This is a genomic window from Saccharothrix sp. CB00851 (assembly GCF_001905065.1).
Classification (GTDB): domain Bacteria; phylum Actinomycetota; class Actinomycetes; order Mycobacteriales; family Pseudonocardiaceae; genus Actinosynnema.
Window position 1 is genome coordinate 227,801 of record NZ_LWLC01000001.1, and the last position, 227,443, is coordinate 455,243.

Annotated in this window: 218 protein-coding genes, 4 tRNA genes and 5 pseudogenes (1 of these 227 only partly in view); 78 read left to right on the plus strand and 149 right to left on the minus strand. The window is 70.6% G+C overall.

Annotated elements, in window-relative coordinates:
• Positions 1-53: 53 nt before the first annotated feature.
• Complete coding sequence (locus tag A6A25_RS01050; RefSeq protein ID WP_241828447.1) at positions 54-365, minus strand: WXG100 family type VII secretion target; 312 nt, start codon at positions 363-365, stop codon at positions 54-56.
• On the minus strand, positions 362-865 hold the full coding sequence (locus A6A25_RS43795; RefSeq protein WP_158073668.1) for a YbaB/EbfC family nucleoid-associated protein: 504 nt from the start codon (positions 863-865) through the stop codon (positions 362-364). The genes A6A25_RS01050 and A6A25_RS43795 overlap by 4 nt, the downstream gene beginning before the upstream one ends.
• 109 nt (positions 866-974) lie before the next feature.
• On the opposite strand from A6A25_RS43795, the gene A6A25_RS01060 reads away from it, so the two are divergent.
• Genes A6A25_RS01060 through A6A25_RS01075 form a run of 4 tightly spaced genes read left to right on the plus strand, consistent with a single transcriptional unit; the run spans position 975 to position 4,274 of the window.
• Positions 975-2,174: an MFS transporter gene (locus A6A25_RS01060; RefSeq protein WP_073885820.1), complete on the plus strand. Its 1,200-nt coding sequence runs from the start codon at positions 975-977 to the stop codon at positions 2,172-2,174.
• A complete protein-coding gene (locus A6A25_RS01065; protein WP_073885821.1) occupies positions 2,167-3,099 on the plus strand; it encodes a DMT family transporter in 933 nt (310 codons plus the stop codon). The genes A6A25_RS01060 and A6A25_RS01065 overlap by 8 nt, the downstream gene beginning before the upstream one ends.
• Before the next feature lie 13 nt (positions 3,100-3,112).
• Positions 3,113-3,961 (plus strand): bifunctional methylenetetrahydrofolate dehydrogenase/methenyltetrahydrofolate cyclohydrolase, encoded by an 849-nt coding sequence (locus tag A6A25_RS01070; RefSeq protein WP_198932546.1) that lies wholly within the window; start codon positions 3,113-3,115, stop codon positions 3,959-3,961.
• 19 nt (positions 3,962-3,980) lie between these two features.
• A complete protein-coding gene (locus A6A25_RS01075) occupies positions 3,981-4,274 on the plus strand; it encodes a DUF3017 domain-containing protein (protein WP_073886342.1) in 294 nt (97 codons plus the stop codon).
• On the opposite strand, the gene A6A25_RS01080 is transcribed toward A6A25_RS01075, so the two are convergent.
• The gene (locus A6A25_RS01080; protein WP_073885823.1) at positions 4,249-4,839 is read right to left on the minus strand and encodes a TetR/AcrR family transcriptional regulator; all 591 of its coding nucleotides are present in this window, start codon (positions 4,837-4,839) and stop codon (positions 4,249-4,251) included. The two genes, A6A25_RS01075 and A6A25_RS01080, sit on opposite strands and share 26 nt — an antisense overlap.
• A gap of 75 nt (positions 4,840-4,914) precedes the next feature.
• Here A6A25_RS01080 and A6A25_RS01085 point away from each other — a divergent pair, with 75 nt between their 5' ends.
• The gene (locus tag A6A25_RS01085; protein ID WP_073885824.1) at positions 4,915-5,478 is read left to right on the plus strand and encodes a dihydrofolate reductase family protein; all 564 of its coding nucleotides are present in this window, start codon (positions 4,915-4,917) and stop codon (positions 5,476-5,478) included.
• Between the two features lie 330 nt (positions 5,479-5,808).
• Here the strand turns inward: A6A25_RS01085 and A6A25_RS01090 are convergent, their stop codons facing one another.
• Genes A6A25_RS01090 through A6A25_RS01105 form a run of 4 tightly spaced genes read right to left on the minus strand, consistent with a single transcriptional unit; the run spans position 5,809 to position 11,755 of the window.
• Positions 5,809-9,111, minus strand: coding sequence for an error-prone DNA polymerase (locus A6A25_RS01090; protein ID WP_073885825.1), 3,303 nt, complete (start codon positions 9,109-9,111; stop codon positions 5,809-5,811).
• Positions 9,111-9,293 (minus strand): hypothetical protein, encoded by a 183-nt coding sequence (locus A6A25_RS01095; RefSeq protein ID WP_073885826.1) that lies wholly within the window; start codon positions 9,291-9,293, stop codon positions 9,111-9,113. Before A6A25_RS01095 ends, A6A25_RS01090 begins: the two co-directional genes overlap by 1 nt.
• Positions 9,293-10,921, minus strand: a complete 1,629-nt coding sequence (locus A6A25_RS01100; RefSeq protein WP_241828448.1) for a DNA polymerase Y family protein — start codon at positions 10,919-10,921, stop codon at positions 9,293-9,295. The genes A6A25_RS01095 and A6A25_RS01100 overlap by 1 nt, the downstream gene beginning before the upstream one ends.
• A 3-nt stretch (positions 10,922-10,924) precedes the next feature.
• Positions 10,925-11,755, minus strand: coding sequence for a hypothetical protein (locus A6A25_RS01105; RefSeq protein ID WP_073885827.1), 831 nt, complete (start codon positions 11,753-11,755; stop codon positions 10,925-10,927).
• 197 nt (positions 11,756-11,952) lie between these two features.
• Here A6A25_RS01105 and A6A25_RS01110 point away from each other — a divergent pair, with 197 nt between their 5' ends.
• Positions 11,953-12,768: a hypothetical protein gene (locus tag A6A25_RS01110; protein ID WP_073885828.1), complete on the plus strand. Its 816-nt coding sequence runs from the start codon at positions 11,953-11,955 to the stop codon at positions 12,766-12,768.
• A 50-nt stretch (positions 12,769-12,818) separates the two neighbouring features.
• Here A6A25_RS01110 and purH read toward each other — a convergent pair whose 3' ends face one another.
• The 7 genes from purH to A6A25_RS42725 all read right to left on the minus strand — a co-directional run bounded on the left by purH (position 12,819) and on the right by A6A25_RS42725 (position 21,454).
• Complete coding sequence (gene purH, locus A6A25_RS01115) at positions 12,819-14,402, minus strand: bifunctional phosphoribosylaminoimidazolecarboxamide formyltransferase/IMP cyclohydrolase (protein WP_073885829.1); 1,584 nt, start codon at positions 14,400-14,402, stop codon at positions 12,819-12,821.
• Entirely contained in the window at positions 14,399-15,034 is a 636-nt protein-coding gene (gene purN, locus A6A25_RS01120; protein WP_073886344.1) for a phosphoribosylglycinamide formyltransferase, read from the minus strand. Before purN ends, purH begins: the two co-directional genes overlap by 4 nt.
• A gap of 55 nt (positions 15,035-15,089) precedes the next feature.
• On the minus strand, positions 15,090-16,625 hold the full coding sequence (locus A6A25_RS01125) for a cell division protein PerM (protein WP_073885830.1): 1,536 nt from the start codon (positions 16,623-16,625) through the stop codon (positions 15,090-15,092).
• 102 nt (positions 16,626-16,727) lie between these two features.
• Positions 16,728-17,381, minus strand: coding sequence for a DUF5336 domain-containing protein (locus A6A25_RS01130; protein ID WP_073885831.1), 654 nt, complete (start codon positions 17,379-17,381; stop codon positions 16,728-16,730).
• 185 nt (positions 17,382-17,566) lie between these two features.
• Positions 17,567-18,472: a succinate--CoA ligase subunit alpha gene (gene sucD, locus A6A25_RS01135; RefSeq protein ID WP_073885832.1), complete on the minus strand. Its 906-nt coding sequence runs from the start codon at positions 18,470-18,472 to the stop codon at positions 17,567-17,569.
• Positions 18,473-18,474: 2 nt separating this feature from the next.
• Entirely contained in the window at positions 18,475-19,644 is a 1,170-nt protein-coding gene (gene sucC, locus A6A25_RS01140) for an ADP-forming succinate--CoA ligase subunit beta (RefSeq protein ID WP_073885833.1), read from the minus strand.
• Between the two features lie 241 nt (positions 19,645-19,885).
• Complete coding sequence (locus A6A25_RS42725) at positions 19,886-21,454, minus strand: hypothetical protein (RefSeq protein ID WP_073885834.1); 1,569 nt, start codon at positions 21,452-21,454, stop codon at positions 19,886-19,888.
• Positions 21,455-21,626: 172 nt separating this feature from the next.
• On the opposite strand from A6A25_RS42725, the gene A6A25_RS01150 reads away from it, so the two are divergent.
• Positions 21,627-22,601 (plus strand): alpha/beta fold hydrolase, encoded by a 975-nt coding sequence (locus A6A25_RS01150; RefSeq protein WP_241828450.1) that lies wholly within the window; start codon positions 21,627-21,629, stop codon positions 22,599-22,601.
• A gap of 290 nt (positions 22,602-22,891) precedes the next feature.
• On the plus strand, positions 22,892-23,611 hold the full coding sequence (locus A6A25_RS01155) for a M23 family metallopeptidase (RefSeq protein WP_241828451.1): 720 nt from the start codon (positions 22,892-22,894) through the stop codon (positions 23,609-23,611).
• A gap of 360 nt (positions 23,612-23,971) precedes the next feature.
• Here A6A25_RS01155 and pcrA read toward each other — a convergent pair whose 3' ends face one another.
• On the minus strand, positions 23,972-26,284 hold the full coding sequence (gene pcrA / locus A6A25_RS01160; RefSeq protein ID WP_073885836.1) for a DNA helicase PcrA: 2,313 nt from the start codon (positions 26,282-26,284) through the stop codon (positions 23,972-23,974).
• A 186-nt stretch (positions 26,285-26,470) separates the two neighbouring features.
• On the opposite strand from pcrA, the pseudogene A6A25_RS01165 reads away from it, so the two are divergent.
• Positions 26,471-26,761: pseudogene (locus A6A25_RS01165) on the plus strand (chorismate mutase); the annotation flags it as partial.
• A gap of 73 nt (positions 26,762-26,834) precedes the next feature.
• Here the strand turns inward: A6A25_RS01165 and A6A25_RS01170 are convergent.
• Positions 26,835-27,965, minus strand: coding sequence for a histone deacetylase (locus A6A25_RS01170; protein WP_083667784.1), 1,131 nt, complete (start codon positions 27,963-27,965; stop codon positions 26,835-26,837).
• Positions 27,966-28,029: 64 nt separating this feature from the next.
• On the opposite strand from A6A25_RS01170, the gene A6A25_RS01175 reads away from it, so the two are divergent.
• The 6 genes from A6A25_RS01175 to A6A25_RS01200 all read left to right on the plus strand — a co-directional run bounded on the left by A6A25_RS01175 (position 28,030) and on the right by A6A25_RS01200 (position 34,973).
• The gene (locus A6A25_RS01175) at positions 28,030-28,344 is read left to right on the plus strand and encodes a hypothetical protein (RefSeq protein WP_073885838.1); all 315 of its coding nucleotides are present in this window, start codon (positions 28,030-28,032) and stop codon (positions 28,342-28,344) included.
• Between the two features lie 208 nt (positions 28,345-28,552).
• Entirely contained in the window at positions 28,553-29,443 is an 891-nt protein-coding gene (locus A6A25_RS01180) for a hypothetical protein (protein ID WP_073885839.1), read from the plus strand.
• 217 nt (positions 29,444-29,660) lie between these two features.
• Positions 29,661-30,392, plus strand: coding sequence for a hypothetical protein (locus A6A25_RS01185; RefSeq protein ID WP_143192907.1), 732 nt, complete (start codon positions 29,661-29,663; stop codon positions 30,390-30,392).
• A gap of 158 nt (positions 30,393-30,550) precedes the next feature.
• Complete coding sequence (locus tag A6A25_RS42730; RefSeq protein ID WP_143192908.1) at positions 30,551-31,546, plus strand: hypothetical protein; 996 nt, start codon at positions 30,551-30,553, stop codon at positions 31,544-31,546.
• 355 nt (positions 31,547-31,901) lie between these two features.
• Positions 31,902-33,254, plus strand: coding sequence for a serine/threonine-protein kinase (locus tag A6A25_RS01195; protein ID WP_073885842.1), 1,353 nt, complete (start codon positions 31,902-31,904; stop codon positions 33,252-33,254).
• A gap of 108 nt (positions 33,255-33,362) precedes the next feature.
• A complete protein-coding gene (locus tag A6A25_RS01200; protein WP_073885843.1) occupies positions 33,363-34,973 on the plus strand; it encodes a serine/threonine-protein kinase in 1,611 nt (536 codons plus the stop codon).
• A gap of 22 nt (positions 34,974-34,995) precedes the next feature.
• On the opposite strand, the gene A6A25_RS01205 is transcribed toward A6A25_RS01200, so the two are convergent.
• Positions 34,996-35,889 carry a LysR family transcriptional regulator gene (locus tag A6A25_RS01205; RefSeq protein ID WP_073885844.1) on the minus strand — a complete coding sequence of 298 codons (894 nt, stop codon included), beginning with the start codon at positions 35,887-35,889 and terminating at the stop codon, positions 34,996-34,998.
• Positions 35,890-35,971: 82 nt separating this feature from the next.
• Between A6A25_RS01205 and A6A25_RS01210 the strand changes: the two genes are divergently transcribed.
• The 3 genes from A6A25_RS01210 (at position 35,972) to A6A25_RS01220 (ending at position 38,964) form a co-directional block, all read left to right on the plus strand.
• Positions 35,972-36,976 carry a DMT family transporter gene (locus A6A25_RS01210; protein WP_380735686.1) on the plus strand — a complete coding sequence of 335 codons (1,005 nt, stop codon included), beginning with the start codon at positions 35,972-35,974 and terminating at the stop codon, positions 36,974-36,976.
• A gap of 195 nt (positions 36,977-37,171) precedes the next feature.
• On the plus strand, positions 37,172-37,582 hold the full coding sequence (locus tag A6A25_RS01215; protein WP_073885845.1) for an SsgA family sporulation/cell division regulator: 411 nt from the start codon (positions 37,172-37,174) through the stop codon (positions 37,580-37,582).
• Between the two features lie 35 nt (positions 37,583-37,617).
• Positions 37,618-38,964, plus strand: coding sequence for a serine/threonine-protein kinase (locus tag A6A25_RS01220; protein ID WP_073885846.1), 1,347 nt, complete (start codon positions 37,618-37,620; stop codon positions 38,962-38,964).
• Positions 38,965-38,971: 7 nt separating this feature from the next.
• Here the strand turns inward: A6A25_RS01220 and A6A25_RS01225 are convergent, their stop codons facing one another.
• A complete protein-coding gene (locus A6A25_RS01225) occupies positions 38,972-39,622 on the minus strand; it encodes a response regulator (protein ID WP_053721568.1) in 651 nt (216 codons plus the stop codon).
• A complete protein-coding gene (locus A6A25_RS01230; protein WP_241828452.1) occupies positions 39,619-40,860 on the minus strand; it encodes an ATP-binding protein in 1,242 nt (413 codons plus the stop codon). Before A6A25_RS01230 ends, A6A25_RS01225 begins: the two co-directional genes overlap by 4 nt.
• Positions 40,861-40,970: 110 nt before the next feature.
• On the opposite strand from A6A25_RS01230, the gene A6A25_RS01235 reads away from it, so the two are divergent.
• Entirely contained in the window at positions 40,971-42,221 is a 1,251-nt protein-coding gene (locus tag A6A25_RS01235) for a PspC domain-containing protein (RefSeq protein ID WP_241828453.1), read from the plus strand.
• The gene (locus tag A6A25_RS01240) at positions 42,214-42,417 is read left to right on the plus strand and encodes a hypothetical protein (protein WP_073885849.1); all 204 of its coding nucleotides are present in this window, start codon (positions 42,214-42,216) and stop codon (positions 42,415-42,417) included. Before A6A25_RS01235 ends, A6A25_RS01240 begins: the two co-directional genes overlap by 8 nt.
• Positions 42,418-42,524: 107 nt before the next feature.
• Here the strand turns inward: A6A25_RS01240 and guaA are convergent, their stop codons facing one another.
• The gene (guaA, locus tag A6A25_RS01245) at positions 42,525-44,084 is read right to left on the minus strand and encodes a glutamine-hydrolyzing GMP synthase (protein WP_073885850.1); all 1,560 of its coding nucleotides are present in this window, start codon (positions 44,082-44,084) and stop codon (positions 42,525-42,527) included.
• Between the two features lie 51 nt (positions 44,085-44,135).
• Between guaA and A6A25_RS01250 the strand changes: the two genes are divergently transcribed.
• Complete coding sequence (locus A6A25_RS01250; RefSeq protein ID WP_198932547.1) at positions 44,136-44,855, plus strand: aminoglycoside phosphotransferase family protein; 720 nt, start codon at positions 44,136-44,138, stop codon at positions 44,853-44,855.
• A 271-nt stretch (positions 44,856-45,126) separates the two neighbouring features.
• Positions 45,127-46,572, plus strand: coding sequence for an aldehyde dehydrogenase family protein (locus tag A6A25_RS01255; protein ID WP_073885852.1), 1,446 nt, complete (start codon positions 45,127-45,129; stop codon positions 46,570-46,572).
• On the opposite strand, the gene A6A25_RS01260 is transcribed toward A6A25_RS01255, so the two are convergent.
• Entirely contained in the window at positions 46,562-47,128 is a 567-nt protein-coding gene (locus tag A6A25_RS01260) for a TetR/AcrR family transcriptional regulator (RefSeq protein WP_073886347.1), read from the minus strand. The two genes, A6A25_RS01255 and A6A25_RS01260, sit on opposite strands and share 11 nt — an antisense overlap.
• Before the next feature lie 77 nt (positions 47,129-47,205).
• Between A6A25_RS01260 and A6A25_RS01265 the strand changes: the two genes are divergently transcribed.
• Both A6A25_RS01265 and A6A25_RS01270 read left to right on the plus strand, forming a co-directional pair.
• Positions 47,206-47,997 (plus strand): SDR family NAD(P)-dependent oxidoreductase, encoded by a 792-nt coding sequence (locus A6A25_RS01265; protein ID WP_073885853.1) that lies wholly within the window; start codon positions 47,206-47,208, stop codon positions 47,995-47,997.
• Entirely contained in the window at positions 47,994-49,331 is a 1,338-nt protein-coding gene (locus A6A25_RS01270) for a cytochrome P450 (RefSeq protein ID WP_073885854.1), read from the plus strand. Before A6A25_RS01265 ends, A6A25_RS01270 begins: the two co-directional genes overlap by 4 nt.
• Here the strand turns inward: A6A25_RS01270 and A6A25_RS01275 are convergent.
• The 5 genes from A6A25_RS01275 to guaB form a co-directional block, all read right to left on the minus strand.
• Positions 49,306-50,601, minus strand: a complete 1,296-nt coding sequence (locus A6A25_RS01275) for an FAD-dependent monooxygenase (protein ID WP_083667890.1) — start codon at positions 50,599-50,601, stop codon at positions 49,306-49,308. The two genes, A6A25_RS01270 and A6A25_RS01275, sit on opposite strands and share 26 nt — an antisense overlap.
• The gene (locus tag A6A25_RS01280; RefSeq protein ID WP_073886348.1) at positions 50,598-51,557 is read right to left on the minus strand and encodes an MBL fold metallo-hydrolase; all 960 of its coding nucleotides are present in this window, start codon (positions 51,555-51,557) and stop codon (positions 50,598-50,600) included. Before A6A25_RS01280 ends, A6A25_RS01275 begins: the two co-directional genes overlap by 4 nt.
• A gap of 19 nt (positions 51,558-51,576) precedes the next feature.
• Positions 51,577-53,295, minus strand: a complete 1,719-nt coding sequence (locus A6A25_RS01285) for an FAD-dependent oxidoreductase (protein ID WP_073885855.1) — start codon at positions 53,293-53,295, stop codon at positions 51,577-51,579.
• 268 nt (positions 53,296-53,563) lie between these two features.
• A complete protein-coding gene (locus A6A25_RS01290; RefSeq protein WP_073885856.1) occupies positions 53,564-54,697 on the minus strand; it encodes a GuaB3 family IMP dehydrogenase-related protein in 1,134 nt (377 codons plus the stop codon).
• Between the two features lie 62 nt (positions 54,698-54,759).
• A complete protein-coding gene (gene guaB / locus A6A25_RS01295; RefSeq protein ID WP_073885857.1) occupies positions 54,760-56,271 on the minus strand; it encodes an IMP dehydrogenase in 1,512 nt (503 codons plus the stop codon).
• Between the two features lie 66 nt (positions 56,272-56,337).
• Here guaB and A6A25_RS01300 point away from each other — a divergent pair, with 66 nt between their 5' ends.
• Positions 56,338-56,787, plus strand: a complete 450-nt coding sequence (locus A6A25_RS01300; RefSeq protein WP_073885858.1) for a DUF5319 domain-containing protein — start codon at positions 56,338-56,340, stop codon at positions 56,785-56,787.
• Positions 56,788-56,839: 52 nt separating this feature from the next.
• On the opposite strand, the gene A6A25_RS01305 is transcribed toward A6A25_RS01300, so the two are convergent.
• The 5 genes from A6A25_RS01305 to A6A25_RS01325 form a co-directional block, all read right to left on the minus strand.
• A complete protein-coding gene (locus tag A6A25_RS01305; protein WP_083667790.1) occupies positions 56,840-57,784 on the minus strand; it encodes an anti-sigma-D factor RsdA in 945 nt (314 codons plus the stop codon).
• Positions 57,785-58,357 carry a sigma-70 family RNA polymerase sigma factor gene (locus tag A6A25_RS01310; RefSeq protein WP_033436769.1) on the minus strand — a complete coding sequence of 191 codons (573 nt, stop codon included), beginning with the start codon at positions 58,355-58,357 and terminating at the stop codon, positions 57,785-57,787.
• A gap of 353 nt (positions 58,358-58,710) precedes the next feature.
• The gene (locus A6A25_RS01315) at positions 58,711-59,307 is read right to left on the minus strand and encodes a response regulator transcription factor (RefSeq protein ID WP_015805222.1); all 597 of its coding nucleotides are present in this window, start codon (positions 59,305-59,307) and stop codon (positions 58,711-58,713) included.
• Positions 59,308-59,387: 80 nt separating this feature from the next.
• The gene (locus A6A25_RS01320; RefSeq protein WP_198932548.1) at positions 59,388-60,287 is read right to left on the minus strand and encodes a hypothetical protein; all 900 of its coding nucleotides are present in this window, start codon (positions 60,285-60,287) and stop codon (positions 59,388-59,390) included.
• Between the two features lie 772 nt (positions 60,288-61,059).
• A complete protein-coding gene (locus A6A25_RS01325; RefSeq protein WP_073886350.1) occupies positions 61,060-61,986 on the minus strand; it encodes a MerR family transcriptional regulator in 927 nt (308 codons plus the stop codon).
• Positions 61,987-62,256: 270 nt separating this feature from the next.
• Between A6A25_RS01325 and A6A25_RS01330 the strand changes: the two genes are divergently transcribed.
• Entirely contained in the window at positions 62,257-62,553 is a 297-nt protein-coding gene (locus A6A25_RS01330; RefSeq protein WP_033428626.1) for a WhiB family transcriptional regulator, read from the plus strand.
• 89 nt (positions 62,554-62,642) lie between these two features.
• Here A6A25_RS01330 and groL read toward each other — a convergent pair whose 3' ends face one another.
• Both groL and groES read right to left on the minus strand, forming a co-directional pair.
• Entirely contained in the window at positions 62,643-64,271 is a 1,629-nt protein-coding gene (gene groL, locus A6A25_RS01335; RefSeq protein ID WP_073885860.1) for a chaperonin GroEL, read from the minus strand.
• Between the two features lie 82 nt (positions 64,272-64,353).
• A complete protein-coding gene (groES, locus tag A6A25_RS01340; RefSeq protein WP_033428811.1) occupies positions 64,354-64,647 on the minus strand; it encodes a co-chaperone GroES in 294 nt (97 codons plus the stop codon).
• A 225-nt stretch (positions 64,648-64,872) separates the two neighbouring features.
• Here groES and A6A25_RS01345 point away from each other — a divergent pair.
• The 5 genes and pseudogenes from A6A25_RS01345 to A6A25_RS44540 form a co-directional block, all read left to right on the plus strand.
• Positions 64,873-65,574 (plus strand): annotated as a pseudogene (locus A6A25_RS01345) (alkaline phosphatase D family protein); the annotation flags it as partial.
• A 339-nt stretch (positions 65,575-65,913) separates the two neighbouring features.
• On the plus strand, positions 65,914-66,150 hold the full coding sequence (locus tag A6A25_RS01350; RefSeq protein WP_073885861.1) for a hypothetical protein: 237 nt from the start codon (positions 65,914-65,916) through the stop codon (positions 66,148-66,150).
• A gap of 394 nt (positions 66,151-66,544) precedes the next feature.
• On the plus strand, positions 66,545-66,868 hold the full coding sequence (locus A6A25_RS01355; protein WP_073885862.1) for a hypothetical protein: 324 nt from the start codon (positions 66,545-66,547) through the stop codon (positions 66,866-66,868).
• A gap of 751 nt (positions 66,869-67,619) precedes the next feature.
• Positions 67,620-68,081 (plus strand): hypothetical protein, encoded by a 462-nt coding sequence (locus A6A25_RS01365; RefSeq protein ID WP_143192909.1) that lies wholly within the window; start codon positions 67,620-67,622, stop codon positions 68,079-68,081.
• Positions 68,082-69,546: 1,465 nt separating this feature from the next.
• Positions 69,547-70,197 carry a hypothetical protein gene (locus A6A25_RS44540; protein ID WP_198932549.1) on the plus strand — a complete coding sequence of 217 codons (651 nt, stop codon included), beginning with the start codon at positions 69,547-69,549 and terminating at the stop codon, positions 70,195-70,197.
• A 102-nt stretch (positions 70,198-70,299) separates the two neighbouring features.
• Here A6A25_RS44540 and A6A25_RS01380 read toward each other — a convergent pair whose 3' ends face one another.
• Complete coding sequence (locus A6A25_RS01380) at positions 70,300-71,901, minus strand: recombinase family protein (protein ID WP_073885866.1); 1,602 nt, start codon at positions 71,899-71,901, stop codon at positions 70,300-70,302.
• Between the two features lie 57 nt (positions 71,902-71,958).
• Here A6A25_RS01380 and A6A25_RS01385 point away from each other — a divergent pair.
• Positions 71,959-72,783, plus strand: a pseudogene (locus A6A25_RS01385) (alkaline phosphatase D family protein); the annotation flags it as partial.
• Here A6A25_RS01385 and A6A25_RS01390 read toward each other — a convergent pair.
• Positions 72,784-73,644, minus strand: coding sequence for an NAD(P)-dependent oxidoreductase (locus A6A25_RS01390; RefSeq protein ID WP_073885867.1), 861 nt, complete (start codon positions 73,642-73,644; stop codon positions 72,784-72,786). It lies immediately after the preceding pseudogene.
• A gap of 105 nt (positions 73,645-73,749) precedes the next feature.
• On the opposite strand from A6A25_RS01390, the gene A6A25_RS01395 reads away from it, so the two are divergent.
• Complete coding sequence (locus tag A6A25_RS01395) at positions 73,750-76,800, plus strand: BTAD domain-containing putative transcriptional regulator (RefSeq protein WP_073885868.1); 3,051 nt, start codon at positions 73,750-73,752, stop codon at positions 76,798-76,800.
• A 68-nt stretch (positions 76,801-76,868) separates the two neighbouring features.
• On the opposite strand, the gene tsaD is transcribed toward A6A25_RS01395, so the two are convergent.
• Genes tsaD through tsaB form a run of 3 tightly spaced genes read right to left on the minus strand, consistent with a single transcriptional unit; the run spans position 76,869 to position 79,043 of the window.
• A complete protein-coding gene (gene tsaD / locus A6A25_RS01400) occupies positions 76,869-77,921 on the minus strand; it encodes a tRNA (adenosine(37)-N6)-threonylcarbamoyltransferase complex transferase subunit TsaD (RefSeq protein WP_073885869.1) in 1,053 nt (350 codons plus the stop codon).
• Positions 77,914-78,372, minus strand: a complete 459-nt coding sequence (gene rimI, locus A6A25_RS01405) for a ribosomal protein S18-alanine N-acetyltransferase (protein WP_073885870.1) — start codon at positions 78,370-78,372, stop codon at positions 77,914-77,916. The genes tsaD and rimI overlap by 8 nt, the downstream gene beginning before the upstream one ends.
• The gene (gene tsaB, locus A6A25_RS01410; RefSeq protein WP_073885871.1) at positions 78,369-79,043 is read right to left on the minus strand and encodes a tRNA (adenosine(37)-N6)-threonylcarbamoyltransferase complex dimerization subunit type 1 TsaB; all 675 of its coding nucleotides are present in this window, start codon (positions 79,041-79,043) and stop codon (positions 78,369-78,371) included. The genes rimI and tsaB overlap by 4 nt, the downstream gene beginning before the upstream one ends.
• Positions 79,044-79,114: 71 nt before the next feature.
• On the opposite strand from tsaB, the gene A6A25_RS01415 reads away from it, so the two are divergent.
• The 3 genes from A6A25_RS01415 (at position 79,115) to A6A25_RS01425 (ending at position 82,399) form a co-directional block, all read left to right on the plus strand.
• Complete coding sequence (locus A6A25_RS01415; RefSeq protein WP_073885872.1) at positions 79,115-79,486, plus strand: MerR family transcriptional regulator; 372 nt, start codon at positions 79,115-79,117, stop codon at positions 79,484-79,486.
• Positions 79,487-79,862: 376 nt separating this feature from the next.
• Positions 79,863-81,188, plus strand: a complete 1,326-nt coding sequence (locus A6A25_RS01420; RefSeq protein ID WP_073885873.1) for an acyl-CoA synthetase — start codon at positions 79,863-79,865, stop codon at positions 81,186-81,188.
• Complete coding sequence (locus A6A25_RS01425) at positions 81,185-82,399, plus strand: carboxyl transferase domain-containing protein (RefSeq protein WP_073885874.1); 1,215 nt, start codon at positions 81,185-81,187, stop codon at positions 82,397-82,399. The genes A6A25_RS01420 and A6A25_RS01425 overlap by 4 nt, the downstream gene beginning before the upstream one ends.
• 4 nt (positions 82,400-82,403) lie before the next feature.
• On the opposite strand, the gene tsaE is transcribed toward A6A25_RS01425, so the two are convergent.
• The 5 genes from tsaE to glmS form a co-directional block, all read right to left on the minus strand.
• Positions 82,404-82,862 carry a tRNA (adenosine(37)-N6)-threonylcarbamoyltransferase complex ATPase subunit type 1 TsaE gene (gene tsaE / locus A6A25_RS01430; protein ID WP_241828454.1) on the minus strand — a complete coding sequence of 153 codons (459 nt, stop codon included), beginning with the start codon at positions 82,860-82,862 and terminating at the stop codon, positions 82,404-82,406.
• A complete protein-coding gene (locus A6A25_RS01435) occupies positions 82,859-83,962 on the minus strand; it encodes an alpha/beta fold hydrolase (protein WP_073885876.1) in 1,104 nt (367 codons plus the stop codon). Before A6A25_RS01435 ends, tsaE begins: the two co-directional genes overlap by 4 nt.
• Positions 83,959-85,071, minus strand: a complete 1,113-nt coding sequence (gene alr, locus A6A25_RS01440) for an alanine racemase (RefSeq protein WP_073885877.1) — start codon at positions 85,069-85,071, stop codon at positions 83,959-83,961. Before alr ends, A6A25_RS01435 begins: the two co-directional genes overlap by 4 nt.
• Positions 85,072-85,257: 186 nt before the next feature.
• On the minus strand, positions 85,258-86,652 hold the full coding sequence (locus tag A6A25_RS01445) for a bifunctional ADP-dependent NAD(P)H-hydrate dehydratase/NAD(P)H-hydrate epimerase (protein ID WP_073885878.1): 1,395 nt from the start codon (positions 86,650-86,652) through the stop codon (positions 85,258-85,260).
• 15 nt (positions 86,653-86,667) lie between these two features.
• The gene (gene glmS / locus A6A25_RS01450) at positions 86,668-88,530 is read right to left on the minus strand and encodes a glutamine--fructose-6-phosphate transaminase (isomerizing) (RefSeq protein WP_073885879.1); all 1,863 of its coding nucleotides are present in this window, start codon (positions 88,528-88,530) and stop codon (positions 86,668-86,670) included.
• A gap of 134 nt (positions 88,531-88,664) precedes the next feature.
• Here glmS and A6A25_RS01455 point away from each other — a divergent pair, with 134 nt between their 5' ends.
• A complete protein-coding gene (locus A6A25_RS01455; protein WP_073885880.1) occupies positions 88,665-89,510 on the plus strand; it encodes a dienelactone hydrolase family protein in 846 nt (281 codons plus the stop codon).
• A 528-nt stretch (positions 89,511-90,038) separates the two neighbouring features.
• On the opposite strand, the gene A6A25_RS01460 is transcribed toward A6A25_RS01455, so the two are convergent.
• The 18 genes and pseudogenes from A6A25_RS01460 to eccCa form a co-directional block, all read right to left on the minus strand.
• Positions 90,039-90,500, minus strand: a complete 462-nt coding sequence (locus A6A25_RS01460) for a hypothetical protein (RefSeq protein ID WP_073885881.1) — start codon at positions 90,498-90,500, stop codon at positions 90,039-90,041.
• Positions 90,497-93,451 carry a WXG100 family type VII secretion target gene (locus A6A25_RS01465; RefSeq protein WP_073885882.1) on the minus strand — a complete coding sequence of 985 codons (2,955 nt, stop codon included), beginning with the start codon at positions 93,449-93,451 and terminating at the stop codon, positions 90,497-90,499. Before A6A25_RS01465 ends, A6A25_RS01460 begins: the two co-directional genes overlap by 4 nt.
• A complete protein-coding gene (locus tag A6A25_RS01470; protein ID WP_073885883.1) occupies positions 93,451-93,753 on the minus strand; it encodes a hypothetical protein in 303 nt (100 codons plus the stop codon). The genes A6A25_RS01465 and A6A25_RS01470 overlap by 1 nt, the downstream gene beginning before the upstream one ends.
• 477 nt (positions 93,754-94,230) lie before the next feature.
• Complete coding sequence (glmM, locus tag A6A25_RS01475) at positions 94,231-95,565, minus strand: phosphoglucosamine mutase (RefSeq protein ID WP_073886351.1); 1,335 nt, start codon at positions 95,563-95,565, stop codon at positions 94,231-94,233.
• Between the two features lie 117 nt (positions 95,566-95,682).
• Complete coding sequence (gene rpsI / locus A6A25_RS01480; RefSeq protein WP_241828455.1) at positions 95,683-96,270, minus strand: 30S ribosomal protein S9; 588 nt, start codon at positions 96,268-96,270, stop codon at positions 95,683-95,685.
• Positions 96,267-96,710 (minus strand): 50S ribosomal protein L13, encoded by a 444-nt coding sequence (rplM, locus tag A6A25_RS01485; protein ID WP_033436749.1) that lies wholly within the window; start codon positions 96,708-96,710, stop codon positions 96,267-96,269. The genes rpsI and rplM overlap by 4 nt, the downstream gene beginning before the upstream one ends.
• 253 nt (positions 96,711-96,963) lie before the next feature.
• On the minus strand, positions 96,964-97,251 hold the full coding sequence (locus A6A25_RS01490; protein ID WP_073885884.1) for a WXG100 family type VII secretion target: 288 nt from the start codon (positions 97,249-97,251) through the stop codon (positions 96,964-96,966).
• 72 nt (positions 97,252-97,323) lie between these two features.
• Complete coding sequence (locus A6A25_RS01495; RefSeq protein ID WP_073885885.1) at positions 97,324-97,635, minus strand: WXG100 family type VII secretion target; 312 nt, start codon at positions 97,633-97,635, stop codon at positions 97,324-97,326.
• Between the two features lie 146 nt (positions 97,636-97,781).
• Positions 97,782-98,204, minus strand: coding sequence for a hypothetical protein (locus A6A25_RS01500; protein WP_143192911.1), 423 nt, complete (start codon positions 98,202-98,204; stop codon positions 97,782-97,784).
• Between the two features lie 16 nt (positions 98,205-98,220).
• Positions 98,221-100,014 carry a type VII secretion-associated protein gene (locus A6A25_RS01505; protein WP_073885887.1) on the minus strand — a complete coding sequence of 598 codons (1,794 nt, stop codon included), beginning with the start codon at positions 100,012-100,014 and terminating at the stop codon, positions 98,221-98,223.
• A gap of 120 nt (positions 100,015-100,134) precedes the next feature.
• The gene (locus A6A25_RS44545) at positions 100,135-100,347 is read right to left on the minus strand and encodes a hypothetical protein (RefSeq protein ID WP_198932566.1); all 213 of its coding nucleotides are present in this window, start codon (positions 100,345-100,347) and stop codon (positions 100,135-100,137) included.
• A 57-nt stretch (positions 100,348-100,404) separates the two neighbouring features.
• Positions 100,405-100,803, minus strand: a pseudogene (locus tag A6A25_RS46745) (tetratricopeptide repeat protein); the annotation flags it as partial.
• A 536-nt stretch (positions 100,804-101,339) separates the two neighbouring features.
• Positions 101,340-102,035 (minus strand): annotated as a pseudogene (locus A6A25_RS46750) (AfsR/SARP family transcriptional regulator); the annotation flags it as partial.
• A complete protein-coding gene (locus A6A25_RS01520) occupies positions 102,032-104,749 on the minus strand; it encodes an AfsR/SARP family transcriptional regulator (protein WP_158073670.1) in 2,718 nt (905 codons plus the stop codon). The pseudogene A6A25_RS46750 and the gene A6A25_RS01520, both read right to left, overlap by 4 nt.
• A gap of 53 nt (positions 104,750-104,802) precedes the next feature.
• Positions 104,803-106,500, minus strand: a complete 1,698-nt coding sequence (locus A6A25_RS01525; RefSeq protein ID WP_073885890.1) for an AfsR/SARP family transcriptional regulator — start codon at positions 106,498-106,500, stop codon at positions 104,803-104,805.
• 333 nt (positions 106,501-106,833) lie between these two features.
• On the minus strand, positions 106,834-109,563 hold the full coding sequence (locus A6A25_RS01530) for an AfsR/SARP family transcriptional regulator (RefSeq protein ID WP_073885891.1): 2,730 nt from the start codon (positions 109,561-109,563) through the stop codon (positions 106,834-106,836).
• Positions 109,560-112,322, minus strand: coding sequence for an AfsR/SARP family transcriptional regulator (locus tag A6A25_RS01535; RefSeq protein WP_158073671.1), 2,763 nt, complete (start codon positions 112,320-112,322; stop codon positions 109,560-109,562). Before A6A25_RS01535 ends, A6A25_RS01530 begins: the two co-directional genes overlap by 4 nt.
• Positions 112,323-112,606: 284 nt before the next feature.
• A complete protein-coding gene (gene eccCa, locus A6A25_RS01540) occupies positions 112,607-116,611 on the minus strand; it encodes a type VII secretion protein EccCa (RefSeq protein WP_073885892.1) in 4,005 nt (1,334 codons plus the stop codon).
• 320 nt (positions 116,612-116,931) lie between these two features.
• Between eccCa and eccD the strand changes: the two genes are divergently transcribed.
• Together eccD and mycP are read left to right on the plus strand one after the other, a co-directional pair.
• Positions 116,932-118,326, plus strand: a complete 1,395-nt coding sequence (eccD, locus tag A6A25_RS01545; RefSeq protein WP_073885893.1) for a type VII secretion integral membrane protein EccD — start codon at positions 116,932-116,934, stop codon at positions 118,324-118,326.
• Between the two features lie 7 nt (positions 118,327-118,333).
• The gene (gene mycP, locus A6A25_RS01550; RefSeq protein ID WP_073885894.1) at positions 118,334-119,812 is read left to right on the plus strand and encodes a type VII secretion-associated serine protease mycosin; all 1,479 of its coding nucleotides are present in this window, start codon (positions 118,334-118,336) and stop codon (positions 119,810-119,812) included.
• Positions 119,813-119,890: 78 nt separating this feature from the next.
• On the opposite strand, the gene A6A25_RS01555 is transcribed toward mycP, so the two are convergent.
• From A6A25_RS01555 to eccB, 3 genes are all read right to left on the minus strand, one after another.
• The gene (locus A6A25_RS01555) at positions 119,891-120,955 is read right to left on the minus strand and encodes a WXG100 family type VII secretion target (RefSeq protein WP_073885895.1); all 1,065 of its coding nucleotides are present in this window, start codon (positions 120,953-120,955) and stop codon (positions 119,891-119,893) included.
• The gene (locus tag A6A25_RS01560) at positions 120,955-121,311 is read right to left on the minus strand and encodes a hypothetical protein (protein WP_083667805.1); all 357 of its coding nucleotides are present in this window, start codon (positions 121,309-121,311) and stop codon (positions 120,955-120,957) included. Before A6A25_RS01560 ends, A6A25_RS01555 begins: the two co-directional genes overlap by 1 nt.
• 87 nt (positions 121,312-121,398) lie before the next feature.
• Positions 121,399-123,042, minus strand: coding sequence for a type VII secretion protein EccB (gene eccB / locus A6A25_RS01565; protein WP_073885896.1), 1,644 nt, complete (start codon positions 123,040-123,042; stop codon positions 121,399-121,401).
• 129 nt (positions 123,043-123,171) lie between these two features.
• On the opposite strand from eccB, the gene eccE reads away from it, so the two are divergent.
• The 4 genes from eccE to A6A25_RS01585 all read left to right on the plus strand — a co-directional run bounded on the left by eccE (position 123,172) and on the right by A6A25_RS01585 (position 127,767).
• Positions 123,172-124,509, plus strand: coding sequence for a type VII secretion protein EccE (eccE, locus tag A6A25_RS01570; protein ID WP_143192912.1), 1,338 nt, complete (start codon positions 123,172-123,174; stop codon positions 124,507-124,509).
• A 14-nt stretch (positions 124,510-124,523) separates the two neighbouring features.
• Positions 124,524-125,228, plus strand: a complete 705-nt coding sequence (locus A6A25_RS01575; RefSeq protein ID WP_073886356.1) for a hypothetical protein — start codon at positions 124,524-124,526, stop codon at positions 125,226-125,228.
• A 249-nt stretch (positions 125,229-125,477) separates the two neighbouring features.
• Positions 125,478-127,046, plus strand: a complete 1,569-nt coding sequence (locus A6A25_RS01580; RefSeq protein ID WP_073885898.1) for a S8 family peptidase — start codon at positions 125,478-125,480, stop codon at positions 127,044-127,046.
• 142 nt (positions 127,047-127,188) lie between these two features.
• The gene (locus tag A6A25_RS01585) at positions 127,189-127,767 is read left to right on the plus strand and encodes a Uma2 family endonuclease (RefSeq protein WP_073885899.1); all 579 of its coding nucleotides are present in this window, start codon (positions 127,189-127,191) and stop codon (positions 127,765-127,767) included.
• A gap of 4 nt (positions 127,768-127,771) precedes the next feature.
• Here the strand turns inward: A6A25_RS01585 and A6A25_RS01590 are convergent, their stop codons facing one another.
• Complete coding sequence (locus A6A25_RS01590) at positions 127,772-128,839, minus strand: glycosyltransferase family 4 protein (protein WP_073886357.1); 1,068 nt, start codon at positions 128,837-128,839, stop codon at positions 127,772-127,774.
• A 49-nt stretch (positions 128,840-128,888) separates the two neighbouring features.
• Here A6A25_RS01590 and A6A25_RS01595 point away from each other — a divergent pair, with 49 nt between their 5' ends.
• Together A6A25_RS01595 and A6A25_RS01600 are read left to right on the plus strand one after the other, a co-directional pair.
• Positions 128,889-129,626 carry a PIG-L deacetylase family protein gene (locus A6A25_RS01595; RefSeq protein ID WP_073885900.1) on the plus strand — a complete coding sequence of 246 codons (738 nt, stop codon included), beginning with the start codon at positions 128,889-128,891 and terminating at the stop codon, positions 129,624-129,626.
• On the plus strand, positions 129,623-130,558 hold the full coding sequence (locus A6A25_RS01600; protein WP_073885901.1) for a lysylphosphatidylglycerol synthase transmembrane domain-containing protein: 936 nt from the start codon (positions 129,623-129,625) through the stop codon (positions 130,556-130,558). Before A6A25_RS01595 ends, A6A25_RS01600 begins: the two co-directional genes overlap by 4 nt.
• Here the strand turns inward: A6A25_RS01600 and truA are convergent.
• The 38 genes from truA to rpsL all read right to left on the minus strand — a co-directional run bounded on the left by truA (position 130,524) and on the right by rpsL (position 154,066).
• Positions 130,524-131,315: a tRNA pseudouridine(38-40) synthase TruA gene (gene truA, locus A6A25_RS01605; RefSeq protein ID WP_241828456.1), complete on the minus strand. Its 792-nt coding sequence runs from the start codon at positions 131,313-131,315 to the stop codon at positions 130,524-130,526. The genes A6A25_RS01600 and truA overlap by 35 nt on opposite strands.
• Positions 131,316-131,374: 59 nt before the next feature.
• Positions 131,375-131,962: a 50S ribosomal protein L17 gene (rplQ, locus tag A6A25_RS01610; protein ID WP_073885903.1), complete on the minus strand. Its 588-nt coding sequence runs from the start codon at positions 131,960-131,962 to the stop codon at positions 131,375-131,377.
• A gap of 58 nt (positions 131,963-132,020) precedes the next feature.
• Complete coding sequence (locus tag A6A25_RS01615) at positions 132,021-133,073, minus strand: DNA-directed RNA polymerase subunit alpha (RefSeq protein ID WP_033436734.1); 1,053 nt, start codon at positions 133,071-133,073, stop codon at positions 132,021-132,023.
• 157 nt (positions 133,074-133,230) lie between these two features.
• Positions 133,231-133,836 (minus strand): 30S ribosomal protein S4, encoded by a 606-nt coding sequence (gene rpsD / locus A6A25_RS01620; protein ID WP_053718426.1) that lies wholly within the window; start codon positions 133,834-133,836, stop codon positions 133,231-133,233.
• A 23-nt stretch (positions 133,837-133,859) separates the two neighbouring features.
• The gene (gene rpsK / locus A6A25_RS01625) at positions 133,860-134,267 is read right to left on the minus strand and encodes a 30S ribosomal protein S11 (RefSeq protein WP_033428592.1); all 408 of its coding nucleotides are present in this window, start codon (positions 134,265-134,267) and stop codon (positions 133,860-133,862) included.
• Between the two features lie 37 nt (positions 134,268-134,304).
• Positions 134,305-134,685 carry a 30S ribosomal protein S13 gene (gene rpsM, locus A6A25_RS01630; RefSeq protein ID WP_073885904.1) on the minus strand — a complete coding sequence of 127 codons (381 nt, stop codon included), beginning with the start codon at positions 134,683-134,685 and terminating at the stop codon, positions 134,305-134,307.
• 222 nt (positions 134,686-134,907) lie between these two features.
• Positions 134,908-135,021, minus strand: coding sequence for a 50S ribosomal protein L36 (gene rpmJ / locus A6A25_RS01635; RefSeq protein WP_010148647.1), 114 nt, complete (start codon positions 135,019-135,021; stop codon positions 134,908-134,910).
• A 53-nt stretch (positions 135,022-135,074) separates the two neighbouring features.
• Entirely contained in the window at positions 135,075-135,296 is a 222-nt protein-coding gene (gene infA / locus A6A25_RS01640; protein WP_005166804.1) for a translation initiation factor IF-1, read from the minus strand.
• A 229-nt stretch (positions 135,297-135,525) separates the two neighbouring features.
• Positions 135,526-135,960: a DUF1707 SHOCT-like domain-containing protein gene (locus A6A25_RS01645; RefSeq protein WP_083667809.1), complete on the minus strand. Its 435-nt coding sequence runs from the start codon at positions 135,958-135,960 to the stop codon at positions 135,526-135,528.
• 222 nt (positions 135,961-136,182) lie between these two features.
• Entirely contained in the window at positions 136,183-136,959 is a 777-nt protein-coding gene (gene map, locus A6A25_RS01650; RefSeq protein WP_073886358.1) for a type I methionyl aminopeptidase, read from the minus strand.
• Positions 136,960-137,018: 59 nt separating this feature from the next.
• Positions 137,019-137,570, minus strand: coding sequence for an adenylate kinase (locus A6A25_RS01655; RefSeq protein WP_073885906.1), 552 nt, complete (start codon positions 137,568-137,570; stop codon positions 137,019-137,021).
• Entirely contained in the window at positions 137,570-138,880 is a 1,311-nt protein-coding gene (gene secY, locus A6A25_RS01660; protein ID WP_073886359.1) for a preprotein translocase subunit SecY, read from the minus strand. The genes A6A25_RS01655 and secY overlap by 1 nt, the downstream gene beginning before the upstream one ends.
• A 255-nt stretch (positions 138,881-139,135) precedes the next feature.
• Positions 139,136-139,498 (minus strand): hypothetical protein, encoded by a 363-nt coding sequence (locus tag A6A25_RS01665; protein ID WP_073885907.1) that lies wholly within the window; start codon positions 139,496-139,498, stop codon positions 139,136-139,138.
• A 209-nt stretch (positions 139,499-139,707) separates the two neighbouring features.
• Positions 139,708-140,151 (minus strand): 50S ribosomal protein L15, encoded by a 444-nt coding sequence (gene rplO, locus A6A25_RS01670; protein WP_073885908.1) that lies wholly within the window; start codon positions 140,149-140,151, stop codon positions 139,708-139,710.
• The gene (rpmD, locus tag A6A25_RS01675) at positions 140,148-140,333 is read right to left on the minus strand and encodes a 50S ribosomal protein L30 (RefSeq protein WP_033428588.1); all 186 of its coding nucleotides are present in this window, start codon (positions 140,331-140,333) and stop codon (positions 140,148-140,150) included. The genes rplO and rpmD overlap by 4 nt, the downstream gene beginning before the upstream one ends.
• Positions 140,334-140,335: 2 nt before the next feature.
• Positions 140,336-140,941 carry a 30S ribosomal protein S5 gene (gene rpsE, locus A6A25_RS01680; protein WP_073885909.1) on the minus strand — a complete coding sequence of 202 codons (606 nt, stop codon included), beginning with the start codon at positions 140,939-140,941 and terminating at the stop codon, positions 140,336-140,338.
• A gap of 33 nt (positions 140,942-140,974) precedes the next feature.
• Complete coding sequence (gene rplR, locus A6A25_RS01685) at positions 140,975-141,373, minus strand: 50S ribosomal protein L18 (RefSeq protein WP_073885910.1); 399 nt, start codon at positions 141,371-141,373, stop codon at positions 140,975-140,977.
• Between the two features lies 1 nt (position 141,374).
• Positions 141,375-141,914 carry a 50S ribosomal protein L6 gene (rplF, locus tag A6A25_RS01690; protein ID WP_073885911.1) on the minus strand — a complete coding sequence of 180 codons (540 nt, stop codon included), beginning with the start codon at positions 141,912-141,914 and terminating at the stop codon, positions 141,375-141,377.
• 17 nt (positions 141,915-141,931) lie between these two features.
• Positions 141,932-142,330, minus strand: a complete 399-nt coding sequence (gene rpsH, locus A6A25_RS01695; RefSeq protein WP_033428586.1) for a 30S ribosomal protein S8 — start codon at positions 142,328-142,330, stop codon at positions 141,932-141,934.
• Between the two features lie 126 nt (positions 142,331-142,456).
• Positions 142,457-142,642: a type Z 30S ribosomal protein S14 gene (locus A6A25_RS01700; protein WP_033436724.1), complete on the minus strand. Its 186-nt coding sequence runs from the start codon at positions 142,640-142,642 to the stop codon at positions 142,457-142,459.
• A gap of 2 nt (positions 142,643-142,644) precedes the next feature.
• Positions 142,645-143,208, minus strand: coding sequence for a 50S ribosomal protein L5 (gene rplE, locus A6A25_RS01705; RefSeq protein WP_073885912.1), 564 nt, complete (start codon positions 143,206-143,208; stop codon positions 142,645-142,647).
• Positions 143,208-143,522 (minus strand): 50S ribosomal protein L24, encoded by a 315-nt coding sequence (gene rplX, locus A6A25_RS01710; protein WP_073885913.1) that lies wholly within the window; start codon positions 143,520-143,522, stop codon positions 143,208-143,210. Before rplX ends, rplE begins: the two co-directional genes overlap by 1 nt.
• A gap of 2 nt (positions 143,523-143,524) precedes the next feature.
• Positions 143,525-143,893, minus strand: coding sequence for a 50S ribosomal protein L14 (gene rplN, locus A6A25_RS01715; RefSeq protein WP_033436721.1), 369 nt, complete (start codon positions 143,891-143,893; stop codon positions 143,525-143,527).
• 67 nt (positions 143,894-143,960) lie between these two features.
• Positions 143,961-144,242 (minus strand): 30S ribosomal protein S17, encoded by a 282-nt coding sequence (gene rpsQ, locus A6A25_RS01720; protein WP_073885914.1) that lies wholly within the window; start codon positions 144,240-144,242, stop codon positions 143,961-143,963.
• Positions 144,239-144,487, minus strand: coding sequence for a 50S ribosomal protein L29 (gene rpmC / locus A6A25_RS01725; protein WP_033428581.1), 249 nt, complete (start codon positions 144,485-144,487; stop codon positions 144,239-144,241). Before rpmC ends, rpsQ begins: the two co-directional genes overlap by 4 nt.
• Positions 144,487-144,906, minus strand: coding sequence for a 50S ribosomal protein L16 (gene rplP / locus A6A25_RS01730; RefSeq protein WP_073885915.1), 420 nt, complete (start codon positions 144,904-144,906; stop codon positions 144,487-144,489). The genes rpmC and rplP overlap by 1 nt, the downstream gene beginning before the upstream one ends.
• 3 nt (positions 144,907-144,909) lie before the next feature.
• A complete protein-coding gene (gene rpsC / locus A6A25_RS01735; RefSeq protein WP_073885916.1) occupies positions 144,910-145,740 on the minus strand; it encodes a 30S ribosomal protein S3 in 831 nt (276 codons plus the stop codon).
• Entirely contained in the window at positions 145,740-146,156 is a 417-nt protein-coding gene (rplV, locus tag A6A25_RS01740; RefSeq protein ID WP_053715232.1) for a 50S ribosomal protein L22, read from the minus strand. The genes rpsC and rplV overlap by 1 nt, the downstream gene beginning before the upstream one ends.
• 35 nt (positions 146,157-146,191) lie before the next feature.
• The gene (gene rpsS / locus A6A25_RS01745; protein WP_015105260.1) at positions 146,192-146,473 is read right to left on the minus strand and encodes a 30S ribosomal protein S19; all 282 of its coding nucleotides are present in this window, start codon (positions 146,471-146,473) and stop codon (positions 146,192-146,194) included.
• Positions 146,474-146,491: 18 nt separating this feature from the next.
• Positions 146,492-147,328 carry a 50S ribosomal protein L2 gene (gene rplB, locus A6A25_RS01750; RefSeq protein ID WP_073885917.1) on the minus strand — a complete coding sequence of 279 codons (837 nt, stop codon included), beginning with the start codon at positions 147,326-147,328 and terminating at the stop codon, positions 146,492-146,494.
• Between the two features lie 22 nt (positions 147,329-147,350).
• Positions 147,351-147,650 carry a 50S ribosomal protein L23 gene (rplW, locus tag A6A25_RS01755; protein ID WP_073885918.1) on the minus strand — a complete coding sequence of 100 codons (300 nt, stop codon included), beginning with the start codon at positions 147,648-147,650 and terminating at the stop codon, positions 147,351-147,353.
• Positions 147,647-148,339 (minus strand): 50S ribosomal protein L4, encoded by a 693-nt coding sequence (rplD, locus tag A6A25_RS01760; protein ID WP_073885919.1) that lies wholly within the window; start codon positions 148,337-148,339, stop codon positions 147,647-147,649. Before rplD ends, rplW begins: the two co-directional genes overlap by 4 nt.
• A 2-nt stretch (positions 148,340-148,341) precedes the next feature.
• A complete protein-coding gene (rplC, locus tag A6A25_RS01765) occupies positions 148,342-148,992 on the minus strand; it encodes a 50S ribosomal protein L3 (protein WP_073885920.1) in 651 nt (216 codons plus the stop codon).
• 52 nt (positions 148,993-149,044) lie between these two features.
• Positions 149,045-149,350 carry a 30S ribosomal protein S10 gene (gene rpsJ / locus A6A25_RS01770; RefSeq protein WP_003938093.1) on the minus strand — a complete coding sequence of 102 codons (306 nt, stop codon included), beginning with the start codon at positions 149,348-149,350 and terminating at the stop codon, positions 149,045-149,047.
• 327 nt (positions 149,351-149,677) lie between these two features.
• Positions 149,678-150,871, minus strand: a complete 1,194-nt coding sequence (gene tuf / locus A6A25_RS01775) for an elongation factor Tu (RefSeq protein WP_073885921.1) — start codon at positions 150,869-150,871, stop codon at positions 149,678-149,680.
• A 139-nt stretch (positions 150,872-151,010) separates the two neighbouring features.
• A complete protein-coding gene (gene fusA, locus A6A25_RS01780) occupies positions 151,011-153,113 on the minus strand; it encodes an elongation factor G (RefSeq protein ID WP_073885922.1) in 2,103 nt (700 codons plus the stop codon).
• Positions 153,114-153,221: 108 nt separating this feature from the next.
• Positions 153,222-153,692: a 30S ribosomal protein S7 gene (gene rpsG, locus A6A25_RS01785; RefSeq protein ID WP_073885923.1), complete on the minus strand. Its 471-nt coding sequence runs from the start codon at positions 153,690-153,692 to the stop codon at positions 153,222-153,224.
• A complete protein-coding gene (gene rpsL / locus A6A25_RS01790) occupies positions 153,692-154,066 on the minus strand; it encodes a 30S ribosomal protein S12 (protein WP_030473471.1) in 375 nt (124 codons plus the stop codon). Before rpsL ends, rpsG begins: the two co-directional genes overlap by 1 nt.
• 490 nt (positions 154,067-154,556) lie before the next feature.
• Here rpsL and A6A25_RS01795 point away from each other — a divergent pair, with 490 nt between their 5' ends.
• The 4 genes from A6A25_RS01795 to A6A25_RS01810 all read left to right on the plus strand — a co-directional run bounded on the left by A6A25_RS01795 (position 154,557) and on the right by A6A25_RS01810 (position 156,733).
• Complete coding sequence (locus tag A6A25_RS01795) at positions 154,557-155,426, plus strand: phosphotransferase (protein WP_083667811.1); 870 nt, start codon at positions 154,557-154,559, stop codon at positions 155,424-155,426.
• Positions 155,427-155,491: 65 nt separating this feature from the next.
• The gene (locus A6A25_RS01800; protein WP_241828457.1) at positions 155,492-155,761 is read left to right on the plus strand and encodes a TFIIB-type zinc ribbon-containing protein; all 270 of its coding nucleotides are present in this window, start codon (positions 155,492-155,494) and stop codon (positions 155,759-155,761) included.
• A 97-nt stretch (positions 155,762-155,858) separates the two neighbouring features.
• Positions 155,859-156,299: a hypothetical protein gene (locus A6A25_RS01805; RefSeq protein ID WP_073885925.1), complete on the plus strand. Its 441-nt coding sequence runs from the start codon at positions 155,859-155,861 to the stop codon at positions 156,297-156,299.
• Between the two features lie 158 nt (positions 156,300-156,457).
• Positions 156,458-156,733, plus strand: a complete 276-nt coding sequence (locus A6A25_RS01810; protein WP_073885926.1) for a hypothetical protein — start codon at positions 156,458-156,460, stop codon at positions 156,731-156,733.
• Between the two features lie 222 nt (positions 156,734-156,955).
• Here the strand turns inward: A6A25_RS01810 and A6A25_RS01815 are convergent, their stop codons facing one another.
• The 15 genes from A6A25_RS01815 to rplJ form a co-directional block, all read right to left on the minus strand.
• Entirely contained in the window at positions 156,956-160,852 is a 3,897-nt protein-coding gene (locus A6A25_RS01815; RefSeq protein ID WP_073885927.1) for a DNA-directed RNA polymerase subunit beta', read from the minus strand.
• Positions 160,853-160,945: 93 nt separating this feature from the next.
• Positions 160,946-164,428 carry a DNA-directed RNA polymerase subunit beta gene (rpoB, locus tag A6A25_RS01820; RefSeq protein WP_073885928.1) on the minus strand — a complete coding sequence of 1,161 codons (3,483 nt, stop codon included), beginning with the start codon at positions 164,426-164,428 and terminating at the stop codon, positions 160,946-160,948.
• Positions 164,429-164,898: 470 nt separating this feature from the next.
• Complete coding sequence (locus A6A25_RS01825; protein ID WP_143192913.1) at positions 164,899-165,933, minus strand: hypothetical protein; 1,035 nt, start codon at positions 165,931-165,933, stop codon at positions 164,899-164,901.
• A gap of 9 nt (positions 165,934-165,942) precedes the next feature.
• The gene (locus tag A6A25_RS01830) at positions 165,943-166,470 is read right to left on the minus strand and encodes a nuclear transport factor 2 family protein (RefSeq protein ID WP_073885930.1); all 528 of its coding nucleotides are present in this window, start codon (positions 166,468-166,470) and stop codon (positions 165,943-165,945) included.
• Positions 166,471-166,482: 12 nt separating this feature from the next.
• The gene (locus tag A6A25_RS01835) at positions 166,483-167,718 is read right to left on the minus strand and encodes an MCE family protein (RefSeq protein ID WP_073885931.1); all 1,236 of its coding nucleotides are present in this window, start codon (positions 167,716-167,718) and stop codon (positions 166,483-166,485) included.
• Entirely contained in the window at positions 167,715-168,872 is a 1,158-nt protein-coding gene (locus A6A25_RS01840; protein ID WP_073885932.1) for an MCE family protein, read from the minus strand. The genes A6A25_RS01835 and A6A25_RS01840 overlap by 4 nt, the downstream gene beginning before the upstream one ends.
• Positions 168,869-170,038 (minus strand): MCE family protein, encoded by a 1,170-nt coding sequence (locus tag A6A25_RS01845; protein ID WP_073885933.1) that lies wholly within the window; start codon positions 170,036-170,038, stop codon positions 168,869-168,871. The genes A6A25_RS01840 and A6A25_RS01845 overlap by 4 nt, the downstream gene beginning before the upstream one ends.
• Position 170,039: 1 nt before the next feature.
• Positions 170,040-171,068: an MCE family protein gene (locus A6A25_RS01850; RefSeq protein ID WP_073885934.1), complete on the minus strand. Its 1,029-nt coding sequence runs from the start codon at positions 171,066-171,068 to the stop codon at positions 170,040-170,042.
• The gene (locus tag A6A25_RS01855) at positions 171,065-172,093 is read right to left on the minus strand and encodes an MCE family protein (protein WP_073885935.1); all 1,029 of its coding nucleotides are present in this window, start codon (positions 172,091-172,093) and stop codon (positions 171,065-171,067) included. The genes A6A25_RS01850 and A6A25_RS01855 overlap by 4 nt, the downstream gene beginning before the upstream one ends.
• Complete coding sequence (locus A6A25_RS01860) at positions 172,090-173,418, minus strand: MCE family protein (protein WP_073885936.1); 1,329 nt, start codon at positions 173,416-173,418, stop codon at positions 172,090-172,092. The genes A6A25_RS01855 and A6A25_RS01860 overlap by 4 nt, the downstream gene beginning before the upstream one ends.
• A 34-nt stretch (positions 173,419-173,452) precedes the next feature.
• Positions 173,453-174,292 (minus strand): MlaE family ABC transporter permease, encoded by an 840-nt coding sequence (locus tag A6A25_RS01865; protein ID WP_073885937.1) that lies wholly within the window; start codon positions 174,290-174,292, stop codon positions 173,453-173,455.
• A gap of 1 nt (position 174,293) precedes the next feature.
• Positions 174,294-175,025 carry an MlaE family ABC transporter permease gene (locus A6A25_RS01870; protein ID WP_241828487.1) on the minus strand — a complete coding sequence of 244 codons (732 nt, stop codon included), beginning with the start codon at positions 175,023-175,025 and terminating at the stop codon, positions 174,294-174,296.
• 50 nt (positions 175,026-175,075) lie between these two features.
• Positions 175,076-176,149 (minus strand): ABC transporter ATP-binding protein, encoded by a 1,074-nt coding sequence (locus tag A6A25_RS01875; protein ID WP_073885939.1) that lies wholly within the window; start codon positions 176,147-176,149, stop codon positions 175,076-175,078.
• Between the two features lie 330 nt (positions 176,150-176,479).
• On the minus strand, positions 176,480-176,869 hold the full coding sequence (gene rplL, locus A6A25_RS01880; protein WP_073885940.1) for a 50S ribosomal protein L7/L12: 390 nt from the start codon (positions 176,867-176,869) through the stop codon (positions 176,480-176,482).
• Between the two features lie 63 nt (positions 176,870-176,932).
• Entirely contained in the window at positions 176,933-177,490 is a 558-nt protein-coding gene (rplJ, locus tag A6A25_RS01885) for a 50S ribosomal protein L10 (RefSeq protein WP_073885941.1), read from the minus strand.
• A 260-nt stretch (positions 177,491-177,750) separates the two neighbouring features.
• On the opposite strand from rplJ, the gene A6A25_RS01890 reads away from it, so the two are divergent.
• On the plus strand, positions 177,751-178,488 hold the full coding sequence (locus A6A25_RS01890) for a hypothetical protein (protein WP_073885942.1): 738 nt from the start codon (positions 177,751-177,753) through the stop codon (positions 178,486-178,488).
• A gap of 60 nt (positions 178,489-178,548) precedes the next feature.
• Here A6A25_RS01890 and rplA read toward each other — a convergent pair whose 3' ends face one another.
• The 5 genes from rplA to A6A25_RS01915 form a co-directional block, all read right to left on the minus strand.
• Positions 178,549-179,265 (minus strand): 50S ribosomal protein L1, encoded by a 717-nt coding sequence (gene rplA / locus A6A25_RS01895; protein ID WP_073885943.1) that lies wholly within the window; start codon positions 179,263-179,265, stop codon positions 178,549-178,551.
• A 76-nt stretch (positions 179,266-179,341) separates the two neighbouring features.
• Entirely contained in the window at positions 179,342-179,776 is a 435-nt protein-coding gene (rplK, locus tag A6A25_RS01900) for a 50S ribosomal protein L11 (protein ID WP_073885944.1), read from the minus strand.
• A gap of 99 nt (positions 179,777-179,875) precedes the next feature.
• Entirely contained in the window at positions 179,876-180,706 is an 831-nt protein-coding gene (gene nusG, locus A6A25_RS01905; protein ID WP_073885945.1) for a transcription termination/antitermination protein NusG, read from the minus strand.
• A gap of 64 nt (positions 180,707-180,770) precedes the next feature.
• Complete coding sequence (gene secE / locus A6A25_RS01910; RefSeq protein ID WP_073885946.1) at positions 180,771-181,175, minus strand: preprotein translocase subunit SecE; 405 nt, start codon at positions 181,173-181,175, stop codon at positions 180,771-180,773.
• A 31-nt stretch (positions 181,176-181,206) separates the two neighbouring features.
• Positions 181,207-181,279: transfer RNA gene (locus A6A25_RS01915), tRNA-Trp, on the minus strand.
• Positions 181,280-181,467: 188 nt separating this feature from the next.
• Here A6A25_RS01915 and A6A25_RS01920 point away from each other — a divergent pair.
• The 3 genes from A6A25_RS01920 (at position 181,468) to A6A25_RS01930 (ending at position 183,777) form a co-directional block, all read left to right on the plus strand.
• Positions 181,468-182,709, plus strand: coding sequence for a pyridoxal phosphate-dependent aminotransferase (locus A6A25_RS01920; RefSeq protein ID WP_073885947.1), 1,242 nt, complete (start codon positions 181,468-181,470; stop codon positions 182,707-182,709).
• Between the two features lie 137 nt (positions 182,710-182,846).
• Entirely contained in the window at positions 182,847-183,296 is a 450-nt protein-coding gene (locus A6A25_RS01925; protein ID WP_073885948.1) for an MmpS family transport accessory protein, read from the plus strand.
• Positions 183,297-183,387: 91 nt separating this feature from the next.
• Positions 183,388-183,777: a hypothetical protein gene (locus A6A25_RS01930; protein WP_073885949.1), complete on the plus strand. Its 390-nt coding sequence runs from the start codon at positions 183,388-183,390 to the stop codon at positions 183,775-183,777.
• Between the two features lie 6 nt (positions 183,778-183,783).
• Here the strand turns inward: A6A25_RS01930 and A6A25_RS01935 are convergent, their stop codons facing one another.
• The 7 genes from A6A25_RS01935 to A6A25_RS01965 all read right to left on the minus strand — a co-directional run bounded on the left by A6A25_RS01935 (position 183,784) and on the right by A6A25_RS01965 (position 188,927).
• The gene (locus A6A25_RS01935; RefSeq protein WP_073885950.1) at positions 183,784-184,206 is read right to left on the minus strand and encodes a MaoC family dehydratase; all 423 of its coding nucleotides are present in this window, start codon (positions 184,204-184,206) and stop codon (positions 183,784-183,786) included.
• Entirely contained in the window at positions 184,203-184,652 is a 450-nt protein-coding gene (locus A6A25_RS01940; RefSeq protein ID WP_073885951.1) for a MaoC family dehydratase N-terminal domain-containing protein, read from the minus strand. The genes A6A25_RS01935 and A6A25_RS01940 overlap by 4 nt, the downstream gene beginning before the upstream one ends.
• A gap of 88 nt (positions 184,653-184,740) precedes the next feature.
• Positions 184,741-184,905, minus strand: coding sequence for a 50S ribosomal protein L33 (rpmG, locus tag A6A25_RS01945; RefSeq protein WP_015105301.1), 165 nt, complete (start codon positions 184,903-184,905; stop codon positions 184,741-184,743).
• A 218-nt stretch (positions 184,906-185,123) separates the two neighbouring features.
• Positions 185,124-185,196 (minus strand) — tRNA-Met (locus tag A6A25_RS01950).
• Positions 185,197-185,241: 45 nt separating this feature from the next.
• Positions 185,242-185,314, minus strand: a tRNA-Thr gene (locus A6A25_RS01955).
• Positions 185,315-185,380: 66 nt separating this feature from the next.
• Positions 185,381-187,984 (minus strand): putative bifunctional diguanylate cyclase/phosphodiesterase, encoded by a 2,604-nt coding sequence (locus A6A25_RS01960; protein ID WP_073885952.1) that lies wholly within the window; start codon positions 187,982-187,984, stop codon positions 185,381-185,383.
• A 175-nt stretch (positions 187,985-188,159) separates the two neighbouring features.
• Positions 188,160-188,927 (minus strand): PhzF family phenazine biosynthesis protein, encoded by a 768-nt coding sequence (locus tag A6A25_RS01965; protein ID WP_073886361.1) that lies wholly within the window; start codon positions 188,925-188,927, stop codon positions 188,160-188,162.
• Between the two features lie 39 nt (positions 188,928-188,966).
• Between A6A25_RS01965 and A6A25_RS01970 the strand changes: the two genes are divergently transcribed.
• Complete coding sequence (locus A6A25_RS01970) at positions 188,967-189,758, plus strand: GNAT family N-acetyltransferase (protein WP_083667813.1); 792 nt, start codon at positions 188,967-188,969, stop codon at positions 189,756-189,758.
• A gap of 120 nt (positions 189,759-189,878) precedes the next feature.
• Here A6A25_RS01970 and A6A25_RS01975 read toward each other — a convergent pair whose 3' ends face one another.
• On the minus strand, positions 189,879-190,364 hold the full coding sequence (locus A6A25_RS01975; protein ID WP_073885954.1) for a hypothetical protein: 486 nt from the start codon (positions 190,362-190,364) through the stop codon (positions 189,879-189,881).
• Positions 190,365-190,635: 271 nt separating this feature from the next.
• Between A6A25_RS01975 and A6A25_RS01980 the strand changes: the two genes are divergently transcribed.
• A complete protein-coding gene (locus A6A25_RS01980; RefSeq protein ID WP_073885955.1) occupies positions 190,636-190,878 on the plus strand; it encodes a hypothetical protein in 243 nt (80 codons plus the stop codon).
• A 1,018-nt stretch (positions 190,879-191,896) separates the two neighbouring features.
• On the opposite strand, the gene A6A25_RS01985 is transcribed toward A6A25_RS01980, so the two are convergent.
• Complete coding sequence (locus A6A25_RS01985) at positions 191,897-192,130, minus strand: hypothetical protein (RefSeq protein ID WP_143192914.1); 234 nt, start codon at positions 192,128-192,130, stop codon at positions 191,897-191,899.
• 116 nt (positions 192,131-192,246) lie between these two features.
• Between A6A25_RS01985 and A6A25_RS01990 the strand changes: the two genes are divergently transcribed.
• Positions 192,247-192,441 (plus strand): hypothetical protein, encoded by a 195-nt coding sequence (locus A6A25_RS01990; RefSeq protein ID WP_073885957.1) that lies wholly within the window; start codon positions 192,247-192,249, stop codon positions 192,439-192,441.
• A 51-nt stretch (positions 192,442-192,492) separates the two neighbouring features.
• Here A6A25_RS01990 and A6A25_RS01995 read toward each other — a convergent pair whose 3' ends face one another.
• Both A6A25_RS01995 and A6A25_RS02000 read right to left on the minus strand, forming a co-directional pair.
• Complete coding sequence (locus A6A25_RS01995) at positions 192,493-193,134, minus strand: hypothetical protein (RefSeq protein WP_198932550.1); 642 nt, start codon at positions 193,132-193,134, stop codon at positions 192,493-192,495.
• Between the two features lie 186 nt (positions 193,135-193,320).
• Complete coding sequence (locus A6A25_RS02000; protein ID WP_073885959.1) at positions 193,321-194,151, minus strand: sigma-70 family RNA polymerase sigma factor; 831 nt, start codon at positions 194,149-194,151, stop codon at positions 193,321-193,323.
• A gap of 138 nt (positions 194,152-194,289) precedes the next feature.
• Between A6A25_RS02000 and A6A25_RS02005 the strand changes: the two genes are divergently transcribed.
• The 13 genes from A6A25_RS02005 (at position 194,290) to A6A25_RS02060 (ending at position 204,502) form a co-directional block, all read left to right on the plus strand.
• Entirely contained in the window at positions 194,290-194,652 is a 363-nt protein-coding gene (locus A6A25_RS02005) for a hypothetical protein (RefSeq protein ID WP_073885960.1), read from the plus strand.
• On the plus strand, positions 194,652-195,086 hold the full coding sequence (locus tag A6A25_RS02010) for a hypothetical protein (protein ID WP_073885961.1): 435 nt from the start codon (positions 194,652-194,654) through the stop codon (positions 195,084-195,086). Before A6A25_RS02005 ends, A6A25_RS02010 begins: the two co-directional genes overlap by 1 nt.
• 53 nt (positions 195,087-195,139) lie before the next feature.
• The gene (locus A6A25_RS02015) at positions 195,140-195,601 is read left to right on the plus strand and encodes an NUDIX domain-containing protein (RefSeq protein WP_073885962.1); all 462 of its coding nucleotides are present in this window, start codon (positions 195,140-195,142) and stop codon (positions 195,599-195,601) included.
• A gap of 95 nt (positions 195,602-195,696) precedes the next feature.
• Positions 195,697-195,891, plus strand: a complete 195-nt coding sequence (locus tag A6A25_RS02020) for a hypothetical protein (protein WP_073885963.1) — start codon at positions 195,697-195,699, stop codon at positions 195,889-195,891.
• Positions 195,888-196,841: a hypothetical protein gene (locus A6A25_RS02025; protein ID WP_073885964.1), complete on the plus strand. Its 954-nt coding sequence runs from the start codon at positions 195,888-195,890 to the stop codon at positions 196,839-196,841. Before A6A25_RS02020 ends, A6A25_RS02025 begins: the two co-directional genes overlap by 4 nt.
• Positions 196,838-197,113 (plus strand): hypothetical protein, encoded by a 276-nt coding sequence (locus tag A6A25_RS02030; RefSeq protein ID WP_073885965.1) that lies wholly within the window; start codon positions 196,838-196,840, stop codon positions 197,111-197,113. Before A6A25_RS02025 ends, A6A25_RS02030 begins: the two co-directional genes overlap by 4 nt.
• Complete coding sequence (locus A6A25_RS02035; RefSeq protein ID WP_073885966.1) at positions 197,110-198,198, plus strand: hypothetical protein; 1,089 nt, start codon at positions 197,110-197,112, stop codon at positions 198,196-198,198. Before A6A25_RS02030 ends, A6A25_RS02035 begins: the two co-directional genes overlap by 4 nt.
• A complete protein-coding gene (locus A6A25_RS02040; RefSeq protein ID WP_073885967.1) occupies positions 198,195-200,399 on the plus strand; it encodes an FtsK/SpoIIIE domain-containing protein in 2,205 nt (734 codons plus the stop codon). Before A6A25_RS02035 ends, A6A25_RS02040 begins: the two co-directional genes overlap by 4 nt.
• Positions 200,400-200,674: 275 nt before the next feature.
• Entirely contained in the window at positions 200,675-200,848 is a 174-nt protein-coding gene (locus A6A25_RS43800) for a hypothetical protein (protein WP_158073672.1), read from the plus strand.
• Positions 200,849-200,890: 42 nt separating this feature from the next.
• Positions 200,891-201,772: a bifunctional DNA primase/polymerase gene (locus A6A25_RS02045; protein ID WP_073885968.1), complete on the plus strand. Its 882-nt coding sequence runs from the start codon at positions 200,891-200,893 to the stop codon at positions 201,770-201,772.
• A gap of 34 nt (positions 201,773-201,806) precedes the next feature.
• A complete protein-coding gene (locus A6A25_RS02050) occupies positions 201,807-202,766 on the plus strand; it encodes an AAA family ATPase (protein WP_198932551.1) in 960 nt (319 codons plus the stop codon).
• Between the two features lie 147 nt (positions 202,767-202,913).
• The gene (locus A6A25_RS02055) at positions 202,914-203,099 is read left to right on the plus strand and encodes a helix-turn-helix transcriptional regulator (RefSeq protein ID WP_073885969.1); all 186 of its coding nucleotides are present in this window, start codon (positions 202,914-202,916) and stop codon (positions 203,097-203,099) included.
• Between the two features lie 233 nt (positions 203,100-203,332).
• Positions 203,333-204,502: a tyrosine-type recombinase/integrase gene (locus A6A25_RS02060; RefSeq protein ID WP_241828458.1), complete on the plus strand. Its 1,170-nt coding sequence runs from the start codon at positions 203,333-203,335 to the stop codon at positions 204,500-204,502.
• A gap of 122 nt (positions 204,503-204,624) precedes the next feature.
• Here the strand turns inward: A6A25_RS02060 and A6A25_RS02065 are convergent.
• Positions 204,625-204,705 (minus strand) — tRNA-Tyr (locus A6A25_RS02065).
• Between the two features lie 122 nt (positions 204,706-204,827).
• On the opposite strand from A6A25_RS02065, the gene A6A25_RS02070 reads away from it, so the two are divergent.
• Positions 204,828-205,319 (plus strand): YajQ family cyclic di-GMP-binding protein, encoded by a 492-nt coding sequence (locus A6A25_RS02070; protein ID WP_073885971.1) that lies wholly within the window; start codon positions 204,828-204,830, stop codon positions 205,317-205,319.
• Positions 205,316-206,188 (plus strand): glucose-1-phosphate thymidylyltransferase RfbA, encoded by an 873-nt coding sequence (gene rfbA, locus A6A25_RS02075; RefSeq protein ID WP_073885972.1) that lies wholly within the window; start codon positions 205,316-205,318, stop codon positions 206,186-206,188. Before A6A25_RS02070 ends, rfbA begins: the two co-directional genes overlap by 4 nt.
• Here rfbA and htpX read toward each other — a convergent pair.
• The 4 genes from htpX to A6A25_RS02095 are packed head-to-tail and all read right to left on the minus strand — an operon-like array spanning position 206,185 to position 208,546.
• Complete coding sequence (gene htpX, locus A6A25_RS02080) at positions 206,185-207,048, minus strand: zinc metalloprotease HtpX (RefSeq protein WP_073885973.1); 864 nt, start codon at positions 207,046-207,048, stop codon at positions 206,185-206,187. The two genes, rfbA and htpX, sit on opposite strands and share 4 nt — an antisense overlap.
• A gap of 19 nt (positions 207,049-207,067) precedes the next feature.
• Positions 207,068-207,544, minus strand: coding sequence for a 4Fe-4S binding protein (locus A6A25_RS02085; RefSeq protein WP_073885974.1), 477 nt, complete (start codon positions 207,542-207,544; stop codon positions 207,068-207,070).
• Positions 207,537-208,130, minus strand: a complete 594-nt coding sequence (locus tag A6A25_RS02090) for an NADH-quinone oxidoreductase subunit C (RefSeq protein ID WP_073885975.1) — start codon at positions 208,128-208,130, stop codon at positions 207,537-207,539. The genes A6A25_RS02085 and A6A25_RS02090 overlap by 8 nt, the downstream gene beginning before the upstream one ends.
• Positions 208,127-208,546, minus strand: a complete 420-nt coding sequence (locus A6A25_RS02095; protein ID WP_073885976.1) for an NADH-quinone oxidoreductase subunit B — start codon at positions 208,544-208,546, stop codon at positions 208,127-208,129. Before A6A25_RS02095 ends, A6A25_RS02090 begins: the two co-directional genes overlap by 4 nt.
• 242 nt (positions 208,547-208,788) lie before the next feature.
• Between A6A25_RS02095 and A6A25_RS02100 the strand changes: the two genes are divergently transcribed.
• Entirely contained in the window at positions 208,789-209,826 is a 1,038-nt protein-coding gene (locus A6A25_RS02100; protein WP_073885977.1) for a LysR family transcriptional regulator, read from the plus strand.
• Between the two features lie 14 nt (positions 209,827-209,840).
• Here A6A25_RS02100 and A6A25_RS43805 read toward each other — a convergent pair whose 3' ends face one another.
• On the minus strand, positions 209,841-210,008 hold the full coding sequence (locus A6A25_RS43805; protein WP_158073673.1) for a hypothetical protein: 168 nt from the start codon (positions 210,006-210,008) through the stop codon (positions 209,841-209,843).
• Between the two features lie 96 nt (positions 210,009-210,104).
• Positions 210,105-210,869 (minus strand): helix-turn-helix domain-containing protein, encoded by a 765-nt coding sequence (locus A6A25_RS02105; protein ID WP_143192915.1) that lies wholly within the window; start codon positions 210,867-210,869, stop codon positions 210,105-210,107.
• Positions 210,870-210,931: 62 nt separating this feature from the next.
• Between A6A25_RS02105 and A6A25_RS02110 the strand changes: the two genes are divergently transcribed.
• Entirely contained in the window at positions 210,932-211,504 is a 573-nt protein-coding gene (locus tag A6A25_RS02110; RefSeq protein ID WP_143192916.1) for a TIGR03086 family metal-binding protein, read from the plus strand.
• A gap of 116 nt (positions 211,505-211,620) precedes the next feature.
• Here the strand turns inward: A6A25_RS02110 and ddaH are convergent, their stop codons facing one another.
• Positions 211,621-212,499 carry a dimethylargininase gene (gene ddaH / locus A6A25_RS02115; protein ID WP_083667815.1) on the minus strand — a complete coding sequence of 293 codons (879 nt, stop codon included), beginning with the start codon at positions 212,497-212,499 and terminating at the stop codon, positions 211,621-211,623.
• 75 nt (positions 212,500-212,574) lie between these two features.
• Between ddaH and A6A25_RS02120 the strand changes: the two genes are divergently transcribed.
• The 4 genes from A6A25_RS02120 to A6A25_RS02135 all read left to right on the plus strand — a co-directional run bounded on the left by A6A25_RS02120 (position 212,575) and on the right by A6A25_RS02135 (position 217,158).
• Entirely contained in the window at positions 212,575-213,015 is a 441-nt protein-coding gene (locus A6A25_RS02120) for an Lrp/AsnC family transcriptional regulator (RefSeq protein ID WP_073885978.1), read from the plus strand.
• A gap of 175 nt (positions 213,016-213,190) precedes the next feature.
• A complete protein-coding gene (locus A6A25_RS02125) occupies positions 213,191-213,952 on the plus strand; it encodes an enoyl-CoA hydratase (RefSeq protein WP_073885979.1) in 762 nt (253 codons plus the stop codon).
• Between the two features lie 219 nt (positions 213,953-214,171).
• Positions 214,172-216,106, plus strand: a complete 1,935-nt coding sequence (locus A6A25_RS02130) for a 2-oxoacid:acceptor oxidoreductase subunit alpha (protein ID WP_073885980.1) — start codon at positions 214,172-214,174, stop codon at positions 216,104-216,106.
• Positions 216,103-217,158, plus strand: coding sequence for a 2-oxoacid:ferredoxin oxidoreductase subunit beta (locus A6A25_RS02135; protein WP_073885981.1), 1,056 nt, complete (start codon positions 216,103-216,105; stop codon positions 217,156-217,158). The genes A6A25_RS02130 and A6A25_RS02135 overlap by 4 nt, the downstream gene beginning before the upstream one ends.
• Before the next feature lie 374 nt (positions 217,159-217,532).
• Here A6A25_RS02135 and A6A25_RS02140 read toward each other — a convergent pair whose 3' ends face one another.
• Positions 217,533-219,455: a sunset domain-containing protein gene (locus A6A25_RS02140; RefSeq protein WP_073885982.1), complete on the minus strand. Its 1,923-nt coding sequence runs from the start codon at positions 219,453-219,455 to the stop codon at positions 217,533-217,535.
• Positions 219,456-219,652: 197 nt separating this feature from the next.
• On the opposite strand from A6A25_RS02140, the gene rarD reads away from it, so the two are divergent.
• A complete protein-coding gene (gene rarD, locus A6A25_RS02145; RefSeq protein ID WP_241828459.1) occupies positions 219,653-220,576 on the plus strand; it encodes an EamA family transporter RarD in 924 nt (307 codons plus the stop codon).
• A 137-nt stretch (positions 220,577-220,713) separates the two neighbouring features.
• On the opposite strand, the gene A6A25_RS02150 is transcribed toward rarD, so the two are convergent.
• The 6 genes in view from A6A25_RS02150 to A6A25_RS02175 are tightly spaced (at most 25 nt apart) and all read right to left on the minus strand, a layout consistent with a single transcriptional unit that may run on beyond the window.
• Entirely contained in the window at positions 220,714-221,715 is a 1,002-nt protein-coding gene (locus A6A25_RS02150) for a polyprenyl synthetase family protein (protein WP_073885984.1), read from the minus strand.
• 20 nt (positions 221,716-221,735) lie between these two features.
• Positions 221,736-223,343 carry an NADH-quinone oxidoreductase subunit NuoN gene (gene nuoN / locus A6A25_RS02155; RefSeq protein WP_073885985.1) on the minus strand — a complete coding sequence of 536 codons (1,608 nt, stop codon included), beginning with the start codon at positions 223,341-223,343 and terminating at the stop codon, positions 221,736-221,738.
• Position 223,344: 1 nt separating this feature from the next.
• Positions 223,345-224,907, minus strand: a complete 1,563-nt coding sequence (locus tag A6A25_RS02160) for an NADH-quinone oxidoreductase subunit M (RefSeq protein ID WP_073885986.1) — start codon at positions 224,905-224,907, stop codon at positions 223,345-223,347.
• Positions 224,904-226,856 carry an NADH-quinone oxidoreductase subunit L gene (gene nuoL / locus A6A25_RS02165; RefSeq protein ID WP_380732997.1) on the minus strand — a complete coding sequence of 651 codons (1,953 nt, stop codon included), beginning with the start codon at positions 226,854-226,856 and terminating at the stop codon, positions 224,904-224,906. Before nuoL ends, A6A25_RS02160 begins: the two co-directional genes overlap by 4 nt.
• A 25-nt stretch (positions 226,857-226,881) precedes the next feature.
• On the minus strand, positions 226,882-227,181 hold the full coding sequence (nuoK, locus tag A6A25_RS02170; RefSeq protein WP_053715303.1) for an NADH-quinone oxidoreductase subunit NuoK: 300 nt from the start codon (positions 227,179-227,181) through the stop codon (positions 226,882-226,884).
• Positions 227,178-227,443 carry the 3' end of an NADH-quinone oxidoreductase subunit J gene (locus A6A25_RS02175; RefSeq protein ID WP_073886366.1) on the minus strand. The gene runs 568 nt beyond the window's last position, so the window shows 266 of its 834 coding nt (coding positions 569-834); the start codon falls outside the window, past its right edge; the stop codon is at positions 227,178-227,180. Before A6A25_RS02175 ends, nuoK begins: the two co-directional genes overlap by 4 nt.

Sequence of the window (227,443 nt, forward strand, 5' to 3'; positions counted from 1 at the left end):
CGGGAAGAGCCAGGTGACCTCGCTCGGGATCTCGATGCCCACCGCAGTGCCCCTCAGTAAGTCCGGGAGATCCCGGTCGCGTTGCCCTGGTCGGAACCCTCGTAGGCATCGGCGGTCTGGTCCACGCCGGTGCGGATGTCGGCAAGGGCCTTGGCGAGGTTGCCGAAGGCCTCCAACGTGGCCTGCGAGTTCGGCACGTACTCCTTGGCGAACGCCTGCCCGGACTCGTCACCGCCCCAACACTGCCCCTCGGCCTGCAACGCCGAGTTCAACGACTGCAGCACGGCGTTCAGCGAGTCACCGGCCGCACCGAACTGGCCCGCGCCGCGGCGCAGACCGGACACGCTGACATCGAACCCGCTCACCAGCCACTCCTGTCCATGATGCTGTCGCCGTCGTCATCGTCGGAACGCGGCGCGGGCCGGCGCGGTTGCGTCGACGGCTGCGGCACGACGGGCGGCTGGGGGATGAGGTCGGCCAGTGACGGCACCCCGGGCAGCATCTCCGCCAGGTCGACGCTCGCGCCCTGCTGCGCGGGCGTCAGCACCTCGTTCAGCTCGGTCCGGGCCTTGGCCACGGCCTGCCGCACGGTCTCGGTGGCGAGTCTGGCCAGCTTGTCCGGGGTGGTGCGCTCGAACGCGTTCGCGGAGAACTCCAGTGACGTCAACGCGCCGGCGGAGTCGACGGTGGCGCGCACGGCACCGTCCTTGGACACCGCGGTCGCGGTGATCGCCATGGCCTGCGCCTGCGTCTCGCGCAGCTCGTCGGTCTTCTTGCGCAGCTCGGCCAGGAGGGAGTCGACCTGCTCGCGCATGGCCGCGTTCCGCGCCTCCAACTCGGCCCGGCGTCCTGTCGGATCGGTCACAGCGGTCCCCTCGTGAGCGCTCTCCAGAGGTGCTGACGCTAACCGAGGCCGCCGGGTTCCCGCGGATATTCGGCACCGCGTTGTCGGTGCGGGCGGGCAGAGTGTCACTGTGCTCCGTCCGTACCGGGAACTCGCCGCCATACCGCACCTGCCCGGGCTGCTGCTGTGGTCCATGATCGGCCGCATCCACCTGCCCGGCACGCCGTTGGCGGTGTCGTTCCTGATAGCCGGGTGGACCGGGTCGTACGCGTTGGCGGGCGTGGTCGGCGGCGCGTTGACGCTGGGCATGGGCGTGGCCGGACCGCTGCGGGGACGTGCCGCGGACCGGAGCCCGGCCGGGCGGCTGCTGGTGGTCACCTCGTCGGGTTACGGGGTGGGCATCGCGGTGCTGGGCGTGCTGCCCGCGGTCACGCCGAGCGCGGCGTGGCCGCTGGCGGTGGTGGTGGCGTTCCTGACCGGGCTGTCCACGCCGCCGGTGACGGCGATGAGCCGGGCGAGCTTCCCCCGGCTGACCACGGGACCCGCCGTGTTCACCGTCGAGGCGTCCATGCAGGAGGTCATGTACATCGTCGGTCCCGCGTTGGCGGCGACCGTGGTGGCGGTGTGGAACGCGCAGGTCGCGCTGTGGCTGTGCGGTGCGCTGGCGGTGTTCGGCGCGTTGGGCTTCGGTGGTGCGCTGCGGCGGGCGGGGCTGGACCGGCCGGTGGCGCGTGAGGTCAAGCGCGGTGGTCGGACGCTGCTGCGCGACGGTTCGCTGGTGCTGGCGTTGCTGACCGCGTTGTTCATGGTGGCGTCGCTGGTGTCGATCGACATGGTGATCATCGCCTGGGCACGTGACCTGGGCAGACCCGCGATGGCCGGTGTGCTCACGGCGGTGTGGGGCATCGGCTCCGTGGTCGGCGGGCTGGTCGCGGGCGGGCTCGTCGGGCAGGCGCGGTTCACCCGGCGGATGCTGTTGATGGCGTTGGGCGTCGCACCGCTGGTCCTGGTGCTGCCACCGGTGCTCGACCCGTCGTCGGCGTGGTTGATCGGCGCGGTGCTGGGGGTGGGCGGGATGGCGATCGCGCCCGCCATCGCGGCCAACAACCAGCGGATCAGCGGGCTCGCGCCGGACGAGCGCAAGGCCGAGGCGTTCGGCTGGATGGGCACGTTCACCACGGCGGGTTCGGCGCTGGCGCTGCCGGTGGCCGGGTCGCTGCTCGACCACTTCGGGCCGGCGGCAGCGGCCGGGGCGAGCACGGCGGCGGCACTGGTCGGCGCGGTGCTGGCGAGCCGGGTGCGCGACCGGAAGGCCGTGCCCGTTGGGTGACCGGGTTCGGTTGATCGGCGCGGTGCTCGCGTTCGCCGGCGGGGTGCTCCTGGCGGTCCAGGGCCGGTTGAACGGCGAGCTGGGGCACGTGTTCGGCGACGGGTTCCTGGCCGCGCTGGTGTCGTTCGGCGGCGGGTTCGCGCTGCTGCTGCTCGGTGTGCCGACCACGGCCGCCGGGCGGGCCGGGCTGCGCCGGCTGCGGTCGTCGCTGCGCGCCGGGCGGATCCGCTGGTGGCAGTGCACCGGCGGGGCGTGCGGTGCGTTCTTCGTGTCCACGCAGGGGTTGACGGTCGCGGCGCTGGGCGTGGCGGTGTTCACCGTGGCGGCGGTGGGCGCGCAGGCGGTGAGCAGCCTGCTGGTGGACCGGGCGGGCGTCGGGCCGGCCGGGCGGGTGGCGTTGACCGGGCCGCGGGTGGCCGGTGCGGCGCTGGCCGTGGTGGCGGTCGCGGTGGCCGTGTCGGACGAGGCCGGTGAGGCGTCCGCGTTGTGGTTGGCGCTGCTGCCCGCGGTGGCCGGGTTCGGCCTGGGCTGGCAGCAGGCGGTGAACGGGCTGGTGCGCGAGGCGGCGCAGAGCACGCGCGTGACCACGTTGGTCAACTTCGGCACCGGCACGGCGGTGCTGCTCGTCGTGTGCGCGGTCGACGTGGCGGTGCGGGGCCTGCCCTCGGCCGCGCCGACCGAACCGTGGTTCTACGCGGGCGGCGCGACCGGGATCTTCACCATCGGCACGGCCGTGCTCGCGGTGCGGTGGCTGGGCGTGCTGCTGGTCGGGCTGTGCCAGGTCGCCGGGCAGCTCGTCGGTGCGCTCGTGGTGGACGTCGTCGCTCCCGCCGCAGGTGAGCAGGTGTCCGTGCTCGCGTTGGTCGGCACGGCGTTGACGCTGCTCGCGGTGGTGGTCGCCGCGTTGCCCGGTCGGCGCGGATGAGAGGATGAGGCACGTGACTGCGACGATCCTCAACGGCAGGGCCACCCGGGACGCGATCTTCGAAGACCTGCGGGCGCGGGTCGGCGCGTTGCGCGAGCGGGGGGTGACGCCGGGGCTGGCGACCGTGCTGGTCGGCGACGACCCCGGCTCGCACTCGTACGTGCGGGGCAAGCACCTGGCCTGCGAGAAGGTCGGCATCACGTCGATCCGCCGCGACCTGCCCGCGGACACCACGCAGGCGCAGCTGGAAGAGGTCATCGACGAGCTGAACGCCGACCCGGCGTGCACCGCGTACATCGTGCAGTTGCCACTGCCCAAGCACCTCGACCCGAACCCGATCCTGGAGCGCATCGACCCGCGCAAGGACGGCGACGGGCTGCACCCCGTCAACCTGGGCAAGCTGGTGCTCGGCGACGAGGCGCCGCTGCCCGCCACTCCGCGTGGGGTGGTGGAGTTGCTGCGGCGCTACGACGTGCCGCTGTCCGGGGCGAACGTCACCGTCGTCGGACGCGGGGTGACGGTCGGCCGGCCGATCGGGCTGCTGCTGACCAGGCGTTCCGAGAACGCCACCGTGACGTTGTGCCACACCGGCACCAAGGACCTGGCCGCCGAGGTGCGCCGGGCGGACATCGTGGTGGCGGGTGCGGGCAGCCCCGGCCTGATCACGGCGGACATGGTCAAGCCCGGTGCCGCCGTGGTGGACGTCGGCATCACCCGCACCGAAGCCGGCCTGGTGGGCGACGTTCACCCGGACGTGGCCGAGGTGGCGGGTTTCCTCGCGCCGATCCCGGGTGGCGCGGGCCCGATGACCATTGCCATGCTGCTGACCAACACGGTCGAGGCAGCCGAGCGCACGGCCTGAGGCGGAAGCGGTGGAGTTGTTGCCGGAACAGCGCTGGCGGTCCGCGGCGGGCAAGCACCTGCCGTTCGCGCTGGTGCTCGTGGTGGTCGGCCTGGGCCTGCTCCGAATCGTGCAGTACCACTGGCGGCAGGGCGCGGTGCTGATCGGCGTCGCGCTGCTCATCGCGGCGATCCTGCGCGTCCTGGTGACCGACGAGCAGGCCGGCCTGATCGCCATCCGGGGCCGCAGCGTGGACGCGCTGCTCTACTCCGGCCTGGGCTTCGCCGTGATCTTCGTGGCGATGACCATCATCGGCGGCCCCCTGGACCGCTGACCTGCGTGCGCTCGACCAGTGCCGTGATGACGTCGGTCATCTCCTCCTCCGGCAGCACGTCGGGCAACGTCAGGTGCTCCACCATCAGGCCGCTCATGGCCAGGTAGAGCGACACCACCGTGGTGCGGTCGCCGGGCAGTCCCGCGTCCAGGTGGAAGCGGATGTTCTGCTCCAGGTTCTCGCTGATCGTCCTGGTCAGCGCGGCCTGCAACTCGGGACGTCTGGTGGCCTCCAGCCGCAGCTCCAGCAGCGCCAGGTAACCCGTTCGGTCGACCTGCAGGCGCGCCAACAGCTCTTGGAGCAGCCGCACCACGAGGCTCTTGTCCGGCGGCGCGGCCATCGTCTCCGCCAACCGCTCGGCGTCCGGCGAGACCCGGACGTGGATGTACTCACCGACCTGTCGCAGCAGGTCATCGCGGCTGGCGAAGTAGTTCGACGCGGTGCCGTTGGGCACCCCCGCCTCCTGGTCCACGGCGCGGAACGTCAACCCACGCGCCCCCTCCCGCGCCAACACCTCGACCGCCGCGTCGACCAGCGCGGTACGCCTGTTCGGGTTACGCACCAAGATCCCTCCCTTGACAACCACTGCGGCCATAGTACTACAGTCGCAGTGGTTACCAGAACCCCGAAGGAGATCGACATGCGAACCCTGTCCTACTTCGTCGCCACCTCGCTCGACGGCTTCATCGCCGACCCGAAGGGCGGCTTCGGCGACTTCCTCTTCGAAGGCGACCACATGACCGCCCTGATCGAGGAGTACCCGGACGCCCTGCCCGCACAGCTGCGCGAGGCGATGGGCATCGACACCCCGAACAAGACCTTCGACACGATCCTCATGGGTCGCGCCACCTATCAAGTCCCGGGCGGCCTGCCGAGCCCTTACCCACATCTGCGCCAATACGTCGCCTCCACCCGGCTGAGCACCACCCCGGAGGACGTCGAGGTGATCGCCGACCCACTGACCAAGGTCCGCGAGCTGAAGGAAGAGCAGGGCTTGGGCATCTGGCTGTGCGGCGGTGGCAGGCTGGCCGCCACCCTGCTGCCCGAGATCGACGAACTGGTCCTGAAAATCCACCCGATCGTCCTGGGCAAAGGCATCCCCCTCTTCGCCGGCGACTTCCCCACCGCCCGCTTCGCCAAAGCCTCCACGAGAATCTTCGACACCGGCGTCGTCTTCACCACCTACACCAAAGCCAACACCTAACCCACACCGCGTCCAGCACACCGGACCGCCACCCACCTGCAGAGACCAGCTAATCTCCCGCGCCCACAACGGACCCGCCACCAGCCCACCGAGGCCACCGGCACACAATCCGACGTGCCCACAACGGACCCGCAGCGCCACCGCAAGGCTCGATTTGACATGGGTTCGGGTGCTTTAGGCTGGTCGAAGCCGGCAGGCCTGGCGGGACGCTTTTCCCCGCCGGGCCTGCCGGCTTTGGCCTGCCTGGAGTGCCCGTAAGGGCCCCATGTCAAATCGAGCCGGACCCAACCACCGAGCCGGCCCTAACCACAGCGGTGGACGCAGGCAATCTCAGCGGAAATCCCGGGACCGTGACGGAATACGGAGGTCCAATTGCTGCAACCGTTCCGCGCGAACGCTGATCACACCTTCCGCGGACTCGACCACACCCCGGACCAACAACGCGGGGCTGCTCCGGGCGACCTTGCGGTAACGCGCCCAAAGCCCCGTGGTGCACACGACGTTCACCATCCCGGTCTCGTCCTCGATGTTGAGGAACGTGACACCGCCCGCGGTGCCGGGGCGTTGCCGGTGGGTCACCGCGCCGCCGATCAACACCCTGGTGCCGTTGGGCACCTCGGCCAGTGCCGCGGTGGCCAGGGCACCCAGCGCCGTCAGCCGGTCGCGGACGAACTCGGTCGGGAAGCTGTCCGGGGACAGGCCCATCGCCCACACGTCCGCGACCGCCAGCTCGACCTCGTCCATGCCGGGCAACGCCGGCGCCTCGGTGCCGACCACGGTGCCGGGCAACCGGTCCGGCCGGATCCTCGCCACCGCACCCGCCGACCACAGCGCCGCCCGCCGGTCCAACCCGAAGCACCCGAACGCACCCGCGGTGGCCATGGCCTCCACCTGCACGGTGGTCAGCCGCACCCGGGCACCGAAGTCGGCCATGTCCCGGAACGGTCCCGCGCCCGATTCCCGTTGCGCCACGACCTCTTCGGCGACCTTCTGCCCGATGGTCCGGATACCGCCCAGGCCGATGCGCACGGCCTGCTCACCGTCCACCAGCTCCAGGGTGGCGTGCGCGAGGCTGGCGTTCACGTCCGGACCGAGCACGCGCACGCCGTGCCGCCGGGCGTCCGCGACCAACGACTGGGGCGAGTAGAAGCCCATGGGCTGGGCACGCAGCAACGCCGCGCAGAACGCCGCCGGGTGGTAGAGCTTGAACCAGGCGCTGACGAACACGAGGTGCGCGAAGCTGAGCGCGTGGCTCTCCGGGAAGCCGAAGTTGGCGAACGCCAACAGCTTCGCGTAGATCTTTTCCGCCAACTCCCCACCGATGCCGTTGGCCCTGGCACCTTCGTAGAACCGCTCCCGCAGCCGTTCCATCCGGTGCGTCGAGCGCTTGGCGCCCATCGCCCGGCGCAACTCGTCCGCCTCCGCCGGGCTGAAGTCGGCCACGTCGACGGCGATCTGCATGAGCTGCTCCTGGAACAACGGCACGCCGAGGGTCTTCTTGAGCGCACCCTCCAGCAGGGGGTGGTCGTAGTCCCACTCCTCCTTGCCGTTGCGGCGGCGGATGTAGGGGTGCACCGAGCCGCCCTGGATCGGGCCGGGGCGGATCAGCGCGACCTCCACCACCAGGTCGTAGAACGTCCGCGGCTTGAGCCGGGGCAGGGTCGCCATCTGGGCGCGGCTCTCCACCTGGAACACGCCCACCGAGTCGGCGCGCTGCAGCATCTCGTAGACGCGCTGGTCCTCCAGGTCGAGGTCGCCGATGTCGACCTCGACGCCCTCGTGCTCGCGCACCAGGTCGATGGCGTAGTGCAACGCCGAGAGCATGCCCAGGCCGAGCAGGTCGAACTTGACCAACCCGATGGCGGCGCAATCGTCCTTGTCCCACTGCAGCACCGTGCGGTCGGTCATCCGGCCCTTCTCGACCGGGCACACCTCGCTGACCGGCCGGTCGCAGATGACCATGCCGCCGGAGTGGATGCCGAGGTGGCGCGGGAAGTTCTCCAGCTCGGCGGCCAGCTCCAGCACCGGACCGGGGATACCGCCTTCGTCCGCAGTGGACCGCAGTGGCCCCCAGCGGTCGATCTGCTTGCTCCACGCGTCCTGCTGGCCGACCGAGTAGCCGAGCGCCCGCGCCACGTCCCGGATCGCCGACCGGCCGCGGTAGCTGATGACGTTGGCGACCTGGGCGGCGTGCCGTCGCCCGTACTTGCGGTAGACGTACTGGATGGCTTCCTCGCGGCGGTCGGACTCGATGTCGAGGTCGATGTCGGGAGGGCCGTCGCGGGCGGGTGCCAGGAACCGCTCGAAGAGCAGGTCGAAGCGGACGGCGTCGACGTTGGTGATGCCGAGGGCGTAGCAGACCGCGGAGTTCGCGGCCGAGCCGCGGCCCTGGCACAGGATGTCGTTGCGCCGGCAGAACGAGACGATGTCGTGCACGACGAGGAAGTAGCCGGGGAACTTCAACTCCTCGATGATCTTCAGCTCGTGCTCGATCTGCTGGTACGCCCTGGGGTTCTCGCCGATCGAGCGGTAGCGGCGGGCCGCGCCCTCGTAGGTCAGGTGACGCAGGTAGCGGTTCTCGTCGAGCCCCGCCGGCACGTCGAACGGCGGCAGCTGCGGCGCGATCAGCCTGAGGTCGAACTGGCACTGCAGGCCGAGCACGGCCGAGCGGTGCACCGCGCCGGGGTACCGGGCGAACCGGCGGGCCATCTCCTCCCCCGACCGCAGGCACGCCGTGCGGCCGGGTGGCAGCCAACCGGCCAGCTCGTCCAGGCTGCGCCGCGCCCGCACCGCCGCCATCGCCGCCGCCAGCCGACCGCGCGCGGGCACCGCGTAGTGCACGGCGTTCGTCGCCACGGTCGGCAGCCCCAGGTCGTGGGCCATGCCCCACAGCAGGTCGTTGCGCGGGCCGTCCTCGGGGTAGCCGTGGTCGGTCAGCTCCACGAACACCCGGTCCGCCCCGTACAGCTCGACCAGCCGACGCAGCTGCGCGAACGCCGCCTCCGGCCCTTCCCGCGCCAGCGCACGGCGCACCGCGCCCTTGCGGCAGCCGGTGAGCACGACGCAGTCGTCCCGGGTGTCCGCGACGACCTCCTCCAACCGGTAGACCGGCCGGCCCTTCTCACTGCCGTCCGCGAGCTGGCCGGTGGTGATCGTGCGGCACAACGCGTGGTAGCCGTCGCGGTTGGTGGCCAGCAGGAGCAGGTGCTCGCCCTCGGGGTCGGGCACGCCGTTCTGCGGCGCGGACAGCCCCAGGCTCAGCTCCGTGCCGAACACCGTGCGCATGCCGAGCTCCTTGGCGGCCTCGGCGAACCGCACCACGCCGTACATGCCGTCGTGGTCGGTCAACGCCACCCCGTCCAGCCCGAGCTGCTGTGCCGCCTCCACCAGTTCCTCCGGGTGGCTCGCGCCGTCGAGGAAGCTGAAGTTGGAATGGCAGTGCAGTTCGACGTACGGCACGCGGGCGCGCGTCGCACCGAGGTCGTCCACCTTGACCGCGAAGTCGGGTGGCGCCTCGTAGCGGTCGCGGTGCCGCGTCCACGCCGGGCTGTCGCCGCCGTCGGGCACCGGTGGCTTGCCCGACAGCGCGCGCTCCAGCTCCGACCACCGGACCGGCGGGTTGTTCCAGCCCATCAGCGCGAGTCGTCGAGTGCCCGCCGAGGCGCCGGGATCGACGGCGCCGCCGGTGGCAGCCGTGCCGGCAGCCAGCCGAAGCTCACCACGTAGGCCGGTCCACCGCGCTGGTCCGGCACGCGCTGGTCGGCCAGCCACTCGGCCAGACCACGTCGATCCTGCTCGGGAAAGTCACCGCTCATCAGTCGTACACCCCTTCCACCGCCCACTTGCCGCCCGCGCGGATCAGCAGGAACGCCTGCTCCTCGCCGTCCGGCGCGGTTCCCAGCACTTGCAGTCGTGCACCGCGCAGCGCGGTCTCCGCGTCCCACCAGCGCTCGTCCACCGGCCACGGCCCCGACCACGCCACGACCTGCCGCGCCCGACCGCCGTGCACGATCCGGTGCGGTCGCGCGACCAACTCGGCGTAGCCGGTGACCACGACGTCCGCGCCCGAGGAGTCCAGCAGCGCGACCGGTTCGGGTTCGGCGAACACCGTCGCGGGTGACGGCCCGGGCAGTTGCCCCGGCCACGGCTGGTCCGGGTCGGCCGCCGGGGTGCGCTCGTCGCCCCACGGCACCAGCCGCACCCGTTCGACCGGCCCACGCCCACCGCCGAGCACGGGCGTGAGCACGGCGTCCGGCCCGAGCAGGCCCTGGACGTGCACCATCGCGCGCGCCGCCCGTTCCGCCGCCTCACCCTGGTCCTGACCCGCGCCCGGCCACAGGCCCAGTTGCAGCGCGGTGGCGTCGACCACCTCCTCCGGGTCGAGGCGGAGCAGGTGGATGCCCGAGGTGGGGCCCGGCCAGGAGGAGTGGGCACGGTCGAGGCGGGCACGGGTGAGCCAGCCGTCGAGCTGCCAGCGGACCCGGTCCGCGATGCCCTGCGGGGTGAGCGGTTCGGCGCAGCGCCACACCCGGTGCAGCTCCTCGCCGTTCTCGGTGGTGGCGTGGATGCCGAGGCGGGTGCAGGCCAGGCCGCGGTCGGCGAGGCCCGCGTGCAGGCGTTCGGCGAGGCCCTTGGCCGCGAACGCCGCGGCGTCGACCCGGTCGATCGGCGGGTCGAGGTCGCGGGTGACCGACAGCTCGGGCGGTGGGCGGCGCCGTGACCGGGGACGTTCCTCCAGTCCGGCGGCCAGCCGGTGTGCCAGCACGGCGGCGCGGCCGAAGCGGGTGGCGACGTCCCGCTCGGGCACGGCGGCGAACGCGCCCAGCGTGCGCAGGCCGAGCCGGCGCAGCAGGTCGACCAGGGCGGCCCGGTCCTCCCGGCGCTCGGCGGGTTGGTCCAGCTCGTGGATGCCCAGCGGCGCGAGGAAGTCGCGGGCCCGGCCGGGTGGCACGACCAGCCCGCGGTGCGCGGCCAGGGTCGACGCGAACAGCCCGTCGGCGAACCCGACCTGCGCCTCGACGCCCGCGCGGACCGCGATGTGGTCGACCAGGCGCTCGGCGGCCGACTCGGCGGACTTGAAGTACCCGACGGGCCCTTGGGCCGCGACGACCACCAACCCCGGCCGGACCACCTCGATCCCGGGCGCCAACTCCTCCACCGCCGCCGCGACCGGTTCGAAGAGACGGGCGTCGCGCACCTCGTCGTACTCGAAGACGGCCAGCTCGGGGCACTGCCCCTGGGCCGCCCGCCGCCGCATCCCGCGCCGCACCCCTTCGGCGCGCGCGACCGCCGAGCAGGCGACGACCTCACCCGATCCGACGATGACGGCGGCGGGCACGTGCGGTGGGAGCGCTGCCTCCGCGGCGGCCGCGACGACCGGCCAGTCAGGGCACCAGACGGCGAGCGTGTACAGGGGGTTCACCTTCTTCGACGGGACGTCCACGGGTCACACCGCCTCGACGGGGGTCGGGAACGCCAGGCAGGCGGCGGTGGGCGAGTCAGGCGGACCGGGCACGCTGCCCGGTGAACCGGGAGCCGACAGGCCAGTGCTCGGCGAGCCGGCGGCCGGTGTGTGGGTCGCCGGCAGGGCGGTGGGTGGTCGAGGCGAGTCGGTGCTCGGCACGGGCGCCAGAGCGGGACGTCGGGCCGGCACGTCGGTGTTCCCGGGGAGCACCACGGTGGTCCGGCGTGGCCTGGCGGCGGCTCCTCGGCCGGTCGCCTGCACGGTGACGGTGTGGGAGGTCAGCAGGCCGTGGCCGGTGGTCAGGCCCGTCCAGCGGCCGGAGGTCGCGGTCAGCTCCACGTCGGCACCCGGCCACGGCACCGCGAACGGCAGCAGGACGGCCTTGCGGTTGCGCGCCCGGCCCGAGAGCTTGCGCGAGGTCGCCGCGGTGACCGGTGTGGCCAGCGCGACCAGGTCGAAACCGTCCAGCAGGGCGGCCACGGTCTTCTCGACCTCGCTCTGGTCCCTCCCAGGTCGAGGGACCAGAGCGAGCCGATGGACGGCCACGCCCAACTCGGCCGCCGCGAGTGCCCCACACCCCGGCAGGCCGACCACGGCCGCCCAGCATCCTTCCCCTGTCGCCGCGGCCATCAGCGCGAGCAGCAACGATGTCGACCCGCGCACCGACACCGTGCTGCCCCGCCGCAGGCCGCCCCACGGGAGGAGCCCTGCCAGTTCCCCGCGAACCGGCAGGGTCCGGGCCGGTGCCGTGGTCAGCTCGCCCGCCGCGCCTACCCCGAGCGCGGTCAGCGTCGCCGTTGCCGACCTGGACACCCGCCCTCCTCCCACTGATCCGCGCGCACCCCTGTGCGCGGATCGCCGTGGGAAGTTCGGCGACCTGTCGAACACCTGTTCGAACGACAGGGTGATCTTATCCCGAACCGACCACCCGCTGTCAATGCCGGCGGCGTCCCCGATCGGGTGGCCGGCAGACTGCTCCGCGCGCACCGACCGCACCACGGGGGGAAACCGTGAACCAGAACCCGCAGAACTGGCCGCAACAGGCCCAACAGCCCGGCTACGGCCCACCACCGCCCGGCTTCCAGCAGCCGCCGCCCGGCACCCAACCGCCCGGCACCCAACCGCCCGGCTTCCAGCAGCCACCGCCACCCGGCGCCCAGCCACCCGGCGCCCAGCCGCCCGGCTTCCACCAACCGCCCGGCTACGGCCCACCGCGCAAGAAGCGGACCGGACTGGTCATCGGGATCGTGATCGGCGTCGTCGTGCTCGTCGTGGGCGGTGTGGTCGGCTCGATGTACCTGAACTACATCGACGAACCCGGCGGCGGTCCCGGCACCGAGCCGATCGCCCAGTGCGTGCTGAGCGACGACGTGAAGTCACAGGCGCACGTCAGCAGCTTCCGCCTCATCCAGGCGCCGACCGACGCCAAGAAGGGCATGAAGCAGACCCACTGCGCGTGGGAGCAGACCAAGGGCAAGGACGGTCGCAACCCGCGCCGCCTCAGCTTCCTCGTCTACGACTTCACCACGTTCTCCGACAAGTCGGACCGCAACCTCGACCAGGCGCACGACAACTACACCAGCTTCATGTCGTACGGCACCGGCGACCAGGCCAAGACCCTCGACCTCGGCGACGAGTCGATGGTCTTCATCCCGGCCTCGCCGACCGACCTCACCGAGGTGAACCTGCTGGTCCGCAAGGGCACGGTGGTGTGGAACATCCGCTACCAGGGCCGCGACAAGGGCTTCTTCACCGACTCGGGCTTCCCGGTCGCGGACGCCGAGGCCGTGGCCGTCAAGGTGGCCGGGGAACTGACCTCGAAGTAGGCGGAGGGGGCTCCTCGCACCCGGCGAAGAGCCCCCTCCGATCCGAAGAACTAGTGCGCGAAGTGCCGCGTGCCGGTCAGGTACACGGTTGCACCGGCCGCCTCCGCCGCCGCGATCACCTCGGCGTCACGCACCGACCCACCCGGCTGCACGATCGCCCGCACCCCGGCTTCCACCAGCACTTCCAGCCCGTCCGGGAACGGGAAGAACGCGTCCGACGCGGCGAACGAACCCCGTGCCCGGTCACCGGCACGCGCCACCGCCAGCCGGGCCGCGTCGACCCGGTTGACCTGGCCCATGCCCGCGCCGACGGTCGCGCCACCGGACGCCAGCAGGATCGCGTTCGACTTCACCGCGCGGCACGCCCGCCACACGAACGCCAGGTCGGCCAGGCCTTCCTCGTCCAACGGCGTGCCGCACGCCAACGTCCACTTGGCCGGGTCGTCGCCCTCGGCCTCGATCGTGTCCGCCGTCTGCACCAACAGCCCGCCGGACACCGCGCGCATCTCCACGCCACCGCGCACCGGCTCCGGCGCGACCAGGATGCGGATGTTCTTCTTGCGCGTGAGCACGTCCACCGCGCCGTCGGCGTAGGACGGGGCGATGATCACCTCGGTGAAGATCTCCGCGACCTGCTCGGCCAGCTCCACGGTCACCTCGCGGTTCACCGCGATCACGCCACCGAACGCGCTCACCGGGTCGCACGCGTGCGCGTTGCGGTGCGCCTCGGCGATCGCACCGGGACCGTCCACCCGGGACACCGCGATGCCGCACGGGTTGGCGTGCTTGATGATCGCCACGCACGGCAGCTCGTGGTCCCACGCCGCGCGCCACGCCGCGTCGGCGTCGACGAAGTTGTTGTAGGACATCTCCTTGCCGTGCAACTGCTCCGCCGTCGCCAGCCCGGTGCGCCCGTCGCCCTGCGTGTAGAGCGCGGCGCGCTGGTGCGGGTTCTCGCCGTAGCGCAGCACCTGCTTGCGGTTCCAGGTCGCGCCGACCCAGCCGGGGAAGCCGGAGCCCTCGTCGTCCGGCGCGACCGCGCTGCCCAGCCACGACGCCACGGCCACGTCGTAGGACGCGGTGTGCCGGAACGCGTCCACGGCCAGCCCCTGCCGGTCGGCCAGCGTGAAGCCACCGGCCTTGACCTGCTCCAACACCCACGAGTACCGCGCCGGGTCCACGACGACGGCCACGCTGGCGTGGTTCTTCGCCGACGCGCGCACCATGGCCGGACCGCCGATGTCGATCTGCTCGACGCACTCGTCCGGTGACGCGCCCGACGCCACCGTCTGCGTGAACGGGTACAGGTTCACCACGAGCAGGTCGAACGGCTCGATGCCCAGCTCGCGCAACTTCTCCACGTGCGCCGGGCGCCGCGTGTCGGCGAGCAGGCCCGCGTGCACGCCGGGGTGCAACGTCTTCACCCGGCCGTCCAGCGCCTCCGGGAACCCGGTGACCTGCTCGACCGGCGTGACCGGCACGCCCGCGTCGGCCAGCGCGCGCGCCGTCCCGCCGGTGGAGACGATCTCGACTCCGGCCGCGTGCAGGCCGGTGGCCAGTTCCAGCAGCCCCGACTTGTCGGAAACCCCGATCAGGGCCCGGCGAACCGGTCGCCTCTCGGCAGGAGTGGTCACGGGATGCTCACCTTTCGTCCGTTCACGGTGCAGCCCTCGCGGGCCAGGCGGGCGACCACGTCGACCAGCAGCCGCCGCTCCACCACCTTGATGCGCTCGTGCAGGCTTTCGACGTCGTCGTCATCGGCGACGACGACCGCTTCCTGGGCCAGGATCGGCCCGGTGTCCACCCCGCCGTCCACCAGGTGCACGGTCGCGCCGGTCACCTTCACGCCGTAGTCGACGGCGTCGCGGACGCCGTGCGCGCCGGGGAACGCGGGCAGCAGGGCGGGGTGGGTGTTGACCATCCGGCCGCCGAAGCGGGCCAGGAAGGCGGGTCCGAGGATCTTCATGAACCCGGCGGAGACCACCAGGTCGGGTCGGTGCGCCTCGACGGCGTCGGCCAGCGCGGTGTCCCACGCGGCGCGGTCGGCGTGGTCGCGCAGCTTGACCGCGAAGCCGGGGACGCCGCCGCGCTCGGCGCGGCTCAGGCCCTCGATGCCGTCGCGATCGGCGCCGACGGCGACCACCTCGACCGGGTAGCCGGGGTCGGCCGCCGCGTCCAGCAACGCCTGCAGCAGGGTGCCGGAACCGGAGACGAGGACGACGACCCTGGCGGGGACGGGAAGCCGGAGTGTGGTCGCGGCGCTCAGCGTGCTCTCCTTGCTGGGGACTGTCACAGCAGCTCAAGAGCAGCCTAGGCGTTGCCTAGCGGGGCTCGTCGGCCAGGTCCTCGTCGCCCTCGCCGTCCTCCTCCGACTCGTCCTCGGGGTCATCGTCCGACTCGTCCTCGGGGTCATCGTCCGACTCGTCCTCGGGCTCATCGTCGGACTCGTCGTCCGGCTCGTCCTCGAATTCCTCGACGTCCTCTTCGAGGTCGTCGTACTCGTCGAGTTCGTGGTCGAACTCCTCGTCGTCTTCCTCTTCTTCCTCGTCCTCGTCCTCGTACTCTTCGGCTTCCTCGTCGTACTCGACTTCCTCTTCGTACTCGACTTCCTCTTCGGAGTCCTCGAAGTCGCCCTCTTCCGAGTCCTCGGAGTCGACGGGCTCGGGCTCCACCACACGCGGCGGGCGGGGCCCGGCGAACCAGGCCACCACCGCGCCCGGCACGGTGATCCACCCGAACGTGAGCACGGCCAGCAGCCCCGCCGGGATCGTGACCGGGTTGAACACCCCGCCGCCCAGCGCACCACCGGCCGCCGCCGCCAGCACCAGCGTGCCGACACCGGCGGTGACCGCCGCGACCAGCACCGCGCGCACCCTCGCCCGGGGCGTCTCGGCGGCGTCGCGCAACGACAACCCGGCCAGCACGCCGATCACGCCCGGCAGCACCAGCACCAGCGGCAGGTAGCCCGCCTGCTCCTCGGGCAACGCGGCCAGCAGCGGCACGGCGGGCACCGGGCCGCCGACGAACTCCAGCGGGCCCACCACCACCGCGCCGATCGAGAACCCGGAGCCCACCACGTACGACAGCGCGCCGACCACCGCGTTGGGCAGGTAGGCCAGGCACAGCAGCCAGATGCCCAGGCCGGTGCCGATGGTGCCGCCGGTCTGGTCGAACAGCGACGCGGTGGTCGGCCAGGAGAACACCAGCCCGAGCGCCAGCACCAGCGCACCCGCCGCGGCCAGCGCGAACAACGCCAACGCGCCCGTGCGCAACCCCCGCCGCGCCACCGGGTCGACCCGCTCGAACACGACCTCCACCAGGCCGCAGCGCTGCGCGACACCGGCGACCGCCGCCAGCCCGGACACCACCGCGCACCCGAAGAACGCCACCGCGGGCGTGGCCCGAACCGGACCCTCGTCACCCATCAGGAACGCGATCACGCTGCCCACCACGGCGTGCGCGCCGGCGATGCTGAACACCACCGACCGCGCCTGCAACGGCTCGAACAGCCCCAGCCGGTCCGCCGCACCCGCCGCCGCCCGGTACACCAGCAGCATCACCAGCGCGGTCGGCAGCAGCGGCAGCAGGCCGAGCTGCCCGCCGTCGAAGCGCAGCGGCACGTGGTGCGCGACCAGCCAGCCCGGGGCGGCGGCGGTGAGCACGCCGGTCGTCGAGAACGACGCGTGCGCGGCGGTCGAGGAGACCAGCGCGAGCAGCGCGGCCACGCCCGCGTAGCCGATGACCACCGACCCGGTGGCGGTCATCGTGAGCACCCGCAACCGTTCGGCGCGGGAGAACTCGGGCGGGCGGACCGAATCCGTCACGACGCCGTGCGAGGTCGTTTGCGACACCGACATCCTCCCACTGTCCCAGTAGCGGTGAGCCGTTCGGGCGAGGCTCGCCGGACATGCGAAGAGGGGTGGCGCCGGACTACCGGCGCCACCCCTCCCACGACGTGCTCAGCCCTGCTGGGGACCGCCGAACCCACCGGGCGGCGTGCCCTGGCCGGGCTGCTGGCCCGGCTGCCCGAACTGGCCCGGCTGCGGCATGTAGGACGTCGGCTGCGGCTGGCCCGCCTGCGGTGCGGCCTGCGGCGGCGGCGCCTGCTGGCCGAACTGGCCGGACGGCGGGCCGAACTGCTGCGGCTGCTGGCCCTGCTGCGGGAACGCGCCGGAGTGCGGGTTCCAGCCACCGGGCTGGCCGTAGACGTTCGCGGTCTTCGGCTGCAGCTTCACCACGCCGGTCTCCAGCAGCAGGCTCAGCACCACGGCCGCGGTGAGCAGCAACGACACGATCAGCAGCACGATCTGCATGCCCTGGACGTCGGCCTCGGTGGTGATCAGACCCTGGAGCAGCCCCAGCGTCGGGATCACCGCGAACGGCACGGCCGCGTACAGCAGGCCCTTCGGCGCCTTCGGCAGCACGGACAGGCCGGCGAGCGTGCCCGCCGCGTACAGGAACTCCGACGACTGCACGTCGTCGGCGAACGCGAGCAGGTACGCGATCAGCGCCAGACCGGCCGCGACCAGCGGAAGGATGAGGTTCAGGTTCACACCCACCGCCGGCTGCGCCGGACCCGGCTGCTGCTGAGGGGCGCCGTACGGCTGGGACATGATGCGGTCTCCTCCACCTGCGGAACTGATCTCGGGTCGACAGAACGCTAGCCGATGCACACTCTCCGACGGCGAGCGGACTCCCGTGGTTCCCCCCAATGTGCGCATTGACTCGTCCGGAGAACGCACTGAGGGCCACCTCCCGGGAGAGGCGGCCCTCAGCATGTCGCACGAACGGCCCAGTGTCAGCCGATCGACTGCATGATCTCCCGCATGAGCGTGGCGGTCTCGCTCGGCGTCTTGCCGACCTTGACGCCCGCGGCCTCCAGGGCTTCCTTCTTCGCCTGCGCGGTGCCGGCCGAGCCGGACACGATCGCGCCCGCGTGGCCCATCGTCTTGCCCTCGGGCGCGGTGAAGCCCGCCACGTAGCCGACGACCGGCTTGGTGACGTTCTCCTTGATGTAGGCCGCGGCCCGCTCCTCGGCGTCGCCGCCGATCTCGCCGATCATCACGATCGCCGCGGTCTCCGGGTCGGCCTCGAAGGCCGCCAGCGCGTCGATGTGGGTGGTGCCGATGATCGGGTCGCCGCCGATGCCGATGGCGGTGGAGAAGCCGAAGTCGCGCAGCTCGTACATCATCTGGTAGGTCAGCGTGCCGGACTTCGACACCAGACCGATCTTGCCCGCGCCGGAGATGTTGGCCGGGATGATGCCCGCGTTGGACTGCCCGGGGCTGATCAGGCCGGGGCAGTTCGGGCCGATGATCCGGGTCCCACGTCCGTCGACCCCAGCGCCGGTCGCCACGGCGTGCGCCCAGAACGCGGCGGTGTCGTGCACCGGGATGCCCTCGGTGATCACGACGGCCAGGCCGATGCCCGCGTCGATCGCCTCGATCACGGCCGCCTTGGCGAACGCCGGCGGCACGAAGATCACGGTGACGTCCGCGCCGGTCGCCTCCATGGCCTCGGCCACCGAGCCGAACACCGGCAGCACGTTGCCGTCGAAGTCGACCTTCTCGCCCGCCTTGCGCGGGTTCACGCCGCCGACGATGGTCGTGCCGGAGGCCAGCATCCGCTTGGTGTGCTTGGTGCCCTCGGCGCCGGTCATGCCCTGGACGATGACCTTGCTGTCCTTGGTGATGAAGATAGCCATCGTCAGACCCCCGCAGCCGCGAGCTCGGCGGCCTTGTCGGCCGCGTTGTCCATAGTGTCCACCACGGTGACCAGCGGGTGGTTGGCCTCGGCGAGGATCCGGCGGCCCTCCTCCACGTTGTTGCCGTCCAAGCGGACCACGAGCGGCTTCTTGGCCTCGTCGCCCAGGATGCCCAGGGCGGCCACGATGCCGTTGGCGACCGCGTCGCACGCGGTGATGCCGCCGAAGACGTTCACGAAGACCGAACGCACGTCGGGGTCGTGCAGAATGATGTCCAGGCCGTTGGCCATGACCTCGGCCGACGCGCCGCCGCCGATGTCGAGGAAGTTCGCGGGCTTGACGCCGTTGTGCTTCTCACCGGCGTAGGCCACCACGTCGAGGGTGGACATCACGAGACCGGCGCCGTTGCCGATGATGCCGACCTGGCCGTCCAGCTTGACGTAGTTGAGGCCCTTCGCCTTGGCCTTGGCCTCCAGCGGGTCCTCCGCCTGCTTGTCCACCAGCGCCTCGTGGTCGGGGTGGCGGAAGGAGGCGTTCTCGTCGAGGGTGACCTTGCCGTCGAGCGCGACGATCTTGCCCTCGGGGTCGCGGACCAGCGGGTTGACCTCGACCAGCGTGGCGTCCTCGGAGACGAAGGTCTCCCAGAGCTTCACGATGACGTCGGCGACCTGGTCGGCCACCTCGGCGGGGAACTTCGCGGCGGCCACGATCTCGTCGGCCTTCGCGCGGTCGACACCCTTGATCGCGTCCACCGGCACCTTGGCCAGGGCCTCGGGCTTGGTCGCGGCGACCTCTTCGATGTCCATGCCGCCCTCGACGCTGGCCATGGCCAGGAAGGTGCGGTTGGCGCGGTCGAGGAGGAAGGAGAAGTAGTACTCCTCGGCGATGTCGGACGCGGGCGTCACCAGCACGCGGTGAACGATGTGCCCCTTGATGTCCAAGCCGAGGATCGCTTCGGCCTTGGCTGAAGTCTCATCCGGGTTCTCGGCGAGCTTGACGCCACCCGCCTTGCCCCGGCCGCCGGTCTTGACCTGGGCCTTGACCACGACGGTCTGACCGAAGCGCTCGGCGATGGCCTTGGCCTCGGCGGGGGTGGTCGCCACGTCGCCCGGAAGTACCGGGACGTCGTGGGCGGCGAAGAGGTCCTTCGCCTGGTACTCGTACAGGTCCACTCGGGTCTCCTGCGACGTCGGTGTCGGACACCGCGTCAGGTCGTGCGGTCCTCTGAGGTCCGGCGCTCCAGGCTGGGGCCTGGTGCCCACACGTCCAGGCATCACCTGGAACGCCGGCACAGCCGTGGGGGGACCGGCTCGACGCGGCTTCGCAAGACACTATCGACCAGCCCGGACTCCACCGCACCCCACGCCCGTGAAGTCCGTCATAGAGGTGGTGAGGTCGATCACCACCCACGATTCAGCGCGCCGTCCGCAGGGCGCCGGAGATGATGAACGCGACCGTCGCGGCGGCGGCCAGCCAGAGCCCGGGACCGGGTGCGGCCTCGGCGGCACGGGCCGCGGTGAGCGGGTACTCCCAGGCGCGGACGGCCGTGACGACCGCCGCACCGAGCAGCAGCGCCGCACCGCGGCTCGGCCTGGCCTTGAGCGCGACGGCGGCAGCCGCCACGACCGCGATCAACGCCACCAGCAGCCCGAACGAGCCGACGTGCAGGCCGAACGCGCCGATCGGCACGTAGTCGGGCGCCCGCAGCACGGGCAGGCTGAACGCGCCGAACGCGAGCAGCACCGCGATCAGGGTGGTGGCGATCAGCGGCAGCGACGACTCGCCCGCGTCCGTGCCGACCTCGTCCCGCTCGACCGCGCCGGCCAGTGCCGCCGTGATGGCGGCCGCCGCCGCGGCGACCACCGACGCCGCGGTGAACCAGACGCCGACGCCGGGCTGCACGACGTCGACCTTCGTCGCGGCGAAGACGGCGTCGAGCGCGACGGCGGCGCCCAGCGGGATCGCGGCGGTGGCGACGGTGAACGCGGGCCGGACGGCGGCCTTGGCGAGCAGTGCGGCGGCGAGCAGGCCGGTGGCGATCGCGGCGGGCCAGAGCAGGCGTGCCGCGTAGTCCGCGGGTGGCGGGGAGCCGTCGGGCAGGACCAGGAGGTCGGTCGACGCGCCCGCCGCGGCTGCCGCGGCGGCGACCAGGCCGAGCGCGGCGGCGATGACGTGCAGGCGTCGTTGGCCCGGCAGTTCGACGTCCCGCTCCGCACCGTCCTCGTCCTTGACTGCCCGTTGCGGCCAGGCGAGCGCGATGGCGGCGGCGAGCACCAGGAACGGGCCGACGGCCGGCCCGATGGCGTCGACGGCGAGGGCCGAGGCGATCGGCGGCGCGGCGGCGGCGAGCAGCACGGCGGCGAGGCCGAGCAGACCGCCCTTGCGGGCCTCGGGCGTGGTGGCGCTGGCCGCGAGGACCGCGAGGGCGGGCGCGGCCAGGGTGAGCACGATGCCGCCCAGCATCGGCAGGGTCGGCGAGTCGAACGTGCCGCGGGCCTGGATCAGCGCGTCGGTCGAGGTGAACGGCGCGGTGAACAGGCCGATGCCCGCGACGGCGCCCGCGGTGGCGGGCAGGGCGAACCTCGCGCGTTCGCTGCGCACGTCCGGTTCGGCGCCGAGGGTGGCCAGCGCGCCGGCGGCGATGAGCAGGACGTGCCCGGCCAGCAGCAGCCACAGGCCCGCGGCGGGGCCGGGCGGGTCCAGGCTCGTCGACCGGAACAGCTCGGGCCGCGCGGCGTCGACCGGGTCGACGAGCAGCTGCAGGTCGTTGAGCAGGCGGCCGACGGCGAACACGGCCGGTGCGACGAGGGCCGCCGCGGCGGTGAGCGCCTGCCCGCGGGCGAGGAACACCGCGGCCAGGGCGGTGGGCAGCAGGGCGAGCGGCGCCAGCAGCGGCCAGGCGGTGAACGCGGGCGGCACGGCGCCGCCGACCACACCGACAGCCGGGGCCGCCGCGGTGAGCAACGCGCCCGCCGCGGCCACCCCAACCGCCGTCCGGAGTCTCGTGGGGGCCGTTGAGACCGGTTCAGCGGTTCGGATCACCGGTCGGACGCTAGCAAAACGGAGCCGGCGGCGACGGGCGGCCGGTCCCCGGTTGTGGACATCGGACGTCGGGTACTCGCAGTTCGTGGGGACGTCACTTACTTTCAGCCCTATGGGTGACGCGGTGCGGCGGCTCGTGACGACCTGGGCGGGCCGGGTCGGCACCGGCGTGGACGCCGGGCTCGGTGTGGCCGGCGACGCCCTGGGGCTGGCGGGCGGCGTGCTCCGGGCCGTCGCCTCGCCCGGCGGGGTGCGCGGCGTCGCGGTCGAGGCCGCCTGGCTGGCCGCGCACACCGTCCTCTACCCGTGGGGCGTGGTGGAAGAGCAGTTGAAGCCCGACGGGCACCTCCGCGCCTACCGCACGGACCGCCTACCACCTCGCCGGCGCGGGCTGGTGGTTTCGGCGATGGACGCGGCGGGCACCCCGATCGTGTTGGTGCACGGCATCGGGGACAACCGCTCCGCCTTCGCAGTGCTTTCGGGGGCACTGCGAAGGCGTGGCTTCGGAGTGGTGCACGCCGTGAACTACAGCGTGCTGACCGCGTTGACGGGGGACGTCCGGCGGTCGGCGGCGCTGCTCGGGGAGCACGTCGAGCGGATCTGCGAGCAGACCGGATCCGACCGCGTGCACGTGGTCGGGCACTCGCTGGGCGGCCTCATCGCCCGTTATTACGTACAGCGCCTCAACGGCGACGCACGCGTGCGCACGCTCGTGACCCTCGGGACCCCGCACCAGGGCACGTTGACCGCTTATCTGGTCCCCACCTCGCTGACCAGGCAATTGAGGCCGGGTTCCGACCTGTTGTCCGAATTGGCCGAACCGTCCCGACCGTGCCGCACCAGGTTCGTCGTGGTGTGGAGCGAGATGGACCAGGTGGTCGTGCCGCAGCGGAACGCCCGGTTGGCGCACCCGGCGTTGGTCGTGGAGGAGCATCGGATACGTGATTCAGGTCACCTTTCGCTGCCCGTCGATCGACGCACCCTTCACCTAGTTGTGACCGCCATCACGCGTTCGGATGACAACCTGGATCACCCCATCGTGCCTGCACCCGGACGGTATGGGGAGCGCGCTCATGACCCAGCGTGACGGCTCATACGCGGGGATGTCCCACTGACCGCTAAACGGTCATCTTCCGACTCGGGGATTGCCCTTAAGGGCTCCGCGCCGTTATCTTCCCCCGGTCCGTTGTCACGGTCTGGTCACAAGCAGGACGACGAGCCGGTACCCCGACCGGCTCAACCGGGATCCCCCGCCCGGTAGTCCGACCGGACTCCCCGAAGACGGAAGGCCAGGTTTTGTCTCAACACCGCTCCCCCGGCGGCCATACGAGTTCTCCCGTGCTCGAAGAAGCGGTAGACCGAGCTTCGACGCGCACGGTGAGCACGCACCGGCTCCCGCCTCCGCCCTCGGCGCTGCGCGGACGGATCGTGGTCGCCGCGGTCGCCGTCGGTGCCTTCGCCGCCGCAGGCGCAGGGCAGACGCTCCACGCGCTCGGCTCCGACTCGCCGTCCCAGGCCGACGAGGTCACCCCGCTCGCGAACTCCGCCGCTGACGGCGCCGCCGCGTTCGGCGTCGGTGGCACCGGCCCCGCCTCACCGCAGATCCTGCCCGTCGCCAAGGCGGTCGACCCCGCGGCCGAGGCGCAGAAGCTCGTCAAGAGCCAGCAGATCACCGAGACCCGCGAAGCCGAAGAGGCCGAGGCACGGCGCCCCAAGTTCGCCCGTCCCGCTGCGGGGCTGTTCACCTCCGGGTGGGGTGGCCGCTGGGGCGAGATGCACTACGGCATCGACATCGCGGGCCCCATCGGCACGCCGATCCTGTCCGCCGCGGATGGTGTCGTGATCGAGGCCGGTTCGGCAAGCGGTTTTGGCCTGTGGGTCAAGGTCGAGCACGCCGACGGCTCCGTCACCGTCTACGGCCACGTGGACTCCTACTCGGTCCGCAAGGGCCAGCGGGTCCTGGCGGGCGAGCAGATCGCGCGCATGGGCAACCGCGGCTTCTCCACCGGACCGCACCTGCACTTCGAGGTCTGGAACCCGGACGGCAAGAAGATCAACCCGTTGTCCTGGCTGAACTCCAAGGGCATCAGCGTCTAGTGCGCTGACCGGGCACGTGAACGCAAGAGGCCGGGCTGCTCGTCGCAGCCCGGCCTCTCCACTGTGTGCAACCTTCCCCCGAAGGTGATCCCCTCCTGCGGTCACCGCCCCCGAAGCGGCTCCCGCCCTCACTTCCCCCCTGCTACCCCCCGCTGCCGCCAGGCGGCTCCCTCTGACCGGTTCACCCCGAATGACCCGGCCGTCCCGCTGGTGACACCCCTATAGACGCCCCAGGGGGATTCGGGTTGCACGGGAATTCGGCCACGTTCAGGTGAACACCGGTCGACCTCCAGGGGTCGACCGGTGACCTCGTGCGGCACCTATATATACGTAAGACGGCGAACTACGGCTGAGAGCGCCTCAGAGCTTCACGAGGGGCACGCCGCCGATGAGCATCAGCCGCACCGTCCCCGCGCCGCCGAAGTCGATCGTGGCGGTCGCACGGGGCCCCGAGCCGTCCACGGCCACCACGCGGCCGAGCCCGTACTTGTCGTGGCTCACCCGGTCGCCCACGTCCAGCTTCAGCGCGGGCGTGTCCTTCCAGTTCGCGTTCGTCGGCGCCGGGCGCGACGGGCCCGACCCGCGACCCCACGACGTCGGCGCGGACGGCGCGCTGCGCTTGGGCTCCACCCGCCGCCAGTCCAGCAGGTCGGCCGGGATCTCGTCCAGGAACCGCGACGCCGGGTTCGCCGACGGCTGGCCCCACGCCGAGCGCACCAGCGCACGCGACAGGTACAGCCGCTTCTGGGCACGCGTGATGCCCACGTACGCCAGGCGCCGCTCCTCGGCCAGCTCCGTCGGGTCGCCCAGGGCGCGCAGGTGCGGGAAGACGCCGTCCTCCCAGCCGGTGCAGAACACCACCGGGTACTCCAGGCCCTTGGCGGTGTGCAGCGTCATCAGCGTGACCACGCCGTCGGACTCCGCGTCCGGCACCGAGTCGGCATCCGCGACCAGCGACACCCGCTCCAGGAACGCGGCCAGCGAACCTTCCGCGGGCAGGCCCTCGTCTTCCTCCGGGACCGGGACCGCCGCGCCGAGGTCGGTGAACTCGCGGGCCACCGTGACCAGCTCGTTCAGGTTCTCCACCCGGGTGTGGTCCTGCGGGTCCTCGCTGGCCTCCAACTCGGCCCGGTAGGCGGTCTTGTCCAGCACCGCTTCCAGGATGTCGGCCACGTCGTCGCCGCGCTCCACCAGCTCGCCCAGCTCGTCCATCATCTCGACGAAACCGGCGATCGAGTTGCGCGAGCGCGGGTTGAGCAGCGGCACCTTGCCGGTGACCGCGTCGCGCAACGCCGCCGCGAAGCCGATCCGCTCGCGTTCGGCGTACATCGACACGCACGCCTCCGCGCGCTCGCCGATGCCGCGCTTGGGCACGTTCAGGATCCGCCGCAACGACACCGTGTCGTCGGGGTTGGACAACGCCCGCAGGTACGCCAAGGCGTCCCGCACCTCGCGCCGCTCGTAGAACCGGACGCCGCCGACCACCTTGTAGGGCAGGCCGAGGCGGATGAAGATCTCCTCGAACACGCGCGACTGGTTGTTGGTCCGGTAGAACACGGCGATCTCGCCGTTGTTCGCCTCGCCCGTGTCGACCAGGCGGTCGATCTCGTTCGCGACGAACTGCGCCTCGTCGTGCTCGTTGTCGGCGACGTAGCCGACGATCTTCTCGCCCTCGCCCAGGTCGCTCCACAGCCTCTTGTCCCGGCGGTTCGGGTTGCGCGAGATGACCGCGTTCGCCGCGCTCAGGATCGTCTGCGTGGACCGGTAGTTCTGCTCCAGCAGGATCGTGGTGGCCTGCGGGTAGTCGCGCTCGAACTCCACGATGTTGCGGATCGTCGCGCCGCGGAAGGCGTAGATCGACTGGTCGGCGTCGCCCACCACGCACAGCTCGCCCGGCGGCACACCGTCCTTGCCGGTCCCGATCAGCTCGCGGACCAGCGTGTACTGGGCGTGGTTGGTGTCCTGGTACTCGTCGACCAGCACGTGCCGGAACCGGCGGTGGTAGTGCTCGGCCACGTCCGGGTGCTGCTGGAGCAGCTCGACGGTCCGCATGATCAGGTCGTCGAAGTCGAGCGAGTTCGAGTCGCCGAGCCTGCGCTGGTAGCTCTCGTAGACCTCGGCGACCCGGCGCTCCAGGTCGTTGGCCGCGCGCTCCTTCGCGGTGGCCGCGTCGACCAGCTCGTTCTTCAGGTTCGAGATGTGGATCGCCAGCGTGCGCGCCGGGTAGCGCTTGGGGTCCAGGTCGAGGTCGCGCGCCACCAGCGTGATCAGCCGGCGGGTGTCGTCGGAGTCGTAGATCGAGAAGTTGGACGACATGCCGAGGGTCTTGGCCTCGCGGCGCATGACCCGGACGCACATCGAGTGGAACGTGGACACCCACATCGAGCGGGCCCGTGCGCCGACCAGGTCGGCCACGCGTTCCTTCATCTCGGCGGCGGCCTTGTTGGTGAAGGTGATCGCCATGACCTCGCCGGGGTGCACGTTGCGCTCGGCGAGCAGGTAGGCGATCCGGCGGGTCAGCACGCGCGTCTTGCCCGAGCCCGCACCGGCGACGACCAGCAGCGGGGCGCCCGAGTGCTCGACGGCCCGCCGCTGGGACGGGTTGAGGTCTTCGAGCAGCCGCGCGGACCGGGAGGCGGGGGGACTTGCGGGCAAGTCGAACAAGGCGCTCATCGTCTGTTCACGTTACCGGGTACCCCCGACAGCCCGTGGCTGTGGCATGATGAGGCGGTGCGCATGGCCCACTTCGAGTTTTTTTACGGGAACCGGACTCCGGCTCCCGTGGACCGCTAGCGCCGACAAGCCACCACGAAGCCCCGGAGTCCTCGGACCCCGGGGCTTCGCTGCTGCCAGGGCTGGGACTCCAACCAGAGTCGAGAGGTCGTCACGATGAACAGCACCGAAACCGCCCCGGACATCGATTCGCTGCGCCAGGAGATCGACCACCTGGACGCCGAGCTGCTGAGGCTGGTCAAGCGGCGGGTCGAGGTCTCCAAGATCATCGGCGCGGCGCGGATGGCCGCCGGCGGCACGAGGATCGTGCACAATCGGGAGATCGACGTGATCAACCGCTACAAGGAGCTCGGCCCGGACGGCCGCGACCTGGCCATGATCCTGCTCAAGCTCGGCCGAGGCCACCTCGGTCGGTGACATTTGCCGCTGCTCCGCGGCGTCCACCACCCCGCGAGGTCGCGTCGACCGTTCGCGCCCCGATTTCCGGCGATCACGCCCTTCGATCGTCGGAAATCGGGGCGCGAACGGTCGACTTCCGGGCGGCCGAGCCCTCGACGCCGGAGGCGGCGAAATTCCACACTGTGAGAGTGGATCTGGCTTTCGCCAGATCAGCGTCCACCAGTTGGGTGTCGTCCGGGACGTAGGCCAGCGGGTCCTCCAGCAGGTCCACGCCGACCAGGCCCTCGACCAGGGCGTGCAGGCACAACGCCGAGTAGCCGCGCAGGTAGCCGCCCTCCTGCGTGAGCACGGTCGGCAGGCCGAGCCCCGACACGGCCCGGCCGATGTCGCGGTAGCCGGCGGCGGTGAGGTTGTGCCTGCCGTTCGGGTCGAACGCCGACCCGTCGAAGCCCGAGGCGCAGACCAGGAAGTCCGCGCCGAACTCCGCCAGCGCCGGGAACGCGATCTCCGCCAGCACCCGCCGGTACGCCTCGTCACCCGCGCCCAGGGACAGCTCGACGTTGATGTTCGAGGCGCCCGACTCGGCAGGCGCACCGGTCTGGGCGTGGTTGGCGCCCCACGGGCCGTGCCGCATGTGCACGGACACCGTGAGCACGTCGGGCGTGTCGCGGAACACCTCCTGCGTGCCGTTGCCGTGGTGCACGTCCCAGTCCAGGACGGCGACCCGGCGGCCGGCGCGCCGTGCCGTCTCGGCGACCAGGGCGGCGTTGTTGATTAGGCAGTACCCGTCCGCCATGGTCGGCTGGGCGTGGTGGCCGGGCGGGCGGACCAGGGCGTAGGCCAGGCGGGTCCGACCGGCCGCGACCGCCTCGTACGCCGCCAGCGCGGTACCCGCCGCGGCGCGGATCGCGTTCCACGAGCCGGGGCCGACGACGGTGTTCACCTCGACGGCGGTGCGCCGTTCGCACGCGGCGCGCAGCCCGGCCAGGTAGGACGGCTCGTGGACGCGGGCCAGCTCCTCGTCGTCGGCGAACCGGCCGGTCGACCAGGACAGGTGCGGTGCGACCGGGCCCTGCTCCAGGGCGTGCCGGAACGTGCGCAGCCGGGCCGCGTTCTCCGGGTGCGGTTCGGGCGCGTCGAGCCAGTCCCACCGGCCGGGCAGCTCCCACAGCCCGGTGCCGGTGTCGTGCTCCAGGCAGGCGTCGTGCCAGAAGACCTCCACCCCTGGGAGATATCAGGGCGATCACGGATGGTCCAGCGGGTTTGGCCGGGGGCACACTGGTGTCATGGTCATCGGTCTCATCACGGGCCTCATCGCGATCCTCGGTGTGCTCGCCGCGCTGGCGCACGACGGTTACCTCGCGATGCTCGGTTCCGCCGCCAAGTCCAAGCGCGCCGCGGGCGCGCCCATCGCCCAGTACGTGCGCAGCCGGTGGACCCTCGCCGGGGTGACGACGATCATCGCCCTCGTCGGCCTGCTGATCACGTCGGGCGGCACCGTCTCCGGCGACATCATCGGCGCGCTGATCGCGGGCGGTGCCGGCCTGGCCGCCACCAACGCGCTCCAGGGCACCAGGAAGAAGCTGAACAGCGGGAGCTGAAGATTCACTCATCCGTGTGTCGCTCAGCCCCACAAGGCTGATCTGCGCAGCTCTACGTGCACCCTGCACCTAATCTGAGGCGGCGGGGTCCTCGGTGTCCCACCCCCATGCCCCGCGCCACTTGAACCCACCAGGTGAGTTCGAGCCCAACCAGGTGACACAACCGCGAGGGCCGTCAGGTCGGGGGGCGGGAGGGGTCTGCACAGCTATGGACATCGGGGAACCGGAACGGTCGGGTCGGCATCGGCATCGGCTGGAGGACGGGGCGGCGATCTGGCTGCCCGTGGGCGGTGAGCTGGACCACACACCGTTCGAGGACGCGACCACGCGACCGGTGCCCCCACCGCCACCGCCGGACCCGTTCGTCGACACCGACGCCATGGGGCTGCGGAAGTTCAACATCGGCCTGGTGCCCGCCTCGGTGACCCCGCCCCGGACGTGGAAGCGGGCCGCCTGGTTCGCCGTGCTGTCGTCGGCGGGCGTCCTGGTCGGACTGGCCGTCGCCGCGGCCAACCTGGTCGGCACCAACCAGCCCGCCGAGCGCATCGGCCTGCCCGGCTACCCGACCGACGTGCCGCTGCTGACCGGCTTCGCCACCGCACCGCCTCCCCCGACCACCACCACGGCGCGCCGCGTGCCCGCCGAGGCCGTGGCGAACGGGCTCGTCGCCGCCACCGGCGACCGAGCCGACCCGGACGGCGGCTCCGCGGTCGACCTCACCGCCGCCACCCCCGGCCCGGAGACGTCCCCGCACGTCACCACGGTTCCCGCGCACGCGCAGCCGATCGTGGACGCGGAGACGATCGCGGAGAACACCGAGCTGTTCTACGAAGAGGTCGCGGCGAACTCCGACACCGCGCTGACGCTGGTCTCGGACACCTTCCGGCTGGCCGGCGGGGTGCTGCTGGAGCAGGAGTTCGCGGACGTGTCGCTGATCGAGGTGCGGGAGATCACCGTGGACCCGACGCGGGGCATCACGGTGAGCACGCTGGACGTGACCCACAAGGACGGGTCCAGGACCACGGAGCGGCGCGAACTCGTGTTCACCACCGGCCGGGAACCGCTGATCGACGGCGAGCGGTCCGCCCCCGGCGCCTGAAACCACACTCCTGGTGGGCGCCGTTCCGTAGTCCCTTCGCCCGTTCGAGCGACGGGTTTTGACCACTGGCCGCCACGAACGAGTGAACTCCCTGGTTGAGCTGGATTCCCGCCGGTCCACCACGGTACGAGTCTTGGCGACGACACGACCGAGGGAGTCGCCAGTGCAGCGCCCTACGACGAGCGGTCGCAGGCACAACCGCGTGGGATCGGTCACGGTGGCTGAGCTGCTCAGGAAGCAGCCGGCGCCGGTGCGGGTCCGGCACCGCGAGCAGGCCGCCACCCATGGCCTGATCGCCGACCTGCTGCGCGAGGAGGACGACCCGACGGCGTCCGCGAGACGACCCACCCGGGCGGCGAAGCTGGCCGGTGTGACCACCGGGGCGGTGGTGCTGCTCGCCTCGATCGCCGCCGCCTCCGTCCTGGCGGGCAACCGCGACGCGGGTCCCGACGTGCCGCGGGTGGAGCCGCCCGGTTCGATCACCGGGTCGTCGGCGTTGCGGCCGGACCTGCTGTCGGCCCAGCTGGGCGGAGGGCGGTCGGAGCGCATCCCGACACCCGCTCGGCCGGCCGTGCCGTTGGCCGCCGACGTGACGGACGAATCGCCGGTGGTGATGCCGTCGCCGCAGGTCGACGTCGGGCCGGAACCGCAGGTCGACGTCGTGCGGCGGTTCTTCGAGCTGCTGCCCGCGCAGCCCGCGGAGGCGTCCCGGCTGCTGGCGCCGGAGCTGCTCGGGGGCAGCCCGGGTGACTTCGTCGACTCCTGGGGTCACGTGCAGGCGATCACGATCGAGTCGACGTCGCTGCGGCCGGACGGCGCGGTGCTGGCGGTCGTCTCGCTGCAGGAGCGCAGCGGTCGGTGGCTGCGGGTCGAGCAGGTATTCCGGTTGACCGACACGAGCGTGCCGCGCATCGTCGGCACCGAAGTCCTATCGGCCCAACGGCGTTGACGCTCGGTAGCGATCAAGGTCTTGTTGTTCACTCAGCGTTCAACAAACCCCAGATACCGTAGGAAACTTCACTCAAAGGGGTTACGTAGACGGTCACGATTCGGTATCCATGGTCCCGGTCAGTAGCGCAACGCTCTCTCCGGGAAAGGTGTTCAGCGGTGTCGAACGACGACAAACGCCGTCGACAGGATGGCTCGACGGCCAAGCTGTCGGTCGCCGACCTGCTCGCCAGGCGTGAGGCGGAGACGCAGCCGATCCCGCGGATCACCGCCGGCGGCGCCGGCAATCGGACAGCAGTCGGCGGAGCCGGCGATCGGACAGCAGTGGGTGGAGCCGGAAGTCGCACGACCGCGGGCAGAACCCGCGACGGGGTGACCTCGGGCCGAGCCGGGACCCGGATCACCGAACGGCCGGCCGTAGAGCGGTCGGACGACGACGAGGAGACGGTCCGGTTCTCGGTCGCCGCCCTGGCTGCCGGTGCGACCAACCTCTCCGGTCGCGAGCTGCACGTCACCGAACTGCTGCGCCGCGAGGGCCGCGCCGGTGAAGAGGAGCGCGGCGGCGGGTTGTCCGTGCCGAAGCTCGTGGCGATGGCCAGCGGCGGCGTGGTGCTCGCCGGCACCGTCGCGTTCACCGCGTCCAACCTGATGTCGTCCCCGGACGAGCGCCCGCCGGCGGAGGTGCGCTTCGACGCACGCCCGGCGGCCCGCGCCACCAACACGCTCACCAAGGACCTCGCCGCCGCCGCTGCCCAGCAGCAGACGCAGCAGACGCAGCAGACGCAGGCCGAGACCACCACGACGCCGCCGGAGCAGGCTCCGGAGCCGACGACCCAGCGCGCGCCGCGGCCCAACACGCAGCAGCAGACGACGACCCAGCAGCAGACGCAGCAGCAGGCGCCGACGAACACGACCACGCAGCCGCCGAGTTCCAGCAGCCAGCAGACGACGACCCCGGCGCCCAGCACGAGCACCACGACGCCGGCGCCGCCGAGCAACAGCACGCAGCCGCCGTCGTCCTCCACGCCGCCGTCCTCGTCCACCCCGAGCACCCCGCCGTCCGAGGACAGCGGCTCGGGCCTCGACCTGGACCTCGACCTGGGCGGGATCCTGAACCCGATCGGCGGGTTCGACTTCTTCGCTCCGGCCAGCTGACCGCCACCCTGACGTTCCGCGAACCCGCCGCTCGTCGTGCCCGAGCGGCGGGTTCGCCGCGACCACTGACACTCGAACGGGTGAACCAGTGGGCGGTTAGCCCGTTCGGCCCCAAAACTGGTGATCTTCGTGCGAACGGGTGTCCTTACGGCTCGGTATCAGGTATCCCTTCCCGGTCACCTCTCGGCTCACGTGACCTGCGCAACGGCTCGAAAGGCGTCGTCACGGCCGGGGTAGGCTCTGCGGGCGAGCGGTGGCCTAGCCTGTTCCGCGCACCGATCCGCACGACGAGGAGCCCGAGCGTGAGACCTGCTGCCCTTGCCGCGGTCACGCAGCGCCCCAGCGAGGTGGTCCGGTGAGCAACGACGGTCGCGTCATCGCCGAGCGCTACCGGTTCCTGGACCGGATCGGCAGCGGTGCGATGGGCATCGTGTGGCGTGCCCAGGACGAGCGCCTGGGCCGCGTCGTGGCGATCAAGCAGCTGCTGCTGGCGCCGAGCCTGGACGAGCGCGAGCAGGACGAGGCGATCCAGCGCGCCATGCGCGAGGGCCGCATCGCCGCCAAGCTGCACCACCCCAACGCCATCGCCGTCTACGACGTGGTGGAGGAGAACGGCGCTCCGTGCCTGGTCATGGAGTACCTGCCGTCCTACAGCCTGGCCGACACGATGGCCGAGCACGGCCCGCTGGACCCCGTCGAGGTGGCTCAGATCGGCATGCAGGCCGCCGCCGCGCTGGCCGCCGCGCACGCCGCCGGGATCGTGCACCGGGACGTCAAGCCCGGCAACGTGCTGCTCGCCGACAACGGCCTGGTCAAGATCACCGACTTCGGCATCTCCCGGGCCAGCGACGACGTCACGGTCACCAAGACCGGCCTGATCGCGGGCACCCCCGCCTACCTGGCGCCGGAGATCGCGCGCGGCCAGGACCCGACGCCCGCCTCGGACGTGTTCTCGCTCGGCTCGACGCTGTACGCGGCGGCCGAGGGCGAGCCGCCGTTCGGGTTGTCCGAGAACACCCTGGGCGTGCTGCACGCCGTGGCGGCGGGCCGGATCAACCCGCCGCAGGTCGACCACCCGTTGACCGACGTGCTGCTGCGGCTGCTCAACTACGACCCGGCCGACCGGCCGACCATGGCGCAGGCCCGCGACATGCTCAGCGCGGTCGCGCACGGCCGCAACCCCAGCCTGACCGGCCTGCTGCCGGCCAGCTCGCCGGGGTTCGCGCCGGTGCCCGCGGGCGCCACGGCGGTCCTGGACGCCGACCGCACCCGCGTGGTGCGGCCCGGTCCGCGGTCGACGGGCGGCGCCACGCCGGTCGCCCCGCCACCCCCGCAGCGCAGCGACAACCGGCCGCTGGTGATCACCGCGGTCGTGCTGGCCGCCATCCTGCTGCTCGGGTTCCTGGCGGTGGCCCTGGACTGGTTCGGCGGGAAGGACCCGGTCACGCCACCGGCGGGCGGGTCGAGCTCGGCCTCGGCCACGCCGACCACCACGACCACCACGCCCCCGCCGACCACCACCGTGGAGACGCAGACGGTCACCGTCGAGCCGACGACGACCACCACGACGCCGACGACCACGACCACGACGACCACCACGACGACGCCGCCCACCACCACGACCACGACCACGACGACCACGACGACGACCACCACGACCACGACTGGTGGCTCGACACCCCCCACGGTGGGTCCGGGGGGTTCGTGAACCTCGTAAGGTGGTGCCGAACCCGTTCGGGTGACGCAACGTTCTTGTCCTAGTGGCGTCTTGTCGTTCGCCACTGAATGAAGCCCTAGCAGCTACTGGGAGCACGCCGTGAGCGACGATGGCCGCCTGGTTGCCGGCCGCTACCGACTTGGCCGGCGGATCGGCAGCGGTGCGATGGGCATCGTCTGGGAAGCGCACGACGAGCGCCTGCACCGCACGGTCGCGGTCAAGCAGCTGCTGCTCCAGCCCGGCCTGGCCGAGTCCGACACGGACGAGGCGAAGCGCCGCGCCATGCGCGAGGGCCGGATCGCGGCCCGCCTGCAGCACCCGCACGCGATCGCGGTGTACGACGTGGCGGAGGACGACGGCCAGCCGTGGCTGGTGATGGAGTACCTGCCGTCCAAGAGCCTCTCCACGGCCCTGTCCGAACGCGGCACGCTGCCGCCGCGCGACGTGGCGTCGATCGGCTCGCAGGTCGCCTCCGCGCTCGCCGCCGCGCACAACGCGGGCATCGTGCACCGCGACATCAAGCCGGGCAACATCCTGCTCGGCAACGACGGCACGGTGAAGATCACCGACTTCGGCATCTCCCGGGCCACCGGCGACGTCACGGTCACCGCGACCGGGATGCTCGCGGGCACGCCCGCCTACCTCGCGCCCGAGGTGGCCAAGGGCTACGACCCCGGCCCGCCCTCGGACGTGTTCTCGCTGGGCTCGACGCTGTACGCGGCGATCGAGGGCGCGCCGCCGTTCGGCCTGAACGAGAACACCATCGCGCTGCTGCACCAGGTCGCGTCGGGCAAGGTGGTGCCGCCGAAGCAGGCCGGTCCGCTGACCGCGCTGCTGATGCGCCTGCTGCGCGCCGAGCCGGAGGACCGGCCGACCATGGCCGAGGCCCGCGAGGCGCTGGCCGCGGTGGCGGCCGGTCGGGCCGCGCCGGAGTTCCCGGTGGCGCTGCCGCAGAGCCACCCGCCGTCGTGGCAGGGCGCGCCCGTGCAGGCCCAGCCGGCTCGCGCGCTGACCCCGGCCGCCCAGCACAACCCGCCGGCCACGCCGAACAACCCGCCGCACGTCGCGACCAGGGTGGCGCCCGCGCCGACCCCGCCGCCCGCGCCGCAGCGGCAGCCGAGCCACAACCCGCCGCCCGCCCGCCCGGTCGGCGCGTCGAGACCGGCCGGCGGCCCGGTGAAGAGCAAGCGGTCGACGGTGTTCACCGCGCTCGCCATCGCGGGCGCGGCCGTCGTCGGCATCCTGCTGGCGAGCGTGCTGTCCAGCGGTGACGAGCCGAAGGACAACCAGGCCATCACGCCGCCGACGAGCGTGGCGCAGGAAGCGGGCGGCGAGGCGTCGGTGACGCCGTCGAAGAAGCCGGCCACGCCGACGGTCAAGATCACCGCCGAGCCGTCGGCCGAGCAGCAGGAGCAGGCGGTCCGCGACTACTTCGGCCTGCTGCCGGACCACGTGGACGAGGGCTACGGCCGGTTGACCGCCAAGATGCAGGCGGCGACCGGTGGCCCGAGCGGCTACCAGGGCACGTGGAACCAGGTGAAGTCGATCGAGCTCAAGAGCGTGCGGATGAACTCGCCGTACGCCTACGAGGTCGACATCGCCTACCACATGAAGGACAGCTCGGTCAGCACCGAGCGCAAGCTGATCATCCTGAAGTGGGAGAACCAGGGCATCTACATCGACGGTGAGCAGAAGCTCAGCCAGCCGTAGCTCGGCCGAGCCTGCCCGCCGATCAGCGGGCCGAGGCCTTCAGCGCGTCCAACAGGCTGGTCACCGCCGGTGAGCCCGCGCCGTCCTCGCGGATCGCGGCGCAGATCGTCCTGGTCGGCTCCGGGTGGCGCAGCTTGCGGACCACCACGCCGGGGTGCACGACGCCGAGGCTGAGCTTCGGCACGATGGTCACCCCGAGCCCGGCCGCGACGAAGCCCTGCGCGGTCGGGTAGTCGTCGGCCTCCACCACGATGTTGGGCGCGAACCCGGCGCCCGCGCAGGCGTTGAGCACGATGTCGCGGCACGGTCCGGGCGGCGTCACGGCGTCCACCCACTGCTCCTCGGCCAGGTCGGCGAGGTCGAGCACGCGCTTGCGGGTCAGCTCGTGGCCGCGCCGCAGCACGGCCAGGTACGGGTCGTCCAGCAGGTGCACGAGGTGCACGCCGCGCGGTGGTTCGCTGCCCCGGTGGTGCACGACGATGGCCACGTCGGCGCGGCCCGCTTCGACCTCCACCATCGGGTCGTCCGGCTCGGTGAGCTTGAGGTCGAGCTGGACGTCGGCGTGGTCGGCCCGGAACAGGGCCACGGCGGGTGGCACGAGGGCGGCGCCCGCGGTGGCGAAGTAGCGCACCCGGAGGCGACCGGTGCGGCCCGCGCGCAGGTCGGCCAGCGCCGCCTCGGCCTCGACCAGCCGGTCGGTGATGTGCGCGGCGTGCTCGGTGAGCAGGCGGCCCGCCACGGTCGGCCGCACGCCCCGCCCGACGCGGTCCAGCAGCGGCAGGCCCGCCTGCTTCTCCAGGGCCGAGACCTGCTGGCTGATGGCCGAGGGCGTGTACCCGAGGTTGACCGCCGCGGCGGTGATGGAGCCGGTGGTGACCACGGCCCGGAGCACCTGCATTCGTCGCACGTCCAACATGACCCAACCGTACAGCGGTGCTTAAGGATCGTGCAGTTCTATTCACTTGTGCTGATACTTCGTGGTCGCGCAGAGTACGGGGGTGAACAAGCCTGGCACGCTGATCAGGATGGGTGTCCTGGCCCTGCTCTGGGGTTCCAGCTTCCTGTGGATCAAGATCGCGCTCACCGGCCTCTCGCCGCTGCAGATCACGCTCACCCGCACCACGCTCGGCGCGCTGGTGCTCGTCGCGCTCGTGTACTGGAGCAAGCAGCGGCTCCCGAAGGACCGGACGTCCTGGCTGCACTTGAGTTTCGCCGCGCTCTTCGGCAGCGCGGTGCCGTTCGCCCTGTTCGCGTTGGGCGAGCAGACGGTGGACTCGGGCGTGGCGGGCGTGCTGAACGCCACCACGCCGCTGTTCGCGCTGGGCATCGGGCTGGTCCTGGGCACGGACCGGCGGCGCAACCCGGCCCGGCTCGTCGGCCTGGTGCTCGGCTTCGCCGGCGTGCTGCTCATCTTCGCCCCGTGGCAGAAGGCCGGGCTGGCGAGCTGGGGCGCGCTGGCGTGCCTGGCCGCGGCGGCGTCCTACGCGGTCAGCTACGCCTACATCGGGCACAAGGTGTCCGGGCGCGGCCTGACCCCGATGCAGATCTCCTCGGCGCAGCTGGTGGCCGCGGCGGGCATGACGGCGGTCGTGGTGCCGGTGGCCGGGATGCAGCCGGTGCACCTGTCCTGGCAACCGCTGGTGGCCGTGGCGATCCTGGGCGTGTTCGGTACGGGTGTGGCGTTCGTGCTGAACTACCGCGTCATCGAGGACGAGGGCGCGACCAACGCCACGATGGTCGGCTACCTGCTGCCCGTGGTGTCGGTGTTGCTGGGCGCGCTGTTCCTCGGCGAGGCGCTCAACCTCCGCGTCGTGCTGGGCATGGTGGTGGTGCTCGCCGGCGTCGCGCTCACCCGCAAGCAGCCCGCGACGGCCATCGTGCCGTTGCCGGAAGGCGATGAGCCGGGCGAGAAGTCGGGTGAGGCCGTCGGGGAGTCGGTCGGGGAGTTGGTCGCGGAGTCGACCGCGGAGTCGGTCGGTGGCAAGGTGACTACGCTCAAGTGACCTGCTATAACGCAGTGTTACTCATCGGTACGGTGTGCTCCGCGGCCAACTGAGACAACCGTCCTGGGCAAACGGGTGGACTTGAGACCCAGGTCTCCCCCGATCGCGTGGTGTTCACGCATTCCGCGTCCTGTTTCGCCCTCTCGGACGTCTCCTCACATGAGAGGGACGACTTCGGAAGGGAACCCACAGGCCATGAGCAACGACAGCATCACCATCACCACGACGTTCCACCTCCTCGTCCCGGGCGTGGCCCCGGCGCCGGTGGAGGCCGAACTCCACTACGAACCGGAGGACCCGTACGCGGTAGCCGTGCTGTTCCACACCGGCCAGGGCAAGGTCGAGTGGATCTTCGCCCGGGACCTGCTGGCCGACGGCCTGCTCACGTCGTCCGGCGAGGGCGACATCCTGGTCCGGCCGGCCGCCGACGACCCGGAGCGGGTCCTGGTGGAGCTGAACGCGCCCACGGGCTTCGCGATCCTGTCCGCCGACGCGGAGGCCATCGCCGAGTTCCTGGACCTCACCTACGACGTGGTGCAGCCCGGCGAGGAGGACCTGTGGATCGACTTCGACCGCGAACTCGCCAAGCTGGTCTCGACCAACTGATCGTCGCGGGCCACGCCATCGCTTAACCTGCTGGCGTGGCGGAGTCCGGGGGGACGGGGACGGGGACAGTCGGCGGTCGGTACGCGCTGGTCGAGCGGATCGGCAGCGGCGCCATGGGCGTCGTCTGGCGGGCGCGGGACGAGCTGCTGGACCGCGAGGTGGCGGTCAAGCGGCTCCGCTGGCCCGACCTGACGGCCGAAGAGGTCGAGGTGGCCAGGGCGCGGGCCATGCGCGAGGCGCGCAACGCGGCGCGGCTGCAGCACCCCGACGCGATCTCCGTGTTCGACGTGGTGGTGGAGGACGACCGGCCCTGGCTGGTCATGGAGTACCTGCCCTCGCGCAGCCTGGCCGGGCTGCTGGCCGAGCGGGGCAGGCTGAGCCCGGACGAGGCGGCCAGGATCGGCGGTCGGGTGGCCGCCGCGCTGGCCGCGGCGCACGCGGCGGGCATCGTGCACCGGGACGTCAAGCCGTCGAACGTGCTCATCGGGCACGACGGCACGGTCAAGCTCACCGATTTCGGCATCTCACGGGCCGCGGGCGACGGCACGCTTACCGACAGCGGCATGATCACCGGCACGCCCGCCTACCTGGCGCCCGAGGTCGCGCGCGGCGAGCAGCCGGATCAGGCGTCGGACGTGTTCTCGCTGGGTGCGACGCTGTACGCGGCGACCGAAGGTCAGTCGCCGCACGGGGTGAGCGACAACAGCTTCGGGCTGCTGTACCGTGCCGCGGCGGGCCGGATCGAGCCGCCGACGCGCTCGGGGGCGTTGACGGGTGCGCTGAACAGGTTGCTCGCCTCGGACCCGGCTGAGCGGCCCTCAGCGGCCGAAGCGGTCGAGTTGCTGGCCAACCTCGAACCGGAGGTCACGGCCGACCCGCCGGTCGAGGACGAGCCTGGGGGGACCGAGCCCGAATCGGGTGAGCTCGACGGAACGAAGCGGAAGCGGTGGCTCGCGCCCGTCGTGGCGGCGGTCGTGCTGCTGCTCGTCGCCGGTGCGGTCGCGGTGGCCGCGCTCCAGCCGTGGCGCTTCGACGCCGAAACGACGTCGTCCCAGTCGCCACCACCACCGCCGAACGCGGAGGCGGCCGCGGGGTTGGTGCGCCGGCACTACGACCTGCTGCCGGAGAACACGTCGGTGGCCTACGAGAACCTGGCCGTGTCGTTCCGTCAGCCGTTCGAGGAGTACCAGCGGTTCTGGAGCCAGTACGACGACGTGCGCACCGACATGTTCGAGGCCGTGCAGGATCACCCGACCAGGTTCATCGTCAGGACGCGGGTGACCTTCGTGCAGGGCCCGTCGGAGGTGGCGGGCTTCTACCAGCTGGTGGTCGAGCACGTCGACGGCAGGCTGTTGATCAGCTCCTCCGAGCACCTGGGCTAGCAGCCGGTCAGACCAGGCGCCGGTCCGATGCCCAGCGCGACAGCTCGTACCGGTTCGACAGCTGCGTCTTGCGCAGCACGCTCGACACGTGCGTCTCCACCGTCTTGACCGAGATGAACAGCTCCGACGCGATCTCCTTGTACGCGTAACCGCGCGCCAGCAGCCGCAGCACGTCCCGTTCCCGAGGGGTCAGCAGGTCGAGCTCCGGGTCGCTGATCGGTGCCGCGCCGGGGCGGTCGGCGAACGCGTCCAGCACGAACCCGGCCAGCCGGGGGCTGAACACCGCGTCGCCCTCGGAGACCCGCACGACCGCGCGCACCAGCTCCTGGCTGGAGATGGTCTTCGTCACGTACCCGCGCGCACCGGCGCGGATGACCGCGATCACGTCCTCGGCCGCGTCGGACACCGACAGCGCCAGGAACACCACCTCGGGCAACGCCGTGCGCACCTGCCGCAGCACCTCCGCGCCGCCGCCGTCGGGCATGTGCACGTCGAGCAGCACCACGTCCGGGCGGTGGTGCCCGATCCCGGCGACGGCCTCGCCGACCGAACCGGCCTCGCCGACGACCTCGATCTCGTCGGTGATCGAGTCCAGCTCGGCCCGCACCCCGGCGCGGAACAACGCGTGGTCGTCCACCAGGAACACCCGAACGGTCATGTCCTGGCCCCCGTCTCTCGCTTGTCTGCGGTCTTCCTCGGCATCATCAGCTGCACCTCCGTGCCCTCACCCAGCCGGGTGCGGATCCGGACTTCGCCGCCGTGCCGCTCCATCCTCCCCCCAATGGAGTCGGCGAGGCCATGCCGGTCCTCCGGAACCGTGTCCGGGTCGAAGCCCTTGCCCCGGTCGCGGACGAAGACGGTGACGCGTTCCGGCTCGACTTCGCCGTACACGCTGATCTCGGCCACGCCCGCGTGCTTGGCCGCGTTGACCATCGCCTCGCGGGCGGCCTGCACCACGGCGTACAGGTTCGGGTCGAGGAGGCAGTCGCCGACCACCACCTGCTGCACGGCCAGCGCGAAGCTGTCCTCGACCTCGCCCGCGGCCTTGGCGATCGCGGCGGACACGGTGGTCGGCTCGTTGTTGTCCTCCACGACCCGCCCGTACAGCCATTCGCGCAACTGACGCTCCTGGCCGCGGGCCAGGCGCTTGACCTCGCGCGGCTGCTCGGCCTGCTTCTGGATCAGGGCGAGCGTCTGGAGCACGGAGTCGTGCAGGTGGGCGGCGATCTCGGCGCGTTCCTCGGTGCGGATGCGGACCCGGCGCTCCTCGCCCAGGTCGTTGATCAGCTTGATCCACAGCGGCACGGTGAGCACCGCCACCCCGCCCAGGGTCGCGACCACGGCCAGCAGCGCGAACCGGAGCTGGTCGATGCCGTAGCTGTTGACCAGCAGGACACCGATGCCGATGGCGACCAGCGCCACGCCGGCGGCCACGCGCACGATCGTGCTGCGGCCCGTGCGGCCGAGGATCCCGGACTTCGCGCCGGCCCGCCAACGGCGGCGCTGCGCCTCGTCGGCCTCGCGCCACACCACGGCCGCGCCGACGAGGGCGACGGCGAGCGGTCCGGCGATCCAGCCGCTGACCGGTCCGGAGAACAGGCCGGCCAGCACGGCGGCGGCGATGCCAAGCGCGACCAGGCCGAGTGCCTGCTGGCGTTCCCTCGGGTTGGCGGCGTCGTCCTCCGGCTCGCCGGCCGCGCGTTGCGGCACGAACAGCCACAGCAGGCCGTAAGCGATCACGCCGACGCCGTTGAGCGCGGTCAGCGCGGCGAACGCCGCCCGCACCCAGAACACCTCGATGCCGAGGTGGTCGGCGACACCACCGGCCACGCCCGCGACCACCCGGCCGGTCCGCCTGCGGCGCACCGGCTCGACGGCCTTCGTCTCCACACTCACCCTGTGATGGTCACACGCTGGTCGGGGCCGGTCATCAGGGTTCCACCCGATGCGCGGTTCAGGGTGGGTCCCCGATGTGCGCGAGGTCGCGGTTGAGCAAGCTGGTCGTCGTGAGCGGGAGCATCAGCGCAGCCAGCGTCGAAGAGACGCTGAAGGACTTCTGGGCCACGCGGCCCAGGCGGCCCCACGACGGTCGCAAGATCGCCGGTGTCGCCGCCGGTATCGCCCAGCGGTACCAGATCGACCCGGTGATCGTCCGGGTGGCGTTCGTGGCCATGGCGCTGTGCAACGGCGCCGGTCTGCTCATCTACCTGCTCGGCTGGTTGTTGCTGGCGCAGGGCGACGACGAGGTGTCACCCGCGGAGGCGCTGCTCGGGCGCGGCCACAGCTCGACGCCCACGGCGTTGACGGTGCTGTTGGGGCTCGCGGTGGTGCCGGCGACCGGGTTCTTCGTGGACGGCGGCTTCACCATGGTCGGCGGCGTGCTGCTGTCCGTGGGTGCGATCTACCTGCTGCACCGCGGCCGCGGGCAGCTCAATCGGCCCGATTCGAAGGTCGGGATCGGTGGCTTGGGGACCGGCGGCTTGGGGATCGGTGACTCTGTGGGGGCAAAGGTGTCGACGGGCGAACACCCGACGGATCGCGTGACGCCACCGGCGTGGGACCCGCTTGGCGCGGCGCCGTTCGCGTGGGACCTGCCCGAGCCGGGCGGGACGCCGGAGCCGGCGAGCGCGTCGGCCGTGCCGGCGGTGCGGCCGCGCAAGTCGCGGGTGGGTGTGGCGACGTTCGGCGCGGCGCTGGTCGTGCTGGCCGGGTCGCTGGTGGCGTCGTCGTACTCGGACTGGTTCCACGCGCACCACGTGCTGGGGTTGTTGGTGGCGGTGCTGGGCGCGGGGATGGTGCTCGGCTCGTTGCGCGGTGGCGGAGGTCGCGGGCTGATCTGGCTGGTCGTGCCGCTGTCGTTCGTCGGGGTGGTGCTGACCTCGGTGGACTTCGACGTGGACGCGAGGCAGATGGGCAGGACCGAGCACCGGCCGACGACGGTGGGCGAGGTGCAGGAGCGGTACGAGGCGAGCGTGGGCGAGGTGGATCTGGACCTGACCGCGTTGCCGAACAGCGGGTCGGTGACGACCGAGGTCGAGGTGGGGCTGGGCCGGGCGGCGGTGAAGGTGCCCGCGGACGCGGACGTGACGGTGAACTGCCGGACGGACCTGGGTTCGATGAACTGCCTCGGCAACGAGTCCGGTGGTGAGGGCAACCACCACGAGGACACGGACTACGGCGCCGACGGGCCGGGCGGGTTGAAGATCGTGCTGGACGTGCGCAGCGATGTCGGAGAGGTGGAGGTGAGTCGTGGCTGACCAGGATTCGATCGAGAAGCGCGGGGTCGACGTGGTGGGGCTGGTGTTCGGGGTCGCGGCCCTGGTCGCCGCCGCCTACATGCTCTCCGACGGTGCGGCCTGGCCGGAGTTCCTCGACCTGAGGTGGGCCTTGGCCGGAGGGGCGATGGTGATCGGGTTGGGGTTGCTGGCGGGATCGGCGCGACGGCGTCGGTAGGGGTGGGGCAAGGGGTTGTGATCGAGGGGGTCGTGCGGGGGAAGTGAAAGCGAAAGGCCCGTCCTGGGGAGGACGGGCCTTTCGCTCATGCCCAGGACGGGCTTTCGCTATTCCCACTCGATCGTGCCCGGCGGCTTGCTCGTCACGTCCAGCACCACGCGGTTCACCTCGGCCACCTCGTTGGTGATGCGGGTCGAGATGCGCTCCAGCACGTCGTACGGCAGGCGGGTCCAGTCCGCGGTCATGGCGTCCTCACTGGACACCGGGCGCAGGACCACCGGGTGGCCGTACGTGCGGCCGTCACCCTGCACGCCCACGCTGCGCACGTCGGCGAGCAGGACGACCGGGCACTGCCAGATCTGGCGGTCGAGGCCCGCGCTGGTCAGCTCCTCGCGGGCGATCGCGTCGGCCCTGCGCAGGATGTCCAGGCGCTCCTGGGTGACCTCGCCGATGATCCGGATGCCGAGGCCGGGACCGGGGAACGGCTGGCGCTGCACGATCGTTTCCGGCAGGCCCAGTTCGGTGCCGACGCGCCGGACCTCGTCCTTGAAGAGGGCGCGGAGGGGCTCGACCAGCTTGAACTGCAGGTCGTCCGGGAGCCCGCCGACGTTGTGGTGGCTCTTGATGTTCGCCGCGCCCGCGCCGCCACCGGACTCGACCACGTCCGGGTAGAGCGTGCCCTGGACCAGGAACTGGTAGTCGCCCTCGGCCTTGAGGTCGCGCTCGGCCTGCTCGAAGACGCGGATGAACTCGCGGCCGATGATCTTGCGCTTCTGCTCCGGGTCGGTGACGCCCTTGAGCGCGTCGAGGAACCGCTCGCGGGCGTCGACGGTGACCAGCTTGACACCGGTCGCGGCCACGAAGTCGCGTTCGACCTGGGCGCGTTCACCGGCGCGCAGCAGGCCGTGGTCGACGAAGACGCAGGTCAGGCGGTCACCGATGGCCCGCTGGACGAGGGCGGCGGCCACCGCGGAGTCGACGCCGCCGGACAGGCCGCAGATCGCCTTGCCGTCGCCGACCTGCTCGCGGATCCGGGCCACCTGGTCGTCCACGATCGAGGACGTCGTCCACTGCGGCCGGATGCCCGCGATCTCGTGCAGGAACCGGCGCAGCACCTCCTGGCCGTGCGGCGAGTGGCCCACTTCCGGGTGGTACTGGACGCCCGCGAAGCGGCGCTCGGGGTGCTCGAAGGCGGCCACCGGTGCGCCCTCGCTGGTCGCGGTGACGGTGAAGCCGTCAGGTGCCTTCGTGACGCAGTCGCCGTGGCTCATCCACACCGGGTGGTTGGCGGGCAGCTCCTCGTGCAGCAGGCCGCCGCTGTGCTGGACGCCGAGTTCGGTGCGGCCGTACTCGCGGGTGCCGGTGTGCTCGACCGTGCCGCCGAGGGCGCCCGCCATGGCTTGGAAGCCGTAGCAGATGCCGAAGACCGGGACGTCCAGGTCGAACAGCTTCGGGTCGACCTGGGGCGCACCCGGTTCGTAGACGCTCGACGGGCCACCGGACAGCACGATGGCGGCGGGGTCGCGTTCCAGCAGCTCCGCCACGGGTGTGGTGTGCGGGACGACTTCCGAGTAGACCTGCGCCTCCCGGACTCGCCGGGCGATCAGCTGCGCGTACTGCGCGCCGAAGTCGACTACCAGCACAGGGCGGTTGCTGCTCTCGGCCACTGGGGGAAAACCTCTCGTCTGGCGGATCCGCGCAGGTGAAGGATGTCATGCGTGGAAGAGGAAGCGCTCACCGGAGGCGGGCTCAACGAGGTCGTGCGGGTCGGGTCGACGGTTCGCCGGCCGACCGGTCCGTGGACGCCCAACGTGCACCGGTTGCTGGAACACCTTGCGCCGCTTGGCCTTTCGCCGGTGGTGCACGGGGTGATCGAGGTCGGTGGTGAGCGGCGGGAGGTGTTGTCGTACCTGGAGGGTGAGGTCGGCCACCCGCCGTTGCGGGAGGAGTTGCGGTCGGACGAGGTGTTGGTGGCGGTGGCGCGGATGGTGCGGAGGTTGCACGACGCGTCGGTGGGGTTGGTGGGTGTCGGGGAGGGGTGGCAGTTTCCGGCGGTGGAGCCGGTGGAGGTGATCTGCCACAACGATCTCGCGCCTTACAACATGGTGTTCCGGGATGGGATGCCGGTGGGGGTGTTCGATTTCGACGGAGCGCGGCCGGGGCCTCGGTGGTGGGATTTGGCGTACACGGCGTATTGTTTGGTGCCGTTTTCGCCGGAGTTCGGCGGGGTTGAGGAGCAGTGGCGGCGGGCGAGGTTGTTTTGCGAGGCGTATGGGGTGGGAGTCGAGGGGTTGGGACGGTGGGTGTTGGCGCGGTTGGAGGACATGGTGGGGATGATCCGGGAGAGGCCTGAGTTTTGGAGGCAGCGGGAAGAGGGACATGAGGCGTATTATCTGGGACATGTGGAGTATGTGAAGGATAATCTTTTGAGTATGTAGGGGCGACTTGTGGTTGGGGCCGGCTCGATTTGACATGGGGCCCCTTACGGGCACTCCAGGCAGGCCAAAGCCGGGCAGGCCTGGCGGATAAAGCGCCCGCCAAGCCTGCCCGGCTTCGACCAGCCTAAAGCACCCGAACCCCATGTAAAATCGGGCCTCGGTGGATTTGTTGCGGGTCCGTTGTGGGCGGGTGGCCTGCAAGCCTTCGGGCCTTTGCGGTTCCGATGTGGGTCCGATGGTCAAGTCGGTTGGTTGGGCTTACGGTTGCGGCATGGACGCGTTCACGCCTCAGCCACGGCCCTGTTGGATTGCTGGACACGCTGAGCAGGGCGTTTCAGCTCTTGCGGTGCACCATCCGTTCGATGGGACGGAGGTGGCGTCGGTGGCGGTGCCGGGGGCGGAGCAGGTGGAGCGGGCCGTCGCGGCGGCGGCGGGGGTGGTGAAGGAGTTTCGGCGCACGCCGGCGCACGTGCGGGCGGAGGCGTTGTTGCAGGTGTCGCGGGCGCTCGGGGAGCGGGCGGAGGAGATCGCGGAGACGATCACGGCGGAGAACGGGAAGCCGTTGAAGTGGGCCGAGGTCGAGGTTCAGCGGGCGGTGAACACGTTTCGGTTTGCGGCGGAGGAGGCGCGGCGGTTTACCGGGGACCTGCAGCGGTTGGATACCGATGCCGGTGGGGAAGGGCGGATGGCGGTGGTGCGGCGGGTGCCGCGTGGGCCCGTGTTGGCGGTGGCGCCGTTCAACTTCCCGTTGAACCTGGTGGCGCACAAGGTGGCGCCGGCGTTGGCGGTGGGGGCGCCGGTCATCGTGAAACCGGCGTCGGCTACGCCGTTGTCGGCGTTGTTGTTGGGTGAGTTGTTGGCGGAGACGGGGTTGCCCGAGGGGGCGTTCTCCGTGTTGCCGGTGCGCGGGTCGGACATGAAAAGCTTGGTGGCGGATGAGCGGTTGCCGGTCATTTCGTTCACTGGGTCGACGGCGGTGGGGTGGTCGTTGATGGACTCCGCGCCGCGCAAGCACGTGGTGATGGAGTTGGGCTCGAATTCGGCGGCGATCGTCTGCCCGGATTGGGACGACCTGCAGTTCGCGGCGCAGAGGATCGCGACGTTCGGGAACTACCAGGGCGGGCAGTCGTGCATCGCGGTGCAGCGGGTGTTGGTGCACCGGGAGGTGGCGGAGGAGTTCGTGCCCAAGTTGGTGGCGGCGGTGCGGGGGTTGAAGACCGGTGATCCGCACGACCCCGAGGTGGAGGTCGGGCCGTTGATCGACGAGGACAACGCCCGGCGGGTCGAGGAGTGGGTGGCGCAGGCGGTGGCCGGTGGTGGGGTGCTGCACGTCGGCGGTGGGCGGACGGGGACGTCCGTGGAGCCGACGGTGGTGCAGGACGTGCCGGTGGAGGCGAAGTTGTGGCACCAGGAGGTGTTCGGGCCGGTGTTGGCGGTGGCGGTGGTCGACTCGGTGGAGGAGGCGTTCGAGCTGGCCAACGCGACCGAGTACGGGCTGCAGGCCGGTGTCTTCACCAAGGACGTGACGGTGGCGTTCGCGGCGGCGGCGGAGTTGGAGGTCGGTGGGGTGATCATCGGTGACGTGCCGTCCTACCGGGCCGACCAGATGCCGTACGGCGGGGTGAAGGGGTCGGGCACCGGGCGGGAAGGGGTGCGGTCGGCGATGGAGGACTTCACCGAGGAGCGCACGATGGTGCTCACCGGCATCACTCTTTGAGCGCACCCTTCGCCAGGGTCAGCAGGCCGTTGACCAGGTCGTCGGTGTGGGTGCCCGTGGCCATGGCGCGGAGTTTGAGGCCCATGACCATGCCGACCACGGCGCCGGCGACCCGGTCGGCGTCCTTCACCCCGATGGACGCCAGGACGGTCTCCGCGAGCTTGTCGTAGGCGGCGAAGCACTCGGCGGCGGCGGCGCGCAGTTCCGGGTCGCGGCCGGCGTGCAGGTAGAGCTCGTAGGGTGCGATGCGCTCGCTGTCGGTGCCGGTGGCTTCGGCCACCTGGCCGACGATGTCGACGACCTGCGTCAGGTCGGCGCAGGCGGTTTCGTTCTGGGTGGCGAGGTCGCCGAACCGCCTCGTCTCCTCGGTGACGAAGTGGCGCAGGCTCTCCCGCAGCAGGTCCTGCTGGGTGGCGAAGTGGTAGGTGACGGAGCCCAGCGAGACGCCCGCTTCCTGGGCGATGCGCCGGTTCGTCACGCCGGCGATGCCGTCGTCACCGATGATCCGCAGCACGGCCGCGATGATCCGCTGCCTCGTCTCGGCCGGTCTCGTCATGTCGTTCATTGTCCGCCATGGGCCCGGATGGCGGGTTCGCGGTACTGTTCGTTCGAACGAACGAGAGGTGGGCGCACATGCGGTTGACGGGCTCGACGGTGTTGTTGACGGGTGCGACGGGCGGGATCGGGCACGCCATCGCACGGGGGTTCGCCCGTCGCGGGGCGAAGCTGGTGCTGACCGGGCGGAAGGTCGCCGAGCTGGAACGACTGGCCGACGAGGTCGGCGGACGGGCCGTGGTGGCGGACCTGGCGGAGGCCGACGGGGTCGCGCGGTTGATCGCGGAGGTGGGTGCGGTGGACGTGTTGGTCGCCAACGCGGCGCTGCCGGCCAACGGTGCGTTGCTCGACTTCACCGAGGAGCAGGTGAAGCGGGCGTTGGCGGTGAACCTGGAGGCGCCGATCGCCCTGGCCCACGGCCTGGTGCCGTCGATGGTCGCCGCGCGGCGTGGGCACGTCGTGCTCATCGGGTCGTTGTCGGGCAAGGTGGCGTCGGCCTACGCCTCGCTCTACAACGCGACGAAGTTCGGGCTGCGCGGCTTCGCGTTGGGGCTGCGGGAGGACCTGCACGGCAGCGGGGTGGGGGTGTCGATCGTGCAGCCCGGGTTCGTGCGGGACGCCGGGATGTTCGCCGACACAGGCGCGAAGCCACCCGCCGGCATGCGGACCGTGTCACCCGAACAGGTGGCAGAGGGTGTGCTGGACGCGGTGGAGCGCGACCGGGCCGAGGTGAACGTGGCACCGCCCGAGCTGCGGGTGGCGGGCGTGCTCGGTGGGGCGTTCCCGGCGTTCTCTTCGCGGTTGCAGCGGCGGTTGTCGAACGACGAGGTGATGCGGCGGATGAGCGCGGCGAACCGGGGCAAGCGGTGACGGCGCCCGCGATCCCGCACCCGCGGTGGCGGGTGCCGTTCCTGGGTGACGTCCTGGGCACGAACCCGCGCACACCGGTGCAGGACACGATGCGGTTGGGGCGCGAGCTCGGGCCCATCTTCACCCGGCGGTTCCTGAACCAGGAGGTCCTGTTCGTCGGCGGTGCGGCGCTGGCGGCCGACCTGGCGGACGAGTCGCGGTTCGCCAAGCACCTGGCGCTGGGCGTGGAGGCGTTGCGGGACGTCGGCGGCGACGGGCTGTTCACCGCGTACAACGAAGAGCCGAACTGGAAGGCGGCGCACGAGGTGCTGCTGCCCGCGTTCACCCAGAGCGCCATGCGCGCCTACCACCCGACGATGGTGGACGTGACCGCCCAGCTGGTAGCGAAGTGGGACCGCGGCGGGGTGGTCGACGTGTCGGCGGACATGACGAACCTGACGCTGGAGACCATCGGGCGGGTCGGATTCGGGTACTCGTTCGAGTCGTTCTCGCGGGCCGAGGCCCACCCGTTCGTGCGGGCGATGATCGGGTCGTTGCGGCACGCGCAGCGCAAGAACTTCGTGCTGCCGGTGGTCGGCCGGTTGCTGGGGCGGGCGGCAGAGGAGCGTTACCGGGCTGATCTCGCGTTCCTGGCGGAGGTCGTGGACGAGGTCGTGCGGTCGCGGCGGGGGTCGGGCGGGTCGGACCTGCTCGGGCTGATGCTGGCGTCGGGCGAGCTGGACGAGGTGAACATCCGCAACCAGGTGATCACGTTCCTGATCGCGGGGCACGAGACGACGTCCGGTGCGCTGTCGTTCGCGCTGTACTACCTGTCACGGCACCCCGAGGTGGTCGAGAAGGCCCGCGCCGAGATCGACGCGGTGTGGGGTTCGGCGGACGTGCCGGAGTTCGAGCAGGTCACGAAGCTGCGGTACCTGCGGCGGGTGTTGGACGAGGCGTTGCGGCTGTGGCCGACGGCGCCGGGGTTCGCCCGGGAGGCGCGGGCGGACACCGTGCTCGGCGGGCGGTACCCCATGCGGGCCGGGCAGTGGGCGCTGGTGCTGCTGCCGCTGGTGCACCGGGATCCGTCGGTGTGGCCGTCGCCGGAGGCGTTCGACCCGGACCGGTTCGCGCCCGCGGAGGTGAAGGCCCGGCCCGCGCACGTCCACAAGCCGTTCGGGACGGGGGAACGGGCGTGCATCGGGCGGCAGTTCGCGGTGCACGAGGCGACGTTGGCGCTGGCCACGGTGCTGCGGCGGTACGACCTGGTCGCGCCGGGTGACTACGAGTTGCGGGTGGCCGAGATGCTGACGTTGAAGCCGGACGGGTTCACTGTGACGCCTCGGCGGAGGTGAAGCCCTTGGCACGGCGCAGCGCCGCGGTGAGGTCGGTCGCGGTCGCGGCGGTGTGGCCGTCGGGGCGGACCAGGGTGTCGCCCTCGACGGTGAAGCCGGGGCCGTAGCGGCGACTGCCCGGGCGGAGTTCGCCGCCGCCGTTGGTGGTCAGGGGCGAATCCCGGTAGGCGAACGGTTCGAAGAGGCGGCCGGAATCGATCCGGTCGGTGAGGCCGTTCGTCAGGACGTGGTGGCGGTGGGCGCGTTCGGCTTCGGTCCGCGGCACGAGGAAGCGCATCGTGGCGTCGGTGATCCGGAGGTTCTCGTCGGCGGCCGCGGCGCGTTCGTGGTGGTAGGAGTCGAGGAGGTGCGGGCCCGCCTCGCCCGCCCGGTCGAGGGCGATCTTCCACGCGGCGTTGTCGGCGTCGCAGATGCCGGAGTTGAGGCCGCGGGCGCCGAACGGGCTCATCACGTGGGCGGCGTCGCCCGCGAGCAGGACGTCGCCGACGCGGAAGCGGGTGGCCCGCCGCTGGTGGAAGCGGTAGGTGGACTGCCAGAGGATCTCGTACGGGCGGTCACCGGTGATGGCGCGGACGTGCTCGGCGGTGAGCTCGAAGTCCTCGGGGACCTGCCAGTCGATCCGGTGCACGCCGTCCGGTTGCGGGTGGACCAGGACCTGGCGGCCGGGGTTCCACGGCGGGTCGAAGTAGAAGCGGCGCTCCGGCTCGGCGTGGCCGAGGTCGACGTGGATGTCGGCGATGACGAACCGGTCGGTGTAGGAGTGGCCCTCGAACGGGATGCCGAGCAGGTGTCGGACGGTGGAGTGGGCGCCGTCGGCGGCGACGCAGTGCGTGCCCTCGAAGGTGCGGTCTTGGGTGCGGAGCGTGACGTGGTCGGTTCGGTGGATGCGTTCGACGCGCTGCCCGAAGTGGACGGTGATGAGGGGTTCGGCTGCCGCTTTTGCGTGCAGTACTTGTTCTACGGCGGTCTGTGGTGTGTTCACGAACGGTGGGAAGCCGTCGGTGCGGGGTAGTTCGACGGTGAGCACTTCGCGGTCGCGGTAGTAGGTGCGGCCTCGGTACCAGGTGACGCCCGCGTCCACGACGGCCTGGCCGACGCCGACGCGTTCGAGGATGTTCAGCACGTCCCGGTGGACGCAGATCGAGCGGCTGCCAGTGGCCTGGTGGTGCGGTGCGGCTTCCAGGACCGTCGTCGGCACACCCGCGCGGGCCAGCAGGAGCGCGGTGGCCAGCCCCACCGGGCCCGCGCCGACGACCAGCACCGGTGTCATCGCAGCGCCGCCCACACCTCTCGGTCCCGTTCGGCGGTCCAGATCCGGGGCCAGTCCACGCCGTCGCACTCGTCCCAGTACCGCTGCACGTCGAACGGCAGGCAGTGCTCGAAGATCGGCCAACGCCCGTAGCGCGGCTCCAGCACGGCGTGCGCGGCCTCGAACGCGTCCTTCACCGTGCCGCCGCCGCGGTGCACCGTCCCGACCGTGCGGCGCAGTTCGTCCAGGAAGTGCCGTGACTGGGCGATCGCCGCGTCGACCTCGGTCCGGTCACGGGCCGGCGCACCGCGTCCGCCGACGAGCTGCTCGGCGCCCAGCGCGGCCACCCGGTCCAGCGTCGTCGTCGCCCACTCGTCGTGGAACGCGTCCCCGGTGTAGAGGGCGGCCTGCGACTCGACCAGGTCACCCGCGAACAGGATCCGCTGGTGCGGCAGCCACGCCACGATGTCGCCCGCGGTGTGGCCGCGACCGCAGTAGCGCAGCTCCACCTCGCCCCGGTCACCGCCGAGCGGGATCGTGAGCCGGTCGGAGAACGTGACGGTGGGCCACGTCAGGCCGGGGATGCCTGCGGGCTCCTCGAACAGCCGCGGCATGCGGCCGTACTCGCTGAGCCAGTCCTCGCGACCGCGTTCGGCGATCAACGCCCTGGTGTTCTCGTGCGCGATGATCTCGGTGGCGTCGAACGCGCTCGCGCCCAGCGTGCGGACCGCGTGGTAGTGGCTCAGGACCAGGTGGCGGACCGGTTTGTCGGTGTGCTCGCGGAGCAGGTCGAGCCAGCGCCTGGCGGCCTTCGGCGTGGCGCGGGCCTCGACGCAGACGAAGAAGTCCTCGCCCTCGATCGCGCCGACGTTCGGGTCGCCTTCGGCGGTGAGGGCGTAGACGCCGTCGGCGAGTTCGACGAACCGCTCTTCCTTGGGCGTGAGGTCGGCGCTGGACGCGAACGGCTTCGTGGCCACACCACCCACCATAGGGCGATCAGGTCGACTTGACCTCCACGATCGGCAGCCGCAGGGCACCGGGGGCGTCGGCGGGGACGGCCGGCTTCTTCGGCGCCACGGGTGCGATCCGGCGGTAGCGCGCCGACTGGTCGGGGCGGTGGTCCGGCTCGCCCTTGTTCGGCCACACCGAGAACGCCCGCTCGGCCTGCGCGGTGATGGTGAGCGACGGGTTCACGCCCAGGTTGGCCGAGATCGCCGCGCCGTCGACCACGGACAGCCCCGGGTAGCCGTAGACCCGGTGGTAAGGGTCGATGACACCGCTGGACGGGTCCGAGCCGATCGGGCAGCCGCCGATGAAGTGCGCGGTCAGGGGGATGTTGAACAGCTCGCCCCAAGTGCCGCCGGCGATGCCGTCGATGTGCTTGGCCGCGAGCAGGTTGGCCTCGTGGCCGGCTTCGATGAACGTCGGGTTCGGCTGCCCGTGGCCCTGCTTCGAGGTGAGCTTTCGACCGAACAGGCCCTTCTTGGTGAACGTGGTGATGGAGTTGTCCAGGCTCTGCATCACCAGCAGGATCACCGTCCGCTCGCTCCACCGGTGCACGGACATGAGCCGGGCCAGCCGCAGCGGGTGGCGGACCGCCTGGGAGAGGAACTGCACGATGCGCGGGGTCGACTTCGCGCCGTCCGTGGCCAGGGTCTGGAGCAGGCCCATGGCGTTGCTGCCCTTGCCGTAGCGGACCGGCTCGATGTGGGTCTGCTCGTCGGGGTGGATGGAGGACGTGATCGCCACGCCCTGGCTGAAGTTGCGCTCCTCGTCCACGGTGAACCGGGCCGCGCCGATGATCGACTCGGAGTTCGTCCTGGTCAGCTCGCCGAGCTTGGGTGAGAGGTTCGGCAGGGCGCCTTCGGCCTTCATCCGGTGCAGCAGCTGCTGGGTGCCCCACGTGCCGGCGGCCAGCACGACCTGGTTCGCGGTGATCGTGCGGCGGCCCTTGCGCAGCTTGCCGCCGGTGCGCCGGGTACCGACCGCCCACGTGCCGTCCGGGGCCTGGCGCAGGTCGGTCACGGTGGTCAGCGGCAGCACCCGCGCGCCGTTGCGCTCGGCGAGGTAGAGGTAGTTCTTGACCAGGGTGTTCTTCGCGCCCACGCGGCAGCCGGACATGCACGCGCCGCACTGCGTGCAGCCGGTCCGGCTCGGGCCGGCGCCGCCGAAGTACGGGTCGTCAGCGGGCTTGCCCGGCTCGCCGAAGAACACGCCGACCGGCGTCGGGTGGTACGTGTCGGCGACGCCCATGTCCTCGGCGACGCGCCGCATCACCACGTCCGACGGTGTGGTGGTCGGGTTCTGCACCACGCCCAGCATCCGGCTCGCCTGGTCGTAGAACGGGGCCAGCTCGGCTTCCCAGTCGGTGATGTGCGCCCACTGCCGGTCGGCGTAGAACGGCTTGAGCGGCCGGTACAGGGTGTTGGCGTACACGAGCGACCCGCCGCCGACGCCGGACCCGGCCAGGATCATCACGCTGCGCAGGGCGTGGATGCGCTGGATGCCGTAGCAGCCGAGCGCCGGTGCCCACAGGTAGCGGCGCAGGTCCCAGGACGTCTTGGCGAACTCGTCGTCGGCGAACCGCCGGCCGGCCTCGATGACGGCCACGCGGTAGCCCTTCTCGGTGAGCCGGAGGGCGGCGACGCTGCCACCGAAGCCCGAGCCCACCACCACGACGTCGTAGTCGGTGTTGTTACCGGCGAGTTCACCCATACCGCGAGGTTAGGGGTAACTTCGAGTAACAGCTAGTTCCCAATCGATTCAGGCCTCATCGCCCGCCCTCCGATGCCACCGGCCCCACCGCGCCACATCGGACCCGGAACCAGCCCACCGAGGCTCGATTTGACATGGGTTCGGGTGCTTTAGGCTGGTCGAAGCCGGGCAGGCTTGGCGGGCGCTTTTCCCGCCAGGCCTGCCCGGCTTTGGCCTGCCTCCAGTACCCGTAAGGGCCCCATGTCAAATCGAGCCGGACCCGACCACATCAGCCGCGGATCGTCAGGCCGACCTTCTGGAACTCCTTGAGGTCGGAGTAGCCGGTCTTGGCCATGGCGCGGCGCAGTGAGCCGAACAGGTTGGTCACGCCGCGTGGGTCGACGGAGGGGCCGAACAGCAGTTTGCGCAGGTCGACGACCTGGTCGACGCCGGTCGACACGTGGCTGCGCGGGACCGACGGGTGCGCGGAGGCGGCCGTCCAATAGAGGCCCTGGCCCGGTGCCTCGGACGCCGCTGCCAGCGGCTCGCCCAGCATGACCGCGTCGGCGCCGCACGCGATCGACTTCGCGATGTCGCCGCTGGTCAGCACACCACCGTCGGCGATCACGTGCACGTACCGGCCACCGGTCTCGTCCAGGTAGTCCCGGCGGGCGGCTGCCGCGTCGGCGATGGCGGTGGCCATCGGCACGCCGATGCCCAGCACCGAGTCGGTCGTGGTCACGCCCGGCGTGTAGCCGTAGCCCACGATCACGCCCGCCGCGCCCGTGCGCATCAGGTGCATCGCGGTCCGGTAGTCGCCCACGCCGCCCGCGATGACCGGGATGTCGAGGTCCGCGATGAACGACTTCAAGTTCAGCGGCTCGCCGTCGCGCGAGACGTGCTCGGCGGAGATGATCGTGCCCTGCACGACCAGGATCTCCACGCCGGCCGCGAGCAGGTCCGGCGTCAGCTCGGCCGCCCGCTGCGGGCTGACCCGCACGGCGACCGTGACACCCGACTCGCGGACCTGCTTGATCGCCTCGGCGATCAGGTCCATCCGCACCGGCTCGGCGTGCAACTCCTGCAGCACCTTCACCGGCGCGGCCGGGTCGTCGGTGTCCTCCACCGCCTGCACCAGCCGGAACAGAGCCTCTTCCACGTCACCGTGCCGGGCCCACAGGCCCTCCGCGTTGAGGACGCCCAAGCCACCCAGCTCGCCGACCGCGACCGCCGTGCCCGGCGAGACGATCGCGTCCGTCGGGTGGGTGATCAGCGGGATCTCGAACCGGTAGGCGTCGATCTGCCACGCCGTCGAGACGTCCTTCGAGGACCGGGTCCTCCGGGACGGGATGATCTCGAGGTCGTCCAGCTCGTAGGCCCGCCTCGCGGTCCGGCCCATGCCGATCTCGACCAGATCGCGCACCTTTGTCGTCCTTCCGTGGAGCTAGCGGAACCTGGGGACACTAGCCCAAGGCGATCCGAGATTCAGCGGGTCGTGTAGTTCGGGGCTTCGACGGTCATGGTGATGTCGTGCGGGTGGCTCTCCTTGAGCCCGGCCGCCGTGATCCGCACCAGCTGCTTGCGCTGCAGGTCGGCGACCGTCTTCGAGCCGGTGTAGCCCATCGCGGCGCGCAGGCCGCCCACCAGCTGGTGCACCACGGTCGACAGCGGACCGCGGAACGGCGTGCGGCCCTCGATGCCCTCGGGCACCAGCTTGTCCTCCGACAGCACGTCGTCCTGGAAGTAGCGGTCCTTCGAGTACGACTTGCCCTCGCCGCGACCTTGGAGGGCGGCCAGCGAGCCCATGCCCCGGTAGGTCTTGAACTGCTTGCCGTTGACCAGCACCAGCTCGCCCGGCGACTCGGCGGTGCCCGCGAGCAGGCTGCCCAGCATGACCGCGCTCGCGCCCGCCGCGATCGCCTTGGCGATGTCACCGGAGTACTGGATGCCGCCGTCACCGATCACCGGTACGCCCGCCGGCGCGCACGCCAGGCCGGCCTCGTAGATCGCGGTGATCTGCGGCACACCGACACCGGCGACCACGCGCGTGGTGCAGATCGAGCCGGGGCCGACGCCGACCTTCACGCCGTCCGCGCCCGCGTCCACCAGGGCCTGGGCGCCCACGCGGGTGGCGACGTTGCCGCCGACCACGTCCACCTCGTCGCCCAGCTCCTTCTTCACCCGGGCGACCATCTCCAGCACGTTGCGCTGGTGGCCGTGCGCCGTGTCGACCATGATCACGTCGACGCCCGCCTCGGCCAGCGCCATGGCCCGCGCGAAGCTGTCCTCGCCGACACCGATCGCGGCGGCGCACAGCAGCCTGCCGTCCGGGTCCTTCGAGGCGTTCGGGTACTGCTCGGTCTTGACGAAGTCCTTGACCGTGATCAGGCCACGCAGCTTGCCCTCGCCGTCCACGATCGGCAGCTTCTCCACCTTGTGCCTGCGCAGCAAGCCCAGCGCGGCCTCCGCCGACACGCCGACCTGAGCCGTGACCAGCGGACCCTTGGTCATCACCTCGCTGACCTTGCGCGAGTGGTCGACCTCGAAGCGCATGTCGCGGTTGGTGATGATGCCGACGAGCTTGCCGCTCGCGTCCGTGACCGGCACGCCGGAGATCCGGTAGCGCGCGCACAGCTCGTCCACGTGGCGGATCGTGTCGTCCGGGGTGCACGTGACCGGGTCGCTCACCATGCCCGCCTCGGACCGCTTCACGGTCTCCACCTGGCGGGCCTGCTCCTCCAGGGACAGGTTGCGGTGCAGCACGCCGATGCCGCCCTGGCGGGCCATCGAGATGGCCATCCGGCCCTCGGTCACGGTGTCCATCGCGGCCGAGGCCAGCGGCACGCGCAGGGTGATGTTGCGCGACAGCTTGGTGCTGGTGTCCACGCCGCTCGGGACGATCTCCGACTCGGCGGGCAGCAGCAGTACGTCGTCGAAGGTCAGTCCCAGCATGGCGAACTTGGGCGGGACTCCGTCAGCGTTGAGCTCGCTGGTCATGGCGGCTGGCTTGCCTTCCGTCGTGCGGCGATCCCGCCGCCGCGGATCGGGTGCCACGCAGCGGCGATGGGTTCAGGTCATGGTATCTGGACGTGGCCGGGGGTCCGCCCGGTACCGTGCGGGGTCGTGCCGCACGACGCGTTGCCACCAGACCCGTTCGCGGGCGACCCGGAGGACCCGGCCCGGGTCCTCGGCGAGCCCGACCACGACCACGACCACCCGCCGATGGACGACGCCGAGCGGGCCGAGCTGATCGGCGACCTCAGCGACCTCGCGGTGTACCAGGCGCTGCTGGAACCCCGTGGTGTCAGGGGAATCGTGGTGGACTGCGGCGAGTGCCAGGAGCCGCACTACCACGACTGGGCGCTGCTGCGGTCGAGCCTGGAGCAGCTGCTGTCCGACGGCCGGATGCGCCCGCACGAGCCCGCGTACGACCCGGACCCGGTGGCGTACGTGAGCTGGGAGTACTGCCGCGGTTACGCCGACGGGGTCACCGCGACCGAGAGCGCTCGCTGACCGTGTGACGAAGCCCGCCCCCGGATCGGGAGCGGGCTTCGTCACAGGCGGGTCAGTTCTCCGGCGTCCCCTGGGTCTGGCCGTCGGTGACGCCGGGGGTCTGCGGCGGGTCGCCCCGGCTCTGACCGCTGGCCGGCGGCTCACCCGACGTGGGCGGCGGTGGCGGCTGCGCCGTGCCGTCCGAGGACGAAACCGTCTCGGTGGTCGTCGTCGGCGCGGTCGACGTGGTTGATTCCGACACCGTCGTCTGCGTCGTGGACGACGGCCGGCTCGGCTCGGTCGTGGGCAGCGGTGCCGACGTCGACTGGTGCGCGGTGGTCGGCGTGTTCGGCGACGGCGTGGTGCTGGTCAGCTCCTCCAGCAGCGACTCGTGCTGCTGGGCCAAGGCGTCCTTGTCGTCGTCCGGCGAGACCGACGGCAGGCTCTTCTCCGCCTTGAGCAGCGCGTCACGCGCTTCGCCGTACCGGCCCTCGCGCAGTGCGGCGCGAGCGGTGTCGAGGTCGGTGCGCACCGCGACGGCGGCTTCCACCGAACGCGCGTGCTCGGAGTAGAGGACCCTGGTCAGGCCCCAGAGCGCGTCGCCGGGCTGGGCGTCGCGAGCGACCAGGCTCATCCCGGTGAACGCGATCGCCAGCACGGCGGCGGCGCTCGCGAGGGGGATGAGGAAGCGGTGCCTGGTGCCCCTCGGCTGGGGGCGGGCGGCGGCGATCGTGGCCACCGCGGTCTCGGTGTCGACCAGCTCGCCCATCGGCGGGCTGTCGACCTCGCGCCGCCAGGCCAGCAGCAGCGCGTTCAGCTCGTCGTCGACGAGCGACTCCGGCGGTTCGCCCGCACGTCCGCCCAGCGCGTCGAGCAGCGCGTCGTCAGCTCGGATGCCCGCGAGGTCGTCCCCCGGGTCCACCAGGGTGTCCTCGGTCAGGGCGTCATCAGACTGCGGCGGTCTCTCATCTCGTCCGCGCACGACTTCTCCGTTGCCCTTCTCGTGCTGGTCAGCCACTCAGACCACCTCCTCCGCTGCCAACGTCTTGCGAAGGCGGGCCAGGGCGCGGTGTTGCGCCACCCGAACCGCGCCCGGCGTGGAGCCGACCGCGTCGGCGGTCTCCTCGGCCGACAGGCCGACGACCACGCGAAGCAGCAGGATCTCCCGCTGCTTCTCCGGAAGGACCTTGAGGAGCACGGCCATCCGCTCCGACAGCTCGCCCTGCATGGCGCGCTGCTCGGGGCCGGCCTCCGTCTCGGGGGCGTCGGGCACCTCCGGGACCGGTTCTGACCGGTTCCGGGCTGCGGAGCGATGCGCGTCGGCCACCTTGTGCGCGGCGATCCCGTAGACGAACGCCAAGAACGGCCGACCCTGGTCGCGATAGCTGGGCAGGGCCGTCAGCACCGCGAGACACACCTCCTGGGCCACGTCGTCCGCCGAAGCGAAAGACCTCTCCTGCCTTCCGACTCTGGCGCGGCAGTACCGCACCACGAGGGGTCGGATGGATGCCAGGAGCCGCTCGATCGCGTGGCGGTCGCCATCGACGGCTGCGCCCACTTCGGCGTCCAGTCCGTCCCCCAAGTTGGTCATCGCAGACAACTGCCCTGGTGTTACGCGTAGGCGTACCGACAAAGAACAGCACGGGACGATCGACGTCGCCCGTACTGGTGATGCTCACCGTACCGGTCGCACGACCGAATGTTGGGCAATGGGGTCCAGATGGGGTCTTTAGACCTCACCTGACCAGCCGACACGCCGTGGGCGTCGCGGGCGCCGGGTCGGCTCGGGCGCGGCGGGCGCCGGGACGTCGTGGGCGCACAGCGGCCCGGTGACGCGCGTGGCGTCACCGGGCCGTGGCTGGAGGAAGGGGTGCCGGTGCGACTCGCCTGACGAGTCCGACGAGCCTGGCCCCGAGCCTGTGCGTCCTTGTGGGTTCCCGCGAGCTAGGACACGAGACCGCGGCGGAAGCCGTGCGCGACGGCTTGGGCGCGGTCGCGCACGCCGAGCTTGCGGAACAAGCGCCGGGCGTGGGTCTTCACCGTGTCCTCGGACAGGTAGAGCTCACGCCCGATCTGCCCGTTGCTCTTGCCCTGGCTCATCCCGCGCAGCACCTGGAGCTCGCGCTCGGTGAGCTGGACGCCCGGGTCCGACGGCTGGCGCGGCGCGGGCACGCTCGTGCTCGCGAGCGTGTGCGCCAGTGCGGCCACCAGCTCGGGGCGCGAGGCGTCCCAACGCAGGTAGCCGCGGGCCCCGCCGGCGATCGCGGCGGCGATGCTGCCCGCGTCGTCCGGTGCGCCGAAAACGATGACGTTTGCCTGCGGGTTGGCTGAGACGAGTCGCCGGGTCGCTTCGACCCCGGTCGGGACGGCGCGCTGGGTGCCAACCAGTACGACGTCGACCGGCTGCCGAGAGAACCGAGCCAACAACTCGTCACCGTGCGCTACGCAGTCGATGCGGCTAACCCCTGGGACAGCCGACATCACGCGGGTGAGACCCTCCCGCACACTGCGCCGGTCGTCGCAAATAAGGACCGTGGTCACGGGGACTCCTTCCTGCAGCCGAGTGACGTTCCACATCCCCTATCGGACGCTAGAGGCCGAACCTTGACACGATCCGGTGCTTAATCCGTCAAGAAGTTCGTCTCAGGGTCTGCGTTCGGGGGTTCCCCGGAACGGAGCAGCGCAGTCGGGATCCACGGCGATCGGTCCGCGAGACGGCGGCCCAGCGGGTCGGCTCTGCGCAACACGCAGCTCAGAGCGTTTTCCGCGCGTTCCTTCACGTTTGCCGCGCCCGCAATACTGCGGTCTGCCTGGGCGTTTGCCAGGACAAGCGCCGTCGGCCAGACCAACGAGAAAAGCCCTCGGCGGTCAGTGTGATTTAGGTCACACAGTAGCAGGTCGAGCCCTCGATCGACGCTTTCGGGTGTCCCCCACACCACCAGGGCGGTGCCGAGGACGAGGTCGGACTTGAGGATGTGTCGCGTTGCGCCGGCCTCCCGAGCGGTCGCCGCGGCGACCTCGGCCGGGTGCACCGCCTGCTCGGCGTGACCGCCGGCCAACGCGATCTCGGCGGCCAGCCACTGGTGGCGGACGCGGCTGCGCCACCCGCGCGGCCGGACCCTCGCGTGCAGCCGCCGTGCTTCGTCGAGCCGCCCGGTACCTACCGCGTCGGCCGCGAGCCCGAGCAACGCGTCAGCCCGCGCACCGGCCACGTCCACGTCGTCCGGGTCTTCGCCGCCTAGGCCTCGGGCGTCTTCGGGCACCATCGCCAACGCCCACCCGTCCAACACCCGCGCCGCCGCGTGACCACCGAGCTGACGCCGGTGCGACGCGAGCGTGGAAGCCGCCAACGACCCGAACAGCCCACCACGCCCGATCAACTTCCCGAGCACGGTGGCAGCCGCCGCATAGTGCCCCTGCCCACCAAGCACCACCGCCGCCAACCACCGCTCTTCCACCCCACCAGCCAGCGCACCCCAGACCTCGGCCTCGGGCCGATCCCCGAACGCCGCCTCCCTCACCCCGACCACCTCAACCCCTCCACGCGCCTTCAGGTCCTTCAGTACCGCCGCCGGGCCGCTCGGCGGCGAGTTATCCACAGGCAGCAGCCGGACACGTCGAAATGCCGGACCCTCGTGGCAGGGTAAGTGCAGGCAGAGCGCATGAGAGGGGGTGGATCGGACCGTGGCGCCGAAGGACCAACGGGACGAGCCGGACAGGTCGGTCATAACCAGCCCGACGGGTGAACCAACAGCCAGTTTGACCGGCGGGACCGCCCCCACAGGCCGCCGGGCAACACCTTCGGGTGATCATCGACCGAAAATGTACGGAAACACTGTTCCCAATCCTCGGTTGAAAACCAAGCGGAGCCCTCACCAACCACAGCCCCGTCAACCCCCCGCTCCGACCACCGCGAACGACAGGGTCGGGAAGACGAGGCGGGTCCGAGCCAGCGGTGCCGGGACGAGCGGCGAGCGGGTCCAGGGCCAGCGGGTCTGCGGTGCGAGTGGGCGGGGCCAGCGGGGCCGAGGCGAGCGGGGCTCGGGTGAGTGGGTCCCCTGGGGTGCGGGCCCCAGGTGGTACGGGCCCCAGGGGTGCGCGACCCAAGGGACGCGCGGCCAGGGGCGTGCAGCCTGGGGTGCACGGCCAGGGGTGCACGGCCAGGGGATGCGGGTTCGGGGATGCGGGTTCGGGGGATGCGAGGTCGGGGGATGCAAGGTCGGGCTGAGCGGATGGCCGGCGGCGTGTGCCGCAGGGATCGGGCAGGGATCAGCAGACGGCCCCGCTCGGTGATCAGCAGACGGCCCGCTCGATCGCGTCCGCGGCCGAGGCGAGGTCGTTGATCCGCTCCGCCGGCTGCGGCACGACGCCGCGTTCCCAGCCGGGGCCCCCGGCGAAGACGCGGACCTGTTGGCGGGTCCTCGGCAACGCCGCCACGACACCCGGATCGGCGTAGCGCGGCAGCTGGGCCCACAGCACCACGGCCGAAGGGGCGGTTCGGCGGACGGCCGAGGCCAGGGCGTCGGCGGGTAGCGCCGCGCCGAGCTGCCTGGTGCCGAGCCCGCGCTGCGCCAGTACCGCCGCCAACGGGTACAGCGGCAAGTTGTGCCGTTCGTCCGGCATGCACGCCAGCAGCACGGGGCGGTGGTTGCGCGGGCTGGTCACGACCGGGGTGGCGCGGATGACGGCGGCCAGGACGCACTCCTCCACCAGGTGCGACACCTCGACCCCGGCGCCGGAGTGCTCCCACCTCGCGGCGATCGCGGCCATCACGGGGCGCACCACCTCGTCCCACGTCGTGACCACGCCGTCCGCCGCGATGGCGTCGGCCAGCAGCGACTGCACCGCGGCCGAGTCCATCGCCAACGCGGCCCGGCCGACGCCCTTGGCCCGCCGGTTCGCCGCCTGCAGCTTCAGGCCCCGCCCACCGGCCGGCGCGGAGCCGCCGTCGAGTTCGCCGCCGGTCAACGACGCGGGCACGGCGGTCAGCGGCGCGCGCAGCGGGCTGGTCAGGGCGTACTTGGCGGCCTCGGCGGACGACGCGCCGCGCAGCAGGGCGCGCTGCATCAGCTCCAGCCGCGCTACGTCGAGTGGCGCGTATTTGCGGTGTCGCCCGGTTGTGTGATCACTGGGGCCGAGGCCGTACCGGCGGTCCCAGGTGCGCAGAGTGGCCGGCGCGACGCCGAGCCGGCGGGCCACGGCGGCCACCGAGAGGGTCACCGAATGCGCTGGATCGTCTTCCGCCGCAACGGTTTCCTGGTCGCCTTCCGGCACGGTCCCGGTGTGGTCGGGGGGCGTCATCACGCTGACATCGTCCGTTCACCTGACGTCACCGGCAACTCCGGCCCGGGCGGTCATCGATCACCCATCGTATGAATTGCCGGCAAAAGGCCCCGCACCCCCTTGAACAAGTTTTGGCGCGGTTCTACGGTGGATCATCGTTAAGCCGAATGGAGCAGTTCTCGTCCATGGGCCAAGGAGGCGGTCTCGATGGCGGACACCCGAAGGCTTCCCGGTCCCAACGCGGATCTGTGGGACTGGCAGATGCGCGGCTCGTGCCGCGGGATGGACAGCGCGTTCTTCTTCCACCCGGACGGGGAGCGCGGACCGGCGCGGGCGCGGCGGGAGGCACGGGCGAAGGCCGTGTGCCTGTCGTGCCCGGTGCTGGAGATGTGCCGGCGGCACGCCCTGGCGGTGCAGGAGCCCTACGGGATCTGGGGCGGCCTCTCGGAGTCCGAGCGGGACAGCATCATCAAGGCGCGCAAGCGGCAGTTGACGCCCGCTTGACGCCGAACGCGCGGGAGGGGCGGCACCTCGCGGGTGCCGCCCCTCCCGTTCGCTCTGCGCGATGACCAGGTCGGTGACCGACTACCGGGTCAGTGGCCGTGACCGTGGCCGTGACCGTGACCGGCGGCGCCGGCGGCGGGCTCCTCTTCCTTCTTCTCCACGACGGCGCTCTCGGTGGTGAGCACCATGCGGGCGATGGAAGCGGCGTTGGTGACCGCGGAACGCGTCACCTTCACCGGGTCGATGATCCCGGCCTCGAGCAGGTCGCCGTAGGCCAGCGTGGCGGCGTTGAGGCCGAAGCCCCACTCCTGCTCGCGGACCTTGTTCACCACGACCGCGCCTTCGAGGCCCGCGTTCGCGGCGATCCAGAACAGCGCCGAGCCCAGGGCCTCGCGGACGATCGCGACGCCGGTCGCCTCGTCACCGGACAGGTCGAGGCCGCCGTCGAGCACCTTGGCCGCGTGCACCAGGGCCGAACCGCCGCCGGGCACGATGCCCTCCTCGACCGCGGCCTTGGTCGCCGCCACCGCGTCCTCGATGCGGTGCTTGCGCTCCTTCAGCTCGGTCTCGGTGGCCGCGCCGACCTTGATCACGGCGATGCCGCCGGACAGCTTGGCCAGCCGCTCCTGCAGCTTCTCGCGGTCCCAGTCGGAGTCGGTGGCCTCGATCTCGCGGCGCAGCTGCTCCGCGCGACCGGCCACGTCGGCCGACGAGCCGCCGCCGTCGACAATGGTCGTGTTGTCCTTGGAGACGACGACCCGCCGGGCGGAGCCCAGCACGTCGAGGCCCGCCTCGGACAGCTTCAGGCCGACCTCGGCCGCGATGACCTGCGCGCCGGTGACGACGGCCAGGTCGTCCAGGAACGCCTTGCGGCGGTCGCCGAAGTACGGCGCCTTGACCGCGACCACGCGCAGCGTCTTGCGCAGGGCGTTGACGACCAGGGTGGACAGCGCCTCGCCCTCGACGTCCTCGGCGATGATGACCAGCGGCTTGCCGGCCTCGGCGACCTTCTCCAGGATCGGCAGCAGGTCGGCCAGCGCCGAGATCTTCTCGCGGTGCAGCAGGATGCGGGCGTCCTCGAACACCGTCTCCTGGGCTTCGAGGTCGGTGGCGAAGTGCGCCGACACGTAGCCCTTGTCGAACTGCACGCCCTCGGTGATCTGCAGCTCGGTGGCCATCGAGGAGGACTCCTCGACGGTGATCACACCGTCCTCGCCGACCTTCTCGATGGCTTCGCCGAGCAGGGCGCCGATGGACTCGTCACGGGACGAGACGGTGCCGACCTGGGCGATGTTGTCGCGGCCCTTGACCGGGGTGGCCTTGGCCTTGAGGGCGTCCACGACGGCCTCGGCGGCGGCGTGGATGCCGACGCCGAGCGACATCGGGTTCGCGCCGGCGGCGACGTTGCGCAGGCCGACCCGGACCATGGCCTGGGCCAGCACGGTCGCGGTCGTCGTGCCGTCGCCCGCCACGTCGTTGGTCTTGGTGGCGACGCTCTTGGCCAGCTGCGCGCCGAGGTTCTCGAACGCGTCGTCCAGCTCGATCTCGCGGGCGATGGTCACGCCGTCGTTGGTGACGGTGGGCCCGCCGAACTTCTTGTCGAGCACGACGTGCCTGCCGCGCGGGCCGAGGGTCACCTTGACCGTGTCCGCGAGCTTGTTGACACCGCGCTCGAGTGCCCGACGAGCGTCCTCGTCGAAGCTGATCTGCTTGGGCATTGCCTACGCCTCTCTTGATGCGAAACGCCCCGGGAAGCCCCGGTGAGGGGTTCGCCGGGGCGTCTTGCGTGTCAGCCGAGCGTCAGTTGATGACGGCCAGCACGTCGCGGGCGGAGAGGATGAGGTACTCCTCGCCGTTGTACTTGACCTCGGTGCCGCCGTACTTGGAGTAGATGACGACGTCGCCGACAGCCACGTCCACGGGGACGCGGTTGCCCTTGTCGTCGATCCGGCCGGGGCCGACCGCGAGGACCTTGCCCTCCTGGGGCTTCTCCTTCGCGGTGTCCGGGATCACGAGGCCGGAAGCGGTCGTGGTCTCGGCCTCGCTGGCCTGGACGACGATCTTGTCCTCGAGCGGCTTGATGTTCACGCTCACCGGGCTGACCTCCACGGTCGTCGAAAGCGTTGGCAGGTTGCGTTTACGGCTCCTGCCACCCCGCCGTCGCGGGGGTCGGGGCGGTTGCTGGTGCCGTGCATCTAGCACTCTACCCACGCGAGTGCCAACGCTTCAACGACCCCCCGCTACCGGCCGGGTGAACTCGTCCACTCGTGTCACACCGCCGTTCACCTGGTCGCCAACATCGTCGGCAACGGTGTCCGCATGACTGCGGTGACCCGACGTTCCCTGCTCATCGGCGGTGTGGCCGGTGTGGCGCTCGCCACCACCGGCGCGGGCTTCCCCAAGCTCGACGACCCCTTCACCCTCGGCGTCGCCTCGGGCGACCCCCGTCCCGACAGCGTGGTGCTGTGGACGCGCCTCGCGCCCCGCCCGCTGGAGGAGAACGGCCTCGGCGGCATGCCCGACCGGGTCGTGCCGGTGCACTGGGAGCTGGCCGAGGACGAGCGGTTCCAGCGCGTGGTGCGGCGCGGCGTGCAGCCCGCCCGGCCGGACCTCGGGCACAGCGTGCACGTGGAGCCGTTCGGCCTGCGGCCCGGCCGCGAGTACTACTACCGGTTCCGGGTGAACGGCCACCTGTCCCCCGTCGGCCGCACCCGCACCACGCCCGAGCCGTGGGTCCTCGGGCAGGACCTGACCATGTGCTTCGCGTCGTGCGCGCACTTCGGCGAGGGTTACTTCACCGCGTACCGGCGGCTGGCCGAGGACCACCCGGACGTCGTGCTGCACCTGGGCGACTACCAGTACGAGTACGCGGCCAAGGCGGCGGACGTGCGCGCGGTCGTCGGCCCGGAGACGCGGACGCTGGCCGACTACCGGCTGCGGCACGCGCAGTACAAGACGGACGCGGACCTGCAGCTCGCGCACTCCGTGGCGCCGTGGCTGGTGGTGTGGGACGACCACCAAGCGAGTCAACTAACAACAGTGTAGCACCGTTACAGCCCTCTACGAAGCCCCTACCGCGTAGGGGCTTCGTAGAGGGCTGTAACGAGGCTGCACGGCTTCTGACCTGGCAGATTCGGCGTAGGCCCTACGTCGGGGCAACCGCCCTTAACGGAGGTTAGAAGCGTCTCGCCGATGCGGAGCCGGTCGTCAGCGCGTGCGGTGCGCACCCTGGAAAGCTCACAGACGAAAACCGTTGTGCCGCAAGGGAATCATCGCCCGCTTCCTTCGCTGCGCCCACACCTTCGCGGCAGAGCCGCTGGGCGTCTGACCTGCGGTAACGTGACTGCTAGCCTACCGCGCATGGTCATTCACACGGCATGGGCACACGGTACGCGGGACGAAATCCTTGCAGAGCTGGAGAAGGCCAGCGGTGGCCAGCGCAGCGAGAAAAAGCAGGCCGAACTTGCGGCGGCTATCGCAGCCTTGAACGAAGGTGCACCTTTGGTCAAGGTGGGGCCGATCCGCTACGTCGTCCGGGGCGAGGCCAGCGACGCCGCTGCCGCGTTCGTCGCAGTGATGAACTCCGAGGGCCGGTGACGTAGACACCCTAGGTAGCGACAGAGTCGATCATCCTCCGATCGGCTGGACTCCCCGCAAAATTCGTGACTCAGGGCAAATCCCCACGTAGAGTAGCCGTCCCCGGGCGAGGGAGACCTCACCTGAAACCCAACAAGACAACAGAATGAATACCCAAGCGGACTGCCGCACATGGCAGAGAAGGTCGCTTGACTCCTGTAAGCCCATCGGGCTGGGGGCAAGCGAGTAACCGTGCCCACAGCGTCCCCGGTGGGCTTTTCAGTGAGGACAACTACATGTTTACCCAAGCGGACAACGTTTCGGCGTTGAGAAGGTCGCTTGACTCCTACAAGCCCGCCATTGGGCTAGGTGTCGGCGACGCAATACGACCCTGGCCTTCTCGGCGGGCTGACGTATGAGCGATGAACTCCTTGAGCTGACCGGGCAGGCAACCCCGGATGAGATCGTGGCGATGTGGTGGCTACAGCAGCTCCTCAACGCCGGGTTCCAAGGAGCCCGAGTGGGCGAAGACCCCCTCGAACCCGTGATGCTCGGGTATGCCCGGTGGACTTTCGACGTTGTCGAATTGGTTCGGGTCTACAGTCCCAGCAAAGCGGAAGCGGCCAGGCTCGTTGGCGGAAAGATAGCCCTAGAGGCTGACGGGACCGTGCGCGAAGTCGTCCGAGCCGTTCTCGGCTGGCCGAAAATGATATCCGTCGTGAGGGGCTTCCCGTCATGAACAACTGGGAGTTCTTCGTCATGTGCCTTCTCGGAGTGACCGTCATAGGGACAGGCTTGTACGTTCTCTGGCCGGTTCTACGGGATCTTCGAGTCATCCAGCGCTTCCGGAAATGACATGGCCAAGCACGACGGGCACTCGCCCGATGCCGTGCCTGTAGCCGAGTTCATCAAGCGAGAAACGTTCTGGATGGACGACCCAGACGCCCCGAAGATGGTCAGGCCGTATCTCGACCACACGCAGCGAACCGAGATATTGCCCGTCGCAACGGACGACCCTCCCACGGAGCGAATTCCAGTGGCTCGTCACGCACTCATCGAGTGGTACGAATCGACGGATACGGAGTAGCGCAGCCCATGCCAGACCTGAACGGCCATTGCGCCCAGCGTGACCCTGTACTGAATTGGACCTGCACCGAGCCCCCAAGGCACAGCGGGGACCACGTAGCACGACACCGAACCACCGGCCAGGAATTGCACCGCTGGCCCAACCTGAACGGAAACTGAAGCATGGCCGCGACGTGCGGGCACTGCTTCGGCAGGTCCGGTGGATGCGCTGAATGCAACTACAGCGGCAAGGCTCTGAGGAAAGTCAACCCGGAGACCTTCGCGCACAAGACGAATGGCACACCCCCAGAGACGCCAGGAGGCGATAACGGCAAACTTCTAGGGAAGCCGATCGAGGATGACTCAGGATCGGAGACAGCGACGTGAGGCGCAGGAGGGGCGGCGCCCCTCGGATGTCAGAAGTCATGGACACCCAGAGCGCGCGGCGGGTTTGTATCGTTGTCCTGGACAACGTTGCCCATAACGCCCAATCGGAGTTGCTTCTTGGCGATTCCAGGGCGATTAAGGCTGTCATCAACGACCTGACCGGAGTCCTCGAAGACCTGACGGAGCTTGAGGCTCGGGTCAAGAAGTTGGAGCGACAGGGCGCTCAAGAGCCCGCGAAAAAGGTTGAATCCGCGTATGTCTGGCTCGACAGCTCCGCAAGGCTGATGGCGCTGGCACTTACTCGGGAGCTGTACGCGGGGCAGAGCGCACGAGTCGCAGCCGCTCTTTCCGCTCAGCGAGGGCTAACCCCGAAGCAGATCGCCGAACGCCTCGGGCTCGATGTCAGGGTTGTAGAGGCGATGATTGAGAAAGCATTGTCCGACCCGCTCGACCAGCAGATGATGTTGACATTCCTCGACGCCTTCTCCACTGGAACCTAGGGAAGTTGCCGAAGGCATGGGTGGGCTGCCCAAACCAGAAGTGCTACGGCGGGCGGATTGACAATCCGAACGCCAATCCCGATCCGGACAACTATCAGCCGAGTACGCTCGACTGTCCGACGTGTAAGCCGCACGGCGGAACCGGGCGTGTCTTAGCTGGCTCGGACAGCTAGGAACCGATCGGAGGTAGCTTTGCTGGTCCGAGTGACCAGAAGCGGAAAGCAGCGGGCTTGCCACTGGCGGTACTGCGACGTCATGTGGGCCGACCGGAATTCGCCGCTCCGCCTGTCGATGGAGTACGTGATCCTCCTACGGTACGAGTCCAGGGACCAGCCCTCGATCTCGAATCTGGCGGAGTACCACGGCGTGAACAAGAATACGATGGAGGCCCTTCTTCACCGGGCCAGCGCACGGCGCAAGCTTCTGCGCACGCGCGCAAATGGTCCAGCTTAGAACGTCCCTGCGCGGGGCTGACAGGCGATTCCCAGCCCCAAGCGCACGAAAGCCCCCCGCCCGGAGGCGGGGGGCTTTCGTTGTGGTCGCCATCGCCCAGTGGAGCCCTCCGAATCGTGCGGACACCACTCATGCGCGCACGCCCTGGTGTGATCTTGTGGACCCGACGTGATCCACTGCGGAACTGGCCGCGTGTCGATCTACTAGCGTACTGGTACCATCGGCAGTAGGGGCACTAACCGCCCAGGTCAGCGGCTACTAGGTTCGCTCGGCAACGATCTTGGCCGCCAGGGGTGGTACCACTGTCCGATGTGGACTGAACGGCTGTTGCCGTTGGGGGTTCATATTGGGGTGCATGTGGGGGTGCACACGGGGGTTCACCTTAGAGCGCCACCCCCTAGAGGTTGCGTAACCCCTGGTCAGACCGGGTGTAAGGGGTTCCGTTGGTATCCCAGACTCACATACAGGAACGTCAAGTGACACACGTTCGCGCCGGGGGCGCGGCGGGGTCGCGGGGCGGTCCTCGTGGGGTTACCCGTGGAGTTACCGGGCGAATTACCGATCGAATTACCTATTAGAGCGGTAGCCCTACCGCCGTCTTTTTTGCCTGTTCAACCGGCCTCTGAGCCCTACCGATGCTCCGCCCGACTCAATGCCCCGTAGGGGTCTGACGACGTGGATACGCGCCCCTGCGAGCGGTTCAGCGGCGGGCCGGTTCGCCTCCCTGTCGGACGTCGGCGCTGGTCAGTAGAGGGACCTCGACCTAGGGAACGGGCAGGGAAACGTCCCTGCCTCCCTGACACCTCCCTGACGCCTCCCTTCCGTCCACATCGGTCCTGCGGCCGGTGATCGCCGCATGGGACGCGGTCGGGTCGCTGCGGGCACGACGACCGGTCTTACCTGAAGTATTTGCATTCGCAAGTCGAAAAACAGCGTTATTTTTGGAGTTCTTGGGTGTCAACGGGTCCGCGCTCACGGGCGCGCCCGCCACCCGTCCGCCAGGAGCGCGCTCATGTCCGCTGAACCCGTCCGCCGCCACCCCGACCCCTCCCCACCCGATCCAGCGCCGCACAGCGGCGCTGGGCTGCCTTTCCGGCTGCCTCCGGCGCGCTTGGCGGCGCTGGCCGGCGCGCTGTCGGTGCCCGATGGCGGCTTCACCGTCGATCCGACCACCGGGGCCGACGTGACGGCCGGCTACGCCGTGTCGGTCGATCCGTACTGGGAACGGGTCCACGAGCACCCCGTGACCGCTGATGATCTCGCCGCCTACCTGGCGACCGCACGACGCGCGTTCGCGCTGCCCCGTCGCGTTCTGGGCGGGTGGCGCGATCCCAATTCCGGCCGTATCTACCTTGACGTGTCGGTGGTCGTGCCGACCCTGGCGGAAGCGCTGGAACTGGGGCGCTCCGCCGGGCAGCTCGCCGTATTCGACCTCACCGCCAGGAAATCCATCCCGGTCGCCTACGACGGCGGCGCAAAGGTGATCCCACTGCACACAGCAGCGAACCGGCATCGGGTACCCCGACCGATTCGGGCGACCGCCACGACAGCGCCGGACGGCGCGATTTGGGTCACCGTTGACGGGGAGAACGTCCGACAAGTAGCCGCCGGTATCAGCGCGATATGCGACGCGTTGATAGCGAAGCGGCCACCCGCCGCGTAACCCGGTGCCGGCGGTCGCTCCGCTCACCCTGAAACCAGAGGACCCCTTCCGCTCACGGGCGGAAGAGGTCCTCTGGTTTCACGGCGTCCCGAATAACTGACGTTATTGTGGATCGACGGGAATGGTGAACGTGTATTCGTCAACCCCGTCGGAAATTACGCTGTCGTGGTATTCAGCAAGTTCGGGCATTGCTTCCCGCCAACCGTCTGGCAGACGGAAACCGGCGGTCAGCGTCCTATCCTGATTCTTGCGCACCGCGAACCGGTAACCCAGTTCCAGCCACCGCAACCGCCGGTCTTCCGGCGACAATCCGGCCAACTCTTCCCGCCAGGTGCGATCGGTCGGAACCCACTGCACACCACCGGGGTCGGCGGGAAGCGCCCGGAGCGTGTCGATATCGCCGAGAATCCGGTTTCCGTCTTCCATCACCCGGTGCCGTTCCTCGGAGGTTGTCGCCTTGGCAACCCCGGACATCATCCGGGCGTATTCACGTTCGAGCTTGGCGATTTCGTTCGCATGGTTCGTCGGGGGCAACACAATCCGTTCCCGGACGGGAACCATTGAGAACAGTTTGTAGAAGGTCTGTTCGGCCAGCGGTTCGATTTCCTCTGCCCGCATGGCCGGTCCGTGCTGGCGGGTGGGGCACTGCCAGTAGTTGTACTGGTAATCGACCGTTGAACCGTCTTTGCGGGTCCGGGTCCGTGCGGCGATACGGTGCCACAACGGTTCGAAGCAATCCGGGCACACCAGAATCCCGGAGAACGGATAAGGCTGGTTGCTGCCGCGACTCTTCCGGCGAGACTTTTCGTCCAGCTTGACCATGATTTCCGACTGTTCGGCGGGCTCGAAGATCCCGAGTTCGACCAAGTCGGAATGTTCGAGCAACCTACGCAAAGCGGTTACATTCCATTCGTAGCCCTTGAGTTCGACCGTGGCCGGGTCTTCTCCGCGCCTTTCTGCGGCTAGCTGTAGTTGACGGTCCCTCGGACTGACGACGTGATTTTCGGTCAGCCAACGGCACATGTCGGAAAGGTTGGTTCCGTGGCGTGCCTGTTCCGACAACGTGTGCAGAATCTTAACAGCGTACTGGTCCAGCCCTAGAATCCAACCACCACCGGGAAGTTCAACCGGCATGGTTCCGTAAAGGTGACCCTCACCGGACCAACGTCCCGCCTCTTTCAACCTCGCCTTAGCGGAGCGGAACCTCTCACGCATCCGCTCCCTTTCCATCCTGGCAAAGGCAGCAATGAGCGTGATCATGAATTCCGACATGGAGTTGGACGAGTCGATACCCTCGGCAATGCAGATCAGCCGCTTACCGCGCTCTCGCAACCAATCCAGCAGGGTCAACGCATCCACAACGCTCCGGACAAGCCTGTCCAACTTCGACACCACAAGGGTTTTCCACGGGTGCGGCGGCGCGTCACTCAGCCACTCTTTCAACCCCTCCCGCTTGAACGGGTCAAGGTCACCCGAGACGTGCAAATCCTCGACCGTGGCGAGAATGGGAATGTCGTAGGCGTTCGACCAGCGGTGGGTTTCCGTGGTCTGGGTCGCGCTACTCGTGCTCTCGTCGGTGTAGTGCGACTGGCGCACGTAGCACACCGCGCCATCCCCATCCGGGGTGAACGGGATTACCGCCCGCTTGTCGCTGAGTTGCTTCCGGAACTTGCGCCGCGTACGGCGGGCGGGGGATGCACTCATGGTCGTATCCTCGCTGGTAGGCCGCTTGTCACTGTAGTCGGCTGACCCGTTTGGTGGGACCACGAGATCGAGAACAACTGGGCCGACGACGTGCCCGAGCGGCCGGACCCGGACTTCGCGGCCCGGCGCGCGGCGGCGTTCCAGGCGTACTACGAGAACATGCCGCTGCGGCGCGGCGCCCGCCCCAACGGCATCGACATGCAGCTCTACCGGCGGGCCCAGTGGGGTGGCTTGGTCAACTTCCACATGCTCGACACCCGCCAGTACCGGGACGACCAAGCGTGCGGCGACGGGTGGAAGACCTGCGCGGACGCCGGGCTGCCGACCCGGTCGATCACCGGCGCGGAGCAGGAGGCGTGGCTGCTCGACGGTTTCCGGGAGTCCCGCGCGCGGTGGGACGTGCTCGGCCAGCAGGTGTTCTTCGCCGAGCGCGACCGCAAGGACGGGCCGGAGAAGGAGGTGTCGATGGACGGGTGGGACGGCTACCTGGCCTCCCGCGACCGGGTCACCCGCGGGTGGGTCGACGCGGGTGTGCGCAACGCCGTCGTGCTGACCGGCGACGTGCACGCGCACTACGCGGCGGACGTGAAGCTGGACTGGAACGACCCGGCGTCGTCGCCGACCGTGGGCACCGAGCTGGTGTGCTCGTCGGTGACGTCCGGCGGTGACGGCAACGACACGGTCGACCAGGTGCAGCTGCGGCTCAACCCGCACATCAAGCTGCACAGCAGGCGGCGCGGGTACGTGCGGACGAAGTTCACCGCGCGGGAGATGCGGGCCGACTTCCGCACGCTGCCGTACGTGCGGACGGCCGGGGCGCAGGCCACGACGCTGAAGTCGTTCGTGGTCGAGGACCGCAACCCCGGCTTGAACCCGGTGTGATCAGCCCTTGATGACGTTGATCAGGGCGGTGAAGCTGTCCTTGCCGTGCCCCGCCGCGATGGCGCGGTCGTAGAGGGACTTCACCGCCCTGGGCAGCTCCGTGTCGAGCCCGGCGGCTTCGCTCGCGCCGAGGACGTGCGCCGCGGTGGCGCCCATCATGGTCGCGTTGGCCAGGTCGCCGGGGTGCTCGCCGGAGTCGACGTGCTTCGCCATCTCCGCCACGTACATCGACAGGCTGGCGCTGATGTCGGCGAGGTAGGGCGCGTACCGCTCGGCCGTGATGCCCGCCGACTTGGCCAGGGCGGTGGCGTGCAGCATCGCGGCCAGCGCGGGGAGGAAAGCGGCCAGCTGCGCCTGGTAGAGCACCTGGGCGATGGTGTGCTCCTCGCCCATGTAGTCCGGCCTGCCGATCAGCGCGAGGGTGTCGCGGTGGCGGTCGAACACCTCGCGCGGGCCGCTGTAGAAGGCGTACGCGTCCGGGTGGCCGACCATCTCCGCGTTCATCATCACGCCGCCGACCAGCAGTTCCGCGCCGCGTCCGGCGAGCCAGGCGGCCGCCTTGAGCGTCTTGTCCGGTGCTTCGGAGCTGAGGTTGACGATCGCCCGGCCCGCGAGGTCGACGCCGTCGAGGACGTCGTACATGGCGGCGTAGTCGGTCAGGCTGAGGATGACGAGCCGGTTCGCGGCCACCGCGTCGGCGGCGGTGGCGGCGCGCACGGCACCTCGGGCGACGACGGCGTCGGCACGGGCCGGGGTGCGGTTCCAGACCGTGGTCGGGTGGCCGGCGTCGAGGAACCGGTTCACCATGGCCTGGCCCATGGGGCCGAGGCCGATCAGGGTCAACGGGGTCTTGGCAGTCATGTGTTCTTCACTCCTTCGTGTGACTTCCACGGTGGCCGGGGGCGCGCACGGTTCGCTGCGGGTCCGCTGGGGGTCGGCTCACGGTCGCCCGGTTACCGTCCGGGCGTGAGATTCGGGGTGTTGGGGCCGCTCGGGGTGTGGACGGCGGGCGGTGAGGCGGTCCGGGTGCCGGAGGCCAAGGTCCGGCTGCTGCTGGCGGACCTGCTCGCGCACGAGGGGCGGCCGGTGTCGGCGGACCGGTTGGCGTTCGACCTGTGGGGTGACGAGCCGCCCGGCAACCCGGTGAACACGTTGCAGACGAAGGTCTCGCAGCTGCGGCGGGCGTTGGAGGCGGCCGAGCCGGGTGGGCGCGAGCTGGTCGCGCACGGTCCCGCCGGGTACGCGGTGCGGGTCGATTCGTCCACTTTGGACGTTCTGCGGTTCCGGGAGCTGGTGGCGGCCGGGCGGTTCGGCGAGGCGCTGGCGTTGTGGCGCGGTGAGACGCTGGCGGAGTTCGCCGACGCGCCGTTCCTGGCGCCGGTGGTGGCGCGGTGGGCCGAGGAGCGGTTGGCGGCGCTGGAGGAGTTCGCCGAGTCGGCTTCCGGTCAGGTGGACTTGGCGGCCGAGGTGGCGCGGCACCCGCTGCGCGAACGTTTGCGCGGGCTGCACATGCGTGCCCTGTACCGGGCCGGGCGGCAGGTCGAGGCGTTGGAGAGCTACGCCGAGCTGCGCCGGCTGCTGGTGGAGCAAGGGCTGGAGCCCGGTCCCGAGCTGGCCGAGCTGCACCGGGCGATCCTCAACCACGAGCTCGGGCCGGTCGCGCGGACGAACCTGCCGGTGGCGGTGACCGGGCTGGTGGGCCGGGACCAGGCGGTGCGTGACCTGTGCGACCTGCCCCGTGACGCGCGGCTGGTGACGCTGACCGGTCCCGGCGGGGTCGGCAAGACGAGCCTCGCCCTGGAGGTCGCGCGGCAGGTGTCCGTCGCGGACGGGGTGTGGCTGGTCGAGCTGGCGGGCGTCGGCCGGGCCGAGCAGGTGGTGAGCGCGGTGGCCGACGTCCTCGGCGTGCGTGACGACGCGTCGGGGACGGCGCTGGTGGAGGCGCTGCGCGGCCGTGAGGTGCTGCTCGTGCTGGACAACTGCGAGCGGCTGGTCGAGCCGGTCGCCGAGCTGGTGTCACGGCTGCTGCGGGCGGTGCCGGGGTTGCGGGTGCTCGCCACCAGCCAGGAACCGCTCGGGTTGGCGTTCGAGACGGTGTGGGCCGTGCCGCCGCTGGACCTGGCGAGCGCGGTCACGTTGTTCGCAGCGCGCGCTGCCGCCGCCGCGCCCGGCTTCACGGTGACGCCGGACAACGCGCCGGTGGTCGAGGCGATCTGCCGACGGCTCGACGGGCTGCCGCTGGCGGTGGAACTGGCCGCGACACGTGTGCGCGGGCTCGGCGTGACGGCGCTGCTGGACCGGCTGGACGACCGGTTCCGGTTGCTGGCCACCGGGCACCGGGACGCGCCCGCACGGCAGCGCACGTTGCGCGCGATGATCGACTGGAGCTGGGACCTGCTCGGTGACGCCGAGCGGATCGTGCTGCGGCGGTTGTCCGTGCACGTGGACGGGTGCGCGCTGGACGCCGCGGAGGCCGTGTGCGCGGGTGGCGGGGTGGCGGCCGACGAGGTGCTGGACGTGGTGACCAGGCTGGTCGACCGGTCGTTGGTGGTCGCGCCCGAGCACACCGGCGAGCCCCGGTTCCGCCTGTTGGAGTCGGTCGCGGACTACGGGCGGGCACGGCTGCGCGAGGCCGGTGAGTTCGAGGAGGTGCGTGCCCGGCACGCGGTGTTCTACCTGGGGTTGGCCGAGCGCGCCGACCCGGAGCTGCGTGCGTCCGGGCAGTTGGCGTGGCTGGACCGGTTGGACGCCGACACGGCGAACCTGCGTGCCACGCACGATGCGTTGGACGCGGCCGGCGCGGCACGGCTGACCCGGGCGTTGACCTGGTACTGGTTCCTGCGGGGACGGCTGCGGGAGGGTCGGCGGCTGATGACCGCTCCGGATCCGGTGACGGTGGCGTGGCGGGCCGGGTTCGAGGTGCTGCTGGGTGAGGCGGTGGAGCCGTCGGTGATCTCCGGGACGGCGGAGATCGAGGATCGGCTGGAGCGGGCGCGGGCGCGGTGGTTCCTGGGCTACGTGCTGTCGACGGTCGGTGACATGCCGTCCGGTGAGGAGCTGACCGACCAGGCGTTGGCGGCGTTCGAGGAGTCGGGCGACCGGTGGGGCGTGGCGGCGGCGCACAGCGACCGGGTGAGCCAGGCCCTGGCCCGAGGACGGGTGAACGAGGCGCGTGCGTCGGCTGCCACCGCTGACGAGCTGTTCGTGGCGTTGGGTGAGCGGTGGGGGCAGCTGAAGGCGTCGTTCGGGTTGGGGATGCTCGCGCAGCTGGCCGGTGACCACGAGCGCGCGGAGGCCGTGCACCGGGACGGGCTGCGGGTGGCGGAGGAGCTGCGGTCGTGGCCGGAGGTGTCGTACAAGCTGTCCTGGCTGGGGCGGGTGGCGTTGCTGCGCGGTGATTACGCGCAGGCCCGTGAGCTGCACGAGCGGGCTCGTCGGACGGCGGCCGAGCACGGGTTCTCGCCGGGTGAGGTGTACGCGGAGACGGGGTTGGCGCTGGGCGCGCGGCGGGAGGGGCGGCTGGACGAGGCGGAGGCGCACTGGGAGCGGCTGCGGTCGTGGCACCGGCAGGTCGGGTTCGAGGCGGGTGCCACGTTGGTGCTGGCGGAGCTGGGGTTCGTGGCCGAGCAGCGGGGTGACGCGGCGCGGGCGTTGGAGCTGCAGTCGGAGGGGTTGGCGCTCGCCCGGCAGGTGGGTGATCCGCGGGCGATCGCGTTGGCGTTGGAGGGGGTGGCGGGTGCGCTGGCGTTGGCGGGTGACGCGGAGGCGGCGGCCCGGTTGCTGGGCGCGGCGACGGCGGCGCGTGCGTCCGTGGGCGTGCCGCTACCGGCCGGCGAACGCGGTGACGTGGACCGGATCGCCGCCGCGGCCCGTGCCGCGCTGGGCCCGGAGGCCTTCGCCACCGCTTTCGCCTCCGGCCACGCCGAAGGCCTGCACACCCGCGTGTCGAACACCCGCGTCCCGCGTGTCGAACCTCCAGGACCCCCGAATTCAACGCTCGGGTCCGGCCCTGCCTGACGCGAACGTGGAACTCGGGGGTCCCGGGCGTTCGACACGCGGGACCTGAGCGTTCGACTCGCGCGGGGTCAGAGGATCTGGATGGTGCTCACGGGGAGGCCGGGGGTGGTGGACAGGTCCAGGGCCGAGGGCTTCGCGCCGGCGGCCACCAGGTGCGCGCCGAGAGCGGCGATCATCGCGCCGTTGTCGGTGCACAACCGGGGACGTGGCACGCGCAGCTCGATGCCCGCCTCGGCGCAGCGCTCGGCCGCGAGGCCGGACAGGCGCGAGTTCGCCGCCACCCCGCCGGAGATCACCAGGGTGTCCACGCCGAGGTCCTTGCAGGCCCGGATGGCCTTGGCGGTCAGCACGTCGGCCACCGCCTCCTGGAACGACGCGGCGACGTCGGCCAGCGGGATCTCCTCGCCCGCGCGTTCCTGCTTCTCCACCCACCGCGCCACCGACGTCTTCAGCCCGGAGAACGAGAAGTCGTACTTCGCGTCACGCGGCCCGGTCAGCCCGCGCGGGAACGCGATCGCGCAGCCGTTGCCCTGCTTGGCGAGCTTGTCGATCGGCGGACCGCCCGGGTAGGGCAGGTCGAGCAGCCGGGCCACCTTGTCGTAGGCCTCGCCCGCCGCGTCGTCCACGGTGGACCCGATCTCGGTGATCTTCTCCGCCAGGCCCTCGATCAGCAGCAGCTGCGAGTGACCACCCGACACCAGCAGCGCCACGCACCGCTTCGGCAGCGGACCGTGCTGGAGGGTGTCCGCGGCGACGTGCCCGGCGAGGTGGTTGACGCCGTACAGCGGCTTGTCCAACGCCGCCGCGTACGCCTTCGCCGCCGACACGCCGACCAGCAGCGCGCCCGCGAGCCCGGGACCGGCGGTGACCGCGATGGAGTGCACGTCCCGCAGCTGGATCCCGGCCTTCTCCACGGCACGGCGCATGGTCGGCACCATCGCCTCCAGGTGCGCGCGCGACGCCACCTCGGGCACGACGCCGCCGAAGCGGGCGTGCTCCTCGACGCTGGACGCCACCTCGTCGGCGAGCAGTTCCATCGACCCGTCCGGGCCGAGCCGGACGATGCCGACGCCGGTCTCGTCACACGAGCTCTCGATACCGAGGATGAGCCGGTCAGTCACGGTTCGCGGGCCTTCCCATCGTGTACGCGTCGGCACCCGACGGCTGGTAGTAGCGGCGGCGCAGGCCCAGGTGCTCGAAGCCGTGCGCCAGGTAGAGGCCGATGGCCCGCTCGTTGTCCGTGCGGACCTCCAGGAACACCGGCAGCCCCAGCTCGTCGGCCTTGGCGAGCAGGGCCCGCAGCAGCGTCTTGCCGACACCGCTGCCCTGGTAGTCGACCACGACCGCGATGGTGTGCACGCTGGCCTCGAAGTCGGTCAGGCCGAGCCCCGCGTACCCGATCAGCGCGTCGCCGACGTACGCGCCGACGTAGAAGTTGCCGTTGTCGAGCTCGCTGCGGAACGCGTTCGCGCTCCACGGGTCGTCACCGGGGAACAGCTCCCGCTCGATCCGCGCGCACCGTGCCGCGTCCAGCCGGCGCAGCGGTGCGATCGTGACGGTCCCGGAACTCACGCCTTGGTCACCCGCTTGCGTCCGACCGGCTCGACGGCGTCGGGACGGCGCAGGTAGAGGGGGGTGAGCGCGGCCGGACGCGCGCCGGCCAGCAACTCCTCGGCCGCCGCCGCGACCAGGGACACCGGTGACGGGTAGCGCGCCTGCACCACCGGCAGCCCGATCACGTCGGCGTACATCTCGGCGCCCTCACCGGCGGCCTCGGCCACCGCGGGCAGCTTCGCGACCAGGTCCGCGGGACGGTCGACGTGCGGACCGTCGGTGCGCCGGCCGGCCGCGTCGTAGGCCGCCCAGTACACCTCCTTGCGCCGTGCGTCGGTGGCCACCAGCAGCGGTTTGCCGGTGGCGGCGTCCAGCGCGACGGCGTCCGGGGTCGGCACGGGGTAGACGGGCCGGTTCAGCGCCTGGCCGAGGGCGGCGGCGGTGACCAGGCCGACGCGCAGCCCGGTGAACGGTCCCGGGCCCGAGCCGCAGACGATCGCGTCGAGGTCGGACAGCCGGTGGCCCGCCTCGGCCAACGCCTCCTGCAGGTGCGGTGTGAGCAGCTCACCGTGCGCCTTCGCGTTCACCGTCACCCGCTGGGCGAGCAGGCGGGGAGGTGCGCCGGGCGTCAGTTCGACGACACCGGCCGTGACGGCGGGGGTGGCGGTGTCCAAGGCGAGCACTAGCACAGCTGAAAAGAGTATCGGGTGGCGTGAACCACACTGGTGTTGACGTCCACGTCATGTCGGAGGATGGGCGGGTGCGCATCGGAGAACTGGCACGGCGGGGTGGCACGACCACCCGTGCGCTGCGCTACTACGAGTCCCTCGGCCTGCTGACCGCGCGACGCGGCCCGAACGGGCAGCGGGAGTACGACGAGGACGACCTGAGGCTCGTGCACGAGATCCGCTCGCTCGCCGGCATCGGGTTCGCGCTGGAGGACACCCGGCCGTTCGTGCAGTGCCTGCGCGAGGGTCACACGACCGGTGACGCGTGCGCGGAGTCCGTCGAGGTGTACCGGCGCAAGCTCGCGGAGCTGGACGACTGCCTGACCCGACTCCAGGCCGTGCGCGACCAGGTGCGCGCGCAGCTGCGGGAGGCCGAGCGCCGAAGCGGACCGTGCTCACCTTGACCGACGCCGGTTGTCCACAGGTGCGGCGGTTGTCCACAGGGCGGGCGTGATCGCGCCGAATCGTCGTGGTGTGCCGGCAGGATCAAGAACAGGGGACCCCCTGGGCGGGGACTTCTGCGACAGCGCGGCTTCCGCCAGCCGGGGCATCTGCGGCAACGCGGCTTCCGCCAGCCGGGGCATCTGCGGCAACGTGGCTTCCCGTGGCGGGGCCAGCTGCGGCAACGCAGCTCCCCCGGGCCGGGACTCTGCGCCGGCGTCGCTTCCCACGGCGGGGACGGCTGCGGCAACGTGACTTCCCCCGGCCGGACGGCTGAGGCAGGGTGGCTCGGGCCACAGTTGTGGTGCGCCCCGTGCCCCGGCCGGTCACTGTAAGGGGATGCTGCTGCCAGCGTTGGCCTCGCCGTCGTCCAAGGTCGCCCTGCGGTTCCCCGAGCGGGAGCTCACGTACGAGCAGTTGGCGCGCGAGGCACGTGAGGTCGCGTACGGGTTGGTCGGCAAGCGGCGGGTGGCGGTGTGGGCGCACGTCCGGCCCGAGACGTGCGTCGTGGTCGTCGGCGCGTTGCTGGCCGGTGTGCCGGTCGTGCCGCTCAACCCCAAGGTCGGGGAACGCGAGCTCGCGCACATCCTCGCGGACAGCGAGCCCGACCTGGTCGTCGATGACGAGTTGCCGTCCGGCCCGCCGGTCGACCTGCCCGAGCCGGACGACGAGGCGCCCGCGTTGATCGTCTACACGAGCGGCACGACGGGACCACCCAAAGGTGTGGTGCTGCCGAGGCGGGCGCTGGCGACGAACCTCGACGCGCTGGCGGAGGCGTGGGCGTGGACCGCGGACGACGTGGTGGTGCACGGCCTGCCGCTGTTCCACGTGCACGGCCTGGGCGTCGGGGTGATCGGGCCGCTGCGGCGCGGCGGGACGGCGCACCACCTGGGGTCGTTCAGCGTGGCGAAAGCCGCCGCCGCGTTGCGGGACGGCGGCACGATGCTGTTCGGGGTGCCCACGATGTACCACCGGATCGCGGCCGAGCCCGAGCACGCGGAGGCGTTCGGGAAGGCGCGGCTGCTGGTGTCCGGGTCCGCGGCGCTCCCAGCTTCCGTGCACGAGCGCGTCGAGCAGCTCACCGGCCAACGCGTGGTGGAGCGCTACGGGATGACCGAGACGTTGATGAACACCAGCGTCCGCGTGGACGGCGACCGGCGGCCGGGCACGGTCGGGCTGCCGCTGGACGGGGTCGAGCTGCGGGTCGTCGGCGACGAGCCCGGCGAGATCGAGGTGCGGGGGCCGAACCTGTTCCTGGAGTACCTGAACCGGCCGGACGCCACGCGTGAGGCGCTGCGCGACGGCTGGTTCCGCACCGGTGACCTGGCCGTGGTCGAGCCGGACGGTTACGTGCGGATCGTCGGCCGGCGTGCCACCGACCTGATCAAGAGCGGCGGCTACAAGATCGGCGCGGGCGAGATCGAGAACGCCCTGCTGGAGCACCCGTCGGTGGCCGAGGTCGCGGTGACCGGTGAGCCGGACGACGACCTGGGCGAACGGGTGGTGGCGTGGGTCGTGGCGCGCGGGGAGGCGCCCGAGCCGGAGGCGTTGAGCGACCACGTGGCCCGGCTGCTGTCGCCGCACAAGCGGCCCAGGGTGGTGCGGTTCGTGGACGCCTTGCCGCGCAACGACATGGGCAAGGTGCTGAAGCGGGAGCTGCGGTGAACCCGCTCGGCTGGCCGGGGTACGAGGAGCAGCTCGCCCGGGCGCGGGAACGGACCGGTGGCGTCGAGTCGGTGTCGTGGCGGCGGCACCGGGACGCCGTGGTGATCACGTTTGACTTCCGGTTCCTCGGCGGTTCGGTGGGCACGGCGGCCGGCGAGGTGATCGAGGAGGCGTTCACCGAGGCGCGGGCCGCGCGGCTGCCCGTGGTGTCGCGGATCGCGACCGGTGGCAGCCGGATGCAGGAGGGGATGCTGTCGTTGCGGCAGCTCCAGCGGGTGGCGCGGCTGTGCGCGGCGCACCGGGAAGTCGGGCTGCCGCACGTGTCGGTGCTGGGTGATCCGACCACCGGTGGGCTGTGGGCGTCGCTGGGCGCGGGTGCCGACGTCGTGATCGCGGTGTCGGGGGCGCAGGTCGGGTTCGCCGGCAGCCGGGTGCGGCCGGTGGACGACCCCGCTTACACGGCGGAGGGGCAGTTCGCGGCGGGCACGGTCGACCTCGTGGTCCGGCCCGACGAGGTGGACGCCACCGTGGCGCGGATCCTCTCGTCGCTGACGCGCGGTGACGCCGTGCCGGCCGAGGTGCCGCGTGCTCTGGGTGCGTCGGAGTTGCCACGCGACGGGTGGAGTGCGGTGTCGCGAGCACGCGCTCCGGAACGTCCGCGGGCGGCGGCTTACCTGGACGACTACTTCGACTCGCGGATGCCGATCACCGGTGATCGCGCGGGCGGGGTGGACGCGGGGATGCTGTGCGGCATCGGGCAGCGGGGCGAGCGGGCGATCGCGTTCGCCGCGCAGACCGGCACGGCGAACACCCCGGCCGGTTTCCGCACGGCGGCGCGGCTCGTCCGGCTGGCGTCGCGGTTCGCGCTGCCGGTGCTGACGTTGGTGGACACGCCGGGTGCGGCGAACGACGTGGCCGCCGAGCAGGCAGGGGTCGGTGCGGCCATCGCGGACCTCTTCGGCGCGGTCGCCGAGGCGCGCGTGCCGATCACCACCCTGGTCATCGGCGAGGGCGGGTCCGGCGGCGCGCTGGCGTTGTCGTCACCGGAGCACACGTGGATCACGCCGGACGCCTACTTCTCGGTGATCGCGCCCGAACTGGCGGCGGCGATCCTGAAGCGCGACGACGTGCCCCCACTGGCCGACGACCTGAGGCTGCGGCCGCAGGACCTGGTGGAGCTCGGCGTCGTGCGCGGCATCGCGGAGCGCTAGCCCGTCACACCGGGAGTTCGCGGTCGACCCAGGCGCCGTGCGGGTGCAGGTGGGCGATGCGCACGTCGTCGTCCCGGCGTTCCAGCCTGATCAGCAGGTGGTCCTCGGACAGCCGTTCGGCCGCGCCCTCGCCCCACTCCACGGCGACCACGGCGTCGACCAGGTCCGTGTCCAGGTCGAGGTCGTCCAACTCGTCCAGGTGACCACCGAGCCGGTAGGCGTCCACGTGCACCAACGGCACGCCACGCCCGTCCGGCGCGGGGTCGTGCACGCGGGCGATCACGAACGTCGGCGAACTGACCCGACCCGTCACGCCGAGGCCGTCGGCCAGGCCGCGCACCAGCGCCGTCTTGCCCGCGCCCAACGGCCCGGACAACAGCACCAGGTCACCGCCACGCACCAACGCACCCAGCTTGCGCCCGAACTCCTCGGTGTCGTGCACCTCGGGGAGCGTCACGCTCACGCTCGTCGCCACCACCGCCGCCTGCTTTCCGACCGTTCGGCGGCACTGCGCCGAACCAATCCGACCAGGTGCCCGGTGACCAGGTCGGGTTGTTCCAACATGAGCATGTGGCCCGCCCCGGACACGCGGACCAGTTCGCCGTGCGGCATCTCCTCGGCCATCCGCTCGGCATGCGAGAACGGTGTCAGCTTGTCGGCGTCACCGCTGATCACGAGGACCTCGCAGTGCCGGAGACCGGCCAGCGCCTTGTAGCGGTTGTGCGTGCCGAGGGTTTCCAGGAACTCGGTGAGCACCTGCACCGTGGCGCCGTTGATCATCTGCGCCATCAGGTCGACCAGCGACGGGCTGACGTTGCCGGTGCCGAACGCCAGTGCCCGGATCCCGCTCCAGGTGAGCGTGGACGCCCGGCGCCGGACCCACTCCACCAGGCCCGGTTGCAGGCCGGCGAGCCGCCCGACGCCCAGCGTCACCGGGTTGTAGCGGGACAGCACGGACTTCGGCAGGCCCGCGCCGCCGACCGCGCCCGCCGCCGTGCCGACGAGCGCGACACCGCGCACCCGGTCGGCGAACAGCTCGGGCCGCTGCTCGGCCAACGCCATGATCGTCATTCCGCCCATCGAGTGACCGACGAGCACCAGCGGTCCTTCGGGGGCCATCGAGCGGATCACCGCGTCGAGGTCCTTGGCGCACTGGTCGATCGTGCTGCCCTCGGCGGTGGAACGACCGGAGCGGCCGTGGCTGCGCTGGTCGTACAGCACCTGGCGGACGCGGGGACCGACGAGCGTGGCCAGGTCGCGGCGCTGGAAGTGCCAGCAGCGGCGGTCCAGCGCGAAACCGTGCACGAGGACGACCGTGACCTCGGCTTTCCCGCCGTCCCGCGGGTCGACCTCCTCGACCGACAGCGGCACGCCGTCGTCCGCGGCGACGGTCGACTCGCGGGTCGGGGTGAGGCGGCCCAGTGGTTCGTCGGCGAGCGGGTCGTCGAGCTGCCGGTCGTGGGAGACCTTCTTCTGGTTCGCGGCCACGCCCACCGCGACACCGGTCGCGGCGGCGCCGAGGATGCCGCCGGCCCAGCCGACGGCTTTCCACACCGTGTTCACCGACGTGTCCCCACATACTTTCGGGTGACACGCGGCCGGTACATACCGGTGACGATCTCGTAGTCGATGGTGCCGGTGGTGTCGGCCCACTCGCGAGCCGTCGGCTCGCCCCTGTCACCGGATCCGAACAGCACGACCTCGTCCCCCTCCGCCACCGCGTCGTCACCGCAGTCGACCACGACCTGGTCCATGCAGACCCGGCCGACGACCGGGCGGCGACGCCCGGCCAGCCAGACGTCCATCCGGTTCGACAGGCTGCGCGGCACGCCGTCGGCGTAACCGACGGGCACCAGGGCCAGGTTCGTGTCTTCCCGCGCGGTCCAGGTCAGACCGTAGGACACCGACTCCCCGGCCGGGATGCGCTTGGTGAGGGCGACCGCGGAGCGGAACGTCATGACGGGGCGCAGGTCGGTCGGCACGGGGACCGGGTTGAGGCCGTAGATCGCGATGCCCGGCCGGACCAGGTCCAGGTGGAGGTCGGGGCGCGTGATGAGGGCGGCGGAGTTCGCGATGTGGCGGCGCGGGTCGAGGCCGGCGGCGAGGGCTTCGCGGTAGGCGTCGTCGAAGCGCTCGGCCTGGGCGTCGGTGCCGCGGTGGCCGATCTCGTCGGCGACCGCCAGGTGTGACCAGATCGAGTGAACTTCGACGTTGTGGGTCTTGGCGGCGCGTTCGACCAGCTCCGACCAGCGGCGGGCCGGGCAGCCGCTGCGGGACAGGCCGGTGTCGATCTTGAGGTGGACGCGGGCCGTCTTGCCGGCTTTCTCGGCCGCCGCCGAGATCTCCTCCAGTTGGACGAGGGAGGACGCGGACAGGTCGACGTCCTGCTCGACACCCGGCGCGTAGTCCGTGCCCGGCGGGTCCAGCCAGGCCAGGATCGGCACGGTCAGCCCGGCCGCGCGCAGGGTCAGGGCCTCGGCGAGGGAGCAGGAGCCGAGCCACGTCGCGCCCGCCTCGACCGCCGCCTCGGCCACCTCCACGGCACCGTGCCCGTACCCGTCGGCCTTGACGACGGCCATCGTGTCGGCGTTCGGCGCGAGGGCGGCGAGGTGGGCGACGTTGTGCCGGAGGTTGTCGAGGTCGATCACGACCTCAGCGCGAGGAGCAGCCATAACGCCGTTCATGGTGACACAGCCCCACCAACCCCTTTCGCGCGTGTCCTACGTCCAGAACGGGCGTGTCCTACGTTCGCGTACCCCGAGTTGAACGTTCAGAACGGGCCAGCGGTGTGCTGAACGTTCAACTCGGGTGTTCTGAACGTAGGACACGCGTGGCGCGAACGTAGGACACGCGCGGGGTCAGAGGGGGCGGACGGCGCGGATGGCGTCGGGGAGCGCGCTCAGCAGCGAGGTGGCGGGGATCGGTGCGCCGTCCGCGGCCAGGTCGGCGGCCAGGACGTGGACCTTGGCGGCGCAGCCGGCGGCCAGGACCGGGTCCAGGCCCGAGGCCAGGAGGGAGCCCAGGACGCCGGACAGGACGTCACCGGAGCCCGCCGTCGCGGCCCACGAGGAGCGGGCGCGGTTGACCAGGACGCGACCGTCGGGGCCGGCGATGACGGTGGCGTGGCCCTTGAGCAGCACGACGGCGTTGTAGCGTTCGGCGGCTTTCCGCGCGGCCGTCACCCGATCAGGGCCGACCGGCCCGACCAGCCGCTCGTACTCGCGGTCGTGCGGCGTCAGCACGAGAGGGGTGTCGGGGTCGCGCGCGTCCCACAGGTCGGGGTTGTTGGCCAGCATGGTGATCGCGTCGGCGTCCGCGCACACCGGGACACCGGCTTCCAGCACCGTGCGCAGGACCGACTCCGCGCCCAACCCCGTGCCCAGCCCAGGCCCGACGACCCACGCCTGCACCCGGCCCGCGTCCGTGATCGAGCCCGTGCAGATCGCCTCCGGCCACCGCGCCCGGACGTCCTCCGCCGCCGCACCGGCATACCTGACCAGGCCGGACGTCGACAGCAACGCCGCACCGGTGGCCAGCACCGCCGCGCCCGGGTACGTCGCCGAACCGGCCGCGACGCCCGTCACGCCCTGCGTGTACTTGTCGTCCTCCGGCCCCGGCACCGGCCACGCCGTGCCGATGTCGGCGATGTCCAGCTCGACCAGGTCCGGTCCGTGCAGCTCGCCGTCCAGCCCGATGTCGACCAGCCGCACGTCACCGCAGTCGGCCAGCGCGTGCACGGGCTTGAGGCAGCCGAACGTCACGGTGGTGTGCGCGCGCACGGCGGGCCCGGAGACCGCGCCCGTGTCCGGGTCGATGCCGCTGGGCAGGTCGACCGACAGGACCGGCGCCTCCAGGTGCGCCACGTGTTCCGCGGCGTCCGGGCGCAACGGGCCGCGCGCGGAGAGGCCCACGATGCCGTCGATCACCAGGTCGACGTCGCGCAGTCGCGGGACCACCCGGCCACCGGCGCGACGGAACGCGGCCAAGCCCTCGGCGTGCACACGTTCAGGTGTCAGCAGGACGGCGGACACGGCGACACCGCGTTTGCGGAGGTAGTAGCCCGCCCACAACGCGTCGCCGCCGTTGTTGCCCGCGCCGACGAGCAGGCCGACCCGTCGTTCGCCCGCCAGCAACTCCGCCGCGACGACCGCCACGCCGAACGCCGCCCGGCGCATCAGCGCGCCGGCCGGCACGACCGCCATCACGCGCTCTTCCGCCGCCCTGACCCGATCGGTGGTCCAGAAACCCCGCATGGGGCCAAGCGTGCCCTACTCGACCGTGACGGACTTGGCGAGGTTGCGCGGCTTGTCCACGTCGTAACCGCGGCTACGGGCGATCTCCGCGGCCAGCACCTGCAGCGGCACGGTGGAGATCAACGGCTGCAGCAGCGTCGACACCGCCGGGATCTCGATCAGGTGATCCGCGAACGGGCGAACCGTCTCGTCACCCTCTTCAGCGATCACGATCGTGCGCGCGCCGCGTGCCTGGATCTCGGAGATGTTCGACACCAGCTTGGAGTGCAGCACCGCCCGGCCCTTCGGCGACGGCATCACCACGACCACCGGCAGGCCTTCTTCGATCAACGCGATCGGGCCGTGCTTCAACTCGCCCGCCGCGAAGCCCTCCGCGTGCATGTAGGCGAGTTCCTTGAGCTTCAGGGCGCCTTCGAGCGCGACCGGGTAGCCGACGTGGCGGCCGAGGAACAGCACCGCCTTCGAGTCGGCCAGCTCCCGGCCCAGCGCGCGGACCTGCTCGACCGTGCCCAGCACCTTCTGCACGGCGTCCGGCATGGCCTCGAGCTGGTGGAACTCCTGGGCCACCTCGTCGGGGTACTTCGTGCCGCGCGCCTGCGCCAGGGCCAGGCCGACCAGGTAGTTCGCCGCGATCTGGGCGAGGAACGCCTTGGTCGACGCGACGCCGATCTCCGGGCCGGCGTGCGTGTAGAGCACGGCGTCGGACTCGCGCGGGATCTGCGCGCCGTTGGTGTTGCACACCGCCAGCACCCGCGCCTTCTGCGACCGTGCGTGCCGGACCGCCTCCAACGTGTCGGCGGTTTCACCCGACTGGGAGACGGCGACGACGAGCGTGTCGCGGTCCAGCACCGGGTCGCGGTAGCGGAACTCGCTGGCCAGCTCGACCTCGACGGGCAGCCGCGTCCAGTGCTCGATGGCGTACTTGGCGACGAGGCCGGAGTGGTAGGCCGAACCGCAGGCGACGACGAAGACCTTGTCGACGTCGCGCAGGTCCTGGTCGGACAGGCGCTGCTCGTCCAGCACGACCCGGCCGTCGCGGAAGTGGCCGCGCAGCGTGTTGGCCAGCGCTTCCGGCTGCTCCTCGATCTCCTTGAGCATGAAGTACTCGTGGCCGCCCTTCTCGGCGGCCGACAGGTCCCAGTTGACCGTGAACGGCGTGGCCTGGGCGTCCGCGCCGTCGAAGTCGGTGACGCGGTAGCCGTCGCGGTCGATCACCACGAGCTGGTCCTGACCGAGTTCGACGGCCTCGCGGGTGTGCTCGATGAACGCGGACACGTCGCTGGCGAGGAACGTCTCACCCTCGCCCACGCCCACTACCAGCGGTGACGAACGACGTGCGGCGATAACCACGTCCGGGTGATCCGCGTGCGTGACGACGAGGGTGAAGGCGCCTTCGAGGCGGCGGACCACCGTGCGGACGCTGGCCTCCAGGTCACCCTTGGTGTCGCCGTCGTCGTACGCGCGGGCGATGAGGTGCGCGGTGGTCTCGGTGTCGGTGTCGCTGGCCATCTCGACGCCGACGGCTTCGAGCTCGGCGCGCAGGGCGGCGAAGTTCTCGATGATGCCGTTGTGGACGACGGCGACGCGACCCGTGACGTCGCAGTGCGGGTGGGAGTTGCGGTCGATCGGCGCGCCGTGGGTGGCCCAACGGGTGTGGCCCATGCCGGCGGTGCCGGTGAAGGCGTCGCGGCCGACCTCGTCCAGGCGGGCCTCCAGGTTCGTCAGGCGGCCGGCCTTGCGTTCGACGGCCAGGCCGCCGTCACCGTCGAGGACGGCGACGCCCGCCGAGTCGTAGCCCCGGTACTCCAGCCGCCGCAGCCCGTCGAGCACGACGTCCAGCGCCGACCTGTGGCCCACATATCCCACGATTCCGCACACGCCGCACAGCGTAACTAGACCAGGGGCGTCACTCGAACGGGCCACTTTGCCGCGTTTGCGCAGGTCACGGCTTGAATTGGTGTAGACCAATCCGGCCGTGCGCACTGTCACCGCGATCGACTACCGTTCGCGGGGTGAGCGGCTACTCGGCGAAGCAGGTGCTCGACCAGCTCAGCAGGCCCGGTGAGCACCCCGTGCTGCGCGGCGACCTGGCGTTGGTCGGGCTTCCGGGCCTGGTCTACACGCCCGCGGTCGGGCTGGGGCTGCCCGCGGTGGCGTTCGGCCACGGTTGGTTGCAGCCGGTCAACCGCTATCGCGCGCTGCTGCGGCACCTGGCGTCGTGGGGTTTCGTGGCCGCCGCGCCGGGGACCCAGCGCGGGCCGCTGATGTCGTCCCGGCTGCTGGCCGGGAACCTGCGGACGACGCTCGACGTGTGCACCGGCGTGCGGCTGGGTGACGGCGGGATCAGCGTGGACGCGTCACGGCTGGCGGTGGCGGGTCACTCGATGGGTGGAGGCGCGGCGGTGCTCGCGGCGGCGGACGACTCGCGCGTGCGCGCGGTCGTGACGTTGGCCGCATCCGAGACCCGGCCGTCGGCGCTGGACGCGGCCCGCCGGGTGACCGTGCCGGGGTTGCACCTGGCCGGCGGCGAGGACCGCATCGCGCCGCCGGTCGGGCACGCGGAGGCGATCGCGGAGGCGTGGCAGGGGCCGGTGCAGCTGCGGTCGTTGCCGAAGACGAGCCACCTGGGGTTCGCGGAGGGGCGGCACTGGAGCGAGCTGCTGCTCGACGGCAAGGGTGAGCGGGCGGCGCAGAAGTTGGCGCGGGCGCTGATGACGGCGTTCCTGCTGCGGACGCTCAAGGGCGAGAAGAAGTGGGACGCGCTGCTGGACGGCGACGTGAAGGGCGCTGTCCTCACCGTCCAGCGCGGCCTTTTGGTCCGCCACACCGTCCAGCACGGCCCGCTGATCCGCCACTGAGCCACTCCCCCTGATCACCGCCCGCCGAGGCGGGGGCGGGGGCGGTGGCCGATCCGGGGAGGCGGTGGCCGATCGGGGTCGAGGCCGGAGGCGGCCGTGCGCGGGTCCCGGCGGTGCGCGGGTCCCGGCGGTGCGCGGGTCCCGGCGGTGCGCGGGTCCCGGCGGTGCGCGGGTCCCGGCGGTGCGCGGGTCCCGGCGGTGCGCGGGTCCCGGCGGTGCGCGGGTCCCGGCGGTGCGCGGGTCCCTGTCGTGCCCGAGTCCCTGCCGTGCGGGCTGGCTGGGGCACGCGTGGGTGAGTGGGCGGGTGGGTGGGGTGGTGCTGGTCATGGGTGCTGGGTCCTCCGGCCCCTCGACGTCGCCTGGTGGGCCGGTCGCCGGGTGGGCTGTCCGTCGTGGTGGTCGCGACAGGGCCGTGGTTGGCGAGGCGGTCCATATCAACCGAGGTACGGGAACAGTGTTTCCGTACATTTTCGGCCGATGTTCACCCGATTGGGTTGGCAGGCGAGGTCGAGGGGGGCGGAGGGGTGGTCAGGTCAGCCAGCTTTGGCCGCCGAAGTCGTCGTCATCGTCCACCGGTGCCGGGCGGCGGGGGGCCGTTGGGCGGGGTGGTGGGGGTGGCGGGACTGGTGCGGCCACGGGGGGTTGGGGTGGTGGTGGCGGGGTCGGGGTCGGGGTCCACGACGTGGTCACCGGCGGCGGGGTCTCGTAGGTCGGCTCGTCGTCCTCCGCGCCGAACTTGTACTCGCCGCTCTTCTTCTCCGTCGCCGCCTTCGTGTTCCAACCGCCGGCGGCCTTCTGCGCCTTCTCGGCCTCGTTCAGCCGCTCGACGATCTTCTGCGCGGTCTGCCCCTGCTTGGCGAAGCTGTCGCTCGCCTGCTCCTTCGCCTCACGCGTGCGACGCTCGCGCAGCTCACGCCGGTCGGCGTGCTCACGCGAAATCTGGTCCATGCGGCTCATCGCCACGGCCAGCCTGTCCGACGCGACGCTCATCGGCCCTCCTCACCGAGCACACCCTGGACGCGGCTGAGGCTGACGTCGTCGTCGAACAGCGACCCGGTCGTGCGCCACTGCCCGGGACTGCTGCGCTCGTTGTCGCCGCCGCCACCCTGCTGACCGCCGCCGGCCATGCCGCCACCCATCATCCCGCCGCCCATCATGCCCCCACCGACGGCCGAACCGCCGGGCTGGCCCGCGGCGTGGGACTCCTGCATGGACGGCAGCACGGCGGACCCGGCCTGGCCCGCCTGTGAGGCGTTCGTGTCGGACGCCAGGCCCTGGTCGGCGGAACTGACCGGTGGGCTGTTCCACGTCTGGTCCGAACCCGAGGACGACGAACCGCCGCCCAGCACCGAGTCGGCGCCGTTGAAGCCGGAACCGCCGCCGAGCACCGACGCGCCGGACGTCGACGTCGTGCCACCGGTGTCGGACTGGCCGAAGCCACCGCCGCCACCGAAGCCACCGCCGCCACCGTCGAACGCGGCGGGCGCCGACGGGAAGCCCGTGGCCTGGAACGACTGCGCGGGCGGGCTCTGGAACGCCGACGGCTCGGTGAAGCCGCCGCTGACCGGGGCCGCGGCGACGCTGCCCGTGAAGCCGGAGTTGTCCGGTGCGGGCATCGTGGTGAACTGCGGTTCGGTGAAGCCGCGGCTGAAGCCCGGGTCGGGCGCGGACGGCGGGCTGAACTGCGGCTCGGTGAAGCCACCACCGCCGGCGAAGCCCGGGTCGGGCGCGGACGGCGGGGCGAACTGCGGCTCGGTGAAGCCACCACCGCCGGTGAAGCCGGGGTCGGGCGCCGTGGGCGGGGCGAACTGCGGCTCCGCGAAACCACCGCCACCCGCACCGCCCGCGAAGCCCTGGTCCGGGGCGAACTGCGGCTCGGTGAAACCGATGGCCGGTTCCGGTTGGCCGATCAGCGGTTCCGCCGGGGCGGGCATGGTGGTGACGTCGGACGGCAGGTCGCCGCTCGGCAGGTCGGCCTGCAGCGGCACGGCGTTGTCCAGGCCCGGGACGGTCGGCATCTCACCGGCGCCGGAGTCGGGAGTGTCCTCGCCGAACTCCACGCCGTACTCCTCGGGCGTGCCGTCGCCGTTGTCGACGGTGAGGTTGATCTCACCGGTCAGCGGGTCGACCTCGGCGGTGATGGCCAGGCCGTCCAGCTCGATCAACGCCTTGCCGTCCGCACCGGCCTCGATCGGGATCGCGCCGTTCGCGCCACCCTCGGCCGGGCCGCCGACCGCGCCGATCGCGGCACCGGGCGTACCGGGAGTACCGCCGGCCGCGCCGGGCACGCTGCCCGTGGTCGCCGTCGCACCGGCCAACGCGCCCGCCAGCGCCGCCCCGCCGTTCTGGCCCATCAGGGCCTTCAGCGCGTCGGGGTTGTTGCTGAAGTCGACGTCGTAGGTCTTCGGCTCGCTCTGCGGCGTGTCGACGGTGATCTGCACGTGGCCGTTCTCGTCCGGCTCCGTGATCTTGATCTCGTTGTCGCCGCTCTTGATGGTGACGGTCTCCGGCGCCTCTTCGTCGCCCTTCAACCCGTCGGGCTTGCCGGCCTGGTCGTCCGGCTTGCCGTCACCGTCGAGGTCGTCGATCTTGCCGTCGCCGTCGGTGTCGCCGGGCAGCTTGATCTCGTCCGGCTTGCCGTCGCCGTCCTTGTCCAGCGGGTTCTCCGGCTTCGGCATCTCGGGCACGGACGGCGTGCCGCTGCCGCTGCCGGTACCGGTACCGGTACCGGTACCGGTACCCGTGTTGCCGTTGTTACCGGTACCCGTGTTGCCGTTGTTACCGGTGCCGTCGCCTTTTTCGCTCGCAGGCGCCGGGAACGGGTTCTCGAACTCCGCCATGTACTTGGCGAGGGTCTCCCACTGGGCGTCCACGGAGGACTTGGTCTCCGTGCAGCACGTCTTGAACTGCTCGTAGAGCTGCCAGAACTCGCGGTTGAACGAGTCGCGGATCCACTTCTTGCACTGGTTGATCGCGTAGTCGCGGTTCTCGTCGTTCAGCTTGCAGTCGTCGGAGTGGATCCGGTCGGCGATGTTGCTGCCGGTCTTCGAGTCCACCCAGCCGGCGATCTCCAGCACGCGGTCCTTGGAGTAGTCGCCCTCGCCGCGCGCGAACGACACGACCTTCTCGGCCATGTACGTGTCCGCCTGGCCGATCTGCTCCCGGTACATGCCGAGGACTTCGTCGGCCTTGCTCTTGCACAGCTGGTACACGTTCCGGACAGCGGTGCGGGTCAGCTTGGCCGCGCCTTCGAGCGCGTCACCGAGTTCGGTGACCTTCGGGGCGAGTTCGCCGGTGTAGTGCTCGTGGGACTTGGTGGCCGCCTCGCCCTCCCACTCGCCGTAGAGGGCCTTGAGCTGCCCGTCGACGTCCGACTTCATCTCGTCGATCTTGGTCTTGGCGGTGCTGAACTCGTCGGCTTCCATGAGCAGCTTGTGGAAGTTGATCCCGCGCTGCTCGTCGTACGGCTTCTGGATCTGCTCGGCGTAGTTGATCGCCGTGGTGTTGCCCATGCAGTCGCCCGGCCGGTTGTTCCAGATGCCCTCGAACTTCTCGAACACCTTCAGGCCGGCCTTGCCCGCGTCGAACAGCTCGTCGGACAGCTTCACGCCCGAGCCGGAGGCGGTGGGCGGCTGCTTCGCGTCGAGCGCCGCTTGGCCGTCGTTGACGGCTTTGGTCTGCTCGCGCGAGTTGTAGCCCTTGCTGTCACTCTCGGCCTTGGCCTCGTCGTAACGGGCCTGGAGGTCGCTGCTGGCGCGGTCCCAGAGGCTGGTGTCCCAGCTGTCGTAGTTGTAGCGGTCCTGGTAGGTGCCCGCTTCGTCCGGGATGTTCCACGGCGCCGTCGAAGCGACGTAGTCGTGCAGCAGCGCCTTCTTGGTCTCTTCGGAGACGTTGGGGTCGTCGAGGAGTGCTTTGACGTCGTTCCAGCTCGGCTCGGCCATCAGTACTGGCTCCCCAAGTCCGCGGCGTTGGTGGATTCGACATCGCTGTAGGTCGAGGCACCGGAAGCGATCTTCCCGGCGAATGCGCCGAGCACGCTCGTCATGTTCGCGATGCCTTTGCCGAAGTTGTCGATCCCCGCCTTGTAGTTGGTGAAGTGCTGCTGGTGCGCTTCACCGAAATCACGGGCGATCGTCTGGGTCTGACCGACGTCCTTCAATCCGTCGGCCGTCTCCTTCGCCGCATCGGAAATGCCCTTCGAGGCTTTTTGCATCGCCTCGGTACTGGTGCCGTAACCGGCCACGGCGCTCCACTCCCCTCCGTGGCTCGAAGGCCACGACCCAACTCGACGACTCGCCCCTTTTCGACGCGACGCTTCGGTGTGCGGTTCCCATCGTGGCAGCCCACCGGGCTGTCTGACGGTGGTTTTGCGCTGGTCCTTGCAGGTGTAAACGCCGGCGCGGAGGTCAGCCCCCGGGGGGCGGTTGCTGCGGCGGGTAGTAGCCCTGCCCCTGCGGCGGACCCTGGGGGTACGGGTTCTGCGGTGGCGGCGGCGGTTGCTGTGCGTACGGAGGCCGGCCACCAGGTGGTGGCTGGTGACCGTACGGGGGTTGCGGCCCAGGTGGGCCGTACTGCTGGGGGTTGTGCTGGTAGGGAGGCCGCGGCTTCTTCGTCGACTTCACGATGACCACGACGAGCACGACAACCCCGGCCAAGGCCAGGAGCAGCAAGAGGTCCAGCAGCACGGTCGTTCCCCCGAACGGTCTGTTGTGCGGTCTTGTCAGTGCACCGAGGAAACCACACCGGCCAGTCGCTGTGCCGCGGACTCGGCCAGTTCGTGGGTGGCGGCCTCGACCATGACGCGCACCAGCTGCTCGGTCCCGGACGGGCGCAGCAGCACGCGGCCCGTGTCGCCCAGCTCGGCCGTCACGGCGGCGACCGCCTCGCTGACCGCGGCGTCCTTGGCCACCGCCGCCTTGTCGCCGACGACCACGTTGATCAACACCTGCGGCAGGCGGTGCATCACGCCCGCGAGCTCGGCCAGCGGTTTGCCGGTCTCCGCCATCCGCGCCATCAGCCGCAACGCGGTCAGCAGGCCGTCGCCGGTGGTGGCGTGCGCCGGGAGGATCACGTGCCCGGACTGCTCGCCGCCCAGCGCGAACCCGCCCGCGCGCAGCTCCTCCAGCACGTAGCGGTCGCCGACCGCGGTGGTCTTGATGGTGATGCCGTGCTCGCGCATCGCCAGGTGCAGGCCGAGGTTGCTCATCACGGTCGCGACCAGTGTGTCGTCGGTCAGCTCGCCGGCTTCCTTCATGCCCAGCGCCAGCACGGCCATGACCTGGTCGCCGTCGAGGTCGTTGCCGTCGGCGTCGACCGCGACGCAGCGGTCCGCGTCACCGTCGTGCGCGATGCCCAGGTCGGCGCCGTGCTCGACCACCGCGGCACGCAGCTTCGCGACGTGGTTGGAGCCGCAGTCGTCGTTGATGTTCAGCCCGTCGGGTGTGGTGTGGATCTCCACGACCTCGGCGCCCGCACGGCGGTAGGCGTCCGGTGCGGCCACGGACGCGGCGCCGTTCGCGCAGTCCACCACGACCTTCAGGCCGTCCAGGCGGTGCGGCGTCACCTTCAGCAGGTGCTGCACGTACTGGCCCTCGGCGTCCTCGATGTCGCGGACGCGGCCGATGCCCGCGCCGGTCGGGCGGTGGTCGCGCTCGCCCAGCTTCTGCTCGATCTCGTCCTCGACCGCGTCGGGCAGCTTGTGCCCGCCCGCGGCGAACAGCTTGATGCCGTTGTCGGGCATCGGGTTGTGCGAGGCGGAGATCATCACGCCGACATCCGCGCCCAGCGCCGACACCAGGTAGGCGACCGCCGGGGTGGGCAGCACGCCCGCGCGCAGCACGTCCGCGCCCGCCGACGTGAGGCCGGCCACCACCGCCGCCTCCAGCATCTCGCCGCTGGCCCGCGGGTCGCGGCCGACCACCGCGACCGGGCGGTGCGAGCGGTCGTGCTCGGCCAGCACCCGCGCCGCCGAGGCGGCGATGGACAGCGCGAGTTCGGGGGTCAGGTCCGCGTTGGCGAGACCGCGTACGCCGTCAGTGCCGAACAGCCGAGCCATGATCGCCGTGACCTCCATGCACACAAAGCAAATCGGGGGAGAAAAGCACTGCGGGAGCAGCAGTTCGACGAAGAACTGACTGCTCCCGCAGGGATGGTGCTCGCTCGACCAGGAAGGTCAGCGCTTGCTGTACTGAGGCGCCTTGCGGGCCTTCTTCAGACCGTACTTCTTCCGCTCCTTGACCCGGGGGTCGCGGGTGAGGAAGCCGGCCTTCTTCAGCACCGGGCGGTCCTCGGAGTCGACGGCGATCAGCGCACGCGCGATCGCGAGGCGCAGCGCACCGGCCTGGCCGGTGGTGCCGCCGCCGCGCAGGTTCGCGATGACGTCGAACGTCTCCGGCTTCTCGGTCGTGACCAGGGGCTCACGGATGAGCTGCTGGTGCACCTTGTTCGGGAAGTAGTCCTCGAGGGACTTCCCGTTCAGGGTGAACTTGCCGGTGCCGGGGAGGAGCCGCACGCGGACGATGGCCTGCTTGCGCCGGCCGACCGTCTGCGCGAGGTGGTGCGCACCCGCGTTGAGGGTGTGCCGCACGACGGGCGCGGCCTCGACCTCGGCGTCCTCGACCTCGTCCGCCTCGGCGGCGGGGGTCTCGGCTTCGGTGGCCTCGGCCTCGGTGGCCTCCGCCTCGACGGCTTCGGTCTCGACGGCGTCGAGCTCGGCCTCAGGGGTCGTCACGTCGATGTCCTCGGTCTGCTGCTCGGTCACTGGGCGACCTTCTTGATCTCGAACGGCTGCGGCTGCTGCGCAGCGTGCGGGTGGTTCGGGCCCGTGTAGACCTTGAGCTTGCCCGCGATCGCGCGGCCGAGGCGGTTCTTGGGCAGCATGCCCTTGATCGCCTTCTCGACCAGCCGGTCGGCGCGGGTGTCGAGCACCTCGCCGAACGAGCGCTGGCTCAGGCCGCCCGGAAAACCGGAGTGCCGGTACACGAACTCCTGGTCACGCTTCTTGCCGGTCAACGCCACCTTGTCCGCGTTGATGACGATGACGAAGTCACCGGTGTCAACGTGGGGGGCGTAAGTCGGCTTGTGCTTGCCGCGCAGCAGCGTCGCGGCCTGGGTGGCGAGCCGACCGAGCACCACGTCCTGGGCGTCGATCACGTGCCAGGTTCGGGTCACCTCGCCGGGCTTCGGGCTGTACGTGCGCACGGGTCTACCTCGTCGTCACTTGCGTCTGGGGTCATTGCGGCGGCTGCTCAGGCCAGAGACCCCAGGTGGGCAGAGGACCAGAACACGAGGTACGCATAGTGCGCACCAGTTACCGCACAACAACGTAGGAAGATACCGGTTGGGGTCGGCGTGGGTCAAAACGGGGCCCCTCAACCGGGCCGGAACAGACGCGTGGCCCCGGAACCTCGAGGTTCCCGGGGCCACGCGAGGGGTCACGCTGGGGTGACTCGGGTCACCAGCGAGCCTGGTTCTTCTGCTCCGCCGCGTTGTAGGCGTCGTTGGCCGACGCGACCGCGGCACCGACCGACGCCAGCACCTGCTGGAGGTCGCCGGCCGACTGGTTCCACTTGGCCTGCGCCTCGGCGTAGGCGCCGGACGAGGCACCTTCCCACTGCGCGATGACCGGGTCGATGCGGGCCTTCAGGTCGTCGAGGGCCTGCTGGACCTGGCTGGCCTGGCTGGCGATGTCACCCGCGGCCGTCCCGAGGGCCGCGAAGTCAACCTTGATCACGTCGTTCATGGGATCCCCTTGAGGTCAAAACCGAAATGAGCAATTGGTGAACAGGTGGAGCGAGTGGAAGAAAATGCTCGATCAGCCGCCGAGGCGACCCATGATCTGCGACATCTCCTGCGCCTGCTCCTGCTCCTGCTGCACGTAGGTCTGCGTCGTGCCGGTGATCTGCTCGGCGATGGAGACCAGGGCCTCCTGCAGCTTCGCGGCGTCGTCGTTGAAGCGCTCCATCAGCCGGCTGAACGCGGTGGCGGCCTCGCCCTTCCACGCGCCACTCACCGAGTCGATGGTGTTGCGCAGGTTGTTCAGGATGCCCTGAACGCCGTCGTTCGTGGACATGATGTCCTTGGCGGCGTTCTCGAGCTCCGGAATTCCGGTTGCGTAACCAGCCATTGGTCGCGACCCCCTAGGTCGTTGAGATCAGGCGTTCTTGGTTCGTACGCCTCTTACGACGCAGACCTTGCCATGGTCGGTTCCGTGCTGTCGCGACTTCTCCGGAAGTCGTTGCGGTTGTAAACGCACCGGGTCGCCGAGCACCGTCAGTAGAGGATTCGCGCTTGCGAAAAGTCCTCGTCATCGCCCCTTTCGGGGGGAAGTTGACCGCTCGGGCCCGCCACCGCACGGGAACCGAGCACCGGGCGCGGCGGAACCGCATTTGCATTCGCGTCCGTTTGCTCTCGCGATTTCTCCGGCGTGAGCAGTTCGGCGCCCGAGGGCAACTCCTCCACCGGCAGGCCGCGGTGCCGGCGGAACCCGGTGGCGACCCGCTGCACGTCCGGTGACGTGGGCGCGTGCCGGTCGGGCTGGACCTGCCGCGCCTTGGCCTGTTCGGCGAGCCGCTGGTTCCGCTCGCGCTGGGCCGCGTTCTTCTCGCCCGCGGCGGCGGCGGCGCGCCGGCCTCTGGTCACCGCCGCTTCGAGGTCGGAGCGGAACCGGGCGAAGGCCTCCGGGATGCCGGTCATCACATTCCCCACAAAGTCACTTGGTCACGGTCAGCGTGCCGACCACCTGCTCGCACGCGGGGCGGACCCGGTCGTGCCCGTCGGGCGGGTACTGGCACCCGACGCTGACCTGGACGTCGTCCTGGAACAGCACGTACCAGTCGATGACGGCCGACCCCACCTGTTCCCGGTAGTAAACGACATCCTTGGCGGCGAAGTCGGCGGAAGGGTCGAAATCGGACACGTTCTCGCGCTGGTCGTACTGGCCGCGCAGCTCGGTCTCGGCCCGCGGCCGGTCCTCGGTCGCGTTGTAGTTGAGCACCCGCTCCTCCACCGCGATGACGTCCAGGTCCGACTCGGGCGCCTCGGGCTTGAGCAGCACCTTGCGGGTCTCGACCTGGCCGCCGGTCTGCTGCCAGCCGCTGGGTGCGACGAAGCTGTAGTCGTACTGCGCGATGGTCTTGCCCGCGGCGGTGGTGGACGGTGTGGTGGGACCGCCGTTCGTGGTGTCGTCCCTGGTCAACGCGTACGCCACGGACGCGCCGACGACAGCGACCACCACGGCGATGGCGGTCACCAGCAGCGGCACCCGGCTGCGGCGCGGCGGCGCGGGCGCGGGCGCGGCGGCGGCCGGCGGGAAGTAGGAGGGCTGCGGGAACCCGGCCGGTGGTGAGGGCGGCGTGATCCGCCGGGTGATCTTGCGGGTCTGGTCGGTGATCTTCTGGGTGACGTCGCCCTGGCCGGCCGGGAGCGCGCCGGTGCGCAACGGGTCCACGCTCACCGCCCGCAGCGCGCCGCGGGCCACCACGGTCTCCGGCTGGTCGATGCTCGTCGGCACCACGCCGGACTGCTCCAGCACCAGCCGCGCCACCAGCGGGATGCGGCTGGAACCGCCGACCAGGAACACGCCGGCGAGGCCGCGCGGGTCCAGGCCCGCGTCCCGCACCGCGGTCACCACCAGCGCGGCGGCGCGGGTGAGCGGCGTGGTGATCAGGCGTTCCAGGTCGGTGCGGGTGACGTGGGCGTCGGGGAACGGCGGCGGCATCGGCACGTCGGTGTAGGCGTGCCGGGACAGCGTCTCCTTCGCGCCGCGCACGTCCTGGCGCAGCACCCGGCGCTTGCGCCGGTCGGCCATCTCCCGACCCTCCACGAGCTGCCGCCACGCCTCCGGGTCGCCGGGCGAGACCAGCGAGCCGACGTGCTCCAGCAGGGCCTGGTCGACGTCCGCGCCGCCGAAGCCGGGGTCGCCCTTGGTGGCCAGCACGCGGAACGTGCCGCCCCGGCGGGCCACCACGCTGGCGTCGACCGTGCCGCCGCCGAGGTCGAGCACGGCCAGCGCCGCGCCGTCCGGGATGGCGTGGGTCGCCGAGTGGAACACCGCCGCCGCGACCGGCTCCGGCACCAGCCGGACCTCCTGGCCGAGGCCCCGTGCGGCCTGCAGCAGCACCCTGGTGCGGATCGCGCCCCAGTCCGCCGGGTGGGTGAGCACGAGCAGGTCGACCCGGGCGCCGCCCGCCACCCGCCGCGCCTCGTCCACGGCCCTGGTCAGCACGGCCCGCACGACGTCGACCACCGGCAGCACGCTCGTGCCGAGCAGCAGTTCGCCCTCGTCGATGCGGCGCTTGGGGTGCGGCTCGTAGCGGGACGGGTCCACCGCCGCCTGGCGCTCGGCCTCCTGGCCGACGAACAGCGTGCCGTCGGCCGCCGCGAACACCGCGGAGGGCACGATCGGCTGCCCGTCGACCACCACGACCTCGGGTTCGCGACCGTTGCGCGACAGGGCGACGCAGGTGCTGGACGTGCCGAAGTCCACCGCCACGCGCAAGCTCATCGGTCATCCCCTCGTCGGCCGGGGCGGGCCTGCATATGCATACCTCACGACACCGACGCCCCGCCGCCGGGTCGCCGGGCTTCACCCGTCCCGGATGCCGCCCGGTGCTCCCGCCGACGATCAGCCGCCGTGCTTCGGCGGGCGCGCCTCTTGGTCGTAATCGGCCAGCCACGTCCTGATCACCTCGGCCCGGCCACCTTCGTACTCGTCGTAGATGGCCAACGCGTGCCGCCAGGCGTCCAGGGCCTCCTCGCGACGGTCCAAGCAGAGCAGCACCGTGCCCAACTCGTCGAGCAGGTACGACCGCCCGAGTGGGTCCGAGAAGGCCGTCATGGCCGAGATCCCCTGACGCAGCATCGGCTCCGCTTCGGCGAACCTGCCCAGCGCCCGCGACGCCTGCGCGACGACGCTGACAGCCCGCGCGGCGTGGTAGTCGTCGCCATGGCTCTCGAAGATCGCGCGCGCTCGCCGACTGTGCTCCGACGCCTCCTCGTACCGGTAGAGGCTGAGCAGGCTGAACGCGAGGTTGAAGTGCGCCGCCGCCTGCCGGTGGTCATCGTCCTGCTCCTGCGCGATCGCCAGCGCGCGGGAATGGTGCTCGACGGACTCGGCGTACTGTCCAATCCGGACGTACACGCCGCCGAAGTTCGACTCGATGACGCCCTCCAGCCGCCGATCGCCGACGTGCACCGCGATCTCCAGCCCCCGCTGGAAGGCTTCGACCGCCTCGTTGTGCCGGTTGACCTGCGAGTAGATCCAGCCGAGGTGGTTGATCGCGGTGCCGCGCAGGTGACTCGCTGGTGCGCGGCGAGCTTGCGCAGCTGGTTGCGGCTGGTCACCAGCACGGTGACGGTAGGCGTGCCGGGCAGCAGCGGGATCACCTGGTCGCTGTCGGCCGCGTTGTCCAACACGAGCAGTATCCGGCGGCCCGCCATGGTGGCGCGGAGCAGCGTGGTGCGCTCCGCCAACCCCGCAGGCACGTCCTCCGGTCGCACCCCCAGCGACACGAGCAACGCCTCGGCCGCGCTCGCCGGCTCGACCGGACGCCCGGCCGCATCGAACCCGTGCAGGTTGACGTGCAGATCGCCGTCACCGAACCGGTCACGCCGCCGGTTCGCCCAGCTCAAGGCCAACGCGGTCTTCCCAACGCCGCCGATGCCGTGCAGCAGCACCACCGCACCCGGCTCCAGGGTGGCCTCGTCCAGCGCCGCCAGTTCCCGTTCCCGCCCGACGAACAGCGACACCTCCGGCGGAACGTGACGCAGCGCCTGGCGCGATGGCATGACCACCGAGCCACCGGGCACGTCGTCGCGCAGGATCCGGTGGTACAGGTCGGTCAGCATCGGACCCGGGTCGACGCCCAGCTCCTCGACCAGCGTCGCGCGGACCGCGCGGAAGGCCGCCAACGCCGCGGCCTGCTGGTCCGAGCGGTACAGCGCGAGCATCAGCTGACCCCAGAACCGCTCCCGCAACGGGTGCTGCCCGGTCAGCGACCGCAGCTCAGCCACCAGGTCGCCCGCCCGTCCCGCGTCCAGGTCGGCGTCGATGCGGCGTTCGAGGACCACCAAGTACTCCTCCAGCAGCGGTGCGACCTCCACTTGGTGCAGGACGTCCGACCGGACGTCCCGCAGTGGCTCACCCCGCCACAACTCCAGCGCCTCGGCGTACTTCCCCGCGGCGGCCAGCTCACGGAACCGGTGCAGGTCAAGCGCGCCCGGCGGCACGTCGGCCACGTACCCGCCCACCGCCGTCCGCACCACTTTCGCCGGGCCCAACGACTGCCGCAGGCGGCGCACCACCATCTGCAACGTGGCCTTGGCGCGGTCCGGGTTGGGTGCCTCGCCGTCCCACAGCCGGTCGACCAGTTCGTCGGCGGACACCGGCTGGTTGGCCCGCAGCAGCAGGATCGCCAGCAGCAGTCGGGAGCGCCCGGCCGGGATCGGCACGAGCACGTCGCCGTGCCAGACCTCCAGCGGGCCGAGGACGTTGAACCTGGTAGTCGTCTTCCCCACCACCGTCATGCCTGTTCTTCGAGTTCGCGTCGCACTTCGTCGGCCGCCGGGTGCCGCAGGTCCTCGAAGATGGTCAGCGCGTTGCGCAACGCGGCACGGGCCGCTTCCCGGTCACCGGCGCGCCGGTGGGTTTCGCCGAGGTCCCGCCACACGCCGGCTTCGTAGTAGCGGTCGCCCGACCGCACGAAGAGGTCCAGGCTCTTGCGGATCATGGCCAGTGCGTCGTCCAGCCGGCCCAGTTCACGGTAGGCGAGCCCGAGGGTGCCGAGCGCGGCGGCGTGGCCGGGGAGGTCGGTCAACTCCTCGTACCGCTCGATCGCGTCCGCCGCGTGGCGCACCGCCTCCTCGTGCCTGCCGAGCAGGTGGTAGCTCCACGAGCTGGACGTGAGCGCGCGAGCCTGCCCGTGCGCGTGGCCCAGTTCCCGGAACAGCTCCAGCGCGCTCAGTTGCAGCGGCAGCGCCTCGGCGGGCCCGCCGTCCGCTTTGCGGACCCCGCTGAGGTTGACCAGCACGTAGCCCTCGGAAACGCGGTCACCGAGGTCGTGGAACAGGCGCCGGGCGGTGTCGAGGTGCTCTCCCGCCTCGGTCCACCGGTGCAGCAGGGTCGCCGCCCGGCCCAGGCCGCGGTGCATGCCCGCCTGCCCCCGGACGTCGCCGAGCCGTTCCGCCGCGCGCAACGCCTTCCGGCACACCTCCAGCCACTCCAGCCAGTGCCCGCTGGAGTGGAAGTACGTCGCCGTGCACTCGGGGATCAGCCAGGCACGCGCGTCGGACGCGTGCTCGGCCGCGTGGCCCGCCACCGCGAGCAGCGTCCGGAACTCGGCGCGGTACCAGTCGAGGGCCGCGGCGTGCGACTCGGCGCGCTCGGGGCGCACGCCCGGTCGCGGCGGCGGCGGGTCCACCGGCTTGCGCTCGGGGTAGAGCGCCTTGTCGGCCTGCTCGGCGGTGCGCAGGAAGTGGTCGACCAGCCGGGTACGGGCCTCGTGCGGGTCTGCGGGCGGGTGCTGCTCGGTGAGCAGGTCGGCGGCGTACGCGCGGAGCAGGTCGTGCAGCGCGTACCGGCCCGGCACGTGCTCGGCGACCAGGTGCGCCCGCGTCAGCTCCACGAGCGCACGGCGGGCCTCGGCGAGCGGCAGCGCGGCCAGGCTCGCGGCGGCGGGCGCGGAGAGGTCCGGGCCGGGGTGCAGGCCGAGCAGCCGGAACAGCCGGGCCGCGGTGTCGCCGAGGTACCGGTAGGACCACGAGAAGACGTCCCGGACCGACGTCAGCCGGTCACCGGTGTCCAGCGCGTCGAGCCGCGTGTGGTCGGCCGCCAGTTCGTCGGCGAACGCGCGCAACGGCGCCGAGGGTTCCGCCGCCGTGCGAGCCGCCACGACGGCCAGCGCCAGCGGCAGGCCCGAACACCGGGTGACGAGCCGGTCCACCGCTTCCGGCTCGACCGCCGACCTGGCCCGGCCGACGCCCGCCTCCAGCAGCGCCACGGCCTCGTCCCGGTCGAGCAGGTCCAGCCGCACCGGCCGGGCGCCCTCCCGCACGACCAGGCCGGTGAGCCGGTCGCGGCTGGTGACCAGCACCAGGCAGCCCGGCGTGCCGGGCAGCAGCGGGCGGACCTGGTCGGCGTCACGGGCGTTGTCCAGCACCACCAGGACCTTCCGGTCGGCCAGCAGGCTGCGGTACAGCGACGCCTGCGCCTGCACCGTCGGCGGTATCCGGGACGGCGGCACGTCGAGCGCTTCGAGGAAGCCGCGCAGGGCGTCCGTGGGCGACATCGGCCGACCGGACGGGTCGTACCCGCGCAGGTTGACGTACAGCTGGCCGTCCGGGAACCGCGGTGCGACCTCGTGCGCCCAGTGCACCGCGAGCGCGGTCTTCCCGATGCCCGCCGGGCCGTTGATCGCCGAGATCGCCACGGTCGAGCCGGAGACGGCGGCGTCCAGCTCGCGCAGGGCGCGGTGACGTCCGACGAAGATCCGCGGCCGGACGGGCAGCTGGCGCGGCACCCCGACGCGGTGCGGCGGCACGGCCGGCTCGTCGGCCAGGACCCGCTGGTGCGCCTCGCGCAACGCCGGACCCGGCTCGACCCCGAGCTCCTCGGCCAGCAGCGAACGCACCTCCCGGTAGGCGGCCAGCGCCTCCGCCTGCCGCTCCGACCGGTACAGCGCCAGCACCAGCTGAGCCCAGAACCGCTCGCGCAACGGGTGCCGCCGGGTCAGCACCCGCAGCTCCTCCACCACGTCCGGCCCCCGACCGGCCGCCAGGTCGGCGTCGAGGCGTTGTTCGAGCACGCCGAGCCGGTGCTCCAGCAGCGGCACGACCTCCTCGCGGTGCAGCAGGTCCGACCGCACGTCCGGCAGCGGGTCGCCGCGCCACACCGCCAGCGCCTCGGCGTAGCGCCCCTGCCCGGCCAACGCGCGGTACCGGTGCAGGTCGAGGCTGTCCGGTGGCACCTCGGCCAGGTACCCACCGGTGGCGGTGCGGATCACGTTCGCCTCACCGAGCGCCCGGCGCAGGCGGGCGACCGCCATCTGCAACGTCGCCTTGGCGCGTTCCGGGTTCGGCGGCTCGCCGTCCCACAGCCAGTCGACCAGCCGGTCGGACGGCACGATCTCACCGGCGCGCAGCAGCAGAGCGGCCAGCAGCGTCCGGCCCAGGCCCGCGGGCACCGGCACGGCACGGCCGTCGACCCGCACCCGGAGCGGGCCGAGGATTGCGAACTCGATCACCAGACCCCCTAGGCCGTTCGGCGGGACATCGTCCACGAAGCGCTGCCGGGCGGCTACCGGGTTGTCTCGTCACGGACCAGCAGCACGAAGGACTCCCACTCGGCGTCGAGCCAGGCGGACGCGGCCTCGGCCGACGTGAACTCGTCCGGCCGCACGCAGTCGTGCGCGGGCAGGACCGGCGCGGCCTCGCCGGTCGACCACCGCACGGCGTTCGCGGCGGTGTGCGCGTACCACGTCAGCGCACGCCGGTGGGCGGCATCGACGTCGTCACCCTCGATGTCGACCAGTTCTACCGCGTACCGCCGCAGCAGCGGGTGGATCGAGTACCGGCCCGGCACGTGCTCGAACAGCAGGTGGGCGTCGGTCAACTGGGCGATCGCGGCCTCCGCGTCGGGCACGGGCAGGCCGGCCACCGCCGCCGCGGCGGACACCGGCGAACTCGGCACGGGGTGGTGGCCGAGCAGCCGGAACACCCGGGCCGCCATCGGGCCCAACAGCCGGTACGACCACGAGAACACCGTGCACAGCCGGGCGTCTTCCTCGCCCGTGTCCATGTGCTCCAGCAGTTCCCGGTCCACCGCCAACTGGTCGGCGACGTCCGCCAGCGTGAAGTGCGGGTTGACCGCGGCCCGCGTCGCCACCACCGCCAACGCCAGCGGCAGGCCGGCGCACAACTCCACCAGCGTGTCCGTCGCCGCCGCCTCCTCGGCCAACCGCCCCGGGCCGAGCCTGCGCTCCAGCAGGGCGCGCGACTTGGCGTCGTCCAGCGCGTCCAGGAAACCCCGGATCACCTCACCCGGCGGCACGGGCTCGGCGGACGGGTCGAACCCGCGCAGGTTCGCGTACAGCCTGCCGCCGGTGAACGCTTCCGCGGCCAGGTTCGCCCAGTGCACCGCGAACGCGGTCTTGCCGATGCCCGCCGCGCCACCGATCGCGGAGATCACCACCGCGCCCGCGTCGGCGTCCAGCAGGCCGGTCAGCTCGCGCAGCTCCTCCTCCCGGCCGGCGAAGAAACCGTTGGGCGACGGCAGCTGCCGCGGCACGGGCCGCGCGCCGAGCAGGTCCCGGTGCAGCCGCTGGACGTTCGGGCCAGGCTCGACGCCCAACTCGTCGGCGAGCCGGGTCCGCAGCTCCTCGTACGCGGCCAGCGCCACATCCCGTTGCCCCGCTCGGGACAGCGCCAGCATCAGCAGACCCCAGAACCGCTCCCGCAACGGGTGCCGGCGGGTCAACGACCGCAGCTCGGGCACCAGCTCGCCCGCCGCGCCCGCCGCCAGGTCCGACTCGATGCGCCGTTCCCGCACCACCAGGTGCTCTTCCAGCAGGGGCGCGACGTCCTCGGCGTGCAGCGACGGCGACGGCACGTCCGACAGCGGCTCGCCGCGCCACAGCCGCGACGCGGCCGTGAACTCGCCCGCCGCCGCCAGCTCGCGGAACCGGTGGAGGTCCAGCGCTCCGGGTGGGACCTCGGCCAGGTAGCCGTTCGCGGTGGTGCGCACCACGTTCGCCTCGCCCAGCGCCTGCCGCAGCCGCGTCACCACCATGTGCAGCGTGGCCCTGGCCCGGCGCGGGTTCGGCGCGTCACCGTCCCACAGCCGCTCGACCAGGTCGTCCACCGCCACCGGTCGGTTCGCGCGCAACAGCAACGTCGCCAGCAGCACGCGGGCGCGGCCCGCCGGCACGGGCACGGGCCGGTCGCCCCACCGCACGTCCAGCGGTCCGAGCACGCCGAACCGGGCGTCCGCCGTCATCCCGGGTTCACCTCCGCGCCGCCCCGTCGTTCCTCCGCAGCATGTGTACCGGACCTCGCGGCCCGACGTCGCCGGAGATTCCCGCACCGTGGTGAGTCCGCCGTGAGCCGATTGTGAGGTCGTTCGCGCACAGTGGTGACGTTCACCGCCGCGACCCCCAGAGGGCCGTGGGACCGCGCTGGAGATCGAGGGGGGAAGCCGGTCCCGGTGGCAGGTGGGTCGTCGGGGGGCGACTCACCCACCCGGCCCACGCGGCGGTGACGACCGGACCGCGGGCGTCCCCGACTCCTCCCCGTCGAGGACGCCCGCGGTCATTCCGCCGACGCCGACCGTTCACCCGGTGCCGAGCCCCGCCAGCCGGGCGCGGATCTCGGCCTCCTGCGGGAAACCGGCCTTGACGCACAGGTCCAGGGCGGCGGCCAGGTGGGTCCGGGCGGTGCCCGGATCGCCGAGCCGCAGCAGCAGGTCCGCGTAGTTGAGGTGGGTCCGCATGGCCGACAGGCTGTTCAGGTCGCCGACGCCCCGCGCGAAGATCCTCTCGTAGGTCGCCGCGGCGTCGGCCAACCGGCCGGGGCCGACGAGGACCTGCGCCAGCGTCTCCTCCACCGCGCCGAGCGACACCCGGCCGGGCAGCTGCCGGCACAGCTCGACGGCCCGCAGGCACACCTCCAGCGCCTCCTCGTGACGACCGGCGTGGCTCAACGTCCCGGCGTGGTTGTTCAACGCCAGCGCCAGCCCCGGCAGGTCGTCCAGCCCCGCCCACAGCCCGACGGACCGCTCGCCGTACCGCACGGCCTCCTCGAAGCGGCCGAACGACTCGTAGGCGCCCGCGAGCTCCAGGCAGCTGGCCGCCATGCCGCGCACGTGGCCGATCTCCTCCCGGATCGCCAACGCCCGGTGCAGGTGTTCCAAGGCCTCCTCGAACCCCATGTTGCGGGTGATGCCGCCGAGCGTGTGCAGGGCCACCGCCTCGGCGAACCGGTCACTCAGGTGGCGCGCGGACGCCAGCGCGATCTCGGTGAACCGCCGCCACTCGGTCCAGACGTAGTGGCGGTACAGGTAGCCCCACAGCGCGGTCGGGATCTGCCACGCGTGCACGTGCCTGCCGTGCTCGCCCGCGTACGGGATGACCAGCCGCAGGTTCGGCATCTCGCCGTCGACCCAGGCCACCGCCTCCGCCTCGGCGGCGAACGCCAGCAGGGGCACGGTGTCGGCGATCGGGGTCAGCGGCAGCTCGGTGCGGGTGGGGCGCAGCAGCCGGTCCGCGCGGTCGATGTTGTGCAGGTAGAAGTCCAGCAGCCGCTCCACCGCGCGCCCGCGCTCCTCCTCGGTCTCCTCCGCCTGCGCCGAGGTCTCCGCGTGCAGCCGCAGCAGGTCGTGCAGCACGAACCGGCCCGGCCGCGGCTGCTCCAGCAGGTGCGCCCGGAACAGCTCGCCCACCGAACGACCGGCCCGCTCGACGTCCACCCCGGCCAGCGCGGCCACCGCCTCGACCGTGAAGTCGCGGCACGGCACCACGCCGAGCAGCCGGAACACCCGTTGCGCGGCCGTCGTCAACGCCCGGTACGACAGGCAGAACGTGCTGCTCACCGCCGAAGCGGGATCGTCGGCGATCACCAGCTGGGCGAGCGGGTCGCCGGCGCGCAACGCCGTCACGTAGTCGGCCACGCCGCGCGGCTCGCCGGCCAGGTTCGCGGCGGCCACCCGCAGCGCCAGCGGCAGCCCGGCGCACACCCGCACCAGCTCGGCGACCGCGTCCGGCTCGGCGTCCACCCGCTCCGCGCCCAGGATCCGGCGCAGCAGGTCCACCGCCTCGGCCCGGGCGAGCGCGTTCAGCCGGACCAGCACGGCGTCGTCGAGCGCGACCAGCCCGCGCAGGTCGTTGCGGCTGGTGAGCACGGCGAAGTTGCCCGCGCCCGACGGCAGCAGCGGGCGCGCCTGCGCCACGTCGACCACGTTGTCCAGCACGATCAGGATCCGGCGGTCGGCCAGCACCGACCGGTACAGCGCGACCTGCTCGGCCAGCGCCGAGGGCACCCGCTCCGCCGGCACGCCCAGCGCGCCGAGCAGCTGGGTCAACGCCTGCTCCGGCGTCAACGGCGGGAACTCCGGGTCGTAGCCGCGCAGGTTGACCAGCAGTTGCCCGTCCGGGAAGTCCGCCGCCACCCGGTGCGCCCAGTGCACGGCCAACGCGGTCTTGCCCAACCCGCCCATGCCGGTGATCGCGACCGCCGTGGCGCCCCGCGCCCGCGCCGCCAACCGGTCCAGCGCGGCCACCTCCTCGCGCCGACCGGTGAAGCTGCGCACGTCCGCGGGCAGCTGCCGGGGCGCGATCGCCCGACCCGGCGGCTCCGGCACCGCGCCCAGCACCAGCCGGTGCGCCTCGCGCAACTGCTCGCCCGGGTCCACGCCCAGCTCGTCGGCCAGCAGCGCGCGCACCTCCCCGAACGCGGCCAGCGCCTCGGCCGTGCGGTCCGAGCGGTGCAGGGCCAGCACCAGCGCGGCCCAGAACGGCTCGCGCAGCGGGTGTTCCCTGGTCAGCGCGCGCAGCTCCGGCACCAGCTCGGCGGCCCGACCCGCGTCCAGGTCGGCCGCGATCCGGCGCTCCAGCACCGCGAGCCTCTCCTCCAGCAGCGGCGCCACCTCCTCGGCGTGCAGCACGTCCGACCGCACGTCCGACAGCGGCGTGCCGCGCCACAGCGCCAGCGCGTCGGCGAACCGGCCCCGCGCCGCCAGGTCGCGGAACTCGTGCAGGTCCAACGCGCCCGGCGCGACGTCGACCAGGTAGCCGTGCGTCGCGGTGCGCACGACGGTCGGGTCCCCCAGCGCCTGCCGCAGTCGCGCCACCACCATGTGCAGCGTCGCCCTGGCCCGGCGCGGGTTCGGCGCGTCACCGTCCCACAGCCGCTCGACCAGCTCGTCCACCGTCACCACCTGGCCCGCCCGCAGCAGCAACGCGGCCAGCAGCGCCCGACCCCGGCCCGCGGGCACCACGACGGGCTCGTCGCCGCGCCACACCTCCAGCGGTCCGAGGACGGCGAAGCGGGTCACCGGCCCGGTCACGGCAGACCGGGCACTTTCGCCCGCAACGCCGCCACGTTGCCGTGGCCGAGCTCGTCCAGGATGTCCAGCGCCGCCTGCCACACCTCACGGGCCGCGTCGTGGTCGCCCGCCAGCACGTGCGTGTCGCCCAGCCGTTGCAACGTCGCGGCTTCCTCCCACCGGTCGCCGCTCTCCCGATACCGCGGCAACGCCTCCCGGTAGCAGCGGACGGCCTCGTCCAGCTCGCGCAGCCGGTGGTGCACGTAGCCGAGGCTGTCCCACGTCGCCGCCTCCGCCAGCAGGTCGTCGATCCCGCCGCACAGCTCCAGCGCCCGGCGGCAGTCGGCCAGCGCGCGGCGCAGGTCCTCGCCCAGCATCGCGCGGGCCCAGCCGACCGCGTTGAGCGCGCGGGCCGTGCCGGGGAGGTCGCCCAGCTCCTCGAACACCGCCAGCGCCTGCTCGGCGTGGTGCAGCGCCTCGGGCAGCCGGTCCCACGCCTCGTACAGCCCGCCGAGGTGGCGGTGGATGTGCGCCTGGCTCTGCCGGTCGCCCAGCTCGCGCACCAGGTCCAGCGCGGCGGTGAGGTGCGTCTCGGACTCGGCGAACCGCCGCAGCACCACGCAGATCCGGCCGAGGCCGCGGTGGGTCGAGGCGAGCGCGACCCGGTCGTCCAGCCGCCGTGCCGCGGCCAGCGCCACCTCCAGGGACCTCGCCTGCTCGTGCCAGAACGACCGCAGGCGGGCGAACGCCGTCGTCGCCCACGCCAGCTGCCAGGCGTGGGTGTCGAAACCGTGCGCGGCGGCGTGGCCGACCGCGGCCGACAGCGACGCGTGCTCCAGGGCGAACCAGGCCAGCGCGTCGGCCCGCCCGGTCAGCTCCGTCACCACCGCGCCCGGCGCGGGCCGCGCGAGCCGCACCTCCTCGCGCTGCGAGTACAGCAGCCGGTCGGCCGCGTCCGCGGTGTGCAGGTAGTGGTCGAGCACCCGCCGCCGGGCTTCGCGCGGGCCGTCCCGGTCGTCGTGCGCGGCGACCAGGTCACGCGCGTAGGCGTGCACCAGGTTGTGCAGCGTGAAGCGGCCCGGCACCGGCTCGGCTACCAGGTGCAGCCTGCCCAGCTCGCCCAGGGCCTGGCGGGCGGCGCGCACCGGCACACCGGCCAGGCTCGCCGCCGCCGGGATCGACACCTCCGGACCGGCGTGCACGCCCAGCAGCAGGAACATCCGGGCCGCGGCCGGGCCCAACCGCTCGTAGGACCAGGAGAACACCGTCTTGACGCTGGTCGTCGCCTCGCCCGTGTCGAGCGCCGCCAGCCTGGTCCGCTCGTCGGCCAGCTCACCGGCCAACGCCCGCAGCGTGAAGCCGGGGTGCGCCGCGGCCCGTGCCGCGACCACGGACAACGCCAGCGGCAGCCCCGCGCAGTGGCCCATCAGCTCGCGCACCGCGTCCGGCTCGGCACCGACCCGCTCCCCGCCGAGCTGCCGCACCAGCAACGCGGTCGCCTCCTCGTCCGACAGCACGCCGAGCGGCAACGGCCGCGCACCCTCCCGCACCACCAGCCCGTCGAGCTGGTTGCGGCTGGTCACCAGGGCCAGGCACCGCGAACCGCTCGGCAGCAGCGGCCGGACCTGCTCGCTGTCCGCGGCGTTGTCCAGCACCACCAGCACCCGGCGACCCGCCAGCAGGCTCCGGTACAGCGCGACCTGCTCGTCCAGCCCGGACGGGACCCGCTCCGGCAGCACGCCCAACGCGCACAGGAAACCGCTCAACGCCTCGCCCGGGCTCGTCGGCGCGCCCGTCGGGTCGAACCCGCGCAGGTTCACGTAGAGCTGCCCGTCCGGGAACCGGTGCGCGTTCCGGCTCGCCCACCGCAACGCCAATGCCGTCTTGCCCACCCCCGCCGTGCCGTGGATCGCCGCGACGACCACCGCGCCCGCTTCACCGGCCGGTGCCGAGTCCAGCAGCGCCGACAACGCGGCCAGTTCGCGTTCGCGCCCGACGAAGAGCCGGGTGTGCGTCGGCAGCTGCCTGGGCGCGGGCACGGCACGCGGTGCGCTCGAAGGCGCGCCCTCGGCGACATCCGGTGCGGCGGTGAGGATGCGTTGGCGCAGCTCCTGCAACCGCGGGCCCGGGTCGACGCCCAGCTGCTCGGCCAGCAACCCGCTCACCGACCGGTACGCGGCCAGTGCCTCGGCCTGCCGGTCGGAGCGGGACAGCGCTTCCATCAGCTGACCCCAGAACCGCTCCCGCAACGGGTGCTCACGGGTCAGCGACCGCAGCTCGGGCACCACCTGCGCGGCCCGGCCCGCCGCCAGGTCCGCGTCGAGCCGCCGTTCCAGCGCGTTGAGCCGTTCCTCCAGCAGCGGTGCCACGTCCTCGCCGTGCAGCAGGTCGGACGGCACGTCCGACAGCGGCTCGCCACGCCACAGGTCCAGCGCCTCGGTGAGCCGGTCGCGGTCCACCAGCTCGCGGAACCGGTGCAGGTCGAGCGCGCCCGGCGGCACGTCCGCCGCGTAGCCGCCGGTGGCCGTGCGCACCACGTTCGCCGTGCCGAGCGACTGGCGCAGCCTGGTCACCACCATGTGCAACGTCGCCCTGGTCCGGGCCGGGTCGACCGACCGGCCGTCCCACAGCCGGTCCACCAGGACGTCCATCGGCACCACGCTGCCCGCGCGGAGCAGCAGGCTCGCCAGCAGCACCCGCGCCTTGCCCGCGGGCAGCGCCACCTGCCTGCCGCCGTGCCAGACCTCGAGGGGTCCGAGCACCTTGAACTCGGTCTCCACGCGCCACCCCCTTACCCGCGGGCCGAAGCATAGGGCAGCACACCGACAGCCCAGAGTGAGCGTGGAGCGACTGTGAGTGCCGTCCGGCACGGTCACCCGCGTCCACCGCACCGGCCGCACGGCGGTCCGCGACACCGGGGGTATCGCCGTTCGAGCAGGTGGGATGGCCGGCGGCCCGCGCCAGGACCCGACACACGTCGAGCCGGGCACGTGCCGCCGAAAGCCCACCGGAACGCGGGAAGGCCCCGCCGGAGCGAGGCCTTCCCGTCGTGCTCGAGGACCGGTCAATCCGGGTCGATCCACGCCACCTGGATGCGCTGCTGGCCCAGCTTGCGGGTGACCAGCGTGCCCCGGCCGGGAGGCTGCGGCGACGCCTTGAGGTTGCCCACGATCGCGCCTTCCTCCTTCGAACCGGAACCCACCAGGATCGGCGCCGAGATCTCCTTCAGCTTGCCCAGGATCGGGTCGTACATGGCCCGCGACGCGCCACCCATGCGGCGCACCGCGACGATGTGCAGACCCACGTCCTTGGCCTGCGGGATGAACTCCGCCAGCGGCTGCAGCGGGTTCGCCCCGCCCTGCGGCGCGACCAGATCGTAGTCGTCCACGACCACGAACAGCTCCGGGCCCTTCCACCAGGAGCGGTTCTTCAGCTGCTCCTGCGTGACGTCCGGGCCGGGCAGGCGGTTGGTCATCGAGCCGCGCACGTCCTTGATCATGTCCGTGAGCTGCGCCGACGACACCGCGTAGGACAGCAGGTGATCGGTCTCGATGTAGCCGAGCATGGTGCGCCGGTAGTCGACCAGCATGATCAGCGCCTCGGTCGAGGTGTAGCTGGTCATGATGCCGCGCACGATCGCGCGCAGCAGGTTGGTCTTGCCGGACTCGCCGTCGGCCAGCGCCATGAAGTGCGGGTCGGCGTCGAAGTCCAGGTAGACCGGTGCCAGCTCGTCCTCGTTGACGCCGATCGGCACCAGGTGACCGCGATTGGGCCGCTGCTGCTGCACCTGCGCCATGAAGTCCTGGTACGGCAGCAGGTCGGGCAGCAGGCGGACCTGCGGCGCACGCCGGCCGCGCCAGGCACCCGACACCTTCGCGATCATGTCCTGCACGCCCGCCGCCACGTTCTCCGCGTCCGACGACGCGTCGATGCGCGGCAGCGCGGTGAGGAAGTGCAGCTTCTGCGGCGACAGACCGCGACCCGGCCGGCCCGGCGGCACGTTGACCGCGACCTTCCGGTCCACCTCGGACTCGCTGACGTCACCGAGGCGCAGCTCGAACCGCGTGCCGAGCAGGTCCTTCATCGCGGGCCGGATCTCCGCCCACCGGTTCGCCGCCACGACCACGTGCACGCCGTAGGACAGACCCTGCGCGGCCAGCGCCTGGACCATCGGCTCCAGCGCCTCGAACTCCTGCCGGAAGTTCATCCAGCCGTCCACGATCAGGAACGCGTCACCGAAGTCGTCGTCGCGGATCTCGCCGCGCCGCTTGCGGTTGCGGAACTCGACCATCGAGTCGATGCCCTGCGCGCGGAACCGCTGCTCGCGCTCGGAGATCAGGCCCGACAGCTCGGCCACCATCCGGCGCGCCTTGTCCACGTCCAACCGGCTGGCGAAACCACCGACGTGCGGCAGGTTCTCCAACGAGGCGAGCGTGCCACCACCGAGGTCCAGGCAGTAGAACTGCGCTTCCTCGGGGGTGTGCGTCAACGCCATGGACGTGATGAGCGTGCGCAGCATCATCGACTTGCCCGACTGCGGGCCGCCGACGATCGCGCCGTGACCGGCCGCACCGGAGAAGTCCGCCCACAGCAGGTCGCGCCGCTGCTCGAACGGCTTGTCCACCACGCCCAGCGGCACCTGCAGCTTGCCGTTGGAGAAGAACCCGGGCGCGGTCAGGCCGCGGTCCTCGGTCGGCTGGAGCGGAGGCAGCAGCGTGTCCAGCGACGGCGGCTCGTTCAACGGCGGCAGCCACACCTCGTGCGCCGGCGGGCCCTGGCCCACCAGCCGCTCGACGATGACCTCGAGCTCCGAGGGCTCGTTCGAGTCCTCTTCCTTCTTCTCCTGCTTGACCGGCTCGACCGGCCGCACCGGCTCCTTGGGGATCTCGATGTAGTCCGGCACGAAGTAGCGCGGGCGCTTGTCGCTGGTCACCGGCGCGGACGGGCCCGCGACCTGCAACCCGGCGGGCCGGTACGGGCCCGACACGTACAGCGCCTTGAACCGGGTCAGCGGCGAGCCCTGCACGCCCAGGTACCCCGAACCCGGGATGGGCGGCAGCTCGTAGGCGTCCGGCACGCCGATCGCGGCACGGGACTCGGCGGCGGAGAACGTCTTCAGACCGATCCGGTAGGACAGGAACGTGTCCAGACCGCGCAGCTTGCCCTCCTCCAGCCGCTGCGACGCCAGCAGCATGTGCATCTGCAGCGACCGGCCGACACGACCGATCTGGAGGAAGATGTCGATGAAGTCCGGCTTCGCCGTCAGCATCTCGGAGAACTCGTCGATGCAGATGAACAACGCGGGCAGCGGGTCGAGGTCGGCGCCGTTCTCGCGCGCCTTCTCGTAGTCCCACACGTTCTTGTAGTTGCCCTTGGCCAGCACTTCCTGACGCCGGGACACCTCACCGGCGATGGCGTCCTTCATGCGGTCGACCAGGGTCAGGTCGCCCGCCAGGTTGGTGATCGTCGCCGCGACGTGCGGCGCCTTGTCCAGGCCGAGGAAGGTCGCACCACCCTTGAAGTCGACCAGGATCATGTTGAGCGAGGTCGAGGAGTGCGTCGCCAGCATGCCCAGCACCAGCGTGCGCAGGAACTCGGACTTACCGGAACCGGTGGCGCCGATGCACAGGCCGTGCGGGCCCATGCCCTCCATCGCCGCTTCCTTGATGTCCAGCTCGACCTGCTGACCGAACTCGCCGATGCCGAACGGCACCCGGTAGCGGTCGCGCACCGGCCGCGGCCGCCAGGCCGCCTGCACGTCGAAGGTCATCGGGTCGCCGGGGATGCCCAGGAACTCCAGCAGCGGCGGGTTGTTGCTCATCGACAGCGGGTCCTCGTCGCTGCCGCCCGCGTCGACGCCGCCGATCCGGTACGGCGACAGCCGCCGGGCCAGCGCCTCGGCCTCGACCACGCTCAACCAGTCCGGCGCGCCGAACCACTCGACACCGCTCGCGCTGCGCGCGCCGAGCTTGCCGTCCTCGATCACCAGCCGCAGGCCGCGGCGGGCGGTGAGGTTGCCCAGCGACTCGGACAGGTCGAGCAGCGTGACGCCGACCAGGCCCTCTTCCAGGATGATCTGCTCTTCCCGGGTGACGTCGCCGTCGTCGATCACGATCACGACGTGCGGCTGGTCGGCGGGCGGCGGCGCGTTGCGGGTGAACCGCTGCCGGTCGCGCAGCTGCTCGTCCAGCATCTGCTCGACCTCGGCCAGCGAGCCGGCCATCATCCGCATCTGGCCGATGCCGTCGACGATCGTCGGGTGCTGCACGTGCGGCAGCCACTTCATCCACTCCCACTCGGCCTTGGTGCGACCGGTGGTGACGACCGCGATGAGCAGGTCGTCCGGCGAGTGGAAGGTGACCATCTGGGCCAGCAGGGCGCGGGCCAGGCCGCGCTTCTCGTTGGTCTCGCCGAGCAGGCCGACGGCGGCGAAGCCGCGCAGCGCGATGGAGATCGGCAGGTCGGGCACCAGCGAGTGGGCGCGCACGAACCGGCGCAGCGCCAGCGTCGCGATCGGCTCCAGCTCCTCGACCGGACCGGTCTGCGGCGGCACGAGCCGGGTGGCCAGCCGCTGCGAGCCGCGGCCCGCGCGCAGGTGGCAGAAGTCGGGGTCGTTCTGCCGGCGCTCCCACATGCGCCGGGTGGTGGCCAGGGACCACAGCATCTGCGGGTCGGGGTGCACCCACTCGCGCTCGGCGCGCTGCTCGTTGGCGGCTTCGCGGGCGCGGTCGCGCATCTGGCCGAGGTAGCGCAGGTAGTCCTTGCGGTCCTCGTTCATCTCGGCCTTCTTCTGGCCCTTGCCGCTGCCCATGCCGCCGGCCATCATGCCGATGGTCGAGACCAGCATCATGCCGGGCATGATCATCGCAGCGGGGCTGCGCCCGCTGTAGCTGAACATCAGCACCATCATGCCGACGGACGAGACGATCATGACGACGGGCATCGCCTTCATCATGATGTTGCCGGGGATGACCCGGGGCACCTCGGGTGGCGGTTCGAGGTGGACCTCACCGCCCGGCGGGCGGGGAGCAGCGAGGCGTGCCGTGCGCTTGAACTGCAGCGTGCTCACCTAACAGGCACCTCTTCAGCGTCGATCCCGTTGCGATCCTCCCGACCCGGCGAGACCGGGTGGACGGGCGGGCCACCAGCGGCAGGGGCGCCACCCGCGGCAACCGACACTATGGCGCATCGGAACCCCGCACGACGGGGGGTCGGGCAAATCCGCGGTCAACGTGTTGCAACGGGTTGCGCGGAACGGCCCTGCCGCGACGGCCGCTGCCCCCATACTGGGCACGCTCCTGGAGAGGGGCGGACGAAGCACGTCCGACCGGACCAATAAGGTCGGGGCGGAACCACAGCACACACTCATCAGGACTTTAGGGGGCGCTGGTGGCGACCGGAACGACGGTGTTCAGCCGGGTGACGGTGGTTGCGCCGCGAACGCGTATCGACGTCGCGCTGCCCGCCGACGTCGCGGTGGCCGACCTGCTGCCGATGCTGCTGGACATGGCCAAGGAGGCCACTCCGGACGGTGGCGTGCGGCACGGCGGCTGGGCGTTGGCCAAGCTCGGCGACGGTCCGCTCGACCCGAGCCGCACGCTGGCGTCGCTCGGCGTGGTCGACGGCGAGCTCCTCCAGCTGCGCAAGCGCAACGAGAACCCGCCGCCTCCGCTGTACGACGACGTGGTCGACGCGATCGCCGAGTCCGACCCGGACAGCTTCCGCCCGTGGACCAAGGACACGGCCCGGCGCTACGGCCACCTCGCGGGCGCGTTGGCGCTCATCACGGCCGCGATCGCGGTGCTGATGGCCGGTCCGCTCGCGGGCGGCGGCAACCTCGCGCCGGCGATCTGCGCGGGTGTGGTCGCCATCGCGGCGATGGCGGCGGGCGCGGTGGTGGCGCGCTCCTACGCGGCGACGGGCACGGGCGTGCTGATCGCCGCGGCGGGCGGCCTGCCGATGGCCTACGTCGCGGGCCTGTACATCGTGCCGGGACCGATCGGCCGACCGAGCCTGCTGCTGGCCAGCGTGCTCGTGCTGATCTTCGCCTCGGCCGCGATCATGCTGATCGGGCGCGGCATCACGGTGTTCATCGCGGCGGCCACGGCAGGCGCGCTGAGCGCCCTCGCGTTCCTCGTCGGCATCTTCGTCGACCACCCCGTGCAGGGCATCGCGGCGGCGACCGCCGCGGTCTCGCTGGCCGCGCTGTCCATGCTGCCCCGGTTGACGATCCAGCTGGCCAAGCTGCCGCTGCCGACCGTGCCGGGCAGTGCCGAGGACCTCAAGGAGGACACCGGTTTCCCGGAGTACTCCGTGATCGAGCGGCGCACCGCCAACGCGCACGAGTACCTGACCGGCATGATCATCGGCTGCGGTGGCATCGCCGCGGTGTTCTCGGTGATCGCGGCGGGCGACGGCACCATCTGGGGCCCGTTGCTGGCGATCGTGGTGACGCTGGTGCTGCTGCTGCGCGGCCGTGCTTACGCCAACGGCGCGCAGGCGGTGGCGCTGCTGGCCAGCGGCATGGTCGCGGGTACGGGCGTGCTGATCGGGTGGCTGCTGCAGTCCTCGGCGGGCGACCGGCTGCTGTACGTGTTCGGCACCCTGGTGATCGTCGGCGCGGGCGCGCTGGTGCTCGGCGTGATCTTCCCGAACCAGAAGTTCTCCCCGGTGCTGCGTCGCACGGTCGACGTCCTGGAGGCCATCCTGATCGCCGCGGTGCTGCCGCTGGCGCTCGCGGTGATGGACCTCTACGTGGCCATGCGCCAGCTCATCCCCGCGTGAGGCCCTGATGCGCATCCGCAAGATCGCCGCGCTGGGCGCGGTGGCGGCCACCCTGGTGACCGCTCCCGGCGCGTTCGCCCAGCCGTCGACGACCTCGACGCCCAAGGCCACGACGACGAGCGCGGCACCGGCGACCACCACGGCGAACCCGGCCGGCCGGCCGAACTCGCAGCCACCGCCGGTGGACCGGTCGTTCCTGCGGGCGCCCGAGGCGCCCCAGGAAGACGTCGACTACAAGCAGAAGCAGGTGGCGTGCGTGACCTCGGGCGTGGACCGCCCGATCCCGAACAAGCCGTGGGGCCAGATGCAGCTCCGGCTGGAGGAGGCGCACCGCTTCGCCACCGGCAAGGACATCAAGCTCGCGATCATCGACACCGGTGTCAACGCCAACCACCCGCGGCTCCAGGGCCGGGTCATCCCTGGCGGCGACTACGTCGAGACCGAGAAGAAGGGCGTGTCCGACTGCGACGGCCACGGCACCGAGGTCGCGGGCGTGGCGGCGGCCAGCCGGGACGAGACGACCGGTTTCGTCGGCGCCGCACCCGAGGCGACGGTGCTCGCGTTCCGCCAGACCAGCGACAACTTCGAGTTCAAGGACCCGACGGGCAAGGACAACCGGGAGACCGCGGGCAAGGTCGGCACCCTCGCGAAGGCCATCGTCTCCGCCGTCGACCAGGGCGCGACCGTGATCAACATCTCGCTGACCTCGTGCGGTGACCCGACCGAGTCCAGCAACCAGGAGCGCGAGCTGCAGGCCGCGATCGACTGGGCGGTGAACGACCGCAACGTCGTCATCGTCACCGCCGCGGGCAACATCGACAGCGAGGGCGGCTGCCGGACCCAGAACGACAACGAGGACCCGAACCGGGTCAACGTGGTCGCGTCGCCGCCGTGGTACGCCGACAACGTGCTCTCCGTGGCATCAGTCGGCCAGAACGGCCAGGTGTCGCCGTTCTCCGTGTGGGGCCCGTGGGTCAGCGTCGCCGCGCCGGGCGAGGACATCGTCACCCTCGACCCCGCCGGCCAGGGCCTGACCGACGCGAACCGCGACCCGCGCAGCAAGCAGCTCGCCAAGATCCAGGGCACCAGCTTCGCCTCGCCGTACGTGGCGGGCGTCGTCGCGCTGGTGCGCCAGCGGTTCCCGGACCTGAAGGCCAAGCAGGTCATGGAACGCATCACGGCGACCGCTCAACACCCGGGCAACCCGGGCGGCCGGGACCACAAGGTCGGCTACGGGATCATCAACCCGGTGGCCGCGCTGACCGCCGAGCTGCCGTCCGAACGGCCTGGCGCCAAGCCGGTCGTGCCGGAGCAGCTGATGACCGACCTGGGCCCGCTGAACCCGCCCAGCAGCACGCCGATGATCGTGGCCCTGTCCGGCACGGGCGCGGGCGTCGGCCTGCTCCTGCTGACGATGTTCATCGTCCACACCGTGAACCGCAACCGCGCCAAGCGCGTACCCGCTCCGAAGCGCTCCGCGATCTAGCCGATCCAGCCTGAAAGACCAAGAGCGTCCCCGCCGAACGGGGACGCTCTTGGTCTTTCCGAGCTTTCAGGTCCTCAGTCAGTCCTCACCGAGAACCGGTGGCGCGGACTTCTTGGGCTTGCCGAAGACCTGCTCCGTCGACCCGGCCAACTGGACCTTCGACTTGTGCTCCTTGTCGCCGCCCTGCTGACCGCCGGCGCCCATGCCGCCCATCATCCCGGCGCCCATCATCCCGGCACCGCCCGCCACCGGCCCGGCCGGACCCGCCGACGCGGCAGCCGCAGCCGGACGCGCACCAGGCTCCACCGGACGCGGCTCGGACACACCTGTCGACGCACCAGGCTGCATCCGCTCCGCCGCATCACCACCAGGCAACCCACCACCACCGGGCACACCGCCACCGCCCCCACCCGGCACACCGCCGCCGGACCCACCAGATCCCCCGGACCCACCAGATCCGGCCGGTTTCGTGTCGGCAGGCGGCGTGGTGACAACCGGCTCCGGAGCGCCCGGCTTCGCGGGCGCGGTGAAGGTCCAGTTCTGCTCGGGGTAGCGGTGCTCCATCTTCACGTCGGCGAAGTCGTCCGAACCGGACACCCCGTCGCACAACCGCAGGAACGCCTCCAGCACGTCCCGCACCGACTCGTGCAGCTCCTTCGCCGGGTCGTGCAGCTCGTCCAACGCCTCCACCACGCGCCGATCGCCGTCCAACGGCAACGCGGCCGCGCCGGACACCGTCTCGGCGGCCTCGGCGAACACCCGGGACATGTCCTGCACGATCCCGCGGATGCCCTCGGCGGTCTGGTCCAGCGCCTCGCCCATCGCGTGCATCGCGTCGGACATGTCGTGCCCGGCCAGCCCGACCGTCTGCATGTGCTCCACGAACGCGTCCGCGTCCTTGCCCTGCCACGCCGAGTCGAGCTTGCCCAGCGGCTTGGTCAGGTCACGCGTCACGTGCTCGGCGACGAGCCCGGCCTTGCTCCAGCGCTCCGCCTCCTCCTGCAGGTCGTTCCAGTCGCCCACGACGGGCGTGAAGTAGTCCGCCACGAGGTCGCGCACGCCGAGCCTGCGGCTGATCCCGGACAGGTAGTCCAGCTCCGGCCCGACCTCGGCGGCGATCTGCCTGCCGTCCTTGCCCCGCATCAGCTCAACCCCGCCCGCCGGTCGACCGCCTTGATCAGCGCCACCGCGTCCTCGTCCTGGGCGCCGTAGTGCTCGGCCACCTCGTGCAGGCCCTTCGCCGCGGACGTCAGCACCTCGCACGCCCGGTCCAGCTGCTGGTTGAGCAGCGCGGCGGCCCGGCCGTACGCCTCGGCGTTGCGCAGCGTGCGACCCAGCTCGCCGAAGCTCTGGGGGCGCATCGGCGCCTCGCGCAGCTCCGCCCGTGCCCGGGTCAGCTCCTCGGCCGCTTCTTCGACGCGCCGCGCGTACAGCTCGATCCAGCGCGGGTCGACCGAAACCTGCCTGCCGCCCGCCGGCCCACGTGTGACCTCGTTCACCCGGACACCTCCTGCTCCCTCTGACGGGAACCGGCGCACGCCGGTTCCCCCAAAGGGCTCAGCAACACGGGCTCAGCCGCCTTGCTCTCAGCCGCCTTGCTTCCTGGCCTTCTCCTCGGGCAGCAGTCCCTGGTCCTTCGGCACCGGGATCGAGTCCCAGCTGCGGGCGGCGTCGTTGCGGTTGAGCTGCGGCCCGTTGGGCAGCAGCCGCAGGATCGACTCCGGTCCGGGCGAGAACCCGTCCACGCCGAGCCCGAGCGCGCCGCTGGTGGTGACGTCCGGGATGCCGTACTTCACGCCGCGGCCGGTGATCAGGTGGATCGGGCCGCTGGCGAAGTCCTGGGTGGACGTCGCGCTGCGCACCACGGCCGACTTGCCCGGCGCCATCACGAACTGGCTGACGATCTCGCCGGTCGCGCCGACCTGGTTGATCTCCACCGGAACGACGTTGGACGGGATCGGCAGCGACGGCGCGATGGTGACCTTGGTGTGCTGCGACTTGTTGGCCGACGACACGTTCTGCGCCTGCCAGCCCAGGCAGACGACCACGTTGTTCTGGTTGGGCTCCAGCACCTCGGGCACGTCCGGCGGGTAGTCGGCGAAGTCGAGCTGCTCGACGGTCGGCGCGCTGTTGGTGCGCGCGATGTCGACCAGCTTCGGCTCGGCGCCCTGCGCGTAGGCCGCGCGGATCAGGTCGGCCGCGGCCCGGCTGATCTTCTGCAGGCCGTCCTTGAGCACCACGTGGAACTCGGAGTCGGCGCCGGCGCGGCGGACCTCGATCACGGCGCCGACCCTCAGGTTCTCGCCCTGGATGTAGTTCACGGCCTGACCGCGGCCCGCGATCTCGGGCGCCACCAACGGCTTCGCCTCGGGGATCGCGTTGAGCAGGCCGGAGCTGATCGCCCGCGGCTTCTTCTGGCTCAGGTTCAACGCGGTGCGGACCTCGGCGTTGGTGAGGTCGACCTTGGCGCGCACGGTGGACGTCGAGGTGATCTTGGAGTTCACCGGCGCCTTGTAGATCAGGTACGCCTGCTTGTCGTCGGTGCCCGCGCGCACCAGCAGGGCGCGGTTGCCGTCGAGCGGCTCGCCGCCGCCGCTGTAGCCCGCGAGGACGGTGGTGGTGAACTTGCCCGGCGCCGACGGGTCGTTGAGCGTCTCGTCCAGGTGCAGCGTGTCGCACACCGACCAGTCCGATCCGATCCGGTCGGCGGGCTTCGGCAGCACGTCCGGACCGTCGGGGATGCCGGTGAGCCGCCCCTTGGGCAGCTTCGCCAGTGCCTTCTCGGTGACCAGCTTCGGCACGCCGCCCGCGGCCTGCGGCGGTCCCGCGTTCACCTGGCCCGCCGCCGCGTCACCGCCCCCTACCGCGGCCTGGCCCTTGTCCGGGTTGGACCGCTGGAGCAGCAACAACCGCGCGGACGCGAGGTTGGTCATCGGGATCAACGTCTTCGTGTTGTTGACCACGTGCACGACGTAGACCTGGCCGGTCTCCTTGGAGATGGCGATCTGCGTCTGGTCGTCGACCTGCGGGTCCGGCGAGAAGAAGCCGAAGATCAGGAACCCGATCAGGCCGATCACGCCGAGCAGGACGCCCACCGCGGTCGCGCGCGAGTGCGTGCGCATCGGGTCGTGCAGCATCACCGCGTCTCTGCGAACCAGGGCGGACTGCATCCTGCGCAGCACGAAGCGGTAGGCCTGGACCTGTGACTTGGTGGTGGGTGTTGATGCCATTCTCGGCTCGCTGCTCTCCCAGTCGCGGTACGGTCTGCACGATAGCCGGACGGCGGGTGGTCCGTGTGCGGGTTGGTGAGACCCGGTCGGTCCACCCGGCGCACGCCGACGGAAAGAGAACCAGAGCGGATGTCCGTGACCACCCCACATCCGGGCCAGCCCAACCCCGCCATGGCACGCGCGCAGGCGGCAGGCGGTGCCGTGCGCGCCGCGCTGCTCCGGGCGCGCCGTCGCACCGAAGGCGCGAGCCTGGGCGCGCTTCCGGTCGCCAACCTGGTTGTCCTCGAGGTCGGTGTCGCCATCGGCCTGGTCCTGATCGCCGTCGGCGCCACCGGTGACAGCGTCGAGCCCGTGCTGATGTACGTCGCGGGCGGCATCGTGCTGATCGCGTTGATCCTGGCGTTCACCCGGTCACGGGGCCGCTGGCTGACCCAGTGGATCGGCCTGGTGGTGCGCTACAGCTTCCGCTCGCACGGCCGCACGGCCAAGCGCGCCGGCCCGGTGGAGATGAAGCCGCCGTCGGAGGAGGAGTCCTCGGTCATCGGCCCGGACGACCCGCGGGTGGCGCTGCTGCGCCTCGCGGTCCCGGACCTGGTGGTGGCCCGGGGCGTCGACCACGAGCGCCGTCCGCTCGGCCTGGCCTGGCACCAGGGCGCGTGGACCGCCGTGCTGCTGGTCGACCCGGCGCCCGGTCTGATCACCGCGGTGGGCAGCGCGCCGTCGCTGCCGCTGGGCGCGCTCGCGCCGACGCTGGAGGACCGCGGTGTGGTGCTCGACGCGATCTCGGTGATCTGGCACTGCTACCCGGGCAGCGCGGCGCTGCCGGTGAACGCGCCCGCGCTCAACGCGTACATGGAGGTGCTCGGCCCGCTGCCCGCGGCGGCCCGCCGGACCACCTGGATCGTGGTGCGGCTGGACCCGCGGCGGTGCGCGGCGGCGATCCGGGAACGCGGCGGCGGCGTCGTCGGCGCGCACCGGGCGCTGATCGGCGCCCTGTCCCGGGTGCGCAACGCGTTGGAGTCGACGGGTGTGTCGATCCGGCCGCTCGACCCCGACGAGCTGATCCGGGCGGGCATCTCGGCGGCCGAGCTGACCTCGGTGGCCGGGTCGAACAGCTCGGTGTCGTTGCGGGAGAAGTGGTCCGGTGTGACGGCGGGCGGCGTCGGCCACGCCAGCTACGCGATCACCGGCTGGCCGTCCAAGGGGATGCGCAACAACCTGAACGCGCTGACCGGTGTGCGGGCGCTGTCCTCGACGCTGTCCATGACGATCTCGCCGAGCAGCGAGCAGGGCCAGGTGGGCCTGCGCGGCATGGTCCGGGTGAGCGCGCGGACGCCGTCCGAGCTGGACCGCGCCGACGACCGGCTCAAGGCGCTGGCCGACAAGCTCGACATCACGCTGACCCCGTTGAACGGCCTGCAGGTCGCCGGCCTGGCCGCGACGCTGCCGCTGGGAGGTGTGGCGTGAGCAACTCCCGGTTGATGAACTCGCGCGGCAAGGGCGTGGCGCCGGAGTTCCTGGTGTCGCCGCAGATGCTGGACGTGGTGAGCCCGTCGGGCGACCGCGGCGGCATGGTGCTCGGCTCGGGCCTGCAGGGCGAGCCGCTGACGATCTCCGTGCTGCGGTCCGCGCCGACCCGCATGGTCGTGGTCGGCGGGCTCTACCTGGCCAGGCAGATCGCGCTGCGGGCGATGGCGACCGGCGCGTGGATCACCATCGCCACGGGCCGCCCGGCGGCCTGGCAGCCGGTGGTGCGCGCGGCGGGCGCGGGCGCGGACGGTCGGCCGTCGCCGCTGGTGCAGCTGCGCCGGCTGAGCCCGGTGGAGCTGCCGCGGCCCTCGGAGGACACCCCGCTGCTGGTCGTGCACGACGGCGGCCACGTGCCGCAGGAGTTGTTCCCGCCGCGGTCGCCGTGGCAGACCACGATGTACGTGTTGCCCTATTTGCACCCCCAGGCGGCGACCACGGCGAATTCCGCGGACCTCGTGCTGCTGCAGCGGCTGCCGGTCGGGCAGGCGCAGTTGGCGAGCCAGATCTGGCGGCTGCCGCCACAGATGGCGCACCAGCTCACCACGCTCAAGGACGACCAGGTGATCGCGCTCGGCACGAACCTGTGGCGGCCGTTGCGGCTGGTCACCACGCCCGGTGAGCAGCAGATCCTCGGTGCGGTCCGGCGCGGCGACTGACCCGCGCGCGGACCGGACGTGCCCCTGGACGACTCGTCCGGGGGCATATTTTTTCACCTCGGTCCAGTCACTCTCCGCAGCAATTCGTTCACAGCACGAATAAAACTGTGGACGAGTCGTTCGTCGGTTATTCCGGGCAAATTCTTGCGCCTCACCCGCAGGGCGAACTAGGAACTACTCACCGTGTCCGGTCGGTTTCGGGGGCGACGCCGACCGGACACCCACCCTGCGAAAGAGGAGACCCCTGCCATGGGAGACGCTCGCGCGTCCTGGAGGAAGACGAAACGGTTGGCCGGTGTCGGGCTGGCCACGGGCACGGCGTTCGCGGTCACGGCCGCGCTGACCACGTTCACCTCCGCCGCGGCGGAGGGCGAGATCCTCGGGTCGGGCGCGCCCAACGCGGTCAAGGACAGCTACATCGTGGTGCTCAACGACCTGAGCACCAGCAGCGTCGGCACGCTGAGCGGCAAGTACCAGGCGAACGTCAAGCACACCTACACCCGTGCGCTGCGCGGTTTCTCGGCCACGATGACCGAGTCCCAGGCCCGCAAGCTGGCCGCCGACCCGGCGGTGGCCTACGTGCAGCAGGACGGCGAGGTCAAGATCTCCGGCACGCAGGCGCCGACCCCGTCGTGGGGCCTGGACCGGATCGACCAGGCCGCGCTGCCGCTGAACAACTCCTACACCTACCCGAACGAGGGTGAGGGCGTCACCGCCTACATCATCGACACGGGCATCCGGAACTCGCACGGCGATTTCGGCGGTCGTGCCGTGTCCGGTCGCGACACCGTCGACAACGACAACGACACCACCGACTGCAACGGCCACGGCACGCACGTCGCGGGCACCGTCGGCGGCACGAAGTACGGCGTGGCCAAGAAGGCCAAGCTGGTCGGCGTGCGGGTGCTGAACTGCGCGGGCTCCGGCACGTACGCGGGCGTCATCGCCGGTATCGACTGGGTGACGGCGAACGCGGTCAAGCCGGCCGTCGCGAACATGTCGCTCGGCGGCGGCGCGGACGCCACGGTCGACCAGGCCGTGCGCAACTCCATCGCGTCGGGCGTGACCTACGGCCTCGCGGCGGGCAACGACAGCGGCGCCAACGCGTGCAACACGTCCCCGGCGCGCACGCTGGAGGCGATCACGGTCGGTTCCACGACCAACACCGACGCCCGGTCGTCGTTCTCGAACATCGGCACCTGCCTGGACATCTTCGCGCCGGGCTCGTCCATCACGTCCGCGTGGCACACCAACGACACCGCCACCAACACGATCAGCGGCACGTCCATGGCGACGCCGCACGTGGTCGGCGCGGCGGCCGTCTACCTGGCCGCCAACCCCACCGCCACGCCGCAGCAGGTGCGTGACGCCCTGGTCAACGGCGCGACGAGCGGCGTGGTCGGCAACGCGGGCACCGGTTCGCCGAACAAGCTGCTGCGCCTGGTCGGCACGTCCACCCCGCCGCCCGGCGGCTGCGCGGCGAAGACCAACGCGACCAACGTGGCCGTGCCGGACCTGGGCACCGCGACCAGCCCGATCACGATCGCGGACTGCGCCGGCAAGGCCGGTTCCGCGGCCACCGTCGAGGTGCACGTCAAGCACACCTACCGGGGCGACCTGGCGATCGACCTGATCACGCCGAGCGGTGCGGTCAAGCAGCTGAAGGTGACGTCCGGTTCGGACGGTGCGGACAACGTCGACGCCACGTACACGGTGAACCTGTCGGCGGAGAACGCCAACGGCACCTGGCGGCTGCGCGTGCGTGACGCGTACAGCCAGGACACCGGCTACATCGACACCTGGACCCTCGACCTCTGAGGCTTCGGACCACTCGCCCGACAGCGGCCCCTCACCACTTCCGCCGGTGAGGGGCCGCTCCGCGTTTCACCTGATCAGGCACTGCGTCGCCCCAGCGGGACTGTGCCAGGGTCATAATCAAGTCGATCCTGGAGGTGGACCCGTGTCCGCAGCGCTACAGCACCCGATCGGCCCGCACACGGTCGAAGAATGGCTGGCCCTGCCCCCCTCGGAGGACGGGTCACGCACCGAGCTGATCCTGGGGCATTTCCACGTGTCACCCGCACCCTCCTACCTGCACCAACTGGTCGCGTTCGAATTGGGGGTGCAGATCCGCAGCGCGGTTCGCGCCGCCGGGCGCGGGAACCTGCGCGCTGTGCCGGCCGTGAACGTGAAGATCTCCTCGGCCCTGCGCACAGGGTTGATCCCGGATGTCGCAATCGTCGACAGGCCAACGGGTGTCGCTTTCCCCGCCGAAGCGCTGATGCTGGCGGTGGAGGTCTGGTCCCCCGGCAACACGCGCGCCGAGAGGGAGGCGAAGATGGAGGCCTACGCCTCCGCGGGTGTGCCGTTCGTGTGGACGATCGACCAGAAGACCGATCTGCACGAGTTGAAGCTCACCGCGCACCGGCTCGACGGCGACCGCTACGTGGTGGCGCAGGCGGTCCGGACCACCGGTCCGGTGACCATCACCGCCGCACCGGTCCCGATCACCGTGGACCTGGGCGAGCTCGGCCTCTGACCCATCACGCCCGGGCCGCGCAGGACTGAAGCGCCTCCAGCACGCGTGGCCAGGTGCAGTGGGTCGGCTCGGTGGTCCGGTTGTGCGCCGCGATCCGCAGCCGTTCCTCCCGGTCGTTCACCAAGCGCGTGATGCCCGCGGCCAAATCGTGCGTCAGCACCCCCTCCACCCCATCACGCACGAAGTCCGCGACCCCCGTCCCCGGCCGCGCGATCACCGGCACCCCGGCCGCCCGGGCCTCCAACGCCGCCAACCCGAACGCCTCCTGCGACGCCGGGTTCACGAACACGTCCGCCCCGGCCAGCAGCCTCGCCACCCCCTGCCGGTCCAGCCGCCCCGGCAGCCTCACCCACCCCAGCCCGTGCCGCTCGACATACCGCCGCAGCGCCGCCATCTCCGGACCCGCCCCGGCCAACGTCGCCCGCAACGGCACGTCCGACGACACCGCCCGCAACGCCCGCAGCAACGCCAGAGGCTCCTTCCGCGCCGCGAGCCGACCCACCGACACCACGTGCACCGCGTCGTCCGGCCGCTGCGTCGGTATCCCCCGCCACGCCGACGGCACGATCCCGTTCGGCACCACGCCCACCGGCATCCCCGGCGCGACCGCGCGCACCCGCTCCGCCGCCGCACGGCTCACCGCCGCCACCGCCACCCGCGCCGTGCTCCACGACACGAACTGGTCCAGCACCCGGTAGCACCGCCGCACCGCCGGGTCCCACATGCTGTGCACCACGACCACCACGGGCAGGTCCAGCCGCAACGCCGACCGCACCCCCGACCACGCGAACGGCGAGATCGCGCCGACGTGCACGTACACCACTGACGGCCCCAGCGAGGCGAGCACCCGGTCCAGGTGCGCACCCGCCCGCGGGTGCACGGGCAGCTCCCACGGCAGCCGCACGGCGATCCGGTGCACCGAGTACCCCTCGCCGGGCGACGCGAGCCGGGTCGCGGTCACCACGTGCACGTCCTCACCTCCACCCGCCTGCTCCCGGGCCAACCCGGCCACCTGCACCTCGATCCCACCCAGCCGCGGCAGGAAGCAGTCGGTGACGTGAACGATCGACAAGTGCACTCCCGTCAAGCCGCCGAACGGACCAACTGACACTCTGGCACCCGTGAGCCGAACGTGCGTCTTCTTCCACGCCCACCCCGACGACGAGGCGCTGCTGACCGGCGGCACGATGGCGCGCCTGGCCCGGGAGGGGCACCGCGTCGTGCTGGTCGTCGCCACGGCAGGCGAACGAGGGCTGAGCGCGCACCGGGCCGACCTGGGCCCGGTCCGCACCAGAGAAGCGCACGCGTCGGCCCGCGTGCTGGGCTGCGCGCGGGTGGAGTTCCTCGGCTACCCCGACTCGGGCCTGGACGGGCGGCACGGGTTCGCCCGCGCCGACGTGGGCGAGGCCGCGGAACGGCTGGCCGAGCTGCTGCACGAGGAACGCGCCGAACTGCTCACCACCTACGACCCCCACGGCGGCTACGGGCACCCCGACCACGTCCAGGTGCACCGGGTCGGCACGCTGGCCGCCGAGCTCGCCGGCACGCCCCGCGTCTGGGAGGCGACGGTCGACCGCACGTGGCTGCTGCGCGGCCTGCGGCTCGCCCGGCTGGTCCGCGACTTCGACCTCGCGCCGTTCGAGCGCGCCTTCACCGCGCGGCCGGAGATCACCCACTCGGTGGACGTCCGGCGGTACGCGCGGGCCAAGCGCGCGGCCCTGGCGGCGCACGCGACCCAGACCACGGGCGGCGAGGACACCCGAACCCTCGCCGCGCTGCTGAAGCTGCCGCCGCCGCTGTTCCGGGTCATCCTGGGTACCGAGTGGTACGTCGAGCGCAAACGGTTGCGGGCACGATGAAGCAGTGGTGGCGGCTCACCGCGTCGCTGGCGTCGCTGGGACTGGCGGCGTGGCTGGTGATCGCGCTGGTGCCGGCCGTGGGCGGGGTGGCGTGGACGGCGGTCGGTGAGCACCTGCGCGCGATCGGCCCCGGCACCGCGCTCTGGTTGACCGCGCTGTGGCTGGCCGGGCTCTGGGCCTACACCTACGTGCTCACCGGCTCGCTGCCCGGTCTGCGCAACACCCAGGCGTTCAGCCTGAACGCGGCGGGCAGCGCGATCAGCAACGTGCTGCCGTTCGGCGGCGCGGCCGGGGTGGCGGTGACCGCGGTGATGGCGTCGAGCTGGGGCCACTCGGCGCGGGCGATCACCACGTCGGCGATCGTCAGCGGCCTGTGGAACACCCTGTCCCGGGCAGCGCTGCCGCTGGTGGCGCTGGCCGTGCACGGCGCGGTGGTCGGTGACGGCGTGCTGATCGGCGCGGTCACGGCGGCCGGCGGGCTGCTCGTCGCCGTCGCGGTGCTGATGCGCCTGCGGTGGCTGTGCCGGCTCCTCGGCGGCCGGGCGGCCCGGTTCCTGCTGCGGCTGCGCAGGCAGACCACCCAGGTCATCCGCACCGGCTGGCGGCGGATGACCGCGGGCATGCTCGCCTACCTGCTGCTCCAGGCCGTGCTGCTGTGGTGGTGCCTGGCCGCCGCGGGCGTCCACCTGGGACTCGGGCCGACGCTGGCGGCGTTCGCGGTGAGCAGGTTGCTCACGCTGGCCGTGGTCACGCCCGGCGGGGTCGGTGTCACCGAGAACGGCACCATTGCGCTGCTGCTCTCCCTGGGCACGCCCGCCGCACCGGCCGTGGCGGGCGTGCTGCTGTTCGCGTTCTTCACCTACCTGGTGGAGATCCCGCTGGGCGGCGCGGCCTGGCTCAGCTGGTCGGCGCGCCGCGCACGTTCCGGGTGACCGCGGCCCGCGCGGCCAGCTCGTCGTCGGCCGGGTAGTCGACCCGGACCAGCGACAACCCGTGCGGCGGAGCCACGGTGACCTCGCTGGACCGCGCGGTCAGCGTCAGCAGCGACGCGGGCCAGCCCACCGGCTTGCGCCCCTCGCCCACGGCCAGCAGGGCTCCGACCAGGCTGCGCACCATCGAGTGGCAGAACGCGTCCGCGGACACGTGCGCGGTCAGCACGGCGCCGTCACGCACCCACTCCAGCCGTTGCAGCTCGCGGATCGTGGTCGCACCCTCGCGCCGCTTGCAGAACGCGCAGAAGTCCCGTTCGCCCAACAACAACCGCGACGCGGCGTTCAACGCGTCCAGGTCCAGCGGACGCGGCCACGCCAGCGTGTCCAGCCTGCGCAACGGGTGCGCGCCGAACGGGGCGTCGGTCACCCGGTACTCGTAGTGCCGGCGCAGCGCGGCGAACCGCGCGTCGAACTCGGCGGGCACCACCCGGGCCGAGAACACCCGCACGTCGGCGGGCAGCGCGCGGGCCAAGCGCTTGGGCAGGCCCGCGACGTCCGCGGTGGACGGCAGGTCGACGTGCGCCACCTGCCCCGACGCGTGCACGCCCGCGTCCGTGCGACCCGCCACGGTCAGCTGCACGTCCTCGCGCAGCACCGTGGACATGGTGTCCTCCAGCACCCCGCACACCGTGCGGCGGTCGGGCTGGCGCGCCCACCCGGAGAACTCCGTGCCGTCGTAGGCCAGGTCCAGTCGCACACGAACGAGCCCGTCGTCCCCAGCGGGAACGACGGGCTCGTCGGTGAAGTGCGCGTCCGTCAGGACTCGTCCTTCTTGTCCTCGGCCTTGTCGTCGGCCTTCGCCTCGGCGGAAGCGTCGTCGGCGCCCTCGGCGGGCTCCTCGGTCGCGTCCTTCGTGGCGGACTCGGGCGCCTCGGCGTCCTGGTCCTGCACGTCCTCGGACTTGGTCTCCTCGGCCTCAGCCGCCTTCGGCGCCTGGTCCTTGGCGAACTTCGTCTTGCGGGCGCGCTCCGCCTCGGAGGTGACGGTGGACTCCGCGACCAGCTCGATCACGGCCATGGGGGCGTTGTCGCCCTTGCGCGGCAGCGTCTTGGTGATGCGGGTGTAGCCACCGGGGCGGTCGGCGAACTGCGGGCCGATCTCGGCGAACAGCTTGTGCACGATGTCCTTGTCGCGGATCACCTTCAGGATCTCGCGACGGTTGTGCAGGTCACCGACCTTCGCCTTGCTGATCAGCTTCTCGGCGTACGGGCGCAGCCGCTTCGCCTTGGCCTCGGTGGTCGTGATCCGACCGTGGGTGAACAGGGACGTGGCCAGGTTGGCCAGCATCAGCCGCTCGTGGGCCGGCGAGCCCCCGAGACGGGGTCCCTTGGTGGGGGTGGGCATCGAATTGCTCCTCGGATTTCTTTCTGATCCTCTGCTCCGGCCCGGCCGCTAAGCGACCTCAGAGCTGCTCGGTCTCCGCGTAGTCCTGGCCGTCGTCGTGGTTGTCCACGGCGGTGTCCGTGCCCCAGCCTTCGGCGGGGTAGTCGGACGCGGCGGCCGACGGGTCGAACCCAGGGGGGCTGTCCTTCAGCGCGAGGCCGAGGCCGACGAGCTTCATCTTGACCTCGTCGATCGACTTCGCACCGAAGTTGCGGATGTCCAGCAGGTCCGCCTCGCTGCGCGAGACCAGCTCGCCCACGGTGTGGATGCCCTCGCGCTTGAGGCAGTTGTAGGACCGGACGGTGAGGTCCAGGTCCTCGATCGGCATCGCGAACGCCGCGATGGTGTCCGCCTCGGCGGGCGAGGGGCCGATCTCGATGCCCTCGGCGTCGACGTTCAGCTCGCGAGCGAGGCCGAACAGCTCGACCAGCGTCTTACCGGCCGACGCGACGGCGTCGCGCGGCGTGATGGACGGCTTGGTCTCGACGTCGAGGATCAGCTTGTCGAAGTCGGTCCGCTGCTCGACACGGGTGGCCTCGACCTTGTAGGTCACCTTCATGACGGGCGAGTAGATCGAGTCGACCGGGATGCGGCCGATCTCGGCACCGGCCTGCTTGTTCTGCACGGCGGGGACGTAGCCGCGACCGCGCTCGACCACGAGCTCGATCTCCAGCTTGCCCTTGCCGTTCAGGGTGGCGATGTGCAGGTCGGGGTTGTGCACGGTGACACCGGCCGGAGGCACGATGTCGCCCGCGGTCACCGCGCCCGGCCCCTGCTTGCGCAGGTACATGGTCACCGGCTCGTCCTCCTCGGAGCTGACGACCAGCTCCTTGAGGTTGAGGATGATGTCGGTGACGTCTTCCTTCACACCGGGGACGGTCGTGAACTCGTGCAGCACACCGTCGATGCGGATGCTGGTCACGGCCGCGCCGGGGATGGACGACAGCAGGGTGCGGCGAATCGAGTTGCCGAGGGTGTAGCCGAAGCCCGGCTCCAGCGGCTCGATGACGAACCGGGAGCGGGTCTCGTTGACCGCTTCCTCGCTGAGCGAGGGGCGCTGGGAAATCAGCACTGGGTTCTTCCTCTCTAGCCCCGACGCCCGCTATTTGACGTCGTGGGAACCGGTCGCGGAGACCGGCAAACGCGTGCGGCACACCATTCCGTGCCGCCGCGGGACCCGACTGGAGGGGCCCCACCGGGATTTCTCCTGGCGTGCCCCTCCAGGAGGATCACTTCGAGTAGAGCTCGACGATGAGCTGCTCGGTGACGGGCGTGTCGATCTGCGCCCGCTCCGGCAGCTGGTGGACCAGGATGCGCAGGTTGGACTGCACGACCTGGAGCCACGCCGGGATCGGCCGGTCGCCGAAGGAAGCACGCGCGGCCTCGAAGGGCAGCGTGGGCAGCGACTTCGGCTTCACGTCGATGATGTCGAACTTCGACACCCGGAAGCTCGGGATGTTGACCTTCTGGCCGTTCACGATGAAGTGACCGTGGCTGACCAGCTGGCGGGCCTGACGACGGGTGCGCGCGAGACCCGCGCGGTACACCACGTTGTCGAGCCGGGACTCCAGGATCTGCAGCAGGTTCTCACCGGTCTTGCCGGGGCGGCGAACCGCTTCCTCGTAGTAGCGCCGGAACTGCTTCTCCAGGACGCCGTACGTGTAGCGGGCCTTCTGCTTCTCCTGCAACTGCAGCAGGTACTCGGACTCCTTGATCCGACCGCGGCCGTGCTGGCCGGGCGGGTAAGGACGACGCTCGAACGCCTGGTCCCCGCCGACGAGGTCGACCTTGAGACGGCGCGAGATGCGAGTGGCCGGTCCGGTATAGCGAGCCATGTTGTCTTACTCCTCCCCGTGCCTCAGACCCGGCGCCGCTTGGGCGGGCGGCAGCCGTTGTGGGGCTGCGGGGTCACGTCCTGGATGGTGCCGACCTCGAGACCGGCGGCCTGCAGCGAACGGATCGCGGTCTCACGGCCGGAGCCGGGACCCTTCACGAACACGTCCACCTTGCGCATGCCGTGCTCGGCGGCCTTGCGGGCGGCGTTCTCGGCGGCCATCTGCGCGGCGAACGGCGTGGACTTGCGGGAGCCCTTGAAGCCGACGTGGCCGGCGGACGCCCAGCTGATCACGTTGCCCATCGGGTCCGTGATGGACACGATGGTGTTGTTGAACGTGCTCTTGATGTGCGCCTGGCCGTGCGAGACGTTCTTCTTTTCCTTGCGCCGGACCTTCTTGACCCCGGCGCCCTGGCGGGACTTGGGTGGCATTTCTGGGTGAACTCCTACTGGCTAGAGACGCGAGGTCTTACTTCTTTCCGGCCTTCTTCTTGCCGGCGACGGTCTTCTTCGGACCCTTACGAGTGCGCGCGTTCGTCTTCGTGCGCTGCCCGCGGACGGGCAGGTTGCGACGGTGGCGCAGCCCCTCGTAGCAGCCGATTTCCATCTTCCGGCGGATGTCGGCCTGAACCTCGCGGCGGAGGTCACCCTCGACCTTGAAGTTGTTCTCGATGTAGTCCCGCAGCTTCGCCAGGTCGTCGTCACCGAGGTCCTTCACCCGGATGTCCGGGGAGATCTCGGTGGCGGTCAGCAGCTCCTTCGAGCGCGTCCGACCGATGCCGAAGATGTAGGTGAGCGCGATCTCCAACCGCTTCTCGCGGGGGAGGTCGACGCCAGCGAGTCGTGCCATACGGCGCTTGCTCCTAACAGTGGTGTCGCTCCAGGTCTGCTCCTCGCCCGGTCCCGGGACTGACTCGCTGTGTCAGTTCCGGTCGCTCTCGCGACCGGTGTCCCGGCCCCGGCCTGGAGTCCGGGGGTGTGCCGCACGTGGTGCTCGGTGTGCGGCAGGTGCGAAGAGGCTTACTCGGTGTCGCGTCCGGTGAAGACTCGACTCGTGCTGGTCGTGCTCCGCTCAGCCCTGGCGCTGCTTGTGGCGCAGGTTCTCGCAGATCACCATGACCCGGCCGTGACGGCGGATCACCTTGCACTTGTCGCAGATCTTCTTGACGCTCGGCTGGACCTTCACGCCTGAGCTTCTCCTGCGTCAGCCGACGTGCCCGTGCTGGGGCACGCCGGAGGTCACTTGTAGCGGTAGACGATGCGCCCGCGGGACAGGTCGTAGGGCGAGAGCTCCACGACAACCCGGTCCTCAGGGAGGATGCGGATGTAGTGCTGACGCATCTTGCCGCTGATGTGTGCCAGGACCTTGTGACCGTTCTCCAACTCGACGCGGAACATCGCGTTGGGGAGCGGCTCGACTACGCGGCCCTCGACCTCAATGGCCCCGTCCTTCTTGCCCATGTCCTCCGCGTTTCGTGACGGTGGGTGTTACTTCCGGAGTGCGGGCACGCGGCACCCCGACTCCTCCAGGCCCTTGCGAACCCTGCCACCTCCGGGAAGAGAACCCCGGGCATGACGGAACCGGCGCGACGTATGCGCCACCCGTCCATAGTACGCGGGTCGGCTCGAACGCCCAAATCGGGCCTTGTGGGCGACCAGGAGGACCGGAGGACGGCGGATGGTAACGGCGTTACGGCCGTGGCCGGGTGGCCCACCAGACCACGCCGAGGACGGCACCCGGCGGGACGGTGACCCAGAGGAACCACGGGTGCACGAGGCCCTCGTCACCGAGGAGGCTGACGAGCAGCCACAGCGCGAAGTTGAGCGCGCTGATGCTCAGCCAGATGGTGGTGAGGACCCTCATCGCCGACGGTCCACCGCTCGTCTTCACCTGTTCGGGTGTCGGCAGGACCACCGCGGCGGGCGGCGTGGAAGGCGTCGGCAGGTCTGCGGTGAGGGCGGCCAGGTCGCCCCGGGTCTTCGCTTGCCAGGTCCGCGCCACGCGGGCGTCGAACTCGGCGAGGTCGAGGCTGCCGTCGGCGTGGGCGCGGTGCAGCCACTGCTGGACCAGTTCGCGTTCGGCGTCGGAGGCCCGGATGTCCTCAGGCCGCACAGGCTGGGTCACCCGGTCATCCTGGCTGGGCGGTGGACGTCACGACATGGGGCTAGCCCCCGGTTCCAGTCGGGTTTTCGTTGCGTCGGGAACCAGCGTTCGACCCCCGCGCTCGTCGGCGACCCCCGGCACGTGCCACTGGACCCCGGCCACGCCGAACACCAACGCCGGTGAACCCGTGGAGGGGATCACCGGCGCAGGAGTCAGTATTCGGAAAATGTCAGCTGTCAGTCGTCAGTCGTCATCGAGTGCGGTCAGCACCCACGGGCCGTCGTCGGTGATCGCCACCGAGTGCTCCCAGTGCGCCGCGCGCGAACCGTCGGCGGTGATCACGGTCCAGCCGTCGTCCAACTCGACCGTGCGCTCCGTACCCAGGGTCAGCATCGGCTCGATGGCGATCGCCATCCCGGCCTTCAACCGAGGCCCCTTGCCGGGCTTGCCGTGGTTGGGCAGGAACGGGTCCATGTGCATCTTCGTGCCGATGCCGTGGCCGCCGTACCCCTCCACGATCCCGTACTCGACCCCGTGCTCGTCACCCATCCGAACGGTCGCCGACTCGATCGCGAACGAGATGTCGCTGAGCCGCCCACCGGGCACGGCCGCCTCGATGCCGGCGACCATCGACACGCGCGTGGCCTCGGACAGCTTCAGCTCGGCGTCCGTCACCGAACCGACCGGCAGCGTGATGGCCGAGTCGCCGTGCCACCCGTCGAGGATCGCACCGCAGTCGATCGAGATCAGGTCACCCGCGGCCAGCACCTGCGTCCGGCTCGGGATCCCGTGCACGACCTGCTCGTTCACCGACGCGCAGATCGACGCCGGGAAGCCGTGGTAGCCCTTGAACGACGGGATGGCGCCCGCGTCGCGGATGCTTTGCTCCGCCAGCTCGTCCAGCTCGCCCGTCGACACGCCCGCCTTGGTGTGCGAGGCCAGCAGCGCCAACGTGCGCGCCACGACCAGCCCGGCAGCCCTCATGGCTTCGAGCTGGCCGCGGCTCTTGATCTCGATCATGCGATCCCGACCGGGGACGACGCGACCGACCCGACGCAGCACATCGACGAGTCCACCGCTCACTTCAGGTCGCGCAGCGCGCGGAGGGCGCGCTCGCTGATCTCGTCGACCTCACCGACCGCGTCGATGCTCACGACGATGTCGGCGTAGTGGTCGAGCAGCGGCGCGGTCTCCGACCGGTACACCTGCTGGCGGTGCCGGATGACGTCTTCCTTGTCATCCGTGCGACCCCGGGCGAGCAGCCGCTCGACCACGACGTCCTCGGGGATCTGGAACTCCAGCACCGCGTCCAGCTTGTGCCCCTCCGCCGCCAGCATCTCCCCGAGCACGCCAGCCTGCGCGGTGTTGCGCGGGAAGCCGTCGAGCAGGAAGCCGTTGGCGGCGTCCGGCTGCGAGAGCCGGACGCGCACCATCTCGTTGGTCACCTCGTCCGGCACCAACTCACCCGAGTCCAGGTACTCCTGGACCTCCTTGCCCAGATCGGTCTGCTCGCTGATGTGGGCGCGGAACAGGTCCCCGGTGGAGATGTGCGGCACGCCAAGTTCACGGCTGAGCGTTTTGGCCTGGGTGCCCTTGCCCGCACCGGGCGGGCCGACGAGAACGAGTCGCACTAGCGGAGGAACCCTTCGTAGTTGCGCTGCATGAGCTGGCTCTCGATCTGCTTCACGGTGTCGAGGCCGACACCGACCATGATCAGCACCGCCGTGCCGCCGAACGGGAAGTTCTGGTTCTGGCCCTGACCGGTCAGGTCGAGGAACAGGTTCGGCAGGATGGCGACGATGCCCAGGTAGATCGAGCCGGGCAGCGTGATCCGCCCCAACACGAAGCGGAGGTACTCGGCGGTGGGTCGACCCGGTCGGATACCCGGGATGAACCCACCGAACTTCTTCATCTCGTCCGCGCGCTCGTCCGGGTTGAACGTGATGCCGACGTAGAAGTACGTGAAGAAGACGATCAGCAGGAAGTAGAGCGAGATGTGCACCGGGCTGGACTGGCTCACCAGGTGCGTCGCGACGAAGCTCTCCCACCAGTTCGGCGCCGAGCCGTCGGTGGAGGCGGTCAGGCGCGAGATCAGGTCGGGCAGGTACAGCAGCGACGAGGCGAAGATGACCGGGATGACACCGGCCTGGTTCACCTTCAGCGGCAGGTAGGTCGACGTGCCGCCGTACATCCGGCGACCGATCATCCGCTTCGCGTACTGGACCGGGATGCGGCGCTGGGCCTGCTCCACGTAGATGACGCTGGCGATGATCAGCAGGGCCGCGACGCAGACCAGGAAGAACGTGATGCCACCGCGCTGCCAGATGAGCTGGCCCTCGATCGGGATGCGGGCCGCGATGCCGGTGAAGATCAGCAGCGACATGCCGTTGCCGATCCCCTTCTCGGTGATGATCTCACCGAGCCACATGATCACGCTGGTGCCCGCGGTCATCACGATCACGAGGACGACCAGGTTGAAGATGCTCTCGTCGGGGATGACCGGCACTTCGCAGTTGGCGAACAGCTGCCCGCGCACGGCCAGGGCGATGATGCCCGTGGACTGCAGGACCGCCAGCGCGATGGTCAGGTAGCGGGTGTACTGGGTCAGCTTGCCCTGACCCGCCTGCCCTTCCTTCTTCAGCTGCTCGAACCGCGGAATCACCACGGTGAGCAGCTGGATGATGATGCTCGCCGTGATGTACGGCATGATGCCGAGCGCGAAGATCGACAAGTTCAGCAGCGCGCCACCGCTGAACAGGTTGATCAGGGAGTAGATCCCCTGCTGGTCGACCGACTCGACACACTGTTTGACGTTCTTGAAGGAGACGCCCGGCGCGGGCATGGTCGCGCCCAACCGGTACACCACGACGATCCCGAGCGTGAACAGGATCTTCTTGCGTAGGTCCGGCGTCGCGAGAGCCGAGCGGAATGCGCCGAGCACGCGAACCTCCATCAGCGTTGCCGCCCCACTGGGGTCGGCATCCTGCGGTGCCGGCTGTGTTGCCGACACAGTCTTGCGGACATGCCGTCGACCCATCGCCGACGGTGGCGGAAGCGACGGATAGCCGCGACCGACCCGGAGGGCATCCGGGCTTCAGCCCGCGACTTTAACAGTCGTTTGGCCGATCGCCGTAGCCAGTCTTCCCTCACACTTCGTACCCGATCGACTACCGCCGCGCGCAAGCCCCCGAATGGATCAAGTGCGGCTGGTCGCGAGCACGCCCGCCATGCCGAACAGGACCGCCGCGGTGCCCTTGTCCAGCCTCGCCTTGGCCCGCCTGGTCAGCCCCGCTTTGCGGATGCCCGCGCCCAGCGCCACGTACGCCGTGCCCGCCAGCGCCTCCGCCGCCAGGTAGACCGCGCCGAGGGTCGCCAGCTGCAGCGGGATCGGGCCGCGGGCCGGGTCGACCATCAGGGAGAAGGCCGCAAGGCGGCCCAGGAGCGCCGTAGAGGCCCGCAACGGGCCGTGGTGGACCCCGCGGTGCATGCCCAGGAGGTTGTTCGCACCAGGGGTCAGCGCGACGAGCACCGAGGCGCCGAAGAAGACCGCGAGCCACATGCCCGCACGCTAACCCGGCCGCCAACCGGTTTTACGCCCTGCGCGAACGCACGTCTCATCAGCGGTGCCCAGCCCGCGAAACACCCTTCGCGGACGCCGGCAACCGTCAAAAAGAGGCGGCCATCCCGGCACCGGCACCGGCACACGCGAACGGCCCCGGAGCGGGAGGCTCCGGGGCCGTTCGACCGTGCTGTGCTGTGCTCCGTGCGTCAGAGCACCGTGGTGGTGCCACCGGCGGCGGCGATCTTCTCGACCGCGCTGCCGGAGAACTTGTTCGCCACGACGTCGAGCTTGACGCCGTCCAGGTCACCGTCGCCGAGGACCTTCACGAGCTCGTTCTTGCGCACCAGGCCCGCGTGGATGAGAGCGTCCACGTCCACCCGACCACCCTCGGGGAACGCACGGGCGAGGTCGCCCACGTTCACCACCTGGTACTCGGTGCGGAACGGGTTGCGGAAGCCCTTCAGCTTCGGCAGGCGCATGTGCAGCGGCATCTGGCCACCCTCGAAGCGCGGCGAAACGTTCTTCCGCGCCCCGGTGCCCTTCGTACCGCGACCGGCCGTCTTGCCCTTGGAGCCCTCACCGCGACCGACACGGGTCTTCGCGGTCTTGGCGCCGGGGGCCGGACGCAGGTCATGGATCTTGATGGTCACGACTGGACCTCCTCGACGACCACCAGGTGGCGCACGGCGTGGATCAGGCCGCGCACCTGCGGCGTGTCCTCACGGACCACCGACTGGCGGATCTTGCGCAACCCCAGGGTCCGGAGGGACTCGCGGTGGTTGTGCTTGGTACCGATGCTGCTCTTGACCTGGGTCACCTTGAGCTGTGCCATGGTCACACCGCCCCTGCGCGGGCGCGGAGCATGCCTGCGGGTGCCACGTCCTCCAGCGGCAGACCGCGACGGGCGGCCACCTCCTCGGGACGCTGCAGGCCCCTCAGGGCCGCCACCGTGGCGTGCACGATGTTGATGGCGTTGTCGGAGCCCAGCGACTTGCTCAGCACGTCGTGGACGCCGGCGCACTCCAGCACCGCGCGGACCGCACCACCGGCGATGACACCGGTACCGGCCGAGGCCGGGCGCAGCAGCACGACACCGGCCGCCTTCTCGCCCTGCACCGGGTGGGGGATCGTGCCCGCGATGCGAGGGACGCGGAAGAAGTTCTTCTTCGCCTCCTCGACACCCTTGGCGATCGCCGCCGGAACTTCCTTGGCCTTGCCGTAGCCGACACCGACCATGCCGTCACCGTCGCCGACCACGACCAGCGCGGTGAAGCTGAAGCGACGACCACCCTTCACGACCTTGGAGACGCGGTTGATCGCAACCACGCGCTCCAGGTGCGGGGTCTTCTCCTGGGCCGCTCCGCCGCGGCCACCGTCACGGCGGTCGCGGCGCTCTCCGCGCTCGCCCCCGCCGCCTTCGCGACGCGTGCGTCCTGGCATCAGGCGTCCCTCTCAATTCGGTTCATGTACATGTCAGAACTCCAGCCCCGCCTCGCGAGCGGCATCGGCCAGAGCGGCGATCCGACCGTGGTAGGCGTTGCCGCCGCGGTCGAAGACCACCTTGGTGATCCCGGCGTCCTTGGCGCGGGCGGCGGCCAGCTGGCCGACCTTCGCCGCACGGGCCTTCTTGTCGCCGTCGAGCGACCGGACGTCCGCCTCCACCGAGGAAGCCGCCGCCAGGGTGTGGCCGGCGAGGTCGTCGATGATCTGCACGGTGATGTGCTTCGACGACCGGTGCACGACCAGGCGCGGGCGCTCCGCGGTGCCGCTGACCTTCTTGCGCAGGCGGAAGTGACGGCGGGTCTTGGCGATGCGGCGGGTGGTCGAGATGTCCTTGCCGACCGTCTTCCGCTTGGTTGCAGTCTCGCTCATGTCACTTACCCGTCTTTCCGACCTTGCGGCGGATCTTCTCGCCCGCGTACCGCACGCCCTTGCCCTTGTACGGGTCGGGCTTGCGGAGCTTGCGGATGTTGGCGGCGACCTCGCCCACGAGCTGCTTGTCGATGCCGGACACGGAGAAGCGGGTCGGGGTCTCCACCGCGAAGGTGATGCCCGCGGGGGCCTCGACCTTCACCGGGTGGCTGTAGCCCAGCGCGAACTCCAGGTCGGAGCCCTTCAGCGCCACGCGGTAACCGACGCCGTGGATTTCCATCTTCTTCTCGTAGCCCTGGGTCACGCCCACGACCATGTTCTGCACCAGGGTGCGCGACAGGCCGTGCAGCGACCGGCTGCGACGCTCGTCGTTCGGGCGCTTCACCTCGAGGGTGCCGTCTTCGGCCTTCTCGATGATGATCGGCTCAGCGATGTTGAGCGACAGGGTGCCCTTCGGGCCCTTGACGCTCACAGCCTGGCCGTCGATGTTCACGTCGACCCCGGAGGGGACGGTGATCGGCAGTTTTCCGATGCGCGACATTGCCTAGTCCCCCTTCCTCACCAGACGTAGGCGAGGACTTCTCCGCCCACGCCCGACTTGTTGGCCTGGCGGTCGGTCATCAGACCGCCAGAGGTCGAAATGATCGCGACGCCCAGACCGCCCAGCACCTTCGGCAGGTTGGTCGACTTCGCGTACACGCGCAGACCGGGCTTCGACACGCGGCGGAGGCCGGCGATGCTGCGCTCCCGGTTCGGGCCGTACTTCAGCTCGATCACCAGGTTCTTGGCCACGTCGCCCTGCTCATCGCGGTAGCTCGCGATGTAACCCTCGCGCTTGAGGATCTCGGCGATGTTGGCCTTCAACTTCGAGTGCGGCATCACGACCTTGTCGTGGTAAGCCGAGTTCGCGTTCCGCAGACGCGTCAACATGTCTGCGATCGGGTCGGTCATCGTCATGGTGACCTGGTCAACCTTTCTCGCTGCGGTTCCCCAGCCAGGGTCCGAGCCGGCCTTGCGGCCGGCTGGTCGTGGACGGGCCTACAGCGAAGTGATGAGTCAAAAAAACCTGCCGCCGAGCCGGACTTACCAGCTGGACTTGTTCACACCGGGCAGCTCGCCCCGGTGCGCCATCTCGCGGAGGCAGATCCGGCACAGGCCGAACTTGCGGAACACCGAGTGCGGGCGACCGCAACGCTGGCAGCGGGTGTAACCCCGCACCTTGAACTTCGGCTTGGCCGCGGCCTTGTTGATCAGCGCCTTCTTGGCCATGATCAGTTCTCCTTGAACGGGAAGCCCAGGAGCTTCAGCAGCGCCCGGCCCTCTTCGTCGTTGGTCGCGGTCGTCACGACGGTGATGTCCATACCGCGGGGACGGTCGATCGCGTCCGGGTCGATCTCGTGGAACATCGACTGCTCGTTGAGGCCGAACGTGTAGTTGCCGTTGCCGTCGAACTGCTTGCCCGAGAGGCCGCGGAAGTCGCGGATACGCGGCAGCGCGATCGTCAGCAGGCGGTCCAGGAACTCCCACATCCGGTCGCCGCGCAGCGTGACGCGCGCGCCGATCGGCATGCCCTCGCGCAGCTTGAACTGCGCGATGGACTTGCGGGCCCGGCGGACCTCGGGCCGCTGGCCGGTGATGATCGAGAGGTCCTTGACGGCACCCTCGATCAGCTTGCCGTCACGGGCGGCGTCGCCGACACCCATGTTGACGACGACCTTCACCACGCCCGGGATCTGCATGACGTTGGCGTACTCGAACTGCTCGCGCAGCGAGGCGACGATCTCCTCGCGGTAGCGGGCCTTGAGCCGCGGGATGGTCTTCTCAACGGTGGTCATCAGATGTCCTTCCCGTTACGACGGGAAATGCGGACCCGCTTACCCTCGTCGTTCGTCCGGTAGCCCACACGGGTCGGCTTGCCGTCCGAGTCGACCACCATCACGTTGGACACGTGGATGGGGGCCTCCTGGGTCACGATGCCGCCCGACTGCGCGCCGCGCTCGGTCTGCGTGATCCGGGTGTGCTTCTTCATGCGGTTGACGCCCTCGACCAGGACGCGGTTCTCAGCGGGGTAGGCCTGGATGACCTTGCCGCGAGCACCCTTGTCCTTGCCGGCGATTACGACGACCGTGTCGCCCTTCTTCACCTTCATGGTCAGAGCACCTCCGGCGCCAACGAGATGATCTTCATGAACTTCTTGTCGCGCAGCTCCCGACCGACCGGGCCGAAGATGCGGGTGCCCCGCGGCTCGTTGTCGTTCTTGATGAGCACCGCGGCGTTCTCGTCGAACCGGATGTAAGAGCCGTCGGGACGGCGCTTCTCCTTGACGGTGCGGACGATGACCGCCTTGACGACGTCGCCCTTCTTGACGCCGGCACCCGGGATGGCCTGCTTCACCGTCGCGACGATGATGTCCCCGATGCCCGCGTAGCGGCGGCCCGAGCCACCGAGAACACGGATGCAGAGGATTTCCTTCGCACCGGTGTTGTCGGCGACGCGCAGCCGCGACTCCTGCTGGATCACTTACCTGCTCCTTGACCATTCCTGGCCCGCCAGATTTCCGACCTGACGGGCTCGGTCGTACGACTGGCTACTTGGCCTTCTCGAGGACCTCGACGAGGCGCCAGCGCTTGGTGGCCGACAGCGGCCGCGTCTCCATGAGCAGCACGCGGTCGCCGATGCCGGCGCTGTTCTGCTCGTCGTGCGCCTTCACCTTGGTGGTGGAGCGCATGACCTTCGAGTACCGGCGGTGCTTCTTGCGGTCCTCGACCGCCACCACGATCGTCTTGTCCATCTTGTCGGACACGACGTAGCCCTCGCGGACCTTGCGGTCGTTGCGCCCCTCGGTAGTCACTTCGTTGTTCTCGCTCATGCCGCACCCTCACCAGTGGAAACCGCGTCGGGAGAGGCCGAGAGGCCCAGCTCCCGTTCCCGCATCACGGTGTAGATCCGGGCGATCTCGTGCCGGACCGTGCGCAGGCGGCGGTTGTTGTCGAGCTGCCCGGTGGCCATCTGGAAGCGGAGGTTGAACAGCTCCTCCTTCGCCTCCCTCAAGCGCAGCACGAGCTCTTCCTCGGTGAGCTCACGCAGCTCGGAAGCGGTGGTACCCGCTGCCATCAGAACTCACCACCCTCACGCGTAACGATGCGGCACTTCATCGGGAGCTTGTGGATCGCGCGGCGCAGCGCCTCGCGGGCCACAGTCTCATTCGGGAAGCTCATCTCGAAGAGCACCCGACCCGGCTTGATGTTGGCCACCCACCACTCCGGCGAACCCTTACCGGAACCCATGCGGGTCTCGGCGGGCTTCTTGGTCAGCGGGCGGTCCGGGAAGATGTTGATCCAGACCTTGCCACCACGGCGGATGTGCCGGGTGATGGCGATACGAGCCGACTCGATCTGCCGGTTGGTCACGTAGGCGGGCTCCAGAGCCTGGATGCCGTACTCGCCGAAGGTGACCCTCGTGCCGCCCTTGGCAGCACCGGACCGTCCGGGGTGGTGCTGCTTGCGGTGCTTAACCCTGCGCGGGATGAGCACGACTCAGCCCTCCGTCTTCTCTTCGGTCGCGGTCGGCGCGGCGGCCTGGTCGCCCGCGGCGGCCCGACCGGCCTCGGTGCTGGTCGCGGTGGTGCCGCTGGCACCGGAACGACGCGCCCGGTTCGGGCGGTCGGCGCGGTCGCGGTCACGACGCGGCGCGCGGTCGGCCGCCGGAGCGGCGTCACGCTCGCGCTTGGCGCTGATGCCACCGACGATGTCGCCCTTGTAGATCCACACCTTCACGCCGATCCGGCCGAACGTGGTGCGGGCCTCGAAGAAGCCGTAGTCGATGTCGGCACGCAGCGTGTGCAGCGGCACGCGGCCATCGCGGTAGTGCTCGGAGCGGGACATCTCGGCACCGCCGAGACGACCGCCGCACTGCACGCGGATGCCCTTCACCTGGGGCGAGCGCATGGCCGACTGGATGGCCTTGCGCATCGCGCGGCGGAACGCCACGCGGTTGGACAGCTGCTCGGCCACGCCCTGCGCGACGAGCTGGGCGTCCGACTCCGGGCTCTTCACCTCGAGGATGTTGAGCTGCACCTGCTTCTTGGTGAGCTTCTCCAGCTCACCGCGGATGCGGTCGGCCTCGGCGCCGCGGCGGCCGATGACGATGCCCGGCCGGGCGGTGTGGATGTCGACGCGGACCCGGTCACGGGTGCGCTCGATCTCCACCTTGGAGATGCCGGCCCGCTCCATGCCCTTGGAGAGCAGCTTGCGGATCTTGACATCCTCGGCCACGTACTCCGCGTACTGCTTGTCGGCGTACCAGCGGGACTTCCAGTCCGTGGTGATACCAAGTCGGAAGCCGTGCGGGTTGATTTTCTGGCCCACTACCGAGCCCCCTTCCTGTCAGCGCCGGCCTTCGCGCTGGTCTTCTTCGGACGGCTCTCCACCTCGACGGTGATGTGGCTCGTCCGCTTGCGGATCCGGTAGGCGCGGCCCTGGGCGCGCGGGCGGAACCGCTTGAGGGTCGGACCCTCGTCCACGTAGACCTTCGACACCCACAGGGTGTCGGGGTCCAGGGACAGGTTGTTCTCGGCGTTGGCCACGGCGCTCTGCAGCACCTTGCGGACCGGCTCAGATGCCGCCTGCGGCGCGAACTGGAGCACGGCCAGGGCCTCGCTGGCGCTACGACCCCTGATGAGCTCGACGACGCGACGCACCTTCATGGGCGTGTCACGGACGTAGCGAGCCCGAGCCACGGCGCGCGGGAACTCCGGCGCTTCGGCTTCGTTACGGGCGTTCATCGCTGCTTCCCCTTGCTCTTCCTCTAGTTCGTCGCCTAGCGACGGCGCGACTTCCGGTCGTCCTTGATGTGGCCCTTGAACGTGCGGGTCGGGGCGAACTCGCCGAGCTTGTGCCCGACCATCGCCTCCGTCACGAACACCGGCACGTGCTTGCGGCCGTCGTGCACCGCGATCGTGTGGCCCAACATGTCGGGGATGATCGTCGACCGGCGGGACCAGGTCTTGATCACGGTCTTCTTGCCCGACTCGTTGAGGACGTCCACCTTCTTGAGCAGGTGGTCGTCCACGAAGGGGCCCTTCTTAAGGCTGCGAGGCATCCTTCACTCCCTCCCTGCTCAGCGCTTCTTACCGGTGCGACGACGCCGGACGATGAGCTTGTCGCTTGGCTTGTTGCGGCGGCGGGTGCGACCCTCGGGCTTACCCGCGGGGTTCACCGGGTGGCGACCACCGGAGGTCTTGCCCTCACCACCACCGTGCGGGTGGTCGACCGGGTTCATCGCGACACCGCGGACGGTGGGCTTCTTGCCCTTCCACCGCATGCGGCCCGCCTTGCCCCAGTTGATGTTCTGGTGCTCGGCGTTGCCGACCTCGCCGACCGTGGCGCGGCACCGGACGTCCACGTTGCGGATCTCGCCCGAGGGCATCCGCAGCTGGGCGTAGGGGCCGTCCTTGGCGACGAGCTGCACGCTGGCGCCCGCGGACCTGGCGATCTTCGCGCCGCCGCCGGGGCGGAGCTCGATCGCGTGGATCACGGTGCCGACCGGGATGTTGCGCAGCGGCAGGTTGTTGCCCGGCTTGATGTCAGCCTTCGGGCCGTTCTCCACCATGTCGCCCTGCTGCAGCTTCGACGGGGCGATGATGTAGCGCTTCTCGCCGTCGAGGTAGTGCAGCAGCGCGATGCGCGCGGTGCGGTTGGGGTCGTACTCGATGTGAGCGACCTTGGCCGGCACGCCGTCCTTGTCGGTGCGGCGGAAGTCGATCAAGCGGTAGGCCCGCTTGTGACCGCCACCCTTGTGCCGCGTGGTGATCTTGCCCGACGCGTTGCGGCCACCGCGGCCGTGCAGCGGGCGGACCAGCGACTTCTCCGGCGTCGTCCGAGTGATCTCGGCGAAGTCGGAGACGCTCGCACCGCGACGACCGGGGGTCGTCGGCTTGTACTTGCGAATGCCCATCTCTACGCAGTCCTCGTCGTCATCAGGCGGCCGGGCCGCCGAAGATCTCGATCGGCTTGCTCTCGGCGGACAGCGTCACGATGGCGCGCTTGGTGTCCTTGCGCTTGCCGTATCCCGTGCGGGTCCGCTTGCGCTTGCCCTGGCGGTTGATCGTGTTGACGCTGACGACCTTGACGCCGAAGACCTTCTCCACGGCAATCTTGATCTGGGTCTTGTTCGAGCCGGGAGCCACCACGAAGGTGTACTTGTTCTCCTCGAGCAGCCCGTAGGACTTCTCGGAGATGACCGGCGCGAGCAGGATGTCCCGGTGGTCGGGGATCACTTCGCGGCCTCCTCGTCGGCGTCGGACGACGTCGCGGTGGCCTCGGCGGAACCCTGCCCGTGCTGGGCCTTGCTCGCCAGGAACACGTCGAGCGCGTCCTTGGTGAACACCACGTCGTCGTTGACCAGCACGTCGTAGGTGTTGAGCTGGTCCGGCGCGATGATGTGCACGTGCGGCAGGTTGCGCAGGCTGACCCACGAAACCTCGTCGGTGCGCAGCAGCACGGCCAGCACGCGGCGGGCCTCGGTCACCGACTCCAGCACCTTGCGGGCCGACTTGGTCGACGGCGTGTCGCCCTCGACGAAGCCCGTCACCACGTGCACCTGGCCGGCACGCGCCCGGTCGGAGAGGGCACCGCGCAGGGCGGCGGCCTTCATCTTCTTGGGGGTGCGCTGGCTGTAGTCACGCGGCTGCGGGCCGTGGACCGTGCCACCGCCGGCGAACTGCGGCGCGCGGGTCGAGCCCTGGCGGGCGCGGCCGGTGCCCTTCTGCCGGTACGGCTTCTTGCCACCGCCGCGGACGTCGCCGCGGGTCTTGGTGGCGTGCGTGCCCTGGCGGGCCGCGGCCAGCTGGGCCACGACGACCTGGTGCAGCAGGGCCACGTTCGCCTGCGCGTCGAAGATCGCGGAGGGCAGCTCGACGGAACCGTCGGCCTTGCCCGCCGGGGTGCGGATCTCAACGGAAGTCATGATCAGGCACCACCCTTCGCAGCGGTCTTGATGAACACGGTGCCGCCCTTGGGACCGGGCACGGCGCCCTTGATGAGCAGCAGGCCGGACTCGGCGTCCACGCGGTGCACCTTCAGGTTCTGGGTGGTCACCCGCACGTTGCCCATCCGACCCGCCATCCGCAGGCCCTTGAACACGCGGCCGGGCGTGGCGCAGCCGCCGATGGAACCCGGCGAGCGGTGCTTGCGCTGGGTGCCGTGGCTGGCGCCGAGGCCCTTGAAGCCGTGGCGCTTCATGACACCCGCGGTGCCCTTGCCCTTGCTGGTGCCGACCACGTCGACCACCACGCCGGCCTCGAAGACCTCGGCGGTGATTTCCTGGCCGACCGTGTACTCGGACGCGTCCGTGGTGCGCAGCTCCGCCAGGTGGCGGCGGGGCGTGACGCCCGCCTTGGCGTAGTGGCCCGCGACGGGCTTGTTGACCTTGCGCGGGTCGATCGCGCCGAAGGCCAGCTGCACGGCCGAGTAGCCGTCGTTCTCCTGGGTCCGAACCTGGGTGACCACGTTCGGCTCGGCCTTGACGACGGTCACCGGAACGATCCGGTTGTTCTCGTCGAAGACCTGAGTCATGCCGAGCTTGGTGCCCAGGAGGCCCTTAACCTGCCTGTCAGACATGGGTCTCGTTACTCTCCGCCCCAAATGGGATCAACACTGCCGCGTCCAACGCTTACTGGATGTTGACGTCGACGCTCGCCGGCAGGTCGATGCGCATGAGCGCGTCCACCGTCTTCGGCGTCGGGTCGAGGATGTCGATCAGACGCTTGTGCGTGCGCATCTCGAAGTGCTCGCGCGAGTCCTTGTACTTGTGCGGCGAGCGGATGACGCAGTAAACGTTCTTCTCAGTGGGCAGCGGCACAGGCCCGACGACCCGAGCGCCGGTGCGCGTCACGGTCTCGACGATCTTGCGCGCGGACGCGTCGATCGCCTCGTGGTCGTAGGCCTTGAGCCGGATGCGGATCTTCTGTCCCGCCATGATGGCTTGCCGTTCCTCTGCTTCTAGTACCGCTGCGGTGCGGGCACCTTGCACGAGGTCACGGGACCTCCGGCGCGCTCCGCCCCCTATTCAGGATTGACACCGAGCGGTGTCACGGTGCCCGGTCCACGCGGTCGGGCGTGTCGCGCCCCAACACATAGACCGGTCCCACTGATGAAACCTGTGGGATTGTCTTACTCGATCAAACCCCGCTCGTGGCGGGGCGGCCGAGTCCAGAACTCGAACCGGCCGCCCCGACGAGCAACCCGTCAATGGTCGCACACCGGGGTGCGCAGACCAAATCGGGGGGTGAGATTTAGAGCCAGGTCACTTGATGATCTTGGTGACCGAACCCGCGCCGACGGTGCGGCCACCCTCGCGGATGGCGAACCGCAGACCCTCGTCCATGGCGATCGGCTGGATCAGCTTCACGGACATGGACGTGGTGTCGCCCGGCATGACCATCTCGGTGCCCTCGGGGAGGGTCACGACGCCGGTCACGTCGGTGGTGCGGAAGTAGAACTGCGGGCGGTAGTTGTTGAAGAACGGCGTGTGGCGGCCACCCTCGTCCTTCGACAGGATGTAGACCTGCGCCTCGAACTCGGTGTGCGGGGTCGTGGTGCCCGGCTTCACGATCACCATGCCGCGCTCCACCTCCTCGCGCTTGATGCCGCGCAGCAGCAGGGCGGCGTTGTCGCCCGCGCGACCCTCGTCGAGGAACTTCTTGAACATCTCGATCGAGGTGACCGTCGTCTTCTTCGAGGTCTCCTTGATGCCGACGATCTCGACCTCTTCGTTGACCTTGATGATGCCGCGCTCGATGCGGCCGGTCACCACGGTGCCACGACCGGTGATGGTGAACACGTCCTCGACCGGCATCAGGAACGGCCGGTCGACCTCGCGCTCGGGCTCCGGGATGTTCTCGTCCACGGCGTCCATCAGGCCGATGAGCTTCTCGCCCCACTCGGCGTCGCCCTCCAGCGCCTTCAGCGCGGAGACGCGGACAACCGGCAGGTCGTCACCGGGGAACTCGTACTCGGAGAGCAGCTCGCGGACCTCGAGCTCGACGAGCTCCAGGATCTCCTCGTCGTCCACCATGTCGGCCTTGTTCAGGGCCACCACGATGTAGGGCACACCGACCTGGCGGGCCAGGAGGACGTGCTCCTTGGTCTGCGGCATCGGGCCGTCGGTCGCCGCGACCACCAGGATGGCGCCGTCCATCTGCGCCGCACCGGTGATCATGTTCTTGATGTAGTCGGCGTGACCGGGGCAGTCGACGTGCGCGTAGTGGCGCTTGTCGGTCTGGTACTCGATGTGCGCGATCGAGATCGTGATGCCGCGCTGCTTCTCCTCCGGCGCCTTGTCGATCTGGTCGAACGGCGTGAAGGGGTTCAGGTCCGGGTACTTGTCGTGCAGGACCTTGGAGATGGCAGCCGTCAGCGTCGTCTTACCGTGGTCGATGTGACCGATGGTGCCGATGTTGACGTGCGGCTTCGTCCGCTCGAACTTCGCCTTCGCCACTGGAATGTCCTCCTGGACTTCTATTGCTTAGCCCGGCGGGTGGGTTCCCACCCGCCGGACTTCACGTCAGGGTCGGTTGTGCGGACCCCGGGGCATCCCCCCGGAGAGCCCGCGTGGTGCTGCGGTGCTCCGGTTGGGGTTACTCGCCCGTCGCCTTCGCGATGATCTCCTTCGCGACGTTCGCGGGAACCTCGGCGTAGGAGTCAAAGGTCATCGAGTAGTTCGCGCGACCCTGGGTCTTGGACCGCAGGTCGCCGACATACCCGAACATCTCCGACAGCGGGACCAGCGCCTTGACGACGCGGGTGCCACTGCGCTCTTCCATGGCCTGGATCTGACCACGGCGGGAGTTCAAGTCGCCGATCACGTCGCCCATGTACTCCTCGGGCGTGGTGACCTCGACGGCCATCAACGGCTCGAGGATCGCCGGGCTCGCCTGCCGGGCGGCTTCCTTGAGCGCCATGGAGCCCGCGATCTTGAACGCCATCTCCGACGAGTCGACCTCGTGGTAGGCGCCGTCGACCAGCGTCACCTTGACGCCCACCAGCGGGTAGCCCGCCAGCACGCCGTACTGCATCGCGTCCTGGGCGCCCGCGTCCACCGACGGGATGTACTCCCGCGGGATGCGACCACCGGTGACCGCGTTGACGAACTCGTAGAGAGCGCCGTCCTCGGTCTTCTCCAGCGGCTCCAGGTCGATGAGGACCTTCGCGAACTGGCCGGAACCACCGGTCTGCTTCTTGTGGGTGTAGGAGTACTTCTCCACCTTGCGGCGGATCGTCTCCCGGTACGCCACCTGCGGCTTGCCGATGTTGGCCTCGACCTTGAACTCGCGGCGCATGCGGTCCACCAGGATGTCCAGGTGGAGCTCGCCCATGCCGGCGATGATCGTCTGGCCGGTCTCCTGGTCGAGGTTGACCCGGAACGTCGGGTCCTCCTCGGCCAGCTTCTGGATCGCGGTGCCCAGCTTCTCCTGGTCGGCCTTCGTCTTGGGCTCGATCGCCACCTGGATGACCGGCTCGGGGAAGGTCATCGACTCCAGCACGATGGGCGCCTGCGGGTCGCAGAGCGTCTCACCGGTGGTGGTGTCCTTCAGACCGATCACGGCGTAGATGTGACCGGCGATGGCCTCGTCGACCGGGTTCTCCTTGTTGGCGTGCATCTGGAAGATCTTCCCGATGCGCTCCTTGCGGTCCTTGGTCGAGTTGATGACCTGGGTGCCGGAGGAGACCTTGCCGGAGTAGACCCGGATGTAGGTCAGCTTGCCGAAGAACGGGTGCACGGCGATCTTGAACGCCAGGGCCGAGAACGGCTCGGCGCTCTCGGGCTTGCGGAAGGCCGGCGTCTCGCCGTCCTGCAGCGTGCCCTCGACCGGCGGCAGGTCCAGCGGCGACGGCAGGAAGTCGATCACCGCGTCGAGCATGGGCTGCACGCCCTTGTTCTTGAACGCGGAGCCGCACAGCACCGGGTACGCGGAGCCGTCGGCGACGATCTTGCGGATGCCCGCCTTGATCTGCTCGACCGTCAGCTCCTCGCCACCGAGGTAGGACTCCATCAGGGCGTCGTCGGTCTCGGCGACGGCCTCGATGAGCTGCTCGCGGAACTCCTGCGCCTTCTCCACGAGGTCGGCCGGGATCTCCTCGACCGTGTAGTCCTCGCCCTTCTGGACCTCGCCGCGCCAGGTCAGCGCGCGCATCTCGACCAGGTCCACCACGCCGATGAAGTCGCTCTCGGCACCGATCGGGATCTGGATCGGGAGCGGCTTCGCGCCGAGGCGCTCGGAGATGGTGCGGATGGTGAAGTAGAAGTCCGCGCCGAGCTTGTCCATCTTGTTGACGAAGCAGATGCGCGGGACGTCGTACTTCGTCGCCTGGCGCCAGACCTGCTCGGACTGGGGCTCGACGCCTTCCTTGCCGTCGAACACGGCAACGGCGCCGTCGAGGACGCGGAGGTTGCGCTCCACCTCGACGGTGAAGTCGACGTGGCCCGGCGTGTCGATCAGGTTGATCTGGTGGTTCTTCCAGAAGCAGGTCGTCGCGGCCGACGTGATCGTGATGCCGCGCTCCTGCTCCTGCTCCATCCAGTCCATGACCGCGGCGCCGTCGTGAACCTCGCCGATCTTGTAGCTGATCCCGGTGTAGAACAGGATCCGCTCGGTCGTCGTGGTCTTGCCCGCGTCGATGTGGGCCATGATCCCGATGTTGCGGACCTTGGCCAGGTCGGTGAGCACGTCCTGTGCCACGGGTGTTTCCCCTGTCTTGAGCTAGCTGGTAGCAGGCTCACTAGGGCTGGGAGGCGCCAGGCGGGCTGCCGAGTGGGATCCACTGTCGACGGCCCGCCTGGCGGCACGTCACCAGCGGTAGTGGGCGAAGGCCTTGTTGGACTCGGCCATCTTGTGCGTGTCCTCGCGGCGCTTGACGCTCGCGCCGAGGCCGTTGCTCGCGTCGAGCAGCTCGTTCATCAGGCGCTCGATCATGGTCTTCTCCCGGCGCTGCCGCGAGAAGGTGATCAGCCAGCGCAGCGCGAGCGTGGTCGAGCGGCCCGGCTTCACCTCGACCGGCACCTGGTAGGTGGCGCCACCGACGCGGCGGGACTTCACCTCGAGGGCGGGCTTGACGTTGTCCAGCGCGCGCTTGAGCGTGACGACCGGGTCCGTGCCGGTCTTCTCGCGGGCACCTTCGAGGGCGCCGTACACGATCCGCTCGGCCACGGAGCGCTTGCCGTCGACCAGCACCTTGTTGATGAGCTGGGTCACCAGCGGAGAGCTGTAGACCGGGTCGGAGATCAGCGGCCGCTTCGGGGCCGGTCCCTTGCGGGGCATCAGCTCTTCTCCTTCTTCGCGCCGTACCGGCTGCGAGCCTGCTTGCGGTTCTTCACGCCCTGCGTGTCGAGGGAACCGCGGATGATCTTGTAGCGGACACCGGGGAGGTCCTTCACACGACCGCCGCGCACGAGCACCATCGAGTGCTCCTGCAGGTTGTGGCCCTCACCGGGGATGTAAGCCGTGACCTCGATACCGCTCGTCAGCTTCACGCGGGCGACCTTGCGCAGCGCCGAGTTCGGCTTCTTGGGCGTGGTCGTGTAGACGCGGGTGCACACACCGCGCCGCTGCGGGCTGCCCTTGAGCGCCGCGGTCTTCTGCTTGGCGACCTTGTCCTGCCGGCCCTTGCGGACCAGCTGCTGGATCGTTGGCATACGCCGGCTGCTTCTTCCCTTTACGTGCCCGCCGCGTGGGCGACGAGCCCTGTTTACTTGGTCCCTCTCTGCACCCGAGGTCGGGCGTGTCGCCGCTCTCGGCAGTACCGAAAGTGCGTACACAGCACCCCAGGTCCGCAGGCGACATCCCAGGATGCCCCTACGCGTGGAGGTCACCGCGGCCGGCTTTCCAGCACCACTGGCGCGTAGGCACGCGGAGCGGCCCGACATGGGTCGGGCACGAGTACCAAAGATACCCCGCCTGGTTCCCACGGGTCAAAACGGATCCGCCACCACGCCTGATCGAGCGGACGACGCGCTGTGCGCCCGTCCACTGCGGGCGTGACGTGTGACGGTCGTCGCAGCCGCTCGCCCAGCGGCTCACGGCCATCAGAACACGGATGGACGCGGCGCGCAGGCGGACGCGACCGCTATTTCACTCGAACGAGTGGTGCGCGGGGCCGGGCGCGAGTCGGGTCACACTGGTCCGGTGAACTCCGACCTGATCGCGGGCATGGCGGCGCTGGTGGCCGCCGACGCCTCGCCCGAGGTGCTCGCGGTGCGCGGCGACGTCGTGGTGGTCCGGGTCGCGGACGTGGTGCTCAAGGCTCACGAACGCGGCTCGGACCTCGCGGTCCTCACCGCTCGGCTCCGGTTGGCGGCCGACCCGCGGTTGGGCGAGCTGCTGCTCGCGCCCCGGTCGGCGCCGGCGGTGGTGCTCGGGCGGGCCGTGACGACGTGGCCGATGGGCACGCCGGTGCCGCAGAGCGAGCCCGAGGACCTGCCGATGGAGGCCGCCGGGCGGATGCTGGCCGCGTTGCACCGGTTCACCGCGGCGGACTTCGCGCCGCCGGTGCCCCTGGCCGGCGCCGTGCCCCGGATGCGGCGGGCGGTCCGCGACCTCGCGCTCGACACGCCCGCGGCGGACCTGGTGCGACGGGCGTTCGCGACGTTGCCGGAGTTCGAGGAGGGGGGCTCGACGCTCATCCACGGCGACTGGCACCTCGGCCAGCTGGTGTGGCGGGACGGGTTCCGGCTGATCGACGTGGACGACCTGGGTGTCGGCGACCCGGCGTGGGACCTGGCGCGGCCGGCCGCGCTGCACGCGGCGGGCGTGCTCGACCCCGAGGCGTGGGGCCGGCTGCTCGGGGCGTACCTGGACGCGGGTGGCGCGGGCGTGCCGCGGGAGGACCCGTGGTCGGTGTTGGACGCGCCCGCGCGCGCTTTGGTCGTGCAGATGGCGGCGCGTGCGCTTTCCGCTGCGCAGCGCGACGGAACGGAGTTGAACGACGCTCAGGAAGCGCTGATCGACGCGTGTGCCCGGATCGTGTCGACACACGAACCCATTCGGCGCGGCTAATATCGAATCCATCGCGTCAAGAGCAGGAGGCTCACACGATGCAGTGTCCCAAGTGTCATGCGAACATGCGCACCTTCGACCGCATGGGCGTGCACATCGAGCAGTGCGATGGCTGCCGCGGGGTCTTCCTCGACTACGGCGAGCTCGAGGCCATCACCCGGCTCGAGCAGCAGATGGCCACGCCGCCGCCCCCGCCGCCCGTCGCGCCGCAGCCGGCCCAGGTGCACTACGTCCAGCAGCCGGTGCAGCCGGGCTGGGGTGCCGCGCCGGGTTACGGCGGCCACTACGGCCACCGGAAGCACCGCGGCCTGGGTGGGTTGTTCTTCTCGTCCTGACCTTCGGGCCGGTGGCCCCGCGCCCTTCGGTGCGGGGCCACCGTTGCCACTACCGAAAAACCACGCGATACTCGGTAGTGACCCGAGGAGGCCTGTCATGTCCGTCGCCACCGAGGCCGCGCAGATCCGCGACCTGTTCGACCAGATCGAGGAGATCGAAGAGGTCGCCTCGAGCTTGTCGGAGGACGACGAGCGGCGGCGCAAGCTGCACGGCGTGGTGGCGAAGGCCCTGCGCAAGGCCCCTCCGGTGCGGCCAGTGGTGGCCGGTGAGCTGCTGGACCTGACCGAGAAGACCGTCAAGGCGTGGGCGCGCGAGGGTGTGCTGGCCATCCACAGCCAGGAGCCCCGCATGTTGTTGGACGCCGTGCGGCTGCACGAGGTGCTGCACGTCGTGTCGGACCTGAGGCGGGCGGGCAAGAGCCGCGCGTTGCTGGACGAGGTGCACCGGCGGTTGAGCGACGCGGCGCTGCTCGACCGCGACGACCTCGCCACCAGCCTGGAGCAGATGCACCGCGGCGAAGGACGCGTAGTTCGCTGATCACCGTCGTCGAAACGCCCGTCGCGGCCCTCCAGGCCGCCGGCCTGCGCGGTGCGGCCCGAGTCGCCTACGACAGGTTCCTGGACGAACTGGCCCACAGCGGCTGCCTCGCCCTCGGCTACCGCGTGACCGGCCCCGAGCCCCTGCCCCGGCTCTGCGTGAAACACCTCCGCGGCACCGACCGCGTGGTGGTCGCCTTCCCTTCCCCGCGCACCGCGTGGGTGCTGCTCGTCGGCCCGCACGACGACGACCCCGGCCGCGACCTCTACGAGACGCTCTACGAACTGGCCGGCGTCCGCCCGAAGCTGACCGAGAAGCGCACCAAGCCACCGTGCTGCTCCGACGCCACCCCGCCGCTCGCCGACTCGGACCTGGTGGACGACCTGGTCGCCCGCGCCCGCTCCCTGGCCAAATCCCGCCGCCGCCCCACCTGAACCCCGCGCGAGTCGAACACCCAGGTCCCGTGTGTCGAACGTTCAGGACCCCTGAGTTCAACGCTCAGGCCGCCGGCGTGCCTTTACGCGCCCACGCCCGCGCGTCCTGAGCGTTGAATTCGGGGTACCTGAGCGTTCGACACGCGGGACCTGAGCGTTCGACACGCGCGAAAAGGCCCCCGGAGCGGGAGGCTCCGGGGGCCTTTCAGCGGACTAGGTGCTTCAGCGGTAGTCGCGGCCGAAGTCGTAGTCGTCCAGCGGGACCGCGGCGCCCGTGCCCGTGCCGAAGACGTCCGGCGTGTAGTAGCCGTCGTCGTAGCTCGGGATGGCGTACGCCGCCGCACGCGCTTCCTCGGTCGGCTGCACCTGGATGTTCCGGTACCGGTTGATGCCGGTGCCGGCCGGGATCAGCTTGCCGATGATCACGTTCTCCTTCAGGCCGATCAGCTTGTCCGACCGGCCGTTGATCGCGGCGTCGGTCAGGACACGCGTGGTCTCCTGGAAGGAGGCCGCCGACAGCCACGAGTCCGTGGCCAGCGACGCCTTCGTGATACCCATCAGCACCGGACGGCCGGCGGCGGGCTCGCCACCCTCGGCCACCACGGCCCGGTTGCCCGACTCGAACTCCGCGCGCTCGACCAGCGAGCCCGGCAGGAACTCGGTCGCACCCGAGTCGATGATCGTCACCCGGCGCAGCATCTGCCGGACGATGACCTCGATGTGCTTGTCGTGGATCGCCACACCCTGGGCCCGGTAGACCTTCTGGACCTCCTGCACCAGGTGCAGCTGGGCCTCGCGGGGACCCATCACGCGCAGCACCTCGTGCGGGTCGGGCGTGCCCTCCAGCAGCTGCTGGCCCACGTGCACGTGGTCGCCGTCCTGCAGCGGGCCGGTGGCCGTGTTGGCCAGCCGCTGACGCTTGGACAGCTTCTCGAAGACGATCTCCTCGGACCCGTCGTCCGGGATGAGGGTGATCTTCCAGAACCGGTCGCCGTCCTCGATGCGCACCCGGCCGTCGACGTCCGCGATGGGCGCCTTGCCCTTCGGCACGCGGGCCTCGAACAGCTCCTGGACACGGGGCAGACCGGTGGTGATGTCGTCGCCGGCCACACCACCCTGGTGGAACGTGCGCATGGTCAGCTGCGTGCCGGGCTCACCGATCGACTGCGCGGCGACGATGCCGACGGCCTCGCCGACGTCGACCAGCTTGCCGGTCGCCATCGAACGGCCGTAGCACGACGCGCACACACCGACCGCGGACTCGCAGGTCAGCACGGACCGGACCTTGACCCTGGTCACGCCCGCCTCGACGAGCGTGGCCAGCGCCGGGTCACCCAGGTCGTCACCGCGGTTGAGCACGATGTTGCCATCGGCGTCGGTGATGTCCTCGGCGATGGTCCGCGCGTACACGCTGGTCTGCGCGAACTCGTGCAGCGCGACCTTGTCGCCCTGCCGCTCGCCGACCGTCATGTTCACGCCGCGCGTGGTGCCGCAGTCGACCTCGCGGATGATGACGTCCTGCGACACGTCCACCAGACGACGGGTCAGGTAACCCGAGTCGGCGGTGCGCAGCGCGGTGTCGGCCAGACCCTTGCGGGCACCGTGCGTGGCGATGAAGTACTCCAGCACCGACAAGCCCTCGCGGAACGAGTTCTTGATCGGACGCGGGATGTACTCGCCCTTCGGGTTGGTCACCAGACCACGCATGCCTGCCAGCGACCGGACCTGGGTCATGTTGCCCGCCGCCCCGGACTTCACGATCATGCGGATCGAGTTGTCCTCGGGGAAGTTGGCCTCCATGACCTCGGCGACCTCTTCGGTGGCCTTGGTCCACACCTTGACCAGCTCGTTGTTGCGCTCGGTGTAGGAGAGCTGACCGCGCTGGTAGCGCTTCTCCACCGCGTCGGCGAGCTTCTCGTACTCGTCCAGGATGCCCTGCTTGGCCTCCGGCACGAGCACGTCGGAGATCGCGACCGTGACACCCGACCGGGTGGCCCAGTAGAAACCGGCGTCCTTCAGCTTGTCCAGCGTCCGGGCGACGGTGACCATCGGGTACCGCTCGGCGAGGTCGTTGATGATCGTGGCCTGCCGCTTCTTGGGCATGACCTCGTTGATGAACGGGTAGTCCTGCGGCAGGACCTCGTTGAACAGCACGCGACCGAGGGTGGTCTCGGCCAGCCACGGCTGACCGGGCTCCCAGCCCTCCGGCTCCTGGCCCTTCGGCGGGTTCTTGTCCGTGATCCGGATCTTGACCATGGACTGCAGGCCCAGGACCTTGCGGTCGAACGCCATCAGCGCCTCGGCCGGGGAGGAGTAGGCCTGGCCCTCGCCGAGGTCGTTCTCCTTGTGCCGGGTCAGGTGGTACAGGCCGGTGACCATGTCCAGACGCGGCATGGCCAGCGGCTTGCCCGACGCGGGCGAGAGGATGTTGTTCGACGACAGCATCAGCACGCGCGCCTCGGCCTGCGCCTCGGCGGACAGCGGCAGGTGGACCGCCATCTGGTCACCGTCGAAGTCGGCGTTGAACGCCTCGCAGACCAGCGGGTGCAGCTGGATGGCCTTGCCCTCGACCAGCTGCGGCTCGAAGGCCTGGATGCCCAGCCGGTGCAGCGTGGGCGCGCGGTTGAGCAGCACGGGGTGCTCGGTGATGACCTCTTCCAGCACGTCCCACACGGCGGGACGCGCGCGCTCCACCATCCGCTTGGCGGACTTGATGTTCTGCGCGTGGTTGAGGTCGACCAGCCGCTTCATCACGAACGGCTTGAACAGCTCCAGCGCCATCTGCTTGGGCAGGCCGCACTGGTGCAGCTTCAGCTGCGGGCCGACCACGATGACCGAACGGCCCGAGTAGTCGACGCGCTTGCCGAGCAGGTTCTGGCGGAACCGGCCCTGCTTGCCCTTGAGCAGGTCGGACAGCGACTTCAGCGGCCGGTTGCCCGGACCCGTCACCGGCCGGCCGCGGCGGCCGTTGTCGAACAGCGCGTCGACGGCCTCCTGCAGCATCCGCTTCTCGTTGTTGACGATGATCTCGGGCGCGCCGAGGTCGATCAGTCGCTTGAGGCGGTTGTTGCGGTTGATGACGCGGCGGTACAGGTCGTTCAGGTCGGACGTGGCGAAGCGGCCACCGTCGAGCTGCACCATCGGGCGCAGGTCCGGCGGGATGACCGGGACGCAGTCCAGCACCATGCCTTGCGGGTTGTTGCGGGTCGCCTGGAAGGCGGCCACGACCTTCAACCGCTTCAGGGCGCGCAGCTTCTTCTGGCCCTTGCCGCTGCGGATGGTCTCGCGCAGCACGTCGGCCTCGGCGTCGACGTCGTAGTCACCCAGGAGCTTCTGGATGGCCTCCGCGCCCATGGCACCGGTGAAGTAGTCGCCGTAGCGGTCGTACAGCTCGCGGTAGAGCAGCTCGTCCGCGATCAGCTGGGCGCGCTCGAGCTTGGTGAAGGTGGACCAGATCTCGTCGAGCCGGTCCAGCTCGCGCTGGGCGCGGTCGCGGAGCTGGCGCATCTCGCGCTCGCCGCCCTCCTTGACCTTGCGGCGGACGTCGGACTTGGCGCCCTCCGCCTCCAGCTCGGCCAGGTCGGCTTCCAGCTTCTGCGCACGGGCCTCGACGTCGGCGTCACGCCGGTTCTCGACCCGCTTGCGCTCGACCTGCATCTCGTTCTCGAGCGTGGGCAGGTCGTTGTGGCGCAGCTCGGTGTTCACGCCCACGATGACGTAGGCCGCGAAGTAGATGATCTTCTCGAGGTCCTTGGGGGCCAGGTCGAGCAGGTAGCCCAACCGGCTGGGGACGCCCTTGAAGTACCAGATGTGCGTGACGGGCGCGGCCAGTTCGATGTGGCCCATCCGCTCACGGCGCACCTTGGCGCGGGTCACCTCGACGCCGCAGCGCTCGCAGATGATGCCCTTGAAGCGGACGCGCTTGTACTTGCCGCAGTAGCACTCCCAGTCCCGGGTGGGACCGAAGATCTTCTCGCAGAACAAGCCGTCCTTCTCCGGCTTGAGCGTGCGGTAGTTGATGGTCTCGGGCTTCTTGACCTCGCCGTAGGACCACTGGCGGATGTCGTCCGCGGTCGCGAGACCGATGCGAAGCTCATCGAAGAAGTTGACGTCGAGCACGTCTACTCTCTTCCCCTTTTTGGTTCGGTGCTGCTTGGGGTGCTGGTGGCTGGGTCACCGGGAGCGGCGGGCGCTCCCGGTGACCGGCGAGCGTCAGTTGACGACGTCGTCCACGGACGGCGACTCGGACCTCGACAGGTTGATGCCGAGGTTCGCGGCCGCGCGCTCCAGGTCTTCGTCGTCGCCGTCGCGCATCTCGATCGCGGCGCCGTCCGAAGACAGCACCTCGACGTTGAGGCACAGCGACTGCAGCTCCTTGAGCAGCACCTTGAAGGACTCCGGGATGCCCGGTTCCGGGATGTTCTCGCCCTTGACGATGGCCTCGTAGACCTTCACGCGGCCGAGCACGTCGTCGGACTTGATCGTGAGCAGTTCCTGGAGCGTGTACGCGGCGCCGTACGCCTGCATCGCCCAGCACTCCATCTCACCGAACCGCTGGCCACCGAACTGCGCCTTACCACCCAGCGGCTGCTGCGTGATCATCGAGTACGGGCCGGTGGAACGGGCGTGGATCTTGTCGTCCACCAGGTGCAGCAGCTTCAGGATGTACATGTAGCCGACCGACACCGGGAAGGGGTACGGCTCGCCGCTGCGCCCGTCGAGGAGCACCGCCTTGCCGTTCTCCTTGACCATCCGCTCGCCGTCGCGGTTCGGGATCGTCGAGCCGAGCAGGCCGGTGATCTCGTCCTCGCGGGCACCGTCGAAGACCGGCGTGGCCGTCTTCGTGCCGGGCTCCACGTGGTAGAGCTCCTCGGGCAGGTTCTTCGCCCAGTCCGGGTCGCCGTTGATGCTCCAGCCCTGCTTGGCGATCCACCCGAGGTGGGTCTCCAGCACCTGGCCGATGTTCATACGACGCGGCACGCCGTGCGTGTTCAGCACGATGTCGACCGGGGTGCCGTCCTCCAGGAACGGCATGTCCTCGACCGGCAGGATCTTGCCGATGACGCCCTTGTTGCCGTGGCGGCCGGCGAGCTTGTCGCCGTCCTGGATCTTGCGCTTCTGGGCCACGTAGACGCGGACCAGCTCGTTCACGCCGGGGGGCAGCTCGTCGTCGTCCTCGCGGCTGAACACGCGGATGCCGATGACCTTGCCGTACTCGCCGTGCGGCACCTTCAGCGACGTGTCGCGCACCTCGCGCGCCTTCTCGCCGAAGATCGCGCGGAGCAGGCGCTCCTCCGGGGTCAGCTCGGTCTCGCCCTTGGGCGTGACCTTGCCGACCAGGATGTCGCCGGGCTGGACCTCGGCGCCGATCCGGATGATGCCGCGCTCGTCGAGGTCGGCGAGGACCTCCTCGGAGACGTTCGGGATGTCCCGGGTGATCTCCTCGGCGCCCAGCTTGGTGTCCCGCGCGTCGATCTCGTGCTCCTCGATGTGGATCGAGGTCAGGACGTCGTCCTGCACGAGGCGCTGCGACAGGATGATCGCGTCCTCGTAGTTGTGGCCCTCCCACGGCATGATCGCGACGAGCAGGTTCTTGCCCAGCGCCATCTCGCCGTTCTCGGTGCACGGTCCGTCGGCCAGGACCTGGCCCTCCTGCACCCGGTCGCCCTCGTTCACGATGGGCTTCTGGTTGATGCAGGTGCCCTGGTTCGAGCGGCGGAACTTGTGCAGGCCGTAGGTCTGCCGCGAGCCGTCGTCGGCCATGACCGTGACGTAGTCGGCGGAGATCTCCTCGACCACACCGGTCTTCTTGGCCACCACGACGTCACCGGCGTCGACCGCGGCGCGCAGCTCCATGCCGGTGCCGACCAGCGGCGACTCGGAGCGGAGCAGCGGCACGGCCTGGCGCTGCATGTTCGCGCCCATCAGGGCGCGGTTGGCGTCGTCGTGCTCGAGGAACGGGATCATCGCGGTCGCGGCCGACACCATCTGCCGCGGCGAGACGTCCATGTAGTCCACGTCGGACGGGTCGATCATCTCGACCTCGCCGCCCTTCTTGCGGACCAGCACCTTCTCCTCGAGGAAGTTGCCCTCGTCGTCGATCTTGGCGTTCGCCTGCGCCTTGACGTAGCGGTCCTCTTCGTCGGCCGTCAGGTAGTCGATCTGGTCGGTGACCCGGCCGTCGACGACCTTGCGGTACGGCGTCTCGATGAAGCCGAACGGGTTGACCCGCCCGTAGGAGGACAGCGAGCCGATCAGGCCGATGTTCGGGCCTTCCGGCGTCTCGATCGGGCACATGCGGCCGTAGTGCGACGGGTGGACGTCGCGGACCTCCATGCCGGCGCGCTCACGGGACAGACCACCCGGGCCCAGCGCCGACAGGCGGCGCTTGTGGGTCAGGCCCGCGAGCGGGTTCGTCTGGTCCATGAACTGCGACAGCTGGGACGTGCCGAAGAACTCCTTGATCGCCGCCACCACCGGGCGGATGTTGATCAGGGTCTGCGGCGTGATGGCCTCGACGTCCTGGGTCGTCATGCGCTCGCGGACGACGCGCTCCATGCGGGACAGGCCGACCCGGATCTGGTTCTGGATCAGCTCGCCGACGGTACGCAGGCGGCGGTTGCCGAAGTGGTCGATGTCGTCGACCTCGACGGGCACCTCGACGTCGCCGGGCTGCATCGTCGTCTCACCGGCGTGCAGGCGGACCAGGTACTCGATCGTCGTGACGATGTCGTCCTCGGTCAGCACGCCCGTGGTGATCGGGGTGCTCAGGCCCAGCTTCTTGTTGACCTTGTACCGGCCGACCTTCGCGAGGTCGTAGCGCTTGTCCTTGAAGAACAGGTTCTCCAGCAGCGCCTGCGCGGACTCCTTCGTCGGCGGCTCGCCCGGACGCAGCTTGCGGTAGATGTCGAGCAACGCCTCGTCGGTACCCGCGGTGTGGTCCTTCTCCAGCGTCGTCAGCAGCGTCTCGCTGAACGAGAAGCGCTCGCGGATCTGCTCGGTGGTCCAACCCAGGGCCTTCAGCAGCACGGTCACCGGCTGGCGGCGCTTGCGGTCGATGCGGACACCCACGGTGTCGCGCTTGTCCACGTCGAACTCCAGCCAGGCACCCCGGGACGGGATGATCTTGACGCTGAAGACGTCCTTGTCGGTCGTCTTGTCGATCGCGGTGTCGTAGTAGACACCCGGCGAGCGGACGAGCTGGGAAACCACGACCCGCTCGGTGCCGTTGATGATGAACGTGCCCTTGTCGGTCATCATCGGGAAGTCACCCATGAACACCGTCTGGCTCTTGATCTCGCCGGTGGTGTGGTTGGTGAACTCCGCCGTGACGAACAACGGGGCGGCGTACGTCATGTCCTTGTCCTTGCACTCCTCGGTCGAGGCCTTGACCTCGTCGAAGCGCGGATCGGAGAAGGAGAGCGACATCGAGCCGGAGAAGTCCTCGATCGGGGAGATCTCGTTCAAGACCTCCTCGAGGCCGCCCGTCGGCGCCTCGTCACCTTCGTCGACGCGGCGCTGGAACCACGCCTCGTCGCCGGTGAGCCATTCGAACGACTGAATCTGCAGGTCGAGCAGGTTGGGCGTCTGAAGCGGTTCGTGGATCTTCGCGAAAGAGACTCGCTTCGGCGCTCCGGGAATCCCCGACGTGGAGTTGGTCGCAGCAGTGGCCTTGGTCGCGCGAGAGATCGCCAAGATGCGTCCTTCCAGGGACAGGTAGCTGGCTAGTCAGCGGAACTAGCACGGCTGTCAAGGGTGCGGCGATGCCCGGCAATCCAGCTCTCGGCGAAGGGCAAACGGAAAGAGGGCAGCGCAAAGGAGCAGTCTAGCCACGGACGCGGCAACTGTCGAGAGGCACCTGGAAGGACCTTTCTCGTGCTCACCGACAGAGTGACCCCGCTGACGCTCACAGTCAAGATGCCACGCGGCGATCACTCCACTGGCGCAAGCCGCGATAACATGGAGTTACCGCTGTGACCTGCGAAAATACATGGACGTGAGCCGACGTGAACCTTTGGCGGGTGTTCAGACCCCGAAGGGAGATGGTGTCGACTTCGTTCGGTCACCGATGGAAAAGTGTGGCGCAGATCACGTTGTGCGGAGGCGTAGAACCAGGTTCGCAGTCCTGAGTGGACGCCCGGAGGGGCCGACCGGCCGCCGGCGGGTCAGCACTTGGCGGTTTCGGCCGCCTGGTCGCCGCTCTGGCCGAACATCTCCATGTTGTCGACCTTCCACCGGCCGTCGACCTTATGCGCGCCGACCCGCATCATCGCGATGCCGCCGCCGCTCTGGTTGTCGGTCGTGCGGGTGGTGACCTGGTCGAGGAACAGCAGCACGGTGGCCCGGTCGCCTTCGAGCGAGGTCACCCCGCTGGACACGGCCTTCACCGTGACCACGAGCTTCTGCTCGGGCGCGAGCTTGCGCACCGGGTCGAAGATCGCGTTGTACTGGCACTGGGCCTTGCCCACCAGCAGCTCGTTGGCCGCCTTCTCGGTGGCCGAGACGTCGGCGAAGTTGTAGGAGAACGCCTTCTCGACCGCCTCGCGGGTCTGGCCCGCGACCTCGGTCGTGCCGGCGCTGTCCACCAAGGCCTGGTTGTAGCGGATGCCGTCCTCGCGGTGCTGGAACCACACGCCCAGCCCGACCAGCAGGCCGGCCAGCACGACCAGCGCGATCGGCAGCACCGGTCCGGAGGTGGCCGGCCGGGTGGAGCGCGCCCGGTCGGGGTCGTGCTTGGCGACCCACTCGGTCACGTCGTCGTCGGCACCGGGCTTGGCGTGCTCCGGGCCAAACTCGTCCAGCACGCTGGGCGCGACGGCCTCGCCGGTGCGCTTGCGGCGGCCGGTCGGCCGGGGGCGCGGTGCGGGTTCGGAGGTCTCGTCCCCGTCCGCGGTGTCCTCGCCAGGCTCGATCAGGCCGGTGGCGTCGGTCGCGCGCATGACGTCGCGGTCACCGGTCAGGGCGTCGTGGCCCGTGCGGGCGGCCGTCGCGCCGGTGGTCGGCCGGTCGTCGGCGCCCAGGTCGGTCTCAGCACCGGCCTCGACCTGCGCGTCCGCCACCGTCACGTCCTCGACCGGCGTCGTCCCGGCACCGGCGGGGGTGGCGCCCTGCTCCGGGCGTTTGCGCAGGCCGGCGACGCGCGGCCGGGTGGTCGGCGTGGTCGGGACGGGGCGGCGGCGGGACGGTGGCACTGACGTCATCTCCTCGGTTCACGCGCCGCCGGCCGCGACCGGCCCCAGCGCGCTGAGCTTCCAACCGGCATCGGTGCGGGTCAGGTCCGTCTGGTACCGGTTGACCTTCTTCACCGACTGCCCGCCCTCCGGCGTCACCGTGGTCTCCACGACGGCGATCAGGTGCGCCTTGCCCGCCCGCGCGTCCAGCTCGGTGACGGCGGCGTCCAGCACCCGGCTCACGGTCACCGTCTTGGCGTCCTGGATCTGCTTCTTCCGGCTGTCCCGGCCGCTCTCGATCTCGCCGCGCAGCTCACCGGTGGACGACTCCAGCCACCGGTCGAGGTCCTCGTCGACCTTCTTGTAGTCGAGGGTGGTGAAGTTCGCGATCCCGACCTGCCCGACCCGCAGCACCTCTTCCCGCTCCCGCGAGAACGTCACCGAGTCGCTGGACGACGCGCTCCACCACGACGCCCCGGCCCACAGCGCGTAGCCGAAGGCCAGCACGGCGAGCGCGACCGCGACCGGCAGGGCCCAGCCCCACCGGCCCGCACCTCGAACGTCCATCCGTCCCTCTCCTCAGCCCGGCAGACCGAGCAACTGCCCCAGGCTGGTCAGCACCGGCGGCTCGGCGGCGGTCCGGTCGGCGGCCGGTTCCCGGCCCGGCTGCGACGTCGCGTCACCGGTCGGCGTGGCGACCGGAACCCCACCGTAAGGCGCGTTCTGGGCACCCCGCACGCTGGTGGCGCTCCCCCGCGCCAACGCGCAGTAGGCCTGCGTGTTGAGGGGCACGGGCGAGGTGTCGGTGCCCTGCCGGATCGTCGTGGCGTCGTAACCGACCGTGCACGGCGGCGGGTCGAACACGTTCAGGGCCAGCCCGAAGTGCGCGCCCGTGCCGTCGCCCTTGGCCACGGTGAACCCGCCGCCGACGACGATCGGGTACGTCACCGCGATCTGCTCCAGCCCGTCCAGCCGCGTGACCAGGATGTTCCCCGTGGTCAGCAGGTTGGCGAGCACCACGCCCAGGTTCGGCCCGGTCTCCGCCAGCAGCGCCGACACCTGCTCGGCAGCCTGCGGCGAGACGCCGATGAGCCGCCGCAGGTCGGTGTCGGAGTTCTTCAGCTGCTCGGCCAGCGACCGCAGGTCCGCCGAGAACGACCTGATCGCGCCACCCTGCTCGGCCTGCGTGTTCAGCACCACCAGCCCGCTGTCGAGCAGCGCCTTCGTCTGCGGCAGGTGGTCCGTCGCCGCCTGGGTGAACGCCTTGGTGTTGTCCAGCAGCACCTGCAGGTCCGGCCCGGTGCCGTTGAACGCCAGGTCGAGCTCGTCCACCACGGTCCGCAACGACTCGGTCGGCACCGACTTGGCGAACGCGTCGAGGTTGGTGAGCAGGTTGTCCACCGGCGGCGGCGTCTTCGTGGCCGAACGCGGGATGACCGCACCGTCCGCCAGGTACGGCCCGTCGTCACCGCGGGGCCGCAGGTCGACGAACTGCTCGCCCACCGCGGACCGGTTGGCGACCACGGCCTCCAGGTCGGCCGGGATCGAAGGCGCGCTCGGGTCGATGTCGAGGTCGACCTCCAGCCCGTCCGAGGTCAGCCGCATCTGCCCGACCCGGCCCACCGCGACACCGCGGTAGGTGACCTCGGCGTTGGTGAACACGCCGCCGGACTCGGCGAGCTGCATCGTCACCACGTACCCGGACGCGCCGAACACCCGGCCGAGCCCGACGTACCGGGCGCCGACGTAGCTCACGCCGACCAGGGCGATCAGCACGAACGCGCCGATCTGGAGCTTGGTCCGACCCGGGATCACCGGCCACCTCCGAGCAGTCCGCCGAGCAGGTCGCCCAGCCCGGAGTCGCCCGACACGCCGGGCAGCGGCAGGTTCGGCAGGGGCAGCGGCAGCGACGGCGCGTTGCCGTCGATGCCGGGCAGCCCGGGCAGGCTCGGCAGCGGCGACTGCCGCGACCGGCCCAGGTTCTCCACGACCGTGCCCAGGTCCAGGTCGAGGTCGGCGTACAGGTTCGTGTAGTCGCCCTTGATGCCGTCCACCGCCGAGTCCGGGAACGGGTAGGTCAGCAGCAGCTCGAAGCCGTTGGGCAGGTTCGTGCCCGCCTCGGCCAGCTTGCGCAACGTCGGCGCCAGCGCCTTGAGGTCGGCCACGATGTCGTCCTTGGACTTGTTCACCGTGTCCACCGCGACGTCGGACAGCGTGTCCAGCGACTGCAGCAGCGTGACGAGCTGGGTGCGCTGCTCGCTGAGCACCTTCAGGCCCGGCTCCAGCCCGTCCAGCACGCCGGTGATCTGCTCGCGCTGGGCGTTGAGCGTGCCGCCGAGCCGGTTGATGCCGTCCAGCGCGCGGGTGATCTCGTCCTTGTGCGCGTCCAGGTCGCCGACCAGCCGGTTCAGGTTGTCCAGCAGCGACCGGATCTGCGGCTCGTTGCCCTCCAAGGCCGCGTTCAGCTCCCGGCTGATGTCCTGCAGCTGGGCGATGCCACCGCCGTTGAGCAGCATGGACAGCGCGCCGAAGACCTCTTCGACCTCGGGGTTGCGGTTGGTCCGCTCGACCGGGATGACCGAGCCGTCGGCCAGCGCGCCCTCGGCACGCCCCTCGGCGGGCCCGGCCAGCTCCACGTACTTCTCGCCGAGCAGCGCGGACTGGCGCAGCCGGGCCACCGAGTTGCCCGGCAGCCGCACGTCGCCGTTGACCAGCACGGTCACCTCGGCGGTCCAGCCGTCCGCGCCCAGGTCGATCCGGTCCACCCGGCCCACCGGCACGTCGTTGACCTTCACGCCCGCCTGCGGAACCAGGTCCAGCACGTCCTTGAACTGGACCTTCACCTCGTAGGGCCGGTCGCCGAGGTCCGCGCCGCCGGGCAGCGGCATGTTGTAGACGCCGTCGAAGCCGCCCGAGCCGCAGCCGGTCAGCACCAACGCGCTCGCCACGAGCACCCCGATCCGCCTCACTGGGGCACCCCCGCGAGCGGCAGGGGCAGCGGCAGCTTGCCCTGGGACAGGTCGCTCACCACTTCGGCGGGCGTCTTCAGCGGCACGGCACCGCTGAGCAGCGGTTCCAGCTGCCGGCACGTCTCAGCCAGCACACCGGGCACCCGGCCGGGCTCGACGCCCTGGATGAGCTTGCAGACCAGCACGATCGGCGGCTGGTTCAGCTCGTTGAGGTCGGCGCGGACGTCGAGCGTGCCGGAGGCCGCGTTGTAGGCGTTCTGCAGGTTGCCCAGGGCCAGCGGCCCGACGTCCAGCGCCTCGGCCAGCGACGCGCGCTGGTCCACCAGGATCTGCGTGATGCCGGCGAGCTTGTCCACGTTCGACTTGAGCACGGCCCGGTTGTCCTGGATGAAGCCCTGCACCTGGCCGAGCGCGGTGGCCAGCTCGTTCAGCGCGCCGCCCAGGTTCTCCCGCTCGTCGGCCAGGAATTCGGCGACCTCGGCCAGCTGCCGGTTGAGGTCGCGCACCTGGCTGTCGCTCGCGGCCAGCATGCCGGTGAACTTCTGCAGGTTGTCCACGGTGCCGAACAGGTCGTCCTTCGAGCCGGACAACGTGCGCGTGGCGTCACCGAGCTGCTTGATCGTGTCGCCGAGCGCCTGCCCGTTGCCCTGGAGGTTGTCGGCCGCCGAGTCCAGCAGCTCCGACAGCGCGCCGTCCTTGTTCGCCCCGTTCGGGCCCAGTGCGGTGGTCAACTCGTCCAGGCTCGCGTACAGCTCGTCCAGCTCGACCGGGGTGGCGGTGCGCTCACGCGGGATGGTCGCGTTGTCGCCCAGCACGTCGCCGCCGGTGTAGGCGGGCGCGAGCTGCACGTACCGGTCGCTGACCACGCTCGGCGCGACCACGACCGCCTGCGCGTTCGCGGGCACCTTCACCGTGCGGTCGAGCGACATCACGACCCGCACCGTCGTGCCGCGCGGTTCGACCTCCTCGATGGTGCCGACCCGCACGCCGAGCACCCGCACGTCCGAGCCCGGGTAGACGCCGACGGCCGCGCCGAACACGGCGGTCACCCGGCGGCTGTCGGCACCGGCGAACACCCACCACATCGCCGCCGCGGCCAAGATCGCGAGCACGCACGCGATGGCCACGGCACGCACCAGGTCACGGCCCGCTCTCGTGGTAGCCACGTCAGTTCCCCCTCTGCACGCCGGGAGGGAGGCAGCCCTCTTCGTTGAAGCCGACCACGCCGAGGTTCACCGACGGCGGCAGCAGGCCGCAGATGTAGGTGTCGAACCAGCGGCCGTTGCCCAGGGTGTTGGCGAACACCCGGAAGAACGGGCCCATCAGCGACAGGCTGCGGTCGAGCGAGTCCTGGTTGCGCTGCAGCATCGTGGCGACCCGGTCCAGCTGCTCCAGCGCGGGCCGCAGCTGCGCGGAGTTGTCGGCGGCCAGGCCCGACAGCTCCTTGGACAGTTCACGGGTGCCGCGCAGCAGCGCCCCGATCGCGTCCCGTCGCTTGCGCAGCTCCTCCAGCAGCAGGTTGCCGTCCGCGAGCAGCTTTTCGAACTGCTCGTTGCGGTCGGACAGGGTCTTGGTGATCTCGTTGGTGTTGGCCAGCAGCTGCGCCAGCTGCTCGTCGCGCGACGAGATCGTCTTCGACAGCGCCGACAGGCCGTCCAACGCGCCGCGCACGCTCTCCGCGGAGCCCTGGAACGTCTCCGAGAGCACCTGGAAGCTGTCCGCGAGCTGCTGGGTGTCGATCGCGCCGACCGTGGACGCCAGGCCGTTGAACGCCTCCTGCACGTCGTACGGCGACAGCGTGCGCTCGCGCGGGATCGGCACGCCCGCGTCCAGCGGCTCGGAGCCCTGCGGGTCCAGCGCCAGGAACTTCTGCCCGAGCAGGGTCTTGATCCGGATCACCGCGGTCGTGCGGTCGCCCACCCAGGCGTCCTTGACCCGGAACGACACCTTCACCTTGTCGCCGTCCAGCTCGACCTTGGTCACCTTGCCGACCTTCACCCCGGCCACCCGCACCTCGTTCGACGGGATCAGGCCCGCCGCCTCGGTGAACTCGGCCGAGTACGTGGTGCCACCGCCGATGATCGGCAGGTCGTCGGAGTAGAACGCGGCGAGCAGCAGCAGGGCGATCACGGTGAGGCTCACCGCGCCGACGGTCACCGGGTTGCGCTGCCTGCTCCGGTTCTGGGAAGCGTTCATCGGCGGCACCTCGGCTGCGTGACCGGCAGAGCCGTGATCGGGATCGGGTCGTTGATGATCGGCGGCACGGCCACCTGGCCGGTGCCCTCGCACAGGAAGAAGTTGAACCAGGACCCGTAGGACGCGGTCCGCGACATCGCCTCGATCTTGCCCGGCAGGTTCCGGATGACGCCCTCCACGATCGCCTCGTGGTCGGCCAGCGTCTGCGACACCAGGCCGAGGTTGGCGATGTCGTCCTTCAGCGGCTGCCGCGACTGGTTGAGCAAATCGGCGGTGGTGTTGGTCAGCTCACCCATGGCGCTGATCGCGTCACCGATCGGCTCCCGGTCGCCCGCCAGGCCCGTTGTCAGCTCCTGCAACGTGGTGACCAGCGTGGACACCTGATCGGTGCGCGAGTTCACGGTGTCCAGCACGGCGTTGAGGTTGGTGATCACCTCGCCGATCACCTGGTCGCGGCTCGCCAGCGTGGACGTCAACGACGCGGTGTGGCGCAGCAGGCTGTCGATCGTGCCGCCCTCGCCCTGCAGCACCTGGATGATCTCGTTGGACAGCTTGTTCACGTCGTCCGGGTTCAGCGCCTGGAACAGCGGCTTGAAGCCGTTGAACAGCACGGTCAGGTCGAGCGCCGGCTTGGTGCGCTCCAGCGGGATCACGTCGCCGGGCTTGAGCGGGGACGCGTCGCCCACGCCGTGCTCCAGCGCGATGTACCGCTGGCCGACGAGGTTGCGGTACTTGATCGTCGCGGTGACCGACGCGGGCAGCGTGCGGTCGCCCTCCAGCGAGAACTCCACCTCCGCCAGCCGCCGGTCGACCACCCGGATCTCGTCGACCTGGCCGACCCGGACGCCCGCGATGCGGATGTCGTCGCCCTCGTTGAGCGCGGTCACGTCGGTGAACCGGGCGGTGTAGCCGGTGGCGCCGTTGAAGTTGACGTTCGAGATGGTCACCGCGAGCAGCGCGGTCGCCAGGATCGTGATCGCGGCGAACACGGACAGCTTGACCAGCGGCGCGGCCAGCGACCTCATGCCGTCACCTCCGCTCCCCGGTACAGGGGGCCGAGCAGCAGCGCGGTGAAGCTCGGCATCTCGGCCTTCTCCATGCCGAACTGCGGTGCGAGCAGCGCGGCCAGGAAGTCCTGCTCCTCGGGCGAGTTCGCCAGCGACGGCACGCCGGTGAAGGAAGACACGACCGTGCCGTCGTCCCGGATCGTGCCCGCGTTCGGCGGCAGCACGCCGTCGGCGGCCACCCGGGCGGGCGGCGGTGACGTCGAGCCGTCCTTGACCGGGCCCTCCGGCGGGTACTGGGGGAACGGGTCCGGCCGCGGCACGATGTCGTAGCAGCGCGGGCCGCGCTTGTCGGCGTACTCCGGGTCGTCCTTGCCCGGCTCGTACTTGCCGCGGTTGGCGGTGATCTCCAGCGTGATGTGCAGGCCGGGCTCGTCGGTGCCCTTGCCGAACACCTCGTCCATGATCGGCTTGAACTCGGCGAGGCCCTTGAGCAGGCACGGGTACTCGGGCGAGTACTTCGCCAGCAGGTCCAGCGTCGGCCTGCTGACGTCGGCGAGCTGGATCAGGTTGTTCTTGTTCACCGCGAGGAAGCCGTGCAGGTCCAGCGACGTGGTGGTCAGCGTGCCGTACATGGCCAGCAGGTTGTCCCGCTGCTCGACCAGCGTGCGGCTGGTGACCGTGGCGTCCGACAGGGCCTGCACCAGGTCGGGCGCGGCGTCGGCGTAGACGTGGGAGACGTCGGCGAGGCGGCTGATGCCGTCCTTGAGCTTGGGCAGCTGCGGGTTGAACTCGCCCAGGTAGGCGTCGAGCTGCACCAGCGTCTCGCCCAGCGGCTTGCCCCGGTTCTCCAGCGCCTGCGACATCGCGGTCAGCGTGGTGGCCAGCTTCTCCGGCTGCACGGCCTGCAGCACCGGCATCAGGTCGTCGAGCACGCGTTCCAGCTCGATGGCGCTGCTGGAGCGGTCCTGCTCGATGACGGCGCCCTCGCGCAGCGGTGCCTGCCGTTCGGCGGGCAGCACCAGGTTCACGTACCGCTCGCCGAACAGGGTCTTCGGCAGCAGGCGCGCGGAGACGTTGGCCGGGATGTGCTCGACCTGCTCGGGGTCCAGCGCCAGGTCCAGCTCGGCGCCGTCGCCCGAGGTCCGGATGCCCTTGACCTGGCCGACGATCATGCCGCGGACCTTGACGTCGGAGTCGATCAGCAGCTGGTTGCCGACCCGGTCGGTCTTCAGCGTCACCTTCACGACCTCGGTGAACGCGTCGTTGTACAGCGCCACGGTGAAGGACAGGAAGAGGGCGATGACCGCGATGAACGCGACGCCCAGGAGTCGCCGCCTCAGCATGTCGCCGCCTCCGCTGAGAAGAACACGTCGGCGGTCATCCCGCGATCCTCACCGTCGTCGTCGTGCCCCAGATGGCCATGCTCAGGAAGAAGTCCAGCAGGCTCGTCGTGACGATCGCGGTGCGGACCGCGCGGCCCACGGCGACACCCACGCCCGCCGGGCCGCCGCTGGCGCGGTAGCCGTAGTAGCAGTGCGTCAGGATGATCACCACGGCGAAGACGAGCACCTTGCCGAACGACCAGAGCACGTCCACCGGTGGTAGGAACAGGTTGAAGTAGTGGTCGTAGGTACCCGCCGACTGCCCGTAGAACTCCACCGTGATGAGCCTGGCCGCCAGGTACGAGGTGAGCAGGCCGATCACGTACAGCGGGATGATCGCGATGAAGCCCGCGATGATCCGCGTGGTGACCAGGTACGGCAGGCTGGGGATGCCCATGACCTCCAGCGCGTCGATCTCCTCGGAGATCCGCATCGCGCCCAGCTGCGCGGTGAAGCCGGAGCCCACGGTCGCGCTCAGCGCCAGGCCCGCGACCAGTGGCGCGATCTCACGGGTGTTGAAGTACGCGGACACGAAGCCCGCGAACGCCGACGTGCCGATCTGGTTGAGCGCGGTGAAGCCCTGCAGGCCGACGACCGTGCCGGTGAACACCGACAGGCCCACCATCACGCCGATCGTGCCGCCGATGACGGCCAGCGCGCCCGACCCGAAGCTCACCTCGGCCAGCAGCCGCAGCGTCTCGCGCAGGTAGCGGGTCAGCGTGCGCGGGATCCAGCAGATCGCCCGGATGTAGAACCACAGCTGGTCACCGAAGGTGTCCAGCATCGCCAGCGGCGCGTTCGCCGCCTTGCGGAACCGGTCGGTGCTCGTGGCCATCTCAGCTCCCCTTCGCCGGGACGACCTGGAGGTAGATCGTGGTGAGCACGAAGTTCACGAAGAACAGCAGCAGGAACGTGATGACCACGGCCTGGTTGACCGCGTCGCCGACGCCCTTCGGCCCGCCCGCCGGGTTCAGGCCCCGGTAGGCGGCCACGATGCCCGCGATGAACCCGAAGATCAGCGCCTTGATCTCGGAGATCCACAGGTCCGGCAGCTGCGCCAGGGCGCTGAAGCTCGCCAGGTACGCGCCGGGCGTGCCGTCCTGCAGGATCACGTTGAAGAAGTAGCCGCCCATCACGCCGACCACGCTGACCATGCCGTTGAGCAGGACGCTGACCAGCATCGCGGCCAGCACCCGCGGCACGACCAGGCGCTGGATCGGCGAGACGCCCAGCACCTCCATGGCGTCGATCTCCTCGCGGATCTTGCGCGAGCCGAGGTCCGCGCAGATCGCCGAGCCGCCCGCACCCGCGATGAGCAGGGCCGTCACGATCGGGCTGGCCTGCTGGATGATCGCCAGCACGCTCGCCGCGCCGGTGAACGACTGCGCGCCGATCTGCCTGGTCAGCGACCCGATCTGGAGCGCGATGACCGCGCCGAACGGGATCGACACCAGTGCCGTCGGCAGCACCGTCACGCTCACCACGAACCAGCACTGTTGGATGAACTCCCGCAGCTGGAACGGGCGGCGGAACGTGTTGCGCGCGACGTCGATGCCGAGCGCGAACATCCGCCCCGTTTCGCGCAGCGCGCCGACGCCGGGGAACGTCGCCGGTGAGCTCACAGCACGCCCCCCTGCCGGGGCCACGGGCTCGGCGTGATCGGACCGGTCCGGTCACCGGCGTCGGCCATCACCCGGTAGTGGTGGCGCTCCTCGGGCGTGAGGCTGGCGATGATGCCCTGCTGCGCCTCGGGCGGCAGCGTGTGCAGGATGCTCATCACGCGGTCCTTGCGCCTGCGCACCGCGCCCCGCGGCGGCAGGCCGGGCGTCGGCTCCAACTGCGGCACGACGCCGCGCACGTCCTCGTCCGGCGGGCCGTCGGCGTGGCCCGCCTCGCGGTGCGCCAGCTCGGCGGCCATCGTCGCCTGGTCCTTCTCCTCCGACATGCCGATCGGGCCGATGCGGCGGCCGTTGAGGAACTGCTCGACCACCGGTTCGTCGCTGGTCAGCAACACCTCGCGCGGGCCGAACATGACCAGTTCGCGGCGGAACAGCATGCCCAGGTTGTCCGGGACCGTGCGGGCCACGGTGATGTTGTGCGTGACGATCAGGATCGTCGCGTCGATCTGCGCGTTCAGGTCGATCAGCAGCTGGCTCAGGTAGGCCGTGCGGACCGGGTCGAGGCCGGAGTCCGGCTCGTCGCAGAGGATGATCTCGGGGTCGAGCACCAGCGCACGGGCCAGGCCGGCGCGCTTGCGCATGCCGCCGGAGATCTCGCCGGGGAGCTTGCGCTCCGCGCCGACGAGGCCGACCATCTCCATCTTCTCCAGCACGATCCGCCGGACCTCGGCCTCGGTCTTGCGGGTGTGCTCGCGCAGCGGGAAGGCGACGTTGTCGAAGAGGTTCATCGAGCCGAACAGCGCGCCGTCCTGGAAGAGGACGCCGAACAGCTTGCGGATCTCGTAGAGCTTGTGCTCGGAGCAGCGGACCAGGTCCGTGCCGTTGATGACGATCTTGCCGTGCTCCGGTTTGAGCAGCCCGACCAGGGATTTCAGGAAGACGGACTTGCCCGTGCCCGAGGGTCCGAGCATCACGCTGACCTCGCCGGGAGGGAGGGTGAGCGTGACGTCCCGCCAGATGGTCTGCTTGCCGAAGGACTTGGTCAGGCCCTCGACGACCACCTCGACGCCCATCGCACCTCCAGGTCAGTGGCAGCAACGCCAGACACCGGACAGGCCGGTGTCATACCGGTGCAACGAGGCCGCCCCGACGTGGTTACTCACCAGTTGGGTTAATGCGGTCTCAGCTGGGTAACGGTGTTGGATTGCGCCGCCTCCGGCGTCGCGGGCTCGGGCGCCTGGAAGTCGGTCGTTCGCGCCCTGATTTCCGACGATCGAAAAGCGTGATCGCCGGAAATGAGGACACGAACGACCGACGCGCCCTCGCGGGGTGGCCGACCCGGGACAGCACGAAGGCGGACACCCGGATCGGGTGCCCGCCTTCGCGGCAGCGACAGCGCTAGATCACTTGAGCGAGATCTTGGCGCCCGCAGCCTCGAGCTTCTCCTTGGCGGCGTCGGCGACGTCCTTCGCCACGTTCTCCAGCAGCGGCTTCGGAGCGGACTCGACCAGCTCCTTGGCCTCCTTCAGGCCCAGGCCCGAGACGACCTCGCGGACGACCTTGATGACCTGGATCTTCTTGTCGCCGGCGCCCTCGAGGACGACGGTGAACTCGTCCTTCTCCTCGACCTCGGCAGCGCCACCGGCGGCGGGGCCGGCAGCGGCGGCAACGGCGACCGGAGCGGCGGCGGTGACCTCGAAGGTCTCCTCGAAGTCCTTCACGAACTTCGACAGCTCCAGGAGGGTCATCTCCTTGAACGCGTCGAGCAGCTCGTCGGTGCTGAGCTTCGCCATGATGGCGGTCCTTTCTCTTTCAACGCCCGAACTGCGGCCGGGACGCGGAGTGTCTGGGTGTGATCAGCTTTCGGCCGGAGCGTCGGCCTCGGCGGCGGCAGGCGCCTCCGCGGCCTTCTTCTCCTGGAGGGCAGCAGCCAGGCGAGCGACCTGGGAAGCGGGGGCCTGGAACAGACCCGCAGCCTTGGCCAGGTTGCCCTTCATCGCGCCCGCCAGCTTGGCGAGCAGCACCTCACGGGTCTCGAGGTCCGCGATGGCGGTGACCTCTTCGACCGAGAGGGGGCGGCCGTCCATGTAGCCGCCCTTGATGACCAGGGCCTTGTTGTCCTTCGCGAAGTCACGCAGGGCCTTCGCCGCGTCGACCGGCTCGCCTTCGACGAAGGCGATGGCGGTCGGACCGACGAGCAGGGCCTCGAGGCCCTCGACGCCCGCGTCCTCAGCGGCACGCTTGACCAGCGTGTTCTTCGCAACGGTGTACGTGGTGCCCGCGCCGAGAGCGCGACGCAGCGTGGTGAGCTGCGCCATGGAGAGGCCACGGTACTCGGTCACGACAGCGGCCGAGCTTCCACGGAACTTGTCCGTGAGCTCGGCGACGGCCGAAACCTTGCTGGGCTTCGCCATGATCGCCTCCTCTCTGGGCTGGTGACGCGCCGGTCGAGCCGAGAGGTCCGCGAAAAGCAAAAACGCCCCTGCGCAGCAGCACGGGGCGTGACGGGCGTGCGAGCACGCTCGATTCTTCCTCGTTCTCCTGCGCGGGCCGCCCGCTTCGCGGGACCTTCGTCCCCCGTCACGTGGACAGGGATGACCAGCGGTCTTTGGTGAACCGTCGACAACACTAGCAGGGGCACTGACGGTGACCCAAATCGGTCATGATGTGACGCGTGACCGAAGAGCCGCCGCGGAACCCGCCGCCACCGGACATCGACCCGGAACAGCTCCGGCAGTTCCAGGAGTTCCAACGGTTCCAGGAGTTCCAGCGCTTCCAGCAGGCCCAGGGCAACACCACGCCACCGGCCCTGCCGCCCGGCGCCGGCCCACCACCCGGCCTCCCGCCGGCCTACCCGCCACCGGCCACCCCACCGCGCAAGCCGCTGTGGAAGATCCTGCTGCGCAGCAAGCTGTTCCGGCGCCTGGTCTACGTGGTGGTCGCACTGCTCGTCGCGACGTACTTCTACGACCAGTACTTCGGCGGCGACGACCCCGGCGACGTGGCGGTCGACAGCGGCGGCGACAAGGGCAACATCATCGCGCCGACGACGCCGTACGGACTGCAGGGCACCGTGGCGCTGTTCTACAAGCACGTCATGACCGACGACGACGGCCGCGCCTGCGTTCTGTTCTCCGAAGAGGCCGCGAAGAAGGCGTTCGCCGAGGCGTTCGGCCGGCCCGACTGCGCCTCAGCCATCCACGCACTCCACGCGCAGGTCACGAGGGAGGTCGATTACCGGCAGATCGGGTTCCCGCCCGGCATGAGCGGCACCCCGACCACCGACCGCGTGGAGGTCAGTTCCTGCGCCCTCACCGTGAAGGGCGGTCCGCGGCTCGGGAAGTTCGTGCTGTCGGTCCAGGCCAACAAGACCTGGGTCATCACCGGCTACGAGGCCGAGACCTGCTCCTGACGAAGAAGCGCCCCTCGGCGGGAGGCCGAGGGGCGCTTCGGTCGTGCGGACGAGCCGTGGTCAGACGGTGACCTCGTCGGACAGCAGGTTGCGCGTCCGGTTCGGGTCGACCGGGATGCCCGGGCCCATCGTGGTCGAGACGGTGATCTTCTTCAGGTACCGGCCCTTGGCCGCGGACGGCTTGGCGCGCAGGATCTCGTCCAGCGCGGCGGCGTAGTTCTCGACCAGCTTCTCCGGGTCGAACGACACCTTGCCGATCACGAGGTGCAGGTTGGCCTGCTTGTCCACGCGGAAGTTGATCTTACCGCCCTTGATGTCCGAGACGGCCTTGGTGACGTCGGGCGTCACGGTGCCGGTCTTCGGGTTCGGCATCAGGCCGCGCGGGCCGAGGATGCGGGCGATGCGACCGACCTTCGCCATCTGGTCGGGCGTGGCGATCGCGGCGTCGAAGTCGAGCCAGCCACCCTGGATGCGCTCGATCAGGTCCTCGGAGCCGACCGCGTCGGCACCGGCGGCCTCGGCCTCGGCGGCCTTGTCACCGGTGGCGAAGACGATCACGCGGGCGGTCTTGCCCGTACCGTGCGGCAGGTTCACGGTGCCGCGGACCATCTGGTCGGCCTTGCGGGGGTCGACGCCGAGCCGGATGGCGACCTCGACGGTCGCGTCCAGCTTCACCTTGGAGGTCTCCTTGGCGAGCTTGGCTGCCTCCAGCGGCGAGTAGAGCCGCTCCCGGTCAACCAGCTCAGCAGCGTTCTTGTACGCCTTGCTGCGCTTCATGCTTCTGTCCTTAAAGTGGATCAGTTGTGGTGACGAGCCAGCGCGCGGCTCTCCCACGACTACGAAAGAGAAAAGGTCAGCCTTCGACGGTGATGCCCATGGAGCGGGCGGTGCCGGCGATGATCTTCGCCGCCTGGTCCACGTCGTTGGCGTTGAGGTCGACCATCTTGGACTGCGCGATCTCGCGCACCTGGTCCATGGTCACCTTGGCGACCTTGACGCGGTGCGGCTCGCCCGAGCCCTTCTCCACACCGGCGGCCTTGAGCAGCAGCTTCGCGGCCGGCGGGGTCTTGAGCTTGAAGTCGAACGAGCGGTCTTCGTACACGGAGATCTCGACCGGCACCACGGTGCCGCGCTGCGACTCGGTCGCGGCGTTGTACTGCTTGCAGAACTCCATGATGTTGACGCCGTGCTGACCCAGCGCGGGACCAACGGGCGGCGCGGGGTTCGCGGCCCCGGCCTTGATCTGCAGCTTGATGATCGCTGCGAGCTTCTTCTTCTTGGGTGGCATCTCGGTTCCTCTATTGCGGTGTCCGCGCGCGGCCCTGCCAGCCGCAGCGTGGCTGCCGGCCACCCCTGCACGGGGCAGCCGGAGATCGTGTTGTCCTGGCTAGATCTTCGAGACCTGGCTGAACGACAGCTCGACCGGGGTCTCGCGACCGAAGATCGACACCAGGACCTTCAGCTTCTGGCCGTCCGCGTTGACCTCGCTGATGGTCGCGGGCAGCGTGGCGAACGGACCGTCCATGACGGTGACCGACTCGCCGACCTCGAAGTCCACCTCGACGGTCGACTTCGCGGGCGCCGCGGCGCTCTTCTTGCCGGCGGCGGGCTTCTGCTCGACCTGGGGCAGCAGGAACTTCAGCACCTCGTCGATGGTCAGCGGCGACGGCTTGGACGTCGCGCCGACGAAACCCGTCACGCCCGGCGTGTTGCGCACCGCGCTCCACGACGCGTCGTTGAGCTCCATCCGGACCAGGATGTAGCCGGGCAGCACCTTGCGCTGCACCTGCTTGCGCTGGCCGTTCTTGATCTCGGTGACTTCCTCGGTCGGCACCTCGACCTGGAAGATGTAGTCCTCCATGTCGAGCGTCTGGATGCGCGTCTCGAGGTTGGTCTTGACCTTGTTCTCGTAGCCCGCGTACGAGTGCACGACGTACCAGTCGCCGGGCGCGCGCCGCAGTGCGTCGCGCATCTCCTCGGCGGGGTCGACGGGCTCGGCGTCGATGTCCACGACGGCGGCGGCCTCGACGTCACCGCCGGATTCGACGTCACCGCCCGACTCGACATCGCCGCCGGACTCGGCCTCGACGGGGGCGGACTCCTCGGTGTCCTCCGACGCCTCCGCCTGCTCGACGTCCTCGACGCCACCGTCGAAGTCCTGCTCGTCGGTCAGGTCGTTCAGCTCCTGGGCGTCAACGCCGCCGTTCTCGGAGGTCACTGTGGGTCTCGCTTCCTCTCATGCATCACATGTCCGCCGCCACCCGGGGCGGCAGGTGATCGGCTCAGCCGAACACCCTGAACATGCCCCAGGCGAAGGCCGTATCCAGGCCGAACACCAACGCCACCATGAAGGCCACGAAGACCAACACGACTCCGGTGTAGGTGATCATCTGCTTGCGGGTCGGCCAGATGACCTTCCGCAGCTCGCTGACCACCTCGCGGATGTACCGGACGATGCGGGCGAAGAAACCGACCCGCTTCTCCGAGTCCGCCCGCGAGCGCGTGGGACGACCCTTCTTGGTCTCCTCGGCGTCGGAGTCGGCCTCGGCCGCCTTCTTCGCCTCCGCGGAGTCCTTGCGGCCCGCCGGACGCGCGGAACCACGGCGCTCGCGCCGCGCTGCGGCGGTAACCGGCCGGGACGCGCCCTCGCGCTCTTCCGGCTGGTCCTGCTCGCGGCCCTCGCTCATGCCGTCCTCCGCTCACCATCGCGCTTCGACGCAGGGGCGACAGGACTTGAACCTGCAACCTGCGGTTTTGGAGACCGCTGCTCTGCCAGTTGAGCTACACCCCTTTGGGAAACCGTGGACCGGAATCCCCTGGCTGGAGACGCCCCGCACCCTCCTCACGTGGCCCGTGAGGCAGCGACTGGACGTTCCAAGACCGGAAGCATACGGCACCAGGTACCCCTCCTTCCAACTGGCCCGGTCAGAGGGGGTGCCGGCCGCCAAGTCGGTTGTGCGATCTGCCACGATTGGCGGCATGGGCACGCCTGAGACGACCACCGGGACCAGTACCTCCGAGCACCCGCGGATCTCCAAGCGGATCGGCGGCATCGCCGAGTCCGCCACCCTCGCGGTCGACGCGAAGGCGAAGGCGCTCAAGGCCGCGGGCCGACCGGTGATCGGCTTCGGTGCGGGCGAACCGGACTTCCCGACCCCCGAGGCCATCGTCGCCGCAGCTCAGGCGGCCTGCGCGGACCCGAAGAACCACCGCTACACGCCCGCCGCGGGCCTGCCCGAACTGCGGGAAGCCGTAGCCGCGAAGACCAAGCGCGACTCGGGCTACGAGGTCACCGCCGCGCAGGTGCTGATCACCAACGGCGGCAAGCAGGCCGTCTACCAGGCGTTCGCCACCGTCGTGGACCCGGGCGACGAGGTGCTGCTCCCGGCGCCGTACTGGACCACCTACCCCGAGGCGATCACGCTGGCGGGCGGCGTCCCGGTGCAGGTCACGGCCGACGAGTCGACCGACTACCTGGTGACGGTGGAGCAGCTGGAGGCGGCGCGCACCCCGAAGACGAAGGTGCTGCTGCTGTGCTCGCCGTCCAACCCGACCGGCTCGGTCTACTCCCGCGAGCAGATCACCGCGATCGGCGAGTGGGCGCTGGAGCACGGCCTGTGGGTGATCACCGACGAGATCTACGAGCACCTGGTGTACGACGGCGCCGAGTCGGTGTCGCTGCCGGTGGCCGTGCCCGCGATGGCGGACCGCACGATCGTGCTCAACGGCGTGGCCAAGACCTACGCGATGACGGGCTGGCGGGTCGGCTGGCTGATCGGGCCCACCGACGTGGTGAAGGCCGCCGCGAACCTGCAGTCCCACCTGACCTCGAACGTGGCCAACGTGTCGCAGCGGGCCGCGCTGGAGGCCGTGTCCGGGCCGCTGGACGCGGCGCACGAGATGCGCGAGGCGTTCGACCGCCGTCGGCGCACCATCGTGGACCTGCTGTCCGCGATCCCCGGTGTCGAGTGCCCGACCCCGAAGGGCGCGTTCTACGTGTACCCGTCGGTCAAGGCGTTGATCGGCAAGGAGCTGCGCGGCGCGACGATCACCGACACGGTGCGGCTCGCGGCGCTGATCCTGGAGCACGCCGAGGTGGCCGTGGTGCCCGGTGAGGCGTTCGGCACGCCCGGCTACCTGCGGCTTTCGTACGCGTTGGGTGACGACGACCTGAAGACCGGCGTGACCCGGATGGCCGAGCTGCTGGCCGAGGTGAAGTAGCACTTCGACTAGCACACAGTTTCGACGCTCCGTCACGAAAGGCACCTCCGATCGGGGGTGCCTTTCGTCGTCTCGGGACTCAGGCTTCTCACAGCGGGTAACTGTGATGTGTACCACGCTGACGGAGTGGAGGAGCCATGCCGGACCCGAAGCGGGACGCCCGGGGCACCGCCGGTGCCGTGCTCGGGATGCTGGTCACGGTGGCCGCGTGCGTCGCGGTCGTCGGCTTCGTCGCGTGGTTGCTGCTGGTCGACCGGACTGCCTCCGAAGTCGAGAACGCGCTCGACGACCTCCAGGCCGACCAGGGCCTGGTGCTGGTCTACGAGGTGACCGGCGACGCGGCGGCGACCGTCCGCTACTCCACGTCCGCCGGTGTCGAGGAGGAGGTGGCCGCCCTGCCGTGGACCAAGGAGTTCACCGTGATGGGCGCGTTCCGCGGCGGGACGCTCGACGTCACGGCCGGCCCGGACGGCGGAACGGTCACCTGCCGGGTCACCGTGGACGGCGTGGAGAAGCGGACCGCGACCGCGTCCGGGCCCAACGCGGTCGCCGCGTGCTCGGACTTCGACGCCGAGACCTCACCCTAGGTAACTCTTTTGGGTGGTCACTGTAACCGACGGTAGAACTAGGCCGATGGTCCATTCAGACCAGCCGATCTTCACCCGAGGAGCGCAGCGCATGACGGAGCCCGACCTGCCCGAGCGGCCGGCCCGCAAGTGGCTCGTGATCGGAGCCTCGGCGGCGCTCGTGGTGGGCGCGCTCGCGTTGGTGCTGTGGACCACGGCGCCGGAGCCGCCGGTCCGGGTCGTCTACGAGGTCACCGGCACCGCACCGCGGGTCACCGTCACCTACTCGACCTTCCAGGGCGACCAGACGCGCAGGGAGGAGCTGACCGACCTGCCCTGGCGGCTGGAGCTGCTGGCCACCGGCGAGCCCGAGCACGGCGTGCTGACCGTCACGATCGGGCCCGGCGGCGGTGCGGTGGCGTGTGAGGTGCGGGTGGCCGACGTCGAGCGGCGTTCGGCCACCGCCAAGGGCCCGCACACCAGCGCGCTGTGCGGCTTCTAGGGCCCTCTAGGGACGCAGGCGGATCAGGGCCGACGCGCCGCCCAGCACGCCCTTGCCCTCGAACGTGGCCGTCACGTTGACCTTGACCGTCCCGTCGTCCAAGAGCTTGGTCACCTTCGCGGTGACCTCGACCAACGCGCCCTTGTCGTCGTCGGGCACCGGCACGGGCCTGCCGAACCGCACGCCGTACTGGACCACGGCGCCGGGGTCGCCAGCCCACTCGGTGACGATCCGGGCGGCCAGGCCCATGGTGAGCATCCCGTGCGCGATCACGCCGGGCAGGCCGACCTCGCGGGCGAACCGCTCGTTCCAGTGGATCGGGTTGAAGTCGCCGGACGCGCCCGCGTACCGGACCAGGTCGGCGCGGGTGATGCGGACCGACAGCGGCGGCAGCTCGTCGCCGACGGCGACCTCCGAAGCGCGGATCACGCGTCCTCCCCACGCACCACGAGCGTGCAGCGGCCGGTCGTGACCGGTTCGCCGTCCTCGGTGCTCAACTCGGCCCTGATCGACAGCATGTCGTTGCCCATCCGCGAGGTGATGCCGTCGACGGTCAGCACGGCGGTGAGCCGGTCGCCCGCGACGATCGGGCGGTGGTGGACGAACGACTGGTCGCCGTGCACCACGCGGCTGTAGTCCAGGCCCAGCTCGGGGTCCTCGACCAGCACGTCGTTCGCCTTCAGCGACACGATGATCGCGAACGTGGGCGGCGCGATGACGTCGCGGTACCCGGCCGCGCGGGCGGCTTCGGGGTCGCGGTGCAGCGGGCTCGTCTCGCCGACCGCCTCGGCGAACTCGCGGATCTTCTCGCGGCCGACCTCGTAGGGCGGCGACGGCGGGTAGGAACGTCCGACGAACGACTGGTCGAGAGGCACCCGAGGAGGTTATACGGGGGTGCGTGACACGCGACGAGGCCCGCCCCGGATCCCGGGACGGGCCTCGTCGTGAGTTCTGGCTACCGGCTCAGCGGGTTTCCTTGTGAGCGCGGTGCGTCTTGCAGTTCGGGCAGAACTTCTTGATCTCCAGGCGGTCCGGGTCGTTGCGCCGGTTCTTCCTGGTGATGTAGTTCCGGTGCTTGCACTCCTCGCACGCGAGGGTGATCTTCGGGCGTACGTCGGTTGCAGCCACGGTCCTTGCCTTTCTAGAGCTCGTGTGCCCCGACCCGACCGGGCGACCAGTGCGGGCTTACCGCCTGGCGGGGATCGTGCACCCCACCCCCGCCACCAGCGACACCGGGTGGGGGTCCAGGGGGCTCGCCCCCTGGGCGGGGTTCGGGGGCCGCGCCCCCGATGTGATGCGGAGCGAGCCGGTCTGCGCTTTCCGCAGACACACCTCGCCCACTCGCGTAGCGGTGGCCGGACTTGAACCGGCGACACAGCGATTATGAGCCGCTTGCTCTACCAACTGAGCTACACCGCTTTACACAACACGGCCGCGATGCTCGTGCACCGCGGCCAGTTGTTGAGCCCCTTTACGGAATCGAACCGTAGACCTTCTCCTTACCATGGAGACGCTCTGCCGACTGAGCTAAAGGGGCTTGCTCTTGCGGAGCCAAGAGAACTCTACAACAAGCGTGCCTCGGGATGGAAATCGGGGTGCCCCCTCAGTGGACCAAGGTGAGCACCGTCTCATCCCGGGCTCCCCTGACCTGCACGGTCCGCGCCCGCAGCCACGCCTCGAAGCGGTCCTCGGACAGCGGCCGGGAGATCAGGTAGCCCTGCGCCACGTCGCAGCCCATGCCGACGAGCTGGTCGCGCGCGGCGTCGTCCTCGACGCCCTCGGCGACCACCGTGAGGCCCAGGGAGTGGCCCAGCTCCACGATCGAGCGGACCACCGCCATGTCGCCCAGGTCGGTGCCCATGCCCAGCACGAAGCTCTTGTCGATCTTCACCTCGTCCACCGGCAGCTGCCGCAGGTACGCCAGCGACGAGTAACCGGTGCCGAAGTCGTCCACGGCCAGCACGACGCCCATCTGGTGCAGCCGCCGCAGCACGGGTAGCGCCCGCTCCGGGTCGGCCATCACGCCGGACTCGGTCAGCTCGAACGTCAGCAGCTCCGGCGGCACGTCGTGGCGCTTCAACGCCGCCGCCACGCGGTCCGGGAACTCCTCGTCGGCCAACGTCCGCACGGACAGGTTCACCGCGATGGACATCCGCAGCCCGCGGTCGATCCACAGCCGCACGCGGGCCAGCGCGGTGTCCATGACGAAGTCGGTGAGCACGTCCACCAGCCCGGTGGCCTCGACGGCGGGCACGAACTCGTCCGGGTCGACCCGGCCGAACTCGGGGTGCTTCCAGCGCACCAACGCCTCCGCGCCGACCACCTGACGGCTCGGCAGCGCGACCTTCGGCTGGTAGTGCACGGAGATCTGGCCGTTCTCCAGCGCCGACCGGAACTGGGTGACCAGCTGGAAGCGGCGCAGGAAGATCTGGCCCATGCTCGGCGCGTACTGGCGCAGCGGCTCGTTGTCGCTGGTCGCCCGGACCGCCACGTCGGCGCGTTGCAGCAGCGCGTCCGGGTCCGGCTCCTCGACCTCGCAGTCCGCCGTGGTCGCCCAACCGACGACCGCGCCCGCCTCGACGGTGAGCCGGTCGACCGGATAGGGCACCGACAACGCGGCGCGCAGCCGTTCGGCGATCTCCTGGATCTGCTCGGCCTGCCGGTCCAGCAGCAGCGCGGCGAACGTGCCGCCCTCCAACCTGGCCAGGGGCACCTCGGGCCCCAGCTCGTCGCGCAGCCGACGGCCGGCGGCGACCACCATCCGGTTGCCCCACGCCTGGCCGAGCGCGTCGGACACGGTGGACAACACGGTGAGGTCGACGCGGACCACCACCGACGTGTTGGCCTCGCGCGTCGGCTCGGTCGCGGCCTCGAGGAAGCCGGGCCGGTTGAGCAGGCCGGTCAACGGGTCGTGGTAGGCGTCGTGGCGCAGCCGGGCGAGCAGCCGCCGGTTGTCCACCGCGGTGGACAGGTGGCTGGCCAGCGTGCGCAGGAGCTGGATGTCGGCCTTGCCGAAGCCGCGCCACCGGCTGAGCCGGTCGTGCACCTCGACCGCGCCGAGCAGCTGGGTGGCCCCGCGCAGCGGCACGACCAGCGCTTCCTGCGCGTCCCGGCGGACCAGGGCCTCGGAGACCTCTTCACCGGCGTCCACGATGCGGAAGTACCGCACCTGGGCGCCGGGCAGCTGGAGCATGGCGTCCTCGCGCAGCACGCGCGGGTCGTCGCGGCGCATGCCCGGCGGCAGCGGCTCGCCCGCGACCAGCGTGCGCATCGGCGCCTGGGGGTCGGTGCGCAGCCGCAGCACGACCCGGTTGGCGTTGAGCTGCTCGCGGATGCGTTCGGCGATGAGCTGCCAGTCGTCGTTCTCGCCGCTGCCGTCGTCCTCTTCCGGCGTCGCGCCGCGCGGTCCGGTGGCGTTGCGGCCGGAACGGGCCACCCGCAGCGAGACCTCGCTGAGCGCCTCCAGGTCGCGCTGCTCGCGCAGCAGGCCCGAGTAGGCCAGGTAGATCGCGGTGATGCCGAGGAAGACCAAGCCGATCAGCAGGCCGCCCCACGGCGCCTTGTCGGCGATCTCGTAGCCGGCCAGGCCCGCGGAGGTGTTCAGCAGGGCCACCACGAGCGTCTGCAGCACCAGGCGCAGGCTCGGCGCGACCCGCATGCCCTTGCCCATGATCCGCAACGCGGTCAGGCCGAGCACGCTGGCCAGCAGCGGCACCGCGATCGTGCCGACGAACGCGCCCGCCCAGAACGGGCCCTGCGCGCCGAGGAACCGCTTGACCAGCTCGGCGACCGCGAAGGCCACCGAGATCTCCATGAACATCAGGCCCGCGTTGTAGACGGCGCGGTCGAGCACGCGGCGGCCGAGGAGCGTGCCGACGCCCGCGACCACGTGCGCGGCGAGCACGATCTCGAACGGCGCGACCAGCAGGCCGAGCACGAGCGGGATCTCGGTGAACGAGATGGTCCAGGCCACTCCGCTGCGCACGTCGACGTTGATGGCCAACTGCTCGGCGAGCAGGAACCCGATCACCAGCAGCGGGCCGGTCCACCACAGCTTCGCGTCCGGTTCGGTGTCGGGCAGCCAGCGGCCCACGAGGAACGCGGACAGCCCGCCCGCGAGGAGGAGCAGGGCCGCGAACACGCTGAACGCGCGGTTCGTGGACCGGGTCGGCGCGCTGGGCGCCGTGGCCGACGCGTGGTCGGACATCCAGCCTCCTCGTCGGCCATCGTCGCGGTCGGCCGGGTCGCGGCCTACGTGCTCCGGGCGTGACTGAGGGGTCCCGAAGACCGACCAGGACCCCTCCAAGGCTGCCAATGTACCCCGGTCGGGGGACGAAATGGCAGGTCGTGTAGCGGAATGCCACGAGAAGTGACCGAGCGGATCACACGATCAGTCGGCCCTGGATCACCGTCACGGCCTGTCCGGCGAGCCTTACGCGATCTTGCTCCAGAGTGGTCCGGACCAGCCCACCGCGGGCCGACGCCTGCTCGGCCAGCAGGTTCGCCCGACCCAGCCGCGGCGACCACCAGGACGCCAGCGTGCAGTGCGCGGAACCGGTTACGGAATCCTCCGGGACTCCGTAGGAGGGGTAGAAGCACCGGCTCACGACGTCGCGGTCCGGCCGGTCGTCGAGCGCGGTGACGATCACACCGCGGCCGGGCACCTCGGCGAGCGCGGCGAAGTCCGGGCGCAGGTCGCGGACCTCGTCGGCGGAGGCGGCTTCCACCAGGACGTCCGACACGGCCTGGGCGACGGCCTTCACGGTCACGCCCGGCAGGCCGGCGCGCAGCGGCGTGGTCATCTCGATCGGCTCCGCCGGGTCGGCCGGGAAGTCCATCTCCACCCAGCCGTTGTCGGCGGTGCAGGTGAGCACGCCGCTGCGGGTGTCGAAGCTGCGGCTGCCGCCGAGCACGTGCGCGGTGGCCAGGGTGGCGTGGCCGCACAGGTCGACCTCGGCGACCGGCGTGAACCAGCGCAGCGGCAGCGGGTCGTCGTGGTCGACCCGCACGAACGCGGTCTCGGCGTGCTTCATCTCGGCGGCGACGGCCTGCATCCACCGCTCGTCCACCGGGCCGTCCAGCAGCACCACGCCCGCCGGGTTGCCCGCGAACGCGCGGTCGGTGAACGCGTCGACCACGTACAGCTCCACGGCGAGCAATCTACGTCCCGAACGGGTTAGCTGGCAGTCGTGGACCCGTTGCTGCCCGAGATCGCGCCCGTGGACGATCCGTACTCGTTCTCCGAACTGCCCGAAGACGCCCTGAACGCCTCCTGGGGTGCGCTGCGCACGCACTCGCTGCACTGGCACCCCGGCGCGGACCTGGACGACCTGCTGCGCCGGTGGCCGTTGAGCGGTGGGGGCGACCACGACACGGCGGCGCTGGTGACCGTGCCCAGTCGGGCCGTCGAGGCCGCGGACGTGCTGGCGCGGCACGGTTTCGCGCCGCTGCTGGTGACCGCCGCCCGGCTGCCCGGCCGCGGGTACGACGGCCGTTCGACGGTGAAGATCCGGCCGTTGACGCCGGAGCACCTGGACGTCGCCGTGGCGCTGAACCTGGAGACGGTGCGGTTCGACAGCCGGTTCGGCATGGTCAGCGCCCGGCCGTCCAGCGCCGTGCGGCTGCGCGAGCTGATCACGTCGCTGCTGGAGCGGCCGGAGCCGTGCGGGTGGTTGGCGGAACGCGACGGCGAGATCGTGGGGTTCCTGTACTACGACCTGCCGGGGTACTCGGACTGGATCGCCGCGCGGACGTCCGTGCGGCCGGTGGCGTACCTCGGGCTGCTCGGCGTGCGGGAGGACGCGCGTGGCTGCGGGGTCGGCGCGGCGCTGACCGATCACGTGCACGAGCGGCTGGACGACGCGGGCGTCGGCGTGACGCTGCTGCACCACGCCCTGCCCAACCCGCTGTCCGCGCCGTTCTGGTACTCCCACGGCTACCGGCCGCTGTGGACGACCTGGCAGCGCCGCCCCGCCCGCTAGTGCCGCGACCGGCAACCTTCACCGCACCTTCCGGCGCTCGGCAGGGCGACTCGCGGCACCGGCACCCCGATCCACCCGTCCGACCACCGGAATACGGGGCGAAGGCCGCCGGTCGCGGCACTAGACCCTCGCCAGCTCCTTGCGCTCGTGCCGCAGGCCCGCGCGGATCTCGTCCAGCACGAGGCGGGCCTGCGTCGCGGCGACGTGCTGCGCCGCGCCGCTGCCGATCGCGTCGCGCAACGCCAGCCAGACCGCGGCCTCGTCCTCCCGGACCGCGGTGAGCAGGTCGCGCTGCTCGGGGTAGGGGTGCAGGGCGATCTTGTCCGTGTACGCCCTCAGCGCGGCCAGGGTCGACCGCGACAGCTCACCGGTCGAGGCGACCCGGTCCAGCTTCGCGGGCAGGTCCACCGAGGCCAGCTCGGACAGCGACAGCGGGCCGAAGTCGAGCACGGTGTTCAGGCCGTACTCCAGGTCGTCGGCGGCGTGGAGCAGCTCGCGCGCGTCGTCGAGCGGTGGCGCGTCGTCACGCCGCACCGAGTACCGGACCACCAGCCCGAGGGCGACACCGGTCGCGAGGGCCGCGAGGGCGATGAGGATTTCGCTCATGTGTTCCAGTCTCGACGCCCCACCGGCCCCGCTCGGACCAACGGGCGACAACGTGTCGATCGGAGCGCCGACCGGTCACAGGTAGTTCGGTTGGGCTGAACGGAGCAACCGGTCGGCGTGGCGCCGTCGTTCGGACGGCGCAAGGGGGCACAGTGGCAGGTGCCTCGTCCACCCGAGTGAACTTGTCCGGCCGGGGTACTCGAGGTACAGGTCCAGACCTCCTACAAGGTGAGGGAAGCAGGTACGGGAAGGACGGGGCGAGGGGGTCGCCATGAGCGTCGCGAGGGAGTTGTCCGGGCGGGCGAAAGCCATGCTGCGCGCCGTTGCCGCTGGTCGGGCTCAGCTGACGGGCGGACGCGAGCCGGACCTGTACGTCGACGGGTTGCCGTGCTGCGACCAGATGGTCACGCACGACCTGGTGCACGCGGGGCTGCTGCGGGCACGGCGGGCGGTGGGCCTGGAGGAGCGCGCGGACGCGGAGCTGACGGAAGCGGGACGCGCCGCCATCGCCTAACCCTCGAACAGGCGTTCGATATGGGTTATGCTGCACACGAGGCCGGCACGCAAGCGAGAGGAAGCGCTTGCGCGCCGGCCTCACCTACGTCAAGACCACAACAGCCAGCCACGACCATCGCCACCGACGTCCCCGGGCGACCACCGCAACGCGACTCACCGGCCACGTGCGAACGGGGACATCACGACGCAACCCGACCACCTGCGAACGCGACATCATGACGAAACCCGACCACCTACGAACGGGGGTCCGGGGGCAGCGCCCGCCGCGCGGGGTCCGGGGGTCGCACCCCCAGAAGAAAAGAGCGAGGACCCCGGCTTGCGCTATCCGCAAGCAGAGGTCCTCGACGAGCGTGGCGGGTAGAGGATTCGAACCTCTGTAGCTTTCGCGACGGATTTACAGACCGTTCACCACAACGGTCCTGACCAGCACATACACGGCCCTGAACCCAGACGTGGACCTACCCTGAACCGAGAGGCACAAGCGGCTGGACCACTCTCATGTCCGGGGGGTCGAGTCCGGACGGACACCGGCGGTACACCTTGCCCTCCTTTGCCTACTTCGGACTACCCGGAGAGCGCGTCAGGTGCTCTACGGGCCTCTCAGCGCCCCCTGTATGGCCCGCTGCCGCATCGGGACGCCACCACAGGACCACGTCGGGGGCCGGTGCCACGGCCTGGGCAGCGGACCGGTGCGGCACGACGTCGCCCGACCCCGCTGGACATGAGAGTGGTCCAGCCGCTTGTGTCCCTCAGCGTGGCCGCCGCGCGAGCGGCACGCGCCCCCGTGGGGACACCCTGGGACACAGGGAACAGTGCCCTACCTGCACCTTTACTAAAACTTTATAAATCTTTATAGAGCGACCCGTCCCCACCATTGTTGATCTAGAGGGACAGGCAGGGACAGGCGAGGGACACCCTGTCCCTGCTGTTACCGCAGGTCAGATGACCTAGAGGGACAGAGGGACAGGTGGGACAGCACCCGACCTGTCCCAGATGTCCAGGGGCCGCATTGGCGACTATTCGTGAGGGATGAACGTTCGCCAGTCTGCCTGCCCCCTGAGCCTGGAGATCGTGTCCAAGACGAGGTCATGGCAGCCCTTGCCCGCCTCGTTCAACACCTGGTCCATGAACGCGTTCGCGCCCGTGATGTCGTCGTCGCGTAGGTAGCTCTCGACCTCGTTGACGCAGCGCGCGAGGTAGGCCCAGATCTGGGACACCTGATCCTCGGTCAGCGTGATCCGAAAACCCACGAAGCCTCCCAACTGATGCAAACGATGCATCAGAGTCTAGCGAGTCTTACGAGTCGATCAGTGACAAGCGCTTCACCTGGGGTGTTTCGAGGCGATTAGTCCGTCAGAGTGACCCTGTGACACCTCGTCCGAAGCTCGTTCCGACGGGCGTCGCGGCTGCCGAACTGGGCATCGACCGCGTGACGTTGGCGCGCTGGTGGCGTGCCGGCCTGGTCGAACCCGAGTTCGTGACGGCGGGCGGCCATGCCCGCTGGGACATGGAGAAGTTGCGCCGAAGTCTGCGCGAGCGCGCTCAGCGCGAAGACAACTGACCTGACATTAAAGGCTGCCACTTCACACGGGCCAGCACTGGCCGTATGCATTTAGCTGAATGTCAAATATACCGCCGTTGCATCGTCACTCTTCTTGTATCGCGGCCAGCGTCGCCCTTTCGGGTCACTGTCTTCCGCATCGCGGACGGCAGAAATCAGGCCTGTTGGACCGGAAATCTCCAGAGTGTCCATGATACTTCCCCAACTCGCCACGTCGAACTCTTTCAGTCTAGCCGCGCCATCCGATAGCAACGCGGCCCGCTTCACTAGCGTCTTCGAGATGGAGCCACTCAGTGCTTCCGTCGCAGCCTCCGGATTGGTGCCTGCCACCCAGTAGCCGCCGGGCGTATTTCGGATAAGTCGTTGCGCCTCCACGAGTTTGCTAACATTTTTCTCGTGTTCGTCAGTGCCCGTGTCCGAACTTATGGCGGCTTCATGCTGTACTTGATTAACCTGGGCTACACGATCGTCGCTGATTGCTTCGAGCCCTTCCGTGCAGTCAAGCAGCAAAGTTGAGTCTGCCAAGACTAGCCAGTCGAGGGCTTCGCCTCTTTCGCGCAGTGCTAGAACCGTAGCCGACGGTGTGCCCGGGTTTCCCAAGTCGCATGTAGATGCGTGAATTCTCGCTGTCGCGTCGATAGACGCCGCCAAGGCGGAGCGCATATCCAAAGCGTCGTCTGCCAGATTGGCCACGAGTGCTGATCCCATTTTCTCTACGAACCAGGGCACACCGTGCATACATCCTGTTCCTAGGTCTCCGGGAGCGGTCAGGCCGTCTAGGACGACGGCAATCCTGTTAGTCGCCGCAGCCCAGTCTTCATTTGGCTTTACCAAGCTTCCTGGGTGACTGTCCAGCTCTGCACGCATGGAACCGCCGTCCTACTTGTAGATGGGAGCGACACGCTTAGACGACAATACCCGTCGGGTGGTCGCATCAAACGTGCACTGGATTACCGTGGAGAATCGACCATCTTTCACTTCGCGGTAAAGCTCAGCGAGGTGGTTGTCAAGAAAGTGCACAACGCCTGCAGCTCCTACAGCATGAATTCCTGCGATGTAGAGAAAAGTGCCTTTACCGTCAAGCCTGGGCAATTTGCCGACGTACGCGTGGTCGGCGGGTGTGCCGTCATCCATTGGAGAGCGGTAAACTTTTTGCTGTACCCGGTCCAGCAAGTGCCACCCCTTGCTGTCGCGGTCGAACCCGATATTAACATCAGATTCGAGAACTTGAGCAATGAGTGGCGATAGTCGAGGTCCGCAAATTACTACCAGGTCATCCCGGTTAAGGTTAATCATGCCGGGGGGTTGTACGACTTCGTAATCGGTTTCGAAGTCCAACCCGCTGGCCAAGCTTCGAAATTCGTCGTAAGCTTGAAAGTCTTCCTGCGCTACGACCGGTCCGGGATTATTGTTCTTGGCCTCAAGCTTCCCGCCTACAGCTACGATCAATTTTGAACCCGTGCCAAAGAATGCGCGTTCGATCTTAGGGCCGGTCTTCAATAGTTGACCCACTCGCGAACGTGTCATGTCGAGGTGTTTGGCGATCTCGGTCTGTGACATACCGAGCAAGGACATCTCCTCTAGAGCCTCTTTGCGAAGTCTGGAGATCTCGGTTACTGCGGCTTGGAACCGGCCGACCAGGTCGCTCGCCTGCTGTGCGCGGCGTACGGGGTCCTGGATCTCACGTAGCTGTTTGACCTGCTCTTCCACGCCTCCACCTTCCTGGGCAAGGGGGCTTGCATCATCTTCGCAAGAGGGGGTTGACGGACGCAAGCCCGGCTGTCTAACGTGGCTCCTGCAACCCCCCCTTGCAGAGCGCAAGAGGGTCTCTACAGTGAAGGACTCTCAGTGGACACGACGAGCAACTACCCGGACGGTTTGACCCCCGCGGCGCTGGCACTGCTGGACGCGCAGGTGTCGGTGGAGATCGCTCTTGGTGAGCCGACGTCGGGGCTGTTGGATGGTTCGGCGCGGGAGCGCCGTAACCGGCGCATCCTGGCCCGTGCGTTGGCGGGAATCACCCCGAAGTACGGCGTCGGCGTGGACCAGGCCGCCGCCGAGCTGGAGAACGTGGAGCAGTCGGCGCGGCCGGTGTCGATCGCCACGGCGTTGCCGACGCCGGTCTTCGGCAAGAGCAAGTCCAAGGGCCGCAAGGCGCGTCGCAACGCCGCCCGCAACGCCGCGCGTCGTGCCGCGAAGCAGGCCGCGTAATGGCGACGATGGCGTACCGCGCGGCGGTGGCCGCGGCGTTGTTGGCCGAGCACGCCGAGGCGTTGGTGGGTGTGTGCGCGGTGGCCGTGCGGGTGGCCCGTGACCCGGCTTCCGATCAGGGCATCCGCTTGCAGATGGGCTGGTCGTTGTCGTGGGAGTCGTCGGCGGGGCAGGTGGCGCGGGCGGCGCGGGCGCTGGGCCTGACGCACCTGCTGTTCGACCCGGTGGGCGACTACGTGCGGGTGTCGGCGGAGGGGCCGGTGTCCACGTCGGCGGGCACGGCCCTGGTGGAGGTGTGGGACCACGTCACCGGTGAGCAGGTGGGCCGGGCCGCCGCCGCGTTGGGCCTGGCCCTGGTTCCCAGCACCGATCCGGTGCACGTGGCGGTGGCCGACGTGCTGCGCCTGACCGCGTCTGAACCGGCCGCCGTCTGACCATTCGTCCCTGTTTTCCCTTGCGTATCAACACTTCCGAGGAGATCGCTGCTGTGAAGGACAACAACGCTTCCATCACCACCGATGTGCTGCTGTTCGCCCAGGACGACGCCGGTCAGTGGCGGGTGCTGCTGATCGAGCGGGGTCACGACCCGTTCGCGGGCCGGTGGGCGCTGCCCGGTGGCTATGTCGACCCGCACGAGACCTTCTCCACCGCAGCCGTGCGCGAGCTGCACGAGGAAACCGGTGTCGCGTTCGACGAGTGGAACCTCGACCAGGTCGGCGTGTACGACACCCCCGACCGCGACCCGCGTGGCCGTGTCGTGTCCGTGGCGTTCGCCGCGGTGCTCGACCACATGCCCGCCGCCGTGGGTGGCGACGACGCCCGCCAGGCCCGCTGGTGGCCGGTGGCCGAGGTCATGTCCTTGGTGTTCGGGCCGCTGGTGTTCGACCACGACCAGGTGCTCACCGACGCCGTGGACCTGCTCATGGCGCAGGGCGTCACCGTCCACTGACTTCGCCCGGACCGGCGGCCTGAGTCCCGCCAAGAACCGCGCCGCCGGTCCGGTCCCCACATCCCGTGCTTCACCACGAGACAGGAACCCCAAGCATGTCGAACAACACCCACCGGCGCGACCTCGTGGACGCGGCCACCGGTGACACCTTCGACCAGCCCGCCCCCTACGGCCTGGTGACCCCGGTCGCGTGCGCCGACGGGACGGCCCCGTCCTCGCAGCGTGGCCGCACCTGGCAGGACCTGACCGCCTCCGGTCGCGTGCTGCGCCCCGCCGGGGGTGCCCGATGAACCGGAAGCTTCCCGAGATCACCGCGGACTGCTTCCCCACGCCGCACCTGGCGTTGCGCGGCACCTCCGACGACACCCGGGTGCGCGCCTTCGCCGCCGAGCAGGCCCACGCGGCGCGGGCGGTGCTGCCCGCCATCGCCTCCGCGCTGGCGCTGCCCAGCACCGGCCACGGCATCCAGATGCTCACGCTGGCCTACGACACGGTGGTGCAGTGGCGGCGCGCGGTGGCCGCCGCCTCAGATGACGCCCGCTACGGCGACACCGGCCGCCCGATCGCGTCGCGCTACGCGGCGACGTTGGACGAGGACGGCCCGAACTACGACCGCGTCGGTGAAGTGGGCCGGTCGCGTGCCGGTGCCCGCTGGAACACCGCCACCGGTCAGTGGACCGGCGGCACGGACACCCCGGCCACCCGGACCCTGGCCGCCTACGGGCGCGCGGTGCGCCGCCGGTTCGCGGTGCAGGCCCCCGACTCCGAGGTGCTGCCCAACATCGTGACCCTGCCGATCTCCTGGGGACAGGTGCGCGGTAACGCGCTGGTACGCGGGCAGGCCGCCCGCGACGTGGCCGCCCAGCTCGCCGGGCGGCTGGCCGACCGGCGCGGCGTGGTGCAGGTGGAGACCACCGGAGACCTGCTCTACCTCGTCACCGCCGACGACCAGGCCCGCCGCGTGATGTTCCACGAGGCCATGCACGTGCTCGCCGCCGCATACCGCGGGGACCGGTCGGCGCGGTGGGCCGCGTGGTGGTCGGCCGCCTACCTGCTCTACCAAGCGCCGAAGTTCAAGAAGGGCAGCGACGCCACCAACCGGGTGTTCCTCGCCGCCGTCGGCGCGGCCCTGCTCGACCAGGCCCCGGTGATCCCGCACGACCTCGACCTGAGGTGCATGGTCCTGGGGCAGAGCGCCGTCACCGTCGCCATGCCACTGCTGTGCGAGGTGGCCGCATGAGCCTCCCGACGCCCTTACTGCTGTTGCTCATCGCGCTCGCCGTGGTCGCGGTGGTCGTGCTGTGGAAGCTGCTCATGGTCGCCGGGCTGATCGGCCTGGCCCAGTGGGCCGTGACCGCCCAGACCGAGGACCCCACGGTCCTGCTGGTCGCCTACGGCCTGCCCGCCCTGCTGGTCGTCGTCCTGGCCCGCCGCCGCGCCGCCACTCCCACCGGCCACCGCGCCGGACTGCTCTCCTCTCGTTCCGCCCGCCGCTTGGAGGTGACCCGATGAGCACGACCACAACCCCGCTGCCCGGTCCCGACGAGTTCGACCCGTTCGCCGCCACCGTGGCCGAGCTGGAACGCTACGTCGCCGCCGCCGCACCCACCGTCCCCGCACCGGCCGCGCCTGGCGACCACGTCCGCCCCGTCGACCGGCGCGGACACGCCGCCGACGACGAGGGCCAGGACCACGCCGCCGGGGACACGCGGCGGGTGCGCGGGCTGCGCGCCGAGGTCGCCGAGGCACACGCCCTGCTGGCCTTGCAGGACGACACCGCACCCCTGCTGGTGGACACCAAGCGGGTGCGCCGCGCGCTCAAGCGCAGCCACGAGGCCGCCCGCCTGCACACCCTCGGACAGAACCCGATGGCGCGGGCGTGGCAGGCCGCCCGCGTGCGCCTGGTCCTCACCGTCACCGCCCTGGTCGCCCTGGTCGGCGCACTCGGGTGGTCCACCACCGGCGTGCACCACACCCTCACCCTCGACATGACCGAGCGGGGCGCGGCGTGGTGGGGCGCGTGGGCCGTGGAACCGGTCATCTCCGCCATCCTGCTGGTCGTCGTCGGCGCGAAGGCGTTCCTGACCACCCGCGGCAAGGCCCTGCACCACCCGCACCTGACCAAGGTCGAGTTCGGCGCACTCGGAGTAACGCTGACGCTCAACGTCTGGCCCTACCTGCCCATCGTCGCCGACACCTTCAAGCCGATGACGCTGCTGGCCCACGCCATCGGCCCCCTGGTCGCCGTCGGCGCGGTCACCGTCCTGCCAATCATCTGGGACGGCTTCGCCCACCTCGACCACACCACCGGCACCACCGCGGACGACACCACGGCGATCACCCCGGCCGCCGCCCCGACAGGAGTTACCGGAGGGGTTACTGGCCCGCAGTACAGCGCAAACACGTTCCGACCGGCCGGGGTTACCCCGTCCGCAACCGACGCTCATACCGCCGCTCTGACCGCCCGCGCCCGTCGCCTGGTCGCCGCCGGCCACCTGCCCGCCGACCCGTCGGCCAAGGCCCTGCGCGCCGCGCTGGAGTGCGGCACCGACCACGCCCGCGCCGTGCGCGACGCCCTGCGAGAGGACCCCCGATGAGCACCACCGCCCACTACCCGGCCGCCGCCGACGGGGGCCAGGAGCACGCCAAGGTGTTGGAGCTGCCGGTGCGCCACGCCGAGGCCACTCGCTTGGACACGGCCGAGGAAAAGGGCGCCGGTGCGGGTGCGGTGGAGCCGGACACGGCCGTGTCCGGTGAGGTGCTCACCCCCGCGCGTGAGGCCGAGCTGGCGCGCGACCGTGCGGCCGACGGGGTCGACAAGGCCAAGCCGACCGCGAAGCAGATCGCGGCCGAGGGCGCGCGGTTGGCACTGCGCACCGGCTACCGCGTCTACCGCGGTCACGGGCAGTGGGCCGCCCGTGCGGTGCGTGCCGCGACCTACGCGCACTACCGGGAGCAGGTGCTCGCCGCGCGTGCCGCCGGTGACGCCGCCGGGGTGGCGGAGTGGCTGGACCGGTTGCGCCAAGCCAAGGCCGACCGGCGCGACCGGATCGCCGGTGCGCCCCGGGCGCTGATGATGCTCGTGCTCTCGGTGCTGCTGGCCGTGATCGTGCTGCTGGCGGTGCTGCTGGTCGTCGGGGTGAGCGTGCACCTGTGGGACGGCGGCTGGACCTGGGGCGAGTGGTGGTCGTTCGTGGCCGGCACCGGGGAGGTGCTGGGCATGCTGGTCATGCTCGCGGTGCAGGCCGCCGTGATCGGCGCGCCGGTGGCGTGGCTGCTGGCCGCCCACAAGGCGGGCACCGGTGTGGCCGACGCCCCGGCGTGGACGATGAGCGGCACAGAGAGGGAGGAGACGCATCGCATCGTCACCCCCGCCGGTATCGGCGAGGCGCTGGCACACCTGCCCATTCCCAAGCTGCGCGCCGAGATCAAGGCGGGGTGGACGGTGACGTTCTCCACCCCGCCGGTGCGGGTGAACAACCGCGGCTACCAGGCGGTGTTCTCCCTGCCGATGGGCGTGACCCCGGAGATGATCGCCGACAAGCGCGACATCCTCGCCCGCAACCTGTTCCGCCACCCCACCGAGGTGTGGCCGTCGGAGTCGGAGAAGGGCGACCACGTCGAGCTGTGGGTGGCCGATCCGGGGTTGGCCACCCGGCCCGCGCCACCGTGGCCGCTGATGGACAAGGGCACCGTGGACGTGTTCGACGGCGTGCCGTTCGGGGTGGCGCAGCGCGGTGACGTGGTCGCGCCGCCGCTGGTGGCGGTCAACCTGTTCTTCGGCGGCATGATGGGCCAGGGCAAGTCCAACGCCGCCCGCGTGGTCATGCTCGGTGCGGCCCTGGACCCGCTGGCGGAGCTGATGGTGTTCGTCTTCGCGGGCAACGGCGACTTCGACGCCTTCACTCCGCGGTTGGCCCGCTACCACAAGGGCGTCAAGCCCGAGACCATCGACGCCGCCGTGGACACCCTGCAAGAGCTGTACGACGAGATGGAGCGCAGGGAGGACCGGCTGGCCGAGCTGGGCGCGAAGAAGGTCAGCCGCGGACTGGCAGAGAAGCACCCGGAGCTTCGCCCGAAGGTCGCGCTGTTCAGCGAGTGCCACGAACTGTTCGGCGGTGACCGCCGCGAGGAAGCCACCGAGCTGGCCGTGGGCATCCTCAAGCGCGCCCGCAAGACCGGGATCGTGCTGTTGTTCGACACCCAGTCTTCCCGTGCCGACGCGATCCCGCCCGCGATCGTGGAACTGGTCCAGATCAACGCGTGCTTCCACGTCAAGTCCTGGCGTAGCAACGACGGTTTCCTCGGTGACGGCTCGTTCCAGGCCGGTATCCGGGCCACCGAGCTGCGACCGGGCAAGGACCGGGGCACTTCAATCCTCACCGGCGCGACCGATGAGCGGTTCGAGATCCTGAAGTGGTTCTACATCCCCGTCGACGACGACGCCGGGTGGGACGCCGCCACCGAGGTGATCGAACGCGCCATGCGGGCGGTCAACCCGGCCGTGGTCACCGGCAACCCGCCGACCGCCGCCCCGGTGCGCCGGGACCTGTTGGAGGACCTGGCCGACGCGTTGGGCCACGACACCGTCCCGGCCGCCGACGTGCCCGCGCTGCTGGCCAAGCTCGCCCCCGACTGGACCCCGTACCGCAAGCTCACCGGCAAGCAGGTCCGCGAACTGCTGGCCGCCGAAGGCGTCAAGGTGCCCTCCACCGGCAACCGCTACCCCGTCGACCCGGTCACGGTGCGTGAGGCTCTGAGCAAGCGGGCTACCCGTGACCTGGACGGGCAGGACTGACCCACGACCGGATCGAGTTAGGTCCGCCGAGTCGACCCAACGGCCCGGAAGCCGGCCCCGAACAGGGTCGATCCGCGCCGACCTAACTCGGCTAACCACCTAACTCGCCGCAGGTCATCGCCCTCGTTCCCTCCTACGGCGGGGCGAGTTAGAAACCTAACTCGCCCCGCCGGACCTAACTCGCCCCGTAACTGCCCGCGCGGCCCTCTCACCACCACCGTCGCGCCACTCCGTCATGCCCGCACATCGTCACACAAAGTCACGAAAGGTTCGTCATGGGCAACAACGACCGCTTCGTCCACATGGGCAAGAAGAGCTGGTGGAACGGCGTCACCACCACCCTGTGCGGCCAGCGCTACGAGGGCGGGGACCGGATCCTGTTCCCCCGCCTCAGCGGCTACACCGTCTGCCCAGCCTGCGAAGCCGCCCACCGGGCGGGCAAGCGCTGAAACCAGACCACACCACCGGCCCACCATCCCAAGGAGACAGACGTGTCCCGACGCGCCCGCTTGCTGTCCTCCGCGTTGGCAACCGCCGCCCTCGGTTGGCCCGTGTTCCCGCTCGTTCCCGGCGGCAAGACACCCGCCGTGCGCGACTGGGAGCAGCGCGCCACTACCGACCCTGACCGAATCCGCCGCTGCTGGGGCAGCGGGTCCTACAACATCGGGTTGGCCACCGGTCGGGCCGGGCTCGTCGTGGTGGACCTGGACACCGCCAAGCCCGGCAAGCCCGAACCGGACGGCTTCCGGCACGGCTTGGAAGTGCTCGCCCTTCTCGCCGACGACAGGGGCGAGGAGCTGCCCACCGACACCCGCGTCGTGTCCACCGTCTCCGGTGGCCGGCACCTGTACTTCACCGCCCCGACCGATGTGGAGTACCGCAACACGATCCGCAGGGCCGGGCCGCTCATCGACAGCCGGGCGGCCGGTGGCTACGTCGTGGCGGTCGGGTCGGTCGTGGACGGCCGCGGCTACGAGCTGGTGCACGACGCGGCAGTGGTGCCCTTGCCGGGATGGTTGGCCACGTTGCTGCGTCCCGCGCCGCTGCCCGCCGCGCCGAGCGCGCCCGTGGCGCTGCGAGGCGCGGCCGGTGACCGACGCGGCCGGTACCTACGCGCCGCGATCGCGGCCGAGGTCGCCCGCGTGGAAGGCGCACCGTCCGGTCAACGCAACTTCGCCCTCTACAGCGCCGCCATCGCCCTCGGACAGCTCGTGGCTGGTGGCGCTCTGACCGAGGACGAAGTGCGCGACGTGCTCAGCCACGCCGCCGCCGGACACGTCGCCGTCAACGCCTACAGCCGCCACACGGCGGAGCAGACCATCACCAGCGGCTTGCGCAAGGGCGCGTCCCGCCCCCGGCAGGTAGCCGCATGAATCGCACCGCCCGCAGCCATCAGGGAGCCACCCCGTGACCACTACGCCCCCGTCCGACGCCGACCCGTTCGCCACCGCCTGGACCGCCGACAAGCTCATGGCCGCCGACTTCCCCGACCCCAAGTGGGCCGTGCCCGGTGTGCTCTGCGAAGGCGTCACGCTGCTGGCAGGGCCGCCCAAGGTGGGCAAGTCGTGGATGTCGCTCGGGCTGGGGCTGTCCATCGCGTCCGGCAAGCCCGCGTTCGGCACCGTCGACACCGGCCCCGCCGCTCCCGTGCTCTACCTCGCGTTGGAGGACACCGCCCGGCGGCTCAAGACCCGCATGGGCAAGATGCTCGCCGACCAGCCCGCGCCGCACCTGCTGACCCTGGCCACCGAGTGCCCGCCACTCCCGCAAGGGGGAGACACGGCCATCGCCGGATGGCTGCGCGGCAACCCGGCCGCGCGCCTGGTGGTGATCGACGTATTCGCCAAAGTCCGTGGCGCAGCTCCGGCCGGTGTCCAGCAGTACGACGCGGACTACCTGGCAGTTGGCCGCGCCAAGCGGATAGCGGACCACTTCGGCGTGGCGGTCGTACTTGTCCACCACGTCCGCAAGGCCACACACGAGGACTTCCTGGCCACCGTGTCCGGCACCAACGGCATTGCCGGTGCGGCCGACGCCGTGCTGGTACTCGAACGCGGACGCAACAACGCAGACGGCGTTCTGCACATCACCGGCCGCGATGTGGAAGAGGCCGATCACGCGCTGAGTTTCAACCCGGACAACGGCGCGTGGACCATGCTCGAAGGTCCCGCCGTCGACCACACGGCAAGCGACACCCGCCGAACCATCCTGTTCTACCTGCGCGAAAACAGCGGCAGCACACCCGCACAAATCGCCACCGGGACCGGCTTGGACGCCGGGAATGCTCGCAAGACGTGCCAGCGGATGCACGAAGCCGGGCAGCTTACCCGCGACGGCACCGGCCGGTACTTCGCGCCGCTGCTGTGACCTGGGTGGGACAGGAGGACAGGCCAAGTGCTGTCCCACCTGTCCCTCTGTCCCTCCACACCGTCTGACCTGCGGTAACAGCAGGGACAGGGGGTCCCTCACCTGTCCCTGCCTGTCCCTCTGCTCCGATGCGCGAAAGGGCTTCACATGAGCGCACGCACTTGGCTGACAGTCGAAGAGTTTTGCACCGAACTGAACATCGCCCGGTCCACGTTCAACGACTGGCGGGCAAAGGGACGCGCCCCGATCGTCCGCAAGCTACCTAACGGCAAACTGCGATTGGAACGGGCCGACATCAAAGCCTGGTACGACTCCCTTGCGGAGGCTGCCTGATGAACACGTCCACGCGGGTGCGAATCGGGCAGATCGGCGCTCCGTACGTGGGTAAACGCAAAACCACGTACAAGGTGCGGTGGACGGTGGACGGTCGCCGATTCACCGAACGGTGCTCGACCAAAGCGCTCGCTGATGCGTTCAGGTCCAAGCTGGTCACGGCAACGACCGACGGCGTCCCTTTCGATATCGAGTCCGGTCTTCCGGTCACGATGGTGCGCAAGGCGGAGGTTGTGCGGCGATCGTGGTTCGACTTCGCGTGCGGTTATGTGGACCGCATGTGGGACGAGTCGTCGCCAGGGCAGCGCAAGACGGTGGCGGACACCCTGACGCCCATCACGTTGGCTCTGGTGTCGCCAGGACGCGGTGAGCCGTCGGAAGCAGCCATCAGGGCCGCGCTACGGGTGGCGTTCAACACCCGTCGGCGTAGTGGGGAGAAATCGGAGGAAGTAGCTGCGCTGTTCGCGTGGCTTTCCCGGCACACGGTGTCGGTGGGCGACTTGGCGGACCCTGCGGTGTTCCGTGGCCTGTTGGCAAGGATCGAGAAGAAGCAGGACGGTTCGCGTGCCGCCGCGAACACCATCCGGTTGCGACGAATCACGCTGGGCAGCGCACTGGACTATGCGGTGGAGACGAAGTTGTTGGAGACCAATCCGGCAAAGGAGGTGACCAGCAAGCGGCGTCGAAGCGTGGTCCACCAGGTGGACCGACGATCGGTGGCCAACCCGGTCCAGTTCCGCACGGTGCTGCACGAGGTGGCGGGAGTCGGACGCACGGGTGGCAAGCTGGTCGCGTTCTTCGGTGCGATCTACCACGCCGCTCTGCGCCCGGAGGAAGCGTTGAGCCTGCGCGACACCGATCTCGAACTACCGCCGCGAAGCTGGGACCGGAAGCGGCAACGGTGGACGGTGTCCGAGTGGGGCAGCATCCACCTCACCCGCGCGGCACCGGAGATGAGCGCGGCCTGGACCGACAGCGGCCGGCCGAACGAGGAAAGGGGGTTGAAGCACCGCGAGCAAGGGCAGGGCCGCACGGTGCCGCTCTCCCCCGAGCTGGCGTTGCTGATGCACGAGCACCTTGCCGCTTTCGGCACCGGATCGGGTGGGCTGCTGTTCGTGGCCGAGCGCGGCGGGCGCATCGGCAGCTCGACCTACTGCCGGGTGTGGGAGGCGGCGCGCACCGCGGCTTTCACGGCCGAGGTCGCCGGGTCACCCCTGGCCAAGCGTCCGTATGACCTCCGTCACGCCTGCGTGTCGATGTGGCTCAACGCGGGCGTGGAAGCGCCACGCGTCGCCGAGTGGGCCGGTCACAGCGTGGCCGTGCTCATGCGCGTCTACGCGAAGTGCATCGACGGTGGGGAGCTGACGGCCCGTGCGCGGGTCCTGGCCGCGCTGGGCGGCTGAAAACTTGGACCCGCCCTGGACCCAACCGGCCGTAGAGGGCCGGTCCCGACCGGACACAGCCGTATGACACGAGAAAGCCCCCGTGACCTGTTGTTCCTGGTCACGGGGGCTTTCTGCTGTTGTGGCGGGTAGAGGATTCGAACCTCTGTAGCTTTCGCGACGGATTTACAGTCCGCTCCCATTGGCCGCTCGGGCAACCCGCCCCGCACCCGGTGGTGCCGGGTGCGGTGGAGACAATACATAAGCCCGTGGGGGCATGCGCAACCGGGTTGCCCGGTAGGCTCCCGGGCGGTTCCAGATCCACCTACGCGGAGGTACCGGGCACGTGGCAGACCCGTCGTTCGACGTGGTGAGCAAGGTCGACCGCCAGGAGGTCGACAACGCGCTCAACCAGGCCGCCAAGGAGCTGAGCACCCGGTTCGACTTCCGCGGCACGGGCACTCAGGTGTCGTGGGCGGGCGAGGAGGCGATCACCTTCCAGTCCGAGACCGAGGAGCGCTGCAACGCCGCGATCGAGGTCTTCCGGGAGAAGCTGATCAAGCGCGGCATCTCGATGAAGGCCTTCGAGATCGGCGAGCCCGCCCTGTCGGGCAAGGTCTTCAAGGTGACCGGCAACGTGGTCCAGGGCATCTCGAGCGAGAAGGCCAAGGAGATCGCGAAGAAGGTCCGCGACGAGGGCCCCAAGGGCGTGCAGGCGCAGATCCAGGGCGACCAGCTGCGCATCTCGGGCAAGAAGAAGGACCACCTGCAGGACGTCATCGCCCTGCTGAAGAACTCCGACTTCGGGATCGCCCTCCAGTTCACCAACTACCGATGAAGGGCATCGTCCTCGCCGGTGGCAGCGGCACGCGCCTGCACCCCATCACGCAGGCGGTGTCGAAGCAGTTGCTGCCCGTGTACGACAAGCCGATGGTGTACTACCCGCTGTCGGTGCTGATGCTGGCGGGTGTGCGCGAGATCATGCTCATCTCGACGCCGGTGGACCTGCCGCTGTTCCGCCGCCTGCTCGGTGACGGCTCGCAGTTCGGCCTGACCATCGAGTACGCGGAGCAGGCCCAGCCGAACGGGTTGGCCGAGGCGTTCATCATCGGCGCGGACTTCATCGGCGACGACGACGTGTCGCTGGTCCTGGGCGACAACATCTTCTACGGCCAAGGCTTCTCCAAGGTCCTGCAGCACAACGCCACCTCGCTGGACGGCTGCGTGCTGTTCGGCTACCCGGTGAAGGACCCGGAGCGGTACGGGGTCGGTGAGGTCGACGCGGCCGGCAGGTTGATCTCGATCGAGGAGAAGCCCGCGCGGCCGAAGTCGAACAAGGCCATCACCGGCCTGTACTTCTACGACAACGAGGTCGTGTCGATCTCCAAGGCGCTCAAGCCGTCACCGCGCGGCGAGCTGGAGATCACCGACGTCAACCTGGCCTACCTGCGGGAAGGCCGGGCGCAGCTGGTCGACCTCGGTCGCGGTTTCGCGTGGCTGGACACCGGCACGCACGACTCGATGTTGGAGGCGGGCCAGTTCGTGCAGGTGCTGGAGCACCGGCAGGGCGTGCGCATCGCGTGCCTGGAGGAGATCGCGCTCCGGATGGGGTTCATCAGCGCCGAGCAGTGCTACTCGCTGGGCGAGAAGCTGGCGAAGTCCGGCTACGGCCAATATGTGATGAACGTCGCACTGGAAGCCCGCTAGGACCGGCGGGCCAGCTCTTCCAGCCGGCGCACCCGGTCCGCGATCGGCGGGTGGGTGGAGAACAGCCTGGCCAGGTTCTCCCCCGCCCGGAACGGGCTCGCGATCATCAGGTGCGACTGCGCGACCACGGCCGGTTCGGGTGCCAGGGGTGCCGCCCGCGTGCCGGCGTCGATCTTGCGCAGCGCCGAGGCCAGCGCCAGCGGGTCGCCGGTCAGCTCGGCGCCCGACTCGTCGGCCTGGTACTCCCGGGACCGGCTGACGGCCAGCCGCACGATGACCGCCGCGACCGGGGCGAGCACGGCGATGAGCAGGATCGCGAACGGGTTGGGCCGGTCCTCGTCGCCGTCGCCGCCGAAGACGCCCGCGAAGATCGCCAGGTTCGCCAGCGTGCTGACCGCGCCCGCCAGCGCACCCGCCACGCACGAGATCAGGATGTCGCGGTTGTAGACGTGCGACAGCTCGTGCCCGAGCACGGCGCGCAGCTCGCGCTCGTCGAGCAGTTCGAGGATGCCGGTCGTGCAGCACACGGCGGCGTTGCGCGGGTTGCGGCCGGTGGCGAAGGCGTTCGGCGCGATGGTCGGGCTGAGGTAGAGGCGGGGCATGGGTTGGCGCGCGGCCCTGGCCAGCTCGCGGACGATCCGGTACAGGGCGGGCTGCTCGACCTCGGACACCGGCCGGGCGCGCATGGCGCGCAGCGCGAGCTTGTCGGAGTTGAAGTACGCGTAGGCGTTCACGGCCAGCGCCAGCAGCAGGCCGACGACCAGGGCGGTGCGCCCGAACAACGAGCTGATCGCCACGATCAGCCCGCTCATGGCAGCGAGCAGCAACGCGGTCTTCAACGCGTTGAAGTGCTTGTGCACGCTTCGCCTCCGGGTGTTCCTACGTCCTCTCCCTCAACGCGCCCGGCCGGCGCGTGGTTCCGGTACCGGGGCGTGCCGGGCGTGTGGCGGTGGTCTCCGGTGCGGGTTCGGCGCCGGCGTCCAGCGGTGGCGGCGGCGGCACCTGCGTGACCCACGTGGCCAGCACGTCCCGTTCGTGGACGAGTTCGGCGACCGCGCCGTCACCGTCCAGGCCGCCCGTGCCGGGGTAGGAGAAGTCCGGTGCCCAGTGCAGGGCGTCGAACGGGCACGCCTCGACGCAGATGCCGCAGTACAGGCACTGCCCGTAGTCGATGGCGAACCGGTCGAGCACGTTGCGCGCACGGGGACGGGCCGAGCCGGGCTGCTGCTCGACCTCGGTGTGCGAGTCGATGTGGATGCACCAGTCGGGGCACTCGCGGGCGCAGATCATGCAGACCGTGCAGTTGGCCTCCAGCAGCGCGATGACGCCTCGGGTGCGCGGGGGCAGGTCAGCCACTGGTGTCCTCCTCGGAACGCTCGGAGCGCTCGTAGCGCGGTCCCCACGACGGGTCGGGAACGCCGGGCGGCGCGGCCCGCCTGCGGCTGGGTGCCGAGTTGCCGTCCTCGCCCGGTTCGAGCCTGCCCGGCCACGGGCGCACCACGCGGGAGGCGAGCACGAAGTCCTTGCGCAGCGGGTGGCCGGTGAAGCTGTCGGGGAGCAGCAGGTGGGCCGCCTCACCGTCGGCGGGGGTGAGGCCGAACATCTCCACGGCCTCCCGCTCGTGCCACGCCGCGCCCGCCCACAGCCCGGCCACGCTCGGCAGCACGTCGTCCGGGCCGAGCTCGGTGCGCAGCAGCAGGCCGTCCTTGGTGCCCGGGTCGAGCACGTGCAGCAGCACGGCGTGCCGCTGACCGACCGCGCCGGGACGTCCCGCGTCCTCGACGCCGAGCCAGTCGAACTGCGTGCAGCCCAGCTCGTCGCGGGCGTGGCGGGCCGCCTCGACCCACGCGGACGGCGGCACGTGCGCGGTCGTCTGCCCGAACGCCGTCTTGACCTGGGCATTCGGGATTCGGGAGGCCAGGGCCTGCGACGCGGCGCTCACGACACCATCCGGTGCAGCGCGGCGAGGCCGTCCAGCAGCGCCTCGGGACGTGGTGGGCAGCCCGGCACGGCGACGTGCACCGGCAGCGCCTGGTCGATGCCCTTGGTGACGCTGTAGGAGTCCCAGTACGGGCCGCCGGTGTTGCTGCACGCGCCCACGGAGATCACGTAACGCGGTTCCGGCATCTCTTGGTAGGTCGCGATCACCGCGGGCAACATGGCGTCGGTGACCGTGCCGGAGACGACGAGCACGTGGGCCTCGCCCGCCGCGTGCACCGGGTCGACACCCAGGGCGGCCAGCTGCTCAGGGCGATGGCCTTCGAGCGCGGCCATGACCTCGACGCCGCAGCAGGCCAGGCCGAGGTCGAGCACGGTGACCCGGTACGTCGTGCCCCAATCCAAGGTGGAAACCGTCACGCGGGTGAGGTTAATACGTGGGGGCCCGTCGGGCTGCGCGCCCGGCGGGCCCCCAACCCCCCAATACCCCCCTGTTTGCTCCCACGTGAACAAGCACCTGGTTGCGGCAGAAGTCTCTTACGGATCGCGTATACCTGTCCAGGGAAATCCAACAAGATCTTCGGATAATTTCAGCACGAACTGTGGTCAAGTTCAGTACAACTAATCGGTAGAACATCACGCCCCGACCCGAGAGGCCCTGCATGTCGACCTCGGCTCAACTGCTCCTGCCCGCGGGCAACCAGCTCAGCAGGCTCCTGCACACCTCGCCCCTGCTGATGGACACCACGTTGGACCAGCTCAGGACCCTGATCGCGGTGTACGAGACGCGCTCGGCGCTGCGTGCGGCCCGGGTGCTCGGCCGGGAGCAGTCCAGCGTGCAGAAGCAGATCGACACGCTCAACCGCAACTTCAGGTCGTTGTGCGGCGAACCGCTGGTCGTCAAGCAGGGCCGGGGAAAAGATGTGCTGATCACACAGACCGGCGAGGCGTTGGTTGAATTGGCACGTACCACGCTCACCGAGTGGCTGGATTCGATTCACGAGTGCCGGCGCAAGCTCGGCACCACGGTCACCGTCGGCACGACGCGGTTCATGCTCGACTCGCTGGCCAAGGCGTGGCACCACGTGGCGGACGACTTCCGCCGGAGGGACGTGGAGCTGAAGGTCGTGCACATCCGCACCAAGGACATCTGGAAGAGCCTGGAGTCCAAGGAGGTCGACATCGTGTGCGGCAGCGTGGTCACGCACGCGGGCCGCAACAGCGGTGTCGAGGACTTCGACGTGATCGAGTGGCGGCGCGGCGGGTTGGCGCTGCTCACGAACCTGCCGGAGAGCAAGCTGGGCGCGAGCGTCGGCACCGGGGAGTTGCCGAAGCTGCCGCTGGTCGTGCCCGGTGAGGGGTTGATCGCGGAATTCCTGCGCGGCTGGTTCGGATCGGATTATCGGAACGAATTGGACATCGCGGCAGAAATCGACGAGATCCAGTACGGCATGTCGTTGCTGCGGTCGGGGCTGGTCGAGGGCTGCATGATCGTCACGTCCGGCCTGGGCGTGGTGGCCGCGAACAACGAGCTGCGCGAGGGGTCCGGCCTGCGGGTGGTCGAGCTGAAGAACGACCGGAAGCCGCAGCTGGAGCGGTTGGTCGGGGTCTTCGCCCGCAAGGACGAGCGGGCGAAGTTCCCGGCCGACCACCCGTTGAACCTGCTGTGGGCGGCGTTCCAGCGCGAGGTGTCGGACTAGCGGCTTGGCACGGCCTAGCGCGCCGGATCCGCCGGGCGTTCCTCACGGCGCCGTTGGGCTTGGCGCACCAGCCACTCCAGACCGGTCAGCGACTTGGGGACCTCAGGCTTCTGCCGTTCCACGGGCTCCTCCTGCTCCTGTTGCGGTTGGGGCGACGGACGCTGGGCGTCGAGGTCGTTCATGGCGCGCTCCCTACCTTGGTCGACAGCGAGTGCCGTCGATCGGAGCATCGACCGGGGTCGGTTCGCTAGCGCGATCAGCCCTATGGGTGACGCCGTTCAGCGCTGCCCGGTGGTGACGGCGTCGCCGTAGCGCTCGGCGTACCGGGTGGGCGTCTCGCCGAACATGGCGGTGAAGTCGCGGACGAAATGGGGTTGGTCGGCGTAGCCGAGGTCGGCCGCCAGCGCGGCCCAGTCGATCCGCCCGCCCGCCGCCATGCGCTCGGTCACCTCGTGCAGCCGGTAGCGGCGGATCACCCACTTCGGGCCGACGCCGACGTGCTCGGCGAACAGGCGCTGCAGCTGCCGGACGCTGCCGCCGACCTCGCGGGCCAGCACGTCGACCCTGGTCATCGCGGGGTCCGCGACGATCCGGTCGACGATGTCGGCCGCCTGCCGCGCCCTCGGGTCCGGTTCGGGCAGGGCGCGGCGGAGTGCGGCCTCCACGCGGTCGAGGTCGGCGTGGGCGGGCAGGTGGTCGAAGACCGTCGCGGCGGGGACCGAGCGGTCGGTGAGCGACTGGACCGGGGCGCCCAGGAACGGGCGGAAGGCGCCGGGCCGGAAGGCGACGCCGAACACCCGGCCCGTGCCGTCGAGGTCCTTGAACACGTGCCCGCTGGACACGCCGGTGAGGACGGCGGCGCCGTCGTCGTGCAACGCCAGGTGGACGTTCGGGTACGGCACGACCAGCTGGCGGTACGGCCGGTCGTAGTGCCACTCCACCACCCAGTACCGCGCCACGTACGGGGCGAGGTCGGCCGACGGCCGGTGGAACTCGTGGCGCTGGTGCCGCCGCCACGCCAGCTCCCGCTCGTCCCTCGTCACGCCGGCGAGCGTATGTCGCCTTTGTTCAAGACACCTGCGGAAACCGTACCTAGGGTGGCGGCATGTCCCGTGAGCAATTGATCGACAAGGCCGTGGCGACCGCGTCGGAGGTCGTCGGGAACGTCAAGCCCGACCAGTTGGACGCGCCGACGCCGTGCACGGAGTTCGACGTCCGCGAGCTCGTGAACCACCTGCTGTTCTGGGGCCCGTCGCTGAGCGCCGCCGGGCGCAAGCAGCCGGCGCCGCCGCTGCCCGCCGCCGCGGAGGCCGACGTCGACCTGACCGCGGGCGACTGGACCGCCGACCTGCTGGGCCTGCTGCGGGACCGTGCCGAGGCGTGGGCCGAGCCGTCGGCGTGGGAGGGGACGACGACGCTGGGCAGCCCGCAGGCGCTGCCGGCCGCGATGATCGGCGCGATGGTGCTGGGCGAGACGGTCGTGCACACGTGGGACCTGGCCCAGGCCACCGGTCAGGTGGTGTCGTGGGACGCGGACGTGCTGGAGTTCCTGCACGCCGACCTCCTGGAGACCGCGCCCATGGGCCGGGAGATGGGCCTCTACGGCCCCGAGGTCGAGGTGCCCGCCGACGCGCCCCTGATCGACCGGATCGTCGGCCTCACCGGCCGCCGGCCGTAACCGCACCACTGCCGAGGCCCCGCCGAGTCGTTCACGACCCGGCGGGGCCTCGGCATTAAGCGATCAGCACGGCACCCATCCCGCGGTGCGGGACATGCCCGACACCAGCGAGCGGTTCAGTCCCGCAGTTCCATCGTGCAGCACTTCGGGCCGCCGCCGGACTTGCGCAGTTCCGAGATGTCCACGAAGACCGGTTCGAAGCCGCGGGCGGCCACCTGGTCGGCCAAGGCCGTGGCCTCCACGGGCAGGACCACGTGGCGGCCGTCGGAGACCGCGTTCAGACCCAGGCAGGCGGCGTCCTCGGCGGTGGCGATGACGGCGTCAGGGAACAGGCGGCGCAGGACGCGTCGGCTGCCCGGCGAGAAGGCGTCCGGGTAGTAGGCGACCAGGTCGTCGGCCAGCACGAACAGGGCGACGTCCAGGTGGTAGTAGCGGGGGTCGGTCAGCTGTAGCGAGATGACCGGGACGCCCAGGACCTCCTGGGCCTCGGAGTGGGCCAGCGGATCCGTGCGGAAGCCCGTGCCGGCCAGGAGGTACCTGCCGGTCCAGGTGAAGTCGCCCTCGGCCTCGTTCGTGCGCTCCGGCATGACGACGTCGCGGTAGCCGTTGGCCAGGAACCAGCGGCGGAAGTGGTCGGCTTCGGCGGCGCGCTGGGGTGCGCGGAAGCGGGAGCCCAGGACCTGGCCGTCGATCACGGTGCCGGAGTTGGCCGAGAAGACCATGTCCGGCAGACCCGGCTGCGGCTCGATGGTCTCGACCTCGTGCCCGAGGCGCTCGTAGGTCTCCTTCAGGGCCGTCCACTGCTCGACCGCCAGCGAGGTGCTGATCGGCTGCGTGGGGTCCATCCACGGGTTGATCGCGTACTCCACGGTGAAGTACGCGGGCGGGCACATGAGGTACCGACGGGTGGTCGGCACGCGCACCTGCGTTGCGGGGGTGGCGACGTCGAGCACGATCGGCTCGTCACCGGGGCCCGCGAAGGAAACCGAGGTCATGGATCGAAATGTAGATTGCCCTCCGACCCTCGAACAACGCCGCGATATTGCGTCTTCTAGGGCAGAATGTTGCGTGTGGACACGATCGACCAGCGAATCATTTCACGCCTGATGGCCAACGCCCGGTCCAGCTACGCCGACATCGGCAAGGAGGTCGGCCTGTCGGCGCCCGCGGTGAAGCGGCGGGTGGACAAATTGCTGGACACGGGCGTGCTGCGCGGTTTCACGGCGGTGGTCGACCCCGAGCAGCTCGGCTGGGGCACTGAGGCGTTCGTGGAGGTGCACTGCCGCGGCAACGTGGCGCCGCACGACATCCAGCAGCGCCTGGAGTCGATGCCCGAGGTCAGGGCCGCCTACACGGTCTCCGGCGCGGCGGACGCGATCGTGCACCTGCGCGCGGCGAACATCCACCACCTGGAGACGGCGCTGGAACGGCTGCGCGCCGTCGAGATCATCGACCGGACCGTCTCGACTGTCGTGCTCTCCCGACTCTTGGACCGCCCACCGGCACCCTAGCGCCGCGATCGGCAACCTTCACCGCGTCTTCCGGCGCTCAGCGGGGCGCCTCGCGGCACCGGCCCCACGCCCCCATCCAGCCGGGATGAGGACGTGGGGCCGGCACCGCGACGCACCCGTCCGACCGGCGGAATACGGGGCAAAGGCTGCCGATCGCGGCACTAGAGTCCCCCGCATGGCCGAAGTGCTCCTGCAACGTTCCGACCGCGTGGCGGTCATCACCGTGCACGACCCCGAACGCCGCAACGCGCTCACGCTGGACCTCTCCGACCAGCTCGTCGCCGCCGTGCGGACCTGCGAGGACGACGCGGACGTGCACGCCGTCGTGATCACCGGCGCGCCACCGGCGTTCTGCGCGGGCGCGGACCTCACCGCGCTGGGCGAGGCCAGGGAAGACGGCCTGCGGCGCATCTACGCCGGGTTCCTCGCGGTGGCCCGCTGCACGCTGCCGACGATCGCGGCGGTCGGCGGCGCGGCGGTCGGCGCGGGGCTGAACCTCGCGCTGGCCTGCGACGTGCGGCTGGTCAACGCGAACGTGAGGTTCGACGCGCGGTTCCTGCAGCTGGGCATCCACCCCGGCGGCGGGATGACGTGGATGCTGCACCGGCTCGCCGGTCCCCAGACCGCGACGGCGATGACCCTGTTCGGCCAGGTTTTGGACGCGGACGCGGCGGTATCCCACGGGCTGGCCTGGGCACGGGTCGACGGCGGGCACGACGAGCTGGTCGCCGCGGCGGTCGAGTTCGCGCGTCCTTCGGCCGAAGCTTCGCGCGCACTGGTCCGCACGATCAAGGCGTCCATGCGCACCACCGCCGCGCTGACCGACCACGCCCGGGCCGTGGACACCGAGTTGACGCCCCAGGTCGCCTCGATCGGGACACCGGAGTTCCAGGCCAGGCTGGCCGCGATGAAGGCCAGGATCAGCGGTCGGGAGTGACCTGGACAGACCGCGAGAGTATCTGTAACTTTGAGTAACAGTTACCGACCAGTATTACTCGATTACTGCCCAGTTGGCTCCCTGCGCACCTGGTGGGACGAACCGTCCCGCAGAGTGGTACAGGGAAAACCGGCACTTCGTCGGGCACGACTACCCTCGCGGAGGGGCACGGGGGCATCAGCCCCCAGGCGGTTGTGAGGAAAGGGATCGGCGTAGGACATGACTACCGACGTTGGTAACGGCGCCGCGCCAGGTGGCTCGCCTGAGCAGACCGCACCCGGGGAGACCACACCCGGGCAGAGCGGCACGGTCCGCAAGCTCGACCGCGTGGTGATCCGCTTCGCCGGCGACTCCGGCGACGGCATGCAGCTCACCGGCGACCGGTTCACCTCCGAGGCCGCCGCGTTCGGCAACGACCTCGCCACCCAGCCGAACTTCCCGGCCGAGATCCGGGCGCCCCAGGGCACGCTGCCCGGCGTCTCCAGCTTCCAGCTGCACTTCGCCGACTACGACATCCTCACCCCCGGCGACCGCCCCGACGTGCTGGTGGCGATGAACCCCGCCGCGCTCAAGGCGAACATCGACGACCTGCCCAAGGGCGGGATCCTCATCGTCAACACCGACGAGTTCACCAAGCGCAACCTGGTCAAGGTCGGCTACGCGGCCGACCCGCTGGAGGACAACTCGCTCACCGAGACCTACCAGGTGCACAAGGTCGCGATGGCCACGCTGACCATCGGCGCGCTGGAGAACACCGGCCTGGGCAAGAAGGACGCGGAACGGGCGAAGAACATGTTCGCCCTCGGCCTGCTGTCCTGGATGTACCACCGGCCGACCGAGGGCACCGAGCGGTTCCTGCGCGAGAAGTTCGCCAAGAAGCCCGACATCGCCGAGGCCAACGTGCTGGCGTTCCGGGCGGGCTGGAACTACGGCGAGACCACCGAGTCGTTCGCGGTCACCTACGAGGTCGCGCCCGCCAAGCTGAACCAGGGCACGTACCGCCAGATCACCGGCAACACCGCGCTCGCCTACGGCATCATCGCCGCCGGTCAGCAGTCCGGGCTGCCCGTGGTGCTCGGCACGTACCCGATCACCCCGGCGTCGGACATCCTGCACGAGCTGTCCAAGCACAAGAACTTCGGCATCACCACGTTGCAGGCCGAGGACGAGATCGCGGGCATCGGCGCGGCGCTCGGGGCCTCCTACGGCGGCGCGCTCGGCGTGACGTCCACCTCCGGTCCCGGTATCGCGCTGAAGTCCGAGACCATCGGCCTGGCCGTGATGACCGAACTGCCCCTGATCGTCATCGACGTGCAGCGCGGCGGCCCGTCCACGGGTCTGCCGACCAAGACCGAGCAGGCCGACCTGCTCCAGGCGATGTTCGGCCGCAACGGCGAGTCGCCGGTGCCGATCGTCGCGCCGCAGTCACCGTCGGACTGCTTCGACGCCGCGCTGGAGGCCGCGCGCATCGCGCTGGTCTACCGCACGCCCGTGATGCTGCTGTCCGACGGCGCGATCGCCAACGGCTCGGAGCCGTGGCTGATCCCGGAGGTGTCCGAGCTGCCCGACCTGGGCGTGGAGTTCGCCACCGAGCCGAACTCGCCCGACGGTGAGTCGTTCTGGCCGTACCTGCGCGACCCGGAGACGCTCGCGCGGCCGTGGGCGGTGCCCGGCACGGCCGGCCTGCAGCACCGCATCGGCGGGCTGGAGAAGGCCGACGGCACCGGCAACATCTCCTACGACCCGGCCAACCACGACCACATGGTGCGGCTGCGGCAGCGCAAGATCGACGGCATCGAGGTGCCCGACGTCGAGGTCGACGACCCGTCCGGGCAGGCACGCGTGCTGGTCGTGGGCTGGGGCTCGTCCTACGGCCCGATCGGCGCGGCGGCGCGGCGGGTGCGCAAGCTGGGCATGCCGGTCGCGCACGCGCACCTGCGGCACCTCAACCCGTTCCCGAAGAACCTGGGCGAGGTGCTGTCGCGGTACGACAAGGTCGTGGTGCCCGAGATGAACCTCGGCCAGCTGGCGCTGCTGCTGCGCGCCAAGTACCTGGTCGACGCGATCAGCTACACGAAGGTGCAGGGCCTGCCGTTCAAGGCCGAAGAGCTTCAGGACGTGCTCGCCGACGTGATCAAGGGAGTGTCCGAATGACGGCGACGGAACTGGGCCTGCCGACCATTGGGGGTCTGGTCGGCGTGCCCACGGCGGACGAGCCTCAGAAGGCCAAGGACTACAAGTCGGACCAGGAGGTCCGCTGGTGCCCCGGCTGCGGCGACTACGTGGTGCTCAACGCCGTGCAGTCGTTCCTGCCCACGCTGGGGCTCAAGCGCGAGAACATCGTGTTCGTGTCGGGGATCGGCTGCTCGTCGCGGTTCCCGTACTACATGAACACCTACGGCATGCACTCCATCCACGGACGTGCGCCGGCCATCGCGACCGGCCTGGCCGTGGCCCGGCCGGACCTGTCGGTGTGGGTCGTCACCGGTGACGGCGACGCGCTGTCCATCGGCGGCAACCACCTGATCCACACGCTGCGCCGCAACGTGAACCTCAAGATCCTGCTGTTCAACAACCGGATCTACGGCCTCACCAAGGGCCAGTACTCGCCGACGTCCGAAGAGGGCAAGGTCACCAAGTCCACGCCGCTGGGCTCGCTGGACCACCCGTTCAACCCGGTGTCGCTGGCGCTGGGCGCGGAGGCCACGTTCGTCGGCCGCGCGGTCGACTCGGACCGGGTGGGGCTGACCGAGGTGCTGCGGCAGGCCGCCGAGCACCGCGGGTCGGCGCTGGTGGAGATCTACCAGAACTGCCCGATCTTCAACGACGGCGCGTTCGACGTGCTCAAGGACTCCGACGAGGCCGCCCGGCGGATCATCAACGTGGTCGACGGGCAGCCGATCACGTTCGGCAACGGCGAGTACGCCGTGGTCCGGAACGGTTTCGGCCTGGCCGTGGCCAAGTCGGCGGACATCGCGCCGGAGGACGTCGTGGTGCACGACGCGTCGGACCTGAACCTGTCGTTCGCGCTGTCGCGGCTGTCGACGCAGGACCTGCAGCACACCGTCACCGGCGTGTTCCGCAACGTTGCCCGAACCACGTACGACGACGCGGCGCGGGCACAGGTGGAGCAGGCCAAGGCCGCGAGGCCCGCCGACCTGCGCGCCCTGCTGCACGGCAAGGACACCTGGACCGTCACCGGCTGAGCCCCACCGCACGGGCGAGGGCCCCTGTTCCGTCTCCCGGAGCAGGGGCCCTCTCTCTTGCGGGCATCGCTCGCGGGCGGCCCGTGTCCGTGCTCGTGCCGGCCGAACGCCCTGCCCTCGCCTGGGCCAACCCTTCGCCGCGGCCCGTGGCGGGTGCGAGCGAACACCTCGCCCAACCCGCCGCCGGCCCGACCGAACCCCCTCGCCGAAACCCGCCGCCGGCCCGACCGAACGCCTCGCCGAAGGCCGGTCCGCGCGAACGCTTCGCAGGGGTCCTCGCCAGGGGGTCCCCTGCTTTCATTCTCCCAGAGGGGTACGACAATTCCTGGCCGGTCGTCGTGCGGCGACTGGCCAGGACCCGCCGAGGGGTGTGGCTAGGGGGCCTGGCGGAAGCCCGCCTTCTCCGCGTCCGCGGTGGTGCGGAACCACACGTCGGCGCGGGTCTCGCGGAAGTTCGCCGACTCGTTGGTGAAGTACCGGCGGCCGGTGAGGGTCGCCTTGACCTGGAACTCCGGCGCCGGGGCCAGGCCGTCGGACTTCGGCAGCACCGAGCCGGGGCCGAACGGCGAGCGCGGGTTGAAGCCCTCCTGCTGGCCCTGGAAGCGGGTGCTGCCGGGAGCGGGCCTGCCGCCGGTGCTCGGGCTGAACCCGACCGGACGCGGGCGCACCGGGCGCGGTGGCGGCGGCGTGATCGGCTTCGGCGCGGACGGCACGGCCGGTGCGGGTGGAGGCGTGCGCTGGCCCGCGGGACGGGTGGGGCGCTGCGGCAGGCCGCCGGTCGGGTTCATCGGCACGGGGTTGCCGGCCAGCAGTTCGGGCGCGAGCGTCGGCACGAACGGCTGGTCGTTGCCGGACGACGCCGCCGGCGCCGGGCGGGGCTGCTCCGGCTCCTCCACGGCGTCGTCCTCCAGCGGCTCGAACAGGCTGCGCGGCCGGGCGGGCTCGTCCTTCTTCGGCTCCGGCTTGGGACGGGCCTTGGGCTCGGCCGTCCGGGCCGGCAGGGGCTCCTCGGCCGACTGCGGGACGAACGTCGGCTCGAACGCGGGCGGCTCCGTCACCTCGGGCTCGGCGACCACCTCGGGTGCCGTGGCAGCGGGCGCGACGGCGTCGGGCTCACCCGTCGGCTCGGACGGCGCGGCGACCTCGGACTTCACCGGCTCGGCGTCGACCACGGCGCGGATGACGTCGGTCTGCGGGCCTTCGTCGTCGGGCTCTTCGGCCGGACGGACCTCGCCGTGACGCGGCTCGTCCTGGCGGCTCTCCTGCTGCCTGGCCAGGTCGTTCAGGAACGCCTCGTCACTGGAGGTCGGCTCGGCCCGCTGGGTCGACTCGACGTCCACCGGCGTGAAGTGGCCGGTCAGGTCGTGCTCGGGCCACACCTGCGGCTCGGGCTCGTCGGTCCGCCGCTGCTCGCCGTCGACCTCGGCGATGGCCTGCGCCAGCGCGGTGGCCGGGATGAGGGCCGTCTCCTCGGTGGCGCCGGGCCTGCGCTCCGGCTCGTCCTCCTCCTCACGGCCCGCGGTGTCCACGTCCTCGTCGTAGACCTCCTTGACGGGCTCCTCGCGCCACACCTCGCGCGGCTGGAAGACCTCGACCTCCGGCGGCGCGGTCGGCTCCTCCTGCCGCGGCGCGACCTCGGCGACCGGCCCGGACGGCACCGCGGGCATCAGGGTCGTCGTCGCCTCGGCGGGCAGCTCCGGCTCGTCGTCCGGCTGGTACGACCTCGGCCGCGGCTTGGGCTCCAGCGTCTCCCCGGTGTCCTGGCCCGGCGTCAGCCGCTCGAACAGGCTGCGCGGCGGCTCGGCGTCCAGCTCGGGGAAGTCGTGCTGCTCCTCGAAGTCGGACAGCGGCCGGTGCTCGTCGTCCAGCTCCTCCAGCAGCGAGTCGCGCTGGTCGAGCTTCACGTTCGCCACGTCGTAGCGGACCGGCTCGTTGGTGACGTCGAAGCGGACCGGCTCGTTCGTCACGTCGAAGCGTGCGGGTTCGGGCGCCGCGTCGAACCGGGGACGCTCGGCGGCGGCCTCGTAGCGCGCGGGCTCGGGCGTCAGCACGTCGTCCGCCAGCGAGCGGGACGCCTCCACGTGCCAGTTGTCGAACTCGTCGCCCACGTCCGCCCGCGCGGCGACGGCGCTGCCCGAGGACGAGCCGCTGCCCGGGCGCGGCGACGTGAGGAGGCGTTCCTCCAGGTCTTCCAGCTCCCTCTTGGCCGGACGCACCAGGACCAGCCAGGTGAGTGCGACGCCTGCCACGAAGGACAGCAGGCTCCACAGCCACACCTGCCCGAAGAGCGAACTCACGGGAGACCCTCCCACTGCTGCTTTGTCACACCCCGACACGCTCCGCTCCCAGGCCTTCACCCGGTAGTGGAAGCGGTGCAAAACTACCCTGACCGCCGGTTCCCGCGCGTGGGGCCGGCCGGACCCGTGGCCAGAGTTCGATAGTAGGCCACTCAGAGCAACTGACCAGCCAAAACGGCTGGCGTAGAGTAGCCCGTGTGCCGCCGTTGACCACTGCCTCCACTGCTGCGCCGGAGGTCGACCGCACGAACCGCGGGATGGCCTTCGGCATCGGCGCCTACTTCCTCTGGGGCATCGTGCCCGCTTACTGGCCGTTGCTGCAGCCGGCCGGGTCGGTGGAGATCCTGGCGCACCGGATCGCCTGGTCACTGGTCGTGATGGTCGTCATCACGGCGGTGATGGGGCGTTGGGCGGGCATCCGCCGGCTGTCGGCGCGCGGTTGGGCGATGGTGGCGGCCGCGTCGGTGCTCATCGCGGTCAACTGGGGCGTCTACATCCACGCGGTGAACACGGCGCACGTCGTCGAGGCCGCACTCGGGTACTTCATCAACCCGCTGGTCAGCGTGCTGCTCGGGGTGGTCGTCCTGCGGGAACGCCTGCGCGTGCCGCAGTACGCGGCGCTGGCGATCGCGGTGGCCGCGGTCGTGGTGCTGGCGGTGGACTACGGCAGGCTGCCGTGGATCTCGCTGGCGCTGGCGTGCTCGTTCGGCGTGTACGGGCTGTTGAAGAAGACCGTGCCGCTGGACGCGACGGCCAGCCTGACCGCGGAGAGCATCGTGCTCGCGCCGATCGCGGTCGGTTACCTGATCTGGCTGGGGCCGGCCGGGACGTTCCACTCGGGCGGCTGGGGCCACGCGCTGTGGCTGGCGTCGGCCGGGCTGGTGACCGCGATCCCGCTGATCCTGTTCGGCGCGGGTGCCCGGCTCGTGCCGCTGGTGACCATGGGCATGCTGCAGTACCTGGCGCCCGTGCTGCAGTTCGCGTGGGGTGTGTTCGTGATGCACGAGCCGATGCCCGCGTCCCGCTGGTTCGGCTTCGCCCTGGTCTGGCTCGCCCTGCTGGTCTTCACCGTGGACACGATCCGCACCCGCCGCCGCCTCCCCGTCCCCGACCTCACCTGACCCGCGAGTCGAACACTCAGGTCCCGAGTGTCGAACGCTCAGGACCCCCGAGTTCCACACTCAGGACGTGCCGAATGTGGAATTCGGGGGACGCGAACGTTCGACACTCGGGACCTGGAGGTTGGACTCTCGCGGGGTCAGTGGGAGCGGGTGACGACGTAGTCGCTCACGGAGGCCAGGGCGTCGCGGGCGGTGCCCGCGGGCAGGACGTCGAGGGTGGCGCGGGCGCGGGCGGCGTAGTCGTCCAGGGTGCGGCGGGCGCGCTGCAGGCCCGTGGACGCGCGCAGGAGGGCCAGGGCCTCGTCCACCTCGGCGTCGTCGGTGATGGGGCCGGCCAGGAGCTTGGCCAGGCGCGAGTCCGGCTCGTCCTCCAGGGCGTAGAGCATGGGGAGGGTCTTGACGCCCTCGCGCAGGTCCGTGCCGGGCGTCTTGCCCGACTCCTCCGACGGCGACGCGATGTCGATGACGTCGTCGGAGATCTGGAACGCCGCCCCGATGACCTCGCCGTAGGACCGCAGCGCCTCCACCTGCTCCGGCGTCACGTCGGAGAACATCGCCCCGAACCGGGCGGCGGTGGCGATCAGCGAACCGGTCTTCTCCGCGATCGTGGTCAGGTAGTGCGCGACCGGGTCCTCACCCGCCCGCGGGCCCATCGTCTCGCGCATCTGGCCGGTCACCAGCTCGGAGAACGTCTCCGCGATGATCCGCGCCGCACCCGTGCCCAGGTCCGCCACCAGCGCCGACGCGTGCGCGAACAGGTAGTCGCCGGTCAGGATCGCGATGCTGTTGTCCCACTTCGCGTTGGCCGACTCCGCGCCGCGGCGCATGGTCGCCTCGTCCATCACGTCGTCGTGGTACAGCGTGGCGAGGTGGGTCAGCTCGACGACCGCCGCCGCCTTGATCACGCTCTCCCGGTCCCACGTGCCGCCGAACTGCGCGGACAGGATGGTGAACAGCGGGCGGATGCGCTTGCCGCCCGCGGACACCAGGTGCAGGGACGTCTCCATCACCGGGTGGAACTCGCTCTGCACGACCTTGTGCAGCAGCTCTTCCACCTCGGCCAAGCCGTCCTGAACCACCTCCGCGAGCACGGGGTCCGCAAACCGGAACCCCGTCCCCGCCCGCTCGCTACTGGTCACGCCTCAGAGCCTACGTACCACTAGAAGATGAACGCGCCGGCACCCGCCCAATCGAGGGCGAACGACGGGTAGACGCCGAGCACGAGCGTGATCGCCGCACCCAGGGTGATGGCCACCGTGGTGAACGCGCCGGGCACGCTCACCGTCGGGCCGTCCGGCGCGGGCTCGCTGAAGTACATCAGCACGATCACCCGCAGGTAGAAGAACGCCGCCACCGCCGAAGCGACCAGGGCGATCACCACCAGCGGCACCATCCCGGCTTCCACGGCCGCCGCGAACACCACGAACTTGCCGACGAAACCGCTGGTCAGCGGCAGACCGGCCAACGCGAGCAGCAGGAACGTGAACACGCCCGCCACCACCGGAGACCGCTTGGCCAGACCCGCCCACTGGGACAGGTGGGTGGCCTCGCCGTCACCGTTGCGGACCAGGCTGACGATGCCGAACGCGGCGATCGTGGTGAAGCCGTAGGCCATCAGGTAGAACATCGTGCCGGACAGGCCCTGGTCGTTCAGCGAGATCGCGCCGATCAGCAGGAAGCCCGCGTGCGCCACCGACGAGTACGCGATCATCCGCTTCACGTCGGTCTGGGTGAGGCCGAGGACCGCGCCGATCACCATGGACGCGATGGCCACGCCCCACAGCACGCCGTTCCACTCCCAGCTCGACCGCTCGAACGCGCCGTAGAGCACGCGCAGGATGCCGCCGAACGCGGCGACCTTCGTGCACGCCGCCATGAACGCCGTCACCGGCGTGGGCGAGCCCTGGTAGACGTCCGGGGTCCAGGCGTGGAACGGGCCGACGGAGGCCTTGAACAGCAGGCCGACGACGAGCAGGCCGAAGCCCGCGTACAGCAGCGTGTCGGACCGGTCGGTGGCCGTGGTGGCGGTGGCGATGTCGGCCAGCTTCACCGAGCCCGCGTAGCCGTACAGCAGGGCCACGCCGTACAGGAAGAACGCCGACGCGAACGCGCCGAGCAGGAAGTACTTCACCGCGGCCTCCTGCGACAGCAGGCGGCGACGGCGGGCCAGGCCGCACAGCAGGTACAGCGGCAGCGACAGCACTTCCAGCGCGATGAACATGGTGAGCAGGTCGTTCGCCGCGACGAAGACCATCATGCCGCCGAGCGCGAACAGCGTCAGCGGGAACACCTCGGTCTGCATGCCGAACCGGGTCGCCTGGGCCCGGGTCTGCACCATCGTGGACCCGGAGCCCTTGTACACCTGCGAGCCCTGGCCCGGCAGGATCGAGGCGTCGGCGACGAACGCGCCGCCCGGCTCGACCGACCGGTCGGCGATGAGCAGCACGGCGCCCAGGCCGAGCAGCAGCAGCGTGCCCCACAGGAAGAGCACCGGGCGGTCGACCGCGATGGTGCCCGCCAGGGTCAGCTTGCCCTGCTCGGGCGTGCTGTCACCGGACGCGTACACCACGAGCCCGGCGCCCGCGGCGGCCAGCGTGAGCAGGGTCAGCACGACCTGCGCCGCCCACCGCTGCACCTTGGGCAGGAACGCCTCGAAGAGCACGCTGAGGCAGGCCGCGCCGAGCACGATCAGCAACGGTGCGACGGCCCCGTAGTCGATCTCCGGGGCTTGCAGCCGTTCCACGTTCTGCGAGAGGAACGTCGTCACGTCACTTGCCTTCCTGCGCGACCGGGTCGGCCACCCCGACCTCGCTGAGCGTCGCCCCGACGGACGGGGTGATCACGTCCAACACCGGCTTCGGGTAGAAGCCGAGCACCAGGATCAGTGCCACCAGCGGCGCGAGCACGGCCAGTTCGCGCTTGTTCAGGTCCGGCACCGACGCGCGCTCCGGGTCGACCGCCGCGCCGGGCCCGCCGACCGCGTCGATCAGCGCCGTGCCGCGCACCGGGCCCTGGAACACCCGCTGGTACAGCCACAGGACGTACAGCGCGGCCAGGACCATGCCGATGGCGGCCAGGATCGTGTAGACCGGCTCGTTCGGGTAGGAGCCGATGAGCACCAGGAACTCGCTCACGAACGAGTTGGTGCCCGGCAGCGCCAGCGACGACAGGCCGGCCACGAAGAACAACCCGCCCAACACCGGGGTCAGCTTGGCCATGCCGCCGTAGTCCTCGATCAGGCGCGAGCCGCCGCGGGCCATCACCATGCCGACGACCAGGAACAGCATGCCGGTCGAGATGCCGTGGTTGACCATGTACAGCACCGCGCCCGTGCCCGCCTGCGAGCTGAACGCGAAGATGCCCAGCGCGATGAAGCCGAAGTGCGCGATCGAGGTGTAGGCGACGAACCGCTTCATGTCGGACTGGCCGACGGCGAGCAGCGAGCCGTACAGGATGCCGACGACCGCGAGCACCAGCACCAGCGGCGCGAGTTCCTTGCTGGCCGCCGGGAACAGCGGCAGGCAGTAGCGCAGGAACCCGAAGGTGCCGATCTTGTCCAGGATGCCGACGAGCAGCACGCCCGCGCCCACCGGCGCTTCCGCGCCGGCGTCGGGCAGCCACGTGTGCAGCGGCACCAGCGGCGCCTTGATGGCGAACGCCACGAAGAAGCCGAGGAACAGCCAGATCTGGGTGGACAGCGGCAGCTCCCGCGTCACCGTGACCAGCGTGGCCCAGTCGAACGTGCCCTGGCCGATCTTGTCCGCGCTGACCACGTACAGGCCGATCACGGAGGCCAGCATGATCAGGCCGCCGAGCAGCGAGTACAGGAAGAACTTCATCGCCGCGTACTGCCGGTTCGGCCCGCCGAAGCGGCCGATCAGGAAGTACATCGGGACCAGCACGGCCTCGAAGAACACGTAGAACACGAACACGTCGGTGGCCGCGAAGACACCGACCATGCCGGTCTGCATGGCCAGCAGCAGCGCGAAGAACCCGCCCGCGCTGCGGCCCTCGGGCAGCTTGTCCGCCCACGAGCCGCCGATGACGACCGGCACCAGGAACGCGATCAGCGCGATCATCACCAGCGCGATGCCGTCCACGCCGAACGACAGGTGCACGCCGAACGCCGGGATCCAGTCGGCCGAGCTGGTCAGCTGCAGCCGGTCGCCGCCCGGGTCGAACGCCGTCCACGCCAGCACCGCCAGCACCAGCTCGGCCAGCGCGAACGCCAGCGCGACCGTCTTGGCCACCCGGTCGTTGCCCCGCAGGAACGCCACCACCAGGCTGCCGGCGAGCGGCAGCAGGAGCAGCGCGATCAGCGTCCAGCTCACGAGAACCTCACCATCAGCAGCGCGCCCAGGACGAAGACCGCACCCAGGAGCATGGAGAGCGCGTACGAGCGCACGAACCCGGTCTGCAGCCTGCGCAGCCGGCCCGAGCTACCGCCGAGCAGCGCCGCCGACCCGTTGACCAGGCCGTCGACGCCCTTGTTGTCCACGAACACCAGCGCGCGGGTGAGCCAGGTGCCCGGCCGCGCGAACAGCGCCTCGTTGAGCGCGTTGCCGTACAGGTCGGCACGCGCGGCGCGGACCGGGAACGACACCCGCGCCGGCCGTTCCACCGGCTGCTCGCCGCGCAGGAACAGCAGGAAGCCGAGCGCCGCGCCGAGCGCCGACAGGGCCAGCACCAGGATGTTGACCACACCGTGGTCGAGCACGCCGTGCTGCTCCTGCAGCTCGCCCAGCGCCGGGGTGAGCCAGCCGGCCAGGTTGTGGCCGGAGGAGAAGAACCAGCCGGCGCCGACCGAGCCGACCGCCAGCACGATCATCGGCAGCGTCATGCTCACCGGCGACTCGTGCGGGTGGTACTCACGACCGTCGGCGGACTTCAGCTCCGTGTAGCGGGGCTTGCCCAGGAACACCAGGACGAACAGGCGGGTCATGTAGAACGCGGTCAGGCCCGCGCCCAGGGCGGCCACGCCGCCGAAGACCCAGCCGCGCCACCCCTCCATGCTGAACGCCGCCGCGATGATGGCGTCCTTGGAGAAGTAGCCGGACAGGAACGGGAAGCCGATCAGCGCCAGGTAGCCGAGGGTCCAGGTGACGAAGGTGATCGGCATCTTCTTCATCAGCCCGCCCATGCGGCGGATGTTGCCCTCGTCGTTCATGCCGTGCATGACCGAACCGGCGCCGAGGAAGAGCCCGGCCTTGAAGAAGCCGTGCGTGAGCAGGTGCATGATGCCCAGCGCGTAGCCGATCGGGCCGAGGCCGACCGCCAGGATCATGTAGCCGATCTGGCTGACCGTCGAGTAGGCCAGCACCTTCTTGAAGTCGTCGTAGGCGCAGCCGATGATGCACCCGATCAGCAGCGTGACGCCGCCGATGATCATCACGACCAGGCGGCCGTCGGCGCTGAGGTTGTAGATCGGGTTCGACCGGGCGATCAGGTAGACGCCCGCGGTGACCATGGTGGCCGCGTGGATCAGGGCGGAGACCGGGGTCGGGCCCGCCATCGCGTCCGGCAACCACGCCTGCAGCGGGAACTGGCCCGACTTGCCGCACGCGCCGAGCAGCAGCAGCAACGTGATGGCCAGCACCTCGGCCGACGAGAACTCGCCGACGCGGGCGAACACCTCGGTGTACTGGGTGGTGCCCAGCTCCTTGAACATGATGAAGATGGCGATCGCGAGGCCCAGGTCACCGACCCGGTTCATCAGGAACGCCTTCTTCGCGGCCGACGCCGCTTCCGGCTTGTACTGGTACCAGCCGATGAGCAGGTAGGACGCGAGACCCACGCCCTCCCAGCCGAAGTACAGCGTCACGAAGCCGTTGCCGAGCACCAGCAGCAGCATCGCGGCGACGAAGAGGTTCAGGTAGGCGAAGAACTTCCGCCGCCCGGCCTCGTGCGCCATGTAGCCGATCGAGTAGATGTGGATCAGCGACCCGACACCGGTGATCAGCAGCACGAACGTCAGCGACAGCGGGTCGAGGCGCAGCCCGAACTCCACGTCGAGGGCGCCGACCGGGATCCAGTCGAACAGGTGCACCTCGGTGGTGCGCGCGTCCGGCGCGAGCGCCACCGTGTCGAAGAACAGCGCGACCCCGTACGCGAACGCGGCGATCACGGTGGCGCAGCCCAGCAGGTGGCCCCACTTGTCGGTGCGCCTGCCACCCAGGAGCAGCACGAGCGCGCCGAAGGCCGGCAGGGCTAGCAACAACCAGGCGAGACTGCCGATCCCGCTGGCGGCAACGCCCGAAGACCCGCTTGCGGGGTCGAGCATGGACAGAGTCGTCACCGTCGACCTCTCAGTACTTCAGCAGGTTGGAGTCGTCGACCGAGGCCGAGCGACGGGTCTTGAAGATCGCCATGATGATCGTCAGACCGACCACGACCTCGGCCGCCGCGACGACCATCACGAAGAACGCCATCACCTGGCCGTCCAGCCCGCCGTTGATGCGGGCGAACGTGACCAGGCTGAGGTTCACCGCGTTGAGCATCAGCTCGACGCACATGAACACCACGATGGCGTTGCGCCGCACCAGAACGCCGACCGCGCCGAGGCTGAACAGCAGCGCGGACAGCAGCAGGTAGTACGTAGGGGTCACGACGACTCTCCCTTGAGCGCGTGCGCGTCGGGCTGGTGCCCGGTGCCGGACACCTCCGCGACGTCGTCGTCGAGAGTTTCCTTGGCGGTCGTCTCGATCAGCTCGGACAGCGACTCCGACGCCACCGAGCCGTCCGGCAGCAAGGCGGGGGTGGCCACCGAGTTGGCGGTGGCGAACACGCCGGGGCCGGGCAGCGAGCCGGGGCGGTCGCCGCGGAAGCGCTCCTCGACCAGCTGGCGCTGGGTCTTCTTGGCGTCCTGGC

Bases quoted from the DNA above. Each gene is read 5' to 3' on its own strand.
- A6A25_RS01085 (WP_073885824.1), top strand. From the start codon at position 4,915: ATGCGAACCCTGTCCTACTTCGTCGCCACCTCGCTCGACGGCTTCATC.
- A6A25_RS01090 (WP_073885825.1), bottom strand. From the start codon at position 9,111: ATGGGCTGGAACAACCCGCCGGTCCGGTGGTCGGAGCTGGAGCGCGCG.
- A6A25_RS01095 (WP_073885826.1), bottom strand. From the start codon at position 9,293: ATGAGCGGTGACTTTCCCGAGCAGGATCGACGTGGTCTGGCCGAGTGG.
- A6A25_RS01125 (WP_073885830.1), bottom strand. From the start codon at position 16,625: ATGTCGGTGTCGCAAACGACCTCGCACGGCGTCGTGACGGATTCGGTC.
- A6A25_RS01130 (WP_073885831.1), bottom strand. From the start codon at position 17,381: ATGTCCCAGCCGTACGGCGCCCCTCAGCAGCAGCCGGGTCCGGCGCAG.
- sucD (WP_073885832.1), bottom strand. From the start codon at position 18,472: ATGGCTATCTTCATCACCAAGGACAGCAAGGTCATCGTCCAGGGCATG.
- A6A25_RS01150 (WP_241828450.1), top strand. From the start codon at position 21,627: ATGGGTGACGCGGTGCGGCGGCTCGTGACGACCTGGGCGGGCCGGGTC.
- pcrA (WP_073885836.1), bottom strand. From the start codon at position 26,284: ATGAGCGCCTTGTTCGACTTGCCCGCAAGTCCCCCCGCCTCCCGGTCC.
- A6A25_RS01175 (WP_073885838.1), top strand. From the start codon at position 28,030: ATGGTCATCGGTCTCATCACGGGCCTCATCGCGATCCTCGGTGTGCTC.
- A6A25_RS01180 (WP_073885839.1), top strand. From the start codon at position 28,553: ATGGACATCGGGGAACCGGAACGGTCGGGTCGGCATCGGCATCGGCTG.
- A6A25_RS01205 (WP_073885844.1), bottom strand. From the start codon at position 35,889: ATGTTGGACGTGCGACGAATGCAGGTGCTCCGGGCCGTGGTCACCACC.
- A6A25_RS01215 (WP_073885845.1), top strand. From the start codon at position 37,172: ATGAGCAACGACAGCATCACCATCACCACGACGTTCCACCTCCTCGTC.
- A6A25_RS01225 (WP_053721568.1), bottom strand. From the start codon at position 39,622: ATGACCGTTCGGGTGTTCCTGGTGGACGACCACGCGTTGTTCCGCGCC.
- A6A25_RS01255 (WP_073885852.1), top strand. From the start codon at position 45,127: ATGGACGCGTTCACGCCTCAGCCACGGCCCTGTTGGATTGCTGGACAC.
- A6A25_RS01260 (WP_073886347.1), bottom strand. From the start codon at position 47,128: ATGACGAGACCGGCCGAGACGAGGCAGCGGATCATCGCGGCCGTGCTG.
- A6A25_RS01265 (WP_073885853.1), top strand. From the start codon at position 47,206: ATGCGGTTGACGGGCTCGACGGTGTTGTTGACGGGTGCGACGGGCGGG.
- A6A25_RS01275 (WP_083667890.1), bottom strand. From the start codon at position 50,601: ATGACACCGGTGCTGGTCGTCGGCGCGGGCCCGGTGGGGCTGGCCACC.
- A6A25_RS01285 (WP_073885855.1), bottom strand. From the start codon at position 53,295: ATGGGTGAACTCGCCGGTAACAACACCGACTACGACGTCGTGGTGGTG.
- guaB (WP_073885857.1), bottom strand. From the start codon at position 56,271: ATGACCAGCGAGCTCAACGCTGACGGAGTCCCGCCCAAGTTCGCCATG.
- A6A25_RS01300 (WP_073885858.1), top strand. From the start codon at position 56,338: ATGGGTTCAGGTCATGGTATCTGGACGTGGCCGGGGGTCCGCCCGGTA.
- A6A25_RS01310 (WP_033436769.1), bottom strand. From the start codon at position 58,357: ATGACCAACTTGGGGGACGGACTGGACGCCGAAGTGGGCGCAGCCGTC.
- A6A25_RS01330 (WP_033428626.1), top strand. From the start codon at position 62,257: ATGGCGGACACCCGAAGGCTTCCCGGTCCCAACGCGGATCTGTGGGAC.
- groL (WP_073885860.1), bottom strand. From the start codon at position 64,271: ATGCCCAAGCAGATCAGCTTCGACGAGGACGCTCGTCGGGCACTCGAG.
- A6A25_RS01350 (WP_073885861.1), top strand. From the start codon at position 65,914: ATGGTCATTCACACGGCATGGGCACACGGTACGCGGGACGAAATCCTT.
- A6A25_RS01355 (WP_073885862.1), top strand. From the start codon at position 66,545: ATGAGCGATGAACTCCTTGAGCTGACCGGGCAGGCAACCCCGGATGAG.
- A6A25_RS01365 (WP_143192909.1), top strand. From the start codon at position 67,620: ATGGACACCCAGAGCGCGCGGCGGGTTTGTATCGTTGTCCTGGACAAC.
- A6A25_RS44540 (WP_198932549.1), top strand. From the start codon at position 69,547: ATGTCCGCTGAACCCGTCCGCCGCCACCCCGACCCCTCCCCACCCGAT.
- A6A25_RS01380 (WP_073885866.1), bottom strand. From the start codon at position 71,901: ATGAGTGCATCCCCCGCCCGCCGTACGCGGCGCAAGTTCCGGAAGCAA.
- A6A25_RS01390 (WP_073885867.1), bottom strand. From the start codon at position 73,644: ATGACTGCCAAGACCCCGTTGACCCTGATCGGCCTCGGCCCCATGGGC.
- A6A25_RS01420 (WP_073885873.1), top strand. From the start codon at position 79,863: ATGCTGCTGCCAGCGTTGGCCTCGCCGTCGTCCAAGGTCGCCCTGCGG.
- alr (WP_073885877.1), bottom strand. From the start codon at position 85,071: ATGGCTGCTCCTCGCGCTGAGGTCGTGATCGACCTCGACAACCTCCGG.
- A6A25_RS01445 (WP_073885878.1), bottom strand. From the start codon at position 86,652: ATGCGGGGTTTCTGGACCACCGATCGGGTCAGGGCGGCGGAAGAGCGC.
- A6A25_RS01460 (WP_073885881.1), bottom strand. From the start codon at position 90,500: ATGAGCGTCGCGTCGGACAGGCTGGCCGTGGCGATGAGCCGCATGGAC.
- A6A25_RS01465 (WP_073885882.1), bottom strand. From the start codon at position 93,451: ATGGCCGAGCCGAGCTGGAACGACGTCAAAGCACTCCTCGACGACCCC.
- glmM (WP_073886351.1), bottom strand. From the start codon at position 95,565: ATGGCTCGGCTGTTCGGCACTGACGGCGTACGCGGTCTCGCCAACGCG.
- A6A25_RS01490 (WP_073885884.1), bottom strand. From the start codon at position 97,251: ATGAACGACGTGATCAAGGTTGACTTCGCGGCCCTCGGGACGGCCGCG.
- A6A25_RS01495 (WP_073885885.1), bottom strand. From the start codon at position 97,635: ATGGCTGGTTACGCAACCGGAATTCCGGAGCTCGAGAACGCCGCCAAG.
- A6A25_RS01500 (WP_143192911.1), bottom strand. From the start codon at position 98,204: ATGACCGGCATCCCGGAGGCCTTCGCCCGGTTCCGCTCCGACCTCGAA.
- A6A25_RS01505 (WP_073885887.1), bottom strand. From the start codon at position 100,014: ATGAGCTTGCGCGTGGCGGTGGACTTCGGCACGTCCAGCACCTGCGTC.
- A6A25_RS44545 (WP_198932566.1), bottom strand. From the start codon at position 100,347: ATGACGGCCTTCTCGGACCCACTCGGGCGGTCGTACCTGCTCGACGAG.
- A6A25_RS01525 (WP_073885890.1), bottom strand. From the start codon at position 106,500: ATGACGGCGGACGCCCGGTTCGGCGTGCTCGGACCGCTGGACGTGCGG.
- mycP (WP_073885894.1), top strand. From the start codon at position 118,334: ATGCGCATCCGCAAGATCGCCGCGCTGGGCGCGGTGGCGGCCACCCTG.
- A6A25_RS01555 (WP_073885895.1), bottom strand. From the start codon at position 120,955: ATGCGGGGCAAGGACGGCAGGCAGATCGCCGCCGAGGTCGGGCCGGAG.
- eccB (WP_073885896.1), bottom strand. From the start codon at position 123,042: ATGGCATCAACACCCACCACCAAGTCACAGGTCCAGGCCTACCGCTTC.
- eccE (WP_143192912.1), top strand. From the start codon at position 123,172: ATGTCCGTGACCACCCCACATCCGGGCCAGCCCAACCCCGCCATGGCA.
- A6A25_RS01575 (WP_073886356.1), top strand. From the start codon at position 124,524: ATGAACTCGCGCGGCAAGGGCGTGGCGCCGGAGTTCCTGGTGTCGCCG.
- A6A25_RS01580 (WP_073885898.1), top strand. From the start codon at position 125,478: ATGGGAGACGCTCGCGCGTCCTGGAGGAAGACGAAACGGTTGGCCGGT.
- A6A25_RS01600 (WP_073885901.1), top strand. From the start codon at position 129,623: ATGAAGCAGTGGTGGCGGCTCACCGCGTCGCTGGCGTCGCTGGGACTG.
- rplQ (WP_073885903.1), bottom strand. From the start codon at position 131,962: ATGCCCACCCCCACCAAGGGACCCCGTCTCGGGGGCTCGCCGGCCCAC.
- rpsD (WP_053718426.1), bottom strand. From the start codon at position 133,836: ATGGCTCGCTATACCGGACCGGCCACTCGCATCTCGCGCCGTCTCAAG.
- rpsK (WP_033428592.1), bottom strand. From the start codon at position 134,267: ATGCCACCCAAGTCCCGCCAGGGCGCCGGGGTCAAGAAGGTCCGGCGC.
- rpsM (WP_073885904.1), bottom strand. From the start codon at position 134,685: ATGGCACGACTCGCTGGCGTCGACCTCCCCCGCGAGAAGCGGTTGGAG.
- infA (WP_005166804.1), bottom strand. From the start codon at position 135,296: ATGGGCAAGAAGGACGGGGCCATTGAGGTCGAGGGCCGCGTAGTCGAG.
- map (WP_073886358.1), bottom strand. From the start codon at position 136,959: ATGATCGAGATCAAGAGCCGCGGCCAGCTCGAAGCCATGAGGGCTGCC.
- A6A25_RS01665 (WP_073885907.1), bottom strand. From the start codon at position 139,498: ATGTGGCTCGCGGTCTTCTTCGGCGCCTCGGTGCTCGTCGCGCTGACC.
- rpmD (WP_033428588.1), bottom strand. From the start codon at position 140,333: ATGGCACAGCTCAAGGTGACCCAGGTCAAGAGCAGCATCGGTACCAAG.
- rpsE (WP_073885909.1), bottom strand. From the start codon at position 140,941: ATGCCAGGACGCACGCGTCGCGAAGGCGGCGGGGGCGAGCGCGGAGAG.
- rplR (WP_073885910.1), bottom strand. From the start codon at position 141,373: ATGAGCGAGACTGCAACCAAGCGGAAGACGGTCGGCAAGGACATCTCG.
- rplF (WP_073885911.1), bottom strand. From the start codon at position 141,914: ATGTCGCGCATCGGAAAACTGCCGATCACCGTCCCCTCCGGGGTCGAC.
- rpsH (WP_033428586.1), bottom strand. From the start codon at position 142,330: ATGACGATGACCGACCCGATCGCAGACATGTTGACGCGTCTGCGGAAC.
- A6A25_RS01700 (WP_033436724.1), bottom strand. From the start codon at position 142,642: ATGGCCAAGAAGGCGCTGATCAACAAGGCCGCGGCCAAGCCGAAGTTC.
- rplE (WP_073885912.1), bottom strand. From the start codon at position 143,208: ATGACCACCGTTGAGAAGACCATCCCGCGGCTCAAGGCCCGCTACCGC.
- rplX (WP_073885913.1), bottom strand. From the start codon at position 143,522: ATGAAGGTGAAGAAGGGCGACACGGTCGTCGTAATCGCCGGCAAGGAC.
- rpsQ (WP_073885914.1), bottom strand. From the start codon at position 144,242: ATGAGCGAGAACAACGAAGTGACTACCGAGGGGCGCAACGACCGCAAG.
- rpmC (WP_033428581.1), bottom strand. From the start codon at position 144,487: ATGGCAGCGGGTACCACCGCTTCCGAGCTGCGTGAGCTCACCGAGGAA.
- rplV (WP_053715232.1), bottom strand. From the start codon at position 146,156: ATGAACGCCCGTAACGAAGCCGAAGCGCCGGAGTTCCCGCGCGCCGTG.
- rpsS (WP_015105260.1), bottom strand. From the start codon at position 146,473: ATGCCTCGCAGCCTTAAGAAGGGCCCCTTCGTGGACGACCACCTGCTC.
- rplB (WP_073885917.1), bottom strand. From the start codon at position 147,328: ATGGGCATTCGCAAGTACAAGCCGACGACCCCCGGTCGTCGCGGTGCG.
- rplD (WP_073885919.1), bottom strand. From the start codon at position 148,339: ATGACTTCCGTTGAGATCCGCACCCCGGCGGGCAAGGCCGACGGTTCC.
- rplC (WP_073885920.1), bottom strand. From the start codon at position 148,992: ATGTCTGACAGGCAGGTTAAGGGCCTCCTGGGCACCAAGCTCGGCATG.
- rpsJ (WP_003938093.1), bottom strand. From the start codon at position 149,350: ATGGCGGGACAGAAGATCCGCATCCGGCTCAAGGCCTACGACCACGAG.
- rpsG (WP_073885923.1), bottom strand. From the start codon at position 153,692: ATGCCCCGCAAGGGACCGGCCCCGAAGCGGCCGCTGATCTCCGACCCG.
- rpsL (WP_030473471.1), bottom strand. From the start codon at position 154,066: ATGCCAACGATCCAGCAGCTGGTCCGCAAGGGCCGGCAGGACAAGGTC.
- A6A25_RS01800 (WP_241828457.1), top strand. From the start codon at position 155,492: ATGCGCACCTTCGACCGCATGGGCGTGCACATCGAGCAGTGCGATGGC.
- A6A25_RS01805 (WP_073885925.1), top strand. From the start codon at position 155,859: ATGTCCGTCGCCACCGAGGCCGCGCAGATCCGCGACCTGTTCGACCAG.
- A6A25_RS01825 (WP_143192913.1), bottom strand. From the start codon at position 165,933: ATGACGTCAGTGCCACCGTCCCGCCGCCGCCCCGTCCCGACCACGCCG.
- A6A25_RS01830 (WP_073885930.1), bottom strand. From the start codon at position 166,470: ATGGACGTTCGAGGTGCGGGCCGGTGGGGCTGGGCCCTGCCGGTCGCG.
- A6A25_RS01850 (WP_073885934.1), bottom strand. From the start codon at position 171,068: ATGAACGCTTCCCAGAACCGGAGCAGGCAGCGCAACCCGGTGACCGTC.
- A6A25_RS01855 (WP_073885935.1), bottom strand. From the start codon at position 172,093: ATGAGGTCGCTGGCCGCGCCGCTGGTCAAGCTGTCCGTGTTCGCCGCG.
- A6A25_RS01860 (WP_073885936.1), bottom strand. From the start codon at position 173,418: ATGCTGAGGCGGCGACTCCTGGGCGTCGCGTTCATCGCGGTCATCGCC.
- A6A25_RS01865 (WP_073885937.1), bottom strand. From the start codon at position 174,292: ATGGCCACGAGCACCGACCGGTTCCGCAAGGCGGCGAACGCGCCGCTG.
- A6A25_RS01870 (WP_241828487.1), bottom strand. From the start codon at position 175,025: ATGTTCGCGCTCGGCATCGACGTCGCGCGCAACACGTTCCGCCGCCCG.
- A6A25_RS01875 (WP_073885939.1), bottom strand. From the start codon at position 176,149: ATGGGCGTCGAGGTGGTCGTCGAGGGCCTGACCAAGTCCTTCGGCAAG.
- rplL (WP_073885940.1), bottom strand. From the start codon at position 176,869: ATGGCGAAGCTCAGCACCGACGAGCTGCTCGACGCGTTCAAGGAGATG.
- rplJ (WP_073885941.1), bottom strand. From the start codon at position 177,490: ATGGCGAAGCCCAGCAAGGTTTCGGCCGTCGCCGAGCTCACGGACAAG.
- rplA (WP_073885943.1), bottom strand. From the start codon at position 179,265: ATGAAGCGCAGCAAGGCGTACAAGAACGCTGCTGAGCTGGTTGACCGG.
- rplK (WP_073885944.1), bottom strand. From the start codon at position 179,776: ATGCCACCCAAGAAGAAGAAGCTCGCAGCGATCATCAAGCTGCAGATC.
- secE (WP_073885946.1), bottom strand. From the start codon at position 181,175: ATGAGCGAGGGCCGCGAGCAGGACCAGCCGGAAGAGCGCGAGGGCGCG.
- A6A25_RS01920 (WP_073885947.1), top strand. From the start codon at position 181,468: ATGGGCACGCCTGAGACGACCACCGGGACCAGTACCTCCGAGCACCCG.
- A6A25_RS01925 (WP_073885948.1), top strand. From the start codon at position 182,847: ATGCCGGACCCGAAGCGGGACGCCCGGGGCACCGCCGGTGCCGTGCTC.
- A6A25_RS01930 (WP_073885949.1), top strand. From the start codon at position 183,388: ATGACGGAGCCCGACCTGCCCGAGCGGCCGGCCCGCAAGTGGCTCGTG.
- A6A25_RS01960 (WP_073885952.1), bottom strand. From the start codon at position 187,984: ATGTCCGACCACGCGTCGGCCACGGCGCCCAGCGCGCCGACCCGGTCC.
- A6A25_RS01975 (WP_073885954.1), bottom strand. From the start codon at position 190,364: ATGAGCGAAATCCTCATCGCCCTCGCGGCCCTCGCGACCGGTGTCGCC.
- A6A25_RS01980 (WP_073885955.1), top strand. From the start codon at position 190,636: ATGAGCGTCGCGAGGGAGTTGTCCGGGCGGGCGAAAGCCATGCTGCGC.
- A6A25_RS02010 (WP_073885961.1), top strand. From the start codon at position 194,652: ATGGCGACGATGGCGTACCGCGCGGCGGTGGCCGCGGCGTTGTTGGCC.
- A6A25_RS02020 (WP_073885963.1), top strand. From the start codon at position 195,697: ATGTCGAACAACACCCACCGGCGCGACCTCGTGGACGCGGCCACCGGT.
- A6A25_RS02025 (WP_073885964.1), top strand. From the start codon at position 195,888: ATGAACCGGAAGCTTCCCGAGATCACCGCGGACTGCTTCCCCACGCCG.
- A6A25_RS02030 (WP_073885965.1), top strand. From the start codon at position 196,838: ATGAGCCTCCCGACGCCCTTACTGCTGTTGCTCATCGCGCTCGCCGTG.
- A6A25_RS02035 (WP_073885966.1), top strand. From the start codon at position 197,110: ATGAGCACGACCACAACCCCGCTGCCCGGTCCCGACGAGTTCGACCCG.
- A6A25_RS02040 (WP_073885967.1), top strand. From the start codon at position 198,195: ATGAGCACCACCGCCCACTACCCGGCCGCCGCCGACGGGGGCCAGGAG.
- A6A25_RS43800 (WP_158073672.1), top strand. From the start codon at position 200,675: ATGGGCAACAACGACCGCTTCGTCCACATGGGCAAGAAGAGCTGGTGG.
- A6A25_RS02055 (WP_073885969.1), top strand. From the start codon at position 202,914: ATGAGCGCACGCACTTGGCTGACAGTCGAAGAGTTTTGCACCGAACTG.
- rfbA (WP_073885972.1), top strand. From the start codon at position 205,316: ATGAAGGGCATCGTCCTCGCCGGTGGCAGCGGCACGCGCCTGCACCCC.
- A6A25_RS02100 (WP_073885977.1), top strand. From the start codon at position 208,789: ATGTCGACCTCGGCTCAACTGCTCCTGCCCGCGGGCAACCAGCTCAGC.
- A6A25_RS43805 (WP_158073673.1), bottom strand. From the start codon at position 210,008: ATGAACGACCTCGACGCCCAGCGTCCGTCGCCCCAACCGCAACAGGAG.
- A6A25_RS02110 (WP_143192916.1), top strand. From the start codon at position 210,932: ATGTCCCGTGAGCAATTGATCGACAAGGCCGTGGCGACCGCGTCGGAG.
- ddaH (WP_083667815.1), bottom strand. From the start codon at position 212,499: ATGACCTCGGTTTCCTTCGCGGGCCCCGGTGACGAGCCGATCGTGCTC.
- A6A25_RS02125 (WP_073885979.1), top strand. From the start codon at position 213,191: ATGGCCGAAGTGCTCCTGCAACGTTCCGACCGCGTGGCGGTCATCACC.
- A6A25_RS02130 (WP_073885980.1), top strand. From the start codon at position 214,172: ATGACTACCGACGTTGGTAACGGCGCCGCGCCAGGTGGCTCGCCTGAG.
- A6A25_RS02135 (WP_073885981.1), top strand. From the start codon at position 216,103: ATGACGGCGACGGAACTGGGCCTGCCGACCATTGGGGGTCTGGTCGGC.
- nuoL (WP_380732997.1), bottom strand. From the start codon at position 226,856: ATGCTCGACCCCGCAAGCGGGTCTTCGGGCGTTGCCGCCAGCGGGATC.